This is a genomic window from Pseudodesulfovibrio sp. lm2024, assembly GCF_051175575.1.
Classification (GTDB): domain Bacteria; phylum Desulfobacterota; class Desulfovibrionia; order Desulfovibrionales; family Desulfovibrionaceae; genus Pseudodesulfovibrio; species Pseudodesulfovibrio caledoniensis.
On record NZ_CP195092.1, the window covers coordinates 2,368,881 to 2,594,037 of the forward strand.

216 protein-coding genes, 5 tRNA genes, 1 other RNA gene, 4 pseudogenes and 1 riboswitch (2 of these 227 only partly in view) are annotated in these 225,157 nt (G+C 62.9%); of the genes and pseudogenes, 84 read left to right on the plus strand and 142 right to left on the minus strand.

What is annotated here, in order from left to right; all coding sequences use genetic code 11:
• The 10 genes in view from ACR42D_RS11280 to ACR42D_RS11325 are tightly spaced (at most 28 nt apart) and all read right to left on the minus strand, a layout consistent with a single transcriptional unit that may run on beyond the window.
• A protein-coding gene (locus ACR42D_RS11280) for an SDR family oxidoreductase (protein ID WP_484566903.1) crosses the window boundary here: on the minus strand, positions 1–564 show its 5' portion. The gene continues 282 nt to the left of window position 1, outside the view; the window shows 564 of its 846 coding nt (coding positions 1–564); the start codon lies at positions 562–564; its stop codon lies off the left edge, out of view.
• Positions 565–571: 7 nt separating this feature from the next.
• Positions 572–1,642, minus strand: coding sequence for a radical SAM protein (locus tag ACR42D_RS11285; protein WP_484566904.1), 1,071 nt, complete (start codon positions 1,640–1,642; stop codon positions 572–574).
• A gap of 9 nt (positions 1,643–1,651) precedes the next feature.
• On the minus strand, positions 1,652–2,311 hold the full coding sequence (locus tag ACR42D_RS11290; protein WP_484566905.1) for a methyltransferase domain-containing protein: 660 nt from the start codon (positions 2,309–2,311) through the stop codon (positions 1,652–1,654).
• A gap of 18 nt (positions 2,312–2,329) precedes the next feature.
• Positions 2,330–3,949: a phosphotransferase gene (locus ACR42D_RS11295; protein WP_484566906.1), complete on the minus strand. Its 1,620-nt coding sequence runs from the start codon at positions 3,947–3,949 to the stop codon at positions 2,330–2,332.
• 3 nt (positions 3,950–3,952) lie between these two features.
• Entirely contained in the window at positions 3,953–4,879 is a 927-nt protein-coding gene (locus ACR42D_RS11300; protein WP_484566907.1) for a transketolase family protein, read from the minus strand.
• Between the two features lie 3 nt (positions 4,880–4,882).
• Positions 4,883–5,731 carry a transketolase gene (locus tag ACR42D_RS11305; protein WP_484566908.1) on the minus strand — a complete coding sequence of 283 codons (849 nt, stop codon included), beginning with the start codon at positions 5,729–5,731 and terminating at the stop codon, positions 4,883–4,885.
• Positions 5,732–5,759: 28 nt separating this feature from the next.
• Positions 5,760–6,830 carry a radical SAM protein gene (locus ACR42D_RS11310; RefSeq protein ID WP_484566909.1) on the minus strand — a complete coding sequence of 357 codons (1,071 nt, stop codon included), beginning with the start codon at positions 6,828–6,830 and terminating at the stop codon, positions 5,760–5,762.
• Positions 6,831–6,839: 9 nt separating this feature from the next.
• Positions 6,840–7,403: an SIS domain-containing protein gene (locus tag ACR42D_RS11315; protein WP_484566910.1), complete on the minus strand. Its 564-nt coding sequence runs from the start codon at positions 7,401–7,403 to the stop codon at positions 6,840–6,842.
• Between the two features lie 14 nt (positions 7,404–7,417).
• A complete protein-coding gene (locus ACR42D_RS11320; RefSeq protein ID WP_484566911.1) occupies positions 7,418–8,368 on the minus strand; it encodes a GSU2086 family protein in 951 nt (316 codons plus the stop codon).
• 14 nt (positions 8,369–8,382) lie between these two features.
• Positions 8,383–9,909: a PfkB family carbohydrate kinase gene (locus ACR42D_RS11325; protein WP_484566912.1), complete on the minus strand. Its 1,527-nt coding sequence runs from the start codon at positions 9,907–9,909 to the stop codon at positions 8,383–8,385.
• A gap of 318 nt (positions 9,910–10,227) precedes the next feature.
• Between ACR42D_RS11325 and ACR42D_RS11330 the strand changes: the two genes are divergently transcribed.
• From ACR42D_RS11330 to ACR42D_RS11375, 10 genes are all read left to right on the plus strand, one after another.
• Entirely contained in the window at positions 10,228–11,259 is a 1,032-nt protein-coding gene (locus tag ACR42D_RS11330; RefSeq protein WP_484566913.1) for a glycosyltransferase family 9 protein, read from the plus strand.
• Between the two features lie 112 nt (positions 11,260–11,371).
• The gene (locus ACR42D_RS11335; RefSeq protein ID WP_484566914.1) at positions 11,372–12,382 is read left to right on the plus strand and encodes an NAD-dependent 4,6-dehydratase LegB; all 1,011 of its coding nucleotides are present in this window, start codon (positions 11,372–11,374) and stop codon (positions 12,380–12,382) included.
• A gap of 8 nt (positions 12,383–12,390) precedes the next feature.
• Positions 12,391–13,509 carry a LegC family aminotransferase gene (locus ACR42D_RS11340; protein ID WP_484566915.1) on the plus strand — a complete coding sequence of 373 codons (1,119 nt, stop codon included), beginning with the start codon at positions 12,391–12,393 and terminating at the stop codon, positions 13,507–13,509.
• Positions 13,506–14,528, plus strand: coding sequence for an N-acetylneuraminate synthase (gene neuB / locus ACR42D_RS11345; protein WP_484566916.1), 1,023 nt, complete (start codon positions 13,506–13,508; stop codon positions 14,526–14,528). The genes ACR42D_RS11340 and neuB overlap by 4 nt, the downstream gene beginning before the upstream one ends.
• Positions 14,525–15,700, plus strand: coding sequence for a UDP-N-acetylglucosamine 2-epimerase (gene neuC / locus ACR42D_RS11350; RefSeq protein WP_484566917.1), 1,176 nt, complete (start codon positions 14,525–14,527; stop codon positions 15,698–15,700). The genes neuB and neuC overlap by 4 nt, the downstream gene beginning before the upstream one ends.
• A gap of 11 nt (positions 15,701–15,711) precedes the next feature.
• Entirely contained in the window at positions 15,712–16,779 is a 1,068-nt protein-coding gene (locus ACR42D_RS11355) for a nucleotidyltransferase family protein (protein WP_484566918.1), read from the plus strand.
• Between the two features lie 3 nt (positions 16,780–16,782).
• Positions 16,783–17,694, plus strand: a complete 912-nt coding sequence (locus ACR42D_RS11360) for a Gfo/Idh/MocA family protein (RefSeq protein WP_484566919.1) — start codon at positions 16,783–16,785, stop codon at positions 17,692–17,694.
• Positions 17,691–18,380: an acylneuraminate cytidylyltransferase family protein gene (locus ACR42D_RS11365; RefSeq protein ID WP_484566920.1), complete on the plus strand. Its 690-nt coding sequence runs from the start codon at positions 17,691–17,693 to the stop codon at positions 18,378–18,380. The genes ACR42D_RS11360 and ACR42D_RS11365 overlap by 4 nt, the downstream gene beginning before the upstream one ends.
• Positions 18,377–19,180 carry an SDR family oxidoreductase gene (locus tag ACR42D_RS11370; protein WP_484566921.1) on the plus strand — a complete coding sequence of 268 codons (804 nt, stop codon included), beginning with the start codon at positions 18,377–18,379 and terminating at the stop codon, positions 19,178–19,180. The genes ACR42D_RS11365 and ACR42D_RS11370 overlap by 4 nt, the downstream gene beginning before the upstream one ends.
• Positions 19,181–19,192: 12 nt before the next feature.
• Entirely contained in the window at positions 19,193–20,539 is a 1,347-nt protein-coding gene (locus ACR42D_RS11375) for a surface carbohydrate biosynthesis protein (protein ID WP_484566922.1), read from the plus strand.
• Positions 20,540–20,549: 10 nt separating this feature from the next.
• On the opposite strand, the gene ACR42D_RS11380 is transcribed toward ACR42D_RS11375, so the two are convergent.
• On the minus strand, positions 20,550–20,747 hold the full coding sequence (locus ACR42D_RS11380) for a hypothetical protein (protein ID WP_484566923.1): 198 nt from the start codon (positions 20,745–20,747) through the stop codon (positions 20,550–20,552).
• Between the two features lie 24 nt (positions 20,748–20,771).
• Entirely contained in the window at positions 20,772–20,987 is a 216-nt protein-coding gene (locus ACR42D_RS11385; RefSeq protein WP_484566924.1) for a hypothetical protein, read from the minus strand.
• Here ACR42D_RS11385 and ACR42D_RS11390 point away from each other — a divergent pair, their 5' ends adjacent.
• The 7 genes from ACR42D_RS11390 (at position 20,988) to ACR42D_RS11420 (ending at position 27,228) form a co-directional block, all read left to right on the plus strand.
• Positions 20,988–21,170: a FeoB-associated Cys-rich membrane protein gene (locus ACR42D_RS11390; RefSeq protein ID WP_484566925.1), complete on the plus strand. Its 183-nt coding sequence runs from the start codon at positions 20,988–20,990 to the stop codon at positions 21,168–21,170.
• A gap of 58 nt (positions 21,171–21,228) precedes the next feature.
• Positions 21,229–21,471 carry a FeoA family protein gene (locus ACR42D_RS11395; protein WP_071543966.1) on the plus strand — a complete coding sequence of 81 codons (243 nt, stop codon included), beginning with the start codon at positions 21,229–21,231 and terminating at the stop codon, positions 21,469–21,471.
• 4 nt (positions 21,472–21,475) lie between these two features.
• Positions 21,476–23,611, plus strand: a complete 2,136-nt coding sequence (gene feoB, locus ACR42D_RS11400; RefSeq protein WP_484566926.1) for a ferrous iron transport protein B — start codon at positions 21,476–21,478, stop codon at positions 23,609–23,611.
• Between the two features lie 141 nt (positions 23,612–23,752).
• Complete coding sequence (locus tag ACR42D_RS11405; RefSeq protein ID WP_484566927.1) at positions 23,753–24,811, plus strand: glycosyltransferase; 1,059 nt, start codon at positions 23,753–23,755, stop codon at positions 24,809–24,811.
• 19 nt (positions 24,812–24,830) lie between these two features.
• Positions 24,831–25,796 carry a nucleoside recognition domain-containing protein gene (locus ACR42D_RS11410; RefSeq protein ID WP_484566928.1) on the plus strand — a complete coding sequence of 322 codons (966 nt, stop codon included), beginning with the start codon at positions 24,831–24,833 and terminating at the stop codon, positions 25,794–25,796.
• Between the two features lie 17 nt (positions 25,797–25,813).
• On the plus strand, positions 25,814–26,197 hold the full coding sequence (locus ACR42D_RS11415) for a RidA family protein (protein ID WP_484566929.1): 384 nt from the start codon (positions 25,814–25,816) through the stop codon (positions 26,195–26,197).
• A 239-nt stretch (positions 26,198–26,436) separates the two neighbouring features.
• On the plus strand, positions 26,437–27,228 hold the full coding sequence (locus ACR42D_RS11420) for a 2-amino-3,7-dideoxy-D-threo-hept-6-ulosonate synthase (protein ID WP_484566930.1): 792 nt from the start codon (positions 26,437–26,439) through the stop codon (positions 27,226–27,228).
• Positions 27,229–27,529: 301 nt separating this feature from the next.
• On the opposite strand, the gene ACR42D_RS11425 is transcribed toward ACR42D_RS11420, so the two are convergent.
• Positions 27,530–27,838, minus strand: a complete 309-nt coding sequence (locus tag ACR42D_RS11425; RefSeq protein WP_484566931.1) for an Hpt domain-containing protein — start codon at positions 27,836–27,838, stop codon at positions 27,530–27,532.
• A gap of 120 nt (positions 27,839–27,958) precedes the next feature.
• On the opposite strand from ACR42D_RS11425, the gene mltC reads away from it, so the two are divergent.
• Entirely contained in the window at positions 27,959–29,116 is a 1,158-nt protein-coding gene (gene mltC, locus ACR42D_RS11430) for a membrane-bound lytic murein transglycosylase MltC (RefSeq protein ID WP_484566932.1), read from the plus strand.
• A gap of 12 nt (positions 29,117–29,128) precedes the next feature.
• Positions 29,129–30,055, plus strand: coding sequence for a hypothetical protein (locus ACR42D_RS11435; RefSeq protein WP_484566933.1), 927 nt, complete (start codon positions 29,129–29,131; stop codon positions 30,053–30,055).
• 157 nt (positions 30,056–30,212) lie between these two features.
• Here the strand turns inward: ACR42D_RS11435 and ACR42D_RS11440 are convergent, their stop codons facing one another.
• From ACR42D_RS11440 to ACR42D_RS11455, 4 genes are all read right to left on the minus strand, one after another.
• Positions 30,213–30,569, minus strand: a complete 357-nt coding sequence (locus tag ACR42D_RS11440; RefSeq protein WP_484566934.1) for a hypothetical protein — start codon at positions 30,567–30,569, stop codon at positions 30,213–30,215.
• Positions 30,570–30,571: 2 nt separating this feature from the next.
• Positions 30,572–31,174, minus strand: coding sequence for a DUF8043 domain-containing protein (locus tag ACR42D_RS11445; protein WP_484566935.1), 603 nt, complete (start codon positions 31,172–31,174; stop codon positions 30,572–30,574).
• Between the two features lie 78 nt (positions 31,175–31,252).
• Positions 31,253–32,803, minus strand: a complete 1,551-nt coding sequence (locus ACR42D_RS11450) for a glycosyltransferase family 9 protein (protein WP_484566936.1) — start codon at positions 32,801–32,803, stop codon at positions 31,253–31,255.
• Between the two features lie 78 nt (positions 32,804–32,881).
• Complete coding sequence (locus tag ACR42D_RS11455) at positions 32,882–33,916, minus strand: putative nucleotidyltransferase substrate binding domain-containing protein (RefSeq protein WP_484566937.1); 1,035 nt, start codon at positions 33,914–33,916, stop codon at positions 32,882–32,884.
• A 219-nt stretch (positions 33,917–34,135) separates the two neighbouring features.
• On the opposite strand from ACR42D_RS11455, the gene ACR42D_RS11460 reads away from it, so the two are divergent.
• The 4 genes from ACR42D_RS11460 (at position 34,136) to ACR42D_RS11475 (ending at position 39,428) form a co-directional block, all read left to right on the plus strand.
• Complete coding sequence (locus ACR42D_RS11460) at positions 34,136–34,438, plus strand: DUF485 domain-containing protein (RefSeq protein ID WP_484566938.1); 303 nt, start codon at positions 34,136–34,138, stop codon at positions 34,436–34,438.
• A gap of 2 nt (positions 34,439–34,440) precedes the next feature.
• On the plus strand, positions 34,441–36,015 hold the full coding sequence (locus ACR42D_RS11465; RefSeq protein ID WP_484566939.1) for a sodium/solute symporter: 1,575 nt from the start codon (positions 34,441–34,443) through the stop codon (positions 36,013–36,015).
• 449 nt (positions 36,016–36,464) lie between these two features.
• Positions 36,465–36,794: a hypothetical protein gene (locus ACR42D_RS11470; RefSeq protein ID WP_484566940.1), complete on the plus strand. Its 330-nt coding sequence runs from the start codon at positions 36,465–36,467 to the stop codon at positions 36,792–36,794.
• Between the two features lie 87 nt (positions 36,795–36,881).
• On the plus strand, positions 36,882–39,428 hold the full coding sequence (locus ACR42D_RS11475) for a TIGR03960 family B12-binding radical SAM protein (RefSeq protein ID WP_484566941.1): 2,547 nt from the start codon (positions 36,882–36,884) through the stop codon (positions 39,426–39,428).
• On the opposite strand, the gene ACR42D_RS11480 is transcribed toward ACR42D_RS11475, so the two are convergent.
• Complete coding sequence (locus ACR42D_RS11480; RefSeq protein ID WP_484566942.1) at positions 39,425–39,844, minus strand: hypothetical protein; 420 nt, start codon at positions 39,842–39,844, stop codon at positions 39,425–39,427. The two genes, ACR42D_RS11475 and ACR42D_RS11480, sit on opposite strands and share 4 nt — an antisense overlap.
• 224 nt (positions 39,845–40,068) lie before the next feature.
• Here ACR42D_RS11480 and ACR42D_RS11485 point away from each other — a divergent pair, with 224 nt between their 5' ends.
• The 5 genes from ACR42D_RS11485 (at position 40,069) to ACR42D_RS11505 (ending at position 45,744) form a co-directional block, all read left to right on the plus strand.
• Positions 40,069–41,694, plus strand: a complete 1,626-nt coding sequence (locus ACR42D_RS11485; protein WP_484566943.1) for an ABC transporter substrate-binding protein — start codon at positions 40,069–40,071, stop codon at positions 41,692–41,694.
• A 168-nt stretch (positions 41,695–41,862) separates the two neighbouring features.
• Positions 41,863–42,840: an ABC transporter permease gene (locus tag ACR42D_RS11490; protein ID WP_484566944.1), complete on the plus strand. Its 978-nt coding sequence runs from the start codon at positions 41,863–41,865 to the stop codon at positions 42,838–42,840.
• A 1-nt stretch (position 42,841) separates the two neighbouring features.
• Positions 42,842–43,759: an ABC transporter permease gene (locus ACR42D_RS11495; RefSeq protein ID WP_484566945.1), complete on the plus strand. Its 918-nt coding sequence runs from the start codon at positions 42,842–42,844 to the stop codon at positions 43,757–43,759.
• A 3-nt stretch (positions 43,760–43,762) separates the two neighbouring features.
• A complete protein-coding gene (locus ACR42D_RS11500; protein WP_484566946.1) occupies positions 43,763–44,734 on the plus strand; it encodes an ABC transporter ATP-binding protein in 972 nt (323 codons plus the stop codon).
• 2 nt (positions 44,735–44,736) lie between these two features.
• The gene (locus tag ACR42D_RS11505; protein WP_484566947.1) at positions 44,737–45,744 is read left to right on the plus strand and encodes an ABC transporter ATP-binding protein; all 1,008 of its coding nucleotides are present in this window, start codon (positions 44,737–44,739) and stop codon (positions 45,742–45,744) included.
• Positions 45,745–45,995: 251 nt separating this feature from the next.
• On the opposite strand, the gene ACR42D_RS11510 is transcribed toward ACR42D_RS11505, so the two are convergent.
• Genes ACR42D_RS11510 through ACR42D_RS11520 form a run of 3 tightly spaced genes read right to left on the minus strand, consistent with a single transcriptional unit; the run spans position 45,996 to position 49,359 of the window.
• Positions 45,996–46,391: a response regulator gene (locus tag ACR42D_RS11510; RefSeq protein ID WP_484566948.1), complete on the minus strand. Its 396-nt coding sequence runs from the start codon at positions 46,389–46,391 to the stop codon at positions 45,996–45,998.
• A 28-nt stretch (positions 46,392–46,419) separates the two neighbouring features.
• Positions 46,420–48,129, minus strand: a complete 1,710-nt coding sequence (locus ACR42D_RS11515) for an FAD-dependent oxidoreductase (RefSeq protein ID WP_484566949.1) — start codon at positions 48,127–48,129, stop codon at positions 46,420–46,422.
• A 51-nt stretch (positions 48,130–48,180) separates the two neighbouring features.
• The gene (locus ACR42D_RS11520; protein WP_484566950.1) at positions 48,181–49,359 is read right to left on the minus strand and encodes an aminotransferase-like domain-containing protein; all 1,179 of its coding nucleotides are present in this window, start codon (positions 49,357–49,359) and stop codon (positions 48,181–48,183) included.
• Between the two features lie 360 nt (positions 49,360–49,719).
• Between ACR42D_RS11520 and ACR42D_RS11525 the strand changes: the two genes are divergently transcribed.
• The gene (locus ACR42D_RS11525) at positions 49,720–50,472 is read left to right on the plus strand and encodes a substrate-binding periplasmic protein (protein ID WP_484566951.1); all 753 of its coding nucleotides are present in this window, start codon (positions 49,720–49,722) and stop codon (positions 50,470–50,472) included.
• Positions 50,473–50,571: 99 nt separating this feature from the next.
• Here ACR42D_RS11525 and ACR42D_RS11530 read toward each other — a convergent pair whose 3' ends face one another.
• The 6 genes from ACR42D_RS11530 to ACR42D_RS11555 all read right to left on the minus strand — a co-directional run bounded on the left by ACR42D_RS11530 (position 50,572) and on the right by ACR42D_RS11555 (position 55,790).
• The gene (locus tag ACR42D_RS11530; protein WP_484566952.1) at positions 50,572–50,742 is read right to left on the minus strand and encodes a hypothetical protein; all 171 of its coding nucleotides are present in this window, start codon (positions 50,740–50,742) and stop codon (positions 50,572–50,574) included.
• Between the two features lie 92 nt (positions 50,743–50,834).
• Positions 50,835–51,386 (minus strand): Fe-S-containing hydro-lyase, encoded by a 552-nt coding sequence (locus tag ACR42D_RS11535; RefSeq protein ID WP_484566953.1) that lies wholly within the window; start codon positions 51,384–51,386, stop codon positions 50,835–50,837.
• Positions 51,386–52,225: a fumarate hydratase gene (locus tag ACR42D_RS11540; RefSeq protein WP_484566954.1), complete on the minus strand. Its 840-nt coding sequence runs from the start codon at positions 52,223–52,225 to the stop codon at positions 51,386–51,388. The genes ACR42D_RS11535 and ACR42D_RS11540 overlap by 1 nt, the downstream gene beginning before the upstream one ends.
• Before the next feature lie 324 nt (positions 52,226–52,549).
• Positions 52,550–53,287: a fumarate reductase iron-sulfur subunit gene (locus ACR42D_RS11545; RefSeq protein WP_484566955.1), complete on the minus strand. Its 738-nt coding sequence runs from the start codon at positions 53,285–53,287 to the stop codon at positions 52,550–52,552.
• Between the two features lie 3 nt (positions 53,288–53,290).
• Positions 53,291–55,126, minus strand: a complete 1,836-nt coding sequence (locus ACR42D_RS11550) for a fumarate reductase flavoprotein subunit (protein ID WP_484566956.1) — start codon at positions 55,124–55,126, stop codon at positions 53,291–53,293.
• Between the two features lie 13 nt (positions 55,127–55,139).
• A complete protein-coding gene (locus ACR42D_RS11555; protein ID WP_484566957.1) occupies positions 55,140–55,790 on the minus strand; it encodes a succinate dehydrogenase/fumarate reductase transmembrane subunit in 651 nt (216 codons plus the stop codon).
• Between the two features lie 59 nt (positions 55,791–55,849).
• Between ACR42D_RS11555 and ACR42D_RS11560 the strand changes: the two genes are divergently transcribed.
• From ACR42D_RS11560 to ACR42D_RS11585, 6 genes are all read left to right on the plus strand, one after another.
• Positions 55,850–56,290, plus strand: a complete 441-nt coding sequence (locus tag ACR42D_RS11560; protein WP_484568490.1) for a hypothetical protein — start codon at positions 55,850–55,852, stop codon at positions 56,288–56,290.
• Positions 56,217–58,922, plus strand: a complete 2,706-nt coding sequence (locus ACR42D_RS11565; RefSeq protein ID WP_484566958.1) for a M16 family metallopeptidase — start codon at positions 56,217–56,219, stop codon at positions 58,920–58,922. The genes ACR42D_RS11560 and ACR42D_RS11565 overlap by 74 nt, the downstream gene beginning before the upstream one ends.
• 177 nt (positions 58,923–59,099) lie before the next feature.
• Entirely contained in the window at positions 59,100–59,678 is a 579-nt protein-coding gene (locus tag ACR42D_RS11570) for a TetR/AcrR family transcriptional regulator (RefSeq protein ID WP_484566959.1), read from the plus strand.
• 78 nt (positions 59,679–59,756) lie between these two features.
• Positions 59,757–60,272, plus strand: a complete 516-nt coding sequence (locus ACR42D_RS11575) for a carboxymuconolactone decarboxylase family protein (protein WP_484566960.1) — start codon at positions 59,757–59,759, stop codon at positions 60,270–60,272.
• Positions 60,273–60,400: 128 nt separating this feature from the next.
• A complete protein-coding gene (locus ACR42D_RS11580; protein ID WP_484566961.1) occupies positions 60,401–60,739 on the plus strand; it encodes a YbjQ family protein in 339 nt (112 codons plus the stop codon).
• Positions 60,740–60,742: 3 nt separating this feature from the next.
• On the plus strand, positions 60,743–61,363 hold the full coding sequence (locus ACR42D_RS11585) for a DUF2238 domain-containing protein (protein ID WP_484566962.1): 621 nt from the start codon (positions 60,743–60,745) through the stop codon (positions 61,361–61,363).
• Between the two features lie 181 nt (positions 61,364–61,544).
• Here the strand turns inward: ACR42D_RS11585 and aroC are convergent, their stop codons facing one another.
• The 4 genes from aroC to aroL are packed head-to-tail and all read right to left on the minus strand — an operon-like array spanning position 61,545 to position 65,236.
• Positions 61,545–62,609: a chorismate synthase gene (gene aroC, locus ACR42D_RS11590; RefSeq protein WP_484566963.1), complete on the minus strand. Its 1,065-nt coding sequence runs from the start codon at positions 62,607–62,609 to the stop codon at positions 61,545–61,547.
• 15 nt (positions 62,610–62,624) lie between these two features.
• Complete coding sequence (locus tag ACR42D_RS11595; protein WP_484566964.1) at positions 62,625–63,284, minus strand: potassium channel family protein; 660 nt, start codon at positions 63,282–63,284, stop codon at positions 62,625–62,627.
• A gap of 20 nt (positions 63,285–63,304) precedes the next feature.
• Complete coding sequence (locus tag ACR42D_RS11600) at positions 63,305–64,669, minus strand: TrkH family potassium uptake protein (protein WP_484566965.1); 1,365 nt, start codon at positions 64,667–64,669, stop codon at positions 63,305–63,307.
• A gap of 36 nt (positions 64,670–64,705) precedes the next feature.
• Positions 64,706–65,236 carry a shikimate kinase AroL gene (gene aroL / locus ACR42D_RS11605; RefSeq protein WP_484566966.1) on the minus strand — a complete coding sequence of 177 codons (531 nt, stop codon included), beginning with the start codon at positions 65,234–65,236 and terminating at the stop codon, positions 64,706–64,708.
• A 186-nt stretch (positions 65,237–65,422) separates the two neighbouring features.
• On the opposite strand from aroL, the gene ACR42D_RS11610 reads away from it, so the two are divergent.
• Positions 65,423–66,436: a DUF933 domain-containing protein gene (locus tag ACR42D_RS11610; RefSeq protein ID WP_484566967.1), complete on the plus strand. Its 1,014-nt coding sequence runs from the start codon at positions 65,423–65,425 to the stop codon at positions 66,434–66,436.
• A gap of 15 nt (positions 66,437–66,451) precedes the next feature.
• Here ACR42D_RS11610 and ACR42D_RS11615 read toward each other — a convergent pair whose 3' ends face one another.
• Positions 66,452–67,468 (minus strand): methyltransferase, encoded by a 1,017-nt coding sequence (locus ACR42D_RS11615; protein ID WP_484566968.1) that lies wholly within the window; start codon positions 67,466–67,468, stop codon positions 66,452–66,454.
• A 43-nt stretch (positions 67,469–67,511) separates the two neighbouring features.
• Positions 67,512–67,967: a MarR family winged helix-turn-helix transcriptional regulator gene (locus tag ACR42D_RS11620; protein ID WP_484566969.1), complete on the minus strand. Its 456-nt coding sequence runs from the start codon at positions 67,965–67,967 to the stop codon at positions 67,512–67,514.
• A gap of 120 nt (positions 67,968–68,087) precedes the next feature.
• On the opposite strand from ACR42D_RS11620, the gene ACR42D_RS11625 reads away from it, so the two are divergent.
• Positions 68,088–68,303 carry a 4Fe-4S domain-containing protein gene (locus tag ACR42D_RS11625; protein WP_484566970.1) on the plus strand — a complete coding sequence of 72 codons (216 nt, stop codon included), beginning with the start codon at positions 68,088–68,090 and terminating at the stop codon, positions 68,301–68,303.
• A 141-nt stretch (positions 68,304–68,444) separates the two neighbouring features.
• Here ACR42D_RS11625 and ACR42D_RS11630 read toward each other — a convergent pair whose 3' ends face one another.
• The 4 genes from ACR42D_RS11630 to ACR42D_RS11645 are packed head-to-tail and all read right to left on the minus strand — an operon-like array spanning position 68,445 to position 71,621.
• Positions 68,445–69,020 carry a type I restriction enzyme HsdR N-terminal domain-containing protein gene (locus ACR42D_RS11630; RefSeq protein ID WP_484566971.1) on the minus strand — a complete coding sequence of 192 codons (576 nt, stop codon included), beginning with the start codon at positions 69,018–69,020 and terminating at the stop codon, positions 68,445–68,447.
• A 58-nt stretch (positions 69,021–69,078) separates the two neighbouring features.
• On the minus strand, positions 69,079–69,567 hold the full coding sequence (locus ACR42D_RS11635) for a hypothetical protein (RefSeq protein WP_484566972.1): 489 nt from the start codon (positions 69,565–69,567) through the stop codon (positions 69,079–69,081).
• A gap of 7 nt (positions 69,568–69,574) precedes the next feature.
• Positions 69,575–70,897, minus strand: coding sequence for an ABC1 kinase family protein (locus ACR42D_RS11640; protein WP_484566973.1), 1,323 nt, complete (start codon positions 70,895–70,897; stop codon positions 69,575–69,577).
• Positions 70,884–71,621 carry a TetR family transcriptional regulator gene (locus ACR42D_RS11645; protein WP_484566974.1) on the minus strand — a complete coding sequence of 246 codons (738 nt, stop codon included), beginning with the start codon at positions 71,619–71,621 and terminating at the stop codon, positions 70,884–70,886. The genes ACR42D_RS11640 and ACR42D_RS11645 overlap by 14 nt, the downstream gene beginning before the upstream one ends.
• A gap of 113 nt (positions 71,622–71,734) precedes the next feature.
• On the opposite strand from ACR42D_RS11645, the gene ACR42D_RS11650 reads away from it, so the two are divergent.
• The gene (locus ACR42D_RS11650; protein ID WP_484566975.1) at positions 71,735–72,268 is read left to right on the plus strand and encodes a DUF2867 domain-containing protein; all 534 of its coding nucleotides are present in this window, start codon (positions 71,735–71,737) and stop codon (positions 72,266–72,268) included.
• A 90-nt stretch (positions 72,269–72,358) separates the two neighbouring features.
• Here the strand turns inward: ACR42D_RS11650 and ACR42D_RS11655 are convergent, their stop codons facing one another.
• From ACR42D_RS11655 to ACR42D_RS11735, 17 genes are all read right to left on the minus strand, one after another.
• Entirely contained in the window at positions 72,359–73,171 is an 813-nt protein-coding gene (locus tag ACR42D_RS11655; protein WP_484566976.1) for a DUF169 domain-containing protein, read from the minus strand.
• Positions 73,172–73,260: 89 nt separating this feature from the next.
• Entirely contained in the window at positions 73,261–74,064 is an 804-nt protein-coding gene (locus ACR42D_RS11660) for a 4Fe-4S binding protein (protein WP_484566977.1), read from the minus strand.
• A 348-nt stretch (positions 74,065–74,412) separates the two neighbouring features.
• A complete protein-coding gene (locus ACR42D_RS11665; protein ID WP_484566978.1) occupies positions 74,413–75,870 on the minus strand; it encodes an NADH-quinone oxidoreductase subunit N in 1,458 nt (485 codons plus the stop codon).
• Positions 75,871–75,882: 12 nt separating this feature from the next.
• Positions 75,883–77,418, minus strand: coding sequence for a complex I subunit 4 family protein (locus ACR42D_RS11670; RefSeq protein ID WP_484568461.1), 1,536 nt, complete (start codon positions 77,416–77,418; stop codon positions 75,883–75,885).
• A 23-nt stretch (positions 77,419–77,441) separates the two neighbouring features.
• Entirely contained in the window at positions 77,442–79,241 is a 1,800-nt protein-coding gene (locus ACR42D_RS11675) for a Na(+)/H(+) antiporter subunit D (protein ID WP_484566979.1), read from the minus strand.
• The gene (locus ACR42D_RS11680) at positions 79,231–79,494 is read right to left on the minus strand and encodes a hypothetical protein (protein WP_484566980.1); all 264 of its coding nucleotides are present in this window, start codon (positions 79,492–79,494) and stop codon (positions 79,231–79,233) included. Before ACR42D_RS11680 ends, ACR42D_RS11675 begins: the two co-directional genes overlap by 11 nt.
• A 10-nt stretch (positions 79,495–79,504) precedes the next feature.
• Positions 79,505–81,049 (minus strand): monovalent cation/H+ antiporter subunit D family protein, encoded by a 1,545-nt coding sequence (locus tag ACR42D_RS11685; RefSeq protein ID WP_484566981.1) that lies wholly within the window; start codon positions 81,047–81,049, stop codon positions 79,505–79,507.
• A 5-nt stretch (positions 81,050–81,054) separates the two neighbouring features.
• Entirely contained in the window at positions 81,055–81,363 is a 309-nt protein-coding gene (gene nuoK, locus ACR42D_RS11690; RefSeq protein ID WP_484566982.1) for an NADH-quinone oxidoreductase subunit NuoK, read from the minus strand.
• The gene (locus ACR42D_RS11695) at positions 81,363–81,887 is read right to left on the minus strand and encodes an NADH-quinone oxidoreductase subunit J family protein (RefSeq protein ID WP_484566983.1); all 525 of its coding nucleotides are present in this window, start codon (positions 81,885–81,887) and stop codon (positions 81,363–81,365) included. Before ACR42D_RS11695 ends, nuoK begins: the two co-directional genes overlap by 1 nt.
• 1 nt (position 81,888) lies before the next feature.
• A complete protein-coding gene (locus ACR42D_RS11700) occupies positions 81,889–82,476 on the minus strand; it encodes a 4Fe-4S binding protein (RefSeq protein ID WP_484566984.1) in 588 nt (195 codons plus the stop codon).
• Between the two features lie 10 nt (positions 82,477–82,486).
• Positions 82,487–83,470, minus strand: a complete 984-nt coding sequence (gene nuoH, locus ACR42D_RS11705; RefSeq protein ID WP_484566985.1) for an NADH-quinone oxidoreductase subunit NuoH — start codon at positions 83,468–83,470, stop codon at positions 82,487–82,489.
• Between the two features lie 9 nt (positions 83,471–83,479).
• Positions 83,480–84,652, minus strand: a complete 1,173-nt coding sequence (locus tag ACR42D_RS11710; RefSeq protein WP_484566986.1) for an NADH-quinone oxidoreductase subunit D — start codon at positions 84,650–84,652, stop codon at positions 83,480–83,482.
• Between the two features lie 42 nt (positions 84,653–84,694).
• Positions 84,695–85,222, minus strand: a complete 528-nt coding sequence (locus ACR42D_RS11715) for an NADH-quinone oxidoreductase subunit C (RefSeq protein WP_484566987.1) — start codon at positions 85,220–85,222, stop codon at positions 84,695–84,697.
• A 2-nt stretch (positions 85,223–85,224) separates the two neighbouring features.
• The gene (locus ACR42D_RS11720; protein WP_484566988.1) at positions 85,225–85,770 is read right to left on the minus strand and encodes an NADH-quinone oxidoreductase subunit B; all 546 of its coding nucleotides are present in this window, start codon (positions 85,768–85,770) and stop codon (positions 85,225–85,227) included.
• Positions 85,749–86,126, minus strand: a complete 378-nt coding sequence (locus ACR42D_RS11725) for an NADH-quinone oxidoreductase subunit A (RefSeq protein ID WP_484566989.1) — start codon at positions 86,124–86,126, stop codon at positions 85,749–85,751. Before ACR42D_RS11725 ends, ACR42D_RS11720 begins: the two co-directional genes overlap by 22 nt.
• Positions 86,127–86,423: 297 nt before the next feature.
• Positions 86,424–87,761, minus strand: a complete 1,338-nt coding sequence (locus tag ACR42D_RS11730; protein ID WP_484566990.1) for a diguanylate cyclase domain-containing protein — start codon at positions 87,759–87,761, stop codon at positions 86,424–86,426.
• Between the two features lie 8 nt (positions 87,762–87,769).
• Positions 87,770–88,474, minus strand: coding sequence for a 2-phosphosulfolactate phosphatase (locus ACR42D_RS11735; RefSeq protein ID WP_484566991.1), 705 nt, complete (start codon positions 88,472–88,474; stop codon positions 87,770–87,772).
• Between the two features lie 182 nt (positions 88,475–88,656).
• Between ACR42D_RS11735 and ACR42D_RS11740 the strand changes: the two genes are divergently transcribed.
• A complete protein-coding gene (locus tag ACR42D_RS11740) occupies positions 88,657–89,607 on the plus strand; it encodes a UDP-glucuronic acid decarboxylase family protein (protein WP_484566992.1) in 951 nt (316 codons plus the stop codon).
• A 73-nt stretch (positions 89,608–89,680) separates the two neighbouring features.
• Here ACR42D_RS11740 and ACR42D_RS11745 read toward each other — a convergent pair whose 3' ends face one another.
• Entirely contained in the window at positions 89,681–90,814 is a 1,134-nt protein-coding gene (locus ACR42D_RS11745) for a glycosyltransferase family 4 protein (RefSeq protein WP_484566993.1), read from the minus strand.
• Positions 90,815–90,912: 98 nt separating this feature from the next.
• Here ACR42D_RS11745 and ACR42D_RS11750 point away from each other — a divergent pair, with 98 nt between their 5' ends.
• Positions 90,913–91,509 carry a phosphatase PAP2 family protein gene (locus ACR42D_RS11750; RefSeq protein ID WP_484566994.1) on the plus strand — a complete coding sequence of 199 codons (597 nt, stop codon included), beginning with the start codon at positions 90,913–90,915 and terminating at the stop codon, positions 91,507–91,509.
• Positions 91,510–91,548: 39 nt separating this feature from the next.
• On the opposite strand, the gene ACR42D_RS11755 is transcribed toward ACR42D_RS11750, so the two are convergent.
• Genes ACR42D_RS11755 through ACR42D_RS11765 form a run of 3 tightly spaced genes read right to left on the minus strand, consistent with a single transcriptional unit; the run spans position 91,549 to position 93,234 of the window.
• Complete coding sequence (locus ACR42D_RS11755) at positions 91,549–92,262, minus strand: TVP38/TMEM64 family protein (protein ID WP_484566995.1); 714 nt, start codon at positions 92,260–92,262, stop codon at positions 91,549–91,551.
• Positions 92,249–92,509, minus strand: a complete 261-nt coding sequence (locus tag ACR42D_RS11760; RefSeq protein ID WP_484566996.1) for a lipid A biosynthesis domain-containing protein — start codon at positions 92,507–92,509, stop codon at positions 92,249–92,251. The genes ACR42D_RS11755 and ACR42D_RS11760 overlap by 14 nt, the downstream gene beginning before the upstream one ends.
• A 2-nt stretch (positions 92,510–92,511) precedes the next feature.
• Positions 92,512–93,234, minus strand: coding sequence for a glycosyltransferase family 2 protein (locus ACR42D_RS11765; RefSeq protein ID WP_484566997.1), 723 nt, complete (start codon positions 93,232–93,234; stop codon positions 92,512–92,514).
• 161 nt (positions 93,235–93,395) lie between these two features.
• On the opposite strand from ACR42D_RS11765, the gene ACR42D_RS11770 reads away from it, so the two are divergent.
• Positions 93,396–93,472, plus strand: a tRNA-Met gene (locus tag ACR42D_RS11770).
• A 146-nt stretch (positions 93,473–93,618) separates the two neighbouring features.
• Here the strand turns inward: ACR42D_RS11770 and ACR42D_RS11775 are convergent.
• Entirely contained in the window at positions 93,619–94,608 is a 990-nt protein-coding gene (locus ACR42D_RS11775) for an ABC transporter substrate-binding protein (protein WP_484566998.1), read from the minus strand.
• A gap of 371 nt (positions 94,609–94,979) precedes the next feature.
• Here ACR42D_RS11775 and ACR42D_RS11780 point away from each other — a divergent pair, with 371 nt between their 5' ends.
• The gene (locus tag ACR42D_RS11780; protein WP_484566999.1) at positions 94,980–96,383 is read left to right on the plus strand and encodes an anion permease; all 1,404 of its coding nucleotides are present in this window, start codon (positions 94,980–94,982) and stop codon (positions 96,381–96,383) included.
• A gap of 251 nt (positions 96,384–96,634) precedes the next feature.
• On the opposite strand, the gene ACR42D_RS11785 is transcribed toward ACR42D_RS11780, so the two are convergent.
• Positions 96,635–97,303 carry a hypothetical protein gene (locus tag ACR42D_RS11785; RefSeq protein ID WP_484567000.1) on the minus strand — a complete coding sequence of 223 codons (669 nt, stop codon included), beginning with the start codon at positions 97,301–97,303 and terminating at the stop codon, positions 96,635–96,637.
• A 217-nt stretch (positions 97,304–97,520) separates the two neighbouring features.
• Between ACR42D_RS11785 and ACR42D_RS11790 the strand changes: the two genes are divergently transcribed.
• Together ACR42D_RS11790 and ACR42D_RS11795 are read left to right on the plus strand one after the other, a co-directional pair.
• Positions 97,521–98,312 carry a DUF4079 family protein gene (locus ACR42D_RS11790; protein ID WP_484567001.1) on the plus strand — a complete coding sequence of 264 codons (792 nt, stop codon included), beginning with the start codon at positions 97,521–97,523 and terminating at the stop codon, positions 98,310–98,312.
• Between the two features lie 71 nt (positions 98,313–98,383).
• Positions 98,384–99,454, plus strand: coding sequence for a hypothetical protein (locus tag ACR42D_RS11795; protein WP_484567002.1), 1,071 nt, complete (start codon positions 98,384–98,386; stop codon positions 99,452–99,454).
• 79 nt (positions 99,455–99,533) lie between these two features.
• Here ACR42D_RS11795 and ACR42D_RS11800 read toward each other — a convergent pair whose 3' ends face one another.
• The 7 genes from ACR42D_RS11800 to thiS all read right to left on the minus strand — a co-directional run bounded on the left by ACR42D_RS11800 (position 99,534) and on the right by thiS (position 105,675).
• The gene (locus ACR42D_RS11800; RefSeq protein WP_484567003.1) at positions 99,534–100,559 is read right to left on the minus strand and encodes a 2,3-butanediol dehydrogenase; all 1,026 of its coding nucleotides are present in this window, start codon (positions 100,557–100,559) and stop codon (positions 99,534–99,536) included.
• 408 nt (positions 100,560–100,967) lie between these two features.
• On the minus strand, positions 100,968–102,272 hold the full coding sequence (gene thiC, locus ACR42D_RS11805) for a phosphomethylpyrimidine synthase ThiC (protein ID WP_484567004.1): 1,305 nt from the start codon (positions 102,270–102,272) through the stop codon (positions 100,968–100,970).
• 5 nt (positions 102,273–102,277) lie between these two features.
• Positions 102,278–102,928 (minus strand): thiamine phosphate synthase, encoded by a 651-nt coding sequence (gene thiE / locus ACR42D_RS11810; protein WP_484567005.1) that lies wholly within the window; start codon positions 102,926–102,928, stop codon positions 102,278–102,280.
• Positions 102,928–103,557 carry a sulfur carrier protein ThiS adenylyltransferase ThiF gene (thiF, locus tag ACR42D_RS11815; RefSeq protein WP_484567006.1) on the minus strand — a complete coding sequence of 210 codons (630 nt, stop codon included), beginning with the start codon at positions 103,555–103,557 and terminating at the stop codon, positions 102,928–102,930. Before thiF ends, thiE begins: the two co-directional genes overlap by 1 nt.
• Complete coding sequence (thiH, locus tag ACR42D_RS11820) at positions 103,554–104,690, minus strand: 2-iminoacetate synthase ThiH (protein WP_484567007.1); 1,137 nt, start codon at positions 104,688–104,690, stop codon at positions 103,554–103,556. Before thiH ends, thiF begins: the two co-directional genes overlap by 4 nt.
• A complete protein-coding gene (locus tag ACR42D_RS11825; RefSeq protein ID WP_484567008.1) occupies positions 104,687–105,466 on the minus strand; it encodes a thiazole synthase in 780 nt (259 codons plus the stop codon). The genes thiH and ACR42D_RS11825 overlap by 4 nt, the downstream gene beginning before the upstream one ends.
• 8 nt (positions 105,467–105,474) lie before the next feature.
• Positions 105,475–105,675, minus strand: a complete 201-nt coding sequence (gene thiS / locus ACR42D_RS11830) for a sulfur carrier protein ThiS (RefSeq protein WP_484567009.1) — start codon at positions 105,673–105,675, stop codon at positions 105,475–105,477.
• A gap of 77 nt (positions 105,676–105,752) precedes the next feature.
• Positions 105,753–105,856: riboswitch (TPP riboswitch) on the minus strand.
• A 111-nt stretch (positions 105,857–105,967) separates the two neighbouring features.
• Between thiS and ACR42D_RS11835 the strand changes: the two genes are divergently transcribed.
• Complete coding sequence (locus tag ACR42D_RS11835) at positions 105,968–106,408, plus strand: hypothetical protein (protein ID WP_484567010.1); 441 nt, start codon at positions 105,968–105,970, stop codon at positions 106,406–106,408.
• A gap of 69 nt (positions 106,409–106,477) precedes the next feature.
• Here the strand turns inward: ACR42D_RS11835 and ACR42D_RS11840 are convergent, their stop codons facing one another.
• The 12 genes and pseudogenes from ACR42D_RS11840 to ACR42D_RS11895 form a co-directional block, all read right to left on the minus strand.
• Positions 106,478–107,902, minus strand: coding sequence for an SH3 domain-containing protein (locus ACR42D_RS11840; RefSeq protein WP_484567011.1), 1,425 nt, complete (start codon positions 107,900–107,902; stop codon positions 106,478–106,480).
• Positions 107,903–107,914: 12 nt separating this feature from the next.
• The gene (locus tag ACR42D_RS11845; protein WP_484567012.1) at positions 107,915–108,424 is read right to left on the minus strand and encodes an OmpH/Skp family outer membrane protein; all 510 of its coding nucleotides are present in this window, start codon (positions 108,422–108,424) and stop codon (positions 107,915–107,917) included.
• Between the two features lie 70 nt (positions 108,425–108,494).
• Complete coding sequence (priA, locus tag ACR42D_RS11850) at positions 108,495–110,861, minus strand: replication restart helicase PriA (protein ID WP_484567013.1); 2,367 nt, start codon at positions 110,859–110,861, stop codon at positions 108,495–108,497.
• A 7-nt stretch (positions 110,862–110,868) separates the two neighbouring features.
• A complete protein-coding gene (locus ACR42D_RS11855) occupies positions 110,869–111,633 on the minus strand; it encodes a hypothetical protein (protein ID WP_484567014.1) in 765 nt (254 codons plus the stop codon).
• Positions 111,634–111,655: 22 nt separating this feature from the next.
• Positions 111,656–112,528: a UTP--glucose-1-phosphate uridylyltransferase GalU gene (gene galU, locus ACR42D_RS11860; protein WP_484567015.1), complete on the minus strand. Its 873-nt coding sequence runs from the start codon at positions 112,526–112,528 to the stop codon at positions 111,656–111,658.
• A gap of 25 nt (positions 112,529–112,553) precedes the next feature.
• Positions 112,554–113,906, minus strand: a complete 1,353-nt coding sequence (gene glmM, locus ACR42D_RS11865) for a phosphoglucosamine mutase (RefSeq protein ID WP_484567016.1) — start codon at positions 113,904–113,906, stop codon at positions 112,554–112,556.
• Positions 113,907–113,937: 31 nt separating this feature from the next.
• Positions 113,938–114,843, minus strand: coding sequence for a CdaR family protein (locus tag ACR42D_RS11870; RefSeq protein ID WP_484567017.1), 906 nt, complete (start codon positions 114,841–114,843; stop codon positions 113,938–113,940).
• 1 nt (position 114,844) lies between these two features.
• Positions 114,845–115,594, minus strand: a complete 750-nt coding sequence (gene cdaA, locus ACR42D_RS11875; protein WP_484567018.1) for a diadenylate cyclase CdaA — start codon at positions 115,592–115,594, stop codon at positions 114,845–114,847.
• A gap of 9 nt (positions 115,595–115,603) precedes the next feature.
• Positions 115,604–116,443: a dihydropteroate synthase gene (gene folP / locus ACR42D_RS11880; protein WP_484567019.1), complete on the minus strand. Its 840-nt coding sequence runs from the start codon at positions 116,441–116,443 to the stop codon at positions 115,604–115,606.
• A 17-nt stretch (positions 116,444–116,460) separates the two neighbouring features.
• A complete protein-coding gene (ftsH, locus tag ACR42D_RS11885; protein WP_484567020.1) occupies positions 116,461–118,485 on the minus strand; it encodes an ATP-dependent zinc metalloprotease FtsH in 2,025 nt (674 codons plus the stop codon).
• A 144-nt stretch (positions 118,486–118,629) separates the two neighbouring features.
• Entirely contained in the window at positions 118,630–120,015 is a 1,386-nt protein-coding gene (argH, locus tag ACR42D_RS11890; RefSeq protein WP_484567021.1) for an argininosuccinate lyase, read from the minus strand.
• Positions 120,016–120,018: 3 nt separating this feature from the next.
• Positions 120,019–120,192 (minus strand): annotated as a pseudogene (locus ACR42D_RS11895) (argininosuccinate synthase); the annotation flags it as partial.
• Positions 120,193–120,757: 565 nt separating this feature from the next.
• Between ACR42D_RS11895 and ACR42D_RS11900 the strand changes: the two are divergent.
• From ACR42D_RS11900 to ACR42D_RS11915, 4 genes and pseudogenes are all read left to right on the plus strand, one after another.
• Positions 120,758–120,865, plus strand: a pseudogene (locus ACR42D_RS11900) (polysaccharide deacetylase family protein); the annotation flags it as partial.
• Between the two features lie 24 nt (positions 120,866–120,889).
• On the plus strand, positions 120,890–121,510 hold the full coding sequence (locus ACR42D_RS11905; RefSeq protein WP_484567022.1) for a polysaccharide deacetylase family protein: 621 nt from the start codon (positions 120,890–120,892) through the stop codon (positions 121,508–121,510).
• A gap of 17 nt (positions 121,511–121,527) precedes the next feature.
• Entirely contained in the window at positions 121,528–122,319 is a 792-nt protein-coding gene (locus tag ACR42D_RS11910) for a surface carbohydrate biosynthesis protein (RefSeq protein ID WP_484567023.1), read from the plus strand.
• A gap of 41 nt (positions 122,320–122,360) precedes the next feature.
• Positions 122,361–122,879, plus strand: coding sequence for a hypothetical protein (locus ACR42D_RS11915; RefSeq protein WP_484567024.1), 519 nt, complete (start codon positions 122,361–122,363; stop codon positions 122,877–122,879).
• Positions 122,880–123,872: 993 nt separating this feature from the next.
• Here the strand turns inward: ACR42D_RS11915 and ACR42D_RS11920 are convergent.
• From ACR42D_RS11920 to ACR42D_RS11935, 4 genes are all read right to left on the minus strand, one after another.
• The gene (locus ACR42D_RS11920) at positions 123,873–124,118 is read right to left on the minus strand and encodes a DUF6538 domain-containing protein (RefSeq protein ID WP_484567025.1); all 246 of its coding nucleotides are present in this window, start codon (positions 124,116–124,118) and stop codon (positions 123,873–123,875) included.
• Between the two features lie 87 nt (positions 124,119–124,205).
• Positions 124,206–124,297 (minus strand) — tRNA-Ser (locus ACR42D_RS11925).
• Between the two features lie 61 nt (positions 124,298–124,358).
• Entirely contained in the window at positions 124,359–125,276 is a 918-nt protein-coding gene (locus tag ACR42D_RS11930; RefSeq protein ID WP_484567026.1) for a dihydroorotate dehydrogenase, read from the minus strand.
• 12 nt (positions 125,277–125,288) lie between these two features.
• The gene (locus ACR42D_RS11935) at positions 125,289–126,074 is read right to left on the minus strand and encodes an iron-sulfur cluster-binding protein (protein WP_484567027.1); all 786 of its coding nucleotides are present in this window, start codon (positions 126,072–126,074) and stop codon (positions 125,289–125,291) included.
• A gap of 103 nt (positions 126,075–126,177) precedes the next feature.
• Between ACR42D_RS11935 and ACR42D_RS11940 the strand changes: the two genes are divergently transcribed.
• Entirely contained in the window at positions 126,178–128,097 is a 1,920-nt protein-coding gene (locus ACR42D_RS11940; RefSeq protein ID WP_484567028.1) for a peptidase U32 family protein, read from the plus strand.
• Between the two features lie 154 nt (positions 128,098–128,251).
• Here ACR42D_RS11940 and ACR42D_RS11945 read toward each other — a convergent pair whose 3' ends face one another.
• From ACR42D_RS11945 to ACR42D_RS12025, 17 genes and pseudogenes are all read right to left on the minus strand, one after another.
• On the minus strand, positions 128,252–130,279 hold the full coding sequence (locus ACR42D_RS11945; RefSeq protein ID WP_484567029.1) for a methyl-accepting chemotaxis protein: 2,028 nt from the start codon (positions 130,277–130,279) through the stop codon (positions 128,252–128,254).
• A gap of 237 nt (positions 130,280–130,516) precedes the next feature.
• Positions 130,517–130,855: a phenylpyruvate tautomerase MIF-related protein gene (locus ACR42D_RS11950; protein ID WP_484567084.1), complete on the minus strand. Its 339-nt coding sequence runs from the start codon at positions 130,853–130,855 to the stop codon at positions 130,517–130,519.
• An 8-nt stretch (positions 130,856–130,863) separates the two neighbouring features.
• The gene (locus ACR42D_RS11955) at positions 130,864–131,151 is read right to left on the minus strand and encodes a PhzF family phenazine biosynthesis protein (protein WP_484568462.1); all 288 of its coding nucleotides are present in this window, start codon (positions 131,149–131,151) and stop codon (positions 130,864–130,866) included.
• A gap of 178 nt (positions 131,152–131,329) precedes the next feature.
• Positions 131,330–131,644: pseudogene (locus ACR42D_RS11960) on the minus strand (PhzF family phenazine biosynthesis protein); the annotation flags it as partial.
• Positions 131,645–131,874: 230 nt separating this feature from the next.
• A pseudogene (locus ACR42D_RS11965) lies at positions 131,875–132,942 on the minus strand (argininosuccinate synthase); the annotation flags it as partial.
• A 26-nt stretch (positions 132,943–132,968) separates the two neighbouring features.
• Positions 132,969–133,868, minus strand: coding sequence for an ornithine carbamoyltransferase (argF, locus tag ACR42D_RS11970; protein ID WP_484567030.1), 900 nt, complete (start codon positions 133,866–133,868; stop codon positions 132,969–132,971).
• 129 nt (positions 133,869–133,997) lie between these two features.
• Positions 133,998–135,563 (minus strand): AlbA family DNA-binding domain-containing protein, encoded by a 1,566-nt coding sequence (locus ACR42D_RS11975; RefSeq protein WP_484567031.1) that lies wholly within the window; start codon positions 135,561–135,563, stop codon positions 133,998–134,000.
• Positions 135,564–135,565: 2 nt separating this feature from the next.
• Positions 135,566–136,045: an rRNA maturation RNase YbeY gene (gene ybeY / locus ACR42D_RS11980; RefSeq protein WP_484567032.1), complete on the minus strand. Its 480-nt coding sequence runs from the start codon at positions 136,043–136,045 to the stop codon at positions 135,566–135,568.
• A complete protein-coding gene (locus ACR42D_RS11985) occupies positions 136,042–137,061 on the minus strand; it encodes a PhoH family protein (protein WP_484567033.1) in 1,020 nt (339 codons plus the stop codon). The genes ybeY and ACR42D_RS11985 overlap by 4 nt, the downstream gene beginning before the upstream one ends.
• Positions 137,028–137,792: an ABC transporter permease gene (locus ACR42D_RS11990; protein ID WP_484567034.1), complete on the minus strand. Its 765-nt coding sequence runs from the start codon at positions 137,790–137,792 to the stop codon at positions 137,028–137,030. The genes ACR42D_RS11985 and ACR42D_RS11990 overlap by 34 nt, the downstream gene beginning before the upstream one ends.
• Positions 137,786–138,520: an ABC transporter ATP-binding protein gene (locus tag ACR42D_RS11995; protein ID WP_484567035.1), complete on the minus strand. Its 735-nt coding sequence runs from the start codon at positions 138,518–138,520 to the stop codon at positions 137,786–137,788. The genes ACR42D_RS11990 and ACR42D_RS11995 overlap by 7 nt, the downstream gene beginning before the upstream one ends.
• A gap of 3 nt (positions 138,521–138,523) precedes the next feature.
• Complete coding sequence (locus tag ACR42D_RS12000) at positions 138,524–139,450, minus strand: ABC transporter substrate-binding protein (protein ID WP_484567036.1); 927 nt, start codon at positions 139,448–139,450, stop codon at positions 138,524–138,526.
• A gap of 102 nt (positions 139,451–139,552) precedes the next feature.
• Positions 139,553–140,173 carry a hypothetical protein gene (locus tag ACR42D_RS12005; RefSeq protein WP_484567037.1) on the minus strand — a complete coding sequence of 207 codons (621 nt, stop codon included), beginning with the start codon at positions 140,171–140,173 and terminating at the stop codon, positions 139,553–139,555.
• 164 nt (positions 140,174–140,337) lie between these two features.
• Positions 140,338–141,420, minus strand: coding sequence for an SO_0444 family Cu/Zn efflux transporter (locus ACR42D_RS12010; RefSeq protein WP_484568463.1), 1,083 nt, complete (start codon positions 141,418–141,420; stop codon positions 140,338–140,340).
• Between the two features lie 83 nt (positions 141,421–141,503).
• Entirely contained in the window at positions 141,504–141,860 is a 357-nt protein-coding gene (locus tag ACR42D_RS12015) for an ArsR/SmtB family transcription factor (protein WP_484567038.1), read from the minus strand.
• Positions 141,861–141,976: 116 nt separating this feature from the next.
• Positions 141,977–142,576 carry a hypothetical protein gene (locus tag ACR42D_RS12020; RefSeq protein WP_484567039.1) on the minus strand — a complete coding sequence of 200 codons (600 nt, stop codon included), beginning with the start codon at positions 142,574–142,576 and terminating at the stop codon, positions 141,977–141,979.
• Positions 142,577–142,588: 12 nt separating this feature from the next.
• Positions 142,589–144,940 (minus strand): NAD-glutamate dehydrogenase domain-containing protein, encoded by a 2,352-nt coding sequence (locus ACR42D_RS12025; protein WP_484567040.1) that lies wholly within the window; start codon positions 144,938–144,940, stop codon positions 142,589–142,591.
• 216 nt (positions 144,941–145,156) lie between these two features.
• Here ACR42D_RS12025 and ACR42D_RS12030 point away from each other — a divergent pair, with 216 nt between their 5' ends.
• Complete coding sequence (locus ACR42D_RS12030) at positions 145,157–146,101, plus strand: chemotaxis protein (protein ID WP_484567041.1); 945 nt, start codon at positions 145,157–145,159, stop codon at positions 146,099–146,101.
• Positions 146,098–146,496, plus strand: coding sequence for an Hpt domain-containing protein (locus tag ACR42D_RS12035; protein WP_484567042.1), 399 nt, complete (start codon positions 146,098–146,100; stop codon positions 146,494–146,496). Before ACR42D_RS12030 ends, ACR42D_RS12035 begins: the two co-directional genes overlap by 4 nt.
• Before the next feature lie 70 nt (positions 146,497–146,566).
• On the opposite strand, the gene ACR42D_RS12040 is transcribed toward ACR42D_RS12035, so the two are convergent.
• From ACR42D_RS12040 to ACR42D_RS12050, 3 genes are all read right to left on the minus strand, one after another.
• Entirely contained in the window at positions 146,567–147,076 is a 510-nt protein-coding gene (locus ACR42D_RS12040) for a hypothetical protein (protein ID WP_484567043.1), read from the minus strand.
• 11 nt (positions 147,077–147,087) lie between these two features.
• The gene (locus ACR42D_RS12045; RefSeq protein WP_484567044.1) at positions 147,088–148,932 is read right to left on the minus strand and encodes a UbiD family decarboxylase; all 1,845 of its coding nucleotides are present in this window, start codon (positions 148,930–148,932) and stop codon (positions 147,088–147,090) included.
• 107 nt (positions 148,933–149,039) lie between these two features.
• On the minus strand, positions 149,040–149,318 hold the full coding sequence (locus ACR42D_RS12050) for a hypothetical protein (protein ID WP_484567045.1): 279 nt from the start codon (positions 149,316–149,318) through the stop codon (positions 149,040–149,042).
• Between the two features lie 221 nt (positions 149,319–149,539).
• Between ACR42D_RS12050 and ACR42D_RS12055 the strand changes: the two genes are divergently transcribed.
• Positions 149,540–149,944: a bacteriohemerythrin gene (locus ACR42D_RS12055; protein ID WP_484567046.1), complete on the plus strand. Its 405-nt coding sequence runs from the start codon at positions 149,540–149,542 to the stop codon at positions 149,942–149,944.
• 71 nt (positions 149,945–150,015) lie between these two features.
• Here ACR42D_RS12055 and ACR42D_RS12060 read toward each other — a convergent pair whose 3' ends face one another.
• The 4 genes from ACR42D_RS12060 to ACR42D_RS12075 form a co-directional block, all read right to left on the minus strand.
• Positions 150,016–150,432 (minus strand): hypothetical protein, encoded by a 417-nt coding sequence (locus tag ACR42D_RS12060; RefSeq protein WP_484567047.1) that lies wholly within the window; start codon positions 150,430–150,432, stop codon positions 150,016–150,018.
• Positions 150,429–151,163 (minus strand): hypothetical protein, encoded by a 735-nt coding sequence (locus ACR42D_RS12065; protein WP_484567048.1) that lies wholly within the window; start codon positions 151,161–151,163, stop codon positions 150,429–150,431. Before ACR42D_RS12065 ends, ACR42D_RS12060 begins: the two co-directional genes overlap by 4 nt.
• Positions 151,164–151,178: 15 nt before the next feature.
• A complete protein-coding gene (locus tag ACR42D_RS12070; RefSeq protein ID WP_484567049.1) occupies positions 151,179–151,517 on the minus strand; it encodes a hypothetical protein in 339 nt (112 codons plus the stop codon).
• Positions 151,518–151,843: 326 nt separating this feature from the next.
• A tRNA-Arg gene (locus ACR42D_RS12075) sits at positions 151,844–151,920 on the minus strand.
• A 163-nt stretch (positions 151,921–152,083) separates the two neighbouring features.
• Here ACR42D_RS12075 and ACR42D_RS12080 point away from each other — a divergent pair.
• Positions 152,084–152,647 carry a UbiX family flavin prenyltransferase gene (locus ACR42D_RS12080; protein ID WP_484567050.1) on the plus strand — a complete coding sequence of 188 codons (564 nt, stop codon included), beginning with the start codon at positions 152,084–152,086 and terminating at the stop codon, positions 152,645–152,647.
• A 10-nt stretch (positions 152,648–152,657) separates the two neighbouring features.
• The gene (locus tag ACR42D_RS12085; protein WP_484567051.1) at positions 152,658–153,335 is read left to right on the plus strand and encodes a metal-dependent hydrolase; all 678 of its coding nucleotides are present in this window, start codon (positions 152,658–152,660) and stop codon (positions 153,333–153,335) included.
• Between the two features lie 4 nt (positions 153,336–153,339).
• On the opposite strand, the gene ACR42D_RS12090 is transcribed toward ACR42D_RS12085, so the two are convergent.
• Both ACR42D_RS12090 and uvrC read right to left on the minus strand, forming a co-directional pair.
• On the minus strand, positions 153,340–154,185 hold the full coding sequence (locus ACR42D_RS12090; protein ID WP_484567052.1) for an aldo/keto reductase: 846 nt from the start codon (positions 154,183–154,185) through the stop codon (positions 153,340–153,342).
• 94 nt (positions 154,186–154,279) lie between these two features.
• A complete protein-coding gene (uvrC, locus tag ACR42D_RS12095; protein ID WP_484568464.1) occupies positions 154,280–156,094 on the minus strand; it encodes an excinuclease ABC subunit UvrC in 1,815 nt (604 codons plus the stop codon).
• A gap of 280 nt (positions 156,095–156,374) precedes the next feature.
• Between uvrC and ACR42D_RS12100 the strand changes: the two genes are divergently transcribed.
• The 9 genes from ACR42D_RS12100 to ACR42D_RS12140 all read left to right on the plus strand — a co-directional run bounded on the left by ACR42D_RS12100 (position 156,375) and on the right by ACR42D_RS12140 (position 164,782).
• Positions 156,375–157,691 carry an outer membrane homotrimeric porin gene (locus ACR42D_RS12100; RefSeq protein WP_484567053.1) on the plus strand — a complete coding sequence of 439 codons (1,317 nt, stop codon included), beginning with the start codon at positions 156,375–156,377 and terminating at the stop codon, positions 157,689–157,691.
• Between the two features lie 235 nt (positions 157,692–157,926).
• A complete protein-coding gene (gene hisD, locus ACR42D_RS12105) occupies positions 157,927–159,231 on the plus strand; it encodes a histidinol dehydrogenase (protein WP_484567054.1) in 1,305 nt (434 codons plus the stop codon).
• Between the two features lie 25 nt (positions 159,232–159,256).
• Positions 159,257–160,153, plus strand: coding sequence for a phosphoribosylaminoimidazolesuccinocarboxamide synthase (locus ACR42D_RS12110; protein WP_484567055.1), 897 nt, complete (start codon positions 159,257–159,259; stop codon positions 160,151–160,153).
• 264 nt (positions 160,154–160,417) lie between these two features.
• Entirely contained in the window at positions 160,418–160,708 is a 291-nt protein-coding gene (rpsF, locus tag ACR42D_RS12115) for a 30S ribosomal protein S6 (protein WP_014321548.1), read from the plus strand.
• An 11-nt stretch (positions 160,709–160,719) separates the two neighbouring features.
• Positions 160,720–160,983, plus strand: a complete 264-nt coding sequence (gene rpsR, locus ACR42D_RS12120) for a 30S ribosomal protein S18 (RefSeq protein WP_014321549.1) — start codon at positions 160,720–160,722, stop codon at positions 160,981–160,983.
• A 12-nt stretch (positions 160,984–160,995) separates the two neighbouring features.
• Positions 160,996–161,541: a 50S ribosomal protein L9 gene (gene rplI / locus ACR42D_RS12125; RefSeq protein WP_484567056.1), complete on the plus strand. Its 546-nt coding sequence runs from the start codon at positions 160,996–160,998 to the stop codon at positions 161,539–161,541.
• On the plus strand, positions 161,510–162,964 hold the full coding sequence (gene dnaB / locus ACR42D_RS12130) for a replicative DNA helicase (RefSeq protein ID WP_484567057.1): 1,455 nt from the start codon (positions 161,510–161,512) through the stop codon (positions 162,962–162,964). Before rplI ends, dnaB begins: the two co-directional genes overlap by 32 nt.
• A gap of 21 nt (positions 162,965–162,985) precedes the next feature.
• Positions 162,986–164,275 carry a phenylacetate--CoA ligase family protein gene (locus tag ACR42D_RS12135; protein WP_484567058.1) on the plus strand — a complete coding sequence of 430 codons (1,290 nt, stop codon included), beginning with the start codon at positions 162,986–162,988 and terminating at the stop codon, positions 164,273–164,275.
• Between the two features lie 9 nt (positions 164,276–164,284).
• Positions 164,285–164,782, plus strand: a complete 498-nt coding sequence (locus tag ACR42D_RS12140; protein WP_484567059.1) for a DUF456 domain-containing protein — start codon at positions 164,285–164,287, stop codon at positions 164,780–164,782.
• 55 nt (positions 164,783–164,837) lie between these two features.
• Here the strand turns inward: ACR42D_RS12140 and ACR42D_RS12145 are convergent, their stop codons facing one another.
• Together ACR42D_RS12145 and ACR42D_RS12150 are read right to left on the minus strand one after the other, a co-directional pair.
• Positions 164,838–165,188, minus strand: a complete 351-nt coding sequence (locus tag ACR42D_RS12145; protein ID WP_484567060.1) for a carboxymuconolactone decarboxylase family protein — start codon at positions 165,186–165,188, stop codon at positions 164,838–164,840.
• 103 nt (positions 165,189–165,291) lie between these two features.
• The gene (locus tag ACR42D_RS12150) at positions 165,292–166,176 is read right to left on the minus strand and encodes a patatin-like phospholipase family protein (protein WP_484567061.1); all 885 of its coding nucleotides are present in this window, start codon (positions 166,174–166,176) and stop codon (positions 165,292–165,294) included.
• Between the two features lie 163 nt (positions 166,177–166,339).
• On the opposite strand from ACR42D_RS12150, the gene thrC reads away from it, so the two are divergent.
• The 3 genes from thrC (at position 166,340) to ACR42D_RS12165 (ending at position 169,561) form a co-directional block, all read left to right on the plus strand.
• Positions 166,340–167,788 (plus strand): threonine synthase, encoded by a 1,449-nt coding sequence (gene thrC, locus ACR42D_RS12155; RefSeq protein WP_484567062.1) that lies wholly within the window; start codon positions 166,340–166,342, stop codon positions 167,786–167,788.
• 143 nt (positions 167,789–167,931) lie between these two features.
• The gene (locus ACR42D_RS12160) at positions 167,932–168,681 is read left to right on the plus strand and encodes a TlyA family RNA methyltransferase (protein WP_484567063.1); all 750 of its coding nucleotides are present in this window, start codon (positions 167,932–167,934) and stop codon (positions 168,679–168,681) included.
• Positions 168,682–168,685: 4 nt separating this feature from the next.
• Positions 168,686–169,561 (plus strand): DMT family transporter, encoded by an 876-nt coding sequence (locus tag ACR42D_RS12165; RefSeq protein WP_484567064.1) that lies wholly within the window; start codon positions 168,686–168,688, stop codon positions 169,559–169,561.
• A gap of 16 nt (positions 169,562–169,577) precedes the next feature.
• Here ACR42D_RS12165 and ACR42D_RS12170 read toward each other — a convergent pair whose 3' ends face one another.
• From ACR42D_RS12170 to ACR42D_RS12185, 4 genes are all read right to left on the minus strand, one after another.
• Entirely contained in the window at positions 169,578–170,402 is an 825-nt protein-coding gene (locus ACR42D_RS12170; protein WP_484567065.1) for a rhodanese-like domain-containing protein, read from the minus strand.
• A 98-nt stretch (positions 170,403–170,500) separates the two neighbouring features.
• Positions 170,501–171,211: a cobalt transporter gene (locus tag ACR42D_RS12175; protein ID WP_484567066.1), complete on the minus strand. Its 711-nt coding sequence runs from the start codon at positions 171,209–171,211 to the stop codon at positions 170,501–170,503.
• Entirely contained in the window at positions 171,211–171,951 is a 741-nt protein-coding gene (locus tag ACR42D_RS12180) for an energy-coupling factor ABC transporter ATP-binding protein (RefSeq protein WP_484567067.1), read from the minus strand. The genes ACR42D_RS12175 and ACR42D_RS12180 overlap by 1 nt, the downstream gene beginning before the upstream one ends.
• 135 nt (positions 171,952–172,086) lie before the next feature.
• A complete protein-coding gene (locus ACR42D_RS12185) occupies positions 172,087–173,307 on the minus strand; it encodes an OmpP1/FadL family transporter (protein WP_484567068.1) in 1,221 nt (406 codons plus the stop codon).
• Positions 173,308–173,594: 287 nt separating this feature from the next.
• Here ACR42D_RS12185 and ACR42D_RS12190 point away from each other — a divergent pair, with 287 nt between their 5' ends.
• Positions 173,595–174,032: a hypothetical protein gene (locus ACR42D_RS12190; RefSeq protein WP_484567069.1), complete on the plus strand. Its 438-nt coding sequence runs from the start codon at positions 173,595–173,597 to the stop codon at positions 174,030–174,032.
• A gap of 40 nt (positions 174,033–174,072) precedes the next feature.
• Here ACR42D_RS12190 and ACR42D_RS12195 read toward each other — a convergent pair whose 3' ends face one another.
• The 3 genes from ACR42D_RS12195 to arsS form a co-directional block, all read right to left on the minus strand.
• Positions 174,073–174,819 (minus strand): DUF4198 domain-containing protein, encoded by a 747-nt coding sequence (locus tag ACR42D_RS12195; protein ID WP_484567070.1) that lies wholly within the window; start codon positions 174,817–174,819, stop codon positions 174,073–174,075.
• A gap of 126 nt (positions 174,820–174,945) precedes the next feature.
• A complete protein-coding gene (locus tag ACR42D_RS12200) occupies positions 174,946–175,869 on the minus strand; it encodes a bile acid:sodium symporter family protein (protein WP_484567071.1) in 924 nt (307 codons plus the stop codon).
• An 80-nt stretch (positions 175,870–175,949) separates the two neighbouring features.
• On the minus strand, positions 175,950–176,894 hold the full coding sequence (gene arsS, locus ACR42D_RS12205; RefSeq protein ID WP_484567072.1) for an arsenosugar biosynthesis radical SAM (seleno)protein ArsS: 945 nt from the start codon (positions 176,892–176,894) through the stop codon (positions 175,950–175,952).
• 169 nt (positions 176,895–177,063) lie between these two features.
• Here arsS and ffs point away from each other — a divergent pair.
• An RNA gene (ffs, locus tag ACR42D_RS12210) (signal recognition particle sRNA small type) lies at positions 177,064–177,157 on the plus strand.
• Positions 177,158–177,197: 40 nt separating this feature from the next.
• Here the strand turns inward: ffs and ACR42D_RS12215 are convergent.
• Both ACR42D_RS12215 and ACR42D_RS12220 read right to left on the minus strand, forming a co-directional pair.
• A complete protein-coding gene (locus ACR42D_RS12215) occupies positions 177,198–180,626 on the minus strand; it encodes a response regulator (protein WP_484567073.1) in 3,429 nt (1,142 codons plus the stop codon).
• A 187-nt stretch (positions 180,627–180,813) separates the two neighbouring features.
• A complete protein-coding gene (locus ACR42D_RS12220) occupies positions 180,814–181,563 on the minus strand; it encodes a transporter substrate-binding domain-containing protein (RefSeq protein WP_484567074.1) in 750 nt (249 codons plus the stop codon).
• 589 nt (positions 181,564–182,152) lie between these two features.
• On the opposite strand from ACR42D_RS12220, the gene ACR42D_RS12225 reads away from it, so the two are divergent.
• A complete protein-coding gene (locus ACR42D_RS12225) occupies positions 182,153–182,644 on the plus strand; it encodes an Hsp20/alpha crystallin family protein (protein WP_484567075.1) in 492 nt (163 codons plus the stop codon).
• Between the two features lie 152 nt (positions 182,645–182,796).
• Here the strand turns inward: ACR42D_RS12225 and ACR42D_RS12230 are convergent.
• A protein-coding gene (locus ACR42D_RS12230; RefSeq protein WP_484567076.1) for an IS3 family transposase occupies positions 182,797–183,971 on the minus strand; the annotation gives its coding sequence in 2 pieces (ribosomal slippage) (positions 182,797–183,684 and positions 183,687–183,971; 1,173 coding nt in all).
• 273 nt (positions 183,972–184,244) lie between these two features.
• Between ACR42D_RS12230 and ACR42D_RS12235 the strand changes: the two genes are divergently transcribed.
• Genes ACR42D_RS12235 through ACR42D_RS12260 form a run of 6 tightly spaced genes read left to right on the plus strand, consistent with a single transcriptional unit; the run spans position 184,245 to position 189,595 of the window.
• Positions 184,245–185,237 (plus strand): ketoacyl-ACP synthase III, encoded by a 993-nt coding sequence (locus ACR42D_RS12235; protein ID WP_484567077.1) that lies wholly within the window; start codon positions 184,245–184,247, stop codon positions 185,235–185,237.
• 17 nt (positions 185,238–185,254) lie between these two features.
• Positions 185,255–185,482 carry a phosphopantetheine-binding protein gene (locus ACR42D_RS12240; protein WP_484567078.1) on the plus strand — a complete coding sequence of 76 codons (228 nt, stop codon included), beginning with the start codon at positions 185,255–185,257 and terminating at the stop codon, positions 185,480–185,482.
• Positions 185,475–186,224 carry an SDR family NAD(P)-dependent oxidoreductase gene (locus ACR42D_RS12245; protein ID WP_484567079.1) on the plus strand — a complete coding sequence of 250 codons (750 nt, stop codon included), beginning with the start codon at positions 185,475–185,477 and terminating at the stop codon, positions 186,222–186,224. Before ACR42D_RS12240 ends, ACR42D_RS12245 begins: the two co-directional genes overlap by 8 nt.
• Positions 186,225–186,269: 45 nt before the next feature.
• Positions 186,270–187,283 carry a hypothetical protein gene (locus tag ACR42D_RS12250; protein WP_484567080.1) on the plus strand — a complete coding sequence of 338 codons (1,014 nt, stop codon included), beginning with the start codon at positions 186,270–186,272 and terminating at the stop codon, positions 187,281–187,283.
• A gap of 3 nt (positions 187,284–187,286) precedes the next feature.
• The gene (locus ACR42D_RS12255; protein ID WP_484567081.1) at positions 187,287–188,228 is read left to right on the plus strand and encodes a polysaccharide deacetylase family protein; all 942 of its coding nucleotides are present in this window, start codon (positions 187,287–187,289) and stop codon (positions 188,226–188,228) included.
• Between the two features lie 17 nt (positions 188,229–188,245).
• Positions 188,246–189,595, plus strand: a complete 1,350-nt coding sequence (locus ACR42D_RS12260; RefSeq protein ID WP_484567082.1) for a surface carbohydrate biosynthesis protein — start codon at positions 188,246–188,248, stop codon at positions 189,593–189,595.
• Positions 189,596–190,588: 993 nt separating this feature from the next.
• Here the strand turns inward: ACR42D_RS12260 and ACR42D_RS12265 are convergent.
• The 4 genes from ACR42D_RS12265 to ACR42D_RS12280 all read right to left on the minus strand — a co-directional run bounded on the left by ACR42D_RS12265 (position 190,589) and on the right by ACR42D_RS12280 (position 192,790).
• Entirely contained in the window at positions 190,589–190,834 is a 246-nt protein-coding gene (locus ACR42D_RS12265) for a DUF6538 domain-containing protein (RefSeq protein ID WP_484567025.1), read from the minus strand.
• 87 nt (positions 190,835–190,921) lie between these two features.
• Positions 190,922–191,013: transfer RNA gene (locus ACR42D_RS12270), tRNA-Ser, on the minus strand.
• A gap of 61 nt (positions 191,014–191,074) precedes the next feature.
• A complete protein-coding gene (locus tag ACR42D_RS12275) occupies positions 191,075–191,992 on the minus strand; it encodes a dihydroorotate dehydrogenase (RefSeq protein ID WP_484567026.1) in 918 nt (305 codons plus the stop codon).
• Between the two features lie 12 nt (positions 191,993–192,004).
• Positions 192,005–192,790 carry an iron-sulfur cluster-binding protein gene (locus tag ACR42D_RS12280; RefSeq protein WP_484567027.1) on the minus strand — a complete coding sequence of 262 codons (786 nt, stop codon included), beginning with the start codon at positions 192,788–192,790 and terminating at the stop codon, positions 192,005–192,007.
• 11 nt (positions 192,791–192,801) lie between these two features.
• Here ACR42D_RS12280 and ACR42D_RS12285 point away from each other — a divergent pair, with 11 nt between their 5' ends.
• Entirely contained in the window at positions 192,802–194,814 is a 2,013-nt protein-coding gene (locus ACR42D_RS12285) for a peptidase U32 family protein (protein WP_484567083.1), read from the plus strand.
• A gap of 154 nt (positions 194,815–194,968) precedes the next feature.
• On the opposite strand, the gene ACR42D_RS12290 is transcribed toward ACR42D_RS12285, so the two are convergent.
• From ACR42D_RS12290 to carB, 8 genes are all read right to left on the minus strand, one after another.
• The gene (locus tag ACR42D_RS12290; protein ID WP_484567029.1) at positions 194,969–196,996 is read right to left on the minus strand and encodes a methyl-accepting chemotaxis protein; all 2,028 of its coding nucleotides are present in this window, start codon (positions 196,994–196,996) and stop codon (positions 194,969–194,971) included.
• Between the two features lie 237 nt (positions 196,997–197,233).
• Complete coding sequence (locus ACR42D_RS12295; protein WP_484567084.1) at positions 197,234–197,572, minus strand: phenylpyruvate tautomerase MIF-related protein; 339 nt, start codon at positions 197,570–197,572, stop codon at positions 197,234–197,236.
• An 8-nt stretch (positions 197,573–197,580) separates the two neighbouring features.
• Complete coding sequence (locus ACR42D_RS12300; protein ID WP_484567085.1) at positions 197,581–198,363, minus strand: PhzF family phenazine biosynthesis protein; 783 nt, start codon at positions 198,361–198,363, stop codon at positions 197,581–197,583.
• Positions 198,364–198,378: 15 nt separating this feature from the next.
• Positions 198,379–200,727 carry a penicillin-binding protein 1A gene (locus tag ACR42D_RS12305; protein WP_484567086.1) on the minus strand — a complete coding sequence of 783 codons (2,349 nt, stop codon included), beginning with the start codon at positions 200,725–200,727 and terminating at the stop codon, positions 198,379–198,381.
• A gap of 10 nt (positions 200,728–200,737) precedes the next feature.
• A complete protein-coding gene (locus tag ACR42D_RS12310) occupies positions 200,738–201,301 on the minus strand; it encodes a YkgJ family cysteine cluster protein (protein WP_484567087.1) in 564 nt (187 codons plus the stop codon).
• Entirely contained in the window at positions 201,301–202,314 is a 1,014-nt protein-coding gene (locus ACR42D_RS12315; protein WP_484567088.1) for a KpsF/GutQ family sugar-phosphate isomerase, read from the minus strand. Before ACR42D_RS12315 ends, ACR42D_RS12310 begins: the two co-directional genes overlap by 1 nt.
• A 124-nt stretch (positions 202,315–202,438) precedes the next feature.
• Positions 202,439–203,851 carry an amidophosphoribosyltransferase gene (gene purF, locus ACR42D_RS12320; protein ID WP_484567089.1) on the minus strand — a complete coding sequence of 471 codons (1,413 nt, stop codon included), beginning with the start codon at positions 203,849–203,851 and terminating at the stop codon, positions 202,439–202,441.
• Positions 203,852–203,880: 29 nt separating this feature from the next.
• Complete coding sequence (carB, locus tag ACR42D_RS12325) at positions 203,881–207,114, minus strand: carbamoyl-phosphate synthase large subunit (RefSeq protein WP_484567090.1); 3,234 nt, start codon at positions 207,112–207,114, stop codon at positions 203,881–203,883.
• A 339-nt stretch (positions 207,115–207,453) separates the two neighbouring features.
• Between carB and ACR42D_RS12330 the strand changes: the two genes are divergently transcribed.
• From ACR42D_RS12330 to ACR42D_RS12340, 3 genes are all read left to right on the plus strand, one after another.
• Positions 207,454–207,735 carry a FeoA family protein gene (locus tag ACR42D_RS12330; protein ID WP_484567091.1) on the plus strand — a complete coding sequence of 94 codons (282 nt, stop codon included), beginning with the start codon at positions 207,454–207,456 and terminating at the stop codon, positions 207,733–207,735.
• 271 nt (positions 207,736–208,006) lie between these two features.
• Positions 208,007–208,957, plus strand: a complete 951-nt coding sequence (locus ACR42D_RS12335; protein WP_484567092.1) for a YbgA family protein — start codon at positions 208,007–208,009, stop codon at positions 208,955–208,957.
• Positions 208,950–209,918: a YbgA family protein gene (locus ACR42D_RS12340; RefSeq protein WP_484567093.1), complete on the plus strand. Its 969-nt coding sequence runs from the start codon at positions 208,950–208,952 to the stop codon at positions 209,916–209,918. The genes ACR42D_RS12335 and ACR42D_RS12340 overlap by 8 nt, the downstream gene beginning before the upstream one ends.
• A 57-nt stretch (positions 209,919–209,975) precedes the next feature.
• Here the strand turns inward: ACR42D_RS12340 and ACR42D_RS12345 are convergent, their stop codons facing one another.
• Entirely contained in the window at positions 209,976–210,596 is a 621-nt protein-coding gene (locus ACR42D_RS12345) for a hypothetical protein (protein WP_484567094.1), read from the minus strand.
• Positions 210,597–211,144: 548 nt separating this feature from the next.
• Here ACR42D_RS12345 and ACR42D_RS12350 point away from each other — a divergent pair.
• Positions 211,145–211,822 carry an IS1595 family transposase gene (locus ACR42D_RS12350; RefSeq protein WP_484567095.1) on the plus strand — a complete coding sequence of 226 codons (678 nt, stop codon included), beginning with the start codon at positions 211,145–211,147 and terminating at the stop codon, positions 211,820–211,822.
• 107 nt (positions 211,823–211,929) lie between these two features.
• Here ACR42D_RS12350 and metG read toward each other — a convergent pair whose 3' ends face one another.
• The 6 genes from metG to murA form a co-directional block, all read right to left on the minus strand.
• Positions 211,930–213,870, minus strand: a complete 1,941-nt coding sequence (metG, locus tag ACR42D_RS12355) for a methionine--tRNA ligase (protein WP_484567096.1) — start codon at positions 213,868–213,870, stop codon at positions 211,930–211,932.
• 45 nt (positions 213,871–213,915) lie between these two features.
• On the minus strand, positions 213,916–215,064 hold the full coding sequence (locus ACR42D_RS12360) for a PSP1 domain-containing protein (protein WP_484567097.1): 1,149 nt from the start codon (positions 215,062–215,064) through the stop codon (positions 213,916–213,918).
• 178 nt (positions 215,065–215,242) lie between these two features.
• The gene (locus tag ACR42D_RS12365) at positions 215,243–215,638 is read right to left on the minus strand and encodes a response regulator (protein WP_484567098.1); all 396 of its coding nucleotides are present in this window, start codon (positions 215,636–215,638) and stop codon (positions 215,243–215,245) included.
• Positions 215,639–215,901: 263 nt separating this feature from the next.
• Complete coding sequence (locus tag ACR42D_RS12370) at positions 215,902–216,765, minus strand: HDOD domain-containing protein (protein ID WP_484567099.1); 864 nt, start codon at positions 216,763–216,765, stop codon at positions 215,902–215,904.
• A 48-nt stretch (positions 216,766–216,813) separates the two neighbouring features.
• Positions 216,814–219,303 carry a DNA internalization-related competence protein ComEC/Rec2 gene (locus ACR42D_RS12375; RefSeq protein ID WP_484567100.1) on the minus strand — a complete coding sequence of 830 codons (2,490 nt, stop codon included), beginning with the start codon at positions 219,301–219,303 and terminating at the stop codon, positions 216,814–216,816.
• 376 nt (positions 219,304–219,679) lie between these two features.
• A complete protein-coding gene (gene murA / locus ACR42D_RS12380; protein ID WP_484567101.1) occupies positions 219,680–220,936 on the minus strand; it encodes a UDP-N-acetylglucosamine 1-carboxyvinyltransferase in 1,257 nt (418 codons plus the stop codon).
• Positions 220,937–221,004: 68 nt separating this feature from the next.
• On the opposite strand from murA, the gene ACR42D_RS12385 reads away from it, so the two are divergent.
• Positions 221,005–221,080, plus strand: a tRNA-His gene (locus ACR42D_RS12385).
• 7 nt (positions 221,081–221,087) lie between these two features.
• Here ACR42D_RS12385 and ACR42D_RS12390 read toward each other — a convergent pair.
• Together ACR42D_RS12390 and selB are read right to left on the minus strand one after the other, a co-directional pair.
• Entirely contained in the window at positions 221,088–221,837 is a 750-nt protein-coding gene (locus ACR42D_RS12390; protein WP_484567102.1) for a lipid-binding SYLF domain-containing protein, read from the minus strand.
• Positions 221,838–221,868: 31 nt separating this feature from the next.
• The gene (gene selB / locus ACR42D_RS12395; protein WP_484567103.1) at positions 221,869–223,776 is read right to left on the minus strand and encodes a selenocysteine-specific translation elongation factor; all 1,908 of its coding nucleotides are present in this window, start codon (positions 223,774–223,776) and stop codon (positions 221,869–221,871) included.
• A 213-nt stretch (positions 223,777–223,989) separates the two neighbouring features.
• Between selB and ACR42D_RS12400 the strand changes: the two genes are divergently transcribed.
• Both ACR42D_RS12400 and ACR42D_RS12405 read left to right on the plus strand, forming a co-directional pair.
• On the plus strand, positions 223,990–224,919 hold the full coding sequence (locus ACR42D_RS12400; protein WP_484567104.1) for a FecR family protein: 930 nt from the start codon (positions 223,990–223,992) through the stop codon (positions 224,917–224,919).
• 39 nt (positions 224,920–224,958) lie between these two features.
• On the plus strand, positions 224,959–225,157 hold the 5' end (the start) of the coding sequence (locus tag ACR42D_RS12405) for a tetratricopeptide repeat protein (RefSeq protein WP_484567105.1). 341 nt of this gene lie beyond the right edge of the window; 199 of the gene's 540 nt are visible here — the first part of the coding sequence; the start codon lies at positions 224,959–224,961; the stop codon falls past the right edge of the window.

Genomic DNA, 225,157 nt, shown 5'->3' on the forward strand with positions numbered 1-225,157 from the left:
GGGGACGGGCGCGAAATACATATCTTCGAACGGCCTAACCGTTTCCCCGGCGGCCAGTTGCCTGCCCCACCCCGCCAGCAACGGCATGGGGAATGTGACCACTTTGGTGTACCGGATCACCGACACGCCCTCACCGAGGCCAAGGAGCGCCACCTCGGCCTCGCCCTTCTGACGCCCGTACTCGGTGACGGGCGAACGCGGAGTGCTCTCGGCGGGCAGCGGAACAGTCCCATCAAAGACCAAGCTGGAGGAGGGGAAGACCACGCGGCAGCCGGCATCCAGCAGCCTGCGGGCCAGCAGGACCGTGTTGTCCACATTGATCCGGCGCGTGGCCCCGGGTGCCCTCTCGCATTCTTCGATGGAGCAAGCGGCGGCGAACAGAAAGGCGGTGTGCAGTCCCTCAGGGGGAGTCCACTCCGTCACATCCCCGGCCAGATCCAGAGGCAAGGCGCTACCTGCACGACGGCTCGTGGCAGCGACCTCATGGCCGTCGGCTTCAAGCCGTGCTTGCACGCCCCCACCCAGTGTGCTGTCACCGCCGATGACCAGGAAGCGCACGCTCATCCTTCTCCTAGACGAAGGCCAGATGGTCTTCGTCGGCATCCAGATAATCAAGCAGCAGCTTGTTCTTGGAGTTGGCCACACAGTGATGGCCGCAGACCTTGGACGGGTCTATCTTGAAAAACTTTTTCTTGCCGTTCATCCAGAAATCCTTGAAGCGCACGTCCTTGAAGGAGCCGATGAGCCCTTCGTCCAGGTTGTAGGCCTTGTCCTGGCAGGAGTACACGTTGCAGTCTGCGCCGATGACAGGCAGAACCTGGCTGTACGGACACCACGTGTATTTCTTGTCGAACCGTTCGTCGAGCTTATGATAGGCGTCGAAGACCTCGAAATCCGGCCCGGCGAGCTCGTCCATGACTCGATCCACCTGTTCCCTGGCGAGGTCCCATATGTCCGCGTGGTAGGCGTTGTTCTTGGAACCTTCGTTTTCGAGGATGCACGGCGAAATCTTGACCGAGTCCCCGCCGAAGTCGCGCACGCGCCGGGCCGCCTCAAAGATGTGCCCGACGTTCTCCTTGTCCACGATGTAGCTGACGCCCAACCGACACGATCCCCCGTACTTTTTGAAAGCCTCGATGTTGGCCAGGATATTGTCGTATTCACCGTCGGGCACGCTCCGATAGCGGGTATAGCTGGCGTTGTCCCAGCCGTCCATGGACACCCGGACCCAGGAACCGTGCAGGGCGAACAGCTCGGCCGCCTCGCCCTTGAGCAGGCCGCCGTTGGTCAGGGTGGCGAACTTGACAGAAGAATCGACCAGCTTGCGCAGGACCTCCACCAGATGCGGATAGAACAGGGGCTCGCCCCCGCCGGAGAAGGTCACGCCCTTGACGCCCATGTCGATGACGTCGTCGATAATCTCCATCATCTTGTCGCGCGGAATGGAGTCCGAGATGCGCATGTCCTTGCCCAGCTGCAAGGCGTCGGCGCGGTAAGCGCAGTACCGGCAGCTGTGGTTGCAGCCGTTGATGGGCTTGATTCGGATATGGACCGGCGGGAGAATGGCCTCCACATCCCTGGGCAGGGAGTCGATCTTCTCCTTGAAGTGGAATATCTTCATCGGGGTGTATATGTTGCCCACGATTGTCTCCTATTCGAAGTAGATGAATTCATAATCGCCCGTGTAGCCGAAATGGCTGTAGAGCCACTCCCACTCGGGCTTACTGAAGAAGGATTCGCAGGTCAACGCCCAGCACTGGAGATTGAACAGCTCCTGCTCGTTGCGATAGCTCTCCACGCAGATGAACGCCTTCTTGCCCACCCGCTCGATCTCCTTGAGCGCCTTTTCCAGGTCGAATATCTTCAGATTATGCAGGGTGGTGTTGGTGATGACCAGGTCGAACTCGTTATCCTCAAACGGATACGGGTCCTGAGCGCGGTGGAGAAACAGGTTGTCCCGGATCGCCTCCTTGGCGTCGGCCAGTCCGTGTCGGGAAATGTCGAAGCCGTGGACCTCCATGCCGAGCAGGTGCAGCTCGTACAGAAGATACGCCTTGCCGCAGCCTACATCGAGGATGCGCGCGCCGGGTTTGAGACCGTAGGCCTCGATCATGGCCTCAGCCACGGGCTTCCAGTAGCCCGTCCGATAGGTATAGCCGCCGTAGCCGTAGCGCCGGTCGCCGTCCCAATAATCAAACTCGTATTCCTTGGCCTTGAGCATGCAATGGACCTTGTCGTCCACCATGCGCTCGATATACTGCCGGGCCGTGCTGACGTGCTTGGGGGTTATGAGATTCCGCAATATACCCATTTTGTCGTCCTCTGCTGATTATTCGATTTTATCCCGTCCCAGATCAAGGGCCCGTTCAAGCATTGCACGCGCCTTGCCGAGCTGGGTTTCCAGGACTTCCGTACGCCCGGAAGCGGCTCCGGCAAACCGTCGGCGCTCGAAATCGCGTCGCATGAACTCATTGAGCAGGATCATGCACCACTTTAGTGCAAAGAGCGGTTGCAGGGCACGCACCCTCCCCCGAAGGCTCGGATCGCCCATGACCAGGATGATGCCCGCGGCAAAGGCCCGGCGCAACTTCCCCGGCACGTCCATGCCCGGATGGAGCATGAAGTCCGAGATGAGCTTGGCCGGGTCGTCCCAGCCGAAATATTCGAAGTCGAGGAAGGCCAACCCGTCCGGGGTGCGGACCATGTTGTGGAAGCCGAAATCCGACGGGCTCAGGGTCCGTCTGGACAGGGGAATTCCCTGCCCCGGAGTCAGCCCCAGCTCCGCGTAGAGCTTACGCGCGCGATCGGCCAGTTCATCCAGGGCGGGCTCGAAATCCTCTTTCAGGAACGCGGCCAGACGATCCTCCAGGGGAGAAGTCCGCTCGCGGCGCTCCAGCCGGGCCAGCCGGTCGCGGATGTTGCCCTCGATATCCTCCAGGCGGAAGAACCCCTCGGCGGCCGGACGGAATCCCGTGGCCTCCGGGGCCGAGGACAGCCGCTTCAGGGTGCCTATGAATTCCACGCAGGTCCGGATGTCCTCAATGGTGGGCCCGGCCACCGGCTCCCCTTCCAGGAAGGAGTACACCGCGAAACAACCCTCGCGGTCCACGGCCACCGGCTCAGGCACCGAGGTCACGCCCATGCCGTGCAGAAAGGCGAAGGCCGCGAACTCGGCGTCCAGGCGGAACTGGTCATGATAATGCTTGAGGGCGAAGATTCCGTCCCCGGTCTCGATGCGGTAGACGCGGCTGTTGCGCCCGCAGCCCACGGGCTCGGCCGAGCGTACGACCACGTCCAGAGCGTCCTCTACCCCGTGCTTGAGGTCCACGGAAAGCGGGCCGCAGCCGAGCCGCTCGATCATCCGCTCCCAGTGGGCGCAGACCTCACCGGGAAAGGACTCGGGCGCGTTCCCGGCTGGTGCGAACAGGATGGGCTCGGCGGACTCGGGATAGCCCGGCTCCTCGAAGACCTCGATGAGATCGTCCACGAACAGGTCGCAGCCGAGCTCGCGGATCAAGTCGACCTTCTCCTGCCGGGTGGAGGCGAAAAAGACCCGCTCCGGGTCGAGCGCCGTGTCTTCACCGAAGAAGCCGTGGCCTTCGAGCCAGCCCATGGCCGCCTCGCGCAGGTTGCAGGCGCGCTCCGGGTCGCTGGCGGCAAACTCGGTCTTGTGGCTGACGATGCAGGTTTCGACCCCTTGCTCGCGACAGCGGCGGAAGAATTCCAGGGCGTCGGGGAAGGCGTCGGCCTCGGCGATGCGCGGCCCGTAGGCCAGGGCCTGGATGTCGGTCCACGCCTGGCGGCCGCCGTCGAGCGTCCACATGGTATCGCGGACCTCCTTCTTGGCCATGCGCCCGTCGTCGGCAAGAAAGCCGCCCTCGTCCGCCAACCGGCGGAAGAGGGCGTCATAGGTGATGATGGTGTTGTCGAGGTCGACCCCGATCAGCATGAGCTATCCTTGGACCTTGAGCAGCCCGGTCACGGTCTCGGCCAGCGGCTCGGGCCAGATGCCGTAGCGCTCCATGATCTCGTTCTGGGTGCCGTAGTGATCCGGGAACACGTCCGGAACGCCCACCCGCTTGAAGGGTCGGTACAGCCCGGCCTCGAGCATGGTCTCGGCCACGGCGGACCCCAGACCGCCGATAACGGTGTGCTCCTCCACGGAGACCACGGCCCCGGCCTTGCCCATCAGTTCGATGAGCAGTTCGCTGTCCAGCGGTTTGACCGTGGGCAGATGCAGGATGGTGGCCTTGACGCCCTGCTTCTCCAAAAGCTCGGCCGCGCCCTTGCAGACGCGCAGCCCGATGCCGGTGGTCACCAGCAGGGCGTCCGCGCCGTCGCCGTAGACCTGGCCCTTGCCGATGACGAACGGCTTGGCCGGATCGGTGACGATTGGGTCGTATCCCTTGGCCAGTCGGATGTAGATGGGGTGCGGCCAGTCCACGGACACGCGCATGAACCGCTCCATCTCCTCGGCGTCGGCCGGGGCCACGATGGTCATGTTCGGCAGCGCGCGCATCAGGGCGATGTCCTCCACGGCCAGGTGGGTGGAACCGAGCGGCGCGTAAACCAGCCCGCCGCCGTTGCCGATCAGGCGCACCGGCAGGTCGTGCAGGCACAGGTCCATGGCGATCTGCTCGAGCGCGCGCCTGACGAAAAAGGTGGCGATGGTGTTGACGTAGGGAATCCGCCCTTCCAGCGCCATGCCCGCGGCCATGCCGACCACGTTCTGTTCGCTGATGCCCTCCACCAGGAACTGATCGGGTAATTCCCGAAGCATGGCGTCAAGCGTCTTCTGCCCCGGATCCGAGGCGATGTACACTATCCGTTCGTCCTTACGGGCGAGTTCGTGAACCATTTCAAGGCATTTCTTGCGCATGGATTATCCTTCGAGGCATTTCCGCATGGCGGCTATTTCGTCTACGGGGAGTTTGCTCTTGTGGTGCCAGGCCAGGTTGTTCTCGACAAAATCGATGCCCTTACCCTTGACCGTGTGGCAGATGACCGCCAGAGGCTTGTCGGATGCGGCCTCATCCCGTGCCAAAACCTCGCGCAGGGCCTCGACATCATGACCGTTGACCTCGACGCAGCGGAAGCCGAAGGCCTCCCATTTGGCTGCGAACGGCTCCAACTCCAAGACCTCGCAGGTCTCGGCGTAGGACTGGTATTTATTGTAGTCCACCATGGCCACCAAGTTACCCAGCTTATGCTTGCCGGCGGCCAGGGCGGCCTCCCAAATTGACCCCTCGTTGCACTCGCCGTCGCCCATGATGACAAAGACCCGATTGTCCCGGCCCTCGAGTCGGGCGTTTAAGGCCATCCCCACGCCCACGGGAAGTCCATGGCCGAGCGCCCCGGTGGATATCTCCACGCCGGGAATCTTGTTGGCGCAAGGATGCCCGCCGAGCAGCGCATCGCAGCCGCAGAACTCTTGGAGCCGTTCCGGGGCGTAGTACCCCTTGTCGGCCAGCAGGACGTACTGGGCGAGGCAACCATGCCCTTTGCTCAGGATACAACGATCCCGCTCCTTCCAGTCGGGTCTGGCTGAATCGAAACGCAGGACGTCGTCGTAGAGCACCCGCATGATTTCCATGAGCGACAAGGCCGAGGCCACATGCCCCCTGCCCGCGCATTCCAGCGTGTCCACCACGCGCCCGCGCAACGCCATGGAACGGTCGTCCAGAGGCGCGGCCATGGCGGCCTCATGCTTCTTTCTTACGGAATCGATCATAATACTATTACCACCAGGTATGCTTCAGCTAGATGAAATTCACGTGCGCCGGAGGATTGGCGAGATTCCAGAGATAACGGTTGATCTCGTCCATCCGGCAGTTGATGCGGCAGACCGAAGGGTCGAAGGACTCGTTGAACCAACCCATGGCCTTGATCCGTTTCTCGCCTTCCCAGATTGCCTTAAAAGTCTGATCGTGAATGTTGCCGTAGTTGAAGCGGTCGTCGCCCAGGAACATGGAACAGCCCCATATGTTGCCACCCGCATCCATGTAGGACCAGAACGGCAACCCGAGGCAGCGCTCGTAGGGGCGGTCCTTCTCCTGCCACTTCTTGATGGTATTGAGCCGCAGGATGGGCTGAAAGGATTCGGTGCGAACCGCGTCCAACTCTTCGGACAAACCGTCCACATTGGTGTACTCAATGTCCTTGTATTCGTCCGTGTTGGACTTGGGATGCTGAGAGTACGGTTTGACCACCAGGTAGTCTAGGCCGATGTCCCGGGCAGTCTCGGCCAGGCGCACGACCTCGCCGCGCGTCTCCGGCAGGAGCAGAATCTGCATGCCCAGGGTGCAGTCGTAACCGTGCCTGGCCCTGATCTCCACTGCCGCCTCCAGGTTGGACAGCACCTGATCGAAATGGGCGGCCTTGGTCCGGTGGACCTTTGCATAGCTCTCCGGCGTCCCCGCATTGCAGCTGACCTTGATCCAGGAAGTCACGTCCATGATGCGCTCGCTGATGGCGGGCTTCATCAGGGTGGCGTTGGTGGTGAACGCCTGGTCAATGCCCACGCTCTTACCGTGGCGGGTGATCTCGACCATATCCTTGTGCAGGAGCGGCTCGCCCTCTCCCGCGTACATGACGCTCTTCAGCCCCAGCCCGGCCATCTCGGTCAGCCGTCCCTTCAAAATGGCCGTGTCCAGGAAACGCTTCTGGTACTCCATGAAATCCAGAGCGCAGAAGACGCAGCGGTGGTTGCACGTCCCGGACGGGCTGATCTCCATGTAGACGGGGTAAATATTGGCCCCTTCCATCCACCGGGCCACGCGGTCCGGGTGGTAGTGCAGCTTGTGGCTGTCTATACCGTATTTATCAGACATTGAAACAACTTACCTTTCGTAAAACAGGTCAATTAGATGGTGCAGCACAGCCCCGTGCCCGCTCTCGGCCATGCCATAGGTCTGTGCGGGCAGGTAGAAATTGAGATCGCCCAGGGCGCGCATGCGGTTGTCGGGGGACATGGCGGTCACGGTCACCGCCCGGCCGGAGAGCTCCCGCGCCTTTTCCACGGCGGCCACGGCATTGGGCGAATTGCCCGAGCTGCTGATGGCGATGAGCACCTCGCCCGCCACCATGCGCTGGCCCAGCGGGTAGGCGAAGGTCTGCTCGTAGCCGAAATCGTTGCCCGTGGCCGTGACCAGCGAGCAGTCGGTAAAGACCTCGGTGGGGACCTCGGCGTTCTTGGCCAGATCGGTGGAAAAATGGCTGGCCATGGAGGCGCTGGCCCCGTTGCCCACGAAATAGACGCGTCGCCTGTCCTCGCGGCAGGCGATGATCCAGTCCCGCAACAGGGCGTACCCGGCGTCCACCTCAAGGACCGCGCCCTGCCCGTCGGTGATCACCAGATGTTCGAGCGCGTTCGTCAGCTCCCGAAGGGATGTCGTCCAACCCATGCGTGTCTTCCCGGTCAGCTTTGGGTTACGGCGGTCCACAGCTGGGGGACCGTCTCTGCGTGTGATGCCCGTACATAGAAGCTTTCCCCTCCATCGTCAACGGTGCGCACGAGCATGGTCTTCCAGGGCCGGAAATAGTAGTCCGCGCTGCCCCTGGGAGCCTCGGCGGAAACGTTTTCGGGCAGGTCGCGCAGGTCGCAGACGAGCGAGGTGAACCGCTTTATCTCCCGTCCTTCCTGAACGGCTACGTTACGGACCATGGAGAGCGCCTTGAGATAGACCTCAGGGGCCATGATGGCGCTGCCGAAGTTCATGACCACCCCGCCCTCGATGTTTTCGAGGACCGAGGTATAATAGAGGAAATCGGTGTAGGACGCCTTGCCCCAGGCCGCGCCGTCACAGTTGGGGTGCTCGTGGATGATGTCCGAGCCGATGCCCACGTGGACCGTGAACGGGATGCCCAGCCGGTAGGCGGTTGCGAACAGGCTGGTCTCCTTGTACGGGAAATAGCCCTCGTGGACGGCCTTGCCGATGGCCTCGCCCGCGCCCATGTCCTGCTTTGCTCCCTGGCTGACGATGTCGTTGAGCCGGCCGGTCTCCTTCCACAGGCCGAACTGCCCGTCGCGGATGTACCGGGCCACGGACTCGGTGGTCTGGCCAATGAGGGCGAACTCGAAATCGTGGATGGCGCACGCCCCGTTGCCCGCCAGGCAGGAGATGTACCCCTGCTCCATGAGGTCGATGATGAACCGCTGCACCCCGGCGCGGATGACGTGGGCCCCCATCATCAGGATGACGGACGCGCCCCGCTCCTTGGCCTGGCGGATGCGCTCGGCCACGGCCGCCAGCTTGGGGTCCGAGATCGCGGCCGGGGCGAGGTCCCTGACCACGTCGAGAGTGAGATCGTGCTGCCGCTGTTCCAGGGGCAGGACCTTGAGCCGGGATCGGTCGAAAATCTTTGCCATGCTGCTCCGCCCCATTACTTCAACAGGGAAGTGACGTGTTTCATGATGGCCTGCTTGGTCACGGACTTCTGATTGCCGATGATGCCCACGGCGATGGCTCCGGCCACGTTGCCGAGGAAGGCCACGATCTCAGGCGAGACGTCTCGCAGTCCGGCCACCAGGGAGGCCACGGAAAAAAAGGCGTCGCCTGAGCCAATCTTGTCCACCACCTTGTGGGCGAAGGCGGGCACCAGCACGCCCACGCCTTCGCCGGTCTGGACATAGGAACCCTTTTTGCCCCGCGTGATCGCCACCATGGACGCGCCCACGCGTTCACGCAGGTCGTCGGTCAGCGGAGTGACACCGGTGATCTTGTCCCGGGCGTCCAGACGAAGCTCGGGCTCGGCCAGACTGACGAAATCGCACCGCCCGTAAGCGGAAATGGTGTGGAAGCCCCGGTTGCCCGCGTTGGCCTGGGTATTAACCGCCAAGTATCGGGCCTGGCTCAGGGACTCACGAGTCTTGACGCTGATGGCCCCGTGACCGAAGTCGGCGGCTACCACAACGTCGGCCCCCTCGGCAGCCGTTTTCAACTGTTCGCGCATGGCCGCGTCCCGTTCGGGATCCAGTCCGGAGTCGTCCATGTGGTAGATCTCGAACAGTTTGACCATGGAATAGCCTTCGATATAGCGGCGCTTGCGCAGGGTCGGGGCGTTGCGTTGGTAGGCAAAATGCGGGGTCACGTTCGGGTTGAGGTTCGCGCGGATGAAATCCTCCTGCGTGTCGGTCTCGCCGAGCACGGTGAACATGTCCACCGAAGCCACCAGATTGGAGAGATGATTGGCGATGGCCAGCACCCCGCCCGCGAACAGATCGCCGCCGGTGTGGCTGAAGGCCATGACCGGTTCCTTGGACGAAGCCCCGAGCGGCGAGCAGTATTGATAATCGTCCAAAATGGTATCGCCGACAACCGTGACCTTGAGCCTGGACACCCGGTCGAGGACGTTCTCCACGTCGGCAAGGGAATACCGGGAGCGGAACATCTCCAGGTAATCCCGCACCTCATCGGAAAAAGAGGACATGAACCGGTTGATCAGATTGGTGGAGGAAAAGACGATATCCTGGGTCAGCCGGAGTTCGGCCCCGATTTCGGCGCAGACGTCGGCCTCCAAACGGAGCTTGCCCGTGGGGTCGGCGTCGATGGACTGGAAATCCGACCCCTTGACGTACACGTCGGGCCGAAGCTTGCGCAACAATTCCTCGGCCGTGGGCCACTCGTTGATGGCCACAAAGTCGACCACGTCCTGGGAGGCCACGCCCTCGGCGCGGAGCTGCTCCCCAAAGGCGGGCCGGTGCGGTCCCTTGTCCACGAAGCGGTCCGGGGACACGGTCACGACCAGCACGTCGCCCCACTGGGCGGCCTGGCGGAAATACCGAATATGGCCGATATGCAGCAGGTCGAAGACGCCGTGGCAATGCACGACCCTCCTCCCCTCTTTCTTCAGTTCGGCGACGAGATCGACGAGTTCGTCGATGGATTTGATTTTCTTCTCGATAGACATGAAAACTCACTATATGCTCATGGGGTCAGGCGTCAACAGACGCGAACTTCCGGCCATTGCGAGCCGTTGCGCAACCCGCACGCTATACAGGGGAACTCCGCGTCTGACAAGGCGGTTATCCAAAGCCGCAGTGAGCGCGAATGGTTCGGCATCCGGCCCGGTGCGGGGGGGGGGGAGCATCCCCTCCGTCCCCGGAAAACGGACGTTTCGGCCCTGCCGGGACAAGGTCCCAGTCGGCGCTTGTGCCTGACCTGAAACCGGTGTATGTCTGCGCCCATATTACGGACGGCCCCCCGGCCGTCCCCAAAACCGACCGCAATGAAAGATATTTCCAATCTGCACCCGAAAAAGATTCTGGTCTGCCAGCTCAGGCAGATCGGCGACGTGCTCCTGTCCACGCCGTCCATACAGCTGCTGAAGGAACGTTTCCCGGACGCGGAGATCCATCTGCTGACCGAAAAGAAGTGCCTTCCGGTGGTGGAAAACAACCCCCACCTGTCCCACGTCTGGGCCATCGACAAGAAGGAACTCAAGAACCCGCTCAAGGCCTTGCTCTGGTACCGCAAGGTGGGCCGCGCAGGCTACGACCTTATCGTGGATTTCCAGCGGCTGCCCCGCTGCCGGTACGTGATCATGTTCTCAGGCGCGCCGGTCAAACTGACCCAGCACACGGCCTGGTACAACCGGTTCTTCTACACCCACTTCAGCGACGTGATCCACGGCTATGCGGCCATGCTCAAGGCGTCCATCCTGCGCCCGCTAGGCATCGACTGGGAGGGCCAACTGCCCAAGCTGTACCTGACCGACGAGGAGCGGGCCTGGGCCGACGAGTTCATCCGCACCGAAGGCATGGAGCCGAACCGCTTCGTGACCATCGATCCATCCCACCGGCGGATCACCCGCAAATGGCCCGAACGTCACTTCGCCGGGCTAATCAAGCTCATGCGCGAAAAGCACCCCGACCTCAAGTTCTTCATCCTCTACGGCCCGGGCGAACTCGACGTGGCCCGCAAGGTGGCCGAACTGGCGGGCCAAGGCACGGTCATCTCCGAGCACATGCTGACCCTGCGCGAGATGGCCGCGATCCAGGAAAAGGCCGCGCTGCACGTGGGTAACTGCTCGGCCCCCAGGCACTTCGCCGTGGCCGTGGACACCCCGTCTCTGGCTATCCACGGGGCCACCGGATTCGGCTGGTGTCCCAAGTCCGAGCGCCACTCCAGCGTGGACAAGGGGCTGCCCTGCCGCTCCTGCAACAAGAACTCCTGCGACACCCTGGAGTGTCTGGAGACCTTCCTCCCCGAGGAGTGCCTGGACGAGGCCCTGCGCCTGCTCGCCCTCAAGCTCAAGTGAGCGGTCGCACCGCCCAGGCCGTTCCCGCCGCGCCTTGCCATAGGCATGGACAGGATATATACAGTGGAGCATCATCATTCGCCATTTTCACGGCCAACGCCGTTGGAGCGCCATGCATCTCAATAACAAGAAAATACTGGTCACCGGGTCGGACGGATTCATCGGCTCCCACCTGGTGGAACACCTGGTCCGGCAGGGCTACACGGTCCGTGCCTTTGTCCTGTACAACTCCTTCAACTCCTGGGGCTGGCTCGACGAATCGCCCAAGGAGATCCGGAACTCCCTGGAGATATTCGCGGGCGACATCCGCGATCCCAACGGGGTGCACGAGGCAATGAAGGGATGCGACGTGGTCATGCACCTGGCCGCGCTCATCGCCATCCCCTACTCCTACCACTCCCCGGACACCTACGTGGACACCAACGTCAAGGGCACGCTGAACGTGGTCCAGGCGGCCCGCGACCTGGGTGTTTCACGGTGCGTGGTCACCTCCACCAGCGAGGTCTACGGCACGGCGCGATTCGTGCCCATCACCGAGGACCACCCGCTGCAGGGCCAATCGCCCTACTCGGCCACCAAGATCGGGGCGGACCAGATCGCCATGAGCTTTTACAACGCCTTCGAGACCCCAGTGTCCATCATCCGACCGTTCAACACCTACGGCCCCCGACAGTCCGCCCGCGCGGTCATCCCCACGGTCATCACCCAGATCGGCAACGGGGCCGAAAAAATCAAGCTCGGGGCCCTGACGCCCACCCGCGACTTCAACTTCGTGTCCGACACGGTGCGCGGCTTCGAGGCCGTGACCCAATCAGACGCCTGCGTGGGCGAGGTGGTCAACGTGGGCAGCGGATTCGAGGTGTCCATCGGCGACACGGCCAAGGCCATCGCCGAGGTCATGAACGCGGACATCGAGATCGTCTGCGAGCAGGAGCGCATCCGCCCGGCCAAGAGCGAGGTGGAACGGCTGTTCGCGGGCAACGAGAAGGCCAAGCGGCTGTGCGGCTGGGAGCCGGAATTCGGCGGGCTCAACGGCTTCAAGCGGGGCCTCAAGCTGACCGCCGAGTGGTTCGCCGACCCGGACAACCTGCGGCGCTACAAGGCCGACATATACAATATCTAGGATAAATCGTGGACGACATCATCCAGTTCATACGGCAGCTCTACGGCGAGCCGGAAGCCTTCATTCCCCTGCACGCTCCGGTCTTCACCGGGCGGGAAAAGGAATATCTGACCCACTGCATCGACACCACCTTCGTGTCCAGCGTGGGCGAATACGTGACCCGATTCGAGGAGATGACCCGCGACTTCACCGGCGCGAAGCGGGCCGTGGCCGTGGTCAACGGCACCTGCGGCCTGACCGCCGCGCTGGAGCTGGTCGGCGTGGGGCACGGCGACCTGGTCCTGACCCAGGGGCTGACCTTCGTGGCCACGGCCAACGCCATCTCCAACACCGGCGCGATCCCCATCTTCATCGACTCCGACCCCGACACCCTGGGCATGAGCCCCAGGGCGCTCGAAAGGTGGCTCGACGCCCACCCCGAGGACATCCCGCAGGTCAAGGCGTGCGTGCCGGTCCACATCCTGGGCCACGCCTGCCGCATCCGCGAGATCTGCGCCGTTTGCGAGCGGCACTCCATCCCGGTGGTGGAAGACGCGGCCGAGGGGCTGGGCTCCTTCCTGGACGGACAGCACCTGGGCACCTTCGGCAAGCTCGGCGTGCTCAGCTACAACGGCAACAAGACCATCACCACCGGCGGCGGGGGCATGATCTTAGCGGGCGACGAGGAACTGGGCGGACACGTCAAGCACATGACCGCCACGGCCAAGGTGCCGCACCGCTGGGAGTTCCGCCACGACGCCGTGGCCTGGAACTACCGCATGCCCAACATCAACGCGGCCCTGGGCTGTGCGCAGATGGAGAAGCTCGACGAAATCCTGGCCGACAAACGGGCCGTGGCAGCGGCTTACAGAGACTTTTTCACGAACGTGGACGGCATCGACTACGTGGACGCCCCGCAGGGGTGCCTGTCCAACTACTGGCTGAACACCGTGCTCTTCAAGGATCAAGGGCAGCGCGACAAATTCCTGGCAGAATCCAACGACGCGGGCGTCATGACCCGCCCCCTGTGGGCGCTCATGGCCGACCTGCCCATGTACGCAAACCACGAAAACGACGGCCTGCCCAACGCCCGGCAGCTGGCCGAACGGGCCGTGAACCTGCCCAGCGGGCCGAGGCTCAAGCCATGACTGCACTACGCGAACCGATCTTCATCATCGCCGAGGCGGGCGTGAATCATAACGGCGACATGGAACTGGCCAGGAAGCTCATCGACCTGGCCGCCGAGGCCGGGGCCGACGCGGTCAAGTTCCAGACCTTCCGGGCCGAGGAGATCGTCACCGGTTCCGCGCAAAAGGCCGACTACCAGAAAGAGACGTCCGGGGCCGGAGAGTCCCAGTTCGATATGCTCAAGAAGCTCGAACTGGACGTGGACGCGCACGCCCTGCTCATGGACCACTGCCGCGCGCGCTCCATCGCCTTCCTGTCCACCCCGTTCGACGCGGACAGCCTGGACATGCTCATCGACATGGGCGTGCCTGTGATCAAAATCCCGTCCGGCGAAATCACCAACCTGCCGTACCTGCGCAAGGTGGGGGCCAAGGGGCTGCCGGTCATCCTGTCCACGGGCATGACCACCCTGGACGAGGTGCGGGACGCCGTGGCCGTCCTGACCGAGGCGGGCACCCCGGCCGCGCGGATCACCGTGCTCCACTGCAATACCCAGTACCCGACGCCTCTGGCCGACGCCAATCTACGGGCCATGGCCACTCTGGCCGAGACGTTTCCCGAGTGCCGCGTGGGCTACTCGGACCACACGCCGGGCATCACCTGCGCCGTGGCCGGTGCGGCCATGGGCGCGACCGTGATCGAAAAGCATTTCACCCTGGACAAGACCATGCCCGGCCCGGACCACGCCGCCTCCATGGACCCGGTCGAGTTGACCGCCATGGTCCGGTCCGTGCGCGAGGTGGAGCTGGCCCTGGGCGACGGCGTGAAGCAGCCCAGCCCCTCCGAGCGCGCAAACATCGACATCGCCCGGCGGTTCCTGGTGGCGGCCACCCCCATAAAGGCGGGCGAGCCATTTTCCGAGGCCAACGTGACCGCCCGACGTACGGGTTGCGGCGGCGTCTCGCCCATGCGTTGGGACGAGGTCATGAGCATGACCGCGAAACGGGATTTCCAACCCGGCGAGGGCATAGATCTGTGAAAATCTGCGTCTTCACCGGCACCCGCGCCGAATACGGCCTGCTCACCCCGCTCCTGAAGCGACTCGAAGCGGACGCGGACACGGAACTGACCCTGCTGGTCACGGGTTCTCACCTGTCCGAACGACACGGCCATACCGTGGACGCCATCCGGGCCGATGGTTTCGCCATCGGGGCCGAGGTGGTTTTGCCGCTGGACGACGACTCCCGCCTGGGCGTGGCCCTGGCCATGGGCGAGGCGGTGTCCGGCTGCGCCCGCGCCCTGGACGGCATCAAACCGGACCTGCTGGTCCTCCTGGGTGACCGCTGGGAATGTCTGGCCTGCGCAACGGCGGCCAACCTACTGGGCATGCCCGTGGCCCACATCCACGGCGGCGAAACCACCGAGGGCGCCGTGGACGAACAGTTCCGCCACGCCATCACCAAGCTCTCCCGGCTCCACTTCACCTCCTGCGAGCCCTACCGCAAACGGGTCATACAGCTGGGTGAAACCCCGGACACGGTCTTCAACGTGGGCGCGCTCGGCGTGGAAAACGTCAAGACCGTACAGCTCATGGACCGGGATACCCTGGAAACGGACCTCGATTTTTCCTTGGGCGACAGGTTTCTGCTGGTCACCTACCATCCGGTCACCCTGGCCGAGGACGGCGCAGCCGAGACCGAAGGTTTCTTCGCCGGACTCGAGACCGTACTGGCCGAGGACGCCTCCCTGACGGCGTTGATCACCGGGGCCAACGCCGACCCGGGCGGTTCCATGGTGGACGCCCGCGCCGCCAAGCTCCACGCCCGCTTTCCCGGGCGCACCCTGGTCACTCCGTCCCTGGGGCTGGTCCGCTATCTGTCGGCCATGCGGCTGTGCGCGGCCGTGGCGGGCAACTCCTCGTCCGGCATCCTGGAGGCCCCGAGCTTCAACGTTCCCACAATCAACGTCGGCGACCGCCAGAAGGGCCGCGAACGGGCAGCCTCGGTCTTCGACTGCGGCCCCGACGCCAACGCCGTGGCCCGTACCCTGCGTCAGGCCCTGTCGCCCCAGGGGGCGGACATTGCCAAGCAGGCCCGGAACCCGTATGAAAAATACGGCACCAGCCAGCGCATGCTGGACATCCTGAAACGGGGCGCCCCCCAAAGGGCCAAGCCCTTCTTCGACATCGACTACCGCCTGTCCAAGGATTGAGGAATATACCAATGAAAGATTGGAGAAACGCCATCATCCCCATAACGGCCACCATGCGGGATGCGGTGGAGACCTTGAACCAGGCCTCCCTGCAGATCGTCATGTTGGTCGCGGAAAACGGTAAACTTGCCGGGGTGATAACCGATGGCGACATCCGGCGCGGCCTGCTGGCGGGCAAGGCCCTGGAATCCCCGGCCGTGGAGATCATGGAGACCAGATTCTTCTCGGCCAGCCCCGACGAGGACCAGACCTCCCTGCTGGCCACCATGCGCGAGCGGGAAATCCGCCAGGTGCCGCTGCTTGACGACGAAGGCCGGGTGGCTGGCCTGCGCACCCTGCTCGACGTCATCACCCCCGAGCGCCGCGACAACTGGGTGGTGCTCATGGCCGGCGGCCTGGGCCAGCGGTTGCGCCCCCTGACCGAGGACTGCCCCAAGCCGCTCTTGAACGTGGGCAACAAGCCCCTGCTCAAGACCATCCTGGACCAGTTCGCGGAATACGGCTTCGGCAAGTTCTACATCTCGGTCAACTACCGTGCGGACATGGTCGAGGAATACTTCGGCGACGGCTCCAGGCACGGGGTGGAGATCCGCTACCTGCGCGAGGACAAACAGCTCGGCACGGCCGGGGCCGTGGGCCTCATCCCGGAGAAGCCGGACGCGCCGGTCTTCGTCATGAACGGCGACCTGCTGACCAAGGTGGATTTTCCGGGCATGCTCGCCTTCCACCGCGAGCAGGGGGCCAGGGCGACCATGGCCGTGCGCCGCTTCGACATCCAGGTGCCCTACGGCGTGGTCAAGGTGAAAGACCACCGCATCACCAAGCTCGAAGAAAAGCCGACCCACAAGTTTTTCGTCAACGCGGGCATCTACGTGCTCGAACCGGACGTGGCCTCGGCCATCCCGAAAAACGAATACCTGGATATGCCCACCTTGTTCGGCAGGCTCATGGACAAAGGCGAAACCACGGCGGCCTTCCCCATCCACGAGTACTGGATGGACATCGGCCGCAAACAGGATTTCGACCAGGCCAACTGCGACTACGATATGCATTTCCGGATGCGCGAAGAGGGCTGCTAGACCATGCACGCCCTGATTATCGGCTACGGCTCCATCGGAGCCCGCCACGCTCGCCTGCTCGCGTCCATGGGCCACGAGGTGGCCTGCGTCACCCGCAACAAAGAATGCCCCTATCCGACCTTCCCGAGCATTCAGGCGGCCCTGGAGCGGACCGCCCCCTGGCTGGCCGTGATCTCCACGGCCACGGTGGAACACGCCGCGAACCTCAAGGGATTGCTCAAGGACGGGTTTACGGGCCGCATCCTGGTGGAAAAGCCGCTTTTCGAGAAGGTCCGCGAGATCGACCCCGCACCCGCCAATAACGTGTTCGTGGCCTACAACCTGCGCTTCCACCCCATGGTAACCCGCACCCGCGAACTGCTGGCCGGGCGCAAGGTCCTGAACGCGCGTTTCGCCGTGGGCCAGTACCTGCCGGACTGGCGGCCGGGCCAGGACTACACCAAGAGCTACTCGGCCAGCCGGGCCAAGGGCGGGGGCGTGCTGCGCGACCTGTCCCACGAGCTGGACCTGGCCCAGTTTCTTTTGGGCGGTTGGAAGCGGGCCACGGCCATGGGCGGCCACCACAGCGACCTGGCCATCGACTCGGACGACCAGTTCGCCGTGCTCATGGAGACCGAGCGCTGCCCCGTGGTCGGCGTGCACATGGACTATCTCAGCCGGTCCACCCATCGCGGCTACGACATCACCTGCGCGGACATGACCGTGCGCGCCGACTTCATGGCGGGCATGCTCACCGTGAACGGCGCGGTGGAGGAATTTTCGGTGGAGCGTGACATCACCTACCGCCGCCAGCTGGAGGCCATGGCCGTGGGCGACCCCACGCCGTGTACCTACAAACAGGGGCTGGCCCTGGTCGGATTGATCGAAACCCTGGAACAATGTGCCGAACAACAGGTATGGGTGTCCGCATCATGAAGCGCTACGGATTCATTTTCGCCCGGGGCGGCTCCAAGGGCGTGCCCGGCAAGAACATCCGCCCCCTGGGCGGCCTGCCGCTCATAGCCCACGCCATCCGCGCGGGCCGGGACTGCGGCCTGCTCGACCGGATCATCGTGTCCACGGACGACCCGAAGATCGCGGCCGTGGCCGAGGAATACGGGGCCGAGGTCCCGTTCATGCGCCCGGCCGAGCTGGCCCGCGATCACGCGCCCGAGTGGCTGGCCTGGCGGCACGCGGTAGATGCAGTGGAAGCGGAGGACGATTTCGACCTGTTCGTCTCCCTGCCCTGCACCGCGCCCCTGCGCATCGCCAAGGACGTGCGCGACTGCATCGAGCTGTTCGAGCAAGGCGGCTGCGACATGGTGGTCACGGCCCGGCCCGCCGAACGCCACCCGTCCTTCAACATGGTCACCATGAGCGGCGACGGCTACGCGGCCATCGCCATGCCGCCGGGCGAGCGCATCACCCGCCGCCAGGACGCCCCGCCCATCTACGACCTGACCACGGTCTGCTACGTGACCACGCCGGATTTCATCAAAAGACACGAAGGGGTGTTCCAGGGAAGGGTCAAGGCGGTCGTCATTCCGCCCGAGCGCGCCCTGGACATCGACACCGAACAGGATTTCGCCTTTGCGCAATTCCTGATGGAGCGGAACCAATGAAGAGCATCAAGGAACTGATGGACCTGACCGGCCGGACCGCTTTGGTTACGGGCGGGGCCGGACACATCGGCCAAGCCTTTTGCGACACCCTGGCCGAGGCCGGGGCGAACGTCGCCATGCTGGACGTGGACACGGCCCTCGTGGACGAATCCGCCGCGCGCGTGGCCGGGCAGTGGTCGGTCAAAACCATGGGGATAGCCCTGGACCTGGCAGACGAAAAGGCCGTGGTCGCGACCCCGGGCAAGGTGGCCGCAAAGCTTGGCGGCCTGGACATCCTGGTCAACTGCGCCGCCTTCGTGGGCACTTCCAACCTGACCGGCTGGGTGGTCCCCTTCGAGGAGCAGTCCGTGAATACCTGGCGCGCCGCGCTGGAGACCAACCTGACCGCCCCGTTCGCCCTGATCCAGGCGGCCACTCCGTGGCTCCGTGAGTCCGGGCGCGGCTCCATCGTCAACATCGGCTCCACCTACGGCGTGGTCGGCCCGGACATGTCCCTGTACGACGACACCAGGATGGGCAACCCGGCGGCCTACGGGGCGTCCAAAGGCGGCCTGATCCAGCTGACCCGCTACCTTTCCACGGTGCTGGCTCCGGACGTGCGGGTCAACTCCATCTGCCCCGGCGGCGTGGCCCGCGGCCAGGACCCGAAGTTCGTCGCCCGCTACGAGGCCCGCACCCCCATGGGCCGCATGGCCACCGAAGAGGACATGAAGGGCGCCCTGCTCTACCTCGCCAGCGACCTGTCCGCTTACGTCACCGGCCAGAATCTGATGGTCGATGGCGGCTGGACGGCCTGGTAGGCCAAATCACCTATGCTCTGCGCATACCAGATAGAGACTATCAACCGGGAGTTGGACGGTATCCTATACTTGGCCCTGCATCTGGCGGCCAAAGGCCTGCCCATGCTCATCGGCGACCACATGGTCGGACGATATACGCTTGATGGTGAAGCCCCGGTCGTCTTCTTCGACAAAGACCAGCACCGAAAGACAAACGAGCAAATCCTGAGCAAGGGCGGCGTTGTCCTGAACATCAACGCCGAGGGTCAGGGGTTCGTGGATCAGCCCCGGGAAATGCAGGCCAACTTCGCCAAGGTGGCGGACTGCGTGACCAAAATCTGCGTATGGGGCAAGAATCAACAAAACACTCTTTTCAAACTGATCCCCGAGTCCCTGCACGACCGATTGGCGGTCACCGGCCATCCTTCCTTCGACTTGGTCTCACCGACTTTCGTGCCCTATTTCCTTAATGAGACCATTCGCCGAGAACATGGCGAGAACTATCTGCTGATCAACACCAGCTTCGCCCTGTTCAACCACCAGATGGGCTTCGATTACTACATGAAAATGCTCGCCCGCATGGACGAATGGAAGGTCTACGGCACGCCTGAATACCTGGCTCACCTCAAGAATCGTTGCGACCATCAGGAACGGACCGCCCTGGCTCTCATAGAGTTGGCCAAGGCGGCGGCCGCACGCTTCCCGGACCGACATATCGTTGTCCGGCCCCACCCCGGAGAGGGAGAGGAGTTCTACCGGGAGAAACTCTCGGGGATGTCCAACGTGTTCATTACCAAACAGGGCTCCGCCAGGGAATGGATAGCGTCCGCCGGAGCGGTCATACACCACGACTGCACAACAGGCATGGAAGCCACCCTGATGGGAAAGCTGGTCCTGCAATACGAACCCTATGAGGGCATCGAGGGATCGGCCACGTTGATGACCACCATCGGACACCGGGTCACTTCCCCGGACGAAGCCCTGGCCCGCATCGAGCAAGGGGCCATGCCCGAGGAAACCCGCCGAAAACTCATTGGCAAGCTGTCTCCGTACTTGGCCAACGTCAACGGCTGCGCGGCCGAGGCCATCGCCGAACTGGCCGCGCGTCACGCCGAGGGCGTGGATACTTGGCTGCCCGCCCCCTTGGGACCGCTGGGCCAAGCCAAGTGCTGGCGCAAATATCTGAGCAAGCTGTTGCGCGCGCGCCAGCCGGGCCGTAACGGACGCAAGGTCCGTTACGCGCTGAACAAATTTTCCAGATTGCGTAGAGAAGAGGTGGAGCGGAGGATTCGGGGGCTGCGCGCTGCGGAACCCGGACTGCCGGAGGTGACAGTGAAACAGCTGTGCCTGAACACCTTCCTGATTACGCCCCGCGACTGACGGCCGACCGCTACTTGTCTTTCTTGTCGTCCTGCCGGTTCTTGAAGGTGATGGACGCGAGGCAGCCGGCCAGGCCGCCCAGGGCCACGGCCTTGCCCGGGGCCATCATGCCCGTGAAGCTGAAGAGATAGCCGATGGCCGCGCCGGCGATGATGCCCTTGGCCAGGACATCGATCCATTGCATGAAATCCCTTCCGTCGTCATCCATGGGGCTCTCCGTGACAGTTCGATGTTAGCGGTTGCCGCGCGCGGTCATTACCATTATCATCACGCGGTCGATGGGTGGCATATGACCATAAAATCCGGCGGAAGACAAGGAATACCGGGCCTTTCTGCCTTCGTGACCGACGCGCGTTTTTTTACGGCTTTTCACTTGACTTTGATTCTCAACATCACTATCAAGTGAATGTCCGGCGACGCTGCCGGAAGAAACTTTGGGGGATTTCACATGCTCGACACCATCATCGTCGTGGCCATCATCGCCGTAGCGGCCTTTTTCGTGGGTCGCAGGATATTCAGATCCTTCACCGCCAAGCAGCCCGGCTGCGGATGTGGCGGCTGCGGACAGTCCGGCTCATGCTCCGGCATCAAGGACAGTCCGGACAAGCACGACTGCTGCGGCTCAAGGTAATTTTTTTTGACCAACCGTTGAGAACAATTCTCAACAAACTCTTTCGAGGATCATCAAGATGGCTCAAGACATGTGTTTACGCAAAGCCAAGGTCAACCAGAAACTGAAAATCAGAACGGTCAGCGCGGACGGCGAACTCGGCCGCCGCATCCGCGACATGGGGCTGATTCCCGGCACCGAGGTCACGGTCATCGGCAAGGCCCCGCTGCGCGACCCCGTGGCCCTCAGACTCCGCGACTTCACCCTGACCTTGCGCAACAGCGAGGCCGACCACATCACCGTCACCCCTCTGGAGGACTAAACACATGGGTACATACACCATCGGCATCGCAGGCAACCCGAACTGCGGCAAAACCACCATGTTCAACGCCCTGACCGGGGCGCGCCAGCATGTGGCCAACTGGCCCGGCGTGACCGTCGAAAAGAAGATCGGACACATCAACGCCGGTTCCGACTCCGTCGAGCTCGTGGACTTGCCCGGAACCTACTCCCTGACCGCCTATACCCAGGAAGAACTGGTCGCCCGGAACTTCCTGGTGGACGACCGGCCCCAGGCGGTCATCGACATCATGAACGCCGATGCCCTTGAGCGAAACCTCTACCTGGCCGTGCAGATCATGGAGCTCGGCGTGCCGCTCATCCTCGGCCTGAACATGATGGACGAGGTGCGCAAATCCGGCAAACGAATCGACAGCGCCCGCCTGGAGGAACTGTCCGGCTGCGCCGTGGTCGAGACCGTGGCCCGCTCCGGACAGGGCGCGCAGGAGCTGCTGCGCTCCACCCTGGAGCTCGCCGAGAAGCAGGACGGGGAATGGAAACCCCTGAACATCTCGTACGGGCCGGACCTGGACCCGGTCCTGTGCGAGATGGAGAAGATGATCTCCGAGGCCGGATTTTTGACCGACAAAGCGCCCGCCCGCTGGGTCGGCATCAAGTACCTGGAGCGCGACGAGGACGTCATCGTCAAAGGGCGCATGGCCAACACCATGCTCTCGGAAAAGCTCGAGGCCATGGCTCGCGAGGTGGCCGAGCACACCCAGAAGACCCTGAACATGCGGCCCGACGCGCTCATCGCCGACTACCGCTACGGGTTCATCGCCTCCATGATCAAGGACGTGGTCACCTACCCCGCCTCCAGCGAGGACCGCATCAGCCGTTCCGACAAGATGGACAAGGTCCTGACCCACAAGGTTCTCGGCCCGCTGATCATGCTCGGCATCGTCTATCTCATCTATGAAATCACCTTTGCCGTGGGCGAGATCCCCATGGGCTGGCTGGAATCGCTCTTCGGCCTGCTCGGCGACACGGCCACCAACATTCTACCCGAGGGCCACCTGCAGTCGCTGATCGTCTCCGGCATCATCGACGGCGTGGGCGGCGTGCTCGGCTTCGTGCCGCTGATCATGTTCATGTTCCTGATGATTTCCGCCCTGGAGGACTCCGGCTACATCGCCCGCATGGCCTACATGCTCGACCGCATCTTCAAGGTCTTCGGCCTGCACGGCACCTCGGTGCTGCCGTTCATCGTGTCCGGCGGCATCGCGGGCGGCTGCGCCGTGCCCGGCGTCATGGCCACCCGCACCCTGCGCTCGCCCAAAGAGAAACTGGCCACCCTGTTCGTGGCCCCGTACATGACCTGCGGCGCCAAGGTGCCCGTCTTCCTCATGCTGGCCGCCGCCTTCTTCCCCGAGGATTCGGCCACGATCATGCTGATCATCACCCTGTCCGCCTGGGTCATGGCCCTGCTCGTGGCCCGCCTGCTGCGCTCCACGGTCATCAAGGGCGCGTCCACCCCGTTCGTCATGGAGTTGCCCCCCTACCGCATGCCCACCCTGCAGGGCGTGCTCATCCACACCTGGGAGCGCACCTGGGAGTACGCCAAGAAGGCCGGTACCGTCATTCTGGGCATCTCCATCCTGCTCTGGGCCATGATGACCTTCCCCGAGCTGCCCGCCGACCGCGTGGCCCAGTACGAGGCCCAGCGCTCCGCGGCCCAGTCCGAAGAGCAGATCACCACCATCGACAACGCCGAGGCCGAGGAGGCCGTCCGCCACACCATCGCGGGCCGCATCGGCACCGCGCTTGAGCCCGTCACCGAATTGGCCGGCTTCAACTGGCGGGTGAACATCGCCCTGACCGGCGGCTTCGCGGCCAAGGAAGTGATCGTCTCCACCCTGGGCACGGCCTATTCCCTGGGCGAAGTGGACGCCGAAGAGGCCCAGCCCCTGTCCGAACGGCTGGTGGCCGACCCGGCCTTCTCCACGGCCACGGCCATCGCCCTGATCATCTTCACCATGCTCTACGCGCCCTGCTTCGTCACCGTGGTGACCATGGCCCGCGAGTCGAGCTGGCGCTGGGCCGCCTTCAGCGTGGTCGGCTCCACCGGCCTGGCCTTCGTCATGGCCGTACTCGCCTACAACGTGTCAAAAGCATTTCTCTAACGTTACCACCTTCAAAAACAGGTAAGGGGAGTCCTTCGGGACTCCCTTTTCTTTTAATCTGATATCCCCTATGGTGCGCCCCATAAACACACTCGCGCGGGGCCTTTCCGAGTCGCGCATGAGGACTACCCGGCAGAAAGCATGAATATCCTTTTCGTCAATTCCACACGCAAATGGGGCGGGGTCAAGACGTGGTCACTGGACAACGCCCTTGCCATGCGCAAACTAGGGCATGATGCAGCCGTCGTGGGCCGGCCAGGGCCGTTCATAGACAAAGCCCGCGCTCTTGGTATCCCGGCCACGGAACATGCATTCGGCTTTGATTTCAATCCTCTTTCAATTCTTTTTTTCCTGCGATTATTCAGAACCCACAGGACCGAGATGTTGATTTTGAACATCTCCAAGGATCTGCGTACGGCCGGCGTGGCCGCCCGGCTGGCGGGCATCCCCATGGTCCAGCATCTTGGGGCGCCCGGCGACGTGCAGAACCGCTTCAAGACGAGATTGACCCAACGGCTGCTCAGGCCGGCCCTGGTCACCTGCAGCGATTTCGTCAGACAGGCATTGCTTCGCTCCGTCCCCATCTATAAAGATTATCCTTTTGAATTCATTTATCCGGGCACGGAGATAAGCCCTGCGCCGCCCGCGTCCGTCAACGCCCCGCGGGTAATCATCACGACCAGCCAACTCAATCCGGACAAACAGCACGGGCACCTGCTCGAGGGGCTTTCGCTGCTGAAAAAGGACGGATATGATTTCCGTTGCATTATCGTGGGCACGGGCAGGGATGAAAAGCGACTCAAACAACAATGCCGAAAGCTGGGGCTGGACAAGCAGGTCGAATGGACCGGATTCGTCAAGAATGTGCAGAAAGAACTGCAAAGGGCTGACATATTCGTTCTGCCTACGGGTTGCGAACCCCTTGGCATCGCCCTTGAGGAGGCTATGGCCAATGGCCTGGTTTCAGTGGCCCGGAACATCGGCGGCCCTCCAGAAATCTGGCCTCCGAAATTGACCGGCCTTCTGGTCGAACCGGCCGGAGAAGGCAAGGAGTTTCGCGCGATCCTGGCCAAGCTGCTGAACATGCCAAAAGATCAATTGCTCTCCTTGAAGCGAACCTTCAAGGAACACGCCGAAAAGACATTTTCTATCGACAAACAAGCCAGGGAACTACTGGCCTGGCTACACGAAATTGTCTAATCAGCCACAACCCCACTTTATGAAATCCCTTTTGACTATTCTGCGGGAAATCCTGCAAAATGCCTTTTCGTCTTCCTACGAACTGTTCAAGATCATGATTCCGGTGCTCATCCTGGTCAAGATCCTCCAGGAGTTCGGGCTGATCAAGTACCTGGCCTGGCCGCTCGAACCCATCATGGGCCTGCTCGGGCTGCCCGCCGAGATGGGGTTGGTCTGGGCCACCACCCTGATCAACAACATCTACACCGGCATGATCGTCCTGGCCTCGTTCACCGGCGACGCGCCCCTGACAGGGGCCCAGGCCACGGTGCTCGGCGTGCTCATGCTCGTGGCCCACGGGTTGCCCATCGAGACCGCCATCGCCGACCGCTCCGGGGCCCGCTTCCTGTTCCAGTGCTGCATACGCATGGCCGGGGCCTTTGTCCTGGCCTGGCTGCTCCACCAGATATACTCGGCTACCGGCACCCTGAGCGGGCCCGCTCCCATGCTCTTCCAGACCGACGCGTCCGCCGGGAACGGCTCTATCGCGGCCTGGGCCCTCGGGCAGGTCCGCAACCTGGCGTCCATCTTCTGCATCATCTTCACCCTGATCGCCATCATGCGCGTGCTCGGCGCCATCGGCGTCATCGACCTGATGAACCACATCCTGCGGCCCGTGCTCGACCTCATCGGCATCGGGCCCAAGGCCTCGGCCATCACCGTCATCGGCCTGACCATGGGTCTCTCCTACGGCGGCGGGCTGATCATCAGCGAAGCCCGCAACGGCAAGCTGAGCAAAGAAGACGTCTTCTATTCCCTGACCTTCATGGGCTTGTGCCACTCGCTCATCGAGGATACCCTGCTGATCGTGCTCATCGGCGGCCACTTGAGCGGCGTGCTCTGGGGACGGCTGCTCTTCGCCGTACTGGCCATGGCCGCCATCGTCCAGATCGTCCGCCGCGTGCCGGAAAAAGCCCGCACCGCCTACCTGTGGGCCGAAAAATAACCCCAAAGGAGAACGACATGTCCGATATCCAACTCATCCACACCGAAAAGGCCCCGGCCGCCGTGGGCCCCTACTCCCAGGCCACGGCCGTGAACGGCACCCTGTACGTGTCCGGCCAGCTCGGCATCGTCCCGTCCGAAGGCAAGCTGGCCGAGGGCTTCAAGGCCCAGACCCGCCAGGCCCTGGAAAATCTCAAGGCCATCCTCGAAGAGGCCGGGTCCTCCCTGGACAAGGTCATGGCCGTGGACGTGTTCCTCATGGATATGGGCCGGTTCGCCGACCTGAACACGATCTACGCCGAGTACTTCTCCGATCACAAGCCCGCGCGCGCCGCCATCCAGGTGGCCGGTCTGCCCCTGGGCGGTCTGGTCGAGCTCAAATGCGTGGCCGTCATCGATTAATCGCCCAAAACGCGTAACAAAACTCTACTTGACAGCTTCGGCGCAAAACAAGTACTTGCATTCCATGCACAGCAACACCGCCCGTTTCTTTTTCTTTTTTAGCTTTATCAGGAACGCCTGCGGTCTTGGTGTGCGCTAGTCATAAGAAGTAAAAAACACAACCAAGAGGCCGCGGGCATAGTCCGCGGCCTCTTTCTTTTTGGGCCGCGCCGCAGCCGCCAGCAACAAGGAGCACCGTCATGCATCTCGGAAAAGCCATTCGGATGGAACGCATCATGAACCGCAACAACGGCCGGACCATTGTGGTTCCCCTGGACCACGGCGTGACCGTGGGCCCCATCTACGGCATCGTGGACCTGCGCGAAACCGTTGACCAGGTGGCCGAGGGCGGCGCCAACGCCGTGCTCATGCACAAGGGCATCCCCCGCTGTTCCCACCGCGCGGGCGGCAAGGACATCGGCCTGATCATCCACCTGTCCGCCTCCACCTCCCTGTCCCCGCACCCCAACGCCAAGACCATGGTCGGCTCGGTCACCGACGCCATCAAGCTCGGCGCGGACGCCGTGTCCATCCACGTCAACCTCGGCGACGAGACCGAGCCGCAGATGCTCGCCGACCTCGGCGCGCTCTGCTCCGAAGCCAATGAATGGGGCATGCCCGTGCTGGCCATGATGTACGCTCGCGGCCCCAAGATCAAAGACGAATACGACCCGCAGGTCGTGGCCCACTGCGCCCGCGTGGGCGTGGAGCTCGGCGCGGACATCGTCAAGGTCAACTACACCGGCGACACCGAATCCTTCGCGCGCGTGGTCGAAGGGTGCTGCGTGCCCGTGGTCATCGCGGGCGGCCCCAGACTCGAAAGCGAACGCGACCTCGTCCAGATGGTCCACGACTCCATCCAGGCGGGCGGAAGCGGCCTGTCCGTGGGCCGGAACATCTTCCAGCATCCCAATCCGGCCAAGATCGTGGCCGCCCTCAACAAGGTCGTCCACGAAGACTGGACCGTCGACGCCGCCATGGAGCTGTTGTAACGCCTCCGGCAGCCGGGGGAAGGGGAGAGGGACCCCCTTTGAAAAGTGTTCTTCCTCTCCCCTTCCCCCGGCCCCCCATCCCCTCTCCTTTCCTAAACTTTTTGTGGCGCTTCGCGGGTATGGCGCGTAGCGGGGGATCTTGCCGCTTTACCTTGCGCTGTTCGGGTGAGAGGATGGCCGCAAGGAAGCACGGCCCAGCGCGAACGCATGGACCTGCGAAATCACATAAAAAGTTGGGGAGATTTTTTAAACGTCTTTTAAGCCGTCGGAGGCGCATCGCCGACGAGGCGCTTCTGTGCCGCTAGCTGTCGAACTCGACCCGGACGGTATCGAGGTAATGAGCCAAGGTGTCCATATGCCTTTCCAGGGCCTCGGGATCGCGCTGCTTGGCGGCCAGCTCGATTTCGTGGCCGATCATGCCCATGCCTTTGAACCCGTAGCCGCTGCCCGTGCCCCGGGCCGTATGGCCAAGCCGGACCAGAGTGTCGAAATCCCCAGCATGCAGGGCGTTGCGCATCTGTTCGAGGTCCTGTCGGGAGACGTCGAAAAACCGATCCAGCAATTCTTCCAGATCGGACGGTATCCGCTCGACCTCCGGGTACTCGGGCATGGGGGCATCCTCGGTGCAGGCAACTGCACCTGGTTGAACATGTGAAAATTCGAACGTATGATTCAGGCGGACTTTAAGGATAGTGAACCAGCTGTCAAACAAAATATTCTTTACAATGATATGACACGAATAATCATCCTCCTGGTGGTGGCCTGCATGGCCGGGTCCTGCTCCCGGTACGACGCGGTGCGCATCGCCCGGGCGGCGGCCACGGGCAACCCTGCGGCGGCGGCCGAGGCCCTGGCCCGGGACAAGACCATCGGCTACGCCACCAACCCCGCCGCCATCGGCAACGACCTGAAAAATTTCAAGGAACTCCTGGAGACCTTTGTCAAGGCCGTGACCGGGGTGTGGGGCGAGGATGACGTGCGGGTGCCCGCGCCCAAGCAGTACGTCAAGTACACCGACAACTACCTCTCGCGAGCCAGCGTGGACTTCGACACCGGGGAGATCGTGGTCGAGACCGTGGCCGAGGAGAAACCGCTTGAAAGCCTGCGCATCGCCATCGTGACCACCCTGCTCACCCCGGGCGACCCGCGCGCGGTGGACCTCTACTCGGCCAAGACCGTCAAGCTCGGGGACACCCCGTTCCTGCTCGGCGAGGTCAAGGACGCCGACGGCCACGACATCCGCTGGGAGTGGCGCGCCGAACGGTACGCCGACCATCTGATTCAAAACGATCTCAAGACGCGCACCGTCAAAGGCAAGGCCGCCCGGTCGGTATCCTTCCGCATGGTCAGGGACCATCTCTCGGTACGTGCGGCCAAGTACCGCGAATTGGTGTGGGCCACCGCCGACCGTTTCGAGGTCAGCCGCAACCTGGTCTATGCGATCATGAAGGTGGAGTCGGACTTCAACCCGTTCGCGGTCAGCTCGGCCTCGGCCGTGGGGCTGATGCAGGTGGTCCCGTCCACCGCGGGCAGCGACGTGTACCGGTTCCTGCACGGCAAGACGGGCCAGCCGTCGCGCGCGGCCCTGTTCGAACCGCCGACCAACATCACCTACGGCACGGCCTACCTGCACCTGCTCGGCGACCGCTTCCTGGGGGACATCAGAAACCCGGTGTCCAGGGAATACTGCGTCATCGCCGGATACAACGGCGGCGCGGGCGGCGTGCTCAAGACCTTTGACAAGGATCGGGACCGCGCGGCAGGGAAGATCAACGCCATGCAGCCCGCCGAGGTCTATGAACGGCTGCGCAAGAACCTTCCCTTTGCCGAGACCAGACGCTATCTTGGCAAGGTTCTTGAAGCCAAGAAGCAATTCGTCAACTTCTAGTCATTGCGAGCCATGAACCTGCAGGAACTGATCTCGTCCGCCGGGGCCCAATTCGACCGGCTCACCGCCCTTCTCTTCCCGGGCGTATCCCCCGAGCACTTCCGCATGGCCGGGGGCGTGCTGCTCGGGCTGCTGGCCCTGGCCCTGCTTGTCATCGGTCTGTGGCTACTGCGCCGCCCGGCGCACAATTCCCCGTCCACGCGCACCGGCATACCGCGCACCCTGCAACACAAGGGCGTGGTCGTGGACGTGCTGGCCGGGCCGGACGACGAGTCCGTGGTCGTGCGCTGCGTGATCACCGCAGTGAAGTCCAACCGGATCCAATGCGAGATCATCGAGCGGCTGGACGTCATCCGAACCAGGCCTGGCAGCGAGCTGGTCTGCGTGTTCGCGCCCATGAAGACGCGCGGCGGGCGGATCAACTCCTTCACGGCCACCCTGGTGGAGTCGGACCGCGACGGGCGCAGAACCGACCGGATGGTCCTGGCCGGGCCCAACGACTACGCACTCATCCCGCGCCGCAAGCACCAGCGCAAGCGCGTGGCCGACCAACAGTTCATCCGGGTCAAGCTGTGGACCGCCTCGCCCCGGACCTCGGAGCTGTCCTTCGAGGACGCGGCCCCGCAGATAGGGGTCAACTCGTTTGCCTCGGACAAGCCGGAACAGAGCGCCAACGCGGTCATCAACATCTCGGGCGGCGGGCTCGGCCTGTCCGTGCTCAACCGGCTCATCCCCGAGACCTGCACCGTGTCCACGCCGGTGGTCATCAACCTGTTCATGTTCAATTTCCGGGAAAAGACCTTCAAGCCCTACTGGTACGCGGGCGAGGTGCGCACCCTCGAAGAGGGCCGCCCCGGCTTCACCCGCATGGGCATCGAGTTCACGGCCACGGCCAGCGCGGACCGGAACACCGGCCGCCTCGACTGGATCAATCTCTAGAAGAATAAATCAGGTGGGCCCACCCGGCCAAGGGTTCCATGGCTCATTCCACAGCCAGTTTCTTGTCCTGCCTCATGCGCCCGTCCAAGAATGAAGCGGCAACGCAAAAAAGCCCCGGCCGAACGGCCGGGGCTTTTCAGACGTCTTTGCGGAGAGATCAGCCCTTCTTGTTGAGGAACCGCTCCTTGGCCAGCCGGGGCATGTTTCCCGCCCCGAAGCTGTAGCCGGAGATGCGCCGGGTCTGGCGCTTCATGCTGGTCAGGTCCTGTTTCAGGGACTGCTTGAGCCTTTGGGCCTCCCCGGTGATCTCGTCGTGCAGGGACTTCATTTCCACGAGCTTGTCGGCCAGCAGCTTCAGATTGTCCCCGGACAGGTCGCGCATGGCCTCGTCCAGAAGCAGTTCGCGGGAATGGGCAAGCTTTTCGGCCTCGAACACGTCCCCGGCCACCAGGAAGTCGAGCTCCCTGCGGCCGATGGTGATAGCCTCGTCCAGCATCTGGCTGCGCCGGGCCATGTCTACTTCTTTGCCTTGCGGATGTCGTCGCGCAGGGACTTGATGACCGTCTTCCATTTTTCCACCGCGGGCAGGAATTCATATTCGAGCAGGTCGGCCAGAAGGATCCAGTCCTCGTTCTCGAGCACGGACCCCATCTCGGTGAACATGGCGTTGAACTCCTCGGCGCTCTCCAGGTAGGACGGATGGTCCTTGAGGGAGTACTCGTCGCGCAGGATGCCGATCATGTTCAGGAAGTTGCGGATGACGTCGATGAGATCCTGGTAGGTCTCCAGGGCCTCGGCGTCGTCGGCCTGGCGGAACAGGGTCGCCACGCGCTTGCCGCCCTCGCTCATGAGATTGACGACCTTGTAGAGCTCCAGGGTGATCTCCACGGCCATTTCTTCGGTGGCCATGGTCGTGATCTCCACGGACTCGACCTCGGACATGTCGATGTCCTCGGCCTGGTGGGGGTAAATCTCGGTAAACGGCTCATGGTTGATCATGACGTCGGTCACGATGCGGTCCTCCAGATGGCCGTCCTCGACCACCTTGGTGAAGACCTGTTCCAGGTTCTCGAAATTCTGGGCCCCAATATCATATTGTTTTCCATCGATGATGATCATGCTGACCTTCTCCTCCGTGAGTAGATAAAATTTGCCGTTTCTTCCGGTACAACCCGGATAATTCAAAATCCATGCCGATCAGGCCAAATCGTCCGCCAGGCCGGTCAAAAGTCCGAGATGGCGCTCGGCCACGGACAGCAGGGAGGCCAGGTCCTCGCCTTGGCGCTGGCTCTCGAACATCCACAATAACGCCAAGATATTCAAGTGATTATTCGCGGACAAAATATTCTGCACCCGCTGCCAGGAAGCCAGGAACTTGGTCTTGGCCTGGGGTCTGGGGTTCACGCGCAACAGCGCGCCCTGCTGGGAGAGCAGGAAAAGCATGTCCCGCGCGCTCGTCAAAGTTTTGGACAGATCCGCCCGCATGTCCGCCCCCAGCCGCGCGCCCAGCCCGGTGGGCGCGGCCATGGCCCGGCCGTCCAGGAAGGCGGAAAAATGCGCCCGCTGCATGGCGATCCACACGGCCCGGTCCGAACCGTCGTGCCCGGACAGAGACTGAAGCTCCATGAACCCGTCCGCGCCGGTCCTGGTGCGCCAGATACGCGCTCCGAACACGGGCCTGGGGTCCGAGCCCTCCATCACCGCCCTGGCGCAGGCGTACATGGCCTCCGGGGTCACGGCCCGGCGGCATCCCTCGTCGCACGGGCACCCCGTGCCGAACGCGCACGGATGGCAGTCCATGTCCGGCTCCAGGCAGATGTTGCCCGCCCGGTACGGCCCGGTGTCCCACGGCTGGGCCGTGGCCAGGAATACCGCGCACAGCGGCACGCCCAGCCCTGCGGCCAGGTGCATGGTCCCGGTGTCGTTGGTCAGCAGAACCCGGCAGCGGCTCAGCACCCCGGCCAGCTCTGTCAGGGAGGTTTTGCCCATGCAGTCAACCAGCGGAAAGGGCGCGCCGTCGGCGAACCGCGCGCCCAGCCGGGCCTCGCCCCCGCTGCCGAGCAGAACCGGCACCAACCCGTCGCGCTCGTAGAGCCTGCGGGCGGTCTCGCGAAAATAGTCCACGGGCCAGCGGCGGCGTTCCTCGCTGGCCCCCAGTTGCAGGGCCACGAAGCCCTGCCCTTCTTTGGCCTGCGCGGACAGCAGCTCGTCGGCGCGGGCCAGGGCGGTTTCGTCCGGCTCGGCCAGGACCAGCCCGTTGCCCTCGCGATCCAGCCCGGCGGCGCGGCGAAAGAGATCACAGATGTTGAACGGGCTGGCTCCCCGGTTGGCCCCTGCCAATTGCAGGAACGCGGCCCAGGAGGACGTGTCCGCGTTGAAGCCGAACTCGTCCACGGTGAACCCCGTGGTCCTGCCGCCCTCCGGTGTCAGCCCATAGGCCAGAAGCCGCGAGGAGACCGACGGGGTCAGATTCACGGTCTCGTCGGGCGTAAATTCGTCGAACACGGATTGCCGAAACCCGTCCAGATCGCGCACGGCCAGCCGCCAGTCCTTGTCCAGGCCGGCGAGCAGCCCGGCTCCGGAAAAGGCGAAGACACGGTCCACGCCGGTCAGCAGCGAGGCCGCCGAAGCGAAGTTGGACAGGCAAACCAGCCCCACCCGATGCCCCCGGCTCTTGAAACCGGCGATCACGGGCTGGGTCTGGATGAGATCGCCGAAGCGGGTCAGATTGATGATCAGGACATTCACGAATCAAATCCTTATACATGGGCCCCGGGTCGTCGAAAAACCGCCGGACCGCCGAATTATTGCAAAAAGGAAGCCGATTCACAGGCCGGATCCGGCCTGGACCAGCCGTACCAGCTTTTCCACCGCGTGAATAGCCGCCTTGAGCCTGAGCCGCTCGCCCTGGTCCAGGACGGCCGGGTTGACGTAGTTGTGCGGCGGCAGCCCGGTGCGTCCGCATTCCAGGCCGATGTCGAGCCGCTTGCGCTGCAGGTATTCCCAGCCGTCGAGCAGGGACCGGGCGTGATGCTCGGCGATGTGCCCGGCCTCGCCCAGGGCGCGGACCCGGTCGCAGGTGTTGTGCGGGCGCACCCCGTACTTGAGCGCCAGGATGCGCGCGCTGTTGGTCAGGTGGGCCAGGACCGACGACTTGATGTTCAGGAAACCGTGCCACGGACCTTCGCGCTCGGTGACGAACGTCCCGAACAGGGTCAGGGGCAGCCGGTAATCGGTCAGCTCCCGGACCAGCAGGGACAGGGCGATTGGCTTGGTGCGCACATACTCCCACAGCCGCTCGCGCATGCGCCGAACCTCGTCCCCGACACCGTACACGGCCTGGAAGTCCAGGATCAGCCCGGACTGCCACGGCCCCTTCTCGGCCGGATTGGACAGCCAGCCGGTCAGCCGGGTGAGCCAGGCGTCGAAATCCCCGCGCCACTCCGCGTTGCTGACCATGACCCCGCCGTCACACAGGGAGAGGCCCGCGCCGTCCAGGGCGATGACGATGGACTGGGTGCAGTCGTCCACCTCGTCCTCGCCCACCTGGACAGGAATGAGCAGCCCGTTGTCCTGGTCCGACCCCGGGACCATTTCCTCCCGACCGCCCGAGCCGAATTCCATGAACGCGCACTGCGAAAGCCACGGGTACTCCACGGCATGGGCCTCGAGCACGGCCACGACCACGTCTCGGTTGAACCGGGTCAGCCGCTTGCAGGCCAACTCGGCCGACGCCCCCTGGTCGAGCCACTCCTGGACCAGGTCGAGCCGGGTTTGGCGGATACCCGCCAGCTTGCCCTCGCGGGCCATGACCCGCAATTCGTCCAAAAGGCCGTCCGGGACGCCTCTGTTACCGTTCACGGACCGTTCACCGTTACAATCCATGTCCAAACCCGTGCTGTGTGGCCGAAAGTCCGACCGTTGACCGGGATAAACCGCCCGTTCGCCGCCGGGGCGAAAAAACCCGAACCCGCGACCGCCCGGCTTCGACCGCTTACCTGAAAACGGATGCTTCCTTTGTTTTTCCTACTGTAAAAGGACTCCAACGGCAAACATTCAACCGTATTGGGGGTAGCAACCATGCATCAAATCGAAAGGATCCGAAAACGGCAACTGCAGTTTGCGCTCGGCGTGGGCATTCCATACTTCGCCTTCGTCATCGGCATTTTTCTGCTCGTCTACCTGGGCAGCGCGTGGGTAACCGGCGTCGTAATCCTCGGTTTTCCCCTGCACTACTGGCTGGTGGCCGTGGCCATCTACCCGATCACCTGGGGACTGTTCATCTGGTACGTGGGCAAGGCCAACGAGATAGAGGATGAAATCGCCGAAACCGTCGAGACCCAGGATCCCATGGACGCCAGGGAAGCCAGGGAAGGAGCGTAATCATGGAACTCGGATATCAGATACCGATCACCGCCCTGCTGCTCATCGGGGCCATGCTGGCCTTTACCGTGGTCACCACCTTCATGTTCCGCAGCCAGAAAACATCCGCCGACTATTATCTGGCCGGACGCAAGGTCAATTCCTTCATCAACGCCTCGGCCATCTCCTCGGACTACCTGTCCGCGGCCTCGTTCCTGGGCGTGGCCGGCGTGGCCTTCCTGTTCGGCTTCGACGGCATCATCTACGCGCTCGGCTTCTTCGTGGGCTACATCGCCCTGCTCCTCTTCCTGGCCAGCCCCCTGCGCAAGTTCGGACGCTACACCGTGCCCGACTTCGTGTCCGAGCGCTTCCACTCCAAGACGGCGCGCATCCTCGGCGTGGTCGGCGTGCTCTTCATCTCGCTCTTCTACATGGCCCCGCAGATGCTCGGCGCGGGCAAGGTCATGGGGCTGCTGCTCAACCTGGAGTACTCCACGTCCATCATCATCATCGCCTGCATCATCACCTTCTACGTCACCGTGGGCGGCATGAAGGCCACCACCGTCAACCAGCTGGTCCAGTTCTGGATCCTGTTCGGCGCCATGTTCCTGCTGGCCTTCATCCCCTTCATGCTCAAGGGCCTGACCTACACCGACGTGGTCAAGTTCCTGGCCGAATTCAAGGGCAATACGCCCATCACCGGCAAGGAATTCGACGGGGCCGCCTACACCAGCCCGGCCTACTGGCTGACCAGCCTCAAGGACACCCTGTCCCTGCTGCTCGCCCTCATGTTCGGCACCGCCGGACTGCCGCACATCCTGGTGCGCTTCTACACCGCCCCGGACGGCAAGGCCGCCCGCAGGACCGTCATCTACGTGCTCTTTCTCATCGGCATGTTCTACATCCTGAGCCCCTACGTGGGCCATGTCATCCGCTACGTCTTCCTGCAGGGCGAGTCCATGGGCGTGTCCCCGCACCTGATGCAGTGGCTGGCCGACAACGGCAAGAACCTGGCCGTGCCCGTGGCGGGCTCCTACTTCGGCGGACAGGTCCTGCTCGGCATCGTGGTGGCCGGGGCCTTCGCCGCCATCCTGTCCACCGTGGCCGGGCTGATCATCGCCTCGGCCGGAGCCATCGGCCACGACCTGGTGGTCAACGTCTTCAACCCGGACATGCCCGAACGCTCCCGCGTCAAGGTCGCCCGCGTGGCCTCCATCGCCGTGGGCCTGCTCGGCATCCCGCTGGGCTTCTGGGCCGAATCCATGCAGATCGCCATCCTCGTGGGACTGGCCTTCGCCATCGCCGCGTCCACCTTCTTCCCGGTCCTGGTCATGGGCGTGTGGTGGCCCAAGATGACCAAGGGCGGCGCCTGCGCCGGGCTGGTCGTCGGCATCGTCGGCTCGTTCTTCATGATCCTGGGCAAATCCATGCTGCCGCACTTTCTGCAATACAACAACCCGGGCGGATTCGTCATGATCCTGTCCTTCATCGCCATCTACACGGTGTCCAAAATGGAATACGCCGCCAGGGGCGAAGACGCCCTGCCGCACGACACCATGGAAGTCATGGCCCTGCTCCACGGCCCCGAACAGGCATAAGCCCACAATACCCCACTCCCCATAAAGGGTGGCGCCGAGTTCTCTCGGCGCCGCCCTGCGTTGTTTGGGAGGCCTCCGGCGGGGCGTCTCCGACGGTTTAAGAACCTCTTGAAAGAGGTTCTTAAGAATCTCCAGAACTTTTAGTCGCCGCTTCGCGGGGCTGTGCGGACGCGATCTGCCGTGCCTATTTTATCTCGCCTGGTCTCGCCCGCACAAATCAGGACCCTATGGAATGCCTTCCCTCCACCCGCCGCGCGCGCATGCGCATACAAAAAGTTTAGGAGGGGAGAGGGGATGGGCGGCCGGGGAAAGGGGAGAGGGGAACCCTTTTCTCAAAGGGTTCCCCTCTCCCCTTTCCCCGGCCGCCGGAGGCGCACCCACAGCTTTCCTTGACAGCGTCAAGGGGGATACCTACTTAAGGACCCACCACAACTTCCAAGGAGAGCAACATGAGTTATGACATTCGGCTGGTCAAACTGGTCAGCGGCGAGATGGTTGTCGGCAACTACGTCGGCAGCGACATCGAGGAACCCGCCATCCTGCAGGCCATGCCCACCCAGCAGGGCACCCAGATGGTCCTGCTGCCCTATGGATATCCCTTTGACCAGGAAATGCAGGGCAAGATCGCCCAGAGCCACGTGCTGTTCGAGTACAAGAACTGCCCGGAAGAGCTGAAGACCAAATATATCGAAGCCAAGACCAACATCTCCCTGTCCAGCGGCGGGCTCGACCTGTCCGGCATGGGCGGCGGTGCGGGCGGCGGCCTGGATCTCGGCTAGCCGACCCAGACGAAACCTGTTATTTCGGACGGGGCTGGTTCACGTGAGCCAACCCCGTTTTTTCCGTTCCCCGAACCAATTGAGATCATGAAAGAACTGCTGCCCATCCTCCCCCGTCCCTCGCGCTATATAGGCAGCGAATGGGGCGCCGTGTTCAAGGACCCGTCCACCGTGACCGTACGGTGCGCCCTGGCCTTCCCCGACATGTACGAGGTGGGCATGTCCTATCTCGGCCAGAAGATATTGTCCGAGGCGCTGAACGCGCAGCCCAATTTCTGGGCGGAGCGGGTCTTCACACCCGATGAGGAGGCCGGGAACATCCTGCGCGAGCGCAATGTTCCCCTGGCCACCCTGGAGTCCGACACCCCGCTCAAGGACATGGACGTGGTCGGGTTCAGCCTGACCCACGAGCTGTGCTACACGAACATCCTGTACATGCTCGACCTGGCGGGCATACCGCTGCGCAGCGCGGACCGGGAGGAGCCCTACCCGCTCATCGTGGCGGGCGGCGGCGCGGCCTTCAACGCCGAGCCCGTGGCCCCGTTCTTCGACGCCATGGTCCTGGGCGACGGCGAGGAGGCCATGGTCGCGCTCCTGGCCGCCGTGGAACGGGCCAAGGCCGAGGGGCTGCCAAAGCAGGCGCTGCTGGAGTCCCTGACCGAGATTCCGGGACTGTACGTGCCGTCGTTCTTCGAGGACGAGGGGCCGGGCAAGCCGCTGAAGCCGCTCAAGGAAGGATATGAGATTGTGGAAAAGGCCGTGGTGGACGATCTGAACCGCGCGCCGTTCCCCACGGGCCAGGTCATCCCTTTCGGGGCCATCCACGACCGGCTGACCATGGAGATCGCCCGGGGCTGCACGCGCGGCTGCCGGTTCTGCCAGGCGGGCATGATCTACCGCCCGGTGCGCGAACGCTCCCTGGACGGCCTGGACGACATCCTGACCGACGGCCTGGCCGAGACCGGATACGAGGAGACCTCCATGCTGTCGCTGTCCACCGGCGACTTCTCCGGCCTGGACACTCTCTTCACCCGCAGCTTCGACAAGTGCGCGGCCGAACAAATTTCCATTTCCCTGCCGTCCCTGAGGGTCGGTTCCCTGTCCGCGCCGATAATGGAGCGCATCTCGTCCATCCGGCGCACGGGCGCGACCATCGCCCCGGAGGCGGGCAGCCAGCGGCTGCGGGACGTGATCAACAAGGGCGTGGACGAGGCCGGGCTCATCGAGCACGTCCGGCTGCTCTTCGAAAACGGCTGGCAGGGAGTGAAGCTCTATTTCATGATCGGCCTGCCCACCGAGACGGACGAGGACCTGGACGCCATCCTGGACCTCTGCCTCAAGGTGCGCGACGCGGCCGGTCGGCACATAAAGAGGCTGCAGGTCACGGCCGCGGTCTCGCCCTTCGTGCCCAAGCCGCACACCCCGTTCCAGTGGGAGCCGCAGATTCCGCTGGACGAGATCTACCGGCGCATCGACCATCTGCGGTCCATCTTCAGGCCGCACAAACGTATTTCCATCAAGTACCACGAGCCCGAGATGACCTCGCTGGAAGGAGTCTTCTCACGCGGCGACCGCCGATTGGCCGAAGTGGTCGAGCGGGCCTACGCCAAGGGCGCCCTCTTTTCCAGCTGGAAGGACCATCTGCGCCTTGCGCCGTACCGCGAGGCCATGGAAGAGGCCGGGCTCGACTGGGACGAATTCACCGGTCCGCGCGACCCGGAAGCCCCCCTGCCCTGGGATCATCTGTCCAGCGGCCTGACCAAGCGGTTCCTGCTCAAGGAGCGCGAACGCGCCCTGGCCGGGAAGATCACCGACGACTGCCGCTACGGGGCGTGCCGCAACTGCGGCGTCTGCCAGTTCGACGGCCGGGTCTCGACTCTGAAGAATCAGGCCGGGGACAAGGACATCCGGCCCAGGCTGGTCTTCCCCCAGCGTGACCAGGAGGGCAAACAGCCTCCCTACAGCGTGGAGAAGCCGGATCTGACCGGCAAGGCCGCCCACTACCGGGTGTGGTACGAAAAAACCGGCCCGGCCGCCTTCCTCAGCCAGCTGGAGCTGCAGGCCGTGTTCGAGCGCGCCTTCCGCCGGGCGCGCCTGCCCATGGCCTTTTCCGCCGGGTTCCATCCCATGCCGAGACTGTCCTTCGGCAAGGCGCTGCCCGTGGGCGTAGAGAGCGTGAGCGAGTGGATCAACGTGTTCCTGCGCGAGGATTTCGGGCCGGACGAGGTGGTCGAGCGCCTGGGGCGGAACATGCCCAAGGGGCTGGCCGTCCGCAGCGCGCAACGGCTGTCCATGGGCCGCAAGCAGGCCCAGGCCGTGGAAGAGGTCTATGAGCTGCGCTTTGTCCGCGACAATGAGCGCCGTCTGGAGCAGTGGCGGGCGTTCATGGCCTCGGAGCACCATTTCATCGAGAAGACGACCAAGAAGGGCAAGCCCAAACAGGTGGATTTGCGGCCCATGGTCCGCGAGGCCGTGGAAACCGAAGACGGCCTGACCCTGGTCATGGACTGGCGTGAGCAGTATATGAGCCCGCTGAATCTGTGCGCCACGGTCATGGAGGACGCCGGTCTGCTCGACTTCAACCTGACCAAGACCGAACAGCGTTTCGACCCGGAACCCGGCGACGACGCCTAGCCGAACCAGCCGCCGCCCGAGCCGATGGTCACGGTGACCTGCCGGTAGGTGGTCACGTCGCCCCCGGCGACGGGGACCATCCTGACGAGCACGTCGGTCACGCCCTCTTGCAGGGCGGTGAACAGGTAGCGCGCCCGGGGCTCTCCGTCGTCGTCATATTCCAGATACCGCTCCATGCGCACCATCACCGGGTCGAACGCCGCCCCGGTGATGCGATAGCCCTTGGCCGACGGCCTGAGCAGATCCAGGGCGAAAACCTCGTTCTTGTCCACGTTCAGGGCGGCGCTGTACTCGGTGTCTAAAACAATCGTTTCAACAGGCGAAAGACCGCCGTCAACTGAAGAAGCGCCGGAGCATCCGCTCAAAGCCAGAATAAAAAACGGGAACAGTGCGAAAAAATAGATTTTATTGAACAAGATTCGCCTCCGCTAGTTCGTCGTCAAATTCATTACGCTATTGTTAAAGCCTGACGAAACGTGTATGAATGTTTCGTTTTCGTCCGATGAAGCTACGCCGTCCCGGGGGTTGCGCGCAACCCCTGCGAAAGCCCGTTTTTTTCGGACTGCGCCTAACGGGGCGCAAGAAAGGTATGGAACGCGCCAGTGCTGGTGCAATCGGATTAATTTAGGAGGAATAACCCATGAAAGTGTCGACGTTCAGAACCGCCGGCAAATTCTCCCTGCTCGTTCTCTCTTTGCTGGTCGCCGCCCTCATGCTGGTCGGCTGCAGCGGCGAAGAGAAGAAAGAGGCAGCCGAGAAAGCCGCCCCCGCTGCCCCTGAAAAAATCACCCTCAAGCTCGCCATGGATGCCGACCCGGTGTCCCTCGACCCGCATGTCCAGCTGTCCGGCGGCATGTTGCAGTACTCCCACATGGTCTTCGATCCGCTTGTCCGCTACGACAAGGACATGAATTTCGTGCCCCGTCTGGCCGAGAGCTGGGAACGCATTGACGACCTGACCATGCGCTTTCACCTGCGCAAGGGCGTCAAGTTCCATTCCGGCAACGACTTCACCGCCAAGGACGTGGCCTTCACCCTGGACCGCCTGAAGAAGTCCGACGACTTCAAGGGCCTCTTCGAGCCCTTCTCCGGCGCCGTGGCCGTGGACGACTACACCGTGGACCTGGTCACCAAGAAGCCCTACGGCCTGGTCCTGAACATGGCCACCTACATCTTCCCCATGGACAGCCAGTTCTATACCGGCACCGACGACAAGGGTAAGGCCAAGGACCTCATTCTCAAGACCGATTATTCCTTTGCCAACGAGAACGAGTCCGGCACCGGCCCCTTCGTGGTCGCCAGCCGCGAGCAGGGCGTGAAGACCGTCTTCACCCGCTTCAAGGATTACTGGGACAAGAACACCGGCAACATCGAGGAGATCGTCCTCTCCCCGATCAAGAATGACGCCACCCGCACCGCCGCGCTCATGTCCGGCGACGTGGACTTCGTCATGCCCGTTCCTCCGCAGGACCTGGACCGCATCAAGTCCACCGACGGCCTGCAGCTCGTGACCATGTCCGGCTCGCGCATCATCACCTTCCAGCTGAACCAGAAGCGCAACCCGGCCCTGGCCGATCCCAAGGTCCGCCTGGCCATGGCCTACGCCTATGACAACCAGGGCGTGGTCGAGAAGATCATGAACGGCTTCGCCACCGCCGCCGGCCAGATGTCGCCCAAGGGCTACGTCGGCCATGTCGACGCCCTGGTGCCCCGCTTCGACCTCGACAAGGCCAAGGCCCTGATGGCCGAGTCCGGCTTCCCCGACGGTTTCGAGGCGACCATGATCGCCCCCAACAACCGCTACGTGAACGACGAGAAGATCGCCGAGGCCTTCGCCTCCATGATGTCCAAGCTCGGCATCAAGATCTCGCTCAAGACCATGCCCAAGGCGCAGTACTGGGATCAGTTCGACGCCCAGGTGGCCGACATCCAGATGATCGGCTGGCACTCCGACACCGAGGACTCCGGCAACTTCTTCGAGTTCCTGTCCATGTGCCGCAACGCCGAGACCGGCTACGGCCAGTACAACTCCGGCAACTACTGCAACGCCAAGGTGGATGAGCTGACCCTGGCCTCCCAGACCGAGACCGATCCGGCCAAGCGCGCCGCCGACCTGCAGGAAGCCGAGAAGATCCAGTACGACGAAGCCGGCTTCATCCCGCTGCACTGGCAGAATCTGTCCTGGGCCTCCAAGTCCAACATGAACACCGAAGACATCGTGAACGTCATGAACTTCCCGTACTTCGGCGATCTGGTCATCAAGTAGAGCCCCGTCGGCTTGCATTAACCGTAAAATAACAATAAAGGGGAACCCCGGCTCCGCCAGGGTTCCCCTTTCATACAGAATACGGCCTCAAGGCCGGTAGCGTTGCGGTCCATCCAACAACCCTGCGCACAATCCCGTGCCCGGAAAACATAAACGTCAAGAGTCAACATGTTTGCATTCACCGTAAAACGAATCCTCCAAGCCGTGATCGTCATGCTGATCATCAGCTTCATCGGATTCGCCATCAAGCACAACTTCGGCGACCCGGTCCGTGACCTGGTGGGCCAGCGGGTCACGGCGGCCGAGCGGGCGCAGATCCGCGAGCGCCTCGGCCTCAACGACCCTTTCCCGGTGCAGTACGTGCGCTTTTTGCGCGACGCCCTGCACGGCGACCTGGGACAAAGCTACTTCTTCAAGAAACCGGCCACCGAGGTCATCATCAAAAAGGCCCCGGCCACCCTGGAGCTGGTCTTCTGCGCCGCGCTGATCATCGTGGTCCTGTCCATACCGCTCGGCATCTATTCGGCCATCCGGCCCAAGAGCTTCTTCTCCAAGATCATCATGGGCGGGTCCATCGTCGGCGTATCCATGCCCGTCTTCCTGACGGCCATCCTGCTCATCTACATTTTTTCCGTGGAACTGCACTGGCTGCCGTCCTACGGCCGGGGGGAGACCGTGCTCCTGTTCGGCTGGTGGGACTCCGGCCTGCTCACCGCGGACGGGCTCAAGCACCTGATCATGCCGTCCATCGCCCTGTCTTCCATCATGCTCCCCCTGTTCATCCGCCTCATCCGCTCCGAGATGATGGAGGTCCTGGAGAGCGAATACGTCAAGTTCGCCTGGGCCAAGGGCATCAAGCCCTGGCGCGTCTGGCTGGTCCACGCCTTCAAGAACACCCTGCTCCCGGTCATCACCGTGGGCGGCGTGCAGCTCGGCATCATGGTGGCCTTCACCATCCTGACCGAAACCGTGTTCCAGTGGCAGGGCATGGGCTCCATGTTCATCGAGTCCGTCGAGCGTTCCGACACATCGCTCATGGTTGCCTATCTCGTCTTCGTCGGTATCGTGTTCGTGCTCGTGAACACGCTGGTGGACATCATCTACGGCCTGGTCAACCCCACGGTCCGCGTGGCAGGGAGGCAGTAGCATGAGAACCCGCTGGCAACGTTTCAAAGAATCCTACATGCTCTACAGCTTCCTGCGCGACCCCATGGCCGTGACCTGCTTCGCCATCCTGGTCCTGCTGGTCTTCACCGCCTTTGCCGCGCCGATTATCGCCCCGCATGATCCGTACAACACCAAGACCATCGACATCATGAACGCGCAGCTCCCGCCCGTATGGGAAAAGGGCGGCAACGCGGACTTCCTGCTCGGCACCGACGCCCAGGGCCGCGACATGCTCTCCACCATGCTCTACGGCATGCGCGTGTCCATCATCATCGGCGTGGGCGCGGTCTGTCTCCAGGCCTTCATCGGCATCGTGGTCGGCCTGCTCTCCGGATACATCAAACGGCTGGACAACATCCTCATGCGCATAGCCGACGTCCAGCTGTCGTTCTCCACCTACATGGTGGCCATATTCATCGGCGCCATCGTCCAGGCCGCCTTCGGCGTGGCCGGGTACGACGAGGTGGCCGTGCCGCTGATCATCGTCATCATCGGCCTGGCCGAATGGCCGCAGTACGCCCGCACGGTGCGCGCCTCGGTGATGGCCGAACGCAAAAAGGAATACGTGGAGGCGGCCCGGGTCATCGGCCTGTCCAAGACCCGGATCATGTGGCGGCACATCCTGCCCAATACCCTCTCCCCGGTCCTCGTCATCTCCACGGTCCAGGTGGCCAACGCCATCATGAGCGAGGCGGCCCTGTCCTTCCTGGGGCTGGGCATGCCCGTGACCAAGCCTTCGCTTGGGTCCCTGATCACCGCCGGTTTCGAGTACATCTTCTCCGGCTCCTGGTGGATCACCATCTTCCCCGGCATCCTGCTGGTCACCCTGATCCTGGTCATCAATCTCCTGGGCGACTGGGTCCGGGACTTCCTCAACCCCAAACTCTACAAGGGGTAAGGCGTGGAAAAACTCATAGACATCAAGAACCTGCGCGTGGACTTCGAATTGCGGTCCGGCAGGGTCCGGGCCGTACGCGACGTCAGCCTGGTCATCAATAAAGGCGAACGCCTCGGCATTGTCGGCGAGTCCGGCGCGGGCAAATCCGTGCTCGGCTTCTCGCTCATCAACCTCATCTCCAAGCCCGGCAAAATCACCGGCGGCCAGATACTCTTCGACGGCCGGGACCTGACCACTCTCAAGGCCGACCAGATGCGCCACATCCGGGGCAACGACATCTCCATGATCTTCCAGGATCCGATGATGACGCTCAACCCGGTGCTGACCATCGGCACCCAGATGAAGGAGACCATCCTGGCGCACATGAACGTCTCGGACAAGGAAGCCGAGGCCATCTGTCTGGACAAGCTGCGCAAGGTCTACATCCCCTCCCCGGAAAAACGGCTCAAGCAGTATCCGCACGAGTTCTCGGGCGGCATGCGCCAGCGCATCGTCATCGCCATCTCGCTGTTGACCAGCCCCAAGCTGATCATCGCGGACGAGCCCACCACCGCGCTCGACGTGACCATCCAGGCCGAGATCATGGACCTGCTCCTAGAGCTCTGCGAAAAGGAGAACATGGGGCTCATCCTGATCACCCACGACCTGGCCGTGGTCTCCGAGGTCACCCAGCGCATCGCCGTGCTCTACGCGGGCAAGGTGGTCGAACTCGGACCGGCCGACCAGCTCATCGAAAACCCGCAGCACCCCTACACCAAGGGGCTCATCCAGGCCCTGCCGCAGATGGCGGGCGGCGAGCGGCGGCTGAACCAGATCCCCGGCATGATGCCCTCGCTGCTGAACATGCCCAAGGGCTGTCCGTTCGAACCGCGCTGCACCATCTGTAAAGAGCGCTGCAAGACCGAAATACCGAAACTCCATGAACTCGAATGCGGCACCCAGGTCGCCTGTTTCGAATGCGAAGGAGGCGAGTAATCATGAGTGCCATCCTAGAAGTCAGGGACATCGACAAACACTTCGACATCTCCGGTTCGGTCATCGATCAGATCCGGTTCACCGGCGGCAAGATCAGCCGCAAGAAAACCGTGGTCAAGGCGGTCAACAGCGTCTCCCTGGACGTCCAGGCGGGCGAGACCCTGAGCGTGGTCGGCGAGTCCGGCTGCGGCAAATCCACACTGGCCCGCACAGTCATGGGGCTGTACCGGCCCAACAAGGGCGAGATCCACTACCGGGGGGCGCGCATCGACAACCTCAGTTCGGCCAGGATGCTCCCCTACCGGACCAAGATGCAGATGGTCTTCCAGGACCCGTACGCATCGCTCAACCCGCGCATGACCGTACGCCAGATCCTGGAGGAGCCGGTCCGCTTCCACAACCCGGACATGAACCGTGACGAGGTCCGCGACCGCGTGGCCGAGGTCATGTGCCAGGTGGGCGTGGACCCGTGCTGGGCCACCAACTTCCCGCACGAGTTCTCCGGCGGCCAGCGCCAGCGCATCTCCATCGCCCGCGCCCTGGTCCTCGATCCGGAATTCATCGCGGCCGACGAGCCCATCGCCGCGCTCGACGTGTCCATCCAGGCCCAGATCCTCAACCTGCTCATGGACGCCCAGGAGCAGCGCGGACTGACCTACCTGTTCATCAGCCATGACTTGAGCGTGGTCGAGCACATCTCCAGCCGCGTGCTGGTCATGTACCTCGGCTGCGTCTGCGAGCTGGCCACGGCCAAGGAGCTGTTCACCAGCCCCAGGCACCCCTACACCCAGGCCCTGCTGTCCGCCATCCCGAGGCTCGGCGGCAAGGCCGGGGGACACGTCAAGCTGTCCGGCGACGTGCCCACCCCCATCAACCTGCCCACCGGCTGCGTCTTCCACGGCCGGTGCCAACACGCGAACGAGCGCTGCTCTCGGGAAATCCCCAAGCAGCGTACCCTCGATAACGGCACCGTGGTCGCCTGCCACGGCGTCGAGGAAGGCCGTATATAGGCCTCCAGGCCTCCAGCCGTTGGCGAGTCCTCGAGTCTTACGGATGAGGACAGCAGCGATCGGCCGGGGGAAGGGGAGAAAAACCCTTTAAAAAGGGTTCTTTCTCCCCCTTCCCCCGGACCCCCTTCCCCCTCTTTTCCCAAACTTTTTGTGGCCGCTTCGCGGGGGGACTTGGACGGTTTGTTCGTTGGGAACAAAAAAACGGCGCACTCTTTCGGGTGCGCCGTTTTTGTTTGCAATATCGAGGCGAGTTAGATGATGAAGTGCTCCTTGAGCTCGCTGATCACCGTTTGCCGATCCAGAGGCTTGACGATGTAGATGCACGCCCTGGTGTTGAAGAACGCCCTGTCCACGCTGGTGTCGTCCACAACGCAGGTGATCATGGCCAGCTTGAAGCTGTCGGCTTCGGCCACGCCGTCCTCCTTCTCCTTCGCGCGCATGATCTCCGCCGCCTGGTGCCCGTCCATGCCGGGCATCAGAATGTCCATGAGAACCACGTCGAAGGGACGCCCCTCGTCCCGCGCGCGCACAAACAACTCCACCGCGCGTTCGCCGGTAGAAGCCGCAATGCACTCCCCGTAGGGGGCCAGGATGACCTGCAGAAAGAGGTGTATGCTCTCGTCGTCGTCGACGATCAGAAACCGCACGCCGCCTCCAGCGTTTATGGTAGCCGGTCTAGAGATCGATGCCGTACTTCTTGATGGCCGCCATGCCGCCGTGGATGTTGGTCACATCCTTGTAGCCCTTCCCGTCGAGCATGATCTGCGCCTCGTAGGACCGCGCCCCGGTGTTGCAGATCAGCACCACGGGCCGGCCCTTGGGGATCTCGTCCAGGCGGTTGTAGATCTCGCCCTGCGGAACATTGTGCCAGAATTCCGGGTTGCGCTCCATGTACGGCTCGGCGTCGCCCTTTTCCCGGCAGTCCAGGAAGAAGCAGGCGTCCTTGTCGCGGTTGTCCCACAGCTCCTTGAATCCGGCGGGGCCCACGCCGCGGTTGATGCCCGCAAGCGCGTTGTCGGCCAGGTTGGCCAGGGTGTTCAGGATATCCATGGCGGCGGCGAACGGCGGGGAGTAGGCCAGCTCCATGTTGGATACGTCGTCAATGGTCGGGGACGACTTGAGGATGGCGGCCACCGCGTTGATGCGGCCCACCATGGCGTCGCCCGAGGAGCCGAAGCCCTGCACGCCGAGCACGCGGCGGGTGGGCTTGTCCACAACCATCTCGAGCGTCATCAGCTCCTTGGTCGGGTAGAAATGCGCCCGGTCCAGCTGGATGAGCAGCACGGACATGGCGTCGAACCCGGCGGCCTTGGCCGAATCGAGGCTCAAGCCCGTGCCCGCCATGGAGGTCTCGAACAGCTTGACCACGAACGAGCCGACCACGCCGTCGAACTTGGCCGCCCCGCCCGCCAGATTGGTGCCGATGATGCGGCCCTGGCGGTTGGCCATGGAGCCCAGCGGCAGGAAGGCGTCCTGGCCGGTGACCAGGTTCGGGACTATGCAGCAGTCGCCGCCCGCGTAGATGTCCGGGTCGTTGGTGCGCATGAACTCGTCCACATACACCCCGCCGCGCTCATGCACGGCCAGTCCGGCCTCCTTGGCGATGTCCGAGTTGGGGACCACGCCGGCCGAGATGATCACCGCGTCCGCGTCGAGCACGCGCTCGCTGGTGATCACACGCTTGACCACGCCGTCCTCGCCTTCGATGGCCTTGACGGTCTCGCCGAAATAAAAGGATACCCCGTTCTCCTCCATGTGCTTGCGGCCCATGGTGGCCAGCGTCGGGCTGACCAGGCGGGGCATGATCTGGCCGGTGATCTCGACCACCGAGGTCTCCACGCCCCACATGTCGGCAAACGCCTCGGCCATTTCCAGGCCGATGAAGCCCGCGCCGATGATCACCGCGTTGCCCACCTCGCCCTTGGAGATGGCCTCGCGAATGCGCGTGGCGTCGCCGGGATTGGCCACGTAGTTGACGCCCTTCAGGTCCTCGCCGGGCAGGCCCAGCTTGCGCGGGGACGCGCCGGTGGCGATGACCAGCTTGTTATAGGAGATGGTCTCCTTCTCGCCGGTCCGGACGTTCTCCACTTCCACGCACTTGTTCTCGCGGTCGATGCGCGTGGCCTTGGTCAGGATACGGGCGTCAACGCCCTTGACGTCCTTGAAGAACTTGGGGTCGCGGAGCATGTGGAAGCTGGTGGTGCACAGTTCGGACGCGTCCGACACGTCACCGGAGACATAATAAGGGATGCCGCAGCCGCCGTAAGAGATCATGGACGACTGGTCGATCATGGTTACCTTGGACTCGGGCTCCAACCGCTTGAAACGACAGGCGGCCTTGGGCCCGAGCGCCACGCCGCCGATGATTACGATGTGCTGAGACATAAAACTCATCCTTGGTATCTTGAGCCGTGGGCGTCCCTCGCGCCCATGGCGTTACTTCAGGAACGAACCGATGGACTTGCCGAGCCGCCTGATGCCCTCCTCGATCCGGCCTTCGTCCGAATTGGAGAAGTTCAGGCGCAGGGTGTTCTCGCCCGAGCCGTCCACGAAGAACGGCCTGCCGGGCACGAAGGCCACCTTGTCCTTGATGGCCATGTCGAACAGGTCCATGCTCGAGCACCCCTCGGGCATGGTCACCCACAGGAACATGCCCCCCTCGGGACGGGTGATGGACACCTCTTCCGGGAAGTACTTGCCGATCATCTCCACCATGCACTCGCGCTGGCGGCCGTACCGCTCCTTGATGAGCGCCACGTGGGACTCGATGTCGTTGGTCTCCAGGTAGCGGCGCATGATCGCCTGGGCCACGGTGGAGGTGTGCAGGTCGGCCGCCTGCTTGGCGATGACCAGCTTGTCGTAGATATCCTTCTGCGGGGCGACCACCCAGCCGATGCGGAAGCCCGGCGCGGCGATCTTGGAGAACGAGCCGCACAGCAGCCCCTTCTTCTCGCAAAAGGAAAAGACGCTGGGCAGGTCCTCGCCCAGGAAGCGCAGCTCGCCGTAGGGGTCGTCCTCCACAAAAAGCGCGTCGTACCGGTCGGCCAGGGCCGCCACGGCCTTGCGCTTCTCCAGGGAGTAGCTCACGCCCGACGGATTCTGGAAGTTGGGCACCGCGTAGAAACACTTCGCCCCGTCCTTGAACGCCGCCTCGAGCTCTTCGAGATTCGGCCCGTCGTCCTCCAGGGAGATGGTTACGAATTCGGGCTCGAACAGGGAAAAGGCCTGGATGGCGCCGAGATAGCCGGGCCGCTCGATGACGACCTTGCTCTCCCTGTCCATGAAGACCTTGGCGCAGATGTCGAGAATCTGCTGGGAGCCGGTGGTCACCAGGATGGTGTCCGGGTCCACGGTCAGGCCGCGCGTCTTGTACCGCTCGGCAATGATGGCCCGCAATCCCGCGTCGCCCTCGGTGGTCGAGTACTGCAGGGCGCTGGCCCCGATGTCCTTGAAGACCTCGTGGGCGGCCGCGTCCATGGCGGAGACGGGGAAGAGTTCGGGGTTGGGCAGACCGCCCGCAAAAGAAATGATTTCCGGATCAGCCGTGACTTTCAGAATTTCCCGGATGAACGAGCGGTGAACGGTGCTCATCCTCCGGGCGAAATGTTGGGACATGATTTTCTCCTTCAAGCCACTTGGGATACTCTGAAAGGCGTTCCCTTGCAAGAGGATGCGGGACAAGAAGGCCAAGGTTTTCGACGGCCCAAAAAAGAGGACCGGGGATCAATCCGGTCCTCAGGGGGCAAGAAGAGGAGAATATGCATGTACCATGCGGTCCGACCATCATCCTTCGGCCCGGAAACGCTCCGAGGGGGATGACGGTTACTGCAAATTAAAAATAACTATTATCGGAATAGAGTCAAGCTCGATGTGCCTAAAAAGCCAGGCAAAGAGGCAATTCCTGCTTTGAGGGTATGGAATGATTATTGCTAATCAACGGGGGATTTGCTAGAGAAATCCGGTCGCAAGGATACCATGAAACGCTTACTCACCATCACGCTTTTTCTCCTCCTGGGCCTGAGCGCCGCGCCGTCTGCGCGGGCCGGGGATTTCATCGCCATGGGAGCGCCCTACCCGCCCTACTGCGTCAGCAGCGGGCTGACCGTCAAAGGCGTGGCGGTCTCCACCCTGACCACCATCATGGAGATGTGCGGCACCCCTATCAGCGACCGCGAAATCAAGCTGACCCCCTGGGCCTACGCCTACGAGAACACGGCCCGGAAATCACAGCGCATCCTGCTCAACGCCCAGCGCAACATGAGGACCGAACACCTCTACAAGTGGGTCGGCCCGATAACCACCGCCAAGATCGTGCTCATCGGCCGCAAGCGGGACGAACTCTTCATCCCCACCAGGGATCAGCTCAAGGATTACCGCATAGCCACCGTGCGCTGGAGCAGGCCGGAAAAGGCCCTGCTCGCGGGCGGCATGAAAGAGGAAAGGCTGCTGCGCAGCCCGAGCCACGTCCAGGCCCTGCGCAGACTCGACAAGGGCCAGGCGGACCTGTTCGCGTCCACCGAGCTCGGAGCGGCCAGCCTGTTGGCGGGCATGGGGCTGCGCCCGGAAGACTTCACCGTCTACTTCACCTTTGACGAGGAGCCCCTGTACTTCGCTTTCAGCCGCGACACCGACGACCGACTGATTCACCGGCTCAACAGGGCGCTGCAAGAGATCAAGGCCACGGGCCCGCAGGGCCAGAGCCGTTTCGACAAGATGTTCGCCGACTAGGCGAGAGGAACGGTTCCGCAGGAAGAGACGAGAATAAGAGTCAGCTAAGCCGGGTAGATACAGAACAATGGAGAAAGGGGCCGAGGGGCCCCTTTTGTATTATTCCTTATCCGGAGACCAGTTCGGATCGCGATATTTGTCGGGATTGTAGAGACGCCAATCGGAACCGTCATCATACTTCTCGTCCGCACCGGGATACGGAGTGTAGATGTTCTCGTTCTTCTTGGCCTCTTCGTGATTATCCACGTTTTCGAAGTACGCATGTTCCATGATAAACCTCTGATATCCTGGACTTAAACATCCCCGAAGCGGTGTGCTTATCGGGGCGGGACGCCTTGCGCCCCGCCCCTTTCGTGAATCAATTAACCGGCAGTGTCAAGTTTCGGTTTGACGTATAATTCACCGCCGTGGCAGTCGTTGATGACCAGCAGCGGGAAATCCTTGACTTTCATTTCGCGCACGGCCTCGGGCCCCAATTCCTCGAAGGCGATGACCGTGGACTCCACTATGGAGTTGGACAGCAGCGCGCCCGCGCCGCCCGTGGCCCCGAAATAGACGCCCTTGTACTTCTCCATGGCCGCCTTGACCTCGTCCGAGCGCTTGCCCTTGCCGATGGACGCCTTCATGCCCAGCGAGTGCAGCCTCGGGGCGTAGGTGTCCATGCGGTAGGAGGTGGTCGGTCCGGCTGAACCGATGGGACGGCCCGGAGGGGCCGGGCTCGGGCCCACGTAATAGATGGCCGATCCTTCCAGCTCAAACGGCAGCTCCTTGCCGGCGTCCAGCAACTCCACCAGCTTCTTGTGGGCCGCGTCGCGAGCGGAATAGATGATCCCGGTCAGGAACACCACGTCCCCGGCCTCGAGCCGCTCGATGTCCTCGTCCGTCAAAGGCGTGTTCAGCTTGTATTCGGCCATTACAGTACGACCTCCTCATGGCGCTGGGAATGACACTGGACATTGACCGCCAGCGGCAGGCTGGCCAGGTGGCACGGTTCCAGGGTGATCTTCACGCCGAGCACGGTGGTCTTGCCGCCCAAACCCATGGGGCCGATGCCCAGCGCGTTAAGGGCCTCTTCCAGTTCCTTTTCCATGGCCGCGACCTTGGGATCGGGATGGACATCGTCCAGCCTGCGCAGCAGGCCGCGCTTGGCGATCTTGGCCGCGTGCTCGAAGGTCCCGCCGATGCCCACGCCGATGATGGTCGGCGGGCACGGATTCGGCCCGGCCTCGGCCACCCGCTCGATCACGAACTTCTTGATGCCCTCCCAGCCCTGGGCCGGGGCGAGCATGGTCACGCGGGACATGTTCTCGGCCCCGCCGCCCTTGGCCATGTAGGCGATCTTCAACTTGTCGCCCGGCACCAGATCAAAATGGATGATCGCCGGGGTGCCGTCGCCGGTGTTGGCCCGGGTCAGCGGATCGCACGCCGACTTGCGCAGGTACCCGTCCGCGTACCCCTTGCGCACGCCCTCGTTGATCAAATCGCGCAGGTTGCCGCCGACCACCTTGCAGTCGTCGCCGACCTCCACGAACAGCACGGCCAGCCCGCAGTCCTGGCACAGCGGCAACTTGGTGTCGCTCGCCAGGTCGGCGTTTTCCAGCAGCTGGCGCAAGACCTCCACGGCCGAAGGGGAATCCTCCTCGGCCATGGCCTGCTCCAGTTTGCGGCGAACGTCCGCGGGCAACACCGTGTTGCCCCGCACGCACATCCCGGCCACGGCCTCGATGACATCCTTTCCTTGAATCTCTCTCATTGATTAGCCTCCGATGAATGCCTCCGGCAGCCCTACCGGGGGTCGCCTTCGGCGGGACCAGAGAACCTTTTGAAACAGGTTCTCTGGACTCTCCAAAACTTTTTATCGCTCGCTTCGCTCGAGACCGTGCGAGCGTGTTGATTCAACCTCATCTCACCTATTGAAAAAGCCCCGCACAACGGCCTGATCTCCCGTCCCCCTCCACCGCGAAGCGGCACCAAAAAGCTTTGGAAAAGGATGGGGATGGGGGTCCGGGGGAAGGGGAAGGAAAGAACCTTTCTCGAAAGGTTTTTCCTTCCCCTTCCCCCGGCCGCCGGAGGCATCCTATTTACTGAACAGACGCTTCAGGGACGTGATGCCCATTTTGCGTCGCAGGAAGCCGAGTTGATTTTGCAGCGGCAGGTGTTTGGGGCAGACGTCTTCGCAGGCCAGCAGGCCCATGCAGCCGAAGATGCCCATATCGTTGCCGATGATGTCGTAGTAGTCGCGATCGGTCCGCTGATCGCGCGGGTCGATGAGGAACCGGGCCACGCGGTTGAGCGCGGCCGCGCCCATGAAGTCCTCGCGCAGCCGGGCGGTGCCGCATGCGGAAATGCAGCAGCCGCATTCCACGCACCGCTCCAGCTCGTAGATGGCCACGGCGTCCTTGTTGTCCATGCGCTCCTCAAGCGCGGCGGGGTCGAACACCTTATTGGTGTGGATCCACGATTCGGTCTTGGTGTACATCTCGCGGAACCAGGTGCCGGTGTCCACGGACAGGTCGCCGACCAGCTTGAAGACCGGCAGGGGCAGGAGCGTGATCTCGCCCGGCAGGTCGCGGGTCTTGGTGTGGCAGGCCAGGCCGGGTCGGCCGTTGATGACCATGCCGCATGAGCCGCAGATGCCCGCCCGGCAGCAGAAGTCGAACTGCAGGGACGGGTCCTGTTCCTCGCGGATGCGGTTGAGCGCGATGAACAGGGTCATGGAATCGGTCTCTTCCAGGACGAACTCCTGCATGTGCGGCGCGGACTGCTCGTCTTCGGGATTGTACCGGAAGATGTTGAGTTTGAGTAATCTGGACATGGTCTATTCCTTCTTGTCGTCGGCGCTGATGATTTCCGCATGGCCGTAGCCCCGGTCGCCCGGCGGAATCTCCACCACGGTGGTGGACGGCTCGTATTCGAGGGTCGGCAGGGTGTCCTCGGGCTTCTTCCAATAGGCCAGGGTCCGGGTCAACCAGTCGCGGTCGTTGCGCGCCGGGAAATCCTCGCGGTTGTGCGAGCCGCGCGACTCGGTGCGCATGAGCGCGCCGTAGGCGACCATCAGGGCGAGCTTGACCTGGCCTTCGAGCTTGAGGGCGGCGGCCAGTTCGGGGTTGACCCCCTTGCCGTTGGAGCGCAGACCGACCTTCTTGGCCCGGATCAGGGTCTCCTGAAGATCGGCCACGCATTTCTCCAGCCCCTCCTGAGTGCGGAAGATGTTCGCGCCCTTGTGCAGGGCGTCCTGCATGGCGGAACGGACCTTGTAGATGTTCTCCGAACCGTTCGCGCCGGAGATCAGGTCGTCGATGCGGGTCTGCTGCCTCTTGACCTCGTCGTTGATCAGCCCGGTCTTGAACTCGGTCTCGCACCCTTCAAGGTATTCGGCGATCCTGCGGCCGATGATGCCGCCCGCGACCACGGTCTCGGCCAGGGAGTTGCCGCCCAGCCGGTTGAAGCCGTGCATGTCCCAGCAGGCGGCCTCGCCCGCGGCGAACAGCCCCTTGAGCCCGTAGGCCGCGCCGTCCTTGTTGGTGCGCACGCCGCCCATGGAATAGTGCTGGGTCGGACGCACCGGGATGAGCTGGTGGATGGGGTCCACACCGAGGAAGGAGGTGCAGATCTCGTAGACCTCGCGCAGCTTGCCGGTGATGTGCTCCTTGCCCAGATGGCGGATGTCGAGCCAGAGATGCTCGCCGTAGGGGGACTTCACGCCGTGGCCCTCGCGCATGTGATGGGTCATCCAGCGGGAGACCACGTCGCGCGAGGCCAGCTCGGCCTTTTCCGGTTCATAGATGTTCATGAACCGCTTCTCGTCCACGTCGAGCAGCGTGCCGCCGTCGCCCCGGCACCCTTCGGTGACCAGGATGTCGGTGGGCACGATGCCGGTGGGATGGAACTGGACCGCCTCCATGTTGCCCATGGGGACCAGTCCGGTGGCCACGCACATGGTGTGCGCCCCGCCGTCGCAGATGACCGCGTTGGTGGTGTTCGGGTAGATGCGCCCGAACCCGCCCGCCGCGATCATGGTCGCCCTGGAGAGGTAGACGCGCAGCTCGCCCGTGCGCAGGCAGCGGGCGACCACGCCGAAGCAGGTCTCGCCGTCCTGGAGCAGGGCTATGGCCTCGGTCTTGTCGTGGACCTCCACGCCCTTCTCGGCGCAGCGGTTGTCCATGGTGCACATGACCGCGTGGCCGGTGCCGTCCGAGGTGTAGCAGGTGCGCCACTTGGCCGTGCCGCCGAAGGAGCGGGCCATGATCAGCCCCTCCTTTTCCTCGGCCTCAACCTTTTCGTACTGCTTGCCGCCCTTGTAATAGATGGACTTGCCCGGAACCACGCGGTTCCACGGCACGCCCCAATGGGCCAGGCGGCGCATCTCGATGGGCGCGGTGTCCGCGAACAGGCGGGCGACCTCCTGGTCGCAGCCCCAGTCCGAGCCTTTGACCGTGTCCGCGAAATGGACGTCCGGGCCGTCGCCCTCGCCCATGACGGAATTGCCCAGGGATGCCTGCATGCCGCCCTGCGCGGCGGAGGAATGGGACCGCCGGGCCGGCACCAGGCTCAAACAGATGGCGGAGAATCCGGCTTCGGCCGCTTCCACGGCCGCGCGCTCGCCCGCCAGACCCGCTCCGACAACAAGAAAATCGGTGTAGACAGTCTGCATGGCTGATTCTCCGTTAGTTGATGCTTAAGAACAGGAAGCGGATCAGGGTGATCAGGCCGATGGCGATGAACATGCCGGTCAGCAGGTTCTCGCCGCGCTTGAACTTGAACCGCTCCCGGTCCTTGATGAAGCCCCATTTGACCCCTATACGGTAGAAACCTATGCCCACGTGCAACTCGGCCAGGGGGAGCAGGAAGAGATAAAACACGGCCCAGAATCCGCTCTGGACGCGGGCAGCGGACTTGACCGCCGTGATGGGCAGGTCGGTCAGGATCACCCACATGTGGATGGAGCCCATGACCAGGATGAGCATGGCGGAGACGACCTGAATCACCCAAAGCCAGGTGTCGCCGTGATGCATCATCCGGGCGTGCTGCCAGATGGTCTTCTGGCCTTCGGCGCGGAAGGGAATCTTCCGGGCGGCCAGGGTGAAATGGAACAGAAAGACGAGAAAGATGAGCGGACCGCCCACCTGGGCCATGTACGTCGCCTCGAAGAACCCGGCGATGGCGTTCATCAGCCGGGGGCTGATGACGACGCTGGAAACCAGCAGCATGTGACACCACATGAACAAAATCAGGCTGGCGCCGGACAGCATTTGCAGCCAATCCAACGCGCCATCCCACTTGCCGGATTTGCCAGCTGGTGCGTAACTAATGGACATTCATTCCTCCGTTTTGTTGAACACAGAAGCACCCTAGACAATCGTATTGCAACGTAGTCTTGAAAAAAGAAATTTGTCAATATCTCCAACCCCATCTCAACGGCTCCCCGCCCCGCCGCACCCAGCGCCATCCGGGGAAAAAGGCATTGATTGCACGGTCAAGCAGACGCTTGGGCCCTGCCCGCTTTTTTTCGCAAAAGATCAAAAAGCATCTGCCGGGAGACAGGTTGGTTTATCCGCCCAATTCGGGCCGCCCGCTTTTCGGGTTTCCATTTCGGGCCGCCTCGGTTAGGGTATTTGACCGTTCAGGCCGCAATACTCCGGGACCGCTTGCCAGCCGGGCAATCGGCCTTATCTTATTCAGCACACAGAACAGCAACTTGATGTCGAAATTAGTGAGAAAGACCAATTTATGGAGTTTTATCCATGTTCCGAAAACTATTATTGCTTGCGGGGCTCGCTTTGCTCCTCGCGGGCTGCAAAACAACATCCATGAATAACCGTACCGAAACCGTCCCGACCCCGGCCACGACGACTGCCAAGGCGTCCCTCCCCTCCCTGGACGGCTCCGACCAGTCGGCCACGCACATCGTCAAGCTCAAGAACGGCCTGACCGTGCTCATCAAGGAGGACGACCGCTTCCCGCTGGTCAACGTCCGCCTGTACGTGCACGCGGGCAGCGCCTACGAGACCCCCGACATCGCGGGCATCAGCCACCTTCTCGAGCACATGGTCTTCAAGGGCACGGACAAGCGCGGCCCGGGCGAGACCGCCCGCCAGATCGAGTCCGTGGGCGGCAGCCTGAACGCGGCCACCAGCTTCGACTACACCGTCTACTACGTGGAGGTCCCCGAGACCCAGTGGAAGCTCGGCATGGACGTGGTCACGGACATGGCATTCCATCAAACCATCGATCCCAAGGAACTGGAGAGCGAGAAGAAGGTCGTGCTCGAAGAGCTCGAGCGCGGCGAGGACGCGCCCACCAGCAAACTTTTCAAGACCCTGCAGTCCATGGTCTGGAGGGACACCAGCTACGAGTGGCCGATCATCGGCACCCGCGAGACCGTGTCCGGCATCACCCGCCCGCAGATCAAGCAGTACATCGCCAACCACTACCAGCCGCAGTCCATGCTCCTGGCCGTGGTCGGCAAGGTGGACCCGGACAAGATCCTGGCCGAGGCCGACCAGTTGGTCGGCTCCCTGGTCAACACCCGTTCCTTCACCCCGCCCGCGCCCCTGCCCGTTCCCGAGGCGGGCGACGGCCCCCGCGTGGTCAAGCTGACCGGCAAATGGAACAAGGTCTACATGGGCGCGGCCTTCCCCATCCCCTACGGCACCTCGGCCGAAATCCCCGGCCTGGAGATGCTCTGCCAGCTGCTCGGCGGGGACGACACTTCGCGCCTGTACCGGACCTTCAAATACGACAAGCAGCTGGTCGACGACATCTCGGTCTCGCCGCTGTCGCTTGAACGCGGCGGCATGCTCTACGTCCATGCCGTGCTCGACGCGGACAAGGTTGACGAGTTCTGGACCGAGTTGAACAAGGAGATGGCCGCCTTCGATCCGGCGGACTTCACGGACCGCGAGATCGAACGCGCCCGCCTGAATCTCGAGAACTCCCTGTTCCTGGCCAAGGAGACCCTGTCCGGCCTGGCCGGGAAGCTCGGCTACTTCCAGTTCCTGGACAACGGCGAACAGGCCGAGAAGAACTACCTCTTCGCCCTGAGCCAGGTGAACCGCGACGAACTGAAGCGGCTCTTCGACGAATACATCCGGCCCGACCGGCTGACCCTGGCCGTGCTCACGCCCGAGGACGCCCCGGTCTCCGCCGAAGGATTGACCGAAGTCACCAAGGCCAACTGGCCGTCCAAAAAGGCGGCCCAGGCCCAGCAAGCCGCCAAGCAGGCCACGGGGCCGGCCGAGGTCGCCCTGCCCGGCGGCTCCAAACTGATCCTGTTGCCCGACGAGACCCTGCCCTACACCGCCATGTCCATGTACTGGACCGGCGGCGACGGCGAGCTCGACCCGTCGCAGCAGGGGCTGGCCGCCCTGGCCGCCGCGTCCCTGACGCGCGGGACCCTCAAGATGTCCGCCACCGAATTGCAGGACTTCCTGTCCGACCACGCGGCCAGCCTGGGCTCCACCGCCGGGCGCAACGTGTTCGCCGTGGAGGCCAAATTCCCCACCCGGTTCACGGACCAGGTACTGCCGGTCCTGACCGAAACCCTGACCGCCCCGGCCTTCAACCAGACCGAGGTGGAGCGGGCCAAGCAGGACCAGATCGCGGGCATCAAGCAGAGCGAGGACCGGCCGCTCGGCCTGGCCTTCCGCCAGCTCTTCCCGTTCCTGTACAAGACCGGCCCCTACGCCCTGCTCCACATGGGCACCCCCGAAGGCGTCGAGCAGTTCACCACGGCCGACATCATCCGCTTCTGGAGCCGCCAGTCCATGCACCCGTTCACCCTGGCCGTGTGCGGCGACTTCGACCAGGCGGCCATGGAGACCTTTGCGACCAACATCGCCCGGACCCTCACCGCGCCCACCGGCGAGTACGCCTTCACCACCCCCGAGTGGGGCACAGAGCGCGAGGACGACCTTCATCTGCCCGACCGCAACCAGGCGCACGTCCTGATGATCTTCCCCACACCGGGTAAGACCGACCAGGAGGCGTCCGCCAAGCTCGAACTGCTGCGCGCCGCCCTGGCGGGCCAGTCCGGCCTGCTCTTCCGCGACCTGCGCGACAAGCAGGGGCTGGCCTACACGGTCACCGCCATGCTTTGGCAGAGCCGCAACACCGGGTTCATGGCCCTGTACATCGGCACCGGGCCGGACAAGGTCGACCAGTCCCTGATCGGCTTCAAGAAGGTGCTGGCCGACCTGGCCGCCACCCCCCTGCCCCAGGACGAGATAGACCGCGCCCGGAACATCCTGACAGGCGATTACTACCAGGAACACCAGTCCCTGCTTTCCCGCAGCCGCGAGGCCGCCAGCCTGCAGGTGCGCGGATTCGACCTGACCTACGAACAAAAACTCATCGACCGGGCCCAGACCGTCACCCCGGCCGAAATCCAGGATATGGTCAAACAGTACCTCACCCCGGACAAGGCCTACCTCATGAAGGTCACCCCGTAGCTCGCGCGATTGCACGACAAATGAAAGAGCGGCCCGGTTGCACCGGCCCGCTCTTTTTTTGCGCCTCCGGCGGCCGGGGGCAAGGGGGGGAACCCTTTCCAAAAGTTTCCCCCTCTGGCCACCGGAGGCATTCTTTTCTCTTGACGCTCAGTAGACGACCGGTCTATTAGCACTCTCATGAGCGAGGACACGAAACAGCGGATCATTGAGGCCGGGGCCGAGCTGGTGCATCGGCAGGGGTTCAACAACACGGGGTTGAAGGACATCCTGCGTGAGGCGGGCGTGCCCAAGGGGTCGTTCTATTTTTATTTCGACAACAAGGAGGCGTTCGGCATCGAGATGGTCAACCATTTCGGAACGATGTTCCGGGGGATCATCGACAGCGCTCTCAATGATTCCAGCCTGACGCCGCTGGAGCAATTACGCAAGATATTCGATGGGTTCGCCGCACACTTCGCCGCACACGGTTACACGCGAGGCTGCCCTGTGGGCAACCTGGCCCAGGAAATGAGCGACCTGAGCGAACCGTTCCGCCTCCGGCTTATCCAGGCCTTTGACGGCATGACGTCCCGGCTGGCGGCCATTCTGGAAAACGCTAAGGCCAAAGGGGAAATCGCGGCCGACTTGGACACGCACGAGACGGCCATCTTCATGGTCGAGGCGTGGCACGGCGCGATTATCCGCATGAAGGTCACCAAGAACGGCGAGCCGCTTGAGCTCTTCTCCCGGTTCATTTTCAATAAAGTCCTGAAGTAGCCGCCTCCCGGCCCGCCGGTGGCGGCTTTTGTTTAACCACTATGTAGACGACCGGTCTACTACAACAAGGAGCAAAGCATGTTCATGATCGATTACGTCAGGCCCGAACAGGCCGAAGGGGCGGTGAAGAAGGTCTATTCCGCATTTCCCGCACACATCCCGGTGCCCGATCCGATCCAGTTGTACAGCGCGAGCCCGCGTTACCTGGTCAAACAGATGGCCATTGCCGGGGACTACATGCAGGACGACGCCTACACGCCGGAACTGTTGGCCGCCCTGCGCTATATCGGAGCCTCCACGGCCTGCTTCGGATTCTGCTCCGTCTTCAACCGAAAGATGCTCGGAACCATGGGATTGTCCGAAACCGAGGTTGACGCCCTGTTCACGGACCCGGGCAAGGCGTTCGAGCCCAAGGACGCGGCCCTGGTCGCCTTTGCCGCCAAGTGCGTCAAGACGCCGGACGAAGTGACCCGCGAAGATCTGGACGCGGTGCGCTCGGCGGGCTGGACCGACCAGCAGATATTCGAAGCCACGGCCTATGCCGCGCAGATGAATGTGGTCGGCACCCTGTTCCGGACCTTTGTCGAAAAATAGCCGTATCCAGGGGACCGGCGCTGTCCGGTCCCCTCTCCTGAACGAACGCCAAACGCTTGCCCCCGCCCCCGTGGTGCGCTACAAATCGTGAGCAACAACTTTCAGTTACTCACATCGAGGGGAGACGCATGGCGCTCATATTCGGTTCGCCCAGGAAGCAGGCCACGGACAAGGACGAAGTCGGCACCGACCATAGGCTGACCCTGGCCAAGGACATCTACATGGCCGGGAAGATGAAGATCGTCACCACCGAAGCCGTTCCCGGCCGGGAGATCCAGTCCGCCTTCGGGCTCATCGTCTGCCGCAGCTACGTCTTCGACAACGCCTTCTACGGGCTCATGGCCCAGGCCGTGGACGTCAACGCGGACGCCATCGTCGGCTACCGCGAGACCGTGGCCTTCCATCCCGAAGGCGACAAGTACTACTCCTGCTACGGCACGGCCGTACGCCTGAAAAAGCTCAAGTAGCCCATGAACAACGAGTCCGCCCTGTCCCGCCGGTTCCCCCACGCCCTGGCCGTCGCCTTCGCGGCCTTCTGGACGATCATGGCCGTGAACCCGGTCATGCGCGACGTGTGGTGGGCCGAGAACATCCCGATCATGGCGGCCTTCCTGCTGCTGGTGGCCACCTACCCGCTTTTCCGCTTCTCCAACCTGGCCTACGTGCTCATGGCCTGCTGGCTGGTCCTGCACACCATCGGCGGCCACTACACCTTCGCCAACGTGCCGTTCGACTTCGTGACCGACCTGTTCGGCTTCGAGCGCAACCACTTCGACCGCGTCGGCCACTACTCCATCGGCTTCTACGCCTTCCCCATAGCGGAATTCCTGACGCGAAAAAACCTGGCCCGCCCCGTGGTGGCCTACCTCTTCGGCCTGTTCGCCATCATGGCCCTGGCCGCCGGATACGAGATCATCGAATGGTGGTACGCCGTGACTGCGGGCGGCGAGGCGGGCATCGAATTCCTCGGCTCCCAGGGCGATATCTGGGACGCCCAGTCCGACATGCTCTGCGACACATTGGGCGCGATCACCGCCCTGGTGCTGTTCTTCTTTTCCGGGATCAAGCCTGAGCGCCGTGTCGGGTTATAGAATCAGATAGTGAAAGCCGCTTCGCGGCGATGAGCGGATGATTTCGCCTCCGGCGGGCAATGGTTCGCACCCTTGCATCCCACTTTGGCGCCTTCGGCGCGATGTTAGTATACTTCGTGGCAAGGAAAGGGCCGACGCACTAGCGTGCGTCGGCCCTTTCTACCTTAATGTCTTTCCTACGCTAGTCGCGTACACCCAGCCGCCTGTCGAGCAGGAGCAGGTCCGCGATGGTCAGGGCCATCATGGCCTTGAGCACCGGGTTGATGCGCGGGATGGCGCTGATGTCGTGGCGGCCGCCGACCATGATGAAGGTCGGCTCGCCCTGGGTGGTGATGGTCTGCTGTTCCTGGAGGATGGACGCGATGGGTTTGACGTAGGCCCGCGCCACCACGTCCTGGCCGGACGAGATGCCGCCGAGGATGCCGCCCGCGTTGTTGGACAGGAAACCATCCGGACCGATGGGGTCGTTGTTCTCGCTGCCGAGGCTGCGCGCGGCACCCATGCCCGAGCCGATCTCCACGCCCTTGACCGCGCCCACGGACATGAACGCCGCCGCGATGCGCGCGTCGAACTTGCCGAAGACCGGTTCGCCGAGCCCGGCGGGCAGTCCGGTCGCCCGGACCTCGACCACGCCGCCCAGGGTGTCCTCGTCGTCGCGGACCTTGATGACCCGCTCGTCCCAGGTCTCGACGATATCCGGGTCCGGGCTGAAATAGGACCGGTCCTGGGCACCCTCGATATCCTTGACCTCGGCCTTGATGCCGCCGAACTCCACGGTGTAGGCGTAGATGGAGATGCCCTCCAGGCGCAGCAGCTCCTGGGCGATGGCCCCGCCCGCCACGCGGGACACGGTCTCGCGGCCGGACGAACGCCCGCCGCCCCGGTAGTCCCGGAACCCGTACTTGGCGTTGTAGCTGAAATCCGCGTGTCCGGGCCGGAACACGTCCTTGATCTTGGAATAGTCGTGGGAACGCTGGTTGGTGTTCTCCACGAAAAAGCCGATGGGCGTGCCCGTGGTCCTGCCCTCGAACACGCCGGACAGAATCTTGACCTGGTCCGGCTCGTTGCGGGTGGTCGAGGCCAGCCCGCCCTGGCCGGGCCTGCGCCGGTCCAGTTCGGACTGGATGATGGATTCGTCCAGGGGGATGCCCGAAGGGCAGCCGTCCACCACGCCGCCCAGGCCCAGGCCGTGGGACTCGCCGAAGGTGGTCAGCCGAAATAACTGTCCGAAGGTGTTGCCGCTCATGTTCGCTCCCGCTCCCTAGAATTTGTCGACCCGCATGATGTCCTCGGTCCGCCCGAGGAGGACCAGGACGTCCCCGGTCTTGAGCGCCCTGTCCGCCTGGGGCACGAAATGGAACTCCGAGTCCCCGGCCAAGCGGAAGGCGATGACCTGCACCTGGTACTTATTGGTCAGGTCGAGATCGCGCAAGGTCTTTCCGATCCAGTTCTCCACGATGATCTCGCGCACGGCCACGTCCTTGCCCAGGCCGAAATACTCCTGCAGCCCGGGCGCGGTCAGCCGGTTGGCCATCTGGGCGGCCACGAACGCCTCGGGGAAGACCACGAACGGCACGCCGAGCTTGTAGAGCACCCGCTCGTGCGCCTCGCTGATGGCCTTGACCCAGATGTTCTTTACCCCCACGGCCTGGAGGTTCAGGACCACCAGGATACTCGCCTCCATGGAGTCGCCCGTGGACACGATGACCCTATCCAGGTCCTTGATGCCGATCTGGCCGAGCATCTTCTCGTCCGTGGCGTCGGCCTGGTAGGCCTGGGCGATGATGTCCTGGGCCCGGCGCACGTACTCGGGGTTGATGTCCACCCCGACCACGGAATGGCCCAGCTCGGTCAGGGCCTTGGCCAGGGCGTAACCGAACTTGCCCAGCCCGATGACGGCGATTTCCTTTTTTGCAGACATTGAAAAAACTCCTTGTCAGTCTAGCCGAAGGGCAGCGTCGAGGTCGGCACCCGGAAGCGCCGTTCGGACTGCCAGCTCTGCAGCGCCGAGAGCATCCAGATGGGGCCCAGACGCCCCACGAACATGAGCACGATGAGCGTGACCCGCTCGAAGTTGTCGAGCAGCGGGGTCATGCCCGTGGACAAGCCCACGGTGGCAAAGGCGGAAATGGATTCGAACATGTCGGCGATGAACTCGCCGCGCGCCATGAGGTAGGCGCTGTCCCCGCTCTCCATGGAGGTCAGGACCATGGTGCCCACGCCCACCAGCAGCAGGCTCATGGTCACCAGGGAGACCACCTTGTTCATGGCCTTCTGATCGAGCGCGAACCGGCCGATGCGGACCTGCTCCCACCCCCGGAACTCGGCCCAGACGAACCCGACCAGGGCGCGGAAGGTGGTCGTCTTGATGCCGCCCGCGCAGGAGCCCGGCGAGCCGCCGATGAACATCAAAAGCATCATCACGGCCAGGGACACGTTGGTCATGCCGCCGATGTCCACGGTGTTGAACCCGGCGGTGCGGCAGGTCACGGACTGGAACAGGGCGTTCCAGAAATGCTCGAGCACGTTGTCCGGCGCGTTGCCCGCCGCGCCTTCGGCCGCGAAGATGACCACGGTGCCGACCACCACCAGGGCCAGGCTGGTCTTGAGCACGATGGCCGTGTGCCAGCTCATCTGCGGCTTGCCGCGCCTGCGCCGGTTGCGCCCGAACAGCGCGTTCCAGATCAGGGTGCCGCATTCGTTGAGCACGTAGAAACCCAGGCCGCCGGCGGTGATGAGTACTATGAAGACCATGTTGACCGCGCCGTTGCCGGACCACCGGGTCAGGGAGTCGGGATACAGCGAGAACCCGGCGTTGCAGAACGCCGAGACCGAATGGAAGACCGCCGAATACGGATTGAAGCCCACCGGATCCAGCAGCCAAAGGCTCAGAGCGCCCGCGGCCTCGAAGGAGAACGCCCACAGGACCACCCGCATGAGGAACCGGGGCAGGCTGAACGACGGGTCATGCAGCAGGGACTGGCCCACTGCCAGCCGGTCGGTCAGGGAGACGTGCCGCCCCAGCAGATGGATGATCAGGGTGGTGAAGGTCATGATCCCCAATCCGCCGAGCTGGATGAGCACCAGGATGACGTCCAGGCCGAGCGTGGAGAAATACGAGCCGGTGTCCACCACGGCCAGGCCGGTGACGCACATGGCCGAGGTGGCCGTGAACAGGGCGTCCACAAAGGACAACGGGCCACCGGGGTGGCTCACGTCCATATGTAGTATGAGTGCGCCGATCAGTATGGCCCCGGCAAAGAACCAGACCGGCATCCAGTACGGCGAAAAGATTTTAGTGCGCATGGTTCTCCACGCTTATATGCCTGACGGCCCAACCTGTCAAAAACGCTCGGGAAAGGTTTTCACCGCTTCGAGCGCCCGCTCCACGGTGGCGGCCAGGCTCGCCCCCTCTATGATGTGATCGGCGCACGCTTCGTACAGGGGGGCGCGGGCCTTGAGGACCTCGCGGACCTCGTCCGCCAGGGACTTGCCGGTCAGGGACGGCCGCTGGGCTTCGAGCGGGTCGGCCTTCAGCCGCCGGACCAGCTCCTCGACCCCGGCCTTGAGGTACAGGGTGACGCCCCGGGCCAGCACGGCCCGGTTGGATTCGCGCAGAACGATGCCCCCGCCGCAGCCGATGACCCGGCCGCCAGGCTTGGCCTCGCGCGCAAGCGTCGCGGCCTCCTCGTCGCGGAAGGCGTCCCAGCCGTTGGCATCCACAAAGGACGCGATGTCCATGCCCACGGCCTGAACAAAGGCGTGGTCCGTGTCCACGAACTCCATACCCAGCCGCTTGGCCAGGGCCCGGCCCACGCTGGTCTTGCCGCAGGCGCGCGGCCCGATGAGAAAGATGTTCCCTGTCTTGTGCATGTCAGGCACCGTAAGGGAAAACCGCCCGGCGTTCAATGGTTTGCCGCCCCGCGTTTTTGGCTCGCCGCTCCGCGCCAATGGCTCGCCGCTTCGCTCTTTCTTTGCATTCCCCCGGATAACTGGTAACTTCCGCCAAGCCCCTTCCGGGCCGACCATCGACCATCCGTTTCAGCGAAGGAGAAAGACATGAAAACCGCCATCTTCGGATTCTCCGGCTCCGGCAAGACCGATCTGTTCGCCGCCCTGGCGGGCCCCGAGGCGGCCGCCGCCGGGAACCGGGCCATGGTCAAGGTTCCGGACGCGCGGCTTTACCCGCTCATAGAACTTTTTCAGCCCAAGAAGGTCACCTACAGCGAGATCGAATACCTAGACATCCCGGGTGGAGGCGGCAAGGGCGCGGGGTTGGGCGAGCGCGTGCTCAACGAAATCCGCCCCTACGACTGCTTCATCGGCGTGCTCGACGGTTTCTCGGGCATGAACGACCCCGAAAAGCAATGGCAGGCCATCGAGGCGGACATGATGGTCAGCGATATGGCGGTCATCGAAAAACGGCTGGAAAAGCTGGCCACGGACGGCAAGAAGAACAAGGCTCTGGTGGACCCCAAGGAGGAAGTGGCCCTGAAGCGGGCGCTCGATCTGCTCGAAACCGAACGCCCCCTGCGCACGGACGCGGAAATCTGCGGACTGCCCGAACTCAAGGGGTACAAGTTCCTCTCGGCCCGGCCCATTCTCTACGCCTGGAACTGCCCCGAGGGCGAGGAGGCGGACCGCAAACTCCCCGAAGAATCCACCGGCATGGCCCACATCGCCGTGGCCGCCAAGCTCGAACGAGAGCTGGCCGAAATAGACGATCCCGAGGAAAAGGCCGAGTTCCTGAGCGATCTGGGCATCACCGAATCCGCCCTGGACAAGGTTATCAGCAAGACCTACCAGCTCCTCGGCCTGATCTCCTTCCTCACGACGGGCGAGGACGAATGCCGCACCTGGCCCCTGCGCGCGGGCTCCACCGCGCCCCAGGCCGCGGGCGTCATCCACACAGACTTCGAGAAGGGATTCATCCGCGCCGAGGTCATCGGCTATGACGACTTCCTGGCCTACGGGGATTTCAAGAAGGTCAAGGAAGCGGGCAAGGCGCGGCTGGAAGGCAAGGACTACATCGTCCAGGACGGCGACATCATCGAGTTCCGCTTCAACGTGTAGCCCCTGCTCCTGCTCCTACCGCTTTCGGGCGACGGCGATCAGATTCATGTCCCGGCCCGGCACGTCGTGAAATCGCGGCGTCTCGAACCCGGCCTCGTCCAAGGCCGCGCTAAGTTGCTCCCTGCCGATGAAATGGGACGGATACCCGGCCAGCCGAGTGACCATCTCCAGGCACGCCTCGCGCAGGGCGCCCTCCGGCGCGCAACCGCCGCAATAGTGGTGGGAGATGAACCAACCGCCCGGTTTCAGGCTGTCCGCTATCTTACGCAGCGCCCCCGAAAGGTCGTCCCTGAAGGCGTAGAGGACATGCGAGGTCACGGCCAGATCAAAGCGCGCCTCGGGAAGGTCCCCTTCACGCAAATCCATGCCCACGGTCTCCACCCGGTCACCGTATCCCAGTCGATGGCAACGTTTGGCGGCCTGCGCGGCCACATCCGGCAGGTCGAAGATAGTCCCGGCGAGCGACGGGTTGCGGTCCAGCACCCCCAAGGTGTAGAGCCCGTGATTGCCCCCGATGTCGCACATTGCCCTGAACGATTCGAAGCCGGGCAAGGACGCGGCCACGTCCGCCACTCCCTTGGCCCCGCCCCACAGAGCGTTCTGGGCGGTGCCGTCCATGACCCTTTCCACGGACCAGCCGTGGTCCGTGCCCTCCCTGTCAGGCTGCTTCCCGGCCAACAGGTCGGCTATGGATCGTTCGATGGAGGTGGAGAACCCCATGGTCACGGCCAGATAATCTCCCTGGTACAACGGCGAGCCGCTGACCAGGAACTCCTCGGCCGTGGACGAGTTGGCGTACCGTCCGCCATCCCGCTCCAGCAGCGCGAGGGCGGCCAGGATATCGAGAACCGGCTGCAGTCGCTCGGCCACCAGCCCGGCCTCTTCGGCGAGAGCGGACGGATCCAGGCTGCGGCCCGAAAGACGGTCAAACAGTTTCAGGTCCACCGCCGCCATGACCGCCCTGGGGGCCACGGCCTCGATCATCATGTTGTTCACGGGCATGAAATCGGCCTTGGGGTCGGGAAACAACATACTGCCTCCAGTGTTTAGTTGCTAAACTTATTAAGCAAAAAAATTACATGTACTCGTCCATCCAGCGGTTCAACTGCTCGCCCACTTCTTTCACGCAGGCATACTCCTCGTCGTCCAACCCGGCCAGGTATTCGAGAAAGACCTTGTCGTGCGTCCGGTGGAATTCCAGGTGGTTCTCGCTGGCCGTATGGCCTTTTTCCGTGGTCCGGATGACCACCCTGGCACGGTTCTCCAAGTCCGGTTCCTTGACGAGCAGCCCCTTGTCGGCCAACCGGGTGACCATCTGCGAAACCGCGCCCTTGGTGATGCCGATCTCCTCCGCCAGTTCGGTCACCCCCACCCCGTCGCGACAGTCCACGCGGGAGACCATATGTATTTCCGACGGGTGGAGGTCGACGCCCACCCCGAAGTCCGACGCGTGCCCGTCCACAACGGCATATTTGTTCAGGGCCGAGCCGAAGAGATTGAGCATGGAAAAGAGTTCTTCAAAAGAGCGCATGATTTTCGTTTAGGTGCTAAACAGAATAATGTCAACCGCTGTTCAAGACAACACTGCCGATCATCACCAAAGCGCATGATAATACTTGCCAGCCTGTCTGTTAGTAACTATTATCAAAATATGAACGATACCAATACATGTACAAAGCATCGTGAAGTGGCCATCGAGTTGGGGGACTGCCGCTCCTGTCAGGGCTGCATCGACCTCAACCCGGACGTATTTCAGTGGGACGAGGCCTTGGACATGCCCTATGTGTGCAGGTCCGAGGTCACCGAGGAAGAGGTGCGCGACATCATGAACACCTGCCCGGAAGGTTGCATCGTCTTCGTGGATTGATCCCTTTCAACCTCCCCTTTGAAAAAGAAAAAGCCGGGCTCACGCCCGGCTTTCCCGCGTCTGGCTAAAGGCCTTATGCCAGCCCCCTCGCAAAAACACGTTTATTCTATTTGATAGCAGTCGCTTCGACGGTCCTCAGCCCTACTTTTTCAACGGGAAGGAAGGCATGGGCGGTAACGAACATTCGCAGTGGTCGCCGCAGACGAAGCCGCAATAGGTGTGGAACACGCGGGTCTGCTTTTCGCGTTGTTCTTCGCTCAAAGGCCTGATCTCGGCCGCGTCGACCATCTCCATGAGACGCTTGTAGTCGGGTACGGCGTTCATGCCGCGCGCCATCTCGTCGCCGGTGCGCACATCGAGCAGGGTGGCGTCCATGGTGTCGGTGACCAGGGCGTACGGGACCGGGCCGCCGTCGATGAGCCGGGCCGCACACACGGTCTCGCGTTCGAAGGTGGCCACGTCGCCCGCGCAGAACATGACCAGGAAGACGGGCTCTCCCTGTCCGCCGTAGAGCACGAAGTCGATGGTCCGCTCGAACTCCTCGCCTTCCACGCAGTACTTCAGCGGGACCTTGGCCTTAAGCCGGTCCTTGGGGTACCCCTTCTCCTCCACCAGGAGGCGGGCCAGGAGCTGGCGGAACTCCTCGAAGGTGGTCTCGTCGATCTCCTCGCCGGAGAGATAGTCGCGGAGCGTGCCGCCCAGGCTGGTTTCGTGCATTGGATCACTTCCTTATCCTCATAAATAACGCCGCGATCCGGCCGAGGCAAGGAGAAGGCTACTTAAAAGCGGGATTGCGATTGAGCGGGCAGATCAGAACCCGGCACTTCCTCCGGCAGATGCGGCGCGTGATATAGGCTGCGCACCCAAGGTTGAGCAACACAAACGCGGCCAACGGCACCGGCCTGGCGGCAAGCCAATAGAGAGGAATGAGGAGCGTTCCAAGGGGGGCGGCCAGCAGGATGGCGAACTCCCACGCGTTGAGGCGGCCCGGCCGGGGCCCGATGAACGTTTTCGCCAGGGGTGCCGGGACGAACAGACAGTCCCCGGCCTGGAAAAGATGCGGGCAGCGGGCGCAGACCGTGTAGCGCATAAGCAGGTAATATGCGCCTAGGACAAAGGCCGCATACCCCAGCGCCAGCCCCGGTGCAACGGGCCACATGCCGTACACCCCGACAAGGGCCGCGAGGTAATAGCTCACCCGAACGATTGCTTTCTCCCAAAAGCCGAAACCCGCCACATGGGCGCATGCGCCGTGATCATTCATGATGGCATCACTCCTTTTCTTCCGCATCATCCAGGCACTCATAGGGATTGCGCAGGGATATCCTGCACCCCAGTTGCTCGAAAATGCGCAGCAGGCCATACCGGGTACGATCCAGGAAGACCAGATCCGGGTTCATGACGAAATGCTTGCGGTGCTGAAACATGGCCCGCATGATCTCCTTGCCCTCGCCGATGTAGCCGGTCTCTTGGCCGAAATCGAAATACTCCTGCTCGAACAACCTGCCCAGCCACTTGCCGAAGGCGTAGGCGCATTCATAAATCGCCTCTTCCGCCTCACGGCCTATATCTCCTTTCACTACCTCCATTTCCCGGAGGGCCTCGAAATACGCCTTCTTCCGGCCCTGCATGATGATCCGGGGCAGACGCCGGTAGAGGCGGACGAAATCCGATGAAAAGCGTTTGACGCACCCGAAATCCACCAGTCCGATGGCCAGGTCGTCCGCGATGAGATAGTTGCCGGGATTGGGATCGGCGTGGATGCACTCAAGCTCGTAAAAACTTCTGAGAAAAAGGTCATTCAGCCGCCGGGCGACCACGTCCCTGGCTTCCCGGGGCTGATCGGCCGCCAGCCAGTGGTTCAGGGGCGCTCCCTCCACAAAGGACATGCACAGGACCTGCTCCCGGCATAAATCATCGAAAACCTCCGGGGTGCGGATGTCCGCCATGCCGAGGCTGTCCCGGAAAAACCGGGCGTTGGCCGCTTCGCTCAGGTAGTCCGTCTCTTCCAGAAAACGCGCCTCGATCTCAGCGACGGCCGGTTCCAGCGTCTTGTGATCGGCAAAGGGGCGCAGCAGTCCCCGCAGCAGTCTGATGTCATCGCCGATGGTCCGCCGGATTCCCGGATACTGTATTTTCAGGGCCAGTTGCGCCCCGTCCGGTCCCACGGCCCTATGGACCTGTCCCAGGCTGGCGGCGGCAAAGGCTGAGGAATCGAAGGACATGAAGATTGCCTCCGGCTTTTCCCCGTAGGCGTTGACCAGCATCTTGCGGGCCATGGCCCGGTTCATGGGCGGGACGTCGGTGTACGATTTTTCCAGCTCGCGACGAACCTCGGCCGGAAAGAGGTCCAGCTCCAGGCTCAGCATCTGGGCGATCTTAAGCGCCGTGCCCTTGAGCCTGCTCAACCCGTCAAACAGGGCCACGGCATTCTTTTCCGCCAGATTCCGGCGCGCCCGTTCCCTATCCCGGCCGGGAACAAAGGGCTTCCCGGCGGCATACTTCAGGTAGTTTCCGCCCATGCGCGCGGCCGTGCCGCCGTAGACCAACCCTCTGGCCAGCCGCCCTTCCGGCGTCTTGTCACGCGGGGGCATGGCCGAGAAACTCGTCCTTGAGCCGGTTGAGGGTATCCCGTCCCTCCATGAACACTTCAATGCGGCTCAGGACGTGGGATTTGAACAGAAACGAAGCCAGACCGGTGATCTTGTCCAGGACGCCCGCCTTGAGCATGGCATAGCCCAGATCCAGACTCTTATCGATGAAAACCGTGGTATTGGCGAACTGCTCCGAATCGTCGCGAAGCCAGTACAGGGTAACGGCCACGTAATAGTCCCAGAGGCAGTGGTAGACCAGTTCCTTGAGCATGAGATCCGGCAACTCTCCGGACTCGACGGCCGCCTCGAACTGTTCCTTGACGATCTCCAGGAACCGGGCACGGATGGAACGCACACCCCGGTCGGCCGGTACAGGCCTGAAAAAGATGGAGGAGAAGGTCTCTTCCACGAACTCCCGGTCGCCCAGGTATCCCTCCAATACGGTCTCAAGCAGCGCCTGGAGGCGCTCGCGCAGGTCGTAGCTGCCGAAATCGTCCACCTCGGCCAGAGAGTTCACCGCATTCTCCAGCGACTCCATGTAATACCCCTGGACAAGGGATTCCTTGGTGGGGAAATAGTTGTAGATGGTCGCGTCTCCGATCCCGGCCTTCCGGGCCACGGCCCGCATGGTCATGGACCGGAACCCCTTCTCGATCATCAGGTCGACGGCCGCATCCAGGATGGCCCGCCGGTTTTCGTCCTTCCGCTGTGCACTGATTTTCATCGGTCAACCTCTCTACTATCTATTAAAATCATTATTCTTGATTTTTTTGTATAGTAATTTTACATTAGAGTCAACCTAGTCGAAGAAAGACCATACCAACAACGGAGGCTGCCATGCCGGACCGCGGTCATCTCGAAACAATGCCGTTCCTTGCCGGACACCTGGCCCACGTCGACTACCTGCACGTAAAGACCATGGAGTCGCCGCAATCGCTGCGTGAATTCGCGGCGGCATGTCTTTCCTACATGCCGGGCTGGATGCGTTTTCTTTACCGCATCCGGGAGTATTTCGTCATGCTGCTGGGAACACGGCAGGAGGAAGTGCCGCGCAAGGAGGACATCGCCCCGGAGGCCCTCTCGTTCACCCCGGGGGACTTGGGCGCGTTCTTCACGGTCCTGGACGGCGACGAGGATCGCTTCTGGCTCGGCGAGGCGAGCGACGGGATGATTGCCGGGCACCTGGCCTTTGTCCGCGAGCCGGGGCCGGACGGTCTCAACCGGTTTCGCCTGGTCACGGCGGCCACCTATCTGCGCTGGCAGGCCCGCATCTACTTCACGGTCATCCGCCCCTTCCACCACTTGGTCGTGCACACCATGGCCCGACACGCCCTTGCAATGTCCCTTCGGCTGCCCCACCCGCAACGGTAACGAAACGTTTTGGAAAAGGATGGACGCCGGGCCAGCCAATAAAAAAGGGCGGGAGCAACGCTCCCGCCCTTTTTATTGGTTCATGCAGCCTCAACCGGCCAGCTTCGCCCACGAGGAAAGCTGGAAAACGCAATCGTCGGCTTCGGCCTCCATGCGCTCGAACAGCGGCATGGGCACGGTGAAGGTCAACACGTCGTCCCGGAATCGTTTGCGCATCATTTCCCGGCCATCAAGGCCCATCATCCCCAGGACGGCCCGGGGATTCCCGGCTTCGGACTGGGCATAGGCGAACGCGGCCAGACTGGTGCAATCCGGCCCCTGGGGGACCTGGACCGGATCGACGCCGGGCATGACCGACCCGGCCAGGGTGACCAGGCCGGAGAGCTCAACCGGATTGACCGGAAAAATGACCGCCCGGATGTTTTCGCCGTTTTCCACCCGGCTCAACGGCTTGAACAGGACATAATCGTACGGGATGTCATAGCGGGGCAACTCGTGCAGGATCCAATCCCTGGCCAGATCGCCGGAGCTGTGTCTGCGCTCGCCATATTCGTACATGTCCCGCCAAGTGCGGGGAATGCCCTCCATGACCGTTTCATAAGCCTTCTTGTTGCGGGCAGAACGCACACCTTTACTGAACAGGGCCGCGTGCTGATCGAGCATTTCCTCGGACGCATCGAAGTCGACGCCGAGCCCCAGGGCGGCGCGTCCTCCGGGGCACATGACGGTCTTACGGCTGCCGGCCGCAGTCTTCCCGTTCAAGGAAGCCTCGGCAAAGAGATAGAGGGTACAACCGAACCTCCCCTCCTTGAATTGGAAAACGTCATCGGGAACGTCGTCGCTCCAGACGATCGCCACTGGCTCGAATTCCGGATCAAGACTGCGTACGAGCGAGCTGTCCATAACTCCTCCTGTTGCCGGACGGTGAATTTGTTCCCACCGTATCCGACATCTTCAGTCCCAGGCAAGGCAAGAACAACTCACCGAGCGGCCTAGAGAAAATACTCCGGCTCCTTGCGCTCGGCGCAATTCTCGTTCAGCCACTTGGCGAAGCCCTCCACCGGGCTGCCGGTCCTGGTGGTGCGGGCGTGCTCGGGGCAGACCTTGATGCAGGCGCAGCACATGATGCACTTATCCGGATCCGTGCTCTTAAAATCCGCGTCGTCGATGGCCCCGACCGGACACTGCTCGGCGCAGACGCCGCACAGGACGCACTCGTCGCCGACCTGGATGAAGTCCACCGGGCCGCGCGGCTTGCGCTCCTTGTAGGGACGGTCGCCGGGGATGGCCGGTTCGGATGCCGCGCCGATGTCGGCGAGCGCATCCAGGGTACTGCGCACCTTGCGCCCGAAGTCCTCGGCCCCGCGCAAGTCGTCCGCGTCGGGCCGGGCCACGGCCACGGGATACTCGTCGCTGGAAAAGGAATGCTCGCCGATGAAGGCCGCGCCGCCCAGGACCACACCGCCCTGTTCGGTGACGATGTCGGACAGCTCGATCAATGCGTCCTCAAAGGCGCGATTGCCGTACACAACCGCGCAGACAACGGACGTCCCGTCCAGATTCAGGCTGCGCAGCCACGGTTCGAGAAGAAGGGGGATGCGCCCGCCGTAGACCGGCACGCCGACCACCAGCAGTTCGTCGGCCGAGGCCGAGAGCGGCTCCCTCCGCGCCCCGGGCATGGTCAGGTCCGCGTCTTCGGTTACGTCATAGCCCAGCCCATCTGCAATGGCTTCGACAATGGACGAGGTGGTTCCGGTGGGTGAAAAATAGGCCAGCTTCATGGATCGGATATTCATGGCAATCATCCTGCGCGTGTTGGAGTGAATAGACAAAAGGATCAAGTGGACCGCGTCCCTCCACACGTTCCAGGCAGCAGCCATATCCGCCGTTTGCTGCTGCTTCCTTCTAAACCGCCCTCCCACCCTGGTCAAATACATCCCACGAAAAAACACCCACACCTCCCGCGAAGTGGCCCACTAAATTTAGGAAGGGAGATGGGGATGGGGGGTCGGGGGAAGGGGAAGAGGGAAGCCCTTTTCTCAAAGGATTTCCCTCTTCCCCTTCCCCCGGCCGCCGGAGGCTGCAACCAATAAAAAGGGCGGAAGCACCGCTTCCGCCCTTTTTATTGGTTTATGCAGCCTGTCCTAGTGCCCGCCGCCCGCAAAGGTGACGGTGATGCCGTACAGGGTCTTGCCTGCGTTGATGGCGAAGTTGAACAGGGGCGCCGGGACCATGCCGATGAGCAGCACGGCGGCGGCCAGCATGCCCGCGCCTGCGGAGGCGAACCAGCCGTTATCCGGCGGAGCCGCCTGGCTCGGCGCGGACTCTTCGGTGAAGGCGTGCCGGAACAGGGACAGGTAGTAGAAGATGGCGATGGCCGAGTTGACCACCAGGGTGATGACCAGCCAGTTGTAGCCGTGATCCCAGGCGGACTGGATCAGGAAGAACTTGCCCATGAAGCCCATGGTCGGCGGCAGGCCAACCAGGGCGAACGCGCCGGCGGCCAGCGAAAACGCCAGGACCGGGGCCTTCTTGTACAGGCCGTTCAGGTCGGACAGCTGGAGGTTGCGGCCGTCACTGGCCACCCGGCTGACGATCCAGAACACGAGCAGGTTCATGACCAGGTAGGCCATGCCGTAGAAGGCGGCCGCGCCGAGGCCCTCGGGCGTGCCCGAAACCAGGCCGACCATGATGTAGCCTGCATGGGCCACGGACGAGAAGCCGAGCAGTCTCTTTATGTCCGTCTGGGCCAGGGCCGACAGGTTGCCGAAGGTCATGGACAGCGCGCCGAGCACGGCCAGGATGGTGGTGATCTCCAGGCCGGGCTTGAGCAGCACGGCCAACCGGCACAAGACAACGATGGCGCCCATCTTGGGCATGGTCGCCACGAACGCGGCGGTCTCGTTGCTGGCGCCCTGGTAGACGTCCGGGCACCAGAAGTGGAACGGGAACAGGGCCAGCTTGAAGAACATGCCGCCCAAAAAGAGCGACAGGCCGACAACGGCCATGGGCTGGTCGGCGAAGGACCAGGGCTTGTTCATGAGCTCGGCGATGTAGGTCGTGTGCTGGGTGGCCATGATGTAGGACAAGCCGTACAGGGCCAGGGCCGTGGCGACCGCGCCGAACATGATGTACTTGATGCCCGCCTCGGCCGCGCCCTTGTCCTTGGCGCGCAGCGGGATGACCGCGTACATGGAGTAGGAGGCCAGCTCCAGGGCCAGGTAGATGGTGATCAGCTCCACGGAGGAGGCGAGCATCATCAACCCCAGGGTGGAGAAGCCGAGCAGCATGTAGTAGTCCGCCCGCTTGCCCTCTTCCAGAGTCGGCTGGCGCGAGGCGTTGAGCACGACCACGTAGAAGCCGAAGGTTATGACGATCTTGAAGAACTGGGACATGAGGTCCACTTTGTAGACGTCCCAGAACATGGATCCATGCAGATGGAAGCCGGTGATGGTCACGAAGAATGCGGCGCAGGCGCCGAACGGCAGCCATTTCTCAACCGGCGGTTTCCACTCCCTGCTGCCCAGCGACTGGACCATGAGGGCCAGCACCATACACAGGAAGAACAGTTCCGGGACAAGCGCAGTGATGTTGAAGTTCACGTCGTAAGCCCCCTATTCCTTTTCCGCCAGCAGGCCCGAGAGGTCGGCGGCGGCTGTTTGCATAGGCTGCTCGGCTTCCACGGCAGCGACCTTGCGCTGGTCGAAGTCGTTGAGCAGCTTGTTGACGGACGGGTCGATGATCTTGAAGAAGCCGGTGGGCGCCAGGCCGATCCAGAGCACGAACACGGCCGGGATGGTCAGGTAGATCCACTCCCGCGCGTTCAGGTCGCGCCAGGCCTTGGCCGTGCTGGGCTTGCCCCAGGCCATCTTCAGCGAGACGCGGAACATGTAGGCCGCGCCGAGCAGCGCGCCGGGCACCAGGAACATGCCGATGAACGGAGAGTCCTGGAAAGCGCCGATGAAGACCAGGATTTCACCCACGAACCCGTTGGTTCCGGGGAATCCGAAGGAGGCCAGGGCCATCAACCCCCAGAAGAACATGAAGGCGGGCAGATACTTGCCGAGGCCCATGTTCTTGCTGATCTCGCGGCTGTGGCTGCGCTCGTAGACCGCGCCGATCATCATGAACAGCGCGCCGGTGACGATGCCGTGGTTGAGCATCTGGAAGAGCGCGCCTTCCACGCCGCGCTGGTTGAACAGGAAGATGCCCAGCGTCACGAAGCCCATGTGGCCCACCGAAGAGTAGGCGACCAGCTTCTTGATGTCGGACTGCCCCAGGGCGATGGCTCCGCCGTACAGGATGGACACGATGGAGATCGCGATCATCATGGGGGCGAAGTACTCGCTGGCCGCCGGGGTGAGCGGCAGGCAGAAGCGCAGGAATCCGTAGGTTCCCATCTTCAGCAGCACGGCCGCCAGGATGACGGAACCGGCCGAGGGAGCCTGCACGTGGGCCGCGGGCAGCCAGGTGTGGAACGGGAACATGGGCACCTTGATGGCGAAAGCCAGGGCCATGGCCAAAAACGCCCAGAACTGGAAGCGGAAGCTGAAGTTCATCTGCATCAGGTCCGGAATGGAGAAGGTGCCGCCCGTGACCCTGAAGGCTACGATGGCCGCCAGGAGCAGAGTGGACCCCGCCAGGGTGTACAGGAAGAACTTGAGCGACGCGTACTTGCGGTCGTCGCCGCCCCAGACCGCAATGAGCAGGTACATGGGGATGAGCATGGCTTCCCAGAACACGTAGAACAAGACCAGGTCCAGGGCGCAGAACACGCCGAGCACCGAGGATGTCATAAACAGCAGGCAGAAGTGGAATTCCTTCTCCCGCTTGCCGATGTAGGTCCAGGAGCACATGACGCACAGCGGCAGGACCGCGATGGTCAGCAGGACCATGAGTATGCTGATTCCGTCCACGCCGAGGTAGTACTGCAGGCCCCACTGGTGGACCCAGTCGATCTGCTCGACGAACTGGAAATCAGCGTTGAGTTTGAAGCCCATGAGCGGCACAGCCAGCAGACACTCGATGAGGGACACCGCCATGGTGTAATACCTCACCACCTGCGGGGCCCGCAGGAAGAAGAGTCCGCACGCCGCGATGAGCGGGAATGCGATCAATATTGTGAGTACCGGATATCCGAAGTCCAAAATGAGCTCTCCTTAGATTGTCCGGCTTAGCCGAAGTACCATACCAGGGCGAAGATGCCCAAGCCGAGAACGGCGGCCAGCGCCAGGTAATCCTGCAGGTTGGCTGTCTGGACCTTGGCCCCCGCCCTGCCGATGTTCCTGACGGTGTAGGCGCTGCCGTCCACCACCGTGTCGATGCCCTTCTTGTCGAACCAGGAAGTGCCTTTCCCCATGCCGATGAGCGACCGCAGGCCGACGGTCCGGTAGACCTCGGTCCAGACGTCGTCAACCTTGGCCGAAGGCCAGCAGACGGCCTTCATGGTCACCTTGCCGATGAGGCGGTAGAACCAGTCGAAGTCCAGGTTGAGCGCCTTGTGCGGCGTGATGATGTAGCGGGTCAGGTAGAAGGCCAGGCCCGAGAAGCCGAGCAGCAGGCCCGCGTTGATGACCTTGTCGATGGTCCAGGGATGGAAGGCGTGCCCTTCCACCGCCATGGGCAGGTACTTGTAGAGCATGTGGGGGTAGACGCCCTGGGCGATGCAGAGCAGGCCGCACAGCGCCATGCCGACGTACATGTTCACGGGCAGCGGTCTGACCTCGCCCGTGAATTCCTTCTTGCGCCCCCAGAACGCGAAGTACGGGAGCTTGATGCCCACCGAGATGAACGTACCGACCGCCGCTATCTCCATGCCCAAGGCGAGGAAGGTACGGTGATGTTCGGCAGCGCCCGCGATGGTCATGGTCTTCGAGATGAAGCCGTTGAACAGCGGCATGCCGGAGATGGACAGGGCCGCGACCATGTACCAGACCATGACCCAGGGCAGCTTGGTGACCAGGCCGCCGAGTTCGTCCAGTTTGGCCGTGCCGACCGAGTACAGGATAGCGCCGGTGCCCATGAAGAGCAGCCCCTTATAAAGGATATGGGCGTAGGCGTGGGCCACGGCGCCGTTGATGGTCATTGCCGTGCCGATGCCGATGCCCGCGACCATGTACCCCACCTGGGAGACGATGTGGTAGGACAGGATGCGCCGGGCGTTGTTTTCGATGCACGCGTAAAGGACTCCGTAGACCGCCATGAAGGTACCGGCGATGGCCAGAACCTCCCAGCCGGCAAAGCCCCGGCAGAGCACGTAGACCGCGGTCTTGGTGGTGAAGGCGCACATGTACACCGCACCGGCCACGGACGCGCGGGGGTAGGCGTCGGGCAGCCAGGCGTGCAGGGGCACGACCGCGGCGTTGACGCAGAAGCCGGTCAGGATCAGCCAATCGTAGAGATGGGCCTCGGCCGGGTTGACGAGGTCAAAGGCGAAGCCGCCCGTGGCCTTGTATTTCAGGAGCAGGCCGCCAAGCAGGAACAGGCCGCCCACCGTGTGGTACAGGAAGTAGCGGAAACCGGCGTGCACGGATTCCTGGGTTCTGGCCTGCCAGATGAGGAAGGTCGAGCCGATGGACATCAGCTCCCAGAACAGGAAGACCGTCAGCAGGTCGCCCGCGAACACGCAGCCGAATCCGCCCGCCACGTAGAGCGAGGCGCAGACATAGTGCCCTTTGTCCTCCACGTGCATGCCGTAGATGCAGCCGATGAAGGAGATGATGGCGAAGACCTGGCCGAAGACGATGGACAATTTATCCACGCGCCCGAAGGTCAGGGCCTGATCAAGGTAGTGCAGCACCCCGTAGGAGCCCGCATTCACCGTGAAGATGGAATACAGGGCGATCAGCGGCGGGATGATCGCCAGCGCGCCGCGCAACGCCTTGTTCTTCCACAGGCTTGCCGGCATCAGGGGCACCAGCAGGGCCAGCAGGAGGAAGCCCACCGCGGGGTGGATGAAGATATCAGTCCCCATAGTAGTCCTCCTTGCGGGCGATGAACGGCTGGATGATCTTCTTCATGATGATGACCATGGCCAGCCCGACGACAAGGCCGAATCCGGCGAAGAACCCGGGGTACTTGTCGAGACCGAAGTGCGGATGATGCGTGACGAACGGGATGTTGAGCAGGACGAGCACGCCCAGCACGACGAAGAAGATGGTCCTCCACGTCTTCCAGTTGTCTCTCCATTTGGCGAGAAGCTCGCCCAATCCATTTTGTTGACTCATATATACCCCCCTAGAACTTGCCGAGAACGTTGACGAAGTTCAGGAATGTCTGCGGATACAGACCCAAGAACACCGAGATGAAGGCCGTGATGCACAACGGGATGACCATGGTCATGGACGGCTCGTTGTACTGGCCGATGTTGGCCTCGGGCAGGGGCTTCTTGAAGAAGGCCCTGTAGGTGATGGGCACGAAGTAGCCCGCGTTGAGCGCGGTGGACAGGAGCAGCGCGCACAGAAGCGGCCACTGGTGCGCGTCCAACGTGCCGTTGACCAGGTACCATTTGGAGACGAACCCGCAGACCGGCGGCATGCCGATCATGGACAGGGAAGCGATACCGAATGCGCCGAAGGTCAGCGGCATGCGCCGTCCCAGGCCGTCCATCAGGCTGATCTTCTTCAGATGGCAGGCGACATAGATGGCGCCCGCCGCCATGAACAGCGTGATCTTGGAGAAGGCGTGGTGGGCGATGTGCATCACCCCGCCCTGCACGCTCGAGTCGACCAGCATGGTCACGCCGAGCACGATGTAGGACAGCTGGGCCACGGTCGAGTAGGCCAGCCGCGCCTTGATGTCGTCCTTGGTCAGGGCGATGAACGAGGCCACCGTCAGGGTGAAGGCCGCGATGTACGCCGTGCCCATGCCGATGGACAGGTCGCCGAGCCAGGAGCCGGGCGACCCGATGTAGAGCTGGCTCATGGTCAGGGCCGCGGCGGTCTTGGTCCCGAAGGCCGAGAGCACGATGCGGCAGACGCAGAACACGCCCGCCTTGACGACCGCCACCGCGTGCAGCAAGGCCGAGACCGGGGTGGGCGCGACCATGGCCGAAGGCAGCCAGTTGTGGAACGGCATGAGCGCCGCCTTGCCGATGCCGAAGATGAACAGCCAGTAGGTCAGGGCGACCAGCCTGGGGTGTTCGGCGATGACCTGGGCCGAGAACATGCCGTGCTGGATATCGGCCAGGTTGAAGTCGAGGTTTCCGACCAGCACGTAGGTCAGAACCATGGCGGGCAGCAGGAAGAGCTTGGAGGTACCCATCAAGTAGACGATATACTTGCGGGCACCGACCTTGGCCTCGTCGTCCTCGTGGTGGTAGACCAGCGGGTACGTGAACACGGTGATGACCTCGTAGAAGAGGTAGAGCGTGAACACGTTGGCCGACAGGGCCACGCCGATGGCGCCGAAGATGGCCACCGCGAAGCATACGTAGTAGCGGGTCTGCGCGTGCTCGTTCAGGCCGCGCATGTAGCCGATGTTGTAGCTGGTCACGAAGAACCAGAGGAACGGGGCGATCAGGGCGAAGACCATGGACAGCCCGTCCGCGGCAAAGGCTATGGTGATTCCCGGCAGGATGGTGGTTACGTGGTAGTAGAGGACCTGTCCGGCGAGGACTTTCGGCGCCATCCAGAGCACCGAGGTGAAGGTCAGGAACGCACCGATGAAGCTGATCGCCTCCCGCCGGTTCTCTTCCCCTCTACAGAGGTAGATGAAGAGCGGCGTGAGGAGCGTGAACACCACCGGCAGAAGAATGGGACTATATGTCGTTACACCTTCCATAATAGTTATTCCTTCAGAGTAGTGATGTCACTGGATTTGGCGGATTTGAAACGCCTTGCAACGACCACGATCATGGCCAGGACCAGCGTGGCTTCGGCTGCGGCCAGCCCCATGACGAACAGGGTGCCGAGCTGTCCGAGGACCGCGCTGAACTCGGTCAGCTGCGCGGCCGCCACCATGGACAGCCCCGCGCCGTTGAGCATCAGCTCCACCGAGATCAGCATGCCGACGAGGCTCCTGCGCTGGGTCAGGCCGAACAGGCCCGCGCACAGGAGAATCAGGGCGACGATTTGATAGAGGGTCAGTGCGCTCATTATTTGTCCCCTCCGTTCTTTTGGCCCCGCTTTTCCCAGACCAGCAGGACGGCGCCGGACATGGCGACCATCAGGATGACCGAGATCAGCTCGAAGGGCAGGAAGTAGGAACCGAGCAGCCCGTCGCCGAGCTGCTTGATGGTCACTTCCACGGGCACGGCCACGGACGCGGCGGGCCGGGTCATGACCAGCCAGCCCAACAGGGCCGCCGGGGCCATGGTGGCCGCCAGGCCGTATACGTAGCGCTTCATGGGCGCCTTGTCGGACTCGTCGCCGCCCTGCTCCGCCCGGGTCAGCATGACCGCGAAGAAGATCAGAACGCTGACCGCGCCGATGTAGATGAGCAGTTGCATGAAGGCCATGAAGGGCGTCGCCAGGAGCAGATACATCCCGGCCACGCCGACCAGCGTGGTGATCAGGCCGATGAGGGCGCGCACCAGGCTGCCGCTCGACACGGCGAGGACGGCCCCGCCCAGAATGACGAGCGTGTACACGCCGAATGCTATTTTTGCCAAGACTTCCATATTAGGCCTCCTTCTCCGCCGCGGCCGGGGCGGCCTCGGTCTTGGGGGCAGGCGCGGAAAGCTCCGTGGCCTGCTCCTTGAGCCGGGCGAGAAGATCGATTTTCATCTCTTTTCTGGAAGTCGCCACCCAATAGATATTATTGGAGAATTTCAGCGACTTGGCCGGACAGTTGTCGATGCAGGTGCCGCACAGCGAACACAGGGTGTAGTCGTAGATGAACTTGGCCGGGTTCTTGGGGGCCTTGGGCTTGACGACCTTTTCCCCCGCTTCCTCGGCCGCCTTCATGGCCGCTTCCTCGGCCGCTGTGGGCTTGGGAGGCTTGGACTTGACCACGGTGAGGCATTTGCTCGGGCAGTTGGTCACGCACATCATGCAGGAGATGCACTTGGGCATGGCCGGGTCCTTGGGCTTGCCGATGAGTTCGACGTGCCCGCCGTATGTTTCCAGATTCTCGTCGTCGATGACCTGCCGGGGATAGTGGACCGTGATCAGGGGCTTGCAGAAGTACTTGCCCGTGATCTTCAGGCCCACGATCAGGGACCAGCAGTCGAGAATCGGCTGAATGACGTTTTCTTTGAATTTACCCATTTCTACCCCCCTACAGCTTCACGATCAGCGCGATGGCCAACAGGTTGAAGGTGGCCAGCGGCAGCAACCATTTCCAGTTGATGTTCAGCAGCTGGTCGAACCGGACTCGGGGGTAGGTCCAGCGGGCCCAGACCATGAGCGACAACAGGGCGTACGTCTTGACGAGCATCCACCACCACCCGTCGATGCCGGGGATGGGGCCGTGGTAGCCGCCCAGGAACAGGACGGAGCAGACGGAGCACATGACGACCATGTAGCCGTATTCCGCCATGAAGAAGAGGCCGAAGCCCATGGAGGAATACTCGGTGTGGAAGCCTGCGGTCAGCTCGGACTCGGCCTCGGCCAGGTCGAACGGGGCGCGGTTGGTCTCGCCGAACATGGCGATGATGAAGACGAAGAAGGCCAGGAAGGTGAACGGGTTCCTGAAGATGAACCAGTTCCAGATGTACCCTTCCTGCATGGCCGTGATCTCGGTCAGGCTCAGGGTGCCGGTCATGAATGAGATGGCCAGCACGGTGAGCAGCAGCGGGATTTCATAGGCCACGGTCTGGGACACGGCACGGGCCGCACCGAGCACGCCCCATTTGTTGTTGGAGGCCCAGCCCGCCAGGATGACGGCCAGCCCGTTGAAGCTGGAGAAGGCCAGGATGAGCAGCAGGCCGAGGTTGACGTCCATGCCGGTCAGCACCGGGCCGTACGGGATGGGCAAAAAGAGCAGCAGCACCGGCAGCATGGACAGGATCGGGGCCAGCCAGTACAGGGCCGCGTCCGCGTTGTCCGGGGTCAGGAGCTGCTTGCTCATGAGTTTCAGGCCATCGATGAGGGGCTGGAGCACGCCGTGGGGGCCGACCTCGAAGGGGCCGGGACGGCGCTGGATGTGGCCCGCGAACTTGCGCTCGCAGTAGACCCACACCAGGGCGTTTATCCCCAGCCAGGCCATGGCGGCCACCGCCGCTATGATCAGGACTAACAGGTTTGTTACAAATGCGTTCATGAATTCCCCCTACCGGTCGATTTCAGGAATGATCAGGTCCAGGCTGCCCAGGATGGCCACGGCGTCCGCCAGGAGCGTGCCGGTGGCGGCCTCGGCGAAGGCGCTCAGGTTGGAGAACCCGGGCGCGCGCAGCTTGACGCGGTACGGCACCTTGCCGCCGTCGGACACGACATAGACGCCGATCTTGCCCCGGCCGCCCTCAACGTTGAAGTAGGCCTCGCCCGCCGGCGGCTTCATGGACGGCTTGGGAGCCTTGTCCACGATGTGCTTGCCCTCCGCGGAAGGGAGCTGCTCCAGGGCCTGCTCGATGATGCGCAGGGACTGCTCCATCTCGGCCAGGCGGACGTGGTAGCGCCCCGCCGAACAGCAGGTGTCGCTGGTGGGAATCTCGAAATCGAAACGGTCGTAGATCGAGTACGGCTCGCCCTTGCGCACGTCGTAGGCGACGCCGGCGCCACGGACCACGGGACCGGTGCAGCCGTAGCGGCGGCACATGTCCTGGTCGATGATGCCGATGCCCTCGATGCGGCGGCGCAGGATGAGGTTCTCGGTGACGAGATCATGGTACATGGGCAATCTCTCGCGGAAGTGCGGGATGAACGCCTTGATCAGTTCGATACACTTGTCGTCGAAGTCCATCTGCACGCCGCCGACGCGGAAGTTGCTGTAGGTCAGCCTGGAGGCCGACGGCCTCTGCAGGATGTCCAGGAGCATTTCACGATCGTCGAATGCGTACATGATGGGCGTGAACGCGCCGAGGTCGAGGATGTACGCGCCCCACCACAGCAGGTGGGAAGCCAGGCGGTTGAACTCGGTCATGATGACCCGCAGGTACTCCGCCCTTTCCGGCACCTCGATGCCCATCAGTTTTTCGACCGCGCCCACGTAGGCCCAGTTCCAGGCCATGGCGTGGCCGTAGTCGACGCGGCCCATGTTGGGGATGAATCCTCCCCAGGTTTGGGTCTCGCCCATTTTTTCATGCATGCGGTGCAGGTAGCCCAGCACGGGCTCGGCACGGACGATGTATTCGCCGTCCACCTCGATCACGATCCGCAATACGCCGTGCGTCGACGGGTGTTGCGGACCCATGTTGATGATCAGGGTGCCGTCCTGCTTCCCGGCCTCGAACTTCTGGGTGTAGAAATCACCCTTCATTTGTTCTGTATTCTGGTAAGCCGACATACACTCTCAGTCCGGTGTTTGATACCGACCGGTCGCCCCGGCCTACGCGTCGGAGGCCTCCCCGGCCTCCGCTTCCGCAAACAATGCTTCCACTTCCGGGGAGCAGGACACGACTTCACCCAGGGTGAGCAAATCCTTGACGGACTTGCGCACCTTGTCGGTCTTGCGCAACGGGAAGAGATCCTTGTCCTCCACCGGCATGAGCAGCGGCACGAGGTTGGGATTGCCCTCGAACACGACGCCGTGGAAGTCGCGGGTCTCCCGCTCATGCCACTCGGCACCGTCGAAGACGGATGTGATGGACGGAACCACGGGGTTGTCCTTGTCCGCGAGGACGCGGAGGACGACCCGCTCGTTCGGGGTCCATCGGTTGAAATGGTATTGCACCAGAAATCCCTCATCCACGTCCAGGGCGAGGATGTCCTCCAGGGAATACCCGGCCTCGAACAGCTTCCCGGCGGCCTTGAGAATCTGGCCCGGCGCCAGAAAGACCGACCAGGCGTGCCCTGTGGCCGCCGGATCCTGTTTGGCGACGCACTTGGTCGCCACTCCTTCCAAAGGCTGCAACATGGCTAACCCTCCACCTTGGCGGCGACGGGCCACCAACGTTTGCCGGTGATCAGGCGCTGGAGCTCGAAGAATCCCTCGAGCAGCCCCTCGGGCCTGGGCGGACAGCCCGGCACGTAGACATCCACGGGGATGAGCGTATCCACGCCCTGGATCACGTTGTAATTATCCTTGATCTTGAAGGGGCCGCCGGAGATGGCGCAGTTGCCCATGGCGATGACCCACTTGGGTCCGGGCATCTGCTCATAGAGCCGGACAACGGCCGGCGCCATCTTCTTGGTCACGGTGCCGGCCACGATCATGACGTCGGACTGGCGCGGCGAGGGCCTGAAGACCTCGGCCCCGAAGCGGGCCATGTCGAACCGGGCCATGCCGGTGGCCATCATCTCGATGGCGCAGCAGGCCAGACCGAAGGTCATGGGCCACAGGGACATGGAGCGGCAGACGTCGAAGATGTCCTGGGCCAGTTTCATGTTGACGATGGGCGGATCCATGCGATGGTTGCCCGCCGTCAGGTACTCCTGTTGCACTACTGAATCCTGCGCGGCCATGTGAACACCCCTTTCGCCCAAAAATAGATGACGGAGAGAATAAGGAAGAACAGGAAGATGAAGACCTTCACGAAGGGCACCCAGCCCTCGGCGTCAATGTACGCCGTGGAGACCGGGAACAGGTAAAGGACGTCAACGTCGAAGGCCAGGAAGATCAGGGCGTATACATAATAGGATACGCCCCACCGGGCCCACGAACTGCCGTAGGGGATCATGCCGCATTCGTACGGCATGCCGATGTCCCCTCCCCTCGCTCTGGGGGCGAGCAGTCCTGCCAGGATCAACGGCCCGATGGCAAACAACAGGCCAGCGAGCAGAAACAAGACAATTGCAAAATGCAGCCAATTGAAAATCATACCCCATCCTTTGGCAGTAAATTTGCGGGAATCTTGAACCAATAAATTTTTCAAGAATTAACGAGTTCCATGCCCCGAAAAAAGCCCCAAGTCAAGCACCTTGCGCCTTTTTTCATAAAGAACCCACCGCCTAAGTATGTAATTTTCTTCACTCTGCCCAGCCCCCGCCCCGCCTTGCTTCCCGAGCATGCGCCCCTCCTCCGGCAAGGCGGAAAATCATAGCCTGCGAGAATGAAAAAGGGCGTTCCGCCCATGCGAAACGCCCCTTGAAAAAACGCTCAGAAAAATGCCGCCGATCTAATCCGGCGAATCATATTCGGCAAAGGTGCCGTAATCGGCCCTGCCTTTTTTCTTGGCTCCGTACATGGCCGCGTCCGCGCGGCTGATCAGGGTCACGGTGTCCTTGCCGTCGTCGGGGTAGAAGCTGATGCCGATGGTCGCCCCGATGACCAGTTCCAGGCCGCCCACATCGTAGGGCTGCCGGACCACGTCCAGGAGGTTGCGGGTGAAGCTCAGGGTGCCCTCCTGGTCGGTGACCCCGGGCAGGAGGATGCCGAACTCGTCCCCGCCCAGGCGGGCCAGGGTGTCGGACTCGCGGGTGCGCTGCTGCAGCCGCTCGGCGACCTGACGCAAGAGTTCATCGCCGGTCTGGTGGCCGTGGGTGTCGTTGACCCGCTTGAACTCGTCAAGGTCCACGAAGAGCACGGCCACCTTGGTCCCGTAACGTTTGGCCAGAGCCAGGGCGTGCTCCAGCCGGTCGAAGAACCGGTGGCGGTTGGCGATGCCGGTCAGGCTGTCCAGGGTGGCCAGCCGTTTAAGCTCAAGCTCGACGTTCTTGCGTTCGGTGATGTCCTCCAGGACCCCCTCGATGAAGGCCTCGCCGTTGTCCGGCCTGATAATTCGGGAAGACTCCGAGCACCAGACCACCTGCCCGTCGCGGCGCTGCAGGCGGAACTCGAAACCGGTCACGGCCCCGTTGAGCTCCATGAGCTCGTGGTACATCAACCGCTCGCTCTCCTCGGGCATGAACCTGTCCCGGAAGGCGGTCCTGCCGACCACGTCTTCCATGCGGTCGTAGCCGAGGATGCGCAGCATGGCCGGGTTGGCCTCCAGGAACTCCCCTTCCGGGGTGCATTGAAAAATCCCCTCGATGGCCCGCTCGAAGATGGACCGGTACTTCTCCTCGGCCACGCGCAGGGCGGCCTCGGTGCTGCGGCGCTGTTCCACCTCCCGCTCCAGCAGGACCTTCTGGCGGTTCATCTCCAGGAACGCCTTGACCTTGCTGATCAGAATGTCCACGTCCACCGGTCTGAAGAGGTAGTCCACGGCCCCGGTCCCGTAGCCCTGGCGCACGTTCTCCTCGTCCTGGAAGATGGCGGTGATGAAGATGATCGGCACGCTGCGGCTGCGCTCGTGCTCCTTGATCCTGGCCGCGGCCTCGTACCCGTTCATGCCGGGCATCTGGATATCCAGAAGAATCAACGCGAAATCGTCGTTCCGGGCCAGATCCACGGCCTCCAGACCGCTGTCCGCCTGGACCACCTTGCACTCCACGTCGCGGAGCATGTGGTCGAGCAGGGCCAGATTGGTCCGGGAGTCGTCGACGATGAGGATCTTCTGCAACGGGTCGTTCATGCTTCCCCCTAGGCGGTCTCCCTCGCGGGGACGTCCACCTTCTCGAGCCGCACGCCACCCTCCACAGGTTCCCCCTTGAGGATGAAATCGAAACGGTCCAGGTCCATGCACAGGTCGAAATCCTCTTCCGGACAGTCCTCGCGGGCGTCATCGAAGAACTTAGCCGCAGTGTCCACGTCGTGGAGAAATTTCTTCAATGTCTCGAAGCTGTTGGGATACTCCTCGATCTCGTTCTTGATGTACATGGCGCACATCATGTCCTCCTGGGCGCGCATGGTCCCGCCGGTGCCCATGGCCACCAGGGTGACCACCTCGGGCTGCCTGGCCAGCACGTAGTCGACCACGGCCTTGGCGTTGACAAAGGAGCCCATGACGACCTCGTCCGCGTTCTCGCAAACCATCAACCCGCGCGTGCCCGCGTTGGTCACGTGGATCACGGTCTCGCCCCTGATATCTGCCTGCTCGATCAGGTACGGGGAGTTGAGGTAGTCGAAATCGCTGGGCGAAACGTCTACCAGCTCGCCGATGACCTTGCCGCCGCGTTCGGCGGCCATGGCCCGCGCCCGGTCCAGGCTGTCGGTGACGATATACTCGGCCACGCCCCCGGCCGCCAGGAAGCAGCCCAGGGTGGTGGACCGGAAGACGTCCACGATAACGACCAGACCCTTGGCGCGCTGCGCGCCGGACAAACATTCCACCACATTCACGATCATCGGAAAATCCTGTCTTGTTGATGCCGGGCGGCCTGTTCCGAAACCGCCCCAACCTCTTGAATCTCATGCGGAACACGGTCGCCCGAAAACGGTTTACCATCCCTCTTAAACCCGCAACGCACGAACAGTAAAGGTTTTTCCGCCCTGTTGACTGCCCGGCTATTTTATTGCAAACCAGCGGCATGATGAAAAATCGCGTACTCGTTACCGGCGGCTCGGGGTTCCTCGGCTCGCATTTGTGCGAACGGCTCCTGGACATGGGCCGGGAGGTCATCTGCGTGGACAACTTCTTCACCGGAAGCAAGTCCAACATCCTGCACCTGCTGGACAATCCCTTCTTCGAGGTCATCCGGCACGACGTCACCTTCCCCCTGTACGTGGAGGTGGACGAGATATACAACCTGGCCTGCCCGGCCTCGCCCATCCACTACCAGCACGACCCGGTGCAGACCACCAAGACCTCGGTCCACGGGGCCATCAACATGCTCGGCCTGGCCAAGCGTCTGCGGGCCCGGATATTCCAGGCCTCCACCTCCGAAGTCTACGGCGACCCCGAGGTCCATCCCCAGCCCGAGGGCTACTGGGGCAACGTCAACCCCATCGGCCTGCGCTCCTGCTACGACGAGGGCAAGCGGTGCGCCGAGACGCTGTTCTTCGACTACCACCGCCAGCACCGGCTGGCCATCAAGGTCTGCCGCATCTTCAACACCTACGGCCCGCGCATGGCCATGAACGACGGCCGGGTGGTCTCCAACTTCGTGGTCCAGGCCCTCAAGGGCGAGGACATCACGGTCTACGGCAGCGGGGACCAGACGCGCAGCTTCTGCTACGTGGATGACCTGGTGGACGGCATGGTCCGGTTCATGGAGAATACGGACGACGACTTCATCGGGCCCATGAACCTGGGGAACCCGGCGGAATTCACCATCCGCGAGCTGGCCGAGACGGTCATCGACCTGACCGGCTCCGGTTCCAAAATCCTCTCCAGGCCCCTGCCCTCGGACGACCCCATGCAGCGCAAGCCCGACATCGGCCTGGCCCGCGAAAAGCTCGGCTGGGAACCGCACACCGACCTGCGCGCCGGACTGGCCCGGACCATCGAATACTTCGAGAGCGAGCTGCAGTCACTGTAGCCATGGATCGACGCGTGAAACGCGAAGCGGCCGGGGGATGCCATCCCCCGGCCGCTTCGCGTTTTCCGGTCCGCTATCTTTCGGCCAGCGCCCGCTCGACCATTTCAATATACGGCTCCAGTCCCGAGCGCACGTCCTCCGGCCACTCAAACGGCCCGGGCCTCGGCTCGTCCGCCACCCGGCGGACCAGGGCGGCCATACTCTTTTCGTCTGCCGGATCGGGAAAGACCCAGCGCGGCGGCAGGAAGCGGGCGCTCCCGTTCAGCCCGCTCGACACGGATCGGCAGCCGCAGGCCAGGGCCTCGAGCACGGCGTTGGAGCAGGCGTCGTAGAACGAGGCCAGGATGAAGATGTCGGCCGCGCGGTAAAAGGCGGGCATGTCGTCCACCCGGCCCAGGAAGCGGACTCGGTCGGCCACGCCGAGCTCTTTGGCCAAACGTTCGTACTTGGCGGGGTTGCGCCCCCCGGCCACATGCAGGATGAAATTCTCGGGCAACAGGGACATCATGCCCACCAAATGGCGGATTCCCTTGAGCGCGAAGTTGGTGGCCGCCGTGGCCACCACCACCTGGTCTTCCGATATCTGGGACGCGGCCCGCAGCCGCAGCCGCTCCTGGCTGCCGATGGGCGAGAACCGCTCCAGGTCCGGGCGGTTGTAGACCACGTCTATGGCGTCCTTGTTCAGGGACGGGTGCGCCTCCACCAGCCAGTCGCGGACCAGGTGGGAGACGCAGACGATGCGCGGGGTGCGCCGCATGCGGATGCGGTCGATGAGGTGGATGGCCCAGTTGCCGGGGGACAGCCGCCTGCGCAACATCTTGAAGGAGCGGGCGAACCCTTCGGGCCAGGCCCGCCGGGACAGTTCCCAGAACTTGGAGATGGGCCCGCCGCCGATGCGCAGGATGTCCTGGTTCAGGGTCTTGCCCATGCCGAAGACGAGGTCGTAGCCGCCGTTGCGGCACGCCTTGTCCGCAGCGTAGGCGAACCACAGGACCTTGACCAGGCGGAACGCCCCGAAACGGCCCAGTACCAAGGGCTCGACCCCGTCGGGCGGATCGGTCTCGCACCGGGCGCAGATGAAGTCCACCGCATGGCCGCGCGCGGCCAGGGCCTCGCTCAGCCGCCAGGCAAAGGATTCCGCGCCGCCGTACCGGCTCAGCCTGGGCATGGTCACGGCCAGCCGCGCCTTTCTTACCGCTCTTTCCATGAATGGGACTCTTGAACCTTTTTTACGGTTTGGCAACCACGGAGTTGCCCGCCGGACCAAAGACGGCTATTCATTCCGAAAAAATCCAAAGGAACGCCATGTTTTTCGCCACGCCCGCCCTGGACCTGCAACTCTTTCTGCTCATCAACCAACACTGGCGCTCGGGCCTGCTCGATTGGCTCATGCCGCTCTTCTCGTCCATGGGCGTGCTCATGGTCCTCCTGGCAGCGGCCGTGGCCGTGGCCGTGATCAAGGGCGGCAAGAAACAACTCATCCTCTTCCTCGTCCTGCTGGCGGGCATGGGCGTTTCGGACTTCACCACCAAGCTGGCCAAGGACGAAATCCACCGGGTCCGGCCGCTCAACCAGATCGCCGGGACCCATTACGTGGAAAACGGCCAGTGGCAAACCAGACCGGCCGATTTCGTCCGCACCAAGGAGCGCGGCTCCTCCTACCCTTCGGCCCACAGCGCCAACACCATGTGCCTGGCCCTGCTGGCCCTGCTCCTGTGGCCCCGGCTCAAGGCGTGGCCCCTGTTGGTGCCGCTCCTGGCGGGCTATTCCCGCGTCTATCTGGGCAAGCATTTCCCCACGGACGTCCTGGCCGGATGGCTCTGGGGCGTGGTCGTGGCCGGAGCCGTCTGGCTCCTGTGGCGGGAACTGTCGCGCCGCTACCCTTCCCTGCGCCCGGAGTAGACGCAGCCGGACGGGCGCTTCGCCGCCCCCGGACCGGGGCTAATCGTCCGCTTCCTCCGGGACGCCGGCCTGCCTGCGGTAGCGCCGGTAGACCCGGACGCCCAGCCAGCCCGAAACCACGAACAACGCCACGCTCATGCCCACGGACAGGACAACGCCCGTGGTCGACTCGCGGTTCATGCCCGCGCCGAACAGGGCGAAGATGAAATTCTGTGGAATGTAGCCCAAGGTCGAGCCGAGCACGAAGGGCAGCAGCGGGATGGAGCTGACCCCGGCGGCCAGGTTGACGATCAGGTTGGATCCCAGAGGGAACAGCCGGATGGCCAGGGCCGTGTTGAACGGCTCGTGCTGGAGGAAACGGTTGACCTTGTGCACCTTCTTGCCCAGCTTGCGCTCCACCAGGTCGCGGCCGCCCATGCGGCCATACAGCGCGGCCAGGGCGCAGCCCAACCCCGAGCCCACGGTGGACAGCAGCGTGCCGCCGAATATCCCGAAGGCGAATCCGCCCAGGAAGCCGATCAGCTGGCGGGGCAGCCCCACTCCGGTGAAAACCGCGCTCACGGCCAGGAAGATGACCACGGACAGCGGCCCGCGCCCGAGCACGTGGTCGTTGAACCACTGGGTGTCGGAGAGCATGTCGCCCAGGCCCAGAACGCGGGAGACATACACCGCCCCGCCGAGAACGGCCAGCATGATCAGCCCCTTGGCCAGGGATTTGAAATTCAGGTTGGAACCTTGCTTATCCGAGGTCATTTCGCTCACGTTGCATACGGTAATAGAGGATCAGCAAACACGCCTGGCCCAGGAAGAACAGCGGATCGCGCTGCACGACCCCGTAGGCCAGTCCGGCCAGCCCGGAAACCGCCATGGCGGCCAGCGCCGGACGCGCCAAGGGTTGTACTCCTTTCCCGCGCGTTCGTAAAACAATGATCCGCACGAAAAAAAGCCCCTGAATGACCACGACCAAGGCCAGCAGCCACCAGTAGGCGGGCAGGATCATGCCTATTTCTTCTCTTTGACGGTGTAGCCGATGTGCCGGGTGATGAGCCACTTGACCCCGATGAGGTCCCAGATGCCGGCCAGGGCCCGGTCCAGGGTGCCGTACTTGGACACGCCCGCCCCGCGCTGCCTGTGGTTGACCTTGACCTCGTGAATGCGCGCGCCCTCCATCTTCATCAGGATGGGGAAATAGCGGTGCATGTTCTTGAACCGGGGGATGCGGCGCAGCAAATCCGTGCGCATGACCTTGAGGGAGCAGCCCGTGTCGTGCACGCCGTCGTCCACGATGGAGTCACGGATCTTGTTGGCGATCCTTGACGAGATACGCTTGATGAAGGTGTCCCTGCGCCTGGCCCGCCAGCCGATGACCATCTCGCAGTCGTCGCCGAAGGCGGCGAGCATGTCCGGGATGTCGGACGGGTCGTTTTGCAGGTCCGCGTCCATGGTGACCACGATGTCGGACTCCACCGCGTCGAATCCGGCGCAAAAGGCGGCCGACTGGCCCCGGTTCTCGGCAAAGGCCACGTAGCGCACCTCGGGGTGCCGCGCGGCCAGTTCGCGAATGATGGACAGGCTTCGGTCCGTGCTGCAGTCGTCCACGAACACGGCCTCCCAAGGGCGGCCCGTGGAGTCGGCCGCAGCCCTGATCTCGGCGAACAGGGTCTGCAGGTTGTCCTGCTCGTTGTATACGGGCAGGACCACGGAAAACTTTTCTGCGTTGCTCATAGGGGTGATTCTCTACGGAATTCGGGCGCGGTTGTAAACTTTTTGCTGCCCATTTCCCCGTTTGGTCAAGGATTACGCGACCCGGGAAATCTTTTTGGAATTTCTCTACATTTGCTGTTGACAAAAAACCGGCATCAACCTAGAACCTGCTTCTCACGTGTCGCGGGGTGGAGCAGTACGGTAGCTCGTCGGGCTCATAACCCGAAGGTCGTAGGTTCAAATCCTGCCCCCGCTACCAATGAAATCAAGCGGTTACATCTGAATGGATGTAACCGCTTTTTCTTTTGTTCAGGCGGCCTGGAGCCCCCCCTGTGCCAAGAGGCCGCCCCCGACCGCTCCCCAACCCTCTTTCCCCGGCTATGTTCCGGCGGGTCAAGTGCGCTGCTAGCGGAAAACCGTCCGTTCGGCCAGATCAGGGGGGAGGACGATCCCGAACCGGCGCAACTGCGTCTTGTTGAAGAAGAGCCTCCCCTGCTGGTTTGCCAGGGCGGAAAGATGCGCCATGTCCTCGCCCCTGAGGATGGCCGAGGCCAGCCGTCCGGCAATGGTTCCGTGCTCCTCGCCGACCACGACCAGGGCCCCGGCCGCACCCCTGTCGCCGACCGCGTAATCCTGGGTGGTGAAAACGGGCGTGGGGCTGTGCTCCGAGGTCCAGGCTACCACGGTTTCGTAATCGACATGCTTCCCGGCCCCATCTTCAAGGACGTGAAAAGTGGGCATGACGATAAAATCGTTCGCCCCGGCAAGGACCACCTGCCGCCACCGGTTCCAATCGGCGGTCACGAAGCAGTTCACGATCCGACCGTCGAAGGCAACGGCTTGCCGCCCCATGAAGCTGGTGTCGAAGATCGCCTGGGCCGTGGGACTGTCGTCCATAAGCACCAGAATGTTCCGCGCCTCCGGCACGACCCGGGTCAGCACCCGGATCCAGTGGAACAGCGAAATGCGCTCGATGACGCCGACCACGTTGGGCGGCAGGGTGTGGAAATACCGGCGGGGATTGTTGTTGATGCCGAAATAGACCACCGGGACGCCGCTGTCCGCGATGGTCGGCCCGAGGATGCGCAGGGCGTTGTCGTCCCCCAGCATGACCAGATCGGGCCTGGTGTCATGGAAACGGTCCACGGCCCGGTCCACGTTCTCGCGGTACTCGTCAGGCGCTTTGCGTTTGGTGTCGAGGTAGACGATGTCCAGGACGACCGACTCGGGCAGTGCGCCGCGAATGCCCCGCTCGCACTGTCCGCTCCACGGCAAATCCGGATCATAGCTCTGGATGAGCAATATCCTCCGCTGCGCTGCGGATGCGGGCTGGGCCATCATCAACAATGCGACCGCCGCCGCGACCCTCCCCAGCCATGCCAATCTCCTGTCCACGAAATTCCTCCCGATACGCAAAGCGTCCCGCTCCCGAGTGGATATGAACGCCTTCCCCGGCGTTCGCCCCTGCCGACTGTTTCCATTCGAGCACCGTATCGTCCCGACAACAATTATATTCCGCTGCTCCCGCAGCTTTCCCGGCCGCACGCCGCCCGGCTCCCCCGTCCCGTAATCCCTTTGCCGCGCTTTCTTCGCGAACCGACCGGTACTTTTCGTATCATCCCATCCCCTTGATTGACTGTACAATTCCAATCTGGCATTGGAGAGAATAGGATGAAATATATCCGGCGGTGCAAGCGTTACCGGCATGGCGATCGTTCACCTCTTCAAACTTCACTGCACCAATGCACCAAGACGAGGTTCATAGCATGAAGACTCTCCTGAAGTTCTCCCCGGTCATCGTGGCCGTTCTCATGGCCATCCTGCCCACACCCGAGGGACTGACCCCCCAGGCGTGGTATTTCCTCTCCATCTTCGTCGGCGTGGTGGTCGGCTTGATCATCGAGCCCGTTCCGGCCGCCCTGGTGGGTTTGTCCGGCGTCGCCCTGGTGGCCGTGCTCGGGCTCATCGACCCCAGCCCCACCGCCAACCGCAACTGGGCCCTGTCCGGCTTCTCCAACGGCGTCATCTGGCTGATCTTCTCGGCCTTCATGTTCGCCCTGGGCTACCAGAAGACGGGCCTGGGCAAGCGGATCAGCCTGCTGCTCATCCGCTTCCTGGGCAAGTCCACCCTGGGCCTGGGCTACGCCATCGCCTTTTCGGACGCCATCCTGGCCCCGTTCATGCCGTCCAACACCGCGCGCAGCGCGGGCACCATCTACCCCATCGCCAGCAACATCCCGCCCATGTTCAACTCCACCCCGGACAACGAGCCGCGCAAGATGGGCGCGTACCTCCACTGGGTGGGCATCAGCGCCACCTGCGTGACCAGCTCCATGTTCCTGACCGCCCTGGCCCCGAACCTGCTGGCCGTGGACATGATCCAGAAGAGCGTGGGCATCTCCATCGGCTGGGGCGACTGGGCCAAGATCATGATCCCGGCCATGCTGCCCCTGTTCATACTGACCCCGTGGCTGGGCTACGTGCTCTTCCCGCCGACCCTCAAGCACTCGCCCGAGGCGCCGGCCTGGGCCGCCGAGGAACTGCGCAAGATGGGCCCCATCAGCACCAAGGAGCTGATGATGCTCGGCTACGCCATCCTGGCCCTGATCTTCTGGATATTCGGCAAGCAGCTGCACGTGAACTCCACCGTGGCCGCCATCTTCGTCCTCGCCCTCATGGTCCTGACCGACATCATCACCTGGGAGGACGTCATCACCAACAAGGGTGCCTGGAACGTCCTGACCTGGTTCGCCACCCTGGTGGCCATGGCCGCCGGGCTCAAGAAGACCGGCGTGCTCGACTGGGTGGGCAACATGATCTCCACCAACCTGACCGGCATGGCTCCGGCCTCGGTGGTGGTCCTGCTCGTCGTCCTCTTCTTCGTGCTCCACTACTTCTTCGCCAGCACCACGGCGCACACCACGGCCCTGCTGCCCCTGTTCATGGCCACGGCCGCACCGCTGCTGCCGCCCGAGATGCTGCCCAAGGTCGCCCTCATGCTGGCAGGTTCCCTCGGCCTCATGGGCATCATCACCCCCTACGCCACCGGCCCCTCGCCCATCTGGTACGGCGCGGGCTTCATCAGCCAGGCGCGCTGGTGGGCGCTGGGCGGCATCTTCGGTCTGCTCTACCTCCTGGCCATGATCGGGGTCACGGCCTTCTACGTTTAACCGCACTCCCGCTTTGATTGAACGAGTCGGCCGCAGGAATACTGCGGTCGGCTTTTTTTTATTTGAGGGAAAGACGGAAGTTGGATGCCGCTTCGCGGCGGCAAATGGATGATTTCGCCTCCGGCGGGCAGGGGTTCGCACCCCTGCACCCCATAATGCGCCTTCGGCGCGCAATATGGGATCAGGTTGGATCGCCAACAAAAAAGCCCGGCTTCAAGGCCGGGCTTTGAATATTCTTGATGAGAAATGTCCTAGAGGAGGTGGTGGAAATCCATGACCTGCTGCAGGGCGTCGTCCATGGGATCGAAGCTGTCCGCGAATGAGCAGAACGCCACATCGACCGCAGGTCCGCAGTGTTCCGCGCCGAACAAGGCGGGCACGTAGCCAGCCTCGTCGCCGTGGTGGAGGAAAAGCTCGCCGTGGCTGTCGGAAAAGAGCTCGGTATAGGTCAGGATGCCATGCCCGTCATGGGCCAAGGCCGTTCCATGGTCAAAGACGTGGACCGAATCCAGGGCGGAATGCTCTTCCCCGCCTGAAATCAGCCCGCCCCGCTCATCCGTCTGGTCCTCGATCTCCACGCCCTCGGTCTGGGCCGGGAGCGGCCCGGCAGCGGTCTCCACCTCCAGAGCGGTATTGGAAAAGGCGAAGAGATAAATGTCGCCCGGCACCTGCTCGCCGCCATGCAGCTCGAACACGGGCAGCGCCCCATCCTCGGCCATGGACTGGTAATCCTTGAAAACGACCACGCCGCCGTGCTCTCCGGTCAGGACCAGGTCCTTGCCGTCGCAGGAGAACAGCACCTCGGAGACAAAGAAACCGAACTTGACCGGCACATCGGAAGAAAGCGTGTACTCGGCCACTTTGCCGGGCTCGGGAATATCCACTTGCATGGAAGGATGAGAAGAAGCCGATTCCGCCACGTGAACCTCCTGCGAGTAAAGGGTCGGTGTATCGGGGAAAAGTTTTGAACATTCCTACCACGAACGCCACTCTTTGTCAAAACAGGCTGGATTTCATTTGGTTATCCTGTGGAAAACTTGATAAATACCCTCCTTTACGCACAGAATGTGTCAGTATGTGAAGAATCGGCCCAAAAGGTTGACGGAGGACCCCGCATATCGGTTATAAGGTGGAACCATGAAAAACCATATCGCTTCTTTTCTCGCGACGCGACTCAACCGGCTACCGCACCTTGCCACCCTGGCGGCCCTGTGCTGGCTTGCGACGGCCCTCCCGGCACCGGCCGCGGATCCCGCCCCGCAGATCAAGCCCTGTCTCGCCTGCCATTCGGTGGAGCGCATCTGCCGGAACGTGGACAGGAGAGACGAGTTCTGGACCAAGACGGTCAGGCGGATGATCGCCAATGGCGCGCACGTGGGCCCGGACCAGGTCCCGGACCTGGTCGCCCTGCTCGCCGACCCGGACCACGCCAAGGTCCGCGCGGCCCTGAACTGTCCGACTCAGGACAGCCCCGAGGACCGGACCGGCGGCGTCCCCGTCCTCGTCATCCTGGCCCACCCCGCGCTCATGACCCTGACCCTGCTCCTGGCCCTGTGGGTGGCCTGGCAGGGCATGAACCGCGCCCGCTTCACCCATCTCAGGCAAAAGACCGCCTTCAAATGGAAGGGGCACACCCGGTACGGTCTGGTGGTCATGGGCTTGTGGGTAGCCGGGGCTGTGGGCGGGTCCGTGGTCACCGAAATGCTCCACGGCATCCCCGACGCCTATGAACTGCACGAGGGCGTGGCCGGGGCCATGCTCTGGCTCATCGCCTTCGGCACCGCCACCGGCCTGTACATGGACCGCAAAAAGTCCAAGCGCACGATAATGCCCATCCTGCACGGCGCGGCCAACCTGCTGCTCCTGCTCCTGGCGCTGGGCCAATTCGTCACCGGCGTGGTCATCCTCTCCCGTCTGCTCGGGCCTTAGAGCGCTTTGTCGCGGACACTTCAAGGCGGGGCTTGCAACCCCGCCTTTTTTATGTCCATTATCCTTGCACCATGACCGTATTCAACGACAACGCCATCGGCGCGCTGGAATTCACCGTGACCTGGGAACGGGACGGGCGTAGCCATGAGGAGTGGTTTCTGGGCCGCAAGGTCAACCCGGCGAACGACATCTTCCCGCGCGGCATGCGCGAGGCCCTGGAGGGCAAGCGGGCCGGGGAGTCCGTGGCCTTCACCTTTGAGCCGCGCCTGTGCATCCCCCGCCGCAAGGAGAGTCTGGTCCTGACCCTCGGCCGCGACCGGCTGCGGCGCAAGACCGTGTCGGGCGTACCGATCATCTTCCGCCAGGGCCGGTTCTACCCGCAGGGGCATATCGACGGCCTGCTGGACGTCTACCCGGACACCCTGACCCCGTTTCGGCTGACCGATCTCGACGACGAGACCTTCACCGCCGACCGCAACCACCCCCTGGCCGACGTGCCGGTGACCATCGAGGCGAGAATCCAGTACCTGGAAGAACGCGACACCGGCACCTACGGCTCACTGACCCACTGGCGCGAGACCGCCTGCGACTGGGGGCCGGGCATGCAGGCCCTGCTCGACGGCGAGCCGCCGGACTTTTTCCACCCCGCCTTCTTCGACCGGGCCGCGGACCTCGGCGAGGACTTCCGGCCGCCCGAGCCGGACGCGGCCGCACTGCGCAACTACCAGCGCGTCCTCGCCCGGTTCGCGAAGCCCGGCATGCGCGTCCTGGACCTCTCCCCGGACTCCGAGCGCCCCAGCGGCAAATACGACGCGGCCGCCTGTCTCTGCACCCTGGAATACATGGACCGGCCCGTGGACATCCTGCGCTACATCGACCACTTCCTCACGCCCGGCGCGCCCGTGGTCCTGGCCTTCACCGACCGTTTCGACCCGGACCGGGCCATCAGGGGCTGGGGGGAACTGCACCCGTTCGAGCGCATGGGGGTGGCCCTGGAATACCTGCGCATGGCCGGGTTCACCGAGGGCCTCGGCACGGTCTCCATGCGCAACGACTGGCGCGACCGCGACGACCCCGCATTCATCGAGACCAGAGGCGTCAGCGACCCGGTGTTCGTGGCCTACGGGCGCAAACCCGAATAAAAGGCGGACCGCCCCGACGAGACGGCCCGCGCCATGCGGAGCTACAACGCCCCGCCAATCATCACGATTTCGGGAATGGCTACTCCCCCAGCTTGACGAGGATCTTGATGTTCTCGTCCTTGTTGTTGATCAGCTCCAGGAACCCCTTTTCCACGATGTCCTCCAGGCCGATGCGGCCCGTTATCAGGGGCTCGGCCTTGAGCGCGCCGCCCGCCAGCAGGGCCGACACGCCGATGAAGTCCTCCAGGGTGTAGGCCAGGGTGCCGATGACCCGCTTGTCCGTGCCGCTCAGGCTGAAGAAGTTGAACTCGCTGGGCTCCTCGAAGATGCCCACGATGATGGCCCGGCCCGCGTTGCGGATGATGTCCACGGCCAGGGGGCCGGTCATCTTGTTGCCCACGCACTCGAAGGACACGTCGGCCCCGGAGCCGTTGGTCATACCCTTGACCTCGGCCACAGCGTCGCATTCGCGGGGGTTGAGGACCACGTCCGCACCGCACTCCATGGCCTTGGCGGTCCTTGCGGCGGACATTTCCAGGACGATGATCTTGCCCGCGCCCGCCGCCTTGGCGGCCATCATGGTGCCCAGGCCGATGGTCCCCGCGCCGATGACCACCACTGTCTCGCCCAGGATGGAACCGGCCTCGCGCACGGCCTTGAACCCGGTGGCCAGCGGCTCGATGACCGCCCCGGCCTCGGGGGACACGCCCTCGGGCAGGACAAAACAGAGTTCGGCCGGGACGTTGACGTACCGGGCAAACGCCCCGTCGTTATGCAGCCCGGTGAAGGCCAGCTTCTCGCAGACGTTGTACCGCCCGGCCCGGCAGGTGACGCACTCGCCACAGTGCTGGCAGGCGTCCGGGGCGACCATGTCGCCGACCTTGACCTTGGTCACGCCCTCGCCGACCTCCACCACCGTGCCGGTGAACTCGTGGCCCAGGATCAGGCTGCCCTGTTTCCCGGTCAGGGGATGCGGGGCGTCCACCGGGATGAATATGGGACCGGCCACGTACTCGTGCAGGTCGGACCCGCAGATGCCGCACCACTGAACCGCGATCTTGACCCAGCCCGCCGGAGGGGACGGGGGAACGGGAACGGTCTCCACACGGACATCCTCTCTGCCATGCCATACTGCGGCTCGCATCGTCTCACTCATGGGTCACTTCCTTTGGTTTCGGGTTGATGGGTTCATGGTCGCCGTCCATGCGTTCGTGACGGCACCCGCCGGATTGCACCCCCCATGCCGGAGAGTGGCCGCGCTACCGCGCTTTTCCCGGATCCGGGGCGGGAACTCCAATGAAATCAGGTCGCGAAAAAAGACAGGCCCGATTAACCGGACCGAAACGGTCGAAAAATTGGACCTGTGCAGGATTCGAACAGCAACGGGAACACTGTCTGTTTTCCGAACAGAAAACGGACGGCGAAAAACGACAGGAACAGGGAACGGAGCGCAATGAAAAAGCCCCGGAGACGCAACGTCTCCGGGGCCGATTTCGTTCGGAAAGGAGCCGGACTAGTCGTCCAGCTGGATGTCCTTGCCTTCAAGCACGCGGTTCATGTTGCGCACGGCGCACATCTTGCCGCACATGGTGCAGGAGTCCTTGTGCTCGGGCTCGGAGGACTTGCGGTACTCCGTGGGCTTGACCGGGTCCATGGCCAGGGCGAACTGGGCGTCCCAGTCCAGGGCCGCGCGGGCTCTGGCCATGTTGTTGTCCCACTCGGCCGCGCCGGGATACCCCTTGGCGATGTCGGCGGCGTGGGCCGCGATGCGGGTGGCCACGATACCGTCCTTCATGTCCTCCAGGGTGGGCAGGCGCAGATGCTCGGCCGGGGTGACGTAGCACAAAAAGTCCGCGCCGGACGCCCCCGCGATGGCCCCGCCGATGGCGGCGGTGATGTGGTCGTAGCCCGGAGCCACGTCCGTGACCAGCGGGCCCAGCACGTAGAACGGCGCGTTGTGGCACAGCCGCTTCTCCATCATCATGTTGCCGGGGATCTCATTCATGGCCATGTGGCCGGGACCCTCGATCATGACCTGGACGTTGCGCTCCCAGGCGCGCTTGGTCAGCTCGCCCAGGGTGATCAGCTCCTCCACCTGGCAGGCGTCGGTGGCGTCGTTCAGGCAACCGGGACGGCAGCCGTCGCCGAGGCTCAGGGTCACGTCATACTCTTCGCAGATGTCCAGCAGACGGTCGAAGTGCTCGTAGAACGGGTTCTCGGCGTTGTTGATCTCCATCCAGGTGAACAGCAGGGAGCCGCCGCGCGAGACGATGTTGGTCAACCGCTTCGCGGTCTTGACCTTCTCGGCGGTGTGCTTGTTCAAGCCCGCGTGGATGGTCAGGAAGTCCACGCCGTCCTGGACGTGGCGTTCGACCACCTTGAAGAACTCGTCCACGGTGATGTCCTGGAGATTCTTGTCGTAGAAACCGACCGCGTCGTAGATGGGCACGGTGCCGATCATGGCCGGGGACATCTCGACCAGTTTCTGCCGGAACTCCTGGGTTTTGCCGTAGCAGGACAGGTCCATGATGGCCTCGGCCTTCATGTCCAGGGCGGCCCGGACCTTGTCCAGTTCGGGCTCCACGTCGCAGCAGTCCTTGGAAATGCCCAGGTTGACGTTGATCTTGATGCGCATGCCCTCGCCCACGGCCTCGGCGTCCAGGTTCTTGTGGTTCTTATTGGCCGGGATGATCACGGCCCCACGGGCCATCCGCTCCATGAGGTCCTCGACGCGGATGTTCTCCTTGCGGGCCACGGTCTCCATCTGGGGGGTGACGATGCCCTTGCGGGCGGCGTCCATCTGGGTGGTGTATGACATTGATTCTACTCCTTCGCCGCTTCCATTTGATTGCGGAGGGCGGTTATTTTTGCTGTGATATCAGCATCCCCGACGATCTCGGTGACCAGGGCCGCGCAACGCGCGCCGTGCCGGACCACCTCGCCGAGGTTGTGTTCCTTTATGCCGCCTATGGCCACGAACGGGATGTCGTGGTTGGCGACCACATAGTCGAGATATTCGAAGCCCACCGGATCGACCACGTCGTCCTTGGTGTAGGTGCGGAAGATTGGCCCCACGCCGATGTAGTCCGCGCCGCGCCTTATGGCGTCTCGGGCCTGCTCCGGGCTGTGGGTGGACAGGCCGATGGCCATGTCCGGGCCGACCAGTTCGCGCACGCACTCCACCGGCAGGTCCTCCTGGCCCACGTGCACGCCGTCCGCGCCCACCAGGATGGCGATGTCGATGTCGTCGTTGACGATGAAGGCGGCCCCGGCCTCGCGGGTCATCTCACGGATGGCGCGGCACTCCTCGAGCTTCGCGCCCGCCTTTTTCTCCTTTTCGCGGTACTGGACGAGCTTCACGCCCGCGTCGAGCATTTCCCGTACCACTTCGATATTGGACCGCCCGTTGGAGAACTTCTCGGCGGTCAGGCAGTACAGGTCGGTGTCCAGGATGTTATGGCGGTTGCAGGCCATCACACGCCCTCCTTGCTGTTCAATGGGCCCAGAAAGTGGGCCAGGATGACATCCGCCTGCTTGGCGGCCGCGATGCCCACCCTCGGCGACAGGGGCGGCGTGTCCAGGGAGCATTCGGTCACGCCGTCACCGATGAGATAGAAGTTGTCGCGGACCTTGCGCGTGGCCAGGGCGTCGCCGTCGCCGCACCCGCCGATGCCCGAGGCCGAGACCACCAGCCTGCCCAGGGGGAGCAGGGCCTCGACCAGCCGCTTCTTGGCCGCTGCCCGGTCGAACGCCTCGACCACGGCGTCGCAGTCGCCGAACAGCTTCTTCACCCGGGCCACGTCGACCCGCTCCACATAGATGTCCAGGTCCAGGTCCGGGTTCACGGCGCGCATGTTCACGGCCAGGGCCTCGGCCTTGTACTGCCCCACCTGGTCGCGGAAGAACGCCTGACGGTTGAGGTTGGAGAACTCCACACGGTCGAAATCCACCAGCACGAACCGGGTGAACCCGCTGCGCACCAGGTGCATGGCGCAGTTGGACCCCAGCCCGCCGCAACCGGCTATGCCGATCGTCACGGACTGCAGCCGGGCCAGGTTCTCCTCGCCGATATGGGCGGCGATCCCTTGCTCCACAGTGTTCACAGGGCTTCTCCCTTGGTTTCGAAAATGGGCTCCCAGTCCTTGAACACCGGCTGGTATCCCTTGTCGCGCAGGGCGGCACAGACCTCGTCTACGCCGCGCGCGTCGCTGATGTCGAACTGCCCCGTGTTCTCCCCGTCGCCGGTTCCGTCCGAGTGCCCGCCCACGGCCGTGGACACCCCCGCTGACATGCGGGTCACGCCCAGGGGCAGGATATTCTCGCGAAACTCGGCGTTCTCGCGGGTGGAGATGGTGATGCCCACCCGGGGCAGGAACAAGCGCAACGCCATGAGGAACTGGACCATGTCCCGGTCCGAGACGATGGTCGCCGGTTCCCAGTCGCCCACGTGCGGGCGCATGCGCGGCAGGGACACGGCGATGTCCGTCTCCGGGTAGTTGTGCGTCAGGTAGGCCGCGTGCAGGCCGGTCAGCAGCGCGTCGCGCCGCCAGTCGCCCAGGCCGAGCAGCGCGCCGATATTGACCACGCGCATGCCCGCCCTGCAGGCCCGCTCCGGGGCGTCCAGACGGAACCGATAGTCCCGCTTGGGACCCTTGGGATGGAGCACGGCGTAAAGCTTTTCGTCGTAGGTCTCCTGGAACATGGTCATGCCGTCCACGCCCGCCTTGACCAGCCGGGCGTACTCCTCCTCGGTCAGGGCGTAGACCTCAATGGACACGGACGGAAAGTGGTTGTTCAGGACTCTGGTGCACGCCTCCAGGTAGTCCACTCCGGTCTTGGCCGGGGCGTCGCCGGTCAGGATGAGCAGGTTCTTCAGCCCGGTGGCCGCGATGGCCGCGCCTTCGGCGTCCACCTCGTCCAGGGTCAGCTTGGAGCGGTGGATGGAGTTGGTGCAGTTGAACCCGCAATAGACGCAGTGGTTGGTGCAGAAATTGGCCAGATAGAGCGGCGTGAACAGGCTGACGGTCCTGCCGAAGTGCTGGACGGTCAACCGGCTGGCCTTTTGCGCCATCTCCTCGAGCAGGGAGGAGGCGGCCGGGCTCATCAGGGCCATGAAGTCCTCCACCGTGGCCGTGGTCCGGTTGATGGCCCGGAGCACGTCCTCTTCGGTGAAGTCGTCAAAGCGCGCGTCGGGCAGTCCCTCGGCGTACGCCTCCACGAGCGGGTGGAAACTCATGCCGCGCCTCCCAGAAAGCCGGTCAGTGGCGAAGAGGCGTCGGCCAGGACGCGCTTGGCGCCGGGGCCGGACAGATAGGCCTCGCGCCCGGCGCGGACCGCCCGGCCGAAGGCGCGGGCCATCATGGCCGGGTCGCTGGCCGTGGCGATGGCCGTGTTGACCAGGACCGCGTCCGCGCCCATCTCCATGGCCTCGCAGGCCTCGGACGGACGGCCGATGCCCGCGTCCACCACGATGGGCAGGTCGATCTCCTCGATGAGGATGCGGACCATCTCGCGGGTCTTGAGCCCCCTATTGGTGCCGATGGGCGCGCCCAGCGGCATGACCGCCGCCGCTCCGGCATCGACCAGGGCCTTGGCCACATACAGGTCGGCGTTGACGTAGGGCAGGACCACGAATCCCTCCTTGGCCAGGATCTCCGTGGCCTTGACCGTCTCGTAGCCGTCGGGCAGCAGGTAGCGGTTGTCCGAGATGACCTCGATCTTGATCCAGTCGCCGCAGCCCATGGCCCGGGCCAGCCGGGCGATGCGCACGGCCTCGTCGGCGGTGCGCGCGCCCGAGGTGTTGGGCAAAAGCTGCATATGCTTGGGGATGAAATCCATGACATTGCCGGTGGAGGACTCCAGGTCCACCCGGCGCAGGGCCACGGTGATGACCTCGGAGCCCGAGGCCTCGCAGACGTCCGGAATGACGCTGTCGTCGCCGTATTTTCCGGTGCCGGTGAACAGGCGGCTGGTCAGGGTCCGGCCGCCGATCTCGAAGGTATCCTTGCTCATGTTCGCTCCTATCCCCCGCCCACGAAGCGGAGGACTTCCAGATGGTCGCCGTCGTTCAGGCCGACATCGCCGAACAACTCGCCGGGAACGATTTCCCCGTTGCATTCGACGACCACGGCCCCAGGCGCGATCTCTCTTGATTCAAGCAAGGCGAGAATGGTCAGGGGCTCGTCAAGCTCCGACGCCTTGCCGTTGATGGTGACGATCATAACGGTCTCCTTGCAGGCGCGGTGCCAAAAAAAACGCCTGCCTCCGATGTGAAGCAAGCGCGACGCGATGACGAGATATCATCCTGTGGCAGCTTCCCTCCGTCGGTATTGTCCGAATCAGGTTCAAAGGGTCGGATCGTCTCGATCCATCTCAGCCACAAGGGCCCCCCTAGCTGACGAAAACCCTATGCGGTTTTCCAAGCCCTGTAAAGTTATTCATTAAGGCTAAAGTCCCGGGCGAACCCAGCCGATAAGGCACCCGTGGCATATAATACAACGGGGGATGTTGTTCATGTTTTCCACACTGTTCCAGGCGACCGGTTTCAAGCGGGCTCTCGACCTGTTCGAAGCAGGACGATTCGATGAAGGCAAGGCGCTGCTCAAGAGCCTCCAGGACGAGTTCCTGGCGGTCTGCGACGAGAATGAGGCCCTCAAGAAACAGCTGGCCGAGGTGGCGGAAGTCCTCGACCTGGCTGAGAAAATTCAATTCGACGGGCAGAAGTACTGGCTCGATGAGGACGGCGAACGCAAGGGGCCGTTCTGCCAGGTCTGCTACGACCGCGACGGGCTGCTGGTCCACCTGCACCGGCGTGAAAACCACTGGGAATGCCAGAGCTGCCACGGCCTGTACATCCTCCCCCGCGAAGGGGAAAAAGCTCCGCAGAAGAAACCGCGCCTGCGCACCACCCTCGATAAATCCGTTCCCCTGTTCCTTGAACAGGAAATGGGCTGATCCGCGCCAACGGAACGAAAAAGCCCCCGCGCGGCGAACCGCGCGGGGGCTTTCTTTCTCCGGTGCGGACTACATGAACCGGGTGCCGAACAGGGTCGCCTGCCGGGTCCACAACTCGGTCATGGCGTCGTAGTCGAACTTGACCACGCCCCATGCCAGGTCATCCAGGTCCATGCCCGGCAGATATACCTCCACCAGCACGTTCTTGGTCACCCGCCGGTGCTCCTTCCACAGGCTGGAGGCGAAGTCCTTCAACGCCGTGCGGTCGGGCAGCTTAGTGGTGGCCAGGAAGACCTTGAGGGTGATCCAGACCTGCCCGTACTCGCGGGTTTCGGCCTTCTCCAAAAACTTGTAGCGGTAGCCGTGGGCGTTCTGGTCCGGCGTGGGATCGGGCCGCTTGGCGTCCTTGAACGCGGACCGGTCTATGACCATGGTCTGCTGCCGGGCCGGTGCGGGCGCGGTCCTGGCCGCCGGGGCCGGTGCGGGGGCGGGTTCAGGCCTGGCGGCGGGCGCGGACTCGGGAGCACGGGGCGCGGGCCGCTTGCTCTTGAGCGCCTCGGCCTTGAGGTCTTCGGTGGACACCACGGGCGCTGCCGACTTGGCGGGCTCCACGGACGCGGCCGGAGCCACGGCGATACCCGCCTCACGGGAGCTCGCCTGCATGGCGGTCTGCAGGGCGTAACCGATGGAGCTGCTCTCGGAGCGGATCATGTCGCTGGCCTTGAAGACCGCGTACCAGCCGTTGCGCAGTAGGCCGAGCTGGACCACGTCGCCGGGCCTGAGCGTCCGAACCAGCGGAGACGTGGTGGTCCGGCTCTGGTGCACGTTGACCTCGTTGGTCAGGGCCACCCTCTGGATGGCCGGGGAGGTCTCGGGCGCCTCCGTGGCCGAGGCGGGCGCGGGCGGCTCCACCGCCTGGCGGACAACGGGCGCGGCCGGTGTCGGCGCGGGTTCCGGGGCCGGTGCGGGCGGGGTGGCCGCCGTGACGGGCTCCAGATACTTGGCGCTGGCGTAGCCGATGCCGTTGAGGCGCGAGCGGATGGTCGCGTCGGGCGAAAAGATCACGATCCAGTCGTCCTCGGGAAAATCGACGAGCACGCGTTCGCCGGGCTGCAGGGTCATGACCTTGGCCCCCCGGACGCTCGGCTTGCTGCGGATGTTCAGCTTGGTGGACGACGCGGCCAGCTCGCCCCACGGCTTGGGCTCGTACCGGCCCCGCGCGGGCTTGAGGAACTTGGCGTTGGAGTAGCCCGCCGCCCTGGCCTCGCTCGGGTCGGTAGCGGTAGGCTCGTACACGGCCACCCAGCCGTCCTTCTCATGGGCCACCCGGACCTTCTGCCCGGCATACAGGCTGCCGACCCACTCTCCCCTGGGCGAGCGGGCGTCGCGCAGGTTCAGAGGGCGGTCCGAATACATGATCTTGCCGAAGGCGAAGGCCGGTCCGGCGGTCAGGGCCAGGCAGACGGCGGCGAGGATGATGGAAATTCTGCGCATGGATGTCACCGCCTACTTCATGGAGTTGAGTTCATGGATGACCCGGTCGGTGATGTCCATGGAGCCGTCCACGTACCCGACGATCTCCGGGTCGGTCAGGATCATGGTGAATCCCTGCTCCTTGGCGATCTCCCGGAGGATGGAATCGGCCCTGCGCATGACGAAGCGGATGAGCTGCCGCTCCTCGCTCTGGATCTCCTGGTTGCTGCTCTGGACCAGCTGCTCGTAGTCGCGCACCGTGGCGCGCAGCTCGGTCTCGCGGCTCTGCTGCTCACTCACGGACAGGGCGTCCTCCTTGAGGCCCTCCTGGAGCCTGTTGACCTTGTCCAGGGCCTGGCGCACGCGGCGGTCCTTTTCCTTGCCCAGCCGGGCCAGGTCTTCCTGGGCGATCTTGCCTATCTTGGACTCGTTGATGATCCGCTGCGGGTTGACGAACCCGACCTTGGAGGTCTGGGCCAGGACGGGCGCGGCCGACAGGAGCAGAGCCGCGCACAGCCACAGGGACAGGGAAAAACGCTTCATAGGGGGTGATTACCTCATTGTCGTTGAAGAATGGGGACAGCCTAGCCGACAACCCGGCCCCTGTCGACACCTACAGGGTGGACAGGGGGTCGAGGTCCAGCCCGGTGCGCACGTTGCGCGGATCGGGGTTGGCCCGGACCATGGCCGCGTACAGCCCCCGGACCTTGCCCCAGTCGTCGGACTTGAGCAGGCAGTTGAACCGCTTGCGCCCGCGCAGCATGGACAGGGGGGCCGGAGCCGGGCCGAGCACGTTGATATTGAGCGCCCTGCCCTGCTCACGCAGGACTTCACCCATGAGGGTCAGCGCCGCAGGGCCGTTGTCGTAATCCGCCGGAAAGCTGATGCGCACCAGGGCCATATGCGAGAACGGCGGGTAGCGGAACAGGTTGCGCCGGGAGGCCTCGCGGTCGAAGAACCCCTGGTAGTCGCCGCCCAGGATCTCCTTCCAGATGGGATGGTCCGGGTTGCGCGTCTGGATAAGCACCCGGCCCGGCTGCTCGCCGCGCCCGGCCCGGCCCGCCACCTGGACGAGCAGCTGGAAGGTCCGCTCCGAGGACCGGTAGTCCGGCAGGTTCAGGCCGAGGTCGCCGTCGGCCACGACCACCAGGGTCACACCCGGGAAATGGTGCCCCTTGGAGATCATCTGGGTGCCCACCAGGACCTGGGCCTCACCCCGTCCGAAGGCCCCGAGTATCTCCTCCAGCCGCTCCTGCCGTCTGGTGGCGTCGCGGTCCAGGCGCAGGACCTTGGCGTCCTCGGGCAGCAGGTCGGTCAGGGCCTCCTCGAGCCGCTCCGTGCCCTCGCCCATGGGAATAAAATTCACGCCGCCGCACTTGCGGCAGGTCAGCGGGTAGGAATAGGTCCGGCCGCAGTAGTGGCAGACCAGCCGCTCGCGCCCCTTGTGGTAGGTCATGCCCACCTCGCAGTCCGGGCAGCGCACGGTCTCGCCGCAGTCCAGGCAGTACATGAGCGGGGCGTAGCCGCGCCGGTTGAGCATGACGATGACCTGCTCCCCGGCCTTGACGGTCTCGCGGATGGCCTCACGCACCCGGTCGGACAGAAGCTGTTTGGAGCTACCCAGCTCGGCGATGTTGACCAGCTCCACGTCGGGCAGCCGGGCGTCGCCCACCCGCTCCTTGAGGGTCGATACCCTGATGCGCCCGGCGCTGGCCGCCTGAAAAGTCTTGACGTCGGGCGTGGCCGAGCCGAGCAGGAGCAGTCCCTTGCCGCGTCCGGTGCGGAACCAGGCCACCTCCTTGGCGTGATAGGCCAGCCGGTCCTCCTGTTTGAAGGACTCGTCGTGCTCCTCGTCCATGATCACCATGCCCAGGTTGGGCAGGGGCAGGAACACGGCGGACCGGGTACCGACCACCAGGACCGGATCCTCGCCTCCGGCCAGTTCGCGGAAGGAGGCCTCGCGCTTCTTGGGGCTCTGGTAGCCGTGGTAGAAAATGGTCCTAAAGTGCGGGAATCGCTTGGCCACGGTGCGGTAGAGCTGGCAGGCCAGGGCCACCTCGGGCGCGAGGAAAAGCACGGAACGCCCCTGCTCCAGCAGCCGCCGGGCCATCTCCATGTAGAGCACGGTCTTGCCGCTGCCGGTCACGCCGTGGACCAGGTGCGCCCCCCCGCCGCTCTCCAGCGTCTCGGTCATCTCGTCCAGGGCGGTTTGCTGCTCGTCGGTCAGGGAAAATTCACAGCCGGGATCATCCGCACCGTCACGCCCCGCCCCGTCGATCTCGGCCAGATGGTCGGCGGTCAGCTCGCCCAGCCGGACCACGCCCGCGCCTTCGAGCTTCTCGGCCACGTCCGGGGCCCAGTCGCCCAGGGTATGGCGCAGGGAGTACAGGCTCTGCGGCCCGTTCTCCATGAGGTGCTCCAGAAGCCTGAGCTGGCGCTTGGCGTTGGGCCGCACGGCCCACGGCGGGTCGGATTCCAGGGAGACGAAGCGCTCCTCGGCTTCCTTCCTGGCGTTGATGCGCACGCGCATGCGCCCGTCGAGCCACAGGTCCACCAGCGCGGCCCGGTCCAAGTCCTTTGCCTTGGCGATGTCGGGCGGACGCATGGACGGGGGCAGGCTGCGCTCGGTCATGTGCCGGTCCACCTTGAAGGTCACGGCCGCCGTGCGCAGGCCGCGCGGCAGGGCGATCTCCAGGATGCGGCCCACGTGGACCATCTGCCGGGAGGCCAGGTTCACGGCCATGTCCACGAAATCGCCGTCCAGCAGCGGCGTAAGCTCCAGCGGCCAGATCATGTTCTTGATCTCCACGCCACGGGGCGCGGACTCGGCCGGGCCGACCACCACGCCCGCGCGGTGGGACTTGCCGAACGGAATGATCACCCTTTGGCCCGGCGAAAGGGGCGGAAAATGCGAAGGGAGCCCGTAGGTCCACGTCTCATAGGGCGGACTGACGAGCGTTACCTGCCAGAGATCGGCCATGGCTGGTTTACTTGGCCTGCGGATAATGGAAGGTCCGGCGCAGGAGATCGAACGGCATGGGCGGTTCGGCGCACGGCGTGGGGTCGAGCGCGTCGCGGGAAAAGAGCTCCTCGCCGTCCGCGCCGTTGAGCCGTAGCCACTCCACGTCGGCCGCAAGCTCGCCCTGGCCCGAGCGGACCACGACCTCCTGCGGCACGCGGTAGCCCGCATAGGTCCGGTAATCGGAGAACTTCACGGTGACCATGCCCGCGTCCGACGCGTAGCGAATGGTCAGTGGAGCCAGGTCCTCGTTGTTGAGATAGATGGCGGCCCTGGATTCGTCGCCGGGGTCCGCGCCGAGCATGAGGCACGGGGCCTCGCCGCAGAATCCGTAGCTGCCCGAGGTCACGTCCACACCCCAGGACTGCCAGGTCCTGACCGGCTGGGGGACCATCCAGACGAACAGGGGCGACAACGGGAAGGGACCGGCGGTGCACGCCCCGACCACGTTGCCGAGCGAGCCCACGGCCACAGCCTTGTCGCCTGCTTTCCACTGCTGACGCCACTTGCCGCGCGCGTACCACAGGTCCACGGACACCCCGGGATAGTCCGGGAAGGTCATCCGCGCCTGCCAGGAACGCATGGGGCCGTAGTTCTTCTGCAGCCGCGCGGCCAGTTCCTCACCGTCGGGCACAAAGGCGAAGGCGGGAAGCGCGGTCAGACACACCATCAGGATCGTCAACAGGGTCTTCATGTTCTCTCTGGATTCCGGGTCGAAAAGGCGGGCGCTCACGCGCCCGCCGGTTCAGTGCGTTTTAGGACGAGCAGGAAAGCAGTTCCTGCAGCCGCTTGACCAGGTCGTCTCGCAGCTCTTCGTCCTGCAAGGCGAAGTAGATGTTGGCGGTGAGATATTCCACCCAGTCGCCCGCGTCAAATCGCTGCCCGGCCAGCCGGACCGCGATGAGCTTGTCCTGGTCGGCCAACCCCTGCAGGGCGTCGGTCAGCTGAATCTCTCCGCCCACGCCCGCGCGCTGGCCCTCGAGGATGTCGAATATCTCGGGCAGCAGGACGTAGCGGCCGATGATGGCCAGGTTGGACGGGGCCTCCTCGGGCTTGGGCTTCTCCACCAGGTTGGTCACCCGGTAGGTGTGCGAATCGATGGCCTCGCCCTTGATCACGCCGTAGCGGCTGACCTTGGACTTGGGCACTTCGATGACGCCGACCACGGCCTTGCCGGTCTCCCGGGCGGCCTTGAGCAGCTCGCCTATGCCGGCCTGCACGCCGAACATGAGGTCGTCGCCGAGCATGACCGCGAACGGCTCGTTCTGGCAGACCTCGCGGGCGGTGAGCACCGCATGGCCCAGGCCGAGCTGTTCCTTCTGGCGCACGCCGATGACGTTGACCAGGTTGGCCACGCGCCGGACCTCTTCAAGCATGGAGGTCTTGCCCGCCCGCTCCAGAAGCTGCTCCAAAAGGAAGTTGCGGTCGAAGTGGTCCTCGATGATGGTCTTGTTCTGGTTGGTGATGAAGACCACGTCCTTCAGGCCCGCGGCAATGCCCTCCTCCACGATGTACTGGACGATGGGCTTGCGGAAGATGGGCAGCATCTCCTTGGGTACGTTCTTGGTGGCCGGGAGCGAACGGGTGCCCCAGCCTGCGACCGGAATGACGGCTTTGGTGATTTCCATATGATCCTCCACGGTGGTGGTTGTCCTATTTCAGAAACTTCTCGCACGCCTCGACGATGTCGCCGGTATACCGCTCGACCAGCGCCGGGTCCGGCCCTTCGACCATGACGCGGCAGACCGCCTCGGTGCCCGAGTAGCGCAACAGCACGCGGCCCTTGCCTTTCAACGCGGCCTCCACCTTGCGCACGGCTTCCTGGACCTCGGGGGCCTGGTCAAAGGGAATCTTGCGCTTGACGTGGACGTTGCGGAGCACCTGGGGAAACGGTTCGAGCAGCCCGGCCAGTTCGGACAGGGGACGCTCGCGCTCGCGCATGATGCGCAGCAGCTGCAGGGCGGCCAGCAAGCCGTCGCCGGTGGTGGAATGGTCCATGAAAATGAGATGGCCCGATTGCTCGCCGCCGAGCACCGCGCCTTCGCGGCGCATGGCCTCGACCACGTAGCGGTCGCCAACGTCGGTGCGCAGCAGCTGGCCGCCGTGCTCCTTCATGAACAGCTCGAGCGCCATGTTGGACATGACCGTGGCCACGAGCATGTTGCCCGGCAGCCCGCCCTTCTCCATCAGCTCCAGGGCGCACAGGGCCATGATCTGGTCGCCGTCCAGGATGCGGCCCTTCTCGTCGCAGACGATGAGCCGGTCCGCGTCGCCGTCCAGGGCGATGCCCATGTCCGCGCCCTCCTCCACCACCATCCGGGCGATGACCTCGGGATAGAGGGAGCCGCACTTCTGGTTGATGTTCAGGCCGTCCGGGGCCACGCCCACGGTGACGACCTCGGCCCCGAGCTCCTCGAGGACGTACGGGGCCACGCCGTAGGCCGCGCCGTGGGCGCAGTCGAGCACGATCTTGACCCCATCCAGGGTCAGGTGCGGGGAAAAGCTGTTCTTCAGGTAGACGATGTACCGTCCGGGCGCGTCGGTGATGCGGTGGGCGCGGCCCACGTCCTCGGCCGGGGGATAGTCCCACTGGGTGTCCTTGCCTAGGACCAGTTCGCTGATCTCGTCCTCCACCTCGTCCGGCAGCTTGAAGCCGTGGCGGTCGAAGAATTTGATGCCGTTGTCCATGAACGGGTTGTGCGAGGCGGAGATGACCACGCCGAGATCGGCGCGCATGTTCCGCGTCAGAAAGGATATGGCCGGGGTGGGCATGGGGCCGACCAGGAAGACGTCCATGCCGTTGGCGCACAGGCCGCTGGTCAGCGCGGTCTCGAACACGTAGCCGGACAGCCGGGTGTCCTTGCCGATGACCACGCGGTGGTGCTTGTTGCCGTTGCGGAAATACTGGCCGGCGGCCAGGCCGAGCCTGAGCGCGATCTCGGGGGTCATGGGGAAGATGTTCCCCTGCCCCCGCAGGCCGTCGGTTCCGAAGAGCCTTTGCTTCATGGGATACTCCAAACCGCCGCGCAAGCGGCGACTAATTCTTCTTGAGGACGGTCGTGACCGTCTCGGGATTTCTCTTTTCGAGCCTGCACCCTTCGGGGAGGGTCACTTCGTAGTTCATCTCGAACTGGCCTTCGCCGACCTTGCCGTCGAAGACCACCGAGGCCAGGATGGCCTTGCGGTACTCGTCGTCGTGGAACAGGAAGACCGGCCCCTCAATGAGCAGGCGGACGTACCGTTGCTGGACCGAGACCTTGTACCCCTCGGGGTCCTGGTACTCGATGGGCACCTTGACCCATATCTCGCGGGTCTTGGGCGCGAAAAACGCCTCCACGTTGACCTGGCCGGGCAGGGCCTCGATCTCGTCCGGGACCTCGAGGGCCACGTCCTCGGCCCAGGACCGGGGGACGTCCTCGGGGAAGTCGCCCTTCAGGACCACGCGGGTCTTGGAAATCTTTCTGAGCAGGGTCTCGGGCCCCCGGATGGTGACCACGTCGGGGGAGGCCGTGACCTCCTGCAGCTTGTAGTCGGAATTGAGATTGCCCGCCCAGGCGGCCTCCACGGTGATCTTCTTGGAGATGCGCCGATCCACGGTGAGGCGGAGCCGGTTGGGCTTGACCTCGATGATCTCGTAGGTCGAGGACAGCGGAATCTTGGCCGGATCGATGTCCACCACCTGCTCGCCGATCTTGAGGTTGCTGACGTTGACCGGGTAGGCCAGATTCTGGGAGGAGAGGTTGCCGACCAGCCCCTTGGGGCCGCGCAGGCGGACCTGGATCTTGTCCACCAGACCGTCCTCGATGATCAGCCCCTCGGGCGGGTTGGTCATGACCACGGGCATGTCCACCCAGGTCTCGACCACTTCACGGCCCGTGACCAGGAACCATGTGAACACGGCCAGGGCGATGGACAGCAGTATGGTTTGCCAGTTTCGCAGCATATCAGCGCCCCAGAGCGTTCTTGAGCACGCGCCGCAGGCGCGTCTCGTCCAGGCTGGTGGTCAGGCGGCCGTTCATGGCCACGGAAACTTCGCCCCGCTCCTCGGAGACCACCACGGTGATGGCGTCCGAGCCCTCGGAGATGCCCAGCGCAGCCCGGTGCCGGGTGCCGTACATGGGCTGGCCCCGAAGCTTGTTGGACAGGGGCAGGATGCAGGCCGCGGCCACGATGCGGTCGCGGCGCACGATGACCGCCCCGTCGTGCAGGGGGGTGTCGGAAAAGAAGATGGTCTCGATGAGTTCCTTGTTGACCTTGGCGTCCAGCTCGATGCCGCGCTCGATGATGTCGCCCAGGGGCATGTTCTTCTCGATGACGATGAGCGCTCCGGTGGAGGTGTGCGACATGGTCATGACCGCCTGGGTCAGCTGGTCCAGGGTGTCGTCGCGCACGTCGGACTTGGTCCAGAACCGCCTGGTGCCCACCGAGGCCAGCGCCTTGCGGATGTCGGTCTTGAACAGGATGACCACCACCAGGAACAGGGAGGTCAGGAACTCGCCGAGCAGCGCGTTCAGGGTGTAGAGATTGAACTTCTCGGCCACGTAGTAGACCACCAGCACGACCACCAGGCCATAGAGCACGGCGGCGGCGCGGGTCCCGCGGACGAGCACGATGATGTTATAGTAGATGAAGGCCACCAGCCCGATATCGAGCAGGACCCTCCAGGTGACTTGAATTCCGAAAAGCTCAAACATGTGCTTCAACTACGCCAATTCACGAGCTATGGTCAATGTTTGTCGCGTTAATTGCACTTCGTGCACGCGATGGATGGGAACGCCCTTTGCCGCGAGCACGGCCGTGGCCGCCTGGGTGGCGTTCTGCCGCTCCCCTGCCTCGGCCCCGACCAGCCCCTTCCAGAGGGCTTTGTTGGACAATCCCATGTAGATGGGCAGCCCCAGCGCCTTGAACCGATCGATCTCCCGGAGAATCGCCAGGTTGTGCTCCAGCTTCTTGCCGAACCCGATGCCCGGGTCCAGGACCACGCGGTCCAGGGGCAGCCCGGCCCGCTCCAGGACGGAAAGGCGCTCCTCGAAAAAGGCCATGATCTCGTCGACCACGTCGTCGTAACGCGGCTCGTCCTGCATGGTCTCGGGTCGGCCCAGGGAGTGCATGAGCACGTAGCCGGGCTTGTACTCGGCGAGCACGTCCAGCAGCTCGGACTCGAAACGGAACCCGGACACGTCGTTGATGATGGCCGCCCCGGCCTCCAGGCAGCGGGCCGCCACCTTGGCCTTGTAGGTGTCCACGGAAATGACCGCGCAGGTCCTTGCCTCGATCAGCCCCTGGACCACGGGCAGGACCCGGTCCATCTCCTCAGCCTCGCCCACCGGGTCGCTATATGGCCGGGTGGACTCGCCGCCGATGTCCAGGATGTGCGCGCCCTGCCTGGCCAGCTCCAGGGCGTGAGCCACGCCCGACGCCGTGTCGGCATGGGTCCCGCCGTCGTAGAAGGAGTCCGGGGTCACGTTGACTATCCCGGCAATGAAGAAGGGGGCAGGTCCCAAGACCTTGCCCCCCTTAACTGTCCACGTCGTATCGTTCATGATGTGTCGCTTGTCGATTATTGCAGCTTGTTTTCGCCGCCGTCCCCGTCTTGCCCGTCCCCGTCGCCGTCGTCGAGGATGAAGTCGTCGCCGGATTCACCGGACTTCTCGCTCTCGGGCTCGTAACCGGGGCCGGAATCCTTGGTGGCCCGTCCGTTGGGGGTATAGCCGTTGGCCGTGCCCGAATCGGTGGAGCCGGACGAACCGGAACCGGAATTGTTGTTCGGCTCCACGGGCGGCAGTTCCTTGCCTTCCATGAGCAGATCGATGTCATGCCCGGTGATGGTCTCGCGTTCGAGCAGGGCCATGGCGATGGCGTCGAGCAGTTCCCGGTTTTCCTTGACCAGGTTGGTGGCCTTCTCGTGGGCCTCCTCCACGAACCGCCGGACCTCGGAGTCGATCAGCTTGGCTGTCTCCTCGCCGTAGTTCTTGTTGTGGATGAGTTCGCGGCCCAGGAAGACCTGCTCCTGATTGTCGCCGAAGCTCATGGGACCGAGCTTGTCGGACATGCCCCACATGCAGACCATGTTGTGGGCGGTCTTGGTGGCCCGCTCGATATCGTTGCTGGCGCCGGTGGTCAGCTGGTTCAGCACGACCTCCTCGGCCACACGGCCGCCCATGAGCACGGCCATGTTGTTGCGCAGGTATTCCTTGGAATAATTGTGCCGATCCTCGCCGGGCAGCTGCATGGTCACGCCGAGCGCGCGCCCGCGAGGAATGATGGAGACCTTGTGCACCGGATCGGTGCCGGGCAGGAACTTGGCCACCAGGGCGTGTCCGCCCTCGTGGTAGGCCGTGGTCTTCTTGTCCTCTTCGGAGAGGATCATGGACCGGCGCTCGCGCCCGCCCATCATGACCTTGTCCTTGGCCTCCTCGAAATCGCTCATGTCCACCCGGTCCTTGCCCAGCTTGGCCGCGCCGAGCGCCGCCTCGTTGACCAGGTTCTCCAGGTCCGCGCCCGAAAACCCCGGGGTGCCGCGAGCGATGATCTCCAGGTTTACGGCCGGGGCCAGCGGCGTCTTGCGGCTGTGCACCTTGAGGATGCGTTCGCGGCCGCGCAGGTCCGGGTTGGGCACGACCACCTGGCGGTCGAAACGGCCGGGCCGCAGCAGGGCCGGGTCGAGCACGTCCGGACGGTTGGTGGCGGCCACCAGGATGACGCCCTCGTTGGACTCGAAGCCGTCCATCTCCACGAGCAGCTGGTTCAGGGTCTGCTCCCGTTCATCGTGTCCGCCGCCCAGGCCCGCGCCGCGTTGGCGGCCCACGGCGTCGATCTCGTCGATGAAGATCAGGCATGGAGCGTTCTTCTTGCCCTGGGCGAAGAGATCGCGCACGCGGGACGCGCCCACGCCGACGAACATCTCGACAAAGTCCGAACCGGAAATGGAGTAGAACGGCACGCCCGCCTCGCCGGCCACGGCACGGGCCAGCAGGGTCTTACCGGTACCGGGACCGCCCACCAGGAGCACGCCCTTGGGGATGCGCCCGCCCAGGCGGGTGAACTTGCGCGGTTCGCGCAGGAAGTCCACGATCTCGGACAGCTCTTCCTTGGCCTCGTCCACGCCGGCCACGTCTTCAAAGGTGACCTTGGCGGTCTCCTCGTTGATCAGCCGGGCCTTGGACCGGCCGAAGCTCATGGCCCCGCGTCCGCCGCTGCCGCCGCCCTGCATCTGGCGCATGAAGAATATCCAGACGCCGATGAGCAGGATCATGGGGAACCAGGACAGGAGCAGGGTCAGGTACCACGGCGACTCGTCCGGCGGCTCGGCCTTGACCTCCACGCCCTTGGCGATGAGGGTCTCGATCATCTTCGGGTCTTCCGGTGCGTAGGTCTGGAACGATTCGCCGGAACTCTTCATGCCGGTGATCTTCGGGCCCTGGATCTTGACCGAGGCCACGGCGCCGCTGTCCACCATGGACAGGAACTCGCTGTAGGACGGCGTGTCCTTGGGCACGGGCGGCTGGTTGAAAAGGTTGAACAGGACAACCATCAGAATGAAGATGATCGCCCAGATGACAAGATTTTTCATATGGTTGTTCAAAGGAGAGTCCTCCGTAAGGGTCAATAGAACGGCCCGGGGGGCCCGCTTGACGTCGCGTTTACCGCGATTTCAGGAATCTAGAGTAATGCCGTTGGTTGAAAAATCAAGTGAATCGGCAAAAAAAACTCGAATTACGGACAGCCTCTACAGGGTACCGAGCCACTCCCTCAGCGCCTTGATCTGCGCGGCCACCGAGTCGGGGCCCGTGCCGCCGGGGGTGATCCGCCGCCGGATGGCCGCCGAGTAGTCGAGCACGGCGTAGACGTCTTCCCCGATCTCCCCGGAGAAACGCTGCAGTTCTGCCAGCCCGAGGTCCTCCAGGCCCACGCCCTTGCCCTCGGCATAGGCCACGGCCGCGCCGGTGATGTGGTGCGCCTCGCGGAAAGGCACGCCCTTGGCGGCCAGGTAGTCGGCCAGCTCGGTGGCGTTGAGGAAGCCGCGCTTGACGGTCTCGGCCATCTTCTCGGGCACGAACGCCATGAGCCGGAGCATGTCGGCCATGATGCCGAGCGACGCGGTGACCGTGCGGTCGGCGTCGAAGAACGGCTCCTTGTCCTCCTGCATGTCCCGGTTGTAGGTCATGGGCAGCCCCTTGATCAGGACGAGCAGCCCCATGAGCGAACCGACCACGCGACCGGTCTTACCGCGCATGATTTCGCAGGCGTCGGGATTCTTCTTCTGGGGCATGATCGAGGAGCCCGTGGCGTACTGGTCGGGCAGCTTGACGTAGCCGAAATTCGGGTTGGCCCAGATGATCAGCTCCTCGCACATGCGCGACAGGTGGGCCATGACCAGGGAGCCCGCGAACACGGCCTCGAGCACGAAGTCGCGGTCGGACACGGCGTCCATGGAGTTGGCGAACGTCGCGGGCAGGCCGAGGTCGTCGGCCACGGCGCGCGGGTCCACCGGGTGGGTGGTCCCGGCCAGGGCCGCCGCGCCCAGCGGCATGACCCGGACCCGCTTCAGGGCGTCGGTCACGCGCTCAAAGTCGCGCTTGAACATCTGGCAGTAGGCCAGCAGGTGCTGGCCCAGGGTGACGGGCTGGGCGGGCTGGAAATGGGTGCAGCCGGGCAGCATGGTGTCCTTGTGCTCCTCGGCGCGGTCCACGAAGACCGCGACGACCGAGGCCAGGTACTCCTGCCATGCGGCCAGCCGGGCGGCCACGTGCAGACGGAAGTCCAGGGCCACCTGATCGTTGCGGCTGCGCGCGGTGTGCAGCTTGCCGCCCAGCGGCCCGATGATCTCGGTCAGCCGGGACTCGACGTTCATGTGCACGTCTTCCATCTCGGTCTTCCAGACGAACGCGCCGGACTCGATCTCGGACTTGACCGTATCCAGCCCGTCGCAGATGGTCCGGGCCTCTTCATCGGTCAGAAAGCCCTGCCTGGCCAGCATCCTGGCGTGGGCCTGGGAACCGCGTATATCCTCGGCGTAGAGGAGCCGGTCAAAGGACACGGACTCGGAAAACGCCTCCATGGACGCGGCGGTCCCTTGCGCGAACCGCCCGCCCCACATCTTCTTGTCTGCCATGGCTTACTCGCAGGAGTCTTCGGTCTCTTTCCCGCCCCACTTGGACTGCTGCATGCGGCCCTTGAGGCGCAGGCCGACCAGCTTGATGAACCCGGCGGCGTCGGCCTGGTCGTACACGTAGTCTTCCTCGAAGGTGGCCAGCTCGGAGTTGTAGAGCGAGAACGGGGACTTGCGGCCCCGGCTGCACTCAGCATGCGATCATCGTGACTCGCGTAGATACAGTTGAGGACGTTGGCGCTTCTTGCCTACACATTGTCGATTGGTTTGGATCTTGGATGGCCCCTGTGGATTTGCGAGAGGCGTTACTGTCGCTTCTCGTCGAAAAGGAATGTGAGTACGTGGACATGGTGTGCCGAGTTGAAGTGCCAGCACACTTCACAAAAATTGGTTTTCGATTAAAAAAACCGGAAACAGAAACAGTCCCTCTGTATTTTGCTCCTTTCTGTAAAGAAAATATTCAGCTGCACTATTTTGTGAAAGACACTCCTAATTATTGTCTCTTTAAAGGAGATTCCGATCAGGATCGCCCAAAACCATTGTTTAGGATAAACCATGTCTAGCGTCACCATAATCATGTATCATTATGTAAGGGACCTTATAAATTCGGCCTACCCGGAGATCAAGGGGTTGGACGTTTCAATTTTCAAAAAACAACTCGACTTCCTCAAAAAGCATTATTCACCTGTACACATTGAAGATGTAATCGAAGCTTTTTTCTTCCGGCGTCGAGCTTCCGGCCAACGCAGTCCTCCTGACGTTCGATGATGGGTATATAGACCACTATAACTTCGTTTTTCCCCTACTAAAAGAATACAACATCCAAGGATCATTCTACGTCCCCGCACAGGCGGTCATTGAAAGCAAAGTGCTCGACGTGAACAAAATCCATTTTATTTTAGCCGCAGCGAAGGACACAAAACAGCTTGTAGCTGAGATTTTTGAGCAAGTTGACGCACTCCAGGGCGAAATCGATGTTAAACCAAAGAGCATTATTGGAAGGAGTTGGCGCATCCAAATCGATTCGATTCCGCAGAAAGTTATTTTCATTAAACGCATTTTGCAATTGGGACTTCCAGAAGATGTTCGGAACAGGGTCACCAACCACCTCTTTATCAGATATTTGAACACGGACGAAGCCAGTTTTTCCCGCGAACTCTACGTTTCTCCCGGCCAATTGATTGAAATGAGGGAAGCCGGGATGCATATTGGAGTTCATGGATACCGACATGAATGGCAGGGGCGATTGTCCCCCTCAGATCAAATAACCGAAGTAGATAACTCACTTCAATTCCTCAAGTCTGTCGGTGTTGATCAGAATGCACTGACCGTATGCTACCCATACGGCGATTATAATGACACTCTTTTAGCTACCCTCAAGGCCCGTAATTTTAAGCTCGGCATGACGACCGAAGTGGCTGTAGCTGACACCGCACTACACTCATCTTTGACCCTGCCACGCATTGACGCTAATGACATAACCCGGGTGATGTCCTGACAAGTCAGGGGGAATTTATGCTCTGCGTCCATCCAATTGAAATCGCGTCCAGAGAGCTCGACGGAGCACTTTATTTGTCGCTTCATCTTGCAAAGGCAGGATACCCATCACTGATTGGAGAATATATGGCCAATCGAATAGCAACGGGTTGCAGACGACCTGTTTGCTACTTCGACAATGACCAGCACAAGGAAACCAATGACTTAATCCTCCGCAACGGAGGGCTTGTATTCAACATCGACCCAGAAGGTCTTTCGGCCATCGACACTACAGATGCCCATGTCAACAATTATTCCAAGGTCGCGGATCATGTGACTAAAATGTGCTTATGGGGTAACACTCAGAAAAAACGAATTTCTGGATTCCTCACTGAAAAGCAGCGCGAGTTGATATGCGTGACCGGGCATCCTTCCTTTGACCTGCTTTCCGAAAAGTTTATCTCATTGTACGAAAATCACGACATCGTGGACACCTACGGCCGCGACTTCATCCTATTCAATACCAATTATGGATTTTTCAACCATGCCATGGGTTGTGAGAATTACCTAAAAATGCTCACAAGCATGAAAGAATGGCAGATGTACGCAACTCAGGAGGTACAGGCTCATGTAAAAAAAATTAGCGCTTATCAGGAGGTGTTATTCAACCACACCATCGGTCTTATTGAAAAGATCGCCAGACAGCACCCGAAGACGACCATTATCCTTCGTCCTCACCCGCAGGAAAATCTTGAAAGCTACACGAGTAAACTAGGCCACCTGGACAATCTCACTGTGGTCACAACAAAGGCGAGGTGCGGGCATGGCTAGCTCTTGCCAAAGTCGTAATCCATCACGATTGCACAACGGGCATGGAAGCGACACTCATGGGAGTTCCTGTCATTCAATATCGCCCATGTTACGACTCTGGAATCGTCGCGAATGTAATGATTAAGATTGGTCAGAAGGCGGAAAGTGACGAAGAAGTTCTGAGATTGCTCGACAACATGGATCAACTCAGGAAATCGAAACTGAAAGACTTAGAATATATCAGTACTTTTTTGGAAAATGTAAAGGTTCCCGCTTCAGAAACGCTGACCAAACTAGTGCAGAGACATGACTCTGGACAATCTACATGGATCCCTGAACCATTGGGGCTTTTCGGCCAAGCAGAGTGCATACGCAAATATGCCAGCAAACTTCTCCGCTCTTTACAGCCGGGCCACAATGGGAAGAAGATACGCTATATTCTAAATAAGTATCCTCGGTTACCCAGACGGAAGGTGGAAAAGAAGATCGCGAGGATGATCGCGCTTGAGCCGAGTCTGCCCGAGGTTTATGTAAAGCAAATCTGTCTGAGCACATTCCTGATCACGCCGCGCAACGTCTAGGCTTCTTACCTACCCAAGTCGACAAGGTTGTAAAAGTTCATTTTTTTTTCACCATTTATTTTTTTGTTATAGAATGAATAATTTTTAAGTGGTCAATTTATCTGACTTAAATGCATTCAGAAATACCTGCTCAACAACTTCACAACAGATTTTGAGAGTCCAACTGGCATCATAAAAGCCTCGATGGACAATGTGTAGCCCCATGGAATATCGATTAAGCCAACCGTTCTAGCAGTCGCTTCACACTGGACGGATGCCATTCCCCGCCACGGGGGGCGTCATCTTTTGTGCGGTTAACTCCTTCGCAATCCACGCAAATGAAACGATGTCTCTTTGCTGGTGTCTCCCGCTGTGACCACAAGGACTCGGGGCTTCTATCGGCATTGCTCTTGATTGTCTTCACTCCAACCTCGTTGCCGTACTAACGGAGATGAGCAGCCACATTAGGACACCCAGCATAACGCCGCATGCTTTTGCCGCTGCCAGAGCCTCCCTAGTCCTTTTGAAATCATCTCCCGCTCTTGTTGGACAACGAGAGCCATGATGCCGACCGTGATATTATTTGCATCCGGCATATCGGCGCAGACAAAACTCACACGGCTCTTTTGAGGGCCTAGTAATGTGCATCCTGAGAAAGTCGGTCGAGCTTGGCGCTCCCCCCAAGAATTATGACAGAGAGTGCTATTTGCCTGTCTAGGCACCCATTGCCCGTGTTTTCTTTGCAATGTCCACAAGGGCCATTCCCTTGCAAATCTTGAGCAGGTTCCGCCGCGGAGGCAGGTCTTGCACGAGAGCGTCTTTCTTCTCATAAGAGCCTAACGGACGATCACCACGAGCGGCAATGAAGTGCATAAGGGCAACTCGCGTGTCTCTGGCAGTGGTCGCCCTCAATTTGCGGGCCTCAGGACTTGAGAACCATGCTTCAATGGCCTTGGAAAGCAGAGGGCCAGTAGCTGGCACTGAAACTGGTGGGAGTAGGTTGGTCGGCTGCTCCTAAAAACCTTCGGCAATGGGTTTCAGGGAAAATCCCCGGCAGGAGTCTTGCGACAGTCTGCGAAAACAGCACGAAGCCGCCCAACCTCGCTGAAAGCGATCCACGGCTTTCTGGGAGTCAGAAGTGCGGAGGGAGACAGTGACTTCTTTGCGACCGAAAACGGCATGAAGATCACGAGGAACAGCCAACCGAAGTTGGTAAATCCCACGACTTCCGCGCCTCTTCAAACCGGGGTATTTGGACATGCCTTTTGCTCCTTGCGCTGTAGCAAGTCCAAAGAAAAAGGCCTTGTTTCTCAGTAACCTACTGGAAAACAAGACCTTTGAAAAAAGTGGCGGAGAGGAGAGGATTTGAACCTCCGTTGGAGTTCCCCCCAAACACGCTTTCCAGGCGTGCTCCTTAAGCCGGACTCGGACACCTCTCCGCGTTGAGAGGCAGTTTCTACCCAATATGATGGGGCTTGGCAAGCACTAATTTTCCCCTTTTTAAAGCGGCAGTTGCAGGCTGCCCCGGAACTCGTCCAGGCTGGCCGCGCCGACCTCCGAAAGCAGGGCCTCCATCTCGTCGGCCAGGCCGAAGGCGAAGTCCGGGCGCAGGAAATTGGCGGTGCCCACCTGCACGGCCTGGGCGCCCACCAGGATGAACTCCAGGGCGTCCTCGGCTGAGGCTATGCCGCCCATGCCGACCACCGGGATGTCCACGGCGTGGACCGCCTGGTGCACGCAGCGCAAGGCCACCGGCTTGACCGCCGGGCCGGACAGTCCGGCGATGACGTTGGCGATGCGCGGCTTGCGGTTGCGGATGTCCACGGCCATGCCCGACAGGGTGTTGATCAGTGAGAGCGAATCCGCCCCGCCCTCGGCCGCGGCCCTCGCGCAGACCGCGATGTCGGTCACGTTGGGCGAGAGCTTGACCATGACGTGCTTGTTCCCGGCCTTCTTCTTGACCGCCTCGGTGACCTTGGCGATCTGGGACGGGTCCTGGCCGAACGCCACCCCGCCCTCCTTGACGTTGGGGCAGGACACGTTGACCTCGAGCGCGGCCACGCCCTCCTCGCCCGCCAGCACACCGGCCAGTTCGCCGAACTCCTCGGCGTCACAGGCGTACAGGTTGGCGATGACGGCCACCTCCTTCCAGGGCAGCATGGGCAGGGCGCGGGTGACGAAATACTCAACGCCCGGATTCTGGATGCCGATGGCGTTGAGCATGCCGCACGGCGTCTCGGCGATGCGCGGCATGGGGTTGCCCTCGCGCGGCTTGAGCGACAGCCCTTTGGCCACGAAACCGCCCAGCCGGGTCAGGTCGCCGTAGGGCGCGAATTCCAGGCCGAAGCCGAAGGTCCCGGACGCGGTCATGACCGGGTTCTTGAGGGAAAGACCGCCGAAATTGACTTGCATATCCATGGTTGCGGCCTCCTACAGCTCCACTTTATCCGCCCAGAACACCGGGCCCCGCGTGCACACCTGGACGTGATGCCCCTCGCCGTCCTTGGTCACGCAGCCCAGGCACGCGCCCACCCCGCAGGCCATACGGTTCTCCAGCGAGACCTGCGCCCGCGCGCCAAACTCCCTGGCGAACCGCTGGACCGTGCGCATGAACGGCGTGGGGCCGCAGCACAGGACCAGGCCGCCCTGCTTGGCGTTCTCCTCGATCTGCCCGCGCAGGGCGTCGATGATGCAGTCCAGATCGGTCGGCTTGGCCTCGATCATGCACTTGCTTTTCACCGTCCTGGACAGCAAATCGTAAGGGTAGCAGTCGAGCGGCAGGCGGTGGGCCAGAAACAGGGACAGGTTTTCGGGGCGCGGATGTTGCTCGACATAACCGCGAAAAGGTGCGATGCCGATGCCCCCGGCAAGCATCAGGGTCGGGACGTCGGGCTCCACGGCAAAGGAATTGCCGAGCGGGCCCCACATGGTCACCAGGTCGCCGGGCGATAACTCGGCGATGCGCCGGGTGCCGCGCCCCACGGCCTGGATGAACAGGGTAATGGAGTCGGCGTCGCCCGAACAGAGGGAGAACGGCCTGCCCCAGAGCATGTCGAGCTCCCAGGAGCTGGGCCGGATCATGACGAACTGGCCGGGCTTCCACCCGTCCCAGTCCGGTCGTTCGAGCGTCAGTTCGAAAAATTCGCCGACCGTTTTTGATTGACCGACCGGGGATACATTCAATACCTTGACACTGCGGCAATTCCTCAAGGACATACAGATACCTTATGAGCAAAAAAACATATTCCGGAAATCATGGCCCCCGCGGGGACAAGAACGCCTTCCTGGCGGCCGTCGCGGCCGGGCGGACGCTGTCTACGTGGGTTTGAAACACTTCTCGGCCCGCATGCAGGCCCAGAACTTCTCTATCAGCGAGCTGGCGCAGCTGGCAAGCCTGGGCCGTGATCGCGGCACCAAGACCTACGTTGCCATGAACACCCTGGTCAAGCCCCAGGACGTGGAATCCGCAGGCAGGCTCATCGACCGGCTGCAGCGAAACGTCAAGCCGTTCGCCCTCATCGTCCAGGACCTGGCCATGCTGACCCTGGCCAAGCAGGCGGGCTACACCGGCGAGCTGCACCTGTCCACCCTGGCCAACGTGTCCCACCCGGCCGGGCTGGACGTGGCCAAGAAGCTCGGCGCCAACCGCGTGGTCCTGCCCCGCGAGCTGAACCTGGACGAGGTCAAGCTCATGGCCGACGCCTGCCCCAAGGACCTGGACCTGGAAATTTTCGTGCATGGCGCGCTGTGCCATTGCGTGTCCGGACGCTGCTACTGGTCCAGCTACCTGGGCGGCAAGTCCGGCCTGCGCGGCCGCTGCGTGCAGCCCTGCCGCCGCCTCTACACCCGGGGCAAGGAGCAGCCCGAGCGGCTCTTCTCCTGCTCGGACCTCTCCCTGGACGTGCTGACCAAGCCCCTGCTGTCCATGGACCGCGTGGCCGCCTGGAAGATCGAGGGCCGCAAGAAGGGCCCTCACTACGTCTTCTACACGGTCAAGGCGTACCAGATGCTGCGCGACAACCCGCAGGACGCCCAGGCCAAGAAGACCGCCGTGGAGCTTCTGGACCAGGCCCTCGGACGGCCGTCGAGCCACTCCGTGTTTCTGCCCCAGCGTCCGTTCCAGCCCATCCAGCCCAAGGAGGAGACCAGCTCCGGCAGGCTCATCGGCGAGATCAAACGCGACCAGAAGAAGCTCTACTTCGAACCGCGCGAGCAGCTCGAGACCGGTGATCTGGTGCGCGTGGGCTACGAGGACCAGCCCGGCCACCGGACCATCCCCATCCGCCGCCGCGTGCCCAAACGCGGGCGTATGGACATCCCCTTTTCCCGCAAGCACACCGGCCCGCCCCTGCCCACGGGCACCAAGGTTTTTCTGGTGGACCGGCGCGAACCGCAGTTGGTCAAGCAGATCAGGGAGCTGGAAAAGGAGCTCGACTTCTTCCCGGCCCCGGAGATGAAGGAATCCACCTTCACCCCCACCTGGCCCAAGGCCGCGCCGCGCGTTCGCGGCAAGGGCAAAGGCAAAGGCAAGCCCGGCCCCCGCACCGAGTCCGTGAGCCTGTTCCGCCAGCCCCCCAGGGGCAAGACCTGGGACCGCCCGGCCTTCTGGCTGGAACGCTCCATCCTCGGCAAGGTGGCCGGAAAGGACACGGCACGCGCCCAGTGGTGGCTGCCGCCGGTCATCTGGCCCGACGAGGACAAGAAGTACCGCTCCCTGATCAAGGAGGCGGTGCGCAAGGGCGCGCGCGAGTTCGTGCTCAACGCCCCGTGGCAGGCCGCCTACTTCGAGGACCGCAAAAACACGACCCTGACCGCCGGGCCGTTCTGCAACACGGCCAATAAGCTGGCCCTGGACGTCCTGCGCGGGCTCGGCTTCTCCAGCGCCATCATCAACCCGGAACTGCCGCTGGAGGACCTCGAGGGGCTGGCCCAGAACCCGCCCCTGCCGCTCGGCTTCGTCATCAAGGGCATGTGGCCGTTCGGCATCTCCCGGTTCCTGGCCGACGCCGTGCCGTTCGACGAGGCCATCAAGTCGCCCATGAACGAGGTCGCCTTCGTGCGCAAGTACGGCCAGAACAACTGGATCTTCCCGGGCTGGGAAGTGGACCTGACCAAAGAGGCCCGCACCCTGGAACGGCTCGGCTTCAAGACCTTCGTGACCATGCTCGAACCATGGCCCCGCAACGTGCCCCGGCCCAACCGGACCAGCGAGTTCAACTGGCGGTTGAAGTTGTTATAGAAGCAAGAGGGAAGGGTTCCGCCTTTGGCGGGATTGTCGGGTGACTTCGCCTCCGGCGGCCAAAGGGGCGAGCCCCCTTTGGAATCCCTGGACCGCCTTCGGCGGGAATTATTCACTTTGTTGAGATAGGGGCGGCCTTAACGGCCGCCCTTTATTATTGCACGACTCCCAGCTTGCGCCCTTCGGCGTGGCCGGGCAAAACCCGCTCGGGTTCGCGCTCCTCTCCGCCCAGATGGCCGATGATCGTCTGCAGGGTCTCGGCCATGTCGGCCAGCCCGGCGATGACCGAGGCGGCCTGCTGTACGTCCTCGGCCGTGGCCGATGCCAGACGGCTGACGTCCAGCACCGCGCCGCTGATCTCCTCGCTGGCCACGGACTGCTGGCGGGCCGCGATGGCGATGCCCTCGATCCGGTCGGCCACATTGGCCGAACACTCGCGGATGTTGCTGAACGCCTCCACGGAATTGCCGACCTCGCCGTTGGCCTCGGCCACGTGGGCCAGGGTCTCCTTCACGTCGCGGATGTTGCGGCCCGTGGCCTCCTGGATGGCGGTGATGCGCTCCTCCACCTCCTTGGTGGCGACCATGGTCTTTTCGGCCAGCTTGCGCACCTCGTCGGCCACCACCGCAAACCCGCGCCCGGCGTCGCCCGCGCGGGCCGCCTCGATGGCCGCGTTCAGGGCCAGCAGGTTGGTCTGGTCCGCGATCTCGTTGATCACGCTGATGACCTGGCCGATGGATTCGGTGTCCGAGCCCAGGCGGGACATGCCCTCCTCCAGCACCGAGACCGTCCCGGCCACCTCGGCCATGGACTTCTCCGCCCGGTGGACCACCTGGATGCCTTCGCTCGCCTCGGAGCTGGCCTCGTTGGCCAGGCCGGACGCGTCGCTCACGTTCATGGCCACCTCGTTGACCGTGGCGTTCATCTCCTCCATGGCCGTGGCCGATTCGGACATGCGCTCCTGCTGCGTGACGGCGCTTCCGGCGATCTTTCCGGTGCGCTCCTTGAGGTCATGGGACACCGCCGTCAGCTTCCTGGCCACCTCGTCTGCCCGTCCGGCGGCCTCGCCCATGCGCTCCAGCAACGCCTGGACGCGCTCCTGCTGGGCCAGGGCCTCGTCCCGCGCCCGGCCCGCCGCACCGGCCTGGGTACGCGCGTCCTCCTCCATCTTGCGCGACTGGGCGATCACGGTTCGAAGATTGTCGACCATGTCCACCAGCACGTCCTTGAGCGCGCCCAGCTCGGCGCTGAACGCGCCCTCTGGCTGCGCTTCGAGGTTCCCCCCGGCCACGCTGCGGGCAAAGGAATTCAGGCGCATGAGCGGCCCGTTGATGGACCGCATCACCCACAGGAGCAAGAGCATGATGGCCGCGCCCACGGCCAGCTCCACGCCGACCACGCCATAGTCGATCATCCGGGCGTCGTGCAGCGACTGGGCCGCGCTGCTCTCGGCGATCTCGTCGTAGACCGGCTCCAGGGAACGGGCCGCCTCCACCAGGCCGCCGGTGATGGCCGCTATCCGCTTCTCCCTGTCCACATAGTTGTTGAAGGCGTCGAGATAGCCCTGCAGCGCCTTGATCTGCCCGGCCGCCGCCTCGGGGGTGTCTCCGGCCGTGAGCATGGCGCGCAACTCCTGTGCGCCCTTGGCCACGCGGACCACGTACTGCTCGTCGCCCCGAATGATGTAGTTCTTCTCATGGCGCCGCATCTGGAGCAGCTTGATGACGAACTCCTCGCTCATGGCCGCCTTGCCGAACTCGGCCTCCATGTTACGGGCGGCCTGGATGAAATCCCAGCGCAACCCCTGCTTCATGGTCAGCCCCATGGCCACGTAGTGGTCGTTCACCTGAACCAGCGCCTCGCGGTACTGCCGCAGAATATCCAGGGCCTCACGGCAGCGGACGGCCAGTCCCGGCTTGAGCCGGGCGATATCTTCGAGCACGCGCCCTGCCTTGTCCGCGTCCTCCAGGGCCTTGCGGGTATATTGCCCGTCCTTGCGCAACAGAAAGTTCTTTTCCTGCCGCCGCGCCTGGAGAAACAGGGCCGTGCCCTCCCGCGCCAACATGGCCAGATTGCGCGTCTTGACCACATATTGCCCGCCCACATAGTTCACCGCAAAGATTCCGGTCAGGCCCATTAGCACGGACACGAAGATCAGGATCAGCTTGCTTTTGATGCTCATGAAAAGCCCCCATGAATTTACGCGTTGCGAAAAGACATGGAAATGCAAAAGGCGTGCACAAGAATTATCAAACAAATACCTTGGGATAATCGCGCAATGTCGCGCAATATCGATTTGCGCAACCGATTTTACCGAATATGGGCTGCCCTAAGGACAAGGGCGAAGAATGCGCAAAGGCCCGGCGGAGAACCGTCGGGCTGCGGTCTGCGGGGGGAAAGGAAGGCTGGCCGGGGACGCCTAAAAGGTCCCGCCGTCCCAGCCGAAAAGGTGATGTTTGATGTCGCCGAAGGCGATGTACACGCGGTTGGCCGGGATGGACAACTCCCGGGCCAGGAACGCGCAGATGGCTGCGGAGAATTCCGGGGTGCGGGTCTCGGGCAGGCCGATGGAGTCGAGGGAGACGAAGGCCGCCGGATCGCCGGTGCCGCCGAAGAGCAGCCGCTTGCCCGGCTCCAGCACGGCCAGGACGTAGGCCTCGGGCTTACCGAGAATCTCGGCGGCCAGGGCGGAGATACCCTTGAGGCAGGCCGTCTCGTCGGCCACGGCAACGTTGGTTTCCACTTTGATGAACGGCATGGCCCCTCCTAGAGGTGAATGGTTCCGGTCATGTAGGTCACGGCGTTGCCGGATATCTTGACCCGGTCGCCGAGGTATTCGCAGCGCATGGAGCCGCCGCGTCTGGAGGCCTGGTAGGCGAAAAACGTGGACTTGCCCAAACGGTCCGCCCAGTACGGGACCAGGGTGCAGTGGGCCGACCCGGTGACCGGGTCCTCGGGGATGGAGTCGCCGGACACGAAGACGCGGGACACGAAGTCGTGGTCCACGCCGGGCGCGGTGCAGATGAGGCACAACCCGTCCAGGCCCGAAACCAAGCGGAAGTCGGGATCGAGCGCCGGATTTCCTCCTCGTCTCGAACACGGCCATCATGTCGCGGCTGCCCATGTACAGTTCAGCCGGGCGCGCGCCCAGGGCTGCGGCCACCCGTTCGGTGACCTGGATCTTGGAGCACGACCAAGCCGGGAAGTCCATGGAGTAGCCGCCGCCTTCGCGGTCCACGAAGAGCCGTCCGCTCTTGGTCTCGAAGACCACGGCCGGATCGGTATAGTCCAGGTGGGCATAGAGGACGTGGGCGCTGGCCAGGGTGGCGTGGCCGCACAGGTCGATCTCGATCTCCGGGGTGAACCAGCGCAGTTCGAAGTACTCGCCCTTACGCACGAAGAAGGCGGTCTCGGCCAGGTTGTTCTCCATGGCGATGTGCATCATCAGCTCGTCGGACAGCCACTCGTAGAGCGGGATCACCGCCGCCGGATTGCCGGTGAAGACCTCGTCCGCGAACGCGTCCACCTGATAGAGATCGAGTTCCATGGTGCCCCCAACTGCCTAGAAGGTTTGCTTGAACAGGGTCGTCGGCCGACGCCGGGGCGTCTCCGTCCCCGCCATAGGAGCGGGCCGTCTCCGTGGGCTCGGAGCCCACTTTGAACGGCAGGAAGAACTCCTGCGTCGAGGACGGCGAGGCGAGCTTGCCCGTGTTGCCGTCCACCTTGACCATAACAATTCCCGGCGGCTGGGTGAAGTCCTCATATACGGGTAATCGTTCTCCATAGCGGCACGCAGTTGCCCTTGTACAGCTTGACCCGCACGGTGCCGGTGACCTTTTCCTGGGACTTGTCGATCATGGCCTGCAGGGCCTCGCGCTCGGGCGAGAACCAGTACCCGTAGTACACCATCTCGGCGTATTTGGGAATGAGGGAATCGCGCAGGTGCATCATCTCGCGGTCCATGCACAGCCCTTCCAGGTCGCGGTGTGGCGGCGGCCAGGATGGTCCCGCCGGGGGTCTCGTACACGCCGCGCGACTTCATGCCCACGAAGCGGTTCTCGACCATATCCACCCGGCCGATGCCGTGCCTGCCGCCCAGCTCGTTGAGCTTGGCCAGCAGGGCCGCCGGAGAGTACTTCACGGAATTGATGGCGATGGGATCGCCTGCCTCGAAGTCGATGGTGATTTCCTCGGGCTCGTCCGGGCACTTCTCGGGCGGGATGATGTTGCGGGGTAGCAGTCCGGGCCCGGGGAGTTCCACGGGTCCTCAAGCTCGCCGCCCTCGAACGAGGTGTGCAGCAGGTTGGCGTCGATGGACCACGGCTTCTTGCGGCTGACCGGAATGGGAATCTCGTTTTCCTTGGCGAAATTGATCAGGTCGGTGCGGGACTTGAGCTCCCACTCGCGCCACGGGGCGATGGTCGTCAGCCGGGGGTTGAGGGCCATGGTGGCCAGCTCGAAGCGGACCTGGTCGTTGCCCTTGCCGGTGGCGCCGTGGGCCACGGCCTGGGCCCCTTCCATCTCGGCGATCTCGACCATGCGCTTGGAGATCAGCGGCCGGGCGATGGCCGTGCCCAGCAGGTAGCGGCCCTCGTACAAGGCGTTGGCCCGGAACATGGGGAAGACGTAGTCGCGCACGAACTCCTCGCGCAGGTCCTCGACGTAGGCCTTGACCGCGCCGGTCTTGAGCGCCTTTTCCTCGATGCCGTCCATCTCCTCGCCCTGGCCGAGATCCGCGGTCATGCAGATCACTTCGCAGTCGTAGTTGTTCTTCAGCCACTTGAGAATGATGGAGGTGTCCAGACCGCCGGAGTAGGCGAGCACGACCTTATCAATTTTCTGCATTGTATATTCCTTGTACTTGATCGAAATTATTTAAAGATCCACTCAAGGATCGCCTTTTGCGCGTGGAGCCGGTTCTCGGCCTGGTCCCAGACGATGGAGGCCGGGGACTCGAAGACGCCTTCGGAGACCTCCTCGCCGCGATGGGCGGGCAGGCAGTGCATGAAGCCCGCGTTCGACGCGGCCAAGCTCATGAGGGACTCGTCCACCATGTAGCCGGCAAAGGCGGCCTCGCGCTTCTTCTGCTCCTCTTCCTGGCCCATGGACGCCCACACGTCGGTGTTGACGTAATCCGCCCCGGCCACGGCGACCTTGGGGTCGTCGGTCAGGGTGATCTTGGCGCCGAGGCTGACGGCCTTGTCCAGGATGGCCTGGTCGGGCTTGTACCCCTCGGGGCAGGCCAGACGCAGCTCGTAGCCGAAGGCGGCCGAGCCGTTGATGAAGGAGTGGGCCATGTTGTTGCCGTCGCCGACCCAGGCCACCTTGACCTTTTCCAGGTCCGGGGTGCGTTCAAACATCGTCAGGACGTCGGCCATGACCTGGCACGGATGGTATTCGTCGGTCAGGGCGTTGACCACCGGGATGTCGCCGTAATCGACCAGGGTTTCCAACTTCTCCTGGCCGAAGGTTCGCACGATGAGCCCGTCAGCGTATCGGGAGAGGACACGGGCGGTGTCCTTGAGCGGTTCGCTGCGCCCCAGCTGGGAGTCGCGGGCGGCGATGAACACCGGGTCCCCGCCCAGCTGACGCACGCCCACCTCGAAGGACACGCGGGTCCGGGTGGACGCTTTTTCGAAAATCAGCAGCAGGGTCTTGCCGTCCAGGAGATCGGTGCGGACCTTGCCGTCCTTCATCTCCTTGGCGCGCAGGATAACCTGCTTCACTTCATCCCTGGGGATGTCCAGAATGGTCAAAAAGTGTTTGGGCATCGTACGGTTACTCCCTCATCGATTACCATGATATCAGGAAAGAGATGGAGTTTGGCCCATATTAATTTGAATGTAAAGGAATTTGGCCGCCCGGAAACCGGGAAGCCAAGGCGGGCCGAGGTTGCGCGGCTACTGGTGCTTGCGCAGCCAGTCGTGGAACTGCTTGAGCGTCAGGCACCGGCTGGCCGGTCCGCTGCGCACGTAGAACTCCTCGCCCTTGGCCGCGTCCAGAATGGCCGGGACCGGGGCCGGGACGCAGTGCACGCGCAGGACCCCCTTCCCGTCCACCGCGATGACCCGGCTGTCGATGTAGCGCGAGAACTCGGTGCCGATGTGCCGGTCCACCAGGTTGTTGAAATGCAGCAACGCCTTGTCGTCGCTGTCGAAATTGTCCTCGGCGAAGCCGGTCACGATGCCGTCGTCGGCCACGCCGACAAGCAGGGTCCCGCCCTCGGAGTTGAGGAAGGCGGACACGGTCTTGAGGCAGGCGTGCTCGATCTCCTTGCCGTTCTTGCCGGACTTGAGATTGAAGCGCAGGGTCTGCTTGAACTCCAGCCTGCCGCCCTCCCCGGCCCGGATCAGTTCCATGACGTCGCCCTCGGTGAGCGCGGCCTCGCGGCGCAGCCCCAGGGACTCGATGCGGCCCCGGTTGCGGTGCAGGACAAAGAGCACGACGAAGGCCATGAGAATGAGGACCACGGTCCCAGCCTGCAGGAAGGAGTCGCTGGTCAGGGCGGACAGGACGTTCTTGCGCGGCACGGCCACGCCCAGAGACAGGGTGTCGCCGAAGATGGACAGGGGCATGGCCCAGGTCCACCAGGTCTCGCCGCCCGAGGTGAAGGAGAACGGCTTGTCCGGGGTCCCGGCCTCCAGGGCTGCCAGCCCGGACACGGCCTTGCGGACCACCGGATCGGGCAGCTTGTCCGGGGGCAGGGCCTGCCCGGCCAGGTCCGGGCCCACGTCCTCGCCCAGCCCACCGACGGGCATGGCCCGGCCGTCGCCCCAATAGAGAAAAATACGCTCGGCCCCGCCGTGCTCGGCCTCGCTCAGCTGGGACAGGATGGCCTCGGCCGGAAAGGCGAAGGAAAGCATGAGGTGCTGGCCCGAACCGGAGTCCACCAGGGAGGAAGCCGTGATCCAGGCCACCTTGACGTGGTGGAAACGGCCCGCGCTGCGCCAGTTGACCTGGCCCGGGTCCAGGTGGTTGAACTCGTTGGACAGGGTACGGTCCACCTCGCCCAGGTCCAGGGCCCAACCGGTGAACGGCTGGTCGCTGGGCTTGGCGTCCTTGAGCAACTCCCAGTTCAGGACTGTGTGCATCTCGTCGGGCACCGCCTCGACCATGCCGCCGAAGCGCCGGGTGAGCATGTAGCGCAGCCCCTGCCCGTCGCTGAGCAGGATCGCCTCGAGATTCTGGTGCTCCTTGAGCACCGCGCTGAACTCCTTGCGCAGGGCGTCGGCCTTGAGGCTCTTGAGCATGCCCTGGCCCATCTCCTGATTGGAGTTGCGCACCGCGTTGAGGAGCACGGTCACCGCGCCGGACAGCCCGCGCGCCGAACTCTCCACGGCCACCACGGCCGCGTCGCGGCGGATCTCGCGCACACCCGTGTAGGCCAGCGCGCCCACGGCCGCCACCGCGAAGATGACGCCGTAAAACAGTAATTTGTACAGCTGCTTGCCCTTGATGCCGCGCATGTCTACCCCGCCGCCTCCGCGTACTCGTCCAGGACCCGATCCACGGCCGCGTCGGTCATGTCGAACATGACCTCGCCGTGGCCGAATCCGGCCAGGTGCAGCAAGCCGTGGGCCAGCAGCCGGGCCAGGTGCTCCAGGGGCAGCTGGCCGTACAGGTCGGTCTCCCGCGCCAGGGCGTCCACGGACAGGGCCAGCTCGCCGAGAAAGGCCCGGTCTCCGGGATCGCCGATCTCGCCGACCGCTTCGCCTGCGTCGTGGGCCGGGAAACTGAGGATGTTGGTCGGGCCGGTGCAGCCCAGAAATTCGCTGTTGAGCCGGGCGATCTCGCGGTCGTCCACCAGCTTGAGCTCGAAGGTGCGGCCGTCGAGCCCAAGAGCGTCAAGCAGGATCGCGGCCAGCTCCCGCAGCTCGGACCGCGACAGCGGAAACCCCGGGTCGATCCGGGTCTCCCTGATGATCTCCACCGGGCCGCTCATGCTCATTTGCCGTTGCCCTCGTGGGCGTCGTAGGCCCGGACGATGCGTCCGACCAACGGATGGCGGATGACGTCCTTCTCGTCGAAGGTGATGAACTTCACACCTTTGACCCCGTCGAGAATCTGCCGGGCCTGGAGCAGTCCGGACTTGGCGTGGACCGGCAGGTCGATCTGGGTGACGTCGCCGGTGACCACGGCCTTGGAGCCGAAGCCGAGCCGGGTCAGGAACATCTTCATCTGCTCGGGCGTGGTGTTCTGGGCCTCGTCCAGGATGATGAAGGCGTCGTTCAGGGTGCGCCCGCGCATGAAGGCCAGCGGGGCCACCTCGATGACCCCGGATTCCTGGTAGTCCTGAACCTTGGCGAAATCGAGCATGTCGTGCAGGGCGTCGTAGAGCGGCCGCAGGTACGGGTTGATCTTTTCGGCCAGATCGCCGGGCAAAAAGCCGAGCTTCTCGCCCGCCTCCACGGCCGGACGGGTCAGGACGATGCGCTTGACCTCGCGGCGGGTCAGCGCGCCCACGGCCATGGCCACGGCCAGGTAGGTCTTGCCCGTGCCCGCCGGACCGATGCCGAAGGTCATGTCGGATTCGCGGATGGCGTCGAGATATTCCCGCTGGTTCAGGGACTTGGGCGACACGGTGCGCTTGCCCGAGGTGGCGTAGACGTCGCCCTTGAAGACCTCGCACACGTCGGCCGAGGGCTGGCGCTCAAGGATGCGGCAGGCGAAGTCCACGTCCTGCGGATACACGGCCTTACCGCGCCGGATCATGGCGTAGAGCTGGGTCAGGACCTGGGCGGCCAGATCGCCCTTCTCCTCCTCCCCTTCCGAAGAGTGGATACTCAGGGTGTTGCCCCTGCTCTCGATGCGCACGCCGATGCGTTCGCCCAGGAGTTTCAGATGCTGGCCGTGGGGGCCGAAAAGCTGGCTGGCCATATGGCCGTCGTCGAATTCAAGCTTGGTGACGGGCAGAACGGTTTCCTCCGAAATTAATCCTTGGCGCGCAAGAACATCCACTTGCATGCCTTGCGTTCCAGAACGTTGGCGACCTCGTACAGGGCCGCGCCCATGATGGACATGCCGAGGATGCCGGAGAACATGGTCAGGTAGTCCATGGCTCCCCAGGCGTCCATGATCATATATCCCAGCCCCCTGGTGGTGGCAAAGGATTCAACGAAAAAAAGAACGGCCACGGACACGCCAGTGCCCAGGCGCAGGGCCGTGAACCCGTGGGGCAGGGCCGCCGGGAGCAGGACCTCGCGCAATACGTCCATGTTCGAGCCGCCCAGGGAGCGGACCGAATCGAAATACTTGGGATGGATGGAGCGCACCCCGTCGCGGGTGGTGACCAGGATCTGGTAGCCGAGGATGAGCGCGATCATGGCAATCTTGGAAGTGTCCCCCAGCCCGAGCAGGAGCAGGAACACGGGCAAAAGCACGATCTTGGGCACCGGATAGGTCAGAAAGACGAACGGGGCCAGGATGTCGTCCACCCGCTTGACGCTGCCCATGACCAGCCCCAGCGGAAAGGCCGTGATCCAGGCCAGCCCCATGGCGGTCACCGAGCGGTACAGGCTGACCCCGAAGTGCTCCCAGAAGATTTGCGTGGTCATGGCCTGGGCCAGGGCCGCCAGGGCGTCTTCCGGATCGGGCAGGATGACCCCGCCCAGGGCCACGGCGGTCAGCTTCCAGAGCACGCCCACGGCCAGGATGACCAGGCCGTAGCGCAGGATGGCGTTCACCGGCTTTACCACTGGGCCTCCACGGTGTGGCGCAACTCCTTCAAGAGCGCGAAGCACGCCTCGGTGTCGCGGATGCGCGCGTCGCCGAAGCCGGGGTTGTCGAACACGGCCACAGGCCGGGCCGGGCGCGCGGACATGACCATGATCGTTTGCCCGAGCATGACCGCCTCCTCCAGGGAGTGCGTGACCAGCACGTACGGCACCTGGCGCACCTGCCAGGCCGTGAGCAGGGCCAGTTGCAGCCGCTCGCGGGTCAGGGCGTCCAGGGAGGAAAAGGGTTCGTCCAGCAGGGTCAGCCGTGGCCGGGTGACAAAGGCGCGGGCGATGGCCACACGCTGCTGCTCCCCGCCCGAGAGGTTGGCCGGATAGTCGTTGTCGCGCCCGGTGATGCCGACCTCGGCCAGCTGGGCGCGCGCCCGCTCGAGCCGTTCGCGGCGGCCCACGCCCTGGATCTTGAGGCCGAGCGCCACATTGTCGATGATCGAGCGCCAGGGCAGCAGCCCGTAGTCCTGGAGGATGATGGAGATGTCCGAGGTCGGGCCGGTGATGGGCTTGCCGTCGAGCAGGGCCCGCCCGGTGTCGGGCGCGGCCAGGCCGCTCAGCAGGTAGAGCAGCGTCGTCTTGCCGCAGCCGGACGGGCCGACCACGGCCAGGGTCTCCCCCTGCTTCAGGGTGAAGGTGACGTCCCGGATGACGGTCCTGCCGTCATAGGACTTGCCCAGGTTCTCGGCGGTCAGCATGGGCTAGTCACGCGCGGGCGGCAGAGCCGAGGCGTCGGGCACCCGTTCTTTGAGCAGCCCCTTGACGATCATCCAGTCCTGGACCTCGTCCAGCTCCGCCTTGGCGGGCAGCGCGGGCGCGGGGAAGGGATAGACCGGGAACTTTGCGATGAGCGGCTTGGGGATGCGGCATGTCTCGGCCATGAGCGGACGGTACTTCTCCGGGTCCTCGGCCAGCCGCCTGACCGCCTCGCCGTAGGCGGCCAGGAACTTGCCGTAGGCCGCGCCGTTGTTCTCGAAATAGCGCTTGTGCAGGCAGAGCACGGTCAGCGGCAGATTCAGGTCCTCGGCCGTGGCCAGGACGTTGCCTCCCTTGAGCCGGGCCAGGGAGAGCAGCGGCTCGGGCAGCAGCGCCGAATCCACCTGATCGGTCAGGAGCATCTGCAGCCGGATGGGCATTTTCTTGACCTCCAGCCGCTCGAAATAGTTGGGTTTCACCCCGAGATGACCTTCCAGCTTGTCGGCCAGGAACTCCATGACCGTGGACTTGGACAGGGCCAGGGAACGGCCCTGCATCCCGGCCAGATCCCGGTCGCGATTACCGGGCGAGAGCGCGATGCCGAACATGGGGTAACACGGCGTGGTCCGCCAGGAGGTCAAGGCGATGTGCATGGGCACGCCCCGGTCCAGAAGCAGGTAGGTGGCCACCAGATCGCCGAAATAGCCGTCGATCTGGCCGGTCTGCATGGCCGTGTCGCGCTCCAGCGCGGACATGAACCGGACCAGGCTCACGTCCAGGCCCTGCTCGGCGAACAGCCCTTCCCAGTCGGCCACCTGCAGCGGCAGGGTGTCGATGACCGGCAGGATGCCGAAACGGATCTTGATGTTCTCGGCGCGGGCCGTGGTGGCCAGGGCCAGGATCACGGCCAGGGCGAGCAGGATTTTCTTCATTCCGATTCCCCTTGAATTTGCTGGCGATCACTTAGCACGGCGAAACCGGAAAGAAAAGACGGCAGGCACCCCCTGCCGTCCTGTTCCAGAAGAATGGACAAATCAGGATAAATGGATGTCGTCAGCGAAACGCTTTCGCAAATAATCTTCCAATAAATTCGGATCATTGACAACATCGTTTGGAAGCGTGGCCAGATCGAAGCCGTAGATGACCTGGAACCGCAGCTTGCTGGAAACATTTCTGGCCACGGAATAAAAGACATACCCGGCCTTGGGCGTCTCATACCCGTGCTCGGCCAGGACGTTGCGAAGCGACTCCGCCCTCTTCTGGTCCTTGTCGAAACGCACGAGGGCAAAGCCTTCGTGATAGTACTTCCCGTTCACCAGCACCTGCTTCCCGTCAAGCAGTTCCCAGTGCCCCCGGGAGACGATCAGCCGTTCCCGAAGCAGCCAGCAGAGGGCCTCGGGGACCTTGCCGGAGGCGGCCACGTAGAGTTCACCTTGCGTGCGGATACTCGCGTTGGGGGGCAGTAGAAAACAGACCGGACCGGTGGGCACGGCCTTGCCTTTGGCCGTATCGCTCTCCATCCGGCTCATGTCGTCAGGCAGCGTGACCATCGGGAATCCGTCGTTGCGGCCGCCGTCTTCGGCAACCGTCGCACCATTGCAGCCAAACAGGGCCAGCAGCACGGCCAATCCCGCCCATATCGCTATTCTGCGCATGCATCCTCCCGGAACAACAGGTTTTGTTGAAAGCCATTAGGCCTTAACATACACAATGCGCGATGGGAAGTACTTACCCGCTGACGATATTGGCAAAAAAAGAACGGGGCGAGACCGCCCCGCCACACACGGATAGAGGGGACCGACCGGTCCCGGCGTTAGCCTCAGCCGCCGTGGGAGCGCGAACCGCCGGTGATCAATCCGCCCAGGAAGCTCTTGGCCACCAGCATGAGCGTCAGCACGGCGGCGGCCACGCCCACCCAGTGGGGCAACAGCTCGCCGACTTCCGAGATGGTCGCGCGGACGTCCAGGCCGAGCGCCGTGTAGAGGAGGTCCGTGGCCCAGGCCAGGCCCAGGGAGCAGACCACGATGGAGGCCACGTAGAGTCCGGCGGCCCGCTTGCCCAGGGTCTTGAGCATGACCGTGATGGTCGCCCCGTTGGTGGCCGGTCCGGCCAGGAGGAAGACCAGGGCCGCGCCGGGCGAAAGCCCCTTGAGCAAAAGCGAGGCCGCGATGGGCGTGGAGGCCGTGGCGCAGACGTACAGCGGCAGGGCCACCACCAGCATGGCCACGTAGGAGAACAGGCCGGTGCCCACCCAGCGGTCCAGGACGTCCGCCGGAATGGCCGCCGAGATGATCCCGGCGATGAGCACGCCGACCAGCAGCCAGCGGCCGATGTCCTCGATCATCTCGCCGAAGGCGTAACGCATGCCCGCCGAGAAGCGGCCCTTGAAAGTGGGCCGCGGGGACACCGCGCAGGAGCCGCCGCAACCGCAGCCAGTGCAGCCCGCCGTACTCTCGGCCAGTCCGGCCAGGGGCAGCGGCTCGGCCTTGTCGTCCGGGAAGGCGTTGATGAGTACCCCGGCGAAGACCGCCGTGATGGACGCGGCCACGGGCCGGATGACGGTCATGATCGGATCGATGAGGGCGTAGGTCACGGCCATGGAGTCCACCCCGGTCTCGGGGGTGGAGATCATGAAGGCCGTGGTCGCGCCCTTGCTGGCCCCCTGCCTGCGCAGCCCCAGGGCGGCGGGCAGCACGCCGCAGGAGCACAAAGGCAAGGGCACACCGATGACGGCGGCCTTGAGCACCGCGCCCAACGACCTGCCGCCCAGATGCCGGGCCATGAACGAATCGGGCACGAATCCCTTGAGCAGACCGGCCACGAAAAAACCGAAGAGCACGTACGGTGCGGCCTCCACCAGCACGTTCCAGGACTCGATCAGGACATTGACGATGAGATCAATCATGCAACAACAACCTACAAAGACGTTTTATTCATATATGAATACTTGTTCATAATACTGGGCAAAAAAAAGGAGGAAGCGGGCTACGCCTCTTCCTTGATGTGGTCCAGTCCCTGGGAGACCAGGTTGCGCACATGGTCGTCGTCCAGAGAGTAAAAGACGTTCTTGCCCTCCTTGCGGTAGCGCACCAGCTTGGCGGCGCGCAGCAGCCTCAGCTGGTGGGAGATGGCCGACTGGGACATGTCCAGGACCTCGGCCAGGGCGCAGACGCAGAGTTCGCCTATGGACAGGGCGAACAGAATGCGCACGCGGGTATAGTCCCCAAGCGCCTTGAACAGTTCGGCCAGGAACAGGAATTCCCGTTCGGAGAGCATGGACTCCCGAGCGGCAGCCACGTTTTGCGCGTGCTGCTCGGTATCACTACAAGCGATGTTCGACATTTCTTCCCTCACATGAATAATCACTCATTTGTTATGATGGTACGGTCATACCCCCTGTTTGTCAAGCCCGGCATCCTGTACACGGGATGCCGGGCGTCGTTTCGGCGGGAACCCGGCTAGCCCAGCCCGAGTCGGTCCAGGGTCAGCAGCTTGCGCCCCGAGAAATCCAGAATGCGGTCGATGAGTTCGGCGTGGACCAGCCCCGCGCCGCGCACCTCGGCCATGAGCCCGGCCACGACCTTCTCCTGCTCGAGGTAGCCGAAGACCACCTCGCGCACGTCGCGCAGGGAGACCAGCCGGTCGGCCCAGCCCAACCCCTCCTGGTAGAGCATCCTGGCCGAGATGTACGAGGCCAGCAGGGCCAGTTGGTGGGGTCGAGGCAGGTCGTTCACGATCCGGTCGCGGTAGTGCTCTACCAGCACGGCCGGGCAGTAGGCCAGCAGGACCTCGACCAGCGCCGGGACGTCGGCCACCCGTTCCACGGACTCCGTGAGCACACCGTCCACCTTGTCGGCCAGCGCGTTGATGGACTCGGACAGGGCGTAGGACAGCTCGGTGATGGTCCGCCGCCCCCCCGGCCAGCTTGTACTCGCGCATGAGCAGGCGCGCCTCGGACCGGGCCCGCAGCCGGAGGATGTCCAGGAGCTGGACGATATACTCGTCCTTGATGCCCAGGAACTCCTCCTCGCTGAGGATGAGACCGGCCAGGATTTCATAGGACGAGCAGATCACGCCGGTCTTGTTGGCCGACGGGCCGGGCACCACCGGGACCCCGGCCTTTTCGAGCTGGGCGCGGGCGCGTCGGTGGAGATGAAGATGTTCGCCCCCTCGACGATTCCCCGGGCCGAGGGCGTGCCGTCCTTTTGCAGGAACTCCTTCCAATTGGACATGTTCACCGTGTCCGGCCTGCCGCCGGAGGGGATGAAGATGTCCGCCACCACGGTGTTGTGCAGGGAGTTGCGGATGCGCGTGCCCTTCGGGTCTGCCGTGGAGACCGCGAACGCGCCCTCCCCCCTGAGCCTGGACGCGTCGAAGTCCGAAGTCCGCAGGTTGTTGTCCATGAGCCGGAGCAGTTCGCCGTGGTCCATGCCCTCGGGGTCGAAGACCGCGCCGTGGCCGTCGGACATGGCCAGTATCTTCGCGTTGTCGCCGTACTCCCGCATGAGGATGCGCATGACGTTGGAGGCCACGTCCCCGGCCGGTCCGCCGGTGATCTTGACCGTGAAGGGCTCATTGCGGGGGTCGATGCCCAGCGTCTGCAGCAGTTCCTCGGCAAAGACGATGACCCCCTCGGAGGTCACGCCGTATTGCTTGTGAGCGATACCCGCGCCGGGCTTGGAGCTCATGAAGGCGCTGGGCCACTTGTAGCCGCGCCGGGCGGCCCGGTCCGCCATCCACTGGATGTGCGCCGAGGTGATGTTCTCGTCCGGGCCCAGGAAGATGATCTCCTCGCGGTTGAGATAGTCCACAATACCGGGCTGGACAAATCCCTCGCTCCCCTGCGGCATGACCAGCAGGTCCAGGAAGGAGTCGACCATGGACTTGACGGCCAGGTCGATGTCCCCTTCCGGGCCGAGCAGCAGAATGACCGCCTTGGAACCGCCTTCCGGGATGTCCTTGTTCTTGAACTGCTGGGCGCGGGCCAGCTTGGTGACCTCGTCGAGCAGCCGGTTGGACTCCATCTCGAACTGTTCCTGGCTCCAGGTCCGGACCACGCGCACGCCGCCGCGCGCCATGTCGCGGTAGCGCACCTGGAAGGCCCAGCTGTACGGCCCGTGGAAGCAATACAGACCGAACGGCCTCTCACTGCGCGGCAGCGGGGCCAGGATGAGCGGATCAAGCCGAAAACTCAGCCCCAGCTTGTGTTCCAGGTAGTAGTTGGTCCGCAGGGTGTAACGGAAGAACTTGTAGATATAGGTCAGGATGTCGCGGTGGATGAGGTTGTCCACGTCCCGGATGGCCGCGCGGACGCGGTCGCGCCGTTCGCGCATGTCCCGGACGCGGTCGCCCGTAAAAGCCGGGTTGAAGCGCACGTCGAAGTAGTCCATGAGCAGCCCGGCCACGTCCCGGTGCTTGAGGATGGCGTAGACGATGCGCGAGGAGGTGTAGGCATGCAGGTCCTTGCGGATCAGGAACTGGTGGGCGAACTCGCCCGCGGCCTGCATGAGCATGACCTGGCCCAGCTCCCAGCCGTCCTCGTAGGCCAAGGCGTCCAGGCCGTGAGGCGCGAACCACTTGCACATCTCGAGCTGGCGCTTGAGCCGCGCCCACTGCGGACCGTTTTCATCCAAATCCACGCGCTTCCGGTCGAGATAGAAGCTCATGATCGAGATGGACGGCTGGCCGGGACGCTCGAACTCGTCGGCATAGGCCCGGTCAACGGGGACGCCCTGCCGGGCGATGACGTTGACCACCGTGTGCAGCAGCCCCTTCCTGGGCGGCTGGGCCATGGCGACGCCGATGCGGTCGAAACCGGGATGGACGTCCTTTTCGAGCTGCACCTGGACCCGCTCCACGTTCTCCACGCAGCCGCAGGTCTTGAAATGGCGGACGGCCCGGCCCGGCTCGAACTTCTCCATGTAGTCCTCGCTGACCCAGCCCAGGAAACGCTCGAACCCGTTCAGATCGGCGGGGGCGAGGCCCATATCCCCGGCGCGGGCCCTCTCCAGGACCTCCCGCACGCCGACGCTGTCCGCCTTGCACAGGTGCTGCGGGCCGATGACCAGGGTGTCCAGCCGGATGGAGTCGTCCCGGCTGGAATAGATGCGCGCGTGCTGGATGTCCTTGTCGCGGTACTGCTTCAGCACCCAGCCCAGGGTGTCCATGTCCCCGCTCGGGGAGATGTGCGTCACCCTGGAGCCGCACGGACTGTGCAGGGCGATGGACTGCTTCTCCTCGCGGACCATGCCGGAGACAAGCGCCATCAGATGCTTGATCTGCTCGTCTTCGCCGTGGGTCTGGAAATAATATTCCGGCATGTTGCCGTAAAACCAGGGAACCAGAGTCGTCGCCGATTCTTCCAGGGTTTTGAGGAGCTTTTTCCGAATCTTGGCCGGATCAACCGGCAAATTCCCGTCCATCATGCATCTCCCTTGCGTTTGGGTAACTTTTCCACGTGTCTCCCTTGTGCATGCGCGAAGCCATCGCGTCAACCCCATGAAAGCGCAACGGCCTTGATCCCGACGCGTTATAAATGTCTTACTTATCAATCTAATGGCGTGGACATAAAAACCGTGTCAGCGTATGTAACCGGGTATGGGCACCCAGGAAAGAAAATCCGATAAGGGAGTAGGGATATGAGCAAGAGCGCCATCGATACCGGAATCCTCCTGGAAACGGGAACCAACGAACTCGAAATACTCGAGTTCTACATCAACGAGATCCGCGAAGAAGGAAAGGAACCCGTTCCCAACTTTTTCGGCATCAACGTGGCCAAGGTCATGCAGGTCATCGAGACACCCAACCTCGAACCGCCCGAATCGGCGCCCCACCCCTCGTTCATGGGGACCATCCCCCTGCGCGACCTCATTCTTCCGGTGCTGGACCTGTCCGTCTGGCTCGAGCTGGACATGCCCAAGACCGAGCGGGACATCGTCATCGTCACCGAGTTCAGCAAATCCGTGACCGGCTTCCTGGTCTCGGGCGTGACCGAGATCCACCGCGTGGGCTGGGGCGAGGTCATTCCGCCGTCGAGCATCATTTCCACCAACACCGACGCCATCGTCGGCCTGATCGACAAGGGCGAGTACTTCGTCCAGCTCCTGGACCTGGAGACCATCCTCTCCCAGTTCGAGCCGGACGACGGCGTGGAGATGGCCATATCCGAAAACGAGTACAAGGTCCTGGTGGCCGACGACTCGGCCACCATCCGGGCCATGATCAAGGCCAACCTGACCGAGGCCAACCTCAAGCCGATCATGACCAACAACGGCGACGAGGCCCTGCGCACCGTCATGGACCTCAAGGCCAAGGCCGAGGCCGAGGGCAAGGACATCACCGAATTCGTCGACCTGGTCATTTCCGACATTGAGATGCCCCTCATGGACGGGTTCAGCCTGACCAAGAACATCAAGCAGGATCCCGTCTTGCGGAAGCTCCCCGTCATCCTGTACTCTTCCATCATCACGAACGAACTGCGGCACAAGGGCGAATCCGTTGGCGCGGACATGCAGATATCCAAACCCGACCTGCACACCATCCCGCAAGTGGCGCTTGAACTCATCGAAGGTGGTGCCGATTGATACAGCGAGGCGACCCTGTCCTCGAAATCTTTATCGAAGAGACGACAGACCGGCTCGATGCCATCGAGTCGGGTCTGCTGCATTTGGAAAACTGCGGCGACTGCGACCCCGAGGTCATCAACTCCATCTTCCGCGACGCCCACTCGGTCAAGGCCGGTTCGAACCTGCTCAAGCTGGCCACCATCGAGGACCTGGCCCACAAGCTCGAAAACGTCTTCGAGATGATCCGCAAGAAGGAGATCGCCCCTTCGGAGCTGATCATCACCGCCTGCCTCGAATCCTTGGACAAGCTCCGTGAACTGACCGAGAACATCGAGCGCAGCGACTCCATCTCCACCCGGCTGCACAAGCACATGCTCGATGTGGCCGTCCAGAAGACCCTGCAGGAACAATAAAAGTCGACAACGAAAAAAGCGGCCGCGCCCCAATGGGCGCGGCCGCTTCTTTTTTTCACGTTGTGCCGGGCTAGTTTTCCAGGGTGGCCAAAAGTTCCTGGGCCTCGCTCATGCGTGAAAACGAGGTGTTCTTGAAGACCTCGCTCTCCACGGCCTTGACGAACTCATTGTAAGTCAAGACCCGGAAGTCGATCATGGCGCCCTTGATCTTGAAGTACATTTCCAGGAAGGCGAAGAGCGGCTCGTCGGTCAGGGTCTTGGACAATTCCCGGCCGTCGTTCAGGATGGTGTACGGCTTGTTCATGCCGCCCAGGTAGAACATGTCCAGGCCGGACCTGCCGTCCGTGACCACCCCGAGCAGATTGAAGGTCTGCAGCCGGGCCGTGAACTCCTCGGTCATGTTCGGCATTTCGAGGAGGTCCTTCTTGGGGAACATGCCCACAAAGACCATCTGCCCGCCCTCCTCGGCCATGGTGTGCCGAAAGACGAGTTCGTTCCGGTTCTTCCGGGCGGCCTTGACGGTTTCGTAGAGGTCCAGGGAAAAGGCGAGCTTCAGTTCCTGTGCGACTTTTTCGTCCATGCGGTTCTCCATTAGATGATTCCGTGCAGCGGGCCGCCCTTGGCGCCCAGTTCGTCCACCAGCTTCTCCACCTCGGGGTCGTCCTCGAGCGGCGGCGCGTGGTAGGTCTTCAGCCTCGCGTCCACGACCAGCGCCTTGTCCGCGCCCCAGTGCTTGGCGTGGGTGAACGCGCCCGCACCGTAAATGTCCGTGGCCGGATCGGACCGGGTGAAGGTCACCCACAAAAAGTTGTTCCAATCCTTGGCCGTGAACCCCGCGTCGTCGGCCACCACGATCAGGGGGAACCCTTCGATGCCCGGAACCTTGGCCAGGCTCTCGCCCAGCCGCTCCAGGGCCGGGTCCTGCTGGTCCCGCTTGCGGCGGTGCTTGGGCCCCTTGATGATGAGGATGCCCGGCGCGAAGACGATGGGATCGCGGAATCCGCGCGGCAGGTCGAGCCCGGCCGGGACCTCGGCGACCAGTTCGCGCTTGCGGCTCCCGGCCACGGCCAGGACGAGCTTGGACCCCTGGTTCAGGCTGATGCCCGAGTAGTCCAGGGTGTCGATGGTGGTCCGGGTGATGAAATGCAGGTCGCGGGTCAGGTCCGCCCGCTCCAGCAGGTGGCGGAAGAACGCGGGCACGTCGTGGCAGCCCACACCGTGGGCCAGATCCTCGCGGGCCGCGATGAGCACGTACTTGGACAGCGAGGTCTGGGTGTTGCCCAGCAACGCCATGGCGTTGGTCAGAAGCTCCTGGGGCTGGCGCTCGGCCGCGTAGGGCACGTAGCGCTCGCTGCCCACGGCCAGAAGCAACGGGTGCACCCCGGCCGCGTCCACGGCGTGGACTTCGTGCACGCCCGCGAAAACCGACGGCACCAGCTCGGCGGTCAGCTCGTGGACGAACTCGCCGAACAGGGTGTCCTCCTGGGGCGGGCGGCCCACCGTGGTGAACGGCCAGACGGCGTCGTCGCGGTGGTATACCTTGTCCACCCTGAGCACCGGAAAATCGTGGGCCAAGCTGTAATAGCCCAGGTGGTCGCCGAACGGCCCCTCGGGCTTCTCCCCGCCCCGGGTCACGGTGCCGCAGATACAGAAGTCCGCCTCAGCCGGAATGGGCAGCCCGTTCGGCCGCATGACCATGGGGATGCGATGCCCGCCCAACGCCCCGGCGAAGAATATCTCGGCCAGCCCCTCGGGCAGGGGCATCATGGCGGCCAGAGTCATGGACGGCGCGCCGCCCACCGCGATGTTGACCTTGAGCGGCTCGCCCCGGCGCAGGGCCTCGGCGTGGTGGTGGCCGATGCCCCGGTGGATCTGATAGTGCAGCCCCACTTCCCGGTCGCGGACATAGTCGTTGCCCGACAGCTGGACGCGGTACATGCCGAGGTTGGACCCGGCGAAACCCGGCGCGGCCGGGTCCTCGGTGTAGACCTGGGGCAGGGTCACGTAGGGGCCGCCGTCCATGGGCCAGGACTGGAGTTCCGGCAGGCTGGAGACAACGGTCTCGTTGGCCATGACCGGTCCGTTGGAGACCTTTTTGGGCAGGGTGTGCCAGGCCGTCCTGGGCGCGCCCAGGTATTGCCACGGACGGCGCAGGCATTCCATGGGGTCGAGCTTGAGCTTCATCAGCCGCTCGACCGTCTCCAGCGTGTCGCGGAAGATGAAGAGCATGCGCTCCCGCGTGCCGTAGAGGTTGGCGGCCATGGGGAAGCGGCAGCCCCGGACGTTGCCAAAAAGCAGCGCCGGCCCCTTAGCCCGGAAGACCCGGCGCTGGATGGCGCCCATCTCGAGCTTCGCGTCCACGCACTTGTCGATGCGGACGAGGTCTCCCCTGGCCTCGAGGGCCTCGAGGCATTCACGCGTATTCCTGTATCCCATTGCGGTTCCCGTTTGTTGACTTGTGGCGAGCCAATCTAGACGGAAAAGGCGGAAAAGTTAAGTGGAGAATCGATCTGCGCGGGAACCTTGGTGCGGGAGCCGCAGGGCTAGTTGGACGCCGTGGGAGGTTGCCAGACGCAGGCGTACCGCTCGGGCGACAAGGGGCGGTAGGCCGGTTGCAGCTCCTCGTCCAGGGGCTTCATCCAGCGCGAGGCGAGATTGCGGCAGGTGTTGCAGAACTCCTCGGGATAGCCGCACACCAGGCAATAGGGTTGATAGTCGTCGCAGCTCGCGGCGTTCCAGGGGCGTTGGTGCCCAAGAATGCACTTCTTGTGGTGGAACACGCATTCCTGGCAGTTGTTTGACATCGTTAACATTTTACGCATTGTACAGTCCTCCGAACCGGGTATGATCTCAGTATTGCCTGTAAGCACGGCGATGGCTTTTTTTGTATTATAATCTGTGCGCCGCCGCCCGATATTCCACGCGCCGCCGCCAACCGGCCGGAATAGCGACACTCTGCCGCGACGAGATTCCCGGTCTTGTCATTTACCCCGTATCTGCTAGTCTTCCCCCGAGATAAAAAAAACGCGTCCGGAGGATTGCGATGCCCCTCATTCAGTGGGACGAGGCCATGTCCGTGGGCATGGACGAATTGGACGACCAGCACAGGGAACTCATCGACCTGATCAACGAGGCCTACGAGGCCATCCAGCGCCATGACGAGCCGAGCATGGTCTCTCTCGTCGACAAGATGCGGGACTATTCGGTGGTCCATTTCCAGGCCGAGGAGGCGGTCCTGCGCAGCCGGGGCTACCCCGGACTCGCCCCCCACGAGAGCCAGCACCATACCTTCACGGACAAGGTGGACGAGTTTCGGCGCGACATGCTCGTCAAGGCCAACCTCTCCCAGGTCTTCATCTTCCTCAGCCGCTGGCTGACCAACCACATCATGCACGAGGACCGCAAGTTCATCCCCTGGCTCCCGGAGATGGACGACGAGGGCGCGTAGCCCGAAAGAAAAAGGCCCCCGCGATTGCGCGGGGGCCTTTTTTTGTCGTGTGGAGGGCTTGCGCCCGCTCGCTATTCGTCCGTGTGGGCCGTCAGGAACATGCTCTTTTCCAGGGCAGCGAAAAACTGCTGGTAGATCGCGGGGTCGTTGATCGGCTCGATGTTGTACTGGGCGTTGGCCCTGACCGTCATCTGCTCGTTGCCTCTGGGCATGGCGATCACGGTCATTCTGACACGGTATCCGTTCAGCTTGGTGCCGCTGACGGAACCGACCTCGAAGGACGCCTTGTCGATGACGAAGCCCAGATCCTGCAAGGTGGCGATGATCGTCTGCATAGTCTTTTTCTTGTCGTCGGTGTCGAAATAGCGGGTCTGCATGGCCCGCAGTTTGACCTGGGACTCGCCGTCGCTGTCCAGAATGTTCCTTTGGGCCGTCTGGCAGCCGACGAGAAACAGGAGGACAAAAAGGGATACTATTGATTTCTTCATATTGCGTTGCTCTCAAGGAATAAGGATTTGGACAGTTTTTCGAAGAACTCCTTGTAGATTTGCTCGTCCTCGATCTGTCGTTGCACGTTGATCTGTCCCAACCGGTTGTAGACGACCTGCTGGAAGGTGACCCGAACAGCGGTGCTGCCGGGGGTGTCCTTCACGGACAACAGTGTGTCCAGGTCGTTCGCCAGGGTGTCTGCGGTATTTTCCGCGATGGTCTTGGCGATGTTCTCGCAGGCGTCCTTGGGGAAGTTGTCGCGCAACCCCTCGTAGATCGCGTCGTGAACCCGCACCTTCACCGCCTCGATCCGCTCCGGCGAAAGGTCGGTGGCGGCCGATTCCCCTTCCTTGTCGAGGGGCCTGACCACCAGCGAGACCCGGACCTTCTGGGTCGAATCGGCCGAGTTCACCGCATTGGGATTGTTGCCCAGGGCCCCGAGCAGGGCCAACAGGAACACCTGTCCGCCGTCGGTGGCGTCGCGTTCCTTGGAGGCCACGACCACGCCCAGTTCAGGGTCGGTCTCATCCAGGTTGAAACCCAGATCCTGCAACACGGCGTTGGCGGCTATCAGCACGGCATTGTCGTTGCCCGTGTCGTAGCGGCGGGTCTGTAGCTGCCGGTTGGCCAGGGATTCCGGCGAAAGCGTGAGGGCGTCCTTCGGAGTGGAGGCCACGCAACCCGTCATCAGACTGAGCATCAACAGCAGTAATATGATCTTCTTATACATGTCTGCCTGAATCCTTTAAAAACTGGACTGCCGATAGGCGAAGTCCCGGACAAGGCCGTTCTCGTCATATTTGATGATGATCGTCAGCGTCCGCTGGGTCGAACTCGAAGCCCCGCTGTTGCCGCTGTAGTTGCCCCCGCCGGCCGCGCCGCCGACACCGCCGAAGACCAGCCCGAGGACGCCGACGCCGCCCGAAGACGTGGAGTAGACGCGCTCGGTGGAAACCTTGTCATAGACCCAGACTTCCCTGCGCTGGGCGTCGGTCGTGACCATGTTGGGCGAGCCCAGCACGCTGACCACGTCGGCGCTGGACATCCCGACCTTGATTTCCTTCTGGACGGTCCCGACCGTCAACTTGTCCCCCGTATCATCCCTCACTGCATCCCGATGCTGTTGGGCGGCCATGCATCCGGCGCACGCCAGCACGGCGACAGACAGAACAAACATCCTTAAAATTCGCATAATTACCTCATAAAAGCAGATTTCAGTTGCACAAGTGCACAAACGTATATTCCAATAAGAGGAGATGTCTAGGACTTTAATCCCCGAAAACGGCGTATACGCTTGTCAAGGTACTTATTATATCCACAGTATTATACCGATTCCGAACAAACCGGCCCAAAGCGGCAAAAGCATAAGGCCCCGCGCGAGTGATTCGCTCGGGGCCTTATTGCTTTCTATGGTGGGCTATGCAGGATTCGAACCTGCGACCTCTTGCTCCGGAGGCAAGCACTCTATCCAACTGAGCTAATAGCCCACGGGAAGGAAGTAGCTATACTTCCCCTACTCCTTTGTCAAGGCTATACTATCCACCGCGAAAATGAAACAAGGATCGGGCGGGAACCGCGCCGGGCGGTTTCCCCTTGCAAAAAAGTCTAAAAAAAGTCTATATGCTCGGTATCAGCCGGGCGGGAGAACACATGGAAGCAAAACGCATCATCCTGGCGGTCAGCGGCGCGAGCGGCAGCCTGTACGCCGCATCCCTGATCCGGGGGCTCGTCGACCGCGAAGACGTGGACCTGCACGTCATCATCTCCGACGCCGCCAGAAAGGTGCTGGCCCTGGAAACCGACCTGACGCCCGACGGCCTGACCCGGGGCGCCACGGTCCACGACGCCGACGACATCTCCGCCCCGCCCGCCAGCGGCTCCTGGCGGCACCACGGCATGATCATCTGTCCCTGCTCCATGGCCACCCTGTCCGCCGTGGCCACCGGCTTCGGACACAACCTCATCCACCGGGCCGCGGACGTGACCCTCAAGGAACGCGGCAAACTGATCCTCGTGCCGCGCGAGACCCCGCTTTCCTCCATCCATCTGCAAAACATGCTCACGGCCACCCGGGCCGGGGCAGTCATTCTACCGGCATGCCCGGGCTTCTACCATCGCCCGGCAACCATCGAGGACCTGACCGACCAGGTGGCCGGCAAGATCCTCGACCAACTGGACATCCCCCATGCCCTGTTCAGGCGGTGGGGAGAGTAGGAGAAACGCCATGGAGATTACCTGGTTCGGCCACGCGAATTTCAGAATCAAGGCCGCCGACGCCACCCTGTTCATCGACCCGTTCTTCGTGGGCAACCCCAAGGCGCCCGGGTCCTACAAGGACGTGGACGAGTGCGACCTCATCCTGGTGACCCACGACCACCACGACCACATCGGCCAGACCCTGGAGATGGCGATCAAGCACGATGCCGAGGTGGTGGCCATGTTCGACGTCATCCAGAACCTGATGAAACAGGGGCTGCCCGAACACCTGGGCGTGGGCATGAACATCGGCGGCACGGTCAGCCGCCGGGGGCTGGACATCCAGATGGTCCAGGCCATGCACTCCTCGTCCACCGGCATGCCCGCGGGCTTCGTCATCAACGAGCCGGGCGGCCTGTGCGTCTACGACTCGGGCGACACCGGCCTGTTCGGGGACATGGAGCTGATCGGGAAATTTCACGCCATCGACGTGGCCATCCTGCCCATCGGCGGCCGGTTCACCATGGACGCCAGACAGGCGGCCTACGCCTGCAAGCTGCTCAAGTGCAAGAAGCTCATCCCCCAGCACTGGGGAACCTGGTCCATCCTGGACCAGAACACCCGGTCCATGGCCGAACAGCTGGCCCTGGTGGCCCCGGACACCGAAATGCTCGAACTGACCATCGGCGAGCCCCTGGCCATCTAGCGGCCTAGAACTCCTCGTAGACCGCCGGGTCCTGCCCCTTGAGGCGGCCGTCCGGGCGCGCCAGCGCGTTGATGGCGGCCATGTCCGCGTCGCACAGCTCGAAATTGAACACGTTCATGTTTTCCACCTGACGATCGGGCGAGGCGGATTTGGGCAGGGGCACGGTGCCGGACTGGATATGCCAGCGCAGGACGACCTGCGACACGGTCTTGCCCGTGACCTCGGCGATCTCCAGCAGCGTCCTTTCCTTCATTATATTGATGGTCTTGGCCAGCGGGCTCCACGCCTGGGTGACGATGCCGTGCCTGCGGTCGAAGGTGACCTGCTCCTTCTGCGAAAAATAGGGGTGCAGCTCCACCTGGTTGACCGCCGGGGCCGTGCCGGTCTCCCGGACCAGGGTGTCCAGGTGCTCGGGCAGGAAGTTGCACACGCCGACCGAGCGGATCATCCCGCGCTCCCTGGCCTCGAGCAGAGCCCGCCACGCCTCGACGTACAGCCCCTGCTTCGGGTTGGGCCAGTGGATGAGATACAGGTCCCAGTAGTCGAGCCCGGCCCGGTACAGGGATTCCTCCACGGTGCGCAGGGCCTCCTCGCGGCGCTGGTGGCGGCCCGGCAGCTTGGAGACCAGGAACAGCGCTTCGCGGTCCACCGAGGCCCGCCGCACGGCCTGGCCCAGGGCGCCCTCGTTCTCGTAGTTGAAGGCCGAATCCAGAAGGCGGTACCCGGCCTCGATGCCGCGCACCAGGGCCTTGACCCCGGCCGAGCCGTTGAGCCTGTAGGTGCCGAGCCCCAGGGCGGGCATGGACCGGCCGTCGTTCAGGGTGATGTCGGGGATGCGTATCGCGTGCATGGCCGTCTCCGGATGAGGGTGAATGAAGCGGTGATGCGGCGGATAGCCGTTTCGGCCAGCATACGGCATTTCCGACGGGTTTCAAGCCGCGATATCAGGATTCCCGGGATGCCTTCAGGGCCTGCAGGGCGGCGTGGATCTTGTCCGCGCGCTTGGGCCCGATGCCGGACAGCGCGCCGATGGCCTGGGGTCCGGCCTCGAGCATGGCGTCCAGGGACTCGAAGCGGTCCCAGAGGATGCGCGCCGTCTTCGGGCCGATACCGGGCAGGGAGGTCAGCTCGCTGCTCAGCACCGCCTTCTTGCGCGCCCGCCGCTGCCTGCCCAAGACGAAGCGGTGGGCCGCGTCGCGTATCTTCTGCAGGAAGAGCAGCTCCGGGCTGCCGGGCTTGAGCGGCATGGGGTTCTTGCGGCCGGGCCGGAAGATCACATCGCCCAGTTCGCCCGCGCGCCGGGTCTCGCCCTTGGCGATGGAGGCCAGCTCCCAGCCGCACTCCTCGGTGCATTCGGCCAGCCCCTTTTCCACGGCCGCGATCTGACCCCGGCCGCCGTCGATGAGCACCAGGTCGGGCCAGGGCGGGCCGGACTCCATGCGCCGCCGCGCCCATCCTGCCAGGGCCGCGTAGTCGTCGCCCGTACCGTCCAGATCGGGGAAGGAATACACCCGCGAGGCCTCGGGGTTGCGCCGTCCGTCCTCGAAAACCACCTGGCCCACGCGCATGTCGCGGCCGCCCAGGTGCGAGGCGTCCACGCACTCGATGCGCACCGGCTCCTCGGGCAAACGCAGGACCTTTTGCAGCCGGGAAGTGATGCTTTCGTGGACTTCCATGGACCGCGCGGCCACGTTGCGGGCGATGCCGATGAGTTGTTTTTCCTGGGTATTGCGGGGCGCGACGATGTGCACGCTGCGACCGCTCCGCTCGGCCAGGATTTCGGGCAGCGGCGATTCCTCCAGTTCCATGGGCACGACCAGGGTGGACGGGATGAACCGGCCCGGCCCGTAGAACTGGCCGATGAAGCTCTCGACCACCTCGGGCCCCTCCTCCAGGGTCAGCCCGGGCCAGAAGAACTGCTTCTGGTCGAGCAGCCGCCCCTGGCGCACGAAGAGCAGCCCCAGGCCGAGCCCCTGGCCGTTTTCGGCGATCCCCACGATGTCGCGGTCGCGGTTGTCGTGGATCACGGCGGCCTGCCCTTCCACGGTCTTTTTCACCGCCCGGATCTGGTCGCGGTACTCGGCGGCCCGCTCGAATTCCATGTCCCTGGACGCCGCCTTCATCTTGCGGGTCAGGTCGTCCACCAGCTCCAGGCTGCGGCCGGACAGGAGCATCTCCACACGGTGGACCATTTCGGCGTACTCCTCGCGGTCCACGTCCTTGACGCACGGCGCCCAGCATTGGCCGATGTCGTGGTACAGGCAGGGGCGTACCCGGTTGCGGAAGGCGGTGTCCTTGCACTTGCGCAGGGGGAACACCTTGCCAAGCAGCTTCCAGACCGTGCGCGCAGCCGAGGCCGAGGTGAACGGGCCGAAATAGACCGACCCGTCGCGGACCACCTTGCGGGTCATGGCCAGGCGCGGAAACTCGTTCTGCCGGTCCAGCCGGAAGAGGACGTACTGCTTGTCGTCCTTGAGGACCACGTTGTAGCGCGGCCGGTGCTTCTTGATCAGCCCGGACTCCAGGAGCAGGGCCTCCTTCTCGGTGGCCGTGAGCAGGGTGTCGATGTGCCGGATGCGGGCGACCAGGGCGCGGGTCTTGGGGGTCTGCCCGGCCGGGTTGCGAAAATACGAGGCCAGCCTGCGGCGCAGCTTCTTGGCCTTGCCCACATAGAGGATCCGGCCGCGCCCATCTTTCATAAGATAGACGCCCGGCGTGTCCGGAAAACGGTCGGCAAAAAATTTGTACTCGGTATCCATGTCGGTGCGGTTTTTTTTCAACACAATTTGGGTCGGGAAGGACTATACGGGAATTCTGACCACAAATCACCCTCTCCAAAAACCTTCATATAATATCGAATTAAAAGACTTTAACCACTCCACACCCAAGGCTGCGGTTCAATTTTTTGGCCGGTAAAAAATTTTTTACTTTCTTTGATTTTTTGCCTCAAAACCCTTGCAAAAGACCTTGGGCTGCGATAAACGGGATGCAGTTAAGGCGTTAGCTTGGCTTTTTAACCTGCAAAAAAAGGAAGAACAAATGAAACGTTTGTCTCTGCTCGCAGCCGCCCTGATCATGGTTCTGGGCATGGCTGTGTCCGCTTCCGCGGCTCCCGAGGTTTCCATCTCCGGTAACCTCCTCGTGAACGCCGTCTGGATGAACAACTGGGATTTCCGTGATGGTACCAACAACGGCGCCGCGATGGACATCGTCGAGCGTGCCGACCTGTACTTCACCGTCACCGCCAACGAGAACCTGAAAGGTGTCCTCGGCCTGCGTTCCGACAAGGGCAGCTGGGGTGACGCCGACTTCGGTTTGGATCGGCCCGGCGGCTCTGACCGCGCTCAGCTGAACATCCGTGACGCTTACATCGACTTCAACTGGCCCGGCACCGACGTCAACGTCAAGGCCGGTATCTACACCGTCGCCCTGCCGCAGTCCGTCGGCTCCGCGTCCATGATCCTGGCCGAACGCGCCGGCGCCGTCATGGTCTCCACTCCGGTGACCGACAACGTCTCTGTGCTGGCCGGTTACACCCGCCTGTTCAACGACAACAACACCACCGGCAACGTCCTGGGCGCCACCACCAAGGGTGAAGACTTCCTGGACGGCTACCTGGTGGCCGTGCCCCTGTCCTTCGAAGGCGTTTCCGCCACTCCGTTCTTCCTGTACGGCAACGGTGGCGAGAACTACCTGGCCGATGGCGAAGACGTCTCCGCTTACTGGGTTGGTACCAACTTCACCATGTCCCTGTTCGATCCCTTCATCATCAAGGCCGACGTGAACTACGGTAACCTCGACGCCGACACCGAAACCAACGAAGCTGACGGTTGGTTGTTCGACGTGGCCCTGGACTACACCGGCTTCGACTTCATGAACGTGTCCGCCTTCTTCGCGTACACCACTGGTAACGACGACGACGCTGCCAACGGCCAGGAAGTCATGCCCATCCTGAACGGCGACTGGGCTGTCGGCTCCTTCTTCTTCGGCGGTGGTTCCATCACCTCCGACGACATCAACGGTGGCGACACCCCCATGGGCTTCTGGACCGTCGGCCTGTCTCTGACCGACATCCAGTCCTTCGCTCAGGGTCTGACCCACGACTTCCACGTCCTGTACGTCAAGGGTACCAACGACAAGGATGACACCACCAACCTCGGCGACCTCGGCGCTTACCTGACCGAAGACGACTCCCTGTGGGAAGTTGACTTCAACACCGCTTACGCCGTGTACGACGAGCTGACCCTGTACGGCCAGCTGGGCTACATCAACTCCGACTTCGACGAAGACGTCTGGGGTTCCACCGTCGACGACGACGCTTGGAAGATCGCCACTGGTGTTGTCTACAAGTTCTAAGCTCGCTTAGAACCGTAAGCTGAAAAGCTTACTCGCCAAGTAACGCCCAGAGGGCCGGGGAGTGCAAACCCCGGCCCTCTTTCATTTATTCGTCACGGCGGGTGCGCCTGCAGCGGGAATGCCCGGTTCGCCGTCCCGCTTTCCCGCTCTTGCCGCCCTCGACTTTTGATCGGCGCTCGGCTATAAAATTTTCCTTTGGACGAACAATGAGACAACCGCCTTTTTCGAGGTCGCTATGAATTGCAGAGAATTGACATATACGAACCGGGACGATTGGGACGCCATCGGACGATGGCTGGATCAGCGCAAGGACCCGGACACCAAGGTGGACGGCGTGGTGCGGGACATCCTGGCCGATGTCCGTGAGCGCGGCGACGAGGCCCTGGCCGAATACACCCGCAAATTCGACTGCCCGGACTTTGACCCGGCCGCCCTGCGCGTGCCCGCACAGGCCACCCAGGCCGCCCTTGACGAGATACCGGACGAGGACGTCAAAATTCTCAAGGAAGCCATCCGCCGTGTGCGCGACTTCCACCTGAACCAGAAGGAAAAATCCTGGTGGGTCACCGCCGAGGACGGCACCGTCCTCGGCCAGATGGTCCGGCCCGTGGACCGCGTGGGGTTGTACGTGCCCGGCGGCCAGGGCGGCGAGACCCCGCTCATCTCCAGCCTGATCATGAACGCCATCCCGGCCCAGGTGGCCGGGGTCGAGTCCATCGCCGTGACTTCGCCCCCGCGCAAGGACGGCACGCTCAACCCGTACATCCTGGCCACCGCCGCCCTGCTCGGGCTGGACGAAATCCACCTGACCGGGTCCGCCTGGGCCATCGCGGCCCTGGCCTTCGGCACCGAAACCATCGCGCCGTGCGACGTGCTGGCCGGTCCGGGCAACATCTTCGTGGCCACGGCCAAGTCCCAGCTCATCGGACAGGTGGGCATCGACATGGTCGCCGGTCCGTCCGAGATCGTCATCCTGGCCGACGAGTCCGCCAACCCGGCCTGGCTGGCCGCGGACATGCTCTCCCAGGCCGAACACGACCCCCTGGCCGCGTCCATCCTGGTCACCCCGGACACGGATCTGGCCGCCAAGGTCCGCGAGGAGCTGGACACCCAGTGCGCCGCCCTTCCCCGCTGCGACATCGCCTGCAAATCCCTGGACGATTGGGGCGGAATCATCACCGTGCCCGACTTGGCCGCCGGGACGGAACTGGTCAACCTGCTGGCCCCCGAGCACCTGGAACTGGCGGTGAGCGATCCGTGGGCCCTGCTCGGCTCCATCCGCCACGCAGGAGCCATCTTCATGGGCCACAACTCGCCCGAGCCTGTGGGCGACTACTTCGCCGGGCCCAACCACGTGCTGCCCACCCTGCGCACGGTCCGTTTTTCCTCCGCCCTGTCGGTGCAGAATTTCTGCAAAAAATCCAGCGTGATCGCGGCAAGCCCCGGCTATGTGGCCGAACACGGCGACAAGATCGCCCGGCTGGCCCGGCTGGAAGGGCTCGAAGCCCACGCCCGCAGTGTGGAACAACGCAACAAGTAACACTACATTAAATAGAGGGAATATCATGGCTGCCGTTCTTGAAACCAACATCATCGAATATCCGCTCATCTCCCGCGGCAAGGTCCGCGACATCTACGAGATCGATGCGGACACCCTGCTCCTGGTGACCACCGACCGCATCTCCGCCTTCGACGTGGTCATGCCCGATCCCATCGAAGACAAGGGCAAGGTGCTCAACCAGATCACCCTGTTCTGGATGAAGATGATGGAGGACCTGGTCCCCAACCACATCCTCGCCACGAACGTGGACGACTACCCCGAACCGCTGCGCAAATACCGCGACCAACTGCAGGACCGCTCGGTGCTGGCCAAGAAGGCCAAGCCCCTGCCCATCGAATGCATCGTGCGCGGCTTCATCACCGGCTCGGGCTGGTCCGACTACCTCAAGACCGGCGAGGTCTGCGGCCACAAGCTGCCCGAGGGGCTCAAGGAATCCGAGATGCTCGAAAAGGCGTTGTTCACCCCGTCCACCAAGGCGGACCTGGGCGAGCACGACGAGAACATCACCCTGGACAAGGCCGCCGAACTGCTCGGCGAGGAGATGATGCGCAAGGTCGAGAAGCTGGCGCTCGACATCTACACCCGTGCCCGCGACTATGCCAAGAAACGCGGCATCCTGATCGCGGACACCAAGTTCGAATTCGGCATCCTGGACGGCGAGCTGATCTTCATTGATGAGGCCCTGACCCCGGACTCGTCCCGCTTCTGGCCCGAGGAGGGCTACGCGCCCGGCCAGTCCCAGCCGAGCTTCGACAAGCAGTACTTCCGCGACTGGCTGGTCGAGATCGGCTTCAACAAGCAGCCGCCCGCGCCGCACGTGCCCGAGGACATCGCCGCGCGGACCCGCGAGAAGTACCTCGAAGCCTACAAGCTCCTGACCGGAGAGGACCTGAAGGTCTAAGGAGGGCGTCATGCCCGAATGGTTGCAACTCATCGCCCTGGTTATCCTGGGGCTGGTCATCGGCAGGTTCCTGCGCGGTAAATTCGGCGGAGGATGAGGGCCATCGAACCAATGCGGCTGGACGCCGCCCGACGACAAGGATAAGAAATAGGGGGATCGGGCCCCGGGGTGTCTCTTGACAGCCGGGCCGATTCCTCATATGTAACCCCTCTTGCCTTGCTCTCCCCCAGGTGGGGGAGGGCCAATGACCAAAAGGAGAATGAAATGGCAAACAATTACGAGACGCTCGTCCTGCTCTCCCCGGAGCTGGCTGCAGAGGACAGGACCACCATCCTGGACACTCTGACCGGCATCGTGGACCGCGAGGGCGGCAAGATGGTTGAGACCGACGACTGGGGCATGCGCCAGCTGGCCTACCCCGTCCAGAAGCAGACCCGTGGATACTACGTTCGCCTGGTGTACGACGCTCCCGGCGCGCTGGTTGCCGAACTCGAGCGCAACATCCGCATCACCGACGGCATCTTCAAGTTCATGACCGTCAAACTGGCTGCCTAGGAGGTTTCACCATGGCTTTCCGTAAAAAATTCACCCCGAGGAAGAAGTTCTGCCGCTTCTGCGCGGATGCAGAGCTGCCCCTGGACTACAAGCGCCCGGATATCCTCCGCGATTTCGTTACCGAACGCGGCAAGATCATTGCCCGTCGCATCACCGGCACCTGCGCCAAGCACCAGCGCCGACTGACCAACGAGATCAAGCGCGCCCGTCAGATGGCCCTGCTTTTCTACACCACCGTTCACAGCACTGATGTGAAGAAACGGAGCTCCATGTAGGAGGGAGGACCCATGAAACTTATCTTACGCGCTGACGTCGACGCTCTGGGTCGACTCGGAGACATTGTTACCGTCAAGCCCGGTTACGGCCGCAACTACCTGATCCCTCAGGGCCTTGCCAAGCCGGCAACCACCGCCAACCTGAAGGCCTTCGAACTGGAGCGCCGCAAGCTGCAGGAGCAGGCCGATTCCCTGCGCGCCCAGGCCGAAGGTCTGGCCTCGCGCATCGCCGCTTCCCCCATCGAGATCGAGGTGCGGGTCGGCGACGGCGACAAGCTGTACGGCTCCGTGACCACCTCCAACATCGGTGACGCCATGGAAGCCGCCGGCATCGAGATCGATCGCCGCAAGATCATCCTGCCCGAGCCCATCCGCTCGCTCGGCGAGTACGAGATCGAAATCCGCCTGCATCCGGACGTGCGCGGCGAGCTGAAGCTCACCGTCTCCCGTCACGGCGGTCCCGTCGTCGAGGAAGAGATCGAAGAAACCGATGAAGTGGCCGAGGCCGTCGAGGAATCCGTAGAGAATGCCGAAGACGCCGAAACCGCAGAGGCCTAAATCAGGCCAATACGCCGATAATCCGGAAGAGGCCCTGGACAGGGCCTCTTCCGATATCCTACGCAAAGTCCCCCCGCACTCTTTCGAAGCCGAACAGGCCGTGCTCGGCGGCGTGTTCCAGTCCGAGGCCATGTTCCACCAGCTGGTGGACATCATCGGCCCGGACGATTTCTACTCCCCGGTCCACCGGGACATCTTCAAGGCCTTTACCCAGCTCTACGACGACCACCAGCCCATCGACGTGGTTACCGTGGCCAACCAGCTGTCCAAGAACGGCACCCTGGACACCGTGGGCGGGCCGGTCTACCTGGCCGAGCTGTCCGACTCCGTGGTCAGCGCGTCCAACGCCCTGTACCACGCCCAGATCGTCCGCGATAAATGCATCCTGCGCGAACTCATCGACATCTCCAGCGGGATCATCTCCAACTGCTTTTCCTCCGCCGACGTGGGCGAAGTTCTGGACGAGTCCGAAAAGGAAATTTTCCGCATCGCGCAATCCAAGGAAATGCGCGGCATGCAGTCCAGCGGCCAGCTGGTGCCCAAGGTCTTCGACGAACTGACCGCCCGGTTCAACAACAAGTCGGTGGTCACGGGCATCCAGACCCACTACCACGAGTTCGACAACATGACCGCGGGCCTCCAGAACTCGGATCTGATCATCATCGCGGGCCGCCCGTCCATGGGCAAGACCGCGTTCGCCCTGAACGTGGCCCTGCGCGCCGCTGCCCGGTCCGAATGCCCCACGGCCATCTTCTCCCTGGAAATGTCCATGGAGCAGCTCATGACGCGTCTGCTGGCCGTGCAATCCAAGGTGGAGCTGTCCAACCTGCGTACCGGCTACCTGGACGACTCGGACTGGAACAAGCTGTACGAAGGCGCGGACGTGCTCAGCAAGGCCCCGATCTTCATCGACGACACCCCGGCCCTGTCCACCCTGGAGCTCCAGGCCCGCTGCCGCCGCCTCAAGGCCGAACACAACCTCGGGCTGATCGTCATCGACTACCTCCAGCTGATGCGCTCCAGCGCGCGCCCGGACTCCCGCGAACAGGAGATTTCGGACATCTCGCGCCACCTCAAGGCGTTGGCCAAGGAGCTGAACGTGCCGGTCATCGCCCTGTCCCAGCTCAACCGCAAGGTCGAAGAGCGCACGGACAAGCGGCCCATGATGTCGGACCTGCGCGAATCCGGCGCCATCGAGCAGGATGCGGACATCATCATCTTTCTCTACCGCGACGCCGCGTACAACAAGAGCGAGGACAACCCGCTCAAGAACCACGCGGAAGTCATCATCGGCAAGCAGCGTAACGGTCCCACCGGCCGCTGCGAACTCTTCTTCAAGAAGGAATACACCCTGTTCGAGAACATGGACGCCACGGCCTATCCCTCGGAACTGCCCGAGGGATTCCACCAGGACTCCGACTAACTTCAATCTCGCGGAACCGCTATGTACTACGATCCGGTAGAGACCATGGACCGCGCCGCCCTGGAGACGCTCCAGGCCGAACGCCTCAGAGAGACCATCGAAATCGCCAAGCGCTCGCCCTTCTACGCCGAGCGCTTGAAGGGCGTGGAGTCCGGCGACATCAAGAGCCCGGCGGACATCACCCATCTTCCCTTCACCACCAAGGACGACCTGCGCAACCAGTACCCCCACGGGCTGCTGGCCCGCCCCCTGGACGACTTCGTGCGGCTGCACGCCTCCAGCGGCACCACCGGCTCCCCGGTGGCCGTGTTCTACACCCAGAAGGATCTCGACACCTGGGCCGATCTCATGGCCCGGTCCATGCACTGCTGCGGCTGCCGCAGGTCGGACGTGTTGCAGAACACCTCGGGCTACGGACTGTTCACCGGCGGCCTGGGCATCCACTACGGCTCCGAGCGGCTGGGCATGCTGACCATCCCGGCGGGCGCGGGCAACACCAAGCGCCAGATCAAGATGATCCTGGACCACCAGGTCACGGTCCTGCACATCATCCCCTCGTTCGCCCTGTATTTCGCACAGCAGGTCCGCGAGGCGGGCTACGAGCCTGAGGACATGCCGTGGCGCATCGCGCTCATCGGCGCCGAGCCCCACACCGAGGAAGCCCGGGCCAAGATCGAGGAGCTGATGCACATCAAGGCATACAACTCCTACGGATTGTCCGAGATGAACGGCCCGGGCGTGGCCTTCGAGTGCGTCCACCAAAAGGGCATGCACCTGTGGGAGGACGCCTACATCGCCGAGGTCATCAACCCCGAGACCGGGGAGCACGTGGCCGAGGGCGAGGTGGGCGAGCTGGTCATGACCACCCTGCGGCGCGAAGGCATGCCGATCATCCGCTACCGGACCCGCGACCTGACCCGGTTCATCCCGGGCGAGTGCGAGTGCGGCCGCACCCACCGGCGCATCGACCGCATCACCGGCCGGGCCGACGACATGATGATCCTCAAGGGCGTGAATATCTACCCCATGCAGATCGAGCAGTGCCTCATGGCCATGCCCGAGGTGGGCCAGAACTACCTCATCGAGCTGGTCCGCGAGGGCGTGTCCGACCAGATGCGCGTCAAGGTGGAGATCAAGGACGAATACTTCGTGGAAGACATGCGCGCCCTGCAGGGATTGCAGAAGCGCATCGCCAAGAACCTGTGCTCCGAGATTCTGGTCACCCCGCGCGTGGAGCTGTGCCAGTCCGAGTCCATTCCCAAGGCCGAGGGCAAGGCCGTGCGCGTGGTCGACCTGCGCGACAAGGAGTAGGACCGGACCATGGAATACGTCTGGGCCGTCCTGCTCATCCTGGGGCTGATGCTTTCCCAGGTGCTCCAGATATTCAGCCTGCCCGCCAACTGGGTGGCGCTGGGACTGGTGACCCTGTGGAAGTACGTCTACCCGGAATCCATGACCTGGAACTTCGTCATCGTCTTCGGCGTGGCCGCTGCCGCGGGCGAGGCCTTGGAATTCGGCATGCAGGCCTGGGGCGCGGGGCGCTACGGCGCGTCCGCGCGCGGCAACGTGGGCGGCATTGTCGGGGCGGTTGCCGGAGCGATCTTCGGCGCGCCCTTCTTCCTGGGGCTGGGCGCTCTCATCGGGGCCCTGGCCGGGGCCTGGCTCGGCTGCTTCATCGCCGAAACGCCCGGCCGCACCCGGCCCGAGGCCATGCGCGCCGCCAAGGGCGCGTTCGTGGGCAAGGCGCTGGGCTTCACGGTCAAGACCGCCATCGGCGCGACCATGGTCATCCTGTCCATCCCGCGCGTCTGGCCCTGATCCCGTCGAAAAAGGCCGGAGGCGGAGAAATATCCGCGCCCCGGCCCCTCATTCTCTATTCGGGCAACAGCCCCCGCTCCCGCAGATAGGCCATGACCCGCGTGGTCTCGCCCATGCCCGTGGTTCCGCGCAGGGCCAGGGTCACGGCGCAGGTCTCCAAAATCTCGTCCACCGAGGCCCCCAGCTCCAGGGCCTGTTCGGCCTGGAACAGGATGCAGGCCCGGCAGCCGATGCACAGGGCGGCGGCCAGGGCCATGAGCCGCTTGTGCTTGCCGCTGACCGCGCCGTCCTTGTAGGCCTCCCGGTTCAACTCGTCATAGGGCTCGGCCACCTCGGGCATGAGCTTCTTGAAGGCGGCCGCATTGGCCTCGTTGGCGTCCTTCACTTCCAGCTGTGTCTCGATCATGTGGATACTCCTTGTATGATTGTGACCATACCATGACCGGAGAACGAGGAACGGACAATCGGGGATTTCCGATGCCGGTCATCATCGGGCCCGATAGCGGCGGCTATCTCGATGAAAAGACCTTGGGCAGCCGCTCTTCAGCCAGCTCGTAGCCGTGCTCGATAAGCGGACCGGCCTTGTCGAAATCCATCAGACTGCTCAGGTTGATGGGGATTTCCAGTACCGCGTCGGGCGGATAGGCCGCGATCTTCTGCCGGGCGATGGAGCCCTGCATGGCGTCGAACGACTTGTAGAGGATGTCGTAGGCGCGGATGTCCTTGCGTTTCATGGCGATCTTGTCGGTCATGGAGCCGATGAACTCGGCCACGGCGTGGGACACACCGGAGCCGTTGTCGTCGCCGTTGCGCTTGTCGGTCTTGATCTCGGCCCCCTTGACCGGCGGGGCGCACAGGTTCACGGCGATGGTGAAGTCGTTCAGGTCGCCGAAGGTCGGGGCGATGGGCACGGGGTTGAGGATGCCGCCGTCGATGATGTCCTCGCCGTTTATCACCACGGGCTTGAAAATCAGCGGCAGGGCGATGGACGCCTTGATGGCGTCGAACAGCGGCCCCTTGCGGATCCAGACCTCCTTGCGCCGGGAGATGTTCGCGGCCACGGCCGTGAAGCTGATGGGCAGGTTCTCGATGCGCTCCTCGCCCACCACGTTGCGCAGGGTGTCGATGAGCCGGTCGCCCTTGATCAGCCCGTCCATGCCGAACGACAGGTCCATGAGGGCGAGCATGTCCCGCTTGGTGATGCGCCGCGCCCACTTTTCGTACTCGTCGAGCTTGCCGATGGCGTGGATGCCGCCGACCAGCGCGCCCATGGAACAGCCCGCGATGGACTTTATCTCGCAGCCGTGCTCCTCGAGCCAGCGGATGATGCCGATGTGCGCCAGCCCGCGCGCCCCGCCGCTGCCCAGGACCAGGGATATGGTTCTTTTCTTCATTGTATGCTTCTCCGATCGGGGACGGCCCGGGAAAGGCCCGCCGTCCCGTTGTTTGCGAGGCAAGCCTACACAATTTTGACTTGCCATACACTACCTTTTAAGCGAACCTTCGGTCTCTTTCGAGGCGAGTGTGAAGAGAACCTTATTCCCATCGGGTGAGACAATGACTGCCGATCTTTTTCCCTCCTACCGCGGCCACATGGAATACTTCTGCCTGGGCTGCGGCAAACGATTCCCCACCGACGAGCTGTACTACACCTGCCCCGACTGCGGCGGCGTGTTCCTGCTCGACAACCTGAATTTCGACGAGCTGAAAAAGACCAGCGGCGAACAGTGGCGGGCCATCTTCGACCAGCGCGCGGCCTCCAAGAAGACCGCCCTGCGCGGCATCTTCCGCTTCTATGAACTCATGGCCCCGGTGCTCGAGGAGGAGGACATCGTCTACCTCGGCGAAGGCAACACCCCGCTGGTGGCCTCCAGCCCGGCGCTGAACGCGGCCACCGGGCTGACCACGGCCTACAAGAACGACGGCCAGAATCCGTCGGCCTCGTTCAAGGACCGGGGCATGGCCTGCGGCTTTTCCTACCTGCGCTCCCTCATCCGCCGCCACGGCTGGGACCAGATCCTGACGGTCTGCGCCTCCACGGGCGACACCTCGGCCGCGGCCGCGCTCTACGCCTCCTACGCGGGCGGAGCCATCAAGTCCGTGGTCATCCTGCCGCACGGCAAGGTCACCCCGGCCCAGCTGGCCCAGCCGCTCGGCTCCGGTGCCGTGGTCCTGGAAGTGCCCGGCGTGTTCGACGACTGCATGAAGGTGGTCGAGCACCTGGCCGACAACTACCGCGTGGCCCTGCTCAACTCCAAGAACGCCTGGCGCATCCTGGGCCAGGAGTCCTACGCCTTCGAGTGCGCCCAGTGGTTCGACTGGGACATGAAGGGCAAGTGCATTTTCGTGCCCATCGGCAACGCGGGCAACATCACCGCCATCATGGCCGGTTTCCTCAAGCTCTACGATCTGGGCGTCATCACCGAGCTGCCGCGCATCTTCGGCGTGCAGTCCCACCACGCGGACCCGGTCTACCGCTACTACGCGGTGGACGACCCCAACGAGCGCGAATACCGCCCCATGAAGGTCAGCGCGTCCGTAGCCCAGGCGGCCATGATCGGCAACCCGGTCTCGTTCCCGCGCGTCAAATACTTCGCCGAAAAGTTCGAGGCCGTGGGCGGCAAACGCGCCTTCCAAGTCATCCAGGTAACCGAGCAGCAGATCATGGACTCCATGATCCAGGCCAACCGCAACGGCCACATCGCCTGCACCCAGGGCGGCGAGTCGTTTGCCGGGGCCAAGCGCGCCCTGGAGCTCGGCCTGGTCACCAAGGACGAGCTGTGCATCCTCGACTCCACGGCGCACCAGCTCAAGTTCGTGGACTTCCAGAACATGTATTTCGACAACGCCTTCCCGCCCGAGTTCGGCGTCAAGCCGGACATGGCCCTGGCCAACAAGCCGGAGCTGGTCATCTCCCCGGAGGAGAAGGAGGCCCTGTCCGAAGCGGACTTCACCCGCAAGACCGCCGACAAGGTGGTCGCCAAACTCGGCCTCGAAAAAAAATAACCTCTCCCCCTCCCTTTTCTCTCCGCGAAGCGGCACTAAAAGTTTAGGAAAAGGGAGGGATGGGGGGCCGGGGGAAGGGAGGGAAAGAACCCTTTTCAAAGGTTTTTTCCCTCCCTTCCCCCGGCCGCCGGAGGCACACCAAAATGCCCAAGAAACAACGTGCGGATCAGCTCCTGGCCCAGCAGGGCCTTGTGGAGAGCCGCGGCAAGGCCAAACGGCTGATCATGGCCGGCAAGGTCCACTACATGGACCGGGACCAGAAGACGCCGGTGGTCAAGCCGGGCCAGCAGTTCGACCCTGAAACGGAGTTCGTGGTCCCTCACGACGAGCGGTTCGTGTCACGCGGAGCGTACAAGCTGCTCACGGCCATCGAGGAATTCTCCATCGATTTCGAGGGAAAGGTCGCCATGGACGCGGGCGCGTCCACGGGCGGGTTTACGGACTGCATGCTCCAGTACGGCGCGGTGCGGGTCTATGCAGTGGACGTGGGCTACGGGCAGCTGCACGAGAAGCTCAGGCAGGACGACCGGGTGATCAACCTGGAACGGACCAACGTGCGCCACGCCGAGCCCGATCTAATCCCCGAGCCGGTGGACGTGATCGTGGCCGACGTGTCGTTCATCTCCCTGACCAAGATCCTGCCCGCGTGCTTGCAGTTCCTGAGGCCCGGCGGCGAGCTGGTGGTGTTGATCAAGCCGCAGTTCGAGGTGGGGCCGGGCCAGACCGACAAGGGCGTGGTCCGCAGCAAACGGCTGCAACAGGAGGCCGTGGACATGGTGGTCGGGTTCTGCGAAACCGAGCTCGGCCTGATCGTGCGCGGCGTGGTGCCCTCCCAGATTCTGGGACCCAAGGGCAACCAGGAATACATGGTCTACATGGCCAGACCGGAATAGCATCGTGCTTCGCGGCCTCATCTATGCGGTGATTTCGGCCGCCTGCTTCGGCTCCATGGCCATCCTGGTCAAGTTCGGCTACGCGGCGGGCATGGACGGCGCGGTGATGATGCAGACGCGCTTCACCCTGGCCACGGTCATGCTGTTCTTCTTCCTGCTGGTCAAATCCCCCCGGATGCTGCGCATCTCCCTGCGCGACCTGGGCAAATGCGCCTTTCTCGGGCTGGTGGTCTGCTGGATGCAGACCTCCTGCTTCGTCTACTCGCTGGAAACCATCCCGGCCTCCACGGCGGCCCTGGTCCTGTACGGACATCCCATGGCCGTGACCCTGCTCTCCTCCCGATTCCTGAGCATGCGCATCAACCGGGTGGTCGTCCTCTCCCTGGTCCTGGTCATGACCGGCTGCTGCCTGGTCTTCTACGACGCCTTCCTGCGCGAGGTGAACGGCACGGGGCTGACGTACGCCCTGGGGGCCATGGCCACCTTCTCCATCTACGTCATCCTGGTCCAGGTGCTGCTCAAGGGGCTCAGGCCGCTGACGGCCACCTTCTACGTCATAGGGTTCGCGGCGGTGTCCTTCACCCTGTCGGGCGACATCCATGCGTGGGGATCAATGAACCTGGGACAGGCGGGCATCAGCCTGGCGCTGGGCCTTTTTCCCGGCCTGCTGGCCGCGACTCTGCAATACACGGCCATACAGAGGATCGGCAGCGCGTACGCCTGCATCTTCTCGTCCGTGGAGCCGGTCATCACCCTGGCGGCGGCGGCCGTGTTCCTGGGCGAACCCGTGGTCCAGCTTCAGATATGGGGCGCGGTCCTGATCATCCTGGGCATCGTCGCGCCCAACCTGCACCGGCGGGAGCCCGCCACGGTGAACTGATTCTGCCGGGCCTGGCTCAGGCCTCGCCGTCCATGAACCGGGCGAGCAGCTTGAGATGGGCCCTTTCCTCGCGTGCCAGGAGCTGGAGCACATCCCGCGCATCCTCGCTCTTGGCGCGCATGGCGCAGCGCAGATAGTAGTCCAGGGCCTGCGCCTCGACCATGGAGGCGAATTCCAGCACGCCGTTGTCGTCGTCGAACGCGCCCGGAAAACGGTCCATGAACTCGCTGACCGGCACCCCGCCCTCGGCCGTGTCCCTGGCGTTGCGCAAGGCCGTCTGCTCGAACTCCTCGCGGCTCATGACCTCGTCGGCCATGCGGGTGTACAGCTCGTACAGGACGTCCTTGTGCTTGTCCTCGAACCCGGCCAGCCGCATGAACAGGCCGATACGCTCCATGGTTTCGGCCAGGTCCGCGCGCTGCACGTAGAAGGCCTGGAGCACGTTCTCCATGGCGTACGCCTTGAGGATGATCTCGGCAGGCCCCTCGGCCCCGGTAAAGACGATCAGGCCCAGTTCCATGGGCCCGAAGGCGCCCTCCCCTTCCCAGGCGGAGATGCCGCCCACCAGATTGTTGACATCCTCGAACCCCTGGCCCTGGAGAAGCCCCGCCGCAGCCATGGACCGACCGCCCGAAGCGCAATAGACCAACAGGGGCCGCTCCTTGTCCAGTTCGTCGAAACGGTCGGGAAGCTCCGACAGGGGCATCAGCACGGCCCCGGGGATGTGATCCTGCTCGTATTCGGATTCCTGTCTGACATCGAGGAGCGTGTAGGAGTCCGGCCTGCTGCCTTCCATGAACTTGCGGGCCTCATCCGGCGTCATCTGGGTGATGGTGGACATGGTTTCCCCCTGGATATTGCGGTCTGGCGGGCAAGGCTGCCCTTTTTGGAGAAATATTAGGAGGGACGGCCCATTCCGTCAATACGGTCGGGAGAAGGCTAGAGCAAAAACACGGCCCCGGCGGCCGCGAGCAGGAAGGCCGTAGCGAGCCAGTCCCGACCGGCCCAGGCAAAGTCCGCTTCCCAGGCCCCGGGCCGGTCCAGGCCGCGACAGGCCACGGCCAGAGTCTGGTTCCAGGTCTTTTGCCCGAGATTGCGGACCACGGCCTGGGGGATTAGGCGCATGCGCCGAAAGAATCCGGCCTCGGGAAAACGGCGGGCGGCCACCTCGCGCACGCCCGACAGAGTGGACAGGCAGACGGGCAGGAAATGGACCATAAGGGACAGGGACAGGGCGATGCGCCAGGAACGCTCGCGGCCCAAAAACGGCCTCAAGGCCCAGGATACCGCCAGCCCCAGGGCGCGGGCCGAGGTGGACAGAGCCAACCCCAGACCGAGCATGAGCAGGGCCACCAGGCGCACGGCCAGCTGGGCCGCGTCATAGGCCATGTGTTCCACAGGCACGCCGGAGACAGCGTCCAGGACGACTTTGACCGCTACCCAGAAGATGACGAAGGACAGCAGACTGCGGACCATCCTGCCGCCCCCCGGCTGTCCGGCGGCCAGGGCCCGGACCAGGAGGAGCAGAATCAATGCGCAGGCCGTGGCCGCCGCCACAGGGACCTTCCACAGGCAGGGGCCGGTCAGCAGGGCAGCCGCCAGCTTGAGGCGCGGGTCCAGGGCGCGGATCGTTCCGGCCACATCGACCATCAGCGCTCGCCTCCGTCCCAGGGGACGATGGTCCGGCAGGCAGTCCAGGAACCCGGCGCGCGCACCGCGTGCTCGGCCACATGGTCCAGCACGCTCTCGGCCGGGCCGTTGAGGACCAACTCGCCGTTGTCGAGCACGGCCAACCCGTCCACCAGATCGATGAAGCTCTCCAGGTCGTGGCTGGAGACCACCTGGGTCAACCCGGCCTCCCGGTTGGCCCGGATCAAGGCGCGTATCTCACGTACGCCGGGATAATCCAGGCCGCTGAACGGCTCGTCCAGGAGGAGCACGCGCGGCCGATCCAGCAGGGCGGCGGCCAGGCAGAGCTTGCGCTTGGTGCCCCAGGACAGGGTCTGCACCGGGCTGTCCCAGTATCTCAACAGATTGAAACGTTCGGCCATGGCGCGGACCTCAGCCGTCACGGTCTCTCCGCGCTGGCGGCCCAGGAGCAGGTCCTCCTCCACCGTGGCCCCGAGTATCTGCAGGTCCGCGTCCTGCATGACCAAGCGGCAGACGGAACGGATGTCCCCCTCATGGCCCGGGCTGACGCGCCCGGCCACTTCCAGGCTGCCCCGCGTGGGGGCGTACAACCCGGCCATCAGGGCGAGCAAGGTGGACTTGCCGCTGCCGTTGGCCCCGGCCAATCCGAGCAGCCGCCCCTTTCCGACCGTCAGGGAAACCCCGGACAGGGCCTCGTCCCCGGCGGGATAGGCGAACGTAACGGTATTGATTTCTATCATGCGTTCCTCATACCCGACATTTCACCATAGCGATCCGGCCTGTCAACGGAGGACTCCGAAAAGAACGCCCACGCCCCGGCACGGCAATAAAAAAACCCCGCCGGAGCGGGGTTTTTGTTGTCCGGGAAACGGCTTCTAGAAGCTGTAGCCGATGGAGGTGCCGAGCCCCCAGGTCCGGCCATTCTTGAAGTCCGCGGTATAGGTCTGGTAGCCGTTGGTCATGGACATCCCCGTGCGCTCCTTGGTGATGATGTACATGCCGGCGACGTCCACGGTCCAGGCGTCCCACTTGTAGCCCGCGCCCAGAGTGAACATCTGGCGGTCGTTGGCGGGCAGCATGGGGGATGCGTACTCATGGCGGATCGGTGTCTGGTCGTAGACGTAGCCCGCGCGCATGGCGAAGACGTCGGTGAACTGGTATTCCGCACCGAGCTGGAAGCGCCAGGTGGACTTGTAGTTGAAGTCCTCGTTGCTGTCGGGCAGGCCCGAGTTGGTGAAGTCGAACTCGATACGGTCGAACTGTTCCCACTGGGTATAGACCACGTCGAATTCGAAGGTCAGGTCATCCATGGGCTTCAGGCCCAGGCCCACGGTGTAGCTGGCCGGGAAATCAGCGGTCATGGTGGCATCGCCCTTGCCGTTGGCGACGCCACCGGCGTTGCTCACCTCGACACTTCCCCTGCCCACGAAATGCACCGGGGAGCGGTAGGTCAGGCCCACGGTCAGCATGTCGTTGACGTCATAGGCCAGGGCGAGGTTGAAGGCCAGGGCGGTGTCGTCCACGTCGGTCACGACGTTGCCACCGCCAATCGTGGGGGAGAGGTCCTTGCGAACTGTGAAGCTGCCCTTGATGATTTCGATACCGCCTGCCACGGACAACTTGTCGTTGACCTTATAGGCCACGGTCGGGTTCATGGAAAAGGTCTCCAGCAGGGCGTCCTTGATCAGCGTCGCACCGGGCCAGGTGCTGTTGTAGTCGGTGCCCAGGCCGAAGCGGGTGAACACGCCCACGCCGAGGGACCAGTCATCGTTGATTTTATGGGTCACGAACCCGTGCGGAACACCGAAGACCTGGTTCTGGGTCTGGTTCTTCTGGCCATTGATGTACACGTCGGAGCTGGGCGAGACCGCGGTGACGCCGCCGTAGACGTTGGTGGTTCCCTCGAGCTTGGTCATCAAAGCCGGGTTGTAGGCCACGACCGAGGCGTCATTGCCGGTGGCGTAGTTGGCCGTGCCCATGCCGAGGGCGCGGTTGCCCCACTCGTACAGCGCAAAACCGCCTGCCTGGACCACGGAAGCGGTCGCCAGCAGGCAGACCAGAAAACTGAATACAAAACATGCGGATGCGCGTTTCATCCTTCCCCCTTGAGTAGTTACCGCACCTACGGCGCGTCCTTCCAATGCCCCCAGCACCCTCCCAGATGCGGCGGTTCCATCCCGTCCCGGAGACATTGCGTTACTTATTGCACAAACTGGCAATGCATACATGACAGGCAAAAAAAAGTAAAACGGAAAAGCCTTTTCAAACAGCTGTTTAAGACATTTCCCAGATCGGGATAAAAGGGGCGGATCACGGCACGAATCTGGCAAGAAACAAGGCGGACGCCGGGATGAGGAACATATTGCCCGGCGCCGGAGGATGCATGAAAGAATTCATTCCCAGGCCCGACACCAAGGAAAAGAGCTTCCACGGCCTGCTGATCATTGGCGGACTGGCGGGCGTCATTCAGGGCACGGCGCGTTACGGCTTCACCCTGCACACCGCGTTTCCGGGCATGCTGCTGACCCTGCTGGGGGCCTTTCTCGGCGGGTTCACCGGGTTTTTCCTGAAGGATTGCTACCGCACCGCAAGGGGCATGAAGCCCTATCGGGGGGTCAACAACGACGGCTGGATGATGGGGGGATTCATGGGCACCCTGGTGGGTACCCTGTTCCAGGTGGCGGTCAGTCCGGACGGGACCGACCTGATCCTCGGCTCCATTTTCGGAGCTTACATCGGCGCGGCCTGCGGAGCCCTGCCGGACGAATTCGTCACGCCCATCCTGAGCAGGATGGAGGAAAGAACGTCCGACAGGCCCTGACGCCGAGGGCGGCTGCCAAGGCCTGCCGGACAGGGATAGGCTATTTCATTTCCACCCAGATGACCGCGCCCATCTCGAGTTCGCGGCCCTCATAGGGCTTTTCGGCGGTGTTCAGGCCGGCGAAGCCCCACCACCCCTTCCACGGGCAGGCGAAGGTGAACACGCCCTGGCCGTCGGCCAGCACTTCCTGCGTGACCATGCGCTCGTTGGGCGCTTCGCGCTTGCCGTCCTTGTTGTAGAACTCCACTTCCACGCGGGTGTAGGGAGCGGGCTTGCCGCCCACCATGACCACGCCTTGGAAGACGTTGCCCGCGTAGTTGCCGAAGGGCCGGGTCAGGGGCACGATCTCGGTGTCCAGGCCGAGCGGGGTGTTCCAGTTCTCGCCCTCGCCGTAAGCGTCGACCACCACCTTGGTGATGTGGCGGATGTAGTTGTTCTCGGCGTCTTCCTTGTAGGGAACCGGATCAAAGACAAAGGTGTACAGGCCGGGAGCCCTGGGGGTGAAGGAGGTCTGCCAGGCGGTGTGGCCCATGACCTCGGTCTTTTTCAGGGTCGGCAGCAGGTCGGTCCGCTGGTCGTTGTTCGCGGCTACGAAGAAGGCGGCGGGCTTTTCCAGCTCCATGCCCACCCCTTCGAAGGGATGGGAGAAGGACAGGACCAGGTTCACGGTCCGTTTTTCCTGGGTCAGCTCGTCCGTGTCCGGAATCATCATGCCGAAGTGGGCGAAAGCCTGTCCGGCGAACAGCACGACGCACAGGACCGCCAAGGCGAAAGTCAGTTTTTTCATCACACGCTCCTCACTGTGTTGCAAATATGAAAGGCCATTTCTTGTTCGAATGATGTTACTAGTATCAAAACAGTAACACAAGTCAAGCAAGAATATGGATTCATTACGCTTCACAGCAAGGAAAGCCTAGTCGTTCCGGTTGCGCCAGCGGCGGGCCAGGGCCACGCCGGAAAGGTTGTGCCACAGGCTGAAAAGCGCGCCGGGCAGGGCCGTGGCCGTCCCGAAATGCTTCACGGCCAGGGCCACGCCCAGGCCGGAGTTCTGCATGCCCACCTCGATGGCCAGGGTCCGGGCGTCCCGCCTGTTGCACCGCGCGGCCCGGGCCAGCCCGTATCCGGCGGCCAGCCCAAGTGTGTTGTGCAGGACCACAGCGAACAGGGCCAGCAGCGGCAGCCCGAGCAGGGTCGCCTGGTTCAGGCCGATGATGCAGGCGATGAGCAGGGCGATGACCAGGATGGACAGGGACGGGAACCAGCGCAGGAACGGCTCCAGCCAGCGGCGGAAGATGCGCCGCAGGATGAGGCCGTCGATGAGCGGGAAAACCACGATCCAGAACACGGAGGTGACCATGGACCAGAAGTCGATCTCCACCTGCCGTTCCAGGAGGAAATAGATGATCGCCGGAGTCAGGATCGGGGCCAGGCAGGTGGAGGCCAGGGTCATGGTCACGGACAAGGGCACGTTGGCCTTGGCCAGGTAGGCGATGACGTTGGAGGCCGTGCCGCCCGGACAGGCCCCGACCACGATCATGCCGATGGTGATCTCCGCGGGCAGCCCCAGGGCGTGGGATATGGACACGGCCAGCAGCGGCATGATGGCGTACTGCAGGATCATGCCCAGCCCCACGATGGGCCACTTGCGCAGGATGTCCGCGAAATCGGCGAACTCCAAGGTCAGCCCCATGCCGAACATGATGACGCCCAGCCCCAGGGGGATGTGCGGTTTGACCCAGGTGAAGGCCGGGGGATGCGCCAGGGCCACTGCGGACATGGCCACGGCGATCAGAATGAAGTTGCGCTCGATAAAAAAGGGTACGGCGTCGATTTTCATGCCCGTGGGGTGGCCCAAATACGGGTTCTTGTCAACGCCGAAGCCCTAAAACCGGGTTCAGAGACGGATTTCCGCGACAATCAGCCGTCGATGGCCCCTCCGCAGCTCGATCCGGCTCCGGCGGTGCAGCCCAGGCAGTGCGGGCCGGTGACGATCCTCCGGCGGACCCAGGCCGTCAGGTCGAAGTCGTCCAGCTGGCCCGGCGCGTCCGGGGCCGTGCCGATGTTCAGGGCCTGGTTGAAGTCGCAGTCGTAGAGCCTTCCGTCCCAGCCGACGTTGACCTGGTGGCGGCACATGAGCCCGTCCACGGTGGCCGGATTGAAGGATACGTCCAGGAGGTTCATGTATTCGCCGTCCCTGCCCTGCTCTTCGAGCATGTGCATGAACCGTCCCACGGGCAGGTTGGTGATGGTCAGCAGGCGGTCGAAAACCACCCCGTGCCGGTCGAGCATCTCGCGCTTGTAGGCGTCTTCCAGGCATTTCTGGCCCGGAGGCAGGTCCGGGCCGCCCGGATTGAAGACCAGGTCCAGGGTCAGGCCGTCTCCCTGGCCGTAGCCGAGTCCGTTGAGCCGCTTGAGCATGCGGATGGAGCTGGCGTAGCAATGATCCCCGCGCATGCGGTTCACATTCTCCTCAAGGTAGCACGGCATGGACGCCACCAGCCCCACGCCCATTTCGGCGAAGAATTCCGGAAAGTCGCTCGCTTCCGGCTCCTCCATGGCGGACAGGTTGGTCCGCGACTGTACGGCAAGCCCCCGGTCCTTCAGGGCGGAGATGAAATCCTTCAAATGCGGATTGAGTTCGGGCGCGCCGCCGGTGATGTCCACCAACCCGGGCCGGACCGAACCGGCCAGGTCCACAATCCGGTCCATGGTCGCGCGGTCCATGAGCTCCTCGCGCGCCGGGGAACACTCCAGATGGCAATGGATGCAGGCCTGATTGCACTTGAGTCCCACGTTGACCTGCAGAATATCCAGATCGGCGGCCAAAAGCGGCCCGCCGATTTTCTTGTCGAAAACGTTCACCTGTACCTCGTCTGTTGCGGTTTTTCCAAGCCTAAACGGAAACCCTGCCCGGACGCAATATCCAGAGTTTAGAGGGAGTGCATTATCTCCGGGGGGGGGGCTGGCGAATCAATGCAAGGGAGGAGTTGACGAACGGTCGGGAACGCTGTAGGAAGACCATTCCCGTACAGAGGGAAGCCGGACGGCGGTTGCGTTGAGAACCCCGTCAGGTCCGAGAGGAAGCAGCGGTATCGATTGCTGCCGGGTGTCCGGTTTCCACTCAAAGGCGCGTTCAGCGATGAACGCGCCTTTTTCATTGCCGGATCAGGCCTCGGCGTCCTGGCCACCCAGCCCGGTCCACAGTTCATCGAGCACGGCCAGGGCCTTCTTGAAATCGTATTCGGCGATGGACTTGAGCAACAGCTTGACCTCGGTCCGCATCTCTTCGGGCCAGACCAGCGCCTTGACGTCCTGGCTGCGCTCCCGGCACTCCACCGGGGCCCCCTGGGACAAGGGCTGCCGGAGTCCTTCCAGGCTGGCCAAGAGCTCCTCGGGCGTCGCCACGTCCCCCTTTTCCGGGAAGTCCGACTCCTCGGGCTCGGATTCCTTGAGCACGCCGATGCTGGCGACCACCTCAGCCAACCGGTCCGCGAATTCACCCAGCAGCCCGTCCAGGCTCTCGTCCCCCTGGTCCAGAGCCTTTTCCAGGGCTCCGGCGGCCTCGAACAGCTCCATGGCCCCGAGCATACCGGAGGTCCCCTTGACCGAATGGGCCAGGGCCACGGCCTCCTCGCGGTTGTCGGCCCCCAGTAATTCCCCGATTTTCACGGCGGCATCCGCGTACTTCTCATCCAGGAGCAGGAGCAGGGTCCGGTAGAGCTTCTCGTTGCCCCGGGCGCGCCGCAGGCCGAGTTGCACGTCGATGCCCTTCATCATGGCCGGAAGGGATTCCTTGTCCGACGGAGACCGCTCCTCCTTGGATTCGGCCGGAGCCGACGGGGCGGCCGCCCCGCTCTCTCCCTTGACCAGCCACTTGGTCAGAACGGCGAACAGGTCGTCCGGGTCGAAGGGCTTGGCGATGTGGTCGTTCATGCCCACTTCCCTGCTCATCTCGATGTCGGCGAGCATGGCGTGGGCGGTCATGGCGATGATGGGCAGGTCCTTGAAACGGTCCAGGGCGCGGATGCGCCGGGTGGCCTCATGGCCGTCCATGACCGGCATCTGGATGTCCATGAGCACCAGATCCACGTCGTTCTTGTCCAGAAAGTCCAGGGCGTCCTGCCCGTTGAAGGCCTCGAGGACCTCGACGCCGATGGAGGCCAATATCTCCTGAGCCACCTGGCGGTTGATCTCGTTGTCCTCCACCAGCAGAATCCGCTTGCCCGAGAGCTTGTCCAACGCCTTTTCGGGCCGGGCGACCTCGTTCAGGGTGACCATGCCCTTGCCCAGGGTCTCGACCACCAGGTTGAACAGGAAGGACTGGTTCACCGGCTTGAACAGCAGGCCGCGGAAGCCCAGTTCGTTGGTCCGCTTGACCAGCGAGGCGTTGCCGTAGGCCGACACCATGAACATGGGCGGCTTGTCCTCGATGGCCTCGTCCTTGAGGATTTTCTCGGCGGTCTCCAGGCCGTCCATTTCCGGCATGCGCCAATCCACCACCAGCAGCTTGAAGTGGTCCTTGCCGCCGCTGCCGCGCAGGATTTCTATGGCTTCGAAGCCGGACTTGGCCGTGGTCACGGACAACCCCATATACTCGAGCATCCCCTTGAGGATGATTCGCGAGGTGGGGTTGTCGTCCACCACCAGGGCGGGCATACCCAGCAGTTCCTGCGGCAGGGTCGCGCTCTCGTTCTCCTCCCGGTGGATGGGGAAGGTGACCTCGAACCAGAACAGGCTGCCCTTGCCGAACTCGCTCTGCGCCCCGATCTCGCCGCCCATGAGCTCCACCAGCTGGTTGCACAGGCTCAGCCCCAGGCCGGTGCCGCCGTACTTGCGGGTGGTGGAGGCGTCCGCCTGGGTGAAAGGCTGGAACAGTTCCTGGATCTTCTCCGCCTTGATGCCGATGCCGTCGTCCTTGACCGTGAACCGCAGCTTGGCGGTGTCCATGCCCTTTTCCACGGTGGAGATACCCACCACCACGGACCCTTCGTCGGTGAACTTGACGGCGTTGTTGCACAGGTTGATGAGAATCTGGGCCAGGCGCATGGGATCGCCCTGGATGGCGGGCGGCACGTCCTTGCCCACGCTGATGAGAAATTCGAGCTTCTTTTCGTTGGCCCTGGGCGAGACGATGGTGGTCAGCTGTTCGAGGACCTGCTCCAGCTTGAAGCCCACGGACTCCACGGTGAGCATGCCCGCCTCGATCTTGGACAGGTCGAGCACGTCGTTGATGATGCCGAGCAGGGACTTGGCCGAGATGTCGATCTTGTTCAGGTAGTCCCGCTGGGCGGCCGACAGTTCGGTCATCTTGATCAGGTGGGTCATGCCGATGATGGCGTTCATGGGCGTGCGGATCTCGTGGCTCATGTTGGCCAAAAACTCGCTCTTGGCCTGGGTGGCCTTTTCCGCCGCCTCCTTGGCCTTGATGATCTCCTTCTCGGTCTGCTTGCGGATGTGGATTTCCGAGGTCAGCAGCCGGTTTGTCTTGTTCAGCTCGTCCGTGCGCTCCACGACCCGCTTCTCCAGTTCGTCGTAGGCGGTCTTGAGATTGGCCTGGGCGATGCGCAGGGGGGTGATGTCCGTGACCATGGCGAACACCCCGTCGAAGTTGCCTTCCGGGTCGAATTGGGGGCTGGCGGAGATCATGGCCCAGACCTCGGTGCCGTCGCGGCGCACGAACCGCCGCTCGTACTGGGAGGCCTCCCCGGCGCGGCGCTTCTCGATCTCGTTGCGGTGGCTCATCTGGTCTTCGCCGTGGATGAGGTCCGGCACGTACATGCCCACCAGGTCTTCCTCGGTGTAGCCGAGCATGTCCGCGAAGATGCGGTTGACCTGGAAGATGTGCTCGGTCACGTCGATCATGACGATGCCTTCGATGCTCGTCTCGAACAGGCGGCGGTACTTCTCCTCGCTGGCGCGCAGTTCGGTCTCGCGCAGCCGGACCTGCTCGGCCATCTCGTTGAACGTGGACAGGATGTGCTGGACCTCCTGGAACCCGCCCTGCTCCTCCGCGTGTTCGGAATACTCTCCGGCCGAGAGCCCTTCGATGCGCTGGATGAGCTGGCCCAGCGGCATGCGCAGGCTGCGGTTCAGGATGAACCGGGTGGACAGGCCGACCACGATGACCACGGACAGCAGGGAAATCAGGCTGATCCAGGTGGTCTCGTAGACCTTCTCCCGGAAGATGGCCGGAGTCAGGCCGAGACGGACAACACCGACCTCGATGTTGTCGTAGCTGATGCGCTTTTCCTTGATGATGGTCTCGCCCGGCGTGATCTCGCCGTAGCGGTAGATGTCGTTGCCCCGATGGTCGCGGACCTCGATGAAGACCACGATGTCGATGTTGGCGAACGTGTTGCACAGGTTGACCACGGACTCCTCCTCCATATGCCAGAGGTAGGATTCCAGGCTGTTGGCCAGGTGCGTCAGGGCCTCGTCCGCCCGCTGCTGGAACTGCGCTTCGGATTTCTGGAACAGGAGGACGAAAATGATCGAGGAAACGGCAAAGGAGGAAAGGACCACCACCATGACCAGGCTTGTGGTCAGGTGTTGCACCAGGGAGCGCTTTCTCCTGATATTATGCAGCAATGGCATGGTCCGCGCCTTCTCCGGAGATGGCTTGAGGTCCTGTTACAGTCCGCTTGCGGGCGAGTCGCCCGGCGGTGACTTGCGGGAAACGGCCCAATTCGAAGTTCCCATACACAACCATCTCATAGGTCGAAGACCATTTCCAGTCGATTATATTCAACATCCCCGGTCCGATCGGGAACAGGCCGCGGCCTCAACGCAACCAGCGATCCAGAACAGGCCGCAGCGCACCCTCTCGCCGTAGCGCCGCCAGCGCCTCTTCCAGCTCCCGCAAGAGGCCGACGTTGCTCTTCTCCACGGCAAACCCCACCGGCGAGCCGGGGTCGCCCACGTCCATGATCCGGACGTCCAGACCCTCGCGGTCCGCCAGCAGACGCCCGACGGCCAGGGGCGCGATGGCCGCCACCACTCCGCCGTCCTTGAGCATGCGCATGGACTGCTCCTTGGTCTTTGTCTTGACGATGCGGATGAGGCTAAGCAGCCCCCGCTCCTTCAGATACCGCTCCACAAAGGAATTGCGGTCGCCGGCGACCGCTTTGCCGACAAGGTCGTCTACCGAGTCGATGGAGGCCTCGTCCCCGCGCATGAAGATGACCAACTTCCGGTTGTAATAGGACGAGGTGAAGGAAAAGAAATGCATGCGCTCGCGGTTGATCTCCATGCCGCACACGCAGTCCAGACGCCCCAGGCGGAGATTGGCCACGATATCGTCCCAGGCGCCGGGGACGAAACGGCTCCTGGCCCCGAGCCGGGCGAAGATGAGCCGGGCCACCTCGACGTCGAGGCCCGCCGGTTCCCCCGCCTCGTCCAGGTACTGATACGGCGGGTACCCCTTGGCCATGCCACAGGTCAGAAGCGGCTCCTGGGCCGACACGGCGGCGGGCGCAAAGGCGAACCCGAGACAGCACACCGCCGCGATTATTTGAACAAGCCACTTTACCATTCGTCCCCCCCCAGGGACCTCCAGATCACCCGGCCGGGCAAAAAAGCATTTAAGATGCAATAGCATACCATACGGGGCAGCCCCCTGTCAGCCCTTTGTTTCCGGCCCTTCCCGCGTGAACGAATATCATTTTCGTGTAACCGAAACAGCGTTCGGAGCGCTTATAAAGACAGGAGGGGGCAACTCCAACCAAGGCGGCGATATGTTCGGCACCAACGGCCATGAGCCCATACTGAGCCAAATGGAAATCAGATTTCTCCTGTCTGATCAACCACTCCCCGTCAAACCACCCCTGCGCCCCACCGGCAAAAAGGCCAGGGACAAGACGCGGACCAGAAAAAAGGACGCGACCGTCGACAACCACTTCGCGGCCCCCGTGAGCCCAGCTGACCAAGCTTAGCTCTCCGGACCGCGCAATAAAAGAAGGCCTGCGGGATTTTCCCGTGGGCCTTCTTGGCGCGCGGCGGACCGGCATCATCTTTCCGCAAAAAAATTGTACCGGGAAGTTGACAACTTTTCCGGACGATTTATTCATAGTCCGTAAGCCTCTTTAACCCTTTAACCCAATAATATATCAGGAGGTAAAGACATGCTTAGCAAGTATTCACCTGCTAAAAATCCGATCGGTTTTGTTAATCATGGGCCTTTTGATATCGCCAGCATCTTCGAAGAGTTCTGGCGCAACTCCCTGGACGGCATGAACGCCCGTCCGCAGCAAGGCCTCTACCCCGCCGTGGAAATCTCGGAGAACGACGACCACGTGCTGTTGACCGCCGAGCTCCCGGGCATCGATCCCTCGGATGTCGAGATCACCCTGGAGAACGGGCTGTTGACCATCAAGGGGGAAAAGAGGTTCGAAGGGGATGCCAAGAACAACAGGTACCACCTCTCCGAGCGCGGTTACGGCTCCTTCACCCGGACCTTCCGGCTGCCGCCGAGCGTGACGGACGGCGACGTGTCCGCAACCTTCGACAAGGGCGTGCTGACGATCTCCCTGCCCAAGCCGGAGAAATACAAGGCCAGAAAGATCGAGATCAAAACCGCCCCGGCCATCGAAGCCGAAGAGGCCAAGAAACAATAACGCCTTCCCCCTGATCAATCACCAGATTGGCGGCACGGATTCCCCTGCCGCCTTTCTTTTTGGTCATCGACCAACGACGCAACGCCCCAAAAGGGAAAGAGAAGTGGGTCCATTTTGTTGGACCACTGAGCAGCGTTTTTAAGGTGGACAGTTTAACGGGCTACGCTGCTTGGCGGGGCCAAGCCAGAGGGGGTACCCCCCTCTGGCTTGGGTCGCGCCTGATATATCTCCATCGGCTTCCTGCCGTCAAAGGTCTTGTGGGGACGGCGGTTATTATAGGAATCGAACCACCAGGCCAAAGCGCTACGTAGATCACTCCCTGTCTCCAACTCACGCACATAAACGCATTCGTATTTCAACGACCTCCAAAGCCGTTCGATCATCACGTTGTCCATCCAGCGTCCGCGCCCATCCATTGAGATACGGACGCCAGCATTACGCAAAGTCTTGATGAACTCATAGCTGGTAGACTGGCTACCCTGATCCGTATTGAATATCTCGGGCACGCCATAATGATTCATGGCGTCCTCCAGAGCCGAGACGCAGAAATCGGCGTCCATCGTATTCGACAAGCGCCAAGACAGAACAGCTCGGCTATGCCAGTCCATGATCGCCACGAGGTACAGGAAGCCTCGTTTCATCGGAATGTACGTAATGTCTGCACACCAAACCTGATTGGGATTCGTGACTGCTCGGTGCCGCAATAGATACGGGTACGTCTTGTGCTGCGGATGGGGATGACTTGTCTTCGGCTTTTGGTAAATCGCCATCAACCCCATCTTGCGCATAAGTCGACGCACTCGGCCACGCCCGACCAGACACCCTTCATTCCGCAGGATGTTGCGCATCTGTCGAGAGCCAAAAAACGGCAACTCCAAAAACAACTCGTCGATGCGTTTCATCAACTCCAAGTTGTACGGAGATTCACCGATCGGCTGGTAGTAGTATGTTGAGCGTTGCAGCTTGAGGATTCTGCACTGATGCCGAACACTGAGCACGGGATGCTCCTTGTCGACGATCTCACGCCTCCGCTCGCAGCTCAGATTTTGGCGAAGGCTTGTTGCAAAAAATCCTTCTCCACGGTGAGCTGCCCGATCTTGGTATGAAGTTCTTTTATGAGCGCCTCATCGCTTTGCTGGGCCTTCTGAGTCTTGCCAGCAAAGCCCGCAGCAACCTGCTCTTTGGCCTGCTTCTTCCATTGAGATATCTGGTTGGCGTGAACGCCGCATTTGCTGGCCAGCTCGGAAAGCGTGAGTTCGCCGGTCAAGGCGTCGAGGGCTACACGGGTCTTGAATTCAGTAGTAAATCTTTTCCTTTTCTTGGACATTAAAAGCCTCCTTCGGGCTTCTTACGTCCACCTTAAACTGTGGTCCAGTTTCTTAGACCCACTTCTCATGCTTGGTTTTAATTATGCCTTGTAAACCCGTTTAGAAATGACTAGAATTAAGCAAACAGCGCACCCGGTATCCCCCGTGACCAAAGGCTATTTTGCATATTTTCAACGTCTCCCAGAGGCCAGCTTCTTGCCCTGTGGAAAACGAGACAACCTAGCCAACGAATTATTCATTGTTGCTATCGCAGAACAGTGGTTGAGAGGATTATGAAAATCAAAAGAATCGAGTACTCCCTACCGCAACAAGTTGTTGACAACGAGCAACTCGCCACTCAACTTGGTAGCTGGAGTGCAGAACAAATTTTTAAAAAAACAGGCATCAAGAACAGGCACAAAGCCAGCGAATACGAAACATCACTGACCCTTGCTGTGGCCGCTTGCAAAAAGCTCCTTGCAGAGGAAAATAGTGACGAAATTGACTTCATCATATTCTGCACACAGAGCCCTGACCGATTGATACCACCCAACTCAACCCAGCTGCAGAAATTGTTGAGTCTGGATCACACCATAGGCGTGTTAGACATCTCTCATGGATGTTCAGGTTTTGTCTACGGGCTATCAGTTGCTTCCGGCCTGATGGCGTCCGGCCAAGCCCGACAAGTTCTTTTGGTTACAGCAGAAACATATACTAAGTTTATTGCGGAGACCGACAGAGTCAACCTCCCAATTTTCGGCGATGCGGCTGCAGCTATATTGTTGGAAGCTGCTGACAACGTTTCTCCGCGCTTTACTTTCTTGACTGATGGTACCGGAGGCAAAAATTTGATAATCCCCGACACCGGCATCATTGACTTCACCGACAAAGATGCTGCGAAGTATGAATATACCATAGCCGACGGCTTGCGAGGACTTAACAATCTGTATATGAACGGCACTGAGATATTCGCCTTTACGCTCAAGACGGTACCGGCTTTAATCGAACGCATGCTGGCCAGTGCGAACATGACGCTTGAGGATATCGATCGAGTTGTCCTCCATCAGGCAAATGCATTTATTCTCGAACACTTGAGACTCAAATGCGGCATTCCCAAAGATAAATTTTGCATCCAGCTTGAAGACACCGGGAATACGGTCAGCGCGAGTATCCCTATTGCATTGAAGAAAGATTTCGACAACGGGTTAATAACTAGTGGCGATACCGTGCTAGTAGCGGGATTCGGCGTTGGGTACGCCAGCGCAGCCACAATACTGAACATGTAAGCATTGCAGGAGCCATTATGGATTTAATATTTTTTTTGAAAGAATTTAAGGAGATAACAGAGATTGAGAGCCAGCTCTCCGGCGACGAGAAACTCTCAGACCTGGAGCAATGGGATTCTCTAGCCGCTTTGGGTGTCATGGCACTGGCAGACAGGCATGGCAAAGAACTTACGGCTGAAGAACTGACTGCTTGTCAAACTGTTAATGACATCTATCAGGTCGCTTTTGGGGATCAAGGTGTTTGATTTCAAAGGACGTAAGATTCTGATTACAGGTGCAACTTCAACAATTGGCAGTGCTATTTGCCAACAGCTTGCAACGCACCATGCTGACCTCATTCTGATGGGGAGCAATTCTGAAAAACTCACGGCGCTTCAAGCATCCCTAAAGCATAGCGACAGTCACACAGCCATTGTGTATGATTTTAACGATTGTGATGCATTGCCCTCAGTCTTGACACAGGGAATCGATACGCCCGTAGCTGGCTTTGTCCATTGTGCGGGGATTCGTCCGCTCGTACCACTCCGTTTTTTTTCGAAGTCCGCCTTCGAATCTTTAATCGCAATTAACGTCACTTCAGCTTTTCTGATCTTGCAACATCTACGAAAGCGCCCGATGCGCTCTGAATATGGCATGAGTGCTGTTATGATTTCATCTGTTGCAGGGAGAGTGGGTCAATCTGCGATTAGCGGCTACAGTGCTTCGAAAGGAGCTCTTGAAGCTGCTGTCCGCTCTTGGGCGATAGAACTCGCCCGGGAAAACATCCGTGTTAACAGCATTGCACCCGGCTATGTCGAGGGTAGGATGTTGGAGGAACACAAAAAAGTTATGCCTGAGGAAAAGTATAACGAGATTGTGTGTAGTCATCCTTTGGGATTAGGGACGCCTGAAGATGTTGCCAACGCAACAACCTTTCTCCTTAGCCCGTGGAGTCGCTGGATAACAGGCACTACTCTGACGGTTGACGGAGGATATACAGCTCAATGACCAACGTTATATTTTATCTTCCAATGACCGGACAGGTTGGCGCGAATGCCACATACCTTTAGAGTCGCGACGGTAAGCGATAAAGACAGAATCGTTGCCTTTCTCTCTTCTTATTGGAGCAATAAACACATTTTTGTTCGCTGCCCCGAATTGCTTGAATGGCAACATCGAACTCCGGGAAGCGAAACCCTCAACTTTATGCTCGCCATAGATTCAGACTCTGGCAAGCTTGAAAGTTTGCTGGGCTTTATCCCGACATCACGGTTTGATTCCAGCCTCAAAGATCAAAAGGATTATTGGGGGGCTATCTGGAAAAATGCCAAGGGACAGGGGCTGATAGGCTTGCAATTGCTAATGGAATTCCACAGGCAATTAGACGTCGGAACATACGCCGGAATCGGTTTGTCTGCTGAAGCCATCAAGATTTACAAGGCACTTAATTACACCGTTGGGGAGATGGAGCACTATTTCATTCCCTCCTCATATTCTTCGCAGAATCTTTTCTCGGCACCACAGTCCAATTTGCCCAAACAAATATATCCCTCGGCAACATTGAGACTGATAACAAGCAATGACCTGTTCAAATCCACAATAGTACACAACGCAACCCCCAAAAAAACTCCCCATTTTTTGCTGGAGCGATATATTACTCACCCTGTGTACTCATATCAACTATACAGAGTTGAAAGCGGCTGCACTCAGCATGCGATCATCGTGACTCGCGTAGATACAGTTGAGGACGTTGGCGCTTCTTGCCTACACATTGTCGATTGGTTTGGATCTTGGATGGCCCCTGTGGATTTGCGAGAGGCGTTACTGTCGCTTCTCGTCGAAAAGGAATGTGAGTACGTGGACATGGTGTGCCGAGTTGAAGTGCCAGCACACTTCACAAAAATTGGTTTTCGATTAAAAAAACCGGAAACAGAAACAGTCCCTCTGTATTTTGCTCCTTTCTGTAAAGAAAATATTCAGCTGCACTATTTTGTGAAAGACACTCCTAATTATTGTCTCTTTAAAGGAGATTCCGATCAGGATCGCCCAAACCATTGTTTAGGATAAACCATGTCTAGCGTCACCATAATCATGTATCATTATGTAAGGGACCTTATAAATTCGGCCTACCCGGAGATCAAGGGGTTGGACGTTTCAATTTTCAAAAAACAACTCGACTTCCTCAAAAAGCATTATTCACCTGTACACATTGAAGATGTAATCGAAGCTTTTTCTTCCGGCGTCGAGCTTCCGGCCAACGCAGTCCTCCTGACGTTCGATGATGGGTATATAGACCACTATAACTTCGTTTTTCCCCTACTAAAAGAATACAACATCCAAGGATCATTCTACGTCCCCGCACAGGCGGTCATTGAAAGCAAAGTGCTCGACGTGAACAAAATCCATTTTATTTTAGCCGCAGCGAAGGACACAAAACAGCTTGTAGCTGAGATTTTTGAGCAAGTTGACGCACTCCAGGGCGAAATCGATGTTAAACCCAAAGAGCATTATTGGAAGGAGTTGGCGCATCCAAATCGATTCGATTCCGCAGAAGTTATTTTCATTAAACGCATTTTGCAATTGGGACTTCCAGAAGATGTTCGGAACAGGGTCACCAACCACCTCTTTATCAGATATTTGAACACGGACGAAGCCAGTTTTTCCCGCGAACTCTACGTTTCTCCCGGCCAATTGATTGAAATGAGGGAAGCCGGGATGCATATTGGAGTTCATGGATACCGACATGAATGGCAGGGGCGATTGTCCCCCTCAGATCAAATAACCGAAGTAGATAACTCACTTCAATTCCTCAAGTCTGTCGGTGTTGATCAGAATGCACTGACCGTATGCTACCCATACGGCGATTATAATGACACTCTTTTAGCTACCCTCAAGGCCCGTAATTTTAAGCTCGGCATGACGACCGAAGTGGCTGTAGCTGACACCGCACTACACTCATCTTTGACCCTGCCACGCATTGACGCTAATGACATAACCCGGGTGATGTCCTGACAAGTCAGGGGGAATTTATGCTCTGCGTCCATCCAATTGAAATCGCGTCCAGAGAGCTCGACGGAGCACTTTATTTGTCGCTTCATCTTGCAAAGGCAGGATACCCATCACTGATTGGAGAATATATGGCCAATCGAATAGCAACGGGTTGCAGACGACCTGTTTGCTACTTCGACAATGACCAGCACAAGGAAACCAATGACTTAATCCTCCGCAACGGAGGGCTTGTATTCAACATCGACCCAGAAGGTCTTTCGGCCATCGACACTACAGATGCCCATGTCAACAATTATTCCAAGGTCGCGGATCATGTGACTAAAATGTGCTTATGGGGTAACACTCAGAAAAAACGAATTTCTGGATTCCTCACTGAAAAGCAGCGCGAGTTGATATGCGTGACCGGGCATCCTTCCTTTGACCTGCTTTCCGAAAAGTTTATCTCATTGTACGAAAATCACGACATCGTGGACACCTACGGCCGCGACTTCATCCTATTCAATACCAATTATGGATTTTTCAACCATGCCATGGGTTGTGAGAATTACCTAAAAATGCTCACAAGCATGAAAGAATGGCAGATGTACGCAACTCAGGAGGTACAGGCTCATGTAAAAAAAATTAGCGCTTATCAGGAGGTGTTATTCAACCACACCATCGGTCTTATTGAAAAGATCGCCAGACAGCACCCGAAGACGACCATTATCCTTCGTCCTCACCCGCAGGAAAATCTTGAAAGCTACACGAGTAAACTAGGCCACCTGGACAATCTCACTGTGGTCAACAAAGGCGAGGTGCGGGCATGGCTAGCTCTTGCCAAAGTCGTAATCCATCACGATTGCACAACGGGCATGGAAGCGACACTCATGGGAGTTCCTGTCATTCAATATCGCCCATGTTACGACTCTGGAATCGTCGCGAATGTAATGATTAAGATTGGTCAGAAGGCGGAAAGTGACGAAGAAGTTCTGAGATTGCTCGACAACATGGATCAACTCAGGAAATCGAAACTGAAAGACTTAGAATATATCAGTACTTTTTTGGAAAATGTAAAGGTTCCCGCTTCAGAAACGCTGACCAAACTAGTGCAGAGACATGACTCTGGACAATCTACATGGATCCCTGAACCATTGGGGCTTTTCGGCCAAGCAGAGTGCATACGCAAATATGCCAGCAAACTTCTCCGCTCTTTACAGCCGGGCCACAATGGGAAGAAGATACGCTATATTCTAAATAAGTATCCTCGGTTACCCAGACGGAAGGTGGAAAAGAAGATCGCGAGGATGATCGCGCTTGAGCCGAGTCTGCCCGAGGTTTATGTAAAGCAAATCTGTCTGAGCACATTCCTGATCACGCCGCGCAACGTCTAGGCTTCTTACCTACCCAAGTCGACAAGGTTGTAAAAGTTCATTTTTTTTCACCATTTATTTTTTTGTTATAGAATGAATAATTTTTAAGTGGTCAATTTATCTGACTTAAATGCATTCAGAAATACCTGCTCAACAACTTCACAACAGATTTTGAGAGTCCAACTGGCATCATAAAAGCCTCGATGGACAATGTGTAGCCCCATGGAATATCGATTAAGCCAACCGTTCTAGCAGTCGCTTCACACTGGACGGATGCCATTCCCCGCCACGGGGGGCGTCATCTTTTGTGCGGTTAACTCCTTCGCAATCCACGCAAATGAAACGATGTCTCTTTGCTGGTGTCTCCCGCTGTGACCACAAGGACTCGGGGCTTCTATCGGCATTGCTCTTGATTGTCTTCACTCCAACCTCGTTGCCGTACTAACGGAGATGAGCAGCCACATTAGGACACCCAGCATAACGCCGCATGCTTTTGCCGCTGCCAGAGCCTCCCTAGTCCTTTTGAAATCATCTCCCGCTCTTGTTGGACAACGAGAGCCATGATGCCGACCGTGATATTATTTGCATCCGGCATATCGGCGCAGACAAAACTCACACGGCTCTTTTGAGGGCCTAGTAATGTGCATCCTGAGAAAGTCGGTCGAGCTTGGCGCTCCCCCCAAGAATTATGACAGAGAGTGCTATTTGCCTGTCTAGGCACCCATTGCCCGTGTTTTCTTTGCAATGTCCACAAGGGCCATTCCCTTGCAAATCTTGAGCAGGTTCCGCCGCGGAGGCAGGTCTTGCACGAGAGCGTCTTTCTTCTCATAAGAGCCTAACGGACGATCACCACGAGCGGCAATGAAGTGCATAAGGGGCAACTCGCGTGTCTCTGGCAGTGGTCGCCCTCAATTTGCGGGCCTCAGGACTTGAGAACCATGCTTCAATGGCCTTGGAAAGCAGAGGGCCAGTAGCTGGCACTGAAACTGGTGGGAGTAGGTTGGTCGGCTGCTCCTAAAAACCTTCGGCAATGGGTTTCAGGGAAAATCCCCGGCAGGAGTCTTGCGACAGTCTGCGAAAACAGCACGAAGCCGCCCAACCTCGCTGAAAGCGATCCACGGCTTTCTGGGAGTCAGAAGTGCGGAGGGAGACAGTGACTTCTTTGCGACCGAAAACGGCATGAAGATCACGAGGAACAGCCAACCGAAGTTGGTAAATCCCACGACTTCCGCGCCTCTTCAAACCGGGGTATTTGGACATGCCTTTTGCTCCTTGCGCTGTAGCAAGTCCAAAGAAAAAGGCCTTGTTTCTCAGTAACCTACTGGAAAACAAGACCTTTGAAAAAAGTGGCGGAGAGGAGAGGATTTGAACCTCCGTTGGAGTTCCCCCCAAACACGCTTTCCAGGCGTGCTCCTTAAGCCGGACTCGGACACCTCTCCGCGTTGAGAGGCAGTTTCTACCCAATATGATGGGGCTTGGCAAGCACTAATTTTCCCCTTTTTAAAGCGGCAGTTGCAGGCTGCCCCGGAACTCGTCCAGGCTGGCCGCGCCGACCTCCGAAAGCAGGGCCTCCATCTCGTCGGCCAGGCCGAAGGCGAAGTCCGGGCGCAGGAAATTGGCGGTGCCCACCTGCACGGCCTGGGCGCCCACCAGGATGAACTCCAGGGCGTCCTCGGCTGAGGCTATGCCGCCCATGCCGACCACCGGGATGTCCACGGCGTGGACCGCCTGGTGCACGCAGCGCAAGGCCACCGGCTTGACCGCCGGGCCGGACAGTCCGGCGATGACGTTGGCGATGCGCGGCTTGCGGTTGCGGATGTCCACGGCCATGCCCGACAGGGTGTTGATCAGTGAGAGCGAATCCGCCCCGCCCTCGGCCGCGGCCCTCGCGCAGACCGCGATGTCGGTCACGTTGGGCGAGAGCTTGACCATGACGTGCTTGTTCCCGGCCTTCTTCTTGACCGCCTCGGTGACCTTGGCGATCTGGGACGGGTCCTGGCCGAACGCCACCCCGCCCTCCTTGACGTTGGGGCAGGACACGTTGACCTCGAGCGCGGCCACGCCCTCCTCGCCCGCCAGCACACCGGCCAGTTCGCCGAACTCCTCGGCGTCACAGGCGTACAGGTTGGCGATGACGGCCACCTCCTTCCAGGGCAGCATGGGCAGGGCGCGGGTGACGAAATACTCAACGCCCGGATTCTGGATGCCGATGGCGTTGAGCATGCCGCACGGCGTCTCGGCGATGCGCGGCATGGGGTTGCCCTCGCGCGGCTTGAGCGACAGCCCTTTGGCCACGAAACCGCCCAGCCGGGTCAGGTCGCCGTAGGGCGCGAATTCCAGGCCGAAGCCGAAGGTCCCGGACGCGGTCATGACCGGGTTCTTGAGGGAAAGACCGCCGAAATTGACTTGCATATCCATGGTTGCGGCCTCCTACAGCTCCACTTTATCCGCCCAGAACACCGGGCCCCGCGTGCACACCTGGACGTGATGCCCCTCGCCGTCCTTGGTCACGCAGCCCAGGCACGCGCCCACCCCGCAGGCCATACGGTTCTCCAGCGAGACCTGCGCCCGCGCGCCAAACTCCCTGGCGAACCGCTGGACCGTGCGCATGAACGGCGTGGGGCCGCAGCACAGGACCAGGCCGCCCTGCTTGGCGTTCTCCTCGATCTGCCCGCGCAGGGCGTCGATGATGCAGTCCAGATCGGTCGGCTTGGCCTCGATCATGCACTTGCTTTTCACCGTCCTGGACAGCAAATCGTAAGGGTAGCAGTCGAGCGGCAGGCGGTGGGCCAGAAACAGGGACAGGTTTTCGGGGCGCGGATGTTGCTCGACATAACCGCGAAAAGGTGCGATGCCGATGCCCCCGGCAAGCATCAGGGTCGGGACGTCGGGCTCCACGGCAAAGGAATTGCCGAGCGGGCCCCACATGGTCACCAGGTCGCCGGGCGATAACTCGGCGATGCGCCGGGTGCCGCGCCCCACGGCCTGGATGAACAGGGTAATGGAGTCGGCGTCGCCCGAACAGAGGGAGAACGGCCTGCCCCAGAGCATGTCGAGCTCCCAGGAGCTGGGCCGGATCATGACGAACTGGCCGGGCTTCCACCCGTCCCAGTCCGGTCGTTCGAGCGTCAGTTCGAAAAATTCGCCGACCGTTTTTGATTGACCGACCGGGGATACATTCAATACCTTGACACTGCGGCAATTCCTCAAGGACATACAGATACCTTATGAGCAAAAAACATATTCCGGAAATCATGGCCCCCGCGGGGGACAAGAACGCCTTCCTGGCGGCCGTCGCGGCCGGGGCGGACGCTGTCTACGTGGGTTTGAAACACTTCTCGGCCCGCATGCAGGCCCAGAACTTCTCTATCAGCGAGCTGGCGCAGCTGGCAAGCCTGGGCCGTGATCGCGGCACCAAGACCTACGTTGCCATGAACACCCTGGTCAAGCCCCAGGACGTGGAATCCGCAGGCAGGCTCATCGACCGGCTGCAGCGAAACGTCAAGCCGTTCGCCCTCATCGTCCAGGACCTGGCCATGCTGACCCTGGCCAAGCAGGCGGGCTACACCGGCGAGCTGCACCTGTCCACCCTGGCCAACGTGTCCCACCCGGCCGGGCTGGACGTGGCCAAGAAGCTCGGCGCCAACCGCGTGGTCCTGCCCCGCGAGCTGAACCTGGACGAGGTCAAGCTCATGGCCGACGCCTGCCCCAAGGACCTGGACCTGGAAATTTTCGTGCATGGCGCGCTGTGCCATTGCGTGTCCGGACGCTGCTACTGGTCCAGCTACCTGGGCGGCAAGTCCGGCCTGCGCGGCCGCTGCGTGCAGCCCTGCCGCCGCCTCTACACCCGGGGCAAGGAGCAGCCCGAGCGGCTCTTCTCCTGCTCGGACCTCTCCCTGGACGTGCTGACCAAGCCCCTGCTGTCCATGGACCGCGTGGCCGCCTGGAAGATCGAGGGCCGCAAGAAGGGCCCTCACTACGTCTTCTACACGGTCAAGGCGTACCAGATGCTGCGCGACAACCCGCAGGACGCCCAGGCCAAGAAGACCGCCGTGGAGCTTCTGGACCAGGCCCTCGGACGGCCGTCGAGCCACTCCGTGTTTCTGCCCCAGCGTCCGTTCCAGCCCATCCAGCCCAAGGAGGAGACCAGCTCCGGCAGGCTCATCGGCGAGATCAAACGCGACCAGAAGAAGCTCTACTTCGAACCGCGCGAGCAGCTCGAGACCGGTGATCTGGTGCGCGTGGGCTACGAGGACCAGCCCGGCCACCGGACCATCCCCATCCGCCGCCGCGTGCCCAAACGCGGGCGTATGGACATCCCCTTTTCCCGCAAGCACACCGGCCCGCCCCTGCCCACGGGCACCAAGGTTTTTCTGGTGGACCGGCGCGAACCGCAGTTGGTCAAGCAGATCAGGGAGCTGGAAAAGGAGCTCGACTTCTTCCCGGCCCCGGAGATGAAGGAATCCACCTTCACCCCCACCTGGCCCAAGGCCGCGCCGCGCGTTCGCGGCAAGGGCAAAGGCAAAGGCAAGCCCGGCCCCCGCACCGAGTCCGTGAGCCTGTTCCGCCAGCCCCCCAGGGGCAAGACCTGGGACCGCCCGGCCTTCTGGCTGGAACGCTCCATCCTCGGCAAGGTGGCCGGAAAGGACACGGCACGCGCCCAGTGGTGGCTGCCGCCGGTCATCTGGCCCGACGAGGACAAGAAGTACCGCTCCCTGATCAAGGAGGCGGTGCGCAAGGGCGCGCGCGAGTTCGTGCTCAACGCCCCGTGGCAGGCCGCCTACTTCGAGGACCGCAAAAACACGACCCTGACCGCCGGGCCGTTCTGCAACACGGCCAATAAGCTGGCCCTGGACGTCCTGCGCGGGCTCGGCTTCTCCAGCGCCATCATCAACCCGGAACTGCCGCTGGAGGACCTCGAGGGGCTGGCCCAGAACCCGCCCCTGCCGCTCGGCTTCGTCATCAAGGGCATGTGGCCGTTCGGCATCTCCCGGTTCCTGGCCGACGCCGTGCCGTTCGACGAGGCCATCAAGTCGCCCATGAACGAGGTCGCCTTCGTGCGCAAGTACGGCCAGAACAACTGGATCTTCCCGGGCTGGGAAGTGGACCTGACCAAAGAGGCCCGCACCCTGGAACGGCTCGGCTTCAAGACCTTCGTGACCATGCTCGAACCATGGCCCCGCAACGTGCCCCGGCCCAACCGGACCAGCGAGTTCAACTGGCGGTTGAAGTTGTTATAGAAGCAAGAGGGAAGGGTTCCGCCTTTGGCGGGATTGTCGGGTGACTTCGCCTCCGGCGGCCAAAGGGGCGAGCCCCCTTTGGAATCCCTGGACCGCCTTCGGCGGGAATTATTCACTTTGTTGAGATAGGGGCGGCCTTAACGGCCGCCCTTTATTATTGCACGACTCCCAGCTTGCGCCCTTCGGCGTGGCCGGGCAAAACCCGCTCGGGTTCGCGCTCCTCTCCGCCCAGATGGCCGATGATCGTCTGCAGGGTCTCGGCCATGTCGGCCAGCCCGGCGATGACCGAGGCGGCCTGCTGTACGTCCTCGGCCGTGGCCGATGCCAGACGGCTGACGTCCAGCACCGCGCCGCTGATCTCCTCGCTGGCCACGGACTGCTGGCGGGCCGCGATGGCGATGCCCTCGATCCGGTCGGCCACATTGGCCGAACACTCGCGGATGTTGCTGAACGCCTCCACGGAATTGCCGACCTCGCCGTTGGCCTCGGCCACGTGGGCCAGGGTCTCCTTCACGTCGCGGATGTTGCGGCCCGTGGCCTCCTGGATGGCGGTGATGCGCTCCTCCACCTCCTTGGTGGCGACCATGGTCTTTTCGGCCAGCTTGCGCACCTCGTCGGCCACCACCGCAAACCCGCGCCCGGCGTCGCCCGCGCGGGCCGCCTCGATGGCCGCGTTCAGGGCCAGCAGGTTGGTCTGGTCCGCGATCTCGTTGATCACGCTGATGACCTGGCCGATGGATTCGGTGTCCGAGCCCAGGCGGGACATGCCCTCCTCCAGCACCGAGACCGTCCCGGCCACCTCGGCCATGGACTTCTCCGCCCGGTGGACCACCTGGATGCCTTCGCTCGCCTCGGAGCTGGCCTCGTTGGCCAGGCCGGACGCGTCGCTCACGTTCATGGCCACCTCGTTGACCGTGGCGTTCATCTCCTCCATGGCCGTGGCCGATTCGGACATGCGCTCCTGCTGCGTGACGGCGCTTCCGGCGATCTTTCCGGTGCGCTCCTTGAGGTCATGGGACACCGCCGTCAGCTTCCTGGCCACCTCGTCTGCCCGTCCGGCGGCCTCGCCCATGCGCTCCAGCAACGCCTGGACGCGCTCCTGCTGGGCCAGGGCCTCGTCCCGCGCCCGGCCCGCCGCACCGGCCTGGGTACGCGCGTCCTCCTCCATCTTGCGCGACTGGGCGATCACGGTTCGAAGATTGTCGACCATGTCCACCAGCACGTCCTTGAGCGCGCCCAGCTCGGCGCTGAACGCGCCCTCTGGCTGCGCTTCGAGGTTCCCCCCGGCCACGCTGCGGGCAAAGGAATTCAGGCGCATGAGCGGCCCGTTGATGGACCGCATCACCCACAGGAGCAAGAGCATGATGGCCGCGCCCACGGCCAGCTCCACGCCGACCACGCCATAGTCGATCATCCGGGCGTCGTGCAGCGACTGGGCCGCGCTGCTCTCGGCGATCTCGTCGTAGACCGGCTCCAGGGAACGGGCCGCCTCCACCAGGCCGCCGGTGATGGCCGCTATCCGCTTCTCCCTGTCCACATAGTTGTTGAAGGCGTCGAGATAGCCCTGCAGCGCCTTGATCTGCCCGGCCGCCGCCTCGGGGGTGTCTCCGGCCGTGAGCATGGCGCGCAACTCCTGTGCGCCCTTGGCCACGCGGACCACGTACTGCTCGTCGCCCCGAATGATGTAGTTCTTCTCATGGCGCCGCATCTGGAGCAGCTTGATGACGAACTCCTCGCTCATGGCCGCCTTGCCGAACTCGGCCTCCATGTTACGGGCGGCCTGGATGAAATCCCAGCGCAACCCCTGCTTCATGGTCAGCCCCATGGCCACGTAGTGGTCGTTCACCTGAACCAGCGCCTCGCGGTACTGCCGCAGAATATCCAGGGCCTCACGGCAGCGGACGGCCAGTCCCGGCTTGAGCCGGGCGATATCTTCGAGCACGCGCCCTGCCTTGTCCGCGTCCTCCAGGGCCTTGCGGGTATATTGCCCGTCCTTGCGCAACAGAAAGTTCTTTTCCTGCCGCCGCGCCTGGAGAAACAGGGCCGTGCCCTCCCGCGCCAACATGGCCAGATTGCGCGTCTTGACCACATATTGCCCGCCCACATAGTTCACCGCAAAGATTCCGGTCAGGCCCATTAGCACGGACACGAAGATCAGGATCAGCTTGCTTTTGATGCTCATGAAAAGCCCCCATGAATTTACGCGTTGCGAAAAGACATGGAAATGCAAAAGGCGTGCACAAGAATTATCAAACAAATACCTTGGGATAATCGCGCAATGTCGCGCAATATCGATTTGCGCAACCGATTTTACCGAATATGGGCTGCCCTAAGGACAAGGGCGAAGAATGCGCAAAGGCCCGGCGGAGAACCGTCGGGCTGCGGTCTGCGGGGGGAAAGGAAGGCTGGCCGGGGACGCCTAAAAGGTCCCGCCGTCCCAGCCGAAAAGGTGATGTTTGATGTCGCCGAAGGCGATGTACACGCGGTTGGCCGGGATGGACAACTCCCGGGCCAGGAACGCGCAGATGGCTGCGGAGAATTCCGGGGTGCGGGTCTCGGGCAGGCCGATGGAGTCGAGGGAGACGAAGGCCGCCGGATCGCCGGTGCCGCCGAAGAGCAGCCGCTTGCCCGGCTCCAGCACGGCCAGGACGTAGGCCTCGGGCTTACCGAGAATCTCGGCGGCCAGGGCGGAGATACCCTTGAGGCAGGCCGTCTCGTCGGCCACGGCAACGTTGGTTTCCACTTTGATGAACGGCATGGCCCCTCCTAGAGGTGAATGGTTCCGGTCATGTAGGTCACGGCGTTGCCGGATATCTTGACCCGGTCGCCGAGGTATTCGCAGCGCATGGAGCCGCCGCGTCTGGAGGCCTGGTAGGCGAAAAACGTGGACTTGCCCAAACGGTCCGCCCAGTACGGGACCAGGGTGCAGTGGGCCGACCCGGTGACCGGGTCCTCGGGGATGGAGTCGCCGGACACGAAGACGCGGGACACGAAGTCGTGGTCCACGCCGGGCGCGGTGCAGATGAGGCACAACCCGTCCAGGCCCGAAACCAAGCGGAAGTCGGGATCGAGCGCCCGGATTTCCTCCTCGGTCTCGAACACGGCCATCATGTCGCGGCTGCCCATGTACAGTTCAGCCGGGCGCGCGCCCAGGGCTGCGGCCACCCGTTCGGTGACCTGGATCTTGGAGCACGACCAAGCCGGGAAGTCCATGGAGTAGCCGCCGCCTTCGCGGTCCACGAAGAGCCGTCCGCTCTTGGTCTCGAAGACCACGGCCGGATCGGTATAGTCCAGGTGGGCATAGAGGACGTGGGCGCTGGCCAGGGTGGCGTGGCCGCACAGGTCGATCTCGATCTCCGGGGTGAACCAGCGCAGTTCGAAGTACTCGCCCTTACGCACGAAGAAGGCGGTCTCGGCCAGGTTGTTCTCCATGGCGATGTGCATCATCAGCTCGTCGGACAGCCACTCGTAGAGCGGGATCACCGCCGCCGGATTGCCGGTGAAGACCTCGTCCGCGAACGCGTCCACCTGATAGAGATCGAGTTCCATGGTGCCCCCAACTGCCTAGAAGGTTTGCTTGAACAGGTCGTCGGCCGACGCCGGGGCGTCTCCGTCCCCGCCATAGGAGCGGGCCGTCTCCGTGGGCTCGGAGCCCACTTTGAACGGCAGGAAGAACTCCTGCGTCGAGGACGGCGAGGCGAGCTTGCCCGTGTTGCCGTCCACCTTGACCATAACAATTCCCGGCGGCTGGGTGAAGTCCTCATACGGGTAATCGTTCTCCACCTGCTTGCGGTAGTCCACCCAGATGGGCGAGGCCGCGCGCGAACCGGTCTCCCACTTGCCCATGGGAGTCAGTTCGTCGAAGCCGACGTACACGCCGGTCAGCAGGTACGGGGCGTACCCCATGAACCAGGCGTCCTGCTCCATGTTCGAGGTGCCGGTCTTGCCCGCCACGGGCCTGCCCAGGACCTTGGCGCGCCAGCCGGTGCCGTTCTGGACCACCTGCTTCATCAGGGTGGCCATGATGTAGGCGGTCTGGGGGCTGATGGCGTCCACGGCCTCGGGTTTGGAGGTGTACAGCTCGTCCCCCCAGGCGGATTTCACGGACAGGACCGTGCGCGGCTTGATGTAGGACCCGCCGCGCGGGAAGGTGGTGTAGGCCTCGCACAGGTTCATGGGCGAAACCACGGCCGAGCCCAGCGACACGGACAGGTCGACCGGGAAGTCGGTGTCCAGCCCCATGGCCTTGGCCCGGTCGATGATGGTCCGGATGCCGATCTTCTGGGCGATGCGGATGGTGCACAGGTTCTTGGACTTGACCAGGGCGGTGCGCAGCAGGGTCGGGCCGTCGAAGGTGCCCTCGAAGTTTTCGGGCCGCCACAGCTTGCCCTCGGCGTCGTTGGCGTAGACGATGGGCGCGTCGAGCACGATGGAGGCGGCGGTGAAGCCGTTGTCGATGGCCGCCGAGTAGACGATGGGCTTGAAGGCCGAACCGGGCTGGCGCTTGGCCTGGGTGGCCCGGTTGAACTGGCTGGTGGCGAAGGAGTAGCCGCCCACCAGGGCGAGGACCTCGCCGTTGTTCGGCTTGATGGAGACCACGGCGCCCTGGACCACGGGCTCGCGCTCCAGGTCCAGAATCCAGGTGCCGTCCTCGTTTTTCGGGGCCTTGGCCACGGTCACCCAGACCACGTCGCCCTTCTTGAGGATCTTCCGGGCGTCGGTCGGATCGGGCACGTCCTCGTGGCTCTTGCGGATGTCGGGCTCACGCACCCACCACATGGCCTTGATGGGGATTTCTCCCTTGAACTTGCCGAAATGGACCAAGGCCTTGTCCTGGGCCACCTTGGTCACGAAGGCCTTGATCAGCTGATCCTTGGCCATGATGTTGTCCGTGGTCTGCGGGCCCTCTTCCAGAATCCTCGGCTCGTCCGCCGCAGTGAAGTGCCCTGCCGGGCCGGTCCAGCCGCGCCGCTTGGCCGAGTCGATGAGCCCGCGCCGCAGGGCCGTCTCGGCGGCCGCCTGGTGCTTGAGGTCGCACGGGGTGGTCACGGTCAGGCCGCCGTTGTAGACCTCGTCCTCGCCGAACTGATCGATGAGCCAGCGGCGGACCTCTTCAAGATAATACGCGCCCACCTGCCAGGACGGGTCATCCATGGACTTGAGCTCGATGGGCTCGACCAGCGCCTCCTGGTACTGCTCCTCGGTGATCCAGCCGAGGTTGCGCATCTGGCCGAGGACGTACTCCTGACGCTGCCGGGCCTGCTGGTAGTTGTGATAGGGATTGTACCGCGACGGGGCCTGGGGCAATCCCGCGATCATGGCCGCCTCGGCCACGGTCAGGTCCTTGGCGTGCTTGGCGAAATAGGTGCGGGCCGCGGCCTCCACGCCGTAGGAGTGCGCCCCCAGGAATATCTGATTCAGGTAGATGGTCAGGATCTCTTCCTTGGTCAGGTAGTTTTCCAGACGGAAGGCGAGGATGGCCTCCTTGAGCTTGCGCTTGTAGCTGCGCTCGGAGGTCAGCAGCAGCCGCTTGATGATCTGCTGGGTGATGGTCGAGCCGCCCTGCTTGGTGCGCCCGGCCATGAGGTTGGCCTTGAAGGCGCGGACAATGGCGGTCAGGTCCACGCCGTCATGCTCGTAGAAGGAAGCGTCCTCGGCGGCCAGGAACGCCTTGGGAATCCACGGGCTCATCTGGTCCAGGGTGACCAGGAACCGCTTTTCCTTGTAGAAATAGCCGAGCACCTTGTCGTCCTGGGCGTACACCGTGGTCACCAGGGGCGGCTTGTAGTCGGTGATGTTCTTGAAGCCCGGCAGGTCGCTGGAGGCCCAGTGGTAAAGCCAGGCGGCTCCGCCGATGCCGGCGAGGAAGCAGATGAGAACGATTATGCCGAATATCTTGAGGAATTTCTTCATTTTGTATCCATCAGAAGGTTTTCTTGACCGGGTTCGCGCCCTTGGTCGGGGGCAATCCCCAGACCAGGCGCAACCGGCCGTACAGATCCTTCACGGTCGCCTTGTTGGTGTCAAGGATGTCCAAAATCCGCACAAGTGTGCCCCCCTCCCGCCGGGCGAGGCAGGTGGGGGTGTCGAAATGCGTGACCGTGCGGCCCGCCATCCAGAAGGGAAAGAGGCGGCAGTAATAGGGGCGCGCCTCCTGCGGAATCTCGCAGCCGAGCGGGCCGAGGAACCGGCACGCGCCCATGGAGTCCACGGCCAGCCGGAAGTGTTCCTTGCCCTCGGGAAAGATGCGCCGGACCGCCACCTCTTCGCCGGGGAAGAGACGGCAGGCGTAGTCGATGAACGCCTTGGAGTTGGGCGCGAGCACGAAGCCGCCGGTGTACGGCACCAGCTCCTGGATGCGCTCCTTCTCGGTCTGGGACAGGGGGAAGCAGTATTCCTCCTGGCCGGTGGCTATGCGGCAGCAGGTCGGCCCCTGGAAGGAGCAGCGCCTGCAGACGTCGGCGTCTTCGGTCCGTGTCCGGGCCATCAACCGGCTCCCCCGCCGTTGCCGCCCGCAAAGGTCAACTCGCCCTTGCCGAGCAGGTCGTGCAGGTGGACCATGCCCGCCAGCCGCCCGTCGTCGCAGACCACGGGCAGGACGGTGATCTGGCTGCGCTCCATGAGATCGAGCACGCGGGCCGAGGACTCCCCGGCCGTTGCCCTTCTCGGCGAAACGGTCATGACCTCGCTCACCGGGCGGTCCATGTTGAGCGCCCCGGCGCAGACCAGTCGGCGCACATCGCCGTCGGTCAGCACGCCCTTGAGCAGCGTGGCTTGGTCGACCACGGCCACCAGGCCGAGCCCGCCGCCGTTCAGGGTGGACAGGGCGTCCTTGAGGGCCGCGTCCTCCCGGACCACGGGCAGACCGTCGGTGTGCATGAGCTGGTCCACGCAGGTGGCCAGCCTTTGGCCCAGCGAACCGCCGGGGTGAAAGCGCTTGAAATCGTCCTTGCCGAAGGACTTCCACTCCATCAGGCAGACGGCCAGGGCGTCGCCCACGGCCAGCTGCGCGGTGGTGGAGGACGTCGGGGCCAGCCCCATGGGGCACGCCTCGCGCGGCACGCGGACCTGAATGTGGATATCGGAGAGTTCGGCCATGGGCGAGGCCGGGTTGGAGGTCATGGCGATGACCGTGGCCCCCAGGGACTTGAGCGTGGGCAGGATGGCGTTGACCTCGTCGGTGGCCCCGGAGTTGGACAGGGCCAGGACCACGTCCTCGTCGCGGATCATGCCCAGGTCGCCGTGGGCCCCTTCCACCGGATGGAGGAAGAAGGACGGCGTGCCCGTGGAGGACAGGGTGGCCGCGATCTTGCGGCCCACCAGCCCGGATTTGCCCAGGCCGGTGATGACCACGCGGCCCGTGCACTCGGCCATGGCGGTCAGGGCCTCGGTGAACGGCCCGTCCAGCTGGTCGCGTACGGCCTCGAGCCCCTGGACCTCGATGTCCAGGACCTCGCGGGCCAACTCCAGCCAGTCCTTGCGTTCGGATGTACATGCCATGCGTTGTTCTCCCGAATAGGAACCGGAGCGGACGCGAAAACGCGTCCTCCCGGTCGGCGGCCCTTGTGCCGCCCCGTCCCGGCCGGGCCCCGTTCGGGGCCGGCGGGCGTTGATGATTCGCAGCCTAGCAGAATTCCTTGATGATCCCGGGCGCGGCCTCCAGGCAGTCCTTGCCCATGCGGTCGGACAGGGGCACCGGATAATTGCCGTCGAAGCAGGCCAGGCACCATTCGTCCTGGGTCACGGAGTCGAGCAGGCCGGGGATGGACAGGTAGTGCAGGGAGTCGAGCCCCATGAACCGGGCGATGTCCTCCACCGAGTGGTTGGCCGCGATGAGCTCGCCCTTGGAGGAGAAGTCGATGCCGTAGAAACAGGGGAAGCGGATGGGCGGACAGCTGACCCGCAGGTGAATCTCCCGCGCGCCCAGTTCACGCAGTTTCTTGACGCGCGCCCGGATGGTCGTGCCGCGCACGATGGAGTCCTCGATGATGATGATCCTTTTGCCCTGGATCATGGACTTGACCGGGTTGAGCTTCACCCGGACCGAGAAGTCGCGCATGTCCTGGGAGGGCTGGATAAAGGTCCGGCCCACGTAGTGGTTGCGGATCATGGCCAGTTCCAGCGGCAGGCCGGACTCCTGGGAGTAGCCCACGGCCGCGTAGTTGCCCGAGTCCGGGAACGGCATGACCATGTCCGCGTCCACCGGGGCTTCCTTCGCCAGCATGACGCCCATGGCCTTGCGCCGCTCGTAGACCACGTCGCCGAATATATGGGAATCGGGCCGGGCGAAGTAGATCAGCTCGAAGATGCACTTGCTGCACCGGATGGGCTCGGCGAAACGATGGGAGGTCAGCTTGTTCTTGTGGATGACGACCATCTCGCCCGGGTCCAGGGGACGCAGGTACTCGGCCTCGACCAGGTCGAAGGCGCAGGTCTCGGAGGCGAAGACGTAGTTGCCGCCCACGCTACCGAGGACCAGCGGCCGGAACCCGTTGGGGTCCTTGACCGCGATCATCTTGTCGTTGGCCAGGATGAGCATGGAATAGGCCCCGCGCACGCGGTTGCACGCCTTGCCCACGGCCTCCTCGATGGTCTCGGACTCGTGCAGGTACTTGATGATCAGGTGGGCAAAGACCTCGGTGTCCATGGTGGTCTGGAAGATGGACCCGTTGGCCTCGAGTTCGCTGCGCAGTTCGTAGGTGTTGACCAGGTTGCCGTTGTGGGCCACGGCCAGGCGCAGGTCGCCGTGGCGGACCAGGAACGGCTGGGCGTTGCGGATCAGCGACGCGCCCGTGGTGGAATAGCGGATGTGGCCCATGGCGATGGAGCCCTTGAGCTCCTTGCCCAGATGCCGTTCGTTGAATACGTCGGCCACCAGGCCCATGCCCTTCTGTTCGCGGATCTTCTCGCCATCCCAGGTAACGATGCCCGCGGACTCCTGCCCGCGGTGCTGCAGCGCGTACAGACCGAAGTAGGTCATGCGCGCCGCCTCCTTGTTGCCGTAGATGCCGAAAAGACCGCAATACTCTTTTTTCATGAAGACTCTCTCGTATGTCCGGCTTCTCGCTAGCCGTAGTATTCTTGCAGGCTCTTCACTTGCAGCCCGGTTTGTCTGAGTTCACATATGGCCTGCACCACCGCGCGGGCCCCGGACACCGTGGTGGTGTAGGGGATGTCGTACAGCAGCGCGTTCTGGCGGATCATCTTGGCGTCGCCCACGGTCTTCTTGCCCGAAGGCGTGTTGATGACCAGGTCGAACGCCCCGTTCTTGATGTGATCGACCACGTGGGGCCGCTGGCCCTCGTGGACCTTATGGACCTTCTCCACGTTGACGCCCTTCTCGACGAGGAAGTCGGCCGTGCCGCCCGTGGCCGCCACCTTGAAGCCCATGGCTTCGAAGTCCTTGGCCACCAGCACGATCTTGGACTTGTCCCAGTCGTTGACGGACATGAAGACCGTGCCCGAGGTGGGCAGCTTCTGGCCCGCGGCCAGCTGCGACTTCATGTAGGCCAGGCCGAAGCTCGGGTCTATGCCCATGACCTCGCCGGTGGAGCGCATCTCGGGTCCGAGCAGGACGTCCACGTTGGGGAAGCGGTTGAACGGGAACACGGATTCCTTGACCGAGACGTGGCCCTTCTTGCGCAACTCCCAGGGTTTGAGGTCCTTGAGCTTCTCGCCGAGCATGACCCTCGTGGCCAGCTTGGCCAGGGGCACGCCCGTGGCCTTGGACACGAAGGGCACCGTGCGCGAAGCGCGCGGGTTGACCTCGATGATGTAGACCTCGTTGTCCTTGATGGCGAACTGGACGTTCATCAGCCCGACCACGCCCAGTTCCTTGGCCATGGCCACGGTCTGGCGCTCGATCTCGCGGATGAGTTCGGAACTGAGCGAATACGGCGGCAGCACCGAGGCGGAGTCGCCCGAGTGGATGCCCGCCTCCTCGATGTGCTCCATGACCCCGCCGATGTACACGTCCTCGCCGTCGGCCAGGGCGTCCACGTCCACCTCGATGGCGTATTCGAGGAACTTGTCGATCAGGGTCGGGTGTTCCGGGGAGACCAGGGCCGAATGGCGGAAGTAATGGTCGAACTCGTCCATGGAGTAGACGATGTCCATGCCCCGGCCGCCGAGCACGTAGGACGGGCGCAGGACCAACGGGAAGGTCAGCTTCTCGGCGATCTCCCGGGCCTGAACCATGGACATGGCCGTGCCGTTGGGCGGCTGCTTGAGGTTCAGCTTGTTCAGGAACTGCTTGAACCGCTCGCGGTCCTCGGCGCGGTCGATGGCGTCCGGGCTGGTGCCGATCAGGGGCACGCCCGCGTTCATCAGCCGCAGCGCCAGGTTCAGCGGGGTCTGGCCGCCGAACTGGACGATGACGCCGTCCGGCTTCTCGAACTCGATGATGTTCATGACGTCCTCGAAGGTCAGCGGCTCGAAGTAGAGCTTGTCCGAGGTGTCGTAGTCGGTGGAGACCGTCTCCGGGTTGGAGTTGACCATGATCGACTCCACGCCCATCTCCTTCAGGGTGAAGGAGGAGTGGCAGCAGCAGTAGTCGAACTCGATGCCCTGGCCGATGCGGTTGGGACCGCCGCCCAGGATGACGATCTTCTTGCGGTCCTCGCGGACGTTCTCCTGCCCGGTCTCGTAGGTGGAATAATAATACGGGGTGTAGGCCTCGAACTCGGCGGCGCAGGTGTCGACCAGGTAATAGGTCGGCTCGATGCCCAGCTCCTTGCGGAGCGCGCGCACCGCGTCCTCGCTGGTCCGCCACATGGACGCCAGCTGCGGGTCGGAGTAGCCGTACTCCTTGGCCTTGCGGAGCATGTCGGCCATGCCCTCGGCCTCGGCCGTCACGCCCTCGCGCTTGCCGAAGTCGATGAGCGTGTGCTCCATGTCGATGATGTCCTTGAACTGACGCAGGAACCACGGGTCGATCTTGGTGGCCTCGAAGACCTCCTCCTCGGTCATGCCGCAATTGAGCGCGTTGCGCAGGGCGTACAGCCGCTGGGAGTTGGGACGGCGCAGGAGCTTGAGGACCTCGTTGCGGTCGATGTCGCAGTTGTCGAACTGCTCGCCCAGGCCGGGATGGCCGGTCTCGAGCGAACGCAAGCCCTTCTGCAGCGCCTCCTTGAAGGTCCGGCCGATGGCCATGGTCTCGCCCACGGACTTCATGGCCGTGGTCAGATAGTCCTCGGTGCCCGGGAACTTCTCGAAGGTGAAGCGGGGTATCTTGATCACGCAGTAGTCGATGGCCGGCTCGAAGGAGGCCATGGTCTCGCGGGTGATGTCGTTGGGGATCTCGTCCAGGGTATAGCCCACGGCCAGCTTGGCCGCGATCTTGGCGATGGGGAAGCCGGTGGCCTTGGAGGCCAGGGCCGATGACCGGGACACGCGCGGGTTCATCTCGATGATGATCAGCTCGCCGTCCTCGGGGTTGATGGCGAACTGGACGTTACTGCCGCCGGTCTCCACGCCGATCTCGCGCATGACCGCCAGCGAGGCGTCGCGCAGCCGCTGGTACTCGTCGTCGGTCAGGGTCTGGGCCGGGGCCACGGTGACCGAGTCGCCGGTGTGCACGCCCATGGGGTCGAGGTTCTCGATGGAGCAGATGATCACGCAGTTGTCCTTCTTGTCCCGCATGACCTCCAGCTCGTACTCCTTCCAGCCGAGGATGGAGCGCTCGAGCATGATCTCGTGCTTCATGGACAGGGCCAACCCGTTGGAGCAGATCTGTTCCAGCTCCTCCATGTTGTAGGCCACGCCGCCGCCGGAGCCGCCCAGGGTGTAGGCGGGCCGGACGATGATCGGGAACGGGATCTTCTCGCCCCACTCGCGCACGTCGTCCATGTTGTGGCAGATACCGCTCTCGGGCATGCCCAAGCCGATGTTCTGCATGGCCGCGCGGAATTCCTCGCGGGATTCCGCCTTGTTGATGACGTCGATGTTGGCGCCGATGAGCTCCACGCCGAACTTGTCGAGCACGCCCATGTCGGCCACGGCCAGAGCCGTGTTCAACCCGGTTTGCCCCCCCAAAGTCGGCAAAAGAGCGTCGGGACGCTCTTTTTCAATGATTCGGGCAACGGTTTCGGGCTCGATGGGTTCGATGTAGGTGGCATCGGCCAACTCCGGGTCCGTCATGATGGAGGCCGGGTTGGAATTGACCAGGACCACCTCGTACCCCTCCTCCTTAAGTGCCTTGAGGGCCTGGGTACCGGAGTAGTCGAACTCGCAGGCCTGGCCGATAACAATGGGGCCGGACCCGATCAACATGATCTTCTTGATATCTGTGCGTTTGGGCATTCTGCTCGAAGTAGTTGAAGTTACGGCGGTATTCGAGAGAGGGGGGCGACCCCCTTCCCCTCGCCCGGCTCGGCACCGCCGCCGCCCGCCGGACAAGCAATCTTTATTATAAGGTTATCCCCCGAAACGCAACGGTTATATACCCTGCGTCGATCTTCGGGGAGCGCCGCCCGCGCCTCTTTTTCCTGCGGCCAGGTGAAGCCTCGGGCACACCTCCCTACCATAAACATTCCGGCCCCGTTGCCAAGAGGCTGCGCAAAGATCACAAATTCCCGTTGACAGCACAGAGGATGATACTTACTCTCAACTTCAACGCAAGCTTTGAGGGAAAGTCCAGCGATGCAAAAGCCTTTGACCGAGTTTCCGACAGGTTCCATAGTTCGCATAGCCGGTATAGACGGCGGCCGTCAGGCACGCGCCCGCATGCTGGCCATGGGCATGACGCCCGGCTGCCCGGTGGAAGTCCTGCGCGGCGGCGCCAAGGGGTGCCGCGTGCGCGTGCGCGGCTCGGACGTGGTGCTGTGCTGCGGCCTGGCCGGGAAGATCATGGCCGTGCCCGACGAGTCCGACGAAGGTCCCCGCTGCTCCTGCTGCCCCGGCCCCCACGCCAGGGCTTCCTGATCCCCGCTCCAACGAATTTTCCGAGGCCGCCCTTTTGAGCGGTCTTTTTTTGTAAGCCGCTTCGCGGCGGCAGTCGAAAGATTTCGCCTCCGGCGGGCTGCGCCAGCTCTTAGCGAGTCTTCGAGCCTTAGAGAAGGCGACAGCAACGATAGGGTTCGCACCCTTGCATCCCCTTTATGCGCCTGCGGCGCGTTCTCTTGCAGTTCGTGTTTTTTACTTGTTTCTCGCCGCCGTACGGTGATACCCTCAGAGGAAGAACCTTGGAGGGTACATGTCCGACAGCATCAAGATCGGCGTCAGCGCCTGCGTGGCCGGGGAAAGGGTCCGCCATGACCGCACCCACCGGCTCAGCGCCTACCTTACCGAAACACTGGCCAACCATGTTGAATTCGTGCCCATCTGCCCGGAGATCGCCTGCGGCATGGGCATCCCGCGCGAGCCGCTCCGGCAGGTGGACTGCGCCGGTGAAATCCGGCTCATCGGATACGAATCCGGCAAGGACCTGACCGACAAGATGACCAAATGGGCGCAACGCGTGCTCAAGGGGCTGGACAAGGAGGGCATCTGCGGGTTTGTCCTGCGCGTGCACTCGCAATCCTGCGCGGTGAGCAAGGCCAAGATCCACTCCACCGACGGCAAGCCGCCGCGCACGGGTCCCGGCTTCTTCACCCGCCTGCTCCGGGAACATGACCCGCTGCTGCCCGTGGTCACCTCCGAGGCGCTGCAGAACGCGGTCCAGCGCGAGAACTTCATCCGCCGGGTCTTCGTCCTGCACCGCTGGCGCGCCCTCATGGCCAAAGGCGTATCCATCGGCAACCTGGTGGACTTCCACACCCGGCACAAGATGCTCATCCGCGCCCACGACCTGGGCGGCTACCGGGAACTCGGCCGCCTGCTCGGCGAAAGCACCATGCACAACGTCGAGACCATCTTCGAAAAATACGCCGCCCTGCTCTTCAAATCCCTGACCCTCAAGGCCACGCCGAGCAAGAACCGCGACGTCCTGTCCCATGCGGCGGGTTATTTCAAGAAGGAACTGGACGCCGAGGACAAGCGCGAACTGCACGCCATGATCACGGCCTACGCCAAGGGCAAGATCCCCCTGATCATCCCCGTCACCCTGCTCAACCACTACGCCCGCAAATACCGCAAGCCGTACCTGACCCAGCAGTACTATCTCAACCCCGAGCCCGCTGAACTCAAGCTGCTCAACCATGTCTGATCCCGCCAAGGAACGCATCCGCATCGGCATCAGCGCCTGCCTGGCCGGACAGAAGGTCCGCTATGACGGCACCAACGCCAAGGCCGAGCACCTCACGGGCGTCCTGGCCGATCTCCTGGAGTTCGTGCCCGTTTGCCCGGAGGTCGGCTGCGGCATGGGCGTGCCCCGCGAGGCCGTCCGCCTGGTGGGCACCCTGGAAGACAACCGGCTCAAAGGGCGGCAGACCGGCACGGACTGGACCGACGCCATGCGCCACTGGGCCGAAACGTTTCTGCCCGAACTGGAAAAGGCCCGGCTGTGCGGGTTCATCTTCAAAGCCAAATCGCCGTCCAGCGGCATGGGCCGGGTCAAGATCTACTCGGAATCCGGCGGCCAGCCGACCAGCTACGCGGGCGTGGGACTGTTCGCGTCCATGGTCATGGAACGGTTCCCCCTGCTCCCGGTCGAGGACGACGGACGCCTGCACGACGTGGGACTGCGGGCCAACTTCATCGAGCGCATCTTCACCGAGCACCGCTGGCACCGTTTCCTGGACAGCGGGCCGACCATGCAGAGACTGATCGAATTCCATACCCGCCACAAGATGCTCGTCCGGGCCCACGACGTGACCGGCTACCGGGAGATGGGCAAGCTGGTGGCCGAAGGCAAACGGCTGCCCCTGGAAGAACTGCTGCGCCGCTACCACGCCCGGCTGGCCCGGGCCATGGCCCTGAAATCCACGGTGCGCAAAAACGTGGACGTGCTCATGCACATCCTCGGCTACTTCAAGAAGCTGCTCACCCCGGACGAAAAAAGAGAATGCCTGGAACTCATCGAGCACTACAGAAACGAGAGCGTCCCGCTCATCGTGCCGGTGACCCTGTTCAACCATTACGTGCGCAAATACGACGTCCCCTACCTGCGCGGCCAATACTACCTCAACCCGCACCCGCTGGACCTCAAGCTGCGCAACCACGCCTGACGAAAAAGCCCCAGCGGCAACCGTCGCGGGGGATTCACTCTCCGAAATATTCGCGGCCTAGAAAAAAGCCGAGTGCTCGGGCTCCAGGCGCAGGCGCACGCCCTTCAGATCGCCGCCCCCGGCCAGCCATGCCCGGAGCAGTTCGCGGTTGCGGAAGACCACCGGATGCGGGCAGCCGTACCCGGCCTGGTCGAGCAGACCGGCGGCCTGTTCGGGATAGTGTTTGGCCGCGGACAGGCAGGCCAGCAGGTTCAGGCACAATTCGTTCATGGGAAAGCGCAAGGTCATGGCCTTGCCCAGCGGCAACATGACGTCGCTCAGCCGCCCGGCCCGATAATAGGCCACGGCCAGGTCGAACTGGGCCGCATGCAGACCGGGCAACCGGTCCGCGATGGCTTCGCGCTCGGCCACGCCGTACGTGATCCGCTCGGCCGCATAGGACGCGCCGTCCAGGTTGCGGATGCGCACGTCGAACCCGTAACGCCGGGCCCAGAACAGCCCTTCCACCGCCTCGTCCGGATTCAGCCGCATGTCCAGCCGCTGGCATCCGGCCAGCCGCATGGCCTTGAGCAGCCCGTCCGTGGGCACCGTGTCCACGCGCGCGCTCCACAACACGTTCAGGTCGCGAACGCGCATGTCCAGGCACATGTCCACCACCCGATCATGGTCCGCGAACATGGCCGCATCCTCAAAGGCCAGGCAGGACAAACCCCGCTCACGCACCGCACGTTCCACTTCGTCCAGATTCCAATTCCAGTCAAAGCGGACAACACCGTGCGCAAGGGGACCCTCACCACATTCAGCCTTTTCAGGCATAATCGTTCGCATTTTCAATCGCATACGCCACCTCGGTCACCCGTTTTTTGACACCCCGGGCATACCTGACATGCAATATTGCAAACACTTTGCCAAAGGCTGCCTCCGGCGGCCGGGGGGAAGGGGAAAGGGAAACCCTTTGAAAAGGGCTTTCCCTTTCCCCTTCCCCCCGGACCCCCCATCCCCTTTCCTTTCCTAAACTTTCTATATGCGCATTCGCGCGTGCGGTGGGTCTAAAAGAGACGTGCGATTGCTCCGAATCCGAAAGCCACCGAAAACGAACACCCCAAAACGCTCCCGCACGCCCCTGCCGAAGGCACACAAGAAGTTTTGAAGGGGAGTCCAGAGGGGAAACTTTTCCAAAGGGGCTAGACTAGAACAGGATTTGGTTTTCCGGTAATAGGTCAATTATGCCGGTAAAAAACAAGTACGCAAATCGTTCGAAAATTTCGGAAGCCAAAACCAGGGAGCTGGTCAGGCTGTTTTGCTACGACTTGGACGCAACTCAGATAAGCAAGGTGGCGAAAATAAATAGAAATACCGTCAATCGGTATATACATGCCATCAGAGTGCGAATCGCCGAGTTTTGTGAAGCGCAATCCCCCCTCACTGGGACGATCGAAGTTGATGAAAGCTTCTTTGGCCCGCATCGGCAGAAAGGTCGTGTTGGCCGTGGAGCCTATGGGAAAACGGTCGTTTTCGGAATTTTGAAACGAAGGGGATTCGTCTACACGCAGATCGTCCCAGACTGCACCAAAGCCACCCTTCAAGGAATCATCCGAGGAAAGGTAGACCTTGAAAGTGTAATTCATTCTGATGGATTACGTTCTTATCATGGATTGGTGGACTTAGGTTATCAGAAACATTTTCGGATAGACCACGGGGAAGGCGAGTTTGCTAAAGGGACGAATCACATTAACGGTATCGAGAGCTTTTGGGGCTTCGCAAAAACAAGGCTTGTTAAGTTCCATGGCATTGCCAAAGCCACTTTCAATTTACATTTGAAGGAATGTGAGTTCCGATTCAACCACAGGAAGGACATGTACATGGTCCTCCTGAAGATACTCCGGAAGAGTCCTCTGTTCTAGTCTAGACCCTTTTCAAAAGTTTCCCCTCTGGCCGCCGGAGGCATTCCCAAACGAAAGGGCCCCGCGATGCGGGGCCCTTTCGTTTGGATATATGTCACGTACCGAGGCTAGCTGACTTTGCTGCCCGGGGAGACTTCGCCGGTGGGGGTGAGGAGTTCCATGCCCTTGTCGGTCTTGACGGCCAGGATCATGCCTTGGGAGACTTGCTTGCGCAGCTTGCGGGGCTTGAGGTTGGCGACCACGACGACCTGTTTGCCGACGAGGTCGGCGGGTTCGAAGTAGTCGGCCAGCCCGGCCACCACCTGGCGCAGGTCCTTGTCGCCGGTATCGACCTTGACGATCAGGAGCCGGTCGGCGTCCGGGTGTTTCTCCACTTCCTTGACCGTGCCCACGCGCAGGTCGAGCTTCAGGAAATCCTCGAACTCGATCTCGCAGACGGTTTCCTCGGCCTTCTCTTTCTTGTCGGCTTTCTTGGCCTTCTTGGCGGGCTTTTCCGGAGCCTCCTCCTCGGCGGGCAGATCCACGCGGGGAAAGAGGTTGGAGGTCTTGGCCACGGCGATGTCGGACTCGAGCAGTCCCCAGACGTCCAGTTCCTTGGGCAGGTTGACCTTTTCCGGGGCAAAGCTGATGCCGAGTTGTTCGAGCATCTTTTCGGACGCCTCGGGCATGACCGGCCACAGGTGCACGGCGATCTTGCGCATGTTTTCGAGGAGCACGTAGATAACCGTGGACAGCCGCCCGGTGTTCTCTTCCTTGAACAGGGTCCAGGGCGCGGTCTCGTCGATGTACTTGTTCAGGCCGCGCACCAGTTCCCAGAGCCCTTCCAGGGCGCGGGAAAATTTCAGGTCGGAGAAGAAGTCCTGGAAGGACTGCATGGCGTCCTGGCCGATCTTCTTGATCTCCGCGTCGACCACGTCCTCCACGTCCGGCCGGGGCACCTGGCCGCCGAAGTACTTGTGGGTCATGGACAGGGTGCGGTTGAACAGGTTGCCCAGATCGTTGGCCAGATCCGCGTTGAGGCGGCCGACCAGGGCCTTTTCAGAAAAGCTGGAGTCCTGGCCGAAGGACATCTCGCGCAGCAGGAAATAGCGGAAGGCGTCCAGGCCGTAGGCGTCCTTCATGGCCAGGGGCTCGATCACGTTGCCGATGGACTTGGACATCTTGGTGTCCTCCACCAGCCAGTAGCCGTGCACATTGAGGTGCTGGTACGGCTCGATGCCGGCGGCCTTGAGCATGGTCGGCCAGAAGATGGCGTGGGGCTTGAGGATGTCCTTGGCCACCAGATGATTGGCCACGGGCCAGAATTTCTTGAATTTCTCGCCGTCGGGCCAGCCCAGGGCGGCCACGTAGTTGATCAGCGCATCGAACCAGACGTAGGTCACGTAATCGGCGTCGAACGGCAGCTCGATGCCCCAGGTCAGGCGGGACTTGGGCCGGGAGATGCACAGGTCCTCGAGTTCGCCGGACTCGAGCAGGGAGACGACTTCGTTCTTGTAGCGCTCGGGACGGATGAAGTCCGGGTTCTTGTTGATGTGCTCCAGGAGCCAGTCGCGGTACTTGGACATCTTGAAGAAGTAGTTCTTCTCCGCGATGTACTCGGGCTTGGTCTGGTGGTCCGGGCACAAGCCGTCGACCAGTTCCTTCTCGGTGTAGAACCGTTCGCAGCCGAAGCAGTAGTGGCCGCCGTACTCGCCGAAATAGATGTCTCCGGCGTCGTAGACCTTCTGCAGGATCTGCTGGACCACTTCCTTGTGCCGGGGCTCGGTGGTCCGGATGAAGTCGTTGTTGGAAATGTTCATGTTCGGCCAGAGGTCCTGGAAGAGCTTGCTGATGACGTCAACATACTCCTGGGGCGTCTGTCCGTTGCTTTCCGCGGCCTGGACGATCTTGTCGCCGTGTTCGTCGGTGCCGGTCAGAAAGTAGGTCTCCTCGCCCATGAGCCGGTGGAAACGATTCAGGGAATCGGCCACCGTGGTGGTGTACGCGTGGCCCAGGTGGGGTTTGGCGTTCACGTAGTAAATGGGCGTGGTGATGTAAAAGCGTTGCAAATCGAATTCTCCTTGTCGTGACGAAAGCGGCCGCCCGGACGGGCGTTACTTTTTGGGAGGCCTGCGCCTGCGCCTTCTGGGTCTGCGGCCGCGCTTGGACTTGGCGTCGCCCGCCTCCCCGCCGTCGGGGCCGGAGGCCGCCTGTTCGGGCTGCGCTTCCGGAGCGTCCGCCTTGCGCGGAGCTTCCTTGCGGGGGCGGCGCTTGCGGTCGTCCCTTGCCGGTCTGGCCTCCCGCGCGCCGGGCGCATCTTCGGGATCGGACCGGCCGGGTTCGCCGGATTGCGGACCGCCGGTGTCGGGCCGCGGGGGACGCCGTCCGCCTCTGCGCCCCTGGGGAGCGGCTGACCGGGCCTTGGCTTCCGCCTTGGCCTCGTCGCTCGGCGGCTTGTTAACTATTTCATTCCATTCGTCAATGGAAACTTCCTGCTCTTCGAAGTTTTCGTCAAGCAGGGATAAGGATTTCTTGAAGAAATTGGAGCGCAGGACCTTCATCTGCCCGAGCGAGGTCTGGTACTTCTTGCCCACGCGCGGGCACATGCGGTGGAACTCCTCATAGCCCTTCTGCTCGAAGCTCAGGCAACAGAGCAGCCGCCCGCAAATGCCTGAAATCTTGGTGGGATTGAGGAACAGATTCTGCTCCTTGGCCATCTTGATGGTCACGGGCACGAACTTGCGCATGAACCGGCGGCAGCAGCACATCTGGCCGCAGTTGCCGATGGCCCCGAGCATCTGGGTCTCGTGGCGCACGCCGATCTGGCGCAGCTCGATGCGGGTGCGGTATTCCTTGACCAGATCCTTGATCAGCTCGCGAAAATCGATGCGGCCGGGCGCGGTGAAGTAGAAGACCATCTTGGAGCGGTCGAAGAAGACCTCCACGTCCACCAGCTTCATGCCCAACTTGTGGGTGGTGATGCAGGCGCGGCAGAACTTGAAGGCATCCTTGGACAAAACCTCGTTCTCGGCCACGGCCTCCATGTCCTTTTCGTTGGCCAGCCGGTAGATGGCCTTATGGCCCTCGGGGTCCTCGTCGTCCGTCTCCTTGGGCGCCTGGCGGACGAGGATGACCTTGCCCAACCCCATGCCCTGGTCAGTCTTGACGATGACGTGCTGGCCTTCGCGGACTACGAAAGGACCGGAGCCGAAATAGTATACCTGTCCGTAGTCATTGAATTTAACACCAAGTGTTTGGCTCATGAATTCCTATCCTGTATAAAAGCCCCCCTGGTCGCGGGGGGAGTAAGTATCGAGCAAAGAGGGTTAACATATTAGAAAACGGCTCCAACTTCAAATCCGTTCGCAAACGCGAAACCGGATGCCGCTTCAAGGCACGGCACCCGGCAGTATCAGCTTGAAATCGCTGGCCTTGCCCAGATCAGATAAGGCCGAGACTCTTGATCTCTTCCATGAGCTTGGCCTCGTCGATGGGCTTGACCAGATAGGAGGTGGCGCCGCCGAGGAAGAAGGCGTCGTGCGTCTCCTTCTCGTCCGCGAGCATGGTGGTGACGATGACCTTGGATTCGCTGTGCGGACTGACGCCGTTCTCCTGCTCCAGGGTGCGGATTTCGCGCAGGGCCTGCTGGCCGTCCAGTTCGGGCATGAGCAGGTCGAGACAGATCAGGTCGTAGGGCTCTCCGTCAAGCAGGCCGCGCCGGAAGGCCTCGATGGCCTCCTCGCCGTTCACGGCAATGTCGCATTTGGCGACCTGGCGCAATATTTCGTGAATCATGTTGCGGCTGTAAAAATCGTCATCCACGATCAACGCTTTCATCTTTCGCCCTCCTGTAGTCTCATCGTCTTGAGTTGGAGATATGTTTCAATGTCACTTTCTCATGAAAAACGCAATAGTTCGGCCGAATCGGGACCAAAGGGAGCGTGTCTCGCGCTTGGCGTTCCATGCCCTGCCGGGCCAGATCAAAGCACACGTCCCACCCCTTCCAGCGGGCCCGCCGCCTTGCGTCCAGCAGGTCCGGGCCATCGTCCGTCGTTTCACGCCGTCAGAAACCGGCGCGGCCAGGCCTCTCCGAACGCGCATCAGCGGGACTCCCCGAGCTTGATGAAGATGCGCGCGTTCTCCACCTCCTCGCCCAGGGAAGGCAGGTCCGTGATGAGCTCGTCCATGGTCATGCCCAGCCGGTTGCGCACGCCCGAGGGCAGCGGTTCCACCTGAAAATCGCCCGCCGAGCCGAAGGACAGCTTCTTGCTGATCTGGTTGGCGGCGAACAGGCAGTCGGGGAGCATGAAGTCACCGCCCTCACCCATGGAATGGTGGGAGGCGATGGCTTCCCGCAGCTCGCCGGGCAGGTTCCACTTCCCGGCCAGCAGCCCGCCGACGTCCGCATGGGTGGCCCCGATGACCTCCAGCTCGCAACGGTCCAGGGATTTCCCCGGCTCGGCGGCCATACGGGTGGCGGCCTCGAATCGCTCGGGCATGTACAGGGCGAAGACCACCTTGCCGATGTCGTGCAGCAGCCCGGCGGCGAAAAAGTTGGTCACGTCGTCGCGCGAGACCCCGAGCTTGCGGCCGAGCATGGAGGCGCAGGCTGCCACGGCCAGGGAATGGAGCCAGAACGCGCCCATGTCCAACCGGTCCGAGGCGGACCGGGGTATGGCCCCCACCGCCGCCAGGCAGAGGGACACGTTCTTCAGGGTGTTCAGGCCCAGGTACACGCTGGCGTGGTTGATGGAGGTGATCTCCCTGGACAGGCCGAAATAGGGGGAATTGACCAGGCGCAGTATCTTGAGGGTGAAGACCGGGTCCTTCTTGATGACCTCGACCAGGTCCTTCTGCGAGCAGTTGATGTCTCCGGACAGCTCCAGGACCTGATGCACGCTTTTGGGGAACGCGGGCATCCGCTCCACGGCTTCGAGCAATATTTGTCTGACGTCGTTGTTCATGCGTTGATCTATCCGCCTGGACGGCGCTCGGAGGCGGACCGCCTCCATTTATTCGGTATTGTGGCCGAATCCGGCCTCTATCTGGACTTCTATATCAGACGGACACTCATGGCAAGAGGCCCACATGGGCCGCACCTCGAGCCCCCCGCCGGAACCGTTCCAGGTGCAGACCACCCGCCCGTTTCGCGACGTGGCGTACACCCTGCCCCCGGCCGCCGCCGAGGCGGCCTCGGCCACTCCCGGATCCGGGAACCCGTAGCGGTTCATGAACCCGTTGGAACACAGAACCGCCTCGGGGCGCACATCGGCGTAGAAATCCGGGTCAAAGCTCCGGCGGCTGCCGTGGTGCGGCAGTACAAGGACCTCGGCGGCCAAATCCGCCCCCCGGTCGAGCATGGCCCGGATGCCGCCGGTCTCGACGTCGCCCGGCAACAGCGCCAGGGACCGCCCGTCCCGCTCCAGGCGCAGGACCAGGGACCGCTCGTTGGCCCGGGTCCCGGCGAATCCCGCGTCCGGGTGCAGGACCGCCACCCGCGCGCCGGACGACAGGTCCACCACATCCCCGGCGGCCAGGGAAGCGACAGCGACCCCGCTGCCCGGCAACGCCCGGTCCAGCCGTTCGCCGGTCAGACCGCGCGGGAGCATGCCGTTGGTGTACAGCGCCCCCACCTCGAACCGCTCGATGAGGTACGGCAGGCCGTGGCTATGGTCCACATCCGGATGGGACAGAAAAATGCCGTCCAGCCGAGGTGGCCGCCCCAGGGCCAGGGACGGCCCGACCACGGCCTCGCCCAGATCGTACGTGGCCGATCCGCCGCCCGCATCCACCAGCCAGCGGCGCCCACCGGGCAGGGATACGACCAGGGACTGGCCCAGCCCCACGTCGAGCATGGTCAGGCTCACGCGGTCCCGACAGTCCTCTGCCATGACGAACACGTGCGGCGCGACCAGCAGGACGAACCCGAGCCCGGCCAGCAGCGCCGGAACCTTGCGCCGGGAGCGCAGACAGACCGCCGCCGTGACCAGGAGCAGCGCGAAGCCGAGCATCTCGGGCCACAGGGGCCGCAGCACGGCGAATACCGGAGTCAGCCCGCTCGCCTGCACCGCGTCCAGCAGCCACAGCAACCCGTCCGCGGTATGCGCGGCCAGGCCGAGCAGCAACCCACCCGCCGATGCGGTCCAGCCGAAAACGGCCAGGAGCGTGCCGATCAACCCGAGCGGCATGACCGCCAGTCCCAACACAGGCAGCCAGACCAGGTTGAGCAACAGATTGGGGCTGAACGAGCCAAAATACCAGGAGACCAGCGGCATGATCGCCACGGTCGCGCAGACGCTTACCGCGAGCGTGCCCGCTGCCCAGGACAACAGCCGCATCACGCCCTTGCGCCGGGTGGCGAAAAGAAACCGGAAAAACGGATGGAGCAGCCCGATCCCGGCCACGGCGGCCAGGGACATCTGCAACCCGAGATCGAACAGGGACAGCGGCGAGACGAAGACGATGGCCGCCAGGGCGAAGAACAGCCCGTCCATGAGCACCCTGCCCCGCCCCTGGAGCAGGAGCACGCCCCAGAAGCCGAACATGACCGAGGCCCGGACGAGCGAGGCCGACGGCTGCCCGAGCCAGGCGTAGACCAGAACCAACGGCGCGGCCAGAAGCACGGCCAGCTTGGGCCTGGGCACGCGCAGCAGCAGTCCCGGCCAGAGCAATCCGGCCAGGTAGGCCAGCCCCCAGCCCATGGCGGCAACGAACCCCACGTGCAGTCCGGAAAGGGCCAGCGTATGGGCCAAGCCCGCGCCCCGCGTTGCGTCCATGGTGGCCATGTCCAGCCGGGAGCGGTCGCCCGTGGCCAGGGCCAGGACCATGGCCCCGCCCTGCGTCTGCGGCAGATGTTCCGCCACCAGCTCCCGCAACCGCCCGCGCATCCCGGCCAGCGACGACTCGGGCCGCGCGGACCAGACCGGCTTGCTCCGGCCTGCGGGCCAGGCGCGCCAGAAAACGCCCTGCCGCTGCCAATACCAGCGGTAATCCCACAACCCCGGATTGCCGAAGCTGCGCACCGGCACCACCCTGGACACGGTCCGCACGCGCTGGCCGGGCAACGGCACATAGTCGGGATTGCGGATGAACCAGGCCACCTTGCCGGGCAGCGGTGCATTCCCCTGCCCCGCATCGGCCCTCACTTTATCGAGAATCACCCGCAGCCGGTGCCCCGGACGCGGCTCGGCCCGGTCCACCGTGCCATCGAGGACCACGGCCTCGCGCGCCGCCATCCAGCCCGGCACCCTGTCCGGGAACGCCGGCGTGCGCTGGGTTGCATAGGCGAACCCAAAGACCGCGCACAGGACCACGGCCAACACCGGCACCCGGCATTCCCGCCCGCGCAGCACGCCCTCGGCCACAAGAAGCAGCAACAACGCCGCCCCACCGGCCACCGGAAACCGGAGTGCGAAGACTCCGACCGTGAACGCCAACACATAGGTCTGCCAAGGCAACAGCCCCGGCACCGATGCGTCATATGTCCAACAACCGTCCTTCACCCCCCTTCCGTTACCAGGAACCAAAAGTTTGAGAAAGTGCCTCCGGCGGCCGGGGGAAGGGGAAGAAAAACCCTTTGGAAAGGGTTGTTTCCCCCCCATCTCCCTATTTTCAAAAACTTTTTGGATACACATGCGCGTGTGCGACGGGACAAGACAGCCCATACCGCTTCGCACGGGACGGTGCGCACACGGCAAATTGAACAAAGCCGCACGTTCCCCGCTACCGCACGGACCTGCCGAAGGCACACAAAAAGTTTTGAAGGGGAGTCCAGAGGGGAAACTTTTTCAAAAGTTTCCCCTCTGGCCGCCGGAGGCATCAATAAAGGCCGGGCTCCCCGCAAGGGAGCCCGGCCTTTATTATGAATGATGCAAAGCGCTACGCGCTGACGCGTTTGATGCGGGCACCGACGCCGGAGAGTTTGGCTTCGATGTTTTCGTAGCCCCGGTCGAGGTGGTAGATGCGTTCGATGGTGGTGGTGCCTTGGGCGGCCAGACCGGCCAGGACCAGGGAGGCGCTGGCGCGGAGGTCGGAGGCCATGACCGGCGCTCCCTTGAGGGAACCCACGCCCTTGACCATGGCGGTACGGCCCTTGAGGCGGATGTCCGCGCCCAGGCGGACGAGTTCGAGGACGTGCATGAAGCGGTTCTCGAAGATTTTTTCCTCGATGGTGCCGATGCCCTTGCCGAAGCACATGAGGGCCATGAGCTGGGCCTGCATGTCCGTGGGGTAGCCGGGATGCGGCAGCGTGGTCACGTCCACGTTTTCGAGCAGGCCGTTGGCCCGGCGGACCAGGACGTAGTTGTCCTCTTCCTGGAGCCAGACGCCCATTTCGCGCAGCTTGTAGCTGACCGCGTCCAGGTCCTGGAACGGGCAGTCCAGGACTTCCAGTTCGCCGCCGGTGATGGCTGCGGCGACCATGTAGGTCCCGGCCTCGATGCGGTCGGGCATGATGCGATATTCGCAGCCGGACAGGGAGGACACGCCCTCGACATGCAGGACGCTGGTGCCCTGGCCGGTGATCTTGGCCCCGCAGGCGTTGAGGAAGTTGGCCAGGTCCACGACCTCGGGCTCACGGGCCGCGTTTTCGATCTCGGTCTCGCCCTCGGCCAGGGCGGCGGCCATGAGGATGTTCTCGGTGCCGCCCACGGTGGGAAAGTCCAGGGTGATGGAAGCGCCCTTGAGGCCGTTTTTGCAGCGGCCCTTGATGTAGCCCTCGGTTATCTCGAACTCCGCGCCCATGCGCTCGAAGCCGCGCAGGTGCAGGTCCACCGGGCGCGCGCCGATGGCGCAACCGCCGGGCAGGGCCACCTTGGCCTCGCCGAGCCGGGCCAGGAGCGGGCCGAGGCAGAGCACCGAGGCGCGCATGGTCTTGACCAGGTCGTAGGGGGCCTCGGGCTTGAGGCCGGTGCACAGGCTGGTGGCCGCATTGTCCTCGAAGGTGGTTTCGCAGCCGAGGATGTTGAGCAGCTTGAGCGAGGTGCGGATATCGGCCAGCCGGGGCACGTTGGTCAGGGAGACCTTTCCCTCGGCCAGCAGGCAGGCCATGAGGATGGGCAGGGCCGCGTTTTTCGCGCCGCTGACCTGAATGCTTCCCTGCAGCGGAACGCCGCCTTCGATGATAAGTTTATCCATGTGTATCCTTTTTTGATTCTTTTGCTTGACCGGGGGTAAAAGCTTGGTTAAAAACTGCCCCTCACACGGTGGGTGTAGCTCAGTTGGTAGAGCACCTGGTTGTGGCCCAGGTGGCCGTGGGTTCAAGTCCCATCACTCACCCCAGTTTGACTCAATTGGACGGAACTTCGGTTCCGTCCTTTTCGTTTTCATGGGGTTCGGATGCGGCCTTGTCCAGGAGTTCCAGCAGCCGTTCCGAGCCGTAAGGCCGGATTTTTTTGTCGAACAGTATGGTCTCGGGCGAGCCGCCCTCCACGCCGGTAAAGGCCTGATTCAGCTTCGTGCGGTTGGAGAACCCGCCGGTGTTCAGGGCTATGCCCGCATATAGGCCGGTCCGCTCGCCGATGAAATAGATGTTGCCGGATTCCTGGAACTCGGGGGTCTGGTTGGCCTCGAGTTCGGCGTTCAGGGCCACGGCCCGGGCCTGGCCGCTGAACACAGCGCCCTTTTCCAGGATGTAGCGGACATCCTCCTCGTCCATGATCAGGAGCAGGCCGGATTCCTTGGACACGCCCGCCTGCAGCCCCCAGCCCACCGAGGACTTGGACATGAAGACCGGACCGGTCCAGCCCTGGTCCGTGCGGGCGGCCACCAGCGCGTTGCCGTGGCCGATGGAGAAGATGAAGCCGACGTCGCCGATGGCCGGGATGATCATGATGCCCTTGGCCTCGCCGATCAGGCGGTGGACCCGCCCGTCCTTGTCCTTTTCCAGAGAATCCTCAACCATGCCGGTGGCTTCATCCACCAGGGCCTGGGCCGTTCCACGGTCCGTGGTCGCCCCCTTGGAGGCGGTCGCCGCGCACCCTGCCAGGAGCGTCAGAAGCAGCAGGACGGCCGCGATGTGCGTTGCTCGAATTGCCATAGCCTTGGCCTAAAGGGTGCGTCCTGACCTGTCAAGACCGTTTGCGCAGACGGCGGACGTCTCCCACGCGCACGGTCAGTTTTTCCTTGTCGAAATATTCCAGCACCGGAATGAGGTATTTGCGCGACAGCCCGGTCAGCTCCTTGAAGTCCGGGGCCGACATCTCCTCGCGGTCGGCGAAAAAGCCGACGATGGCGTCGCGGATGCCGGTCAGGGCCGGGGCGTGGTAGTACATGTCGTCCTTGATGCGCGTCAGCTCCCCCTGGTCCTGCAGCAGCCGGAGCACGGGCCCGGCCTGCTTGGCGTCCATGCCCAGCGGTTCGAGCACGTCCTTGAGGTTGGGCGGCGTGGCTCCGCCCTCGGTGTAGGCGGACAGGATGGTTTCGCGGACCTTTTCCTGGTCCGAGGCCAGAGAGACCTTGTGGTCCTTGAGCCGGATCACCTCCTGCTCGGCCACGATCTCGCCCTTCTTGAGCAGCCGTTCCAGGAGGAAATGCATAAGCTTGGGCGGCAGTTCGCGGCCCCAGGACGAGGCCAGCTCGCCGCGCTGCACGCCGGGCTTCATGGACTCCCTGCGGTGGTAGGCGGCCAGGAATTCAAGGAGTTCGGCGGAGAGGCGCTCGGCCATGTCCCCGCCAGCGTAGCGCCGGGTCTCCTTGTCGAAGAGCACGGCCCGCTGCTGGCCGCCGAGCACGCCCAGGGTCTTGTCCAGCCCCTTGGTCTCGAGGTTGGTCATGGTCAGCAGCTCGGCGAAATCCACGCCCTTGGGCCCGGCCAGTTCGAGCTGGGCGGCGGCCACTTCCTCGGGCTGGTCCGAGGCTAAACGCTTGAGCATCTCCACATCCTCCGAGAACCGTTTGATGCGGTGCCCGGACGGGCCGATGAGCCGCCCGCCCGCAAAGGCGCGCAGGGGCGAGAAGGAGCGCAGCACGATGCGGTCGCCCCAGACCCCGGCCATGGGTTCGGAGAAGCGGGCCTGGCACACGGCGGTCTCGCCGGGCGCAAGCTCGTCGCGGTCGAGCAGGTAGATGCGCGCCAGGACCTCCCGCGCGCCGTGATGGAAATGGATCTCCTTGCGATGCTTGAGCGGCAGGCGCGAGGATTCAAGCACGGTCAATTCGATGTCCCAGACGTCGGACGGAAACAGGGAGCCGGGCCGGGCCAGGACGTCGCCCCGGCGGACCTCGTCCACTTCCAGGCCCGCCAGGTTCACGGCGGTGCGCCGTCCGGCCTGGGCCGTCTCCACGGTCTTGCCGTGGGATTGCAGGCCGCGCACCTTGGATGTGGCCGTGCCGGGATACAAGGTCACGTCCTCGCCCACAGACACGGCACCGGAGATCATGGTCCCGGTGACCACGGTGCCGTGGCCCTTCATGGTGAAGACCCGGTCCACGGGCAGGCGGAAGAGGTCCGAGCGCCGCCTGGGCTTGAACTCGGCCACCAGCTTGCGCAGGGCCTCCTTGAGCTCCTCCAGCCCCTGGCCGGTGTGGGCGGACACGGGCAGGACCGGCGCGCCGCCGAGAAAGGTCGGCTCCAGGTAGGCGGCCACCTCCTCCTGGACCATCTCCAGCCAGTCGGCGTCGACCATGTCGGTCTTGGTCAGGGCCACCAGGCCGGTGGTCACGCCGAGCAGCTGGCATATCTCCAGATGCTCGCGGGTCTGGGGCATGATGCCCTCGTCGGCGGCGATGACCAGGACCACAAAGTCCACGCCCGCCGCGCCCGCGACCATGTTCTTGACGAATTTCTCATGGCCCGGCACGTCGACGATGCCGAGGCGGTTCTCCTCGCCGAGGTCCAGGAAGGCGAACCCCAGTTCTATGGTGATGCCGCGCTTCTTTTCCTCGGACAGCCGGTCGCAGTCAATGCCGGTCAGGGCCTTGATGAGCGTGGTCTTGCCGTGGTCGATGTGGCCGGCGGTTCCCATGATGACGGGCATAATACGTATTCTCCGCTGCGTGCTGATTGAATTTGAGGTTGTGACAGGTAAGCATCGTAGGGAAAAACCGGCCGCGTAACAAGGCTTCGGATGCAGTTTGCGATTCTTCGTGCGGTCGCGCCCCGCGGAACAAGCCCGCCATTATATTGACCTATACTGTAAATATGGTATGAATACTCAAACAAAACAGTATTCCCAAAGGGAGCCAATTCCATGAGCGAAATGCGTACGGTATTACGATGTTTCCTGCTGGCGGCAACCCTTCTCCTGCTCCTCCCGGCTGCGGCTCCGGCCTCGGAACCCGCGCCGGGCGCGCCCGACGCCATCGGCGAAGTGATATCCCTGAACGGGGCCGTCACTGCCCACGGTGCGGACGGGACCGTGCGGAAACTCGGCCTGAACCAACCGGTGGTCCCCAAGGACATCGTCGTCACCGGTTCCCGAAGCAACGTGGAAATCCTGTTCAGGGACCGCTCGGTGCTCTCCCAGGGGCCGGACTCCCGGACCGTGCTCGACGACTACGTGTACTCGGCCGATCCGTCCGCTTCCAAGATGCTCCTCAAGCTGGGCGCCGGGACCTTCCGTTATGTGACCGGCGAGATCGTCAAACGGAATCCCGACGCCTTCGCCCTGGAGACCCCGACCACCACCATCGGTATCCGGGGCACCGAGGTCTTTGCCGAGAACACGGCCGAAGGCGAGGAGATCGGCGTACTCTCCATGACGCCCGGCCACCAGGTGGACGTGACCTCGGGAACGACCTCCAAAACAATCACGCAGGCGGGCTACTCGGTCAAATCCGTAGGCGGGCGGCTGTCCGACCCGGCCCCCACGGACCCGGCCACCCGCGCCAGGGTGATCAAGGCCGCTCCCCAGTCCACCCAGGGCGAAACGGGCGCGCCCGGCCGTTCCGGCCGCGATGACCGGCTTGAAGCGTTTGCCAACGCCATTGACCGGACCAAGGGCACCCTCGGCTCCATTGAGGACAAGCCCGACTACAACACCCTGCACAACATTACCCTCCAGGCCCGGGCCCACGACAGGACCGAGAGCGGCCGCGACAGCTCCGTCAGCGCCGGGCTGGGCAGCGACGGCGGCGACGCGGGCGGCGGCCCCGACGGCGGCGGTGGCGCACACCCCTAACTCTCCGCTCCCGAACTTCGCAAGAAAAGGAACAACGACATGCAAGCATCTCTGAAATACGCGTTCATTCCCGTCCTGCTGCTCCTTCTGACCGGCTGCGTGATGAGCACCATGAACGAACGGCAGGGAACCAAGGCGTACCTGGAAAAGGACTATGCCTTCGCCAGGATGAAATACGAAGAGGCCGTGGCCGACGACAACGCCCAGGCCATGTACCACCTGGCGGTCATGTACGCCC

Bases quoted from the DNA above. Each gene is read 5' to 3' on its own strand.
- ACR42D_RS11290 (WP_484566905.1), bottom strand. From the start codon at position 2,311: ATGGGTATATTGCGGAATCTCATAACCCCCAAGCACGTCAGCACGGCC.
- ACR42D_RS11295 (WP_484566906.1), bottom strand. From the start codon at position 3,949: ATGCTGATCGGGGTCGACCTCGACAACACCATCATCACCTATGACGCC.
- ACR42D_RS11300 (WP_484566907.1), bottom strand. From the start codon at position 4,879: ATGCGCAAGAAATGCCTTGAAATGGTTCACGAACTCGCCCGTAAGGAC.
- ACR42D_RS11305 (WP_484566908.1), bottom strand. From the start codon at position 5,731: ATGATCGATTCCGTAAGAAAGAAGCATGAGGCCGCCATGGCCGCGCCT.
- ACR42D_RS11310 (WP_484566909.1), bottom strand. From the start codon at position 6,830: ATGTCTGATAAATACGGTATAGACAGCCACAAGCTGCACTACCACCCG.
- ACR42D_RS11315 (WP_484566910.1), bottom strand. From the start codon at position 7,403: ATGGGTTGGACGACATCCCTTCGGGAGCTGACGAACGCGCTCGAACAT.
- ACR42D_RS11320 (WP_484566911.1), bottom strand. From the start codon at position 8,368: ATGGCAAAGATTTTCGACCGATCCCGGCTCAAGGTCCTGCCCCTGGAA.
- ACR42D_RS11325 (WP_484566912.1), bottom strand. From the start codon at position 9,909: ATGTCTATCGAGAAGAAAATCAAATCCATCGACGAACTCGTCGATCTC.
- ACR42D_RS11330 (WP_484566913.1), top strand. From the start codon at position 10,228: ATGAAAGATATTTCCAATCTGCACCCGAAAAAGATTCTGGTCTGCCAG.
- ACR42D_RS11335 (WP_484566914.1), top strand. From the start codon at position 11,372: ATGCATCTCAATAACAAGAAAATACTGGTCACCGGGTCGGACGGATTC.
- neuB (WP_484566916.1), top strand. From the start codon at position 13,506: ATGACTGCACTACGCGAACCGATCTTCATCATCGCCGAGGCGGGCGTG.
- ACR42D_RS11355 (WP_484566918.1), top strand. From the start codon at position 15,712: ATGAAAGATTGGAGAAACGCCATCATCCCCATAACGGCCACCATGCGG.
- ACR42D_RS11360 (WP_484566919.1), top strand. From the start codon at position 16,783: ATGCACGCCCTGATTATCGGCTACGGCTCCATCGGAGCCCGCCACGCT.
- ACR42D_RS11365 (WP_484566920.1), top strand. From the start codon at position 17,691: ATGAAGCGCTACGGATTCATTTTCGCCCGGGGCGGCTCCAAGGGCGTG.
- ACR42D_RS11370 (WP_484566921.1), top strand. From the start codon at position 18,377: ATGAAGAGCATCAAGGAACTGATGGACCTGACCGGCCGGACCGCTTTG.
- ACR42D_RS11375 (WP_484566922.1), top strand. From the start codon at position 19,193: ATGCTCTGCGCATACCAGATAGAGACTATCAACCGGGAGTTGGACGGT.
- ACR42D_RS11380 (WP_484566923.1), bottom strand. From the start codon at position 20,747: ATGGATGACGACGGAAGGGATTTCATGCAATGGATCGATGTCCTGGCC.
- ACR42D_RS11390 (WP_484566925.1), top strand. From the start codon at position 20,988: ATGCTCGACACCATCATCGTCGTGGCCATCATCGCCGTAGCGGCCTTT.
- ACR42D_RS11395 (WP_071543966.1), top strand. From the start codon at position 21,229: ATGGCTCAAGACATGTGTTTACGCAAAGCCAAGGTCAACCAGAAACTG.
- feoB (WP_484566926.1), top strand. From the start codon at position 21,476: ATGGGTACATACACCATCGGCATCGCAGGCAACCCGAACTGCGGCAAA.
- ACR42D_RS11405 (WP_484566927.1), top strand. From the start codon at position 23,753: ATGAATATCCTTTTCGTCAATTCCACACGCAAATGGGGCGGGGTCAAG.
- ACR42D_RS11410 (WP_484566928.1), top strand. From the start codon at position 24,831: ATGAAATCCCTTTTGACTATTCTGCGGGAAATCCTGCAAAATGCCTTT.
- ACR42D_RS11415 (WP_484566929.1), top strand. From the start codon at position 25,814: ATGTCCGATATCCAACTCATCCACACCGAAAAGGCCCCGGCCGCCGTG.
- ACR42D_RS11420 (WP_484566930.1), top strand. From the start codon at position 26,437: ATGCATCTCGGAAAAGCCATTCGGATGGAACGCATCATGAACCGCAAC.
- ACR42D_RS11425 (WP_484566931.1), bottom strand. From the start codon at position 27,838: ATGCCCGAGTACCCGGAGGTCGAGCGGATACCGTCCGATCTGGAAGAA.
- mltC (WP_484566932.1), top strand. From the start codon at position 27,959: ATGACACGAATAATCATCCTCCTGGTGGTGGCCTGCATGGCCGGGTCC.
- ACR42D_RS11435 (WP_484566933.1), top strand. From the start codon at position 29,129: ATGAACCTGCAGGAACTGATCTCGTCCGCCGGGGCCCAATTCGACCGG.
- ACR42D_RS11440 (WP_484566934.1), bottom strand. From the start codon at position 30,569: ATGGCCCGGCGCAGCCAGATGCTGGACGAGGCTATCACCATCGGCCGC.
- ACR42D_RS11445 (WP_484566935.1), bottom strand. From the start codon at position 31,174: ATGATCATCATCGATGGAAAACAATATGATATTGGGGCCCAGAATTTC.
- ACR42D_RS11460 (WP_484566938.1), top strand. From the start codon at position 34,136: ATGCATCAAATCGAAAGGATCCGAAAACGGCAACTGCAGTTTGCGCTC.
- ACR42D_RS11465 (WP_484566939.1), top strand. From the start codon at position 34,441: ATGGAACTCGGATATCAGATACCGATCACCGCCCTGCTGCTCATCGGG.
- ACR42D_RS11470 (WP_484566940.1), top strand. From the start codon at position 36,465: ATGAGTTATGACATTCGGCTGGTCAAACTGGTCAGCGGCGAGATGGTT.
- ACR42D_RS11475 (WP_484566941.1), top strand. From the start codon at position 36,882: ATGAAAGAACTGCTGCCCATCCTCCCCCGTCCCTCGCGCTATATAGGC.
- ACR42D_RS11485 (WP_484566943.1), top strand. From the start codon at position 40,069: ATGAAAGTGTCGACGTTCAGAACCGCCGGCAAATTCTCCCTGCTCGTT.
- ACR42D_RS11490 (WP_484566944.1), top strand. From the start codon at position 41,863: ATGTTTGCATTCACCGTAAAACGAATCCTCCAAGCCGTGATCGTCATG.
- ACR42D_RS11495 (WP_484566945.1), top strand. From the start codon at position 42,842: ATGAGAACCCGCTGGCAACGTTTCAAAGAATCCTACATGCTCTACAGC.
- ACR42D_RS11505 (WP_484566947.1), top strand. From the start codon at position 44,737: ATGAGTGCCATCCTAGAAGTCAGGGACATCGACAAACACTTCGACATC.
- ACR42D_RS11515 (WP_484566949.1), bottom strand. From the start codon at position 48,129: ATGTCTCAGCACATCGTAATCATCGGCGGCGTGGCGCTCGGGCCCAAG.
- ACR42D_RS11520 (WP_484566950.1), bottom strand. From the start codon at position 49,359: ATGTCCCAACATTTCGCCCGGAGGATGAGCACCGTTCACCGCTCGTTC.
- ACR42D_RS11525 (WP_484566951.1), top strand. From the start codon at position 49,720: ATGAAACGCTTACTCACCATCACGCTTTTTCTCCTCCTGGGCCTGAGC.
- ACR42D_RS11530 (WP_484566952.1), bottom strand. From the start codon at position 50,742: ATGGAACATGCGTACTTCGAAAACGTGGATAATCACGAAGAGGCCAAG.
- ACR42D_RS11535 (WP_484566953.1), bottom strand. From the start codon at position 51,386: ATGGCCGAATACAAGCTGAACACGCCTTTGACGGACGAGGACATCGAG.
- ACR42D_RS11540 (WP_484566954.1), bottom strand. From the start codon at position 52,225: ATGAGAGAGATTCAAGGAAAGGATGTCATCGAGGCCGTGGCCGGGATG.
- ACR42D_RS11545 (WP_484566955.1), bottom strand. From the start codon at position 53,287: ATGTCCAGATTACTCAAACTCAACATCTTCCGGTACAATCCCGAAGAC.
- ACR42D_RS11550 (WP_484566956.1), bottom strand. From the start codon at position 55,126: ATGCAGACTGTCTACACCGATTTTCTTGTTGTCGGAGCGGGTCTGGCG.
- ACR42D_RS11555 (WP_484566957.1), bottom strand. From the start codon at position 55,790: ATGTCCATTAGTTACGCACCAGCTGGCAAATCCGGCAAGTGGGATGGC.
- ACR42D_RS11565 (WP_484566958.1), top strand. From the start codon at position 56,217: ATGTTCCGAAAACTATTATTGCTTGCGGGGCTCGCTTTGCTCCTCGCG.
- ACR42D_RS11570 (WP_484566959.1), top strand. From the start codon at position 59,100: ATGAGCGAGGACACGAAACAGCGGATCATTGAGGCCGGGGCCGAGCTG.
- ACR42D_RS11575 (WP_484566960.1), top strand. From the start codon at position 59,757: ATGTTCATGATCGATTACGTCAGGCCCGAACAGGCCGAAGGGGCGGTG.
- ACR42D_RS11580 (WP_484566961.1), top strand. From the start codon at position 60,401: ATGGCGCTCATATTCGGTTCGCCCAGGAAGCAGGCCACGGACAAGGAC.
- ACR42D_RS11585 (WP_484566962.1), top strand. From the start codon at position 60,743: ATGAACAACGAGTCCGCCCTGTCCCGCCGGTTCCCCCACGCCCTGGCC.
- aroC (WP_484566963.1), bottom strand. From the start codon at position 62,609: ATGAGCGGCAACACCTTCGGACAGTTATTTCGGCTGACCACCTTCGGC.
- ACR42D_RS11595 (WP_484566964.1), bottom strand. From the start codon at position 63,284: ATGTCTGCAAAAAAGGAAATCGCCGTCATCGGGCTGGGCAAGTTCGGT.
- ACR42D_RS11600 (WP_484566965.1), bottom strand. From the start codon at position 64,669: ATGCGCACTAAAATCTTTTCGCCGTACTGGATGCCGGTCTGGTTCTTT.
- aroL (WP_484566966.1), bottom strand. From the start codon at position 65,236: ATGCACAAGACAGGGAACATCTTTCTCATCGGGCCGCGCGCCTGCGGC.
- ACR42D_RS11610 (WP_484566967.1), top strand. From the start codon at position 65,423: ATGAAAACCGCCATCTTCGGATTCTCCGGCTCCGGCAAGACCGATCTG.
- ACR42D_RS11615 (WP_484566968.1), bottom strand. From the start codon at position 67,468: ATGTTGTTTCCCGACCCCAAGGCCGATTTCATGCCCGTGAACAACATG.
- ACR42D_RS11620 (WP_484566969.1), bottom strand. From the start codon at position 67,967: ATGCGCTCTTTTGAAGAACTCTTTTCCATGCTCAATCTCTTCGGCTCG.
- ACR42D_RS11625 (WP_484566970.1), top strand. From the start codon at position 68,088: ATGAACGATACCAATACATGTACAAAGCATCGTGAAGTGGCCATCGAG.
- ACR42D_RS11630 (WP_484566971.1), bottom strand. From the start codon at position 69,020: ATGCACGAAACCAGCCTGGGCGGCACGCTCCGCGACTATCTCTCCGGC.
- ACR42D_RS11635 (WP_484566972.1), bottom strand. From the start codon at position 69,567: ATGAATGATCACGGCGCATGCGCCCATGTGGCGGGTTTCGGCTTTTGG.
- ACR42D_RS11640 (WP_484566973.1), bottom strand. From the start codon at position 70,897: ATGCCCCCGCGTGACAAGACGCCGGAAGGGCGGCTGGCCAGAGGGTTG.
- ACR42D_RS11645 (WP_484566974.1), bottom strand. From the start codon at position 71,621: ATGAAAATCAGTGCACAGCGGAAGGACGAAAACCGGCGGGCCATCCTG.
- ACR42D_RS11650 (WP_484566975.1), top strand. From the start codon at position 71,735: ATGCCGGACCGCGGTCATCTCGAAACAATGCCGTTCCTTGCCGGACAC.
- ACR42D_RS11655 (WP_484566976.1), bottom strand. From the start codon at position 73,171: ATGGACAGCTCGCTCGTACGCAGTCTTGATCCGGAATTCGAGCCAGTG.
- ACR42D_RS11660 (WP_484566977.1), bottom strand. From the start codon at position 74,064: ATGAATATCCGATCCATGAAGCTGGCCTATTTTTCACCCACCGGAACC.
- ACR42D_RS11675 (WP_484566979.1), bottom strand. From the start codon at position 79,241: ATGGGGACTGATATCTTCATCCACCCCGCGGTGGGCTTCCTCCTGCTG.
- ACR42D_RS11680 (WP_484566980.1), bottom strand. From the start codon at position 79,494: ATGAGTCAACAAAATGGATTGGGCGAGCTTCTCGCCAAATGGAGAGAC.
- ACR42D_RS11685 (WP_484566981.1), bottom strand. From the start codon at position 81,049: ATGGAAGGTGTAACGACATATAGTCCCATTCTTCTGCCGGTGGTGTTC.
- nuoK (WP_484566982.1), bottom strand. From the start codon at position 81,363: ATGAGCGCACTGACCCTCTATCAAATCGTCGCCCTGATTCTCCTGTGC.
- ACR42D_RS11695 (WP_484566983.1), bottom strand. From the start codon at position 81,887: ATGGAAGTCTTGGCAAAAATAGCATTCGGCGTGTACACGCTCGTCATT.
- ACR42D_RS11700 (WP_484566984.1), bottom strand. From the start codon at position 82,476: ATGGGTAAATTCAAAGAAAACGTCATTCAGCCGATTCTCGACTGCTGG.
- nuoH (WP_484566985.1), bottom strand. From the start codon at position 83,470: ATGAACGCATTTGTAACAAACCTGTTAGTCCTGATCATAGCGGCGGTG.
- ACR42D_RS11710 (WP_484566986.1), bottom strand. From the start codon at position 84,652: ATGTCGGCTTACCAGAATACAGAACAAATGAAGGGTGATTTCTACACC.
- ACR42D_RS11715 (WP_484566987.1), bottom strand. From the start codon at position 85,222: ATGTTGCAGCCTTTGGAAGGAGTGGCGACCAAGTGCGTCGCCAAACAG.
- ACR42D_RS11720 (WP_484566988.1), bottom strand. From the start codon at position 85,770: ATGGCCGCGCAGGATTCAGTAGTGCAACAGGAGTACCTGACGGCGGGC.
- ACR42D_RS11725 (WP_484566989.1), bottom strand. From the start codon at position 86,126: ATGATTTTCAATTGGCTGCATTTTGCAATTGTCTTGTTTCTGCTCGCT.
- ACR42D_RS11730 (WP_484566990.1), bottom strand. From the start codon at position 87,761: ATGAACGACCCGTTGCAGAAGATCCTCATCGTCGACGACTCCCGGACC.
- ACR42D_RS11735 (WP_484566991.1), bottom strand. From the start codon at position 88,474: ATGATCGTGAATGTGGTGGAATGTTTGTCCGGCGCGCAGCGCGCCAAG.
- ACR42D_RS11740 (WP_484566992.1), top strand. From the start codon at position 88,657: ATGATGAAAAATCGCGTACTCGTTACCGGCGGCTCGGGGTTCCTCGGC.
- ACR42D_RS11745 (WP_484566993.1), bottom strand. From the start codon at position 90,814: ATGGAAAGAGCGGTAAGAAAGGCGCGGCTGGCCGTGACCATGCCCAGG.
- ACR42D_RS11750 (WP_484566994.1), top strand. From the start codon at position 90,913: ATGTTTTTCGCCACGCCCGCCCTGGACCTGCAACTCTTTCTGCTCATC.
- ACR42D_RS11755 (WP_484566995.1), bottom strand. From the start codon at position 92,262: ATGACCTCGGATAAGCAAGGTTCCAACCTGAATTTCAAATCCCTGGCC.
- ACR42D_RS11760 (WP_484566996.1), bottom strand. From the start codon at position 92,509: ATGATCCTGCCCGCCTACTGGTGGCTGCTGGCCTTGGTCGTGGTCATT.
- ACR42D_RS11765 (WP_484566997.1), bottom strand. From the start codon at position 93,234: ATGAGCAACGCAGAAAAGTTTTCCGTGGTCCTGCCCGTATACAACGAG.
- ACR42D_RS11780 (WP_484566999.1), top strand. From the start codon at position 94,980: ATGAAGACTCTCCTGAAGTTCTCCCCGGTCATCGTGGCCGTTCTCATG.
- ACR42D_RS11790 (WP_484567001.1), top strand. From the start codon at position 97,521: ATGAAAAACCATATCGCTTCTTTTCTCGCGACGCGACTCAACCGGCTA.
- ACR42D_RS11795 (WP_484567002.1), top strand. From the start codon at position 98,384: ATGACCGTATTCAACGACAACGCCATCGGCGCGCTGGAATTCACCGTG.
- thiC (WP_484567004.1), bottom strand. From the start codon at position 102,272: ATGTCATACACCACCCAGATGGACGCCGCCCGCAAGGGCATCGTCACC.
- thiE (WP_484567005.1), bottom strand. From the start codon at position 102,928: ATGGCCTGCAACCGCCATAACATCCTGGACACCGACCTGTACTGCCTG.
- thiH (WP_484567007.1), bottom strand. From the start codon at position 104,690: ATGAGTTTCCACCCGCTCGTGGAGGCGTACGCCGAGGGACTGCCCGAC.
- ACR42D_RS11825 (WP_484567008.1), bottom strand. From the start codon at position 105,466: ATGAGCAAGGATACCTTCGAGATCGGCGGCCGGACCCTGACCAGCCGC.
- thiS (WP_484567009.1), bottom strand. From the start codon at position 105,675: ATGATCGTCACCATCAACGGCAAGGCGTCGGAGCTTGACGAGCCCCTG.
- ACR42D_RS11835 (WP_484567010.1), top strand. From the start codon at position 105,968: ATGTTTTCCACACTGTTCCAGGCGACCGGTTTCAAGCGGGCTCTCGAC.
- ACR42D_RS11840 (WP_484567011.1), bottom strand. From the start codon at position 107,902: ATGCGCAGAATTTCCATCATCCTCGCCGCCGTCTGCCTGGCCCTGACC.
- ACR42D_RS11845 (WP_484567012.1), bottom strand. From the start codon at position 108,424: ATGAAGCGTTTTTCCCTGTCCCTGTGGCTGTGCGCGGCTCTGCTCCTG.
- priA (WP_484567013.1), bottom strand. From the start codon at position 110,861: ATGGCCGATCTCTGGCAGGTAACGCTCGTCAGTCCGCCCTATGAGACG.
- galU (WP_484567015.1), bottom strand. From the start codon at position 112,528: ATGGAAATCACCAAAGCCGTCATTCCGGTCGCAGGCTGGGGCACCCGT.
- glmM (WP_484567016.1), bottom strand. From the start codon at position 113,906: ATGAAGCAAAGGCTCTTCGGAACCGACGGCCTGCGGGGGCAGGGGAAC.
- ACR42D_RS11870 (WP_484567017.1), bottom strand. From the start codon at position 114,843: ATGCTGCGAAACTGGCAAACCATACTGCTGTCCATCGCCCTGGCCGTG.
- cdaA (WP_484567018.1), bottom strand. From the start codon at position 115,594: ATGTTTGAGCTTTTCGGAATTCAAGTCACCTGGAGGGTCCTGCTCGAT.
- folP (WP_484567019.1), bottom strand. From the start codon at position 116,443: ATGAACGATACGACGTGGACAGTTAAGGGGGGCAAGGTCTTGGGACCT.
- argH (WP_484567021.1), bottom strand. From the start codon at position 120,015: ATGGCAGACAAGAAGATGTGGGGCGGGCGGTTCGCGCAAGGGACCGCC.
- ACR42D_RS11910 (WP_484567023.1), top strand. From the start codon at position 121,528: ATGCTCTGCGTCCATCCAATTGAAATCGCGTCCAGAGAGCTCGACGGA.
- ACR42D_RS11915 (WP_484567024.1), top strand. From the start codon at position 122,361: ATGGAAGCGACACTCATGGGAGTTCCTGTCATTCAATATCGCCCATGT.
- ACR42D_RS11920 (WP_484567025.1), bottom strand. From the start codon at position 124,118: ATGTCCAAATACCCCGGTTTGAAGAGGCGCGGAAGTCGTGGGATTTAC.
- ACR42D_RS11930 (WP_484567026.1), bottom strand. From the start codon at position 125,276: ATGGATATGCAAGTCAATTTCGGCGGTCTTTCCCTCAAGAACCCGGTC.
- ACR42D_RS11935 (WP_484567027.1), bottom strand. From the start codon at position 126,074: ATGTCCTTGAGGAATTGCCGCAGTGTCAAGGTATTGAATGTATCCCCG.
- ACR42D_RS11945 (WP_484567029.1), bottom strand. From the start codon at position 130,279: ATGAGCATCAAAAGCAAGCTGATCCTGATCTTCGTGTCCGTGCTAATG.
- ACR42D_RS11950 (WP_484567084.1), bottom strand. From the start codon at position 130,855: ATGCCGTTCATCAAAGTGGAAACCAACGTTGCCGTGGCCGACGAGACG.
- argF (WP_484567030.1), bottom strand. From the start codon at position 133,868: ATGCCCAAACACTTTTTGACCATTCTGGACATCCCCAGGGATGAAGTG.
- ACR42D_RS11975 (WP_484567031.1), bottom strand. From the start codon at position 135,563: ATGCGCGGCATCAAGGGCAAGCAGCTGTACAAATTACTGTTTTACGGC.
- ybeY (WP_484567032.1), bottom strand. From the start codon at position 136,045: ATGAGCATGAGCGGCCCGGTGGAGATCATCAGGGAGACCCGGATCGAC.
- ACR42D_RS11985 (WP_484567033.1), bottom strand. From the start codon at position 137,061: ATGCAAGTGGATGTTCTTGCGCGCCAAGGATTAATTTCGGAGGAAACC.
- ACR42D_RS11995 (WP_484567035.1), bottom strand. From the start codon at position 138,520: ATGCTGACCGCCGAGAACCTGGGCAAGTCCTATGACGGCAGGACCGTC.
- ACR42D_RS12000 (WP_484567036.1), bottom strand. From the start codon at position 139,450: ATGAAGAAAATCCTGCTCGCCCTGGCCGTGATCCTGGCCCTGGCCACC.
- ACR42D_RS12005 (WP_484567037.1), bottom strand. From the start codon at position 140,173: ATGCGCAGAATAGCGATATGGGCGGGATTGGCCGTGCTGCTGGCCCTG.
- ACR42D_RS12015 (WP_484567038.1), bottom strand. From the start codon at position 141,860: ATGTCGAACATCGCTTGTAGTGATACCGAGCAGCACGCGCAAAACGTG.
- ACR42D_RS12020 (WP_484567039.1), bottom strand. From the start codon at position 142,576: ATGAAATCCTGGCCGGTCTCATCCTCAGCGAGGAGGAGTTCCTGGGCA.
- ACR42D_RS12025 (WP_484567040.1), bottom strand. From the start codon at position 144,940: ATGGACGGGAATTTGCCGGTTGATCCGGCCAAGATTCGGAAAAAGCTC.
- ACR42D_RS12030 (WP_484567041.1), top strand. From the start codon at position 145,157: ATGAGCAAGAGCGCCATCGATACCGGAATCCTCCTGGAAACGGGAACC.
- ACR42D_RS12040 (WP_484567043.1), bottom strand. From the start codon at position 147,076: ATGGACGAAAAAGTCGCACAGGAACTGAAGCTCGCCTTTTCCCTGGAC.
- ACR42D_RS12045 (WP_484567044.1), bottom strand. From the start codon at position 148,932: ATGGGATACAGGAATACGCGTGAATGCCTCGAGGCCCTCGAGGCCAGG.
- ACR42D_RS12050 (WP_484567045.1), bottom strand. From the start codon at position 149,318: ATGCGTAAAATGTTAACGATGTCAAACAACTGCCAGGAATGCGTGTTC.
- ACR42D_RS12055 (WP_484567046.1), top strand. From the start codon at position 149,540: ATGCCCCTCATTCAGTGGGACGAGGCCATGTCCGTGGGCATGGACGAA.
- ACR42D_RS12060 (WP_484567047.1), bottom strand. From the start codon at position 150,432: ATGAAGAAATCAATAGTATCCCTTTTTGTCCTCCTGTTTCTCGTCGGC.
- ACR42D_RS12065 (WP_484567048.1), bottom strand. From the start codon at position 151,163: ATGTATAAGAAGATCATATTACTGCTGTTGATGCTCAGTCTGATGACG.
- ACR42D_RS12080 (WP_484567050.1), top strand. From the start codon at position 152,084: ATGGAAGCAAAACGCATCATCCTGGCGGTCAGCGGCGCGAGCGGCAGC.
- ACR42D_RS12085 (WP_484567051.1), top strand. From the start codon at position 152,658: ATGGAGATTACCTGGTTCGGCCACGCGAATTTCAGAATCAAGGCCGCC.
- ACR42D_RS12090 (WP_484567052.1), bottom strand. From the start codon at position 154,185: ATGCACGCGATACGCATCCCCGACATCACCCTGAACGACGGCCGGTCC.
- uvrC (WP_484568464.1), bottom strand. From the start codon at position 156,094: ATGGATACCGAGTACAAATTTTTTGCCGACCGTTTTCCGGACACGCCG.
- ACR42D_RS12100 (WP_484567053.1), top strand. From the start codon at position 156,375: ATGAAACGTTTGTCTCTGCTCGCAGCCGCCCTGATCATGGTTCTGGGC.
- hisD (WP_484567054.1), top strand. From the start codon at position 157,927: ATGAATTGCAGAGAATTGACATATACGAACCGGGACGATTGGGACGCC.
- ACR42D_RS12110 (WP_484567055.1), top strand. From the start codon at position 159,257: ATGGCTGCCGTTCTTGAAACCAACATCATCGAATATCCGCTCATCTCC.
- rpsF (WP_014321548.1), top strand. From the start codon at position 160,418: ATGGCAAACAATTACGAGACGCTCGTCCTGCTCTCCCCGGAGCTGGCT.
- rpsR (WP_014321549.1), top strand. From the start codon at position 160,720: ATGGCTTTCCGTAAAAAATTCACCCCGAGGAAGAAGTTCTGCCGCTTC.
- rplI (WP_484567056.1), top strand. From the start codon at position 160,996: ATGAAACTTATCTTACGCGCTGACGTCGACGCTCTGGGTCGACTCGGA.
- dnaB (WP_484567057.1), top strand. From the start codon at position 161,510: ATGCCGAAGACGCCGAAACCGCAGAGGCCTAAATCAGGCCAATACGCC.
- ACR42D_RS12135 (WP_484567058.1), top strand. From the start codon at position 162,986: ATGTACTACGATCCGGTAGAGACCATGGACCGCGCCGCCCTGGAGACG.
- ACR42D_RS12140 (WP_484567059.1), top strand. From the start codon at position 164,285: ATGGAATACGTCTGGGCCGTCCTGCTCATCCTGGGGCTGATGCTTTCC.
- ACR42D_RS12145 (WP_484567060.1), bottom strand. From the start codon at position 165,188: ATGATCGAGACACAGCTGGAAGTGAAGGACGCCAACGAGGCCAATGCG.
- ACR42D_RS12150 (WP_484567061.1), bottom strand. From the start codon at position 166,176: ATGAAGAAAAGAACCATATCCCTGGTCCTGGGCAGCGGCGGGGCGCGC.
- thrC (WP_484567062.1), top strand. From the start codon at position 166,340: ATGACTGCCGATCTTTTTCCCTCCTACCGCGGCCACATGGAATACTTC.
- ACR42D_RS12160 (WP_484567063.1), top strand. From the start codon at position 167,932: ATGCCCAAGAAACAACGTGCGGATCAGCTCCTGGCCCAGCAGGGCCTT.
- ACR42D_RS12170 (WP_484567065.1), bottom strand. From the start codon at position 170,402: ATGTCCACCATCACCCAGATGACGCCGGATGAGGCCCGCAAGTTCATG.
- ACR42D_RS12175 (WP_484567066.1), bottom strand. From the start codon at position 171,211: ATGGTCGATGTGGCCGGAACGATCCGCGCCCTGGACCCGCGCCTCAAG.
- ACR42D_RS12180 (WP_484567067.1), bottom strand. From the start codon at position 171,951: ATGATAGAAATCAATACCGTTACGTTCGCCTATCCCGCCGGGGACGAG.
- ACR42D_RS12185 (WP_484567068.1), bottom strand. From the start codon at position 173,307: ATGAAACGCGCATCCGCATGTTTTGTATTCAGTTTTCTGGTCTGCCTG.
- ACR42D_RS12190 (WP_484567069.1), top strand. From the start codon at position 173,595: ATGAAAGAATTCATTCCCAGGCCCGACACCAAGGAAAAGAGCTTCCAC.
- ACR42D_RS12195 (WP_484567070.1), bottom strand. From the start codon at position 174,819: ATGAAAAAACTGACTTTCGCCTTGGCGGTCCTGTGCGTCGTGCTGTTC.
- ACR42D_RS12200 (WP_484567071.1), bottom strand. From the start codon at position 175,869: ATGAAAATCGACGCCGTACCCTTTTTTATCGAGCGCAACTTCATTCTG.
- ACR42D_RS12215 (WP_484567073.1), bottom strand. From the start codon at position 180,626: ATGCCATTGCTGCATAATATCAGGAGAAAGCGCTCCCTGGTGCAACAC.
- ACR42D_RS12220 (WP_484567074.1), bottom strand. From the start codon at position 181,563: ATGGTAAAGTGGCTTGTTCAAATAATCGCGGCGGTGTGCTGTCTCGGG.
- ACR42D_RS12225 (WP_484567075.1), top strand. From the start codon at position 182,153: ATGCTTAGCAAGTATTCACCTGCTAAAAATCCGATCGGTTTTGTTAAT.
- ACR42D_RS12235 (WP_484567077.1), top strand. From the start codon at position 184,245: ATGAAAATCAAAAGAATCGAGTACTCCCTACCGCAACAAGTTGTTGAC.
- ACR42D_RS12240 (WP_484567078.1), top strand. From the start codon at position 185,255: ATGGATTTAATATTTTTTTTGAAAGAATTTAAGGAGATAACAGAGATT.
- ACR42D_RS12250 (WP_484567080.1), top strand. From the start codon at position 186,270: ATGCCACATACCTTTAGAGTCGCGACGGTAAGCGATAAAGACAGAATC.
- ACR42D_RS12255 (WP_484567081.1), top strand. From the start codon at position 187,287: ATGTCTAGCGTCACCATAATCATGTATCATTATGTAAGGGACCTTATA.
- ACR42D_RS12260 (WP_484567082.1), top strand. From the start codon at position 188,246: ATGCTCTGCGTCCATCCAATTGAAATCGCGTCCAGAGAGCTCGACGGA.
- ACR42D_RS12265 (WP_484567025.1), bottom strand. From the start codon at position 190,834: ATGTCCAAATACCCCGGTTTGAAGAGGCGCGGAAGTCGTGGGATTTAC.
- ACR42D_RS12275 (WP_484567026.1), bottom strand. From the start codon at position 191,992: ATGGATATGCAAGTCAATTTCGGCGGTCTTTCCCTCAAGAACCCGGTC.
- ACR42D_RS12280 (WP_484567027.1), bottom strand. From the start codon at position 192,790: ATGTCCTTGAGGAATTGCCGCAGTGTCAAGGTATTGAATGTATCCCCG.
- ACR42D_RS12285 (WP_484567083.1), top strand. From the start codon at position 192,802: ATGAGCAAAAAACATATTCCGGAAATCATGGCCCCCGCGGGGGACAAG.
- ACR42D_RS12290 (WP_484567029.1), bottom strand. From the start codon at position 196,996: ATGAGCATCAAAAGCAAGCTGATCCTGATCTTCGTGTCCGTGCTAATG.
- ACR42D_RS12295 (WP_484567084.1), bottom strand. From the start codon at position 197,572: ATGCCGTTCATCAAAGTGGAAACCAACGTTGCCGTGGCCGACGAGACG.
- ACR42D_RS12300 (WP_484567085.1), bottom strand. From the start codon at position 198,363: ATGGAACTCGATCTCTATCAGGTGGACGCGTTCGCGGACGAGGTCTTC.
- ACR42D_RS12305 (WP_484567086.1), bottom strand. From the start codon at position 200,727: ATGAAGAAATTCCTCAAGATATTCGGCATAATCGTTCTCATCTGCTTC.
- ACR42D_RS12310 (WP_484567087.1), bottom strand. From the start codon at position 201,301: ATGGCCCGGACACGGACCGAAGACGCCGACGTCTGCAGGCGCTGCTCC.
- ACR42D_RS12315 (WP_484567088.1), bottom strand. From the start codon at position 202,314: ATGGCATGTACATCCGAACGCAAGGACTGGCTGGAGTTGGCCCGCGAG.
- purF (WP_484567089.1), bottom strand. From the start codon at position 203,851: ATGAAAAAAGAGTATTGCGGTCTTTTCGGCATCTACGGCAACAAGGAG.
- carB (WP_484567090.1), bottom strand. From the start codon at position 207,114: ATGCCCAAACGCACAGATATCAAGAAGATCATGTTGATCGGGTCCGGC.
- ACR42D_RS12330 (WP_484567091.1), top strand. From the start codon at position 207,454: ATGCAAAAGCCTTTGACCGAGTTTCCGACAGGTTCCATAGTTCGCATA.
- ACR42D_RS12335 (WP_484567092.1), top strand. From the start codon at position 208,007: ATGTCCGACAGCATCAAGATCGGCGTCAGCGCCTGCGTGGCCGGGGAA.
- ACR42D_RS12340 (WP_484567093.1), top strand. From the start codon at position 208,950: ATGTCTGATCCCGCCAAGGAACGCATCCGCATCGGCATCAGCGCCTGC.
- ACR42D_RS12345 (WP_484567094.1), bottom strand. From the start codon at position 210,596: ATGTTCGCGGACCATGATCGGGTGGTGGACATGTGCCTGGACATGCGC.
- ACR42D_RS12350 (WP_484567095.1), top strand. From the start codon at position 211,145: ATGCCGGTAAAAAACAAGTACGCAAATCGTTCGAAAATTTCGGAAGCC.
- ACR42D_RS12360 (WP_484567097.1), bottom strand. From the start codon at position 215,064: ATGAGCCAAACACTTGGTGTTAAATTCAATGACTACGGACAGGTATAC.
- ACR42D_RS12365 (WP_484567098.1), bottom strand. From the start codon at position 215,638: ATGAAAGCGTTGATCGTGGATGACGATTTTTACAGCCGCAACATGATT.
- ACR42D_RS12370 (WP_484567099.1), bottom strand. From the start codon at position 216,765: ATGAACAACGACGTCAGACAAATATTGCTCGAAGCCGTGGAGCGGATG.
- murA (WP_484567101.1), bottom strand. From the start codon at position 220,936: ATGGATAAACTTATCATCGAAGGCGGCGTTCCGCTGCAGGGAAGCATT.
- ACR42D_RS12390 (WP_484567102.1), bottom strand. From the start codon at position 221,837: ATGGCAATTCGAGCAACGCACATCGCGGCCGTCCTGCTGCTTCTGACG.
- selB (WP_484567103.1), bottom strand. From the start codon at position 223,776: ATGCCCGTCATCATGGGAACCGCCGGCCACATCGACCACGGCAAGACC.
- ACR42D_RS12400 (WP_484567104.1), top strand. From the start codon at position 223,990: ATGAGCGAAATGCGTACGGTATTACGATGTTTCCTGCTGGCGGCAACC.